This window comes from Cerasibacillus terrae (assembly GCF_008039555.1).
Taxonomy (GTDB): Bacteria; Bacillota; Bacilli; order Bacillales; family Amphibacillaceae; genus Cerasibacillus; species Cerasibacillus terrae.
Map to the genome: position 1 here is coordinate 1 of NZ_VDUW01000005.1, position 228,047 is coordinate 228,047.

Consider the following 228,047-nt stretch of genomic DNA (forward strand, 5'->3'; position numbering starts at 1 on the left):
AAAAACATGTTAGAATCTTCCGAAATAAATACCCGAACATAAATATCACAAATAATCTTTATTAAGTGTTTGAGTAAATGTGAGAAAACAAGAGAAAATGAAAGATATTTAAAGTATATAGAGGGAGGATTTTATAAACATGTATAATCAAGAGCAATCAGATTATCAGCCTACGCAACCACAACATGGGGATATGAACAGAAACCCGTCAACTTCAATGTATCAAAATTCAATGATGGATGAAGGACATAAGAAACATTTGCAGGATTTTTGTAAATCTTATAAGAATTATTACGTTGTGATGGAGATGAATGATGGGAAGCAATATGAAGGAATCATCGTTAATATGGATAACGATAATGTATATCTCTTAATGCCTATTGGAGAAGGCCCGGATGACAATTCGCATCATTCGCATCATAACAGACAATATGGATATGGACCTGGATTTGGAGGAGGTTATGTCCCACGTCGATTTAGAAGATTCCATCCATTCTTTTTCCCATTCTTTGGAATACGTCGCTTTTTCTTCCCATTTTTCTATTGATTCATGTTTTTTTATGCCTACTACAACATATGAAATCTGTTTCTTAAAAATGTAGGACTTTATCCAGTTACTAAAAATATGCTCTCGCCCTATGTATACAAATCCGGCACATTTGCTGGATTTGTATTTTTTTATCGTACACAACCTCCATCGTTAATACCAAATACCCATTTCAATCATTTTTTTCAAATATCATGAGCTTAGGGACTGTACTATGTTTTCTTTCCTACCTCCATTCCAAAAATTCAATTCGATTTCCAAATGGATCAGAAAGATAAAAACGTTCTGCATTTGGTAAATTCTTATCAACGGTATAAAAATAGCCTTGTTCGTCTAAATATAATTTCATAGCAGATAAGTGTTTCACACGAATGGCTGGATGAGCTTTTTTAGCAGGAGAAAAAGGATCCTCAATCCCGATATGAAGCTCAACATTGCCACAACGAAACCAAACACCACCATTTTTCCTTAATGGATCTGGCTTTTCTATTTCTTTAAATCCTAATAAATCCCGATAAAACTGACGGGCAGTTTCCTCACTATTTGCCGGTGCTGCTAATTGAACATGATCCAATTTTTCGTAATGAAATTCCACTTCATCACCATCTCCTTCATTTTTTTATCCACCCTTATTTTATAAGATTCTAGTTTATAAGTATAATATCAAATTAAAATAATTTAGTATAACTTTTTATTATACTTACTAAATAAAAAAAGAAACCAGTTTTTATGTAACCGGTTTCATTTAGATTCAAAAATATAGCCACATTTGCCGTATTTGCTATAAAAAAGTTTTAAACCACCACTTCAACTAAGTGGGTGTTCGCAGAAACCTGACTGCCTTCCGCTCAAAGGCCGGCGTGACATTAGGGTCCCGATTTAAAACTCCCTATATTCACATTAGAGGTTAAAACTTAAATAAATACGTACAATGTAGCCTGTGAATATATAATACACCAGCCTTTTAAAAAATGCAATGTAAAAATTTCCCTTTTTAATCAAATCCCTCCCTTTTTTTCATTAAATTCATTTTTTCATAAAGAACAAAATCATTTTGACGAACCAAACTTTTTTAAAAAATCCTGTATATTTTCCAGTACATTATAGAAACTAAAATTAATAAAGGATTTGAGGTGAACATATGAAATTAAAGAAATTTGCAGTTGGAATATTTGCTGCCATGCTTTTCACAGGGCTAGCCGCCTGTAATACAGCAAACGACGAACAGGAACCAGATCCAACGGAAGAACCATCTGAACAACAACAAGAGAACCAGGATAATGCCGGCTAAATAAAAAATTCCTCCTTTGAATTCCCTCATTCTTTTTCATTGCAAAAATGAGGAAAATTTTTTGTCTATATCGGGGTTTCAGTCCTTTTATCGTAAATTAACTGGCTGAAAGACCTCCACATCAAGAATTCGAGCTACTCAAGAATTATAGGTGGAGGTCAACAGCCATTAAAGGCCCGATTCGTTCAACTAACAATCAAGGGGAGATGAAAAAACTCCCACTGATTGAAGCTTCACTTTATTAAAATACCTACTTTTATATTGGAATTTCCTATTTCTTTTCTCCATGGAGCATACGCCATGTTTCTTCAACACCGGGAACGGCTTTATCGAGGACGGCACTTTTTTGATTATGGTTCCACCAATTTCCCCATTTTCGGTTGGTTTCCTCTTGGGAGTCCTCTGGATCAAAAATCATGACACTTTTCATATCTTTAAACACTTCAATTGCCTTTTTCATAATGCACTCTCCCTCTCATTCGATAATCTACTCCATTCATATGAACCACTTCTGTACCATCCATGATTCGTGAAAGATTACGTCCATTTACCTTTTTCTTCAATTGTTCTCCATTCAAATTTGTCGTGTAAATGGTCGGCTTTCCTTGACGACTATCTAATACTTCAAAAAGTTTCGTATGTGTCCAGTTATCATCTGATTTCTTTTTATTCGTATACTCTGTTCCTAAATCATCTAGAACAAATAAATCAACACTTTCAATTAATTCAAGAATCATCGCTTCATTAAAATTGGTTGTTCCACTATATGTCTGTCTAATTTTAGTTAGTAATTTAGGAACAGATAAAAATAAGCAGCTATAACCCTGTTTCATCAATTCTTTCGTAATTGCAACGGCTAGATGGCTCTTACCAACTCCAAAGCCCCCGACAAATAATAGATTCGTTGAAGTCTCCGGATGAAAATCCTTTGCATATTGAATCATATCTTTTTTTACCTTTTTCAAACTATCTGTCCGCACTTGAAAAGTTTCGAAAGCAGCTCTTTGTAGAGACGTATTAATCAATGAATGTCCTTGAAAAAGTTTTGCTAATTTCTTTTGTTTTTGTTGTTTATTAGTTTGAAGTACTTTTCTCACAATTTCCATATCCTTACATTTACATCCTTCATGGACAGCAACTTTCCTTCCACGATATGGACCGAATGGAATCACCATCTCCTTTTGGATCACGGGATGTTGACACGTTTTGCAAATGAATTTCTTTAATACTTTTACGGATTGTTTTCCCATCATTTGTTGAATTGATTTCACATGACATCCTCCTAAAATCCAAGATTATATGTGTAAACATGATTTTTAATCTTTGTAATCTGATTCTTTTTGTTTTCATGTCTTTTTTTTAATGTATTGTTCTTCCCTTCTTTTCTTCTTTCTTTCTTATTAGTTGTTAATTGCCTGTTATCAGCCTGTTGTTTATCTGCCTTTTTACCTGTTTTTAATCTATACTGACCTTGATAAGACTCCCAATTCACAATCGTGATTAAGCGATTTCTGTTCGTTGATTCATCTGTTAAAAATTCATACTTTTTAAATCGTACTAATGCAGTTCTTACCTTTTGAATCGTAATTTGCTTTCCTGCCTTTTCCGCAATCCGTGGTAAACTAGTCACAAACTGTCCTGGCAGCGCTTCATATTTCTCCCCTTTCCATTCCCATTCCCTTCGTTCATGATTTGCCATTAATAGAAGTGTAATGAGAATGGTTTTTTGCTCTGGTGTTGAATCTGTCCAAATCGGCTTATGTAATAATTCTCGATATAATTTGATCCATCCATACATATGGACACACCCCTTTTAAAATAAAATATTCCCTTCATTTAAATAATCGAATAAATATATAAAAAGGGGGCAAGTTTTGTAAAAAAATCTTTTCATATCATTTGTTACTAATACCACCAACAAGCTATTCATTACCGAAAACACTCGTTTCACATAATAAGGGAACGATTAACCCCTATTCATTACCAAAAATCACTGCAGCACAAAATACGGGAACGATTAGCTCCTATTCATTACCAAAAACACTCGTTCCACATAATAAGGGAACGATTAGCTCCTATTCATTACCAAAAACACTCATTCCACATAATAAGGGAACGATTAGCTCCTATTCATTACCGAAAACACTCATTCCACATAATAAGGGAACGATTAGCTCCTATTCATTACCAAAAACACTCATTCCACATAATATGGGAACGATTAACCCCTATTCATTACCAAAAACACTCGTTCCACATAATACGGGAACGATTAGCTCCTATTCATTACCGAAAACACTCGTTCCACATAATAAGGGAACGATTAGCTCCTATTCATTACCGAAAATACTTGCTGCACAAAATATGGGAACGATTAAAACATAATTACACGAAATACTTGTAGGATTTCTCATAATTCATGTATATCGACTGCAAATAACAGCAACATATTTATGCTTTTCTGTAAAAGCTCAACAATTCTCCGAAAAAACAAAAAAATCCCTCCGCATCTGCGTGAGAGATTTAAGTTTGTAAATCATTTTTTTATAAATTTTTCTTTTGAACATACTCTAATTTAAAAAACATCTAACCAAATTTTTACCGCTGTTCCTAAAATAAGAATAGCAAGAATCCATTGCAAAATTTTTGTATTCATTTTTTGTCCTGCTTTTGCACCAAGTGGGGCTGCAATGAGGCTTGCGACAATCATAATAAGTGCTGGAACATAAAGAATTTGTCCGGTTAAAATTTTCCCAGCGGTAGATCCAATCGATGATATGAAGGTGATAGCTAATGATGTTGCAATTGTCATTCGTGTCGGTATTTTTAATACAACAAGCATGATTGGAACAAGAATAAATGCCCCGGCTGCTCCCACAATCCCTGCACCAATTCCGACAATAAAGGCTAACGATGCTGCTAATCCTTTATTAAAAGTCACTTGATCTAATGGGATATCATCGAGGCCTTTCTTCGGGATAAACATCATGATAGCCGCAATAGTTGCAAGCACACCATAGACTACATTCACCCCTCCAGCACTCATAAATTGAGAGCCATATCCACCGATGAAACTTCCAAGCAAAATACTAGTTCCCATATATATAATCAAATTTTTATTTAAATAGCCACCTTTACGATAGGCCCAAACTCCACCAATTGTCGCAAAGAAAACTTGAATCGCACTAATTCCTGAAACTTCATGGGATGTGAAAGTTGAAAGTCCTAATAATCCCGGAATATATAAAAGCAAAGGATATTTAATAATGGAACCACCAATTCCAACCATTCCAGAAATAAATGATCCGACAAATCCAATCAGAAAAATAACAATGATAAATATCAAACTATATTCCATTTAAAACTCCCCCTAAAGATAAGGAGACCTTTTAAGCGAAGGACACCTTACTAGCTTATTCCGTTTTATAAGAAGGATCTGCTTTCAGATCCTTCCCTCTTCATAGCAAACCAATTGGGAGTTCTTTTACCTTATGCTTCAATCGCACAGCGGTTTGGTCCAGATTCCATTTCTCGTTGTTTTTCTAATTCTGGGTCCATTTTCCCCATATTTGTTTGGCGAATTTCTTGATATGCATTCGGTTGTGGTGGAAGATCATCTGTCACTAACTTACGAAATGCTGTCTCATCTTCCACTTGAAGCCCAGAATTTTCCTTGTATAGGTCACCTAAATGAGCGGAAACCGAACCATCTTTACTTAATTCCTCAATAAAGGAAAAATGTGCTGGTAAAACCATTAAATCATCTGATAATGCTTTATAGCGACTGTATAATGTTTCCCTTAAATCACCAACCCAATCTTCTGCCATACCAGCTAAATCAGGTCTACCAATCGATTTGACAAATAAAATATCTCCCGTTAATAAATATTTTCCGTCCACAATTAAAGAAGTACTTCCGATTGTGTGGCCTGGTGAATACAGTGGTTCCACACTTACTGTCGTATTTCCAACCGTAATATCATTTCCTTCTTCTAGAGGTGTATAATCAAATGTCACTTCTGTCGCATCTTTTGGTGGTAGATGATATATTCCACCTACTTTTTCAGCCAATTTTCTTCCACCAGAAATATGGTCTGCATGTAAATGGGTATCAATGGTATGTTTGATTGTTACGTTTTTTTCCTTGGCAAATGCTTCGAAAACATCTGTCATACGAACCGGATCAACAACAGCCGCTTCTCCATTCGATTCAATAAAATAGGACAAGCAACCTTTCCCTAAGCGAACAAATTGGTATAGGCTCCCCCCATCTTTTAAGTCGCCAATTTTAACTGGCTCGAGGTGCTCACTCCAAGCCTTCATTCCACCTTTAAAATCATATACATCCTTAAACCCTATTTTTTCAAGCTTTCCTACTAGATTTGTAGATCCACTTCCTTTAGCACATACCACGACGATTTCTTGTTCTTTAGCAATTTTCCCTTCCAATTTTTCTACATTGTCAATGATTTCTGCATAGGGTTCATTTCTATAAGTCACATGAACCCCCTCTATTTTCCACTTTTCAAACTCTTCTCGTTTGCGAAGATCTAGAATAAAAATTTCTTCCTGATTCATAATTTTTTTCGCTAATTGATGAGCTGTCATTACTTTTGGCATTTAAAAATCCCCTCTCCTTTAAATCTGTTTAACCCTTGATTACCTGCCCGCTTCAATCACTGTTTTAACCTCTTATTCCTTATTCGGTATACCTGTGTCCACTGGTCCATCCCAAGAAATCATTCCAGGCACAATATTAAAAACATGTTCATACCCAGACTCCATTAAAATTCTTGCTGCGAAATCACTGCGATTTCCTGTCCGGCAAATGATATGCACTTCCTTATCTTTCGGGATTTTGTCCATGTTCGCCTCTAATTCCCCTAGAGGAATTAAAACAGCACCAGGAACATGACTAACTGCATATTCAAAATCCTCCCGAACATCCAGGACATATAAATCATCGTCTTTTTCATATTTTTTTGTAAAGTCTTCTAAAGACATAATGTAGTTTCGTTCCATGGTATCGCTCTTTTCTGTTCTAGTTTCTTTTCGAATATAATGTTTTCCACTTACTTCTCTGTCACCAAAATACGAACTACGCATGTCATTTGCCAATACTTTTAGTTCTTTAGCAAATTTTTTATCTGAAGTAAGTATCTCTAGTACTTCCCCCTTATTCATTTTCTATACCTTCTCTTTAATATGTAAAAGAGCCTGCTCATTTGTATCTTGTGTAACATCTAATTGTTCATTTACTTTAAAATCCATCATAATTCCTCCTACACCCTTAAAAGTTAACACTACCTATCCAGTATAAACGATTGATTCACTAGAAGAGAATGTTATGATTGGATTTTTATTATCATGAGATTCGTTTTGAAGTGTACATTTTTTAAAAAATTATGCAGCACACAAGCTCTTTTACATACCTATATGGGTATTATTTAATGTAAAAAAATAGGTTATTCCTATGAACAACTTGTTTACGATATTAAACCACAGAAAGGTTTTTGTCAATCATTAAAACTTACCAAAAATGATCCATTCAAAAATAACAAAAGCAACATCCGTATAAGAACAGGATGTTGCTTCATATAATACATTTTTCTAATACGAAAGTTCCCCTACAACTTCATTGGATGCTTCATGAACGACAATCGTATCGGCGATCATATCATGGATTCCTCTTTTCTGTTTATCAAAAGCAATGATAAGATACAGGATTTTTGCTATTCCAAACACACGGTAGAAAAATCGTCCAATCACTTCCCGAAAGAGAACATCATTCCATGTTAGTGGAGTCCCATCTTTTCGCATGACCTTTAAACCAAAAATCATTTTTCCTAATGTCTGGCCAAAATATTTTGTCATCAAAACAAAATAGATAAAAAAGATAAGCACAGCAATTATCCCTGTATATGTCCAGCCTAATGGACTTGCCGTATCCAACGCAGAAAATGGATTTAATAGGATCGTACTGATGCTTGATGTTACGAGTACATCCACCATATATGCCCAGAACCGCATCCAAAAACCTGCATAGCGAATAGTACTGGGACTGGATACATGGGAATTTCTTTTATCTTCTTGAATTTCCGTCATATCATTTCCTCCTCATTACCATACTATTTCGCATATAAATACATCGGCCTTGGTGCATTGGATTGTCTGATTAAATCATTTAACTCAAACAAATCCACCTCGGAACCAAACATGTTTTGGACTTTTGAGCCGATAAATTGATCAATTCCTAATCCTGGACCGTTTTTATATTCGACAACTTGTGCACCTTTTAATTGATAATCCTTTTTTAAAATGCTGATGGTATCATCCAAGGAACCTAACTCATCAACTAATTGAAGTTCTTTTGCCTGGTTACCAGAATAAACACGTCCATCTGCCAATTGTTTCACTTCTTTTTCAGGCATGTCACGACCATCGACAATTACTTGAACAAACTCTTCATACATATCATCCACAATCGATTGCATAATATCTCGTTCTTCATCTGTCATTTTACGTGACGGAGATAAAATATCTTTATGTTTTCCACTTGTAATGGTATTGGTATCTAAGCCATGCTTTTTAGCAAATTCACTATAATTAAAGGATTCGACAATGACACCAATAGATCCTGTTAATGTGGATGGATGTGCAATAATTTTTGTAGCGAGTGCAGAAATATAATACCCACCAGAGGCAGCAGTACTTGCCATTGATATGTAAACAGGCTTTTTATGCTCTGTTTGAAGTTCCATTACTTTTTCAGCTATTTCAGCACTTTCAACCACACCCCCACCAGGTGTATTTACACGAAGCACGACACCTTTGACTGATGGATCTTCTCCTGCATGTTCCAGCTGTTTTAAAAAGCGCTGATGATCATACGCACTCCCTGCTAATAAACTTCCTGCACCACCGTCCATAATCACACCATCTAAACGGAGCACCACAATTTTATCGGGACTTGTCCCTTTTTCCCGTACTTCCTCTTTAATGTCTGTCGAAATGCCAATCATTTCTCCCCAATCTGTTGTTTTAACTGCTGATTGTATAGATGAAACGACTGAAATCACAAATAACACAGCAGCAATTCCTAACGCAACCCAACGTTTCTGACTCATACTTGTCCTCCTTTTTTATTCACGTATTCATTTAAAATTATGTATGATTTAAATATAACGTACCTAGGAAAAATTTAACAGGGAGTTTTCCTCTTTTTCGTAAAAAAAAGAGGGACCTCCCTGTTGATTCTATTATAGCCAACTATTCACTTTTCTATCGTCTGTATATCATTTTCTCGCATATATTGTTGATGTGCTGTCCCCCACTCTTGCATGGATTGTAAAATGGGTATGATTTTCTTTCCATACTCTGTCAGGGAATACTCTACTTTCGGTGGTACTTGCGGATATACTTCACGATGTACAATTTTATGATACTCTAATTCACGTAATTGGGTGGTAAGCATTTTCTGTGTGATATTTGGAATGGATCGTTTTAATTCGTTAAAACGCATCGTACCTGTTTCCATAAGTTGATATAAAATGATCGGCTTCCATTTCCCTACTAATGCGTGAACTGCTGTTTCCACGCCATGACATGTTTTGTCTTCCATGAAAATAACCCCTTTCTTTCATCGAAAAATCTTTCATAATCCAAATTTATTCACCACAGTATCTTTAAGGATACTATACCACTTTAAAGTGCCTTCTTACAAAAATATACTATGTGGTCCATAATAGAAGATGAACAATAATAAAAGGAGTGAATGATTGATGCATATAGTTGCAATCATATTACAAATTATATTAGGTTTGGGATTTATCATGTTCGGAGTAATGAAATTTACTTCTGAAGATATGGTGAAGGGATTTGAACATTTTGGACTCCCACAATGGCTTCGAGTACTTACAGGAATCTTAGAACTTCTCGGTGCAGCTGGTTTAATTATTGGAATCTGGGTTCCGACACTCGCATTTTTGGCAGGAATTGGCTTAGCAATTATCATGTTTTTCGCAGCACTTGCCCATATCCGTGCGAAAGACCCTATCTCCACAGCAGTAATGCCGACGTTATTACTTGTGTTATCTGTTGTTGTGGCTGTGTTGAATTAAATAATCAAAATGAAAAAACGGTGCTCCCTTTGTTAGAGCACCGTTTGCTGTATTGATTTCCCAATTCGTTCAGATAAAACACATCTAGATAAAGTTTATGCTATGACATTGTTCGGTTCTTTATATCCCACTAAGTTCAAACAGACGATACATAATTTTTAATTTAAATCCTTCAATTCATTACACAACTCATCTATACTGGAAACAATTTTCCCATGGTTTTTAATTCCACCAATAACATACAAGTTACGATACATAAACTGATTTTCTGTCCCGTCTTGAATCAAGGCATTTATTTTCTTTTGGTTATCTCTTCCTTGTTGCCTAACATCTGTATATAAACCAATGATGTATTTTGAAGTGGGGTTAAATTCTTTTAAAGTAATAAAGCGCCCTACTTCTGCAGCCACTCCCGAATCAATTTCTACACCATCTAATACAGCAATTAATATATCCGCCTTATCCAAATATTCATTGTCCCCATTGAAAATAGAAACAGAATCAGCATATCCTGATTTGTCATTTAATGCTGCATTTTCTTGTGGAACATACAAATCAATCCCAGGCAAAGCGAGACGTATTTCCTTTGCTAATAATTTATTGTACAGTTGATCTGCCTCACTAAATAATCCATTTGCTAAATATGCTTTCATTTATCTTCTCCTAACATGTATTACAAAATAATCATAAATTCTTTTAATCTATTATAACATCCTAAATAAATAAAATCAGAAGCACTGGCATTAAATGTGCTTCTGATTTTATATCTCTTGTTTTACATTTTTGTATGTGAAGATGGTTTATCAGGAAATAACAAACTGAATACAATCCCGAAAATTGCAGCAATGAAAAACGTCGTAAAACGTGAGGTAATAATGGAATCAAGAGGAGTACTAATCCAAAGTACAGTAAAAATAAATCCTGAAGTGATTGTTGCAATTAAGCCAATGCTAGAATAGCGCCGCCAGAAAAAGGTGAGTAATATTGCTGGAGATAGTGTTCCACCAACTCCTGCCCATGCCCAACTAACAACTAAATATAATAAAGAATCAGAAGTTAACGCAATGACCATTCCTGTTAAACCCGCTATGAGAATGGTTAATCGAGAAATGAATACTAATTGACGGTCACTTAGTTTCATACCAAGTGTTTTATGAATAATATCTTCACTAACCGAACTGGTTACAACCATTAATTGTGAATTTGCTGTGGTGATTATTGCAGCCATAATCCCTGCTAGTAAAAGTCCCGATATCCACGGAGGCATTAAATCAATAATCATTTGTGGTAAAACGGTCTCCACATCACTAAATGAATCCTGTTTATAAATTGCAATAGCAGCCAAGCCGATTAAAAATGCTCCTGTATATGCAAGTAAGGTCCAAATAACACCAACAACAATTCCTTGTTTCGCTTCTTTTTCATTTCGCATTGCCATAAAACGAGCACTTAATTGTGGTTGCCCACCTAAATATCCAAAGAACCAGGAGAAATTATTGAAAAATAGGATACCAATTGCAAATCCAGTTGTTCCGCCTAACCACGAATCAAATTCTGGTCCTGCTTGAACTAATGAAGCACTAATGGATAAATCATTCGTTGAAATATAAATGAGTGCAACAATCGGTAACACACATAATGTAATTAACATCATGATGCTTTGGATCATATCTGTCCACACCACAGATAGGAATCCTCCAAAAAATGCTGTCGCTAAAATAACAACTGTTGCGATTAGTATACCGACATTCTCACTGATATCAAATGTCGTTAAAAATAATTTCCCAGCCCCTGCTAATTGTGCTCCAACATAAAACACAAAGAAACTTGCAATTAAAATGGTCGCTAACCAGCGTATGATATTGGCTTTTTCGCCGAATCTAGCTGCGAGGTAATCTGGCAATGTGAGTACTTTATATCGATCCGCTTCTCGCATAAATTTCCGTGATAGAAAAATCCAAGCAAACAAAATACCTGAAGCAATTCCAGCTGCAACCCAAACACCAGATAGACCAGTTGCAAACACAAACCCAGTAAATCCTAATAATAACCACGCAGACTCTCCTGTTGCTCGTTCAGAAAAAGCAAGGACCCAACCAGGTAATCTTTTTCCACCTAAAAGAAATACATCGTGACTCATCTTCGTCCGACTCATCATGTATCCTACACCAATAATCACAAGAAAATAAATAATAAACTCCGCTATAATGATTGTATTCATCATTCGCCTCCTTTTTACTTTCATCAAAGTAAGCGTTTACATATTCTTGGATATAAAAAAACACCCCCATGTCCCTTTTTAATACACTATGAAATCAGCTATTAAAAAAGAACATAAAAAGGGTGTTTATTAAAGTGTCGTTTCACAACTCATTCTACCTATCACACATTTAAACCAACCCAAACAATACACGATCCAACTCCCCAGATATCTCTCGAACTTCCCGTAACTGTTCATATGCTGTACTCATATTGCCCTTTTTCATCCATTCATTCATTTGTTTTAGTTGAACGTGATAGGTATGGTGTAATTTCTCTACCTTTTTCAGTTTCAAATTTTCCCCTGTTCCAGCCTGTTTCTGCTCATGCAACCAGTGTTCTAAACGACAAGAAGATAGTTCGATGTCCTGATCAATAGTTGGATAATCATATCCTAGAAATCTATTATAAAGCCACCATTCGAGTAAGTGATGTTCGGTTCGTACACTTTGCAATAATTCTGTTGATGAAAGACTATTAATCTCATTCATTACCTTTTCCCGGAGATCAGATATTTCCACACTAGCATCATAGATTGACTTTCCTGTTATATGTGATTGATCTTTTATTTTCTCCGTTTGTTCATAAATATTGGTAATTCGATCCGTAATATTCCCAGTTGAGGATGATTGTTCTTGAATGATATCAGCCATATTTGTTGTCGATTCACCAATTGTATTCAATTGCTTCGTTATTTGTTGCATCTGTTCCATCGCTTCTGTCGCCTGTTTGACACGATTATTTAGAACTTCAGCCATTTCCTTTGTCATTTGACCAACATGGACGGAATCATCTTGCATACTTTCTACGGTATGATTGATTTGTTGTACAGAATCCTTTGTTTGTTCTGCAAGTCTTCGAACTTCACTCGCAACAACGGAGAATCCTTTTCCATATTCCCCTGCCCGTGCTGCTTCAATCGACGCATTCAAAGCTAAGAGATTGGTGTTTTCCGCGAAATTCTCAATCAGTGACATAATTTTTGTTATCTCTTCTACATTTTCCAATAAATGGCTTAATGTGTCATTCATTTCCTTGAAGTCTTCCGTCATTTTCAAAAATCCATGAAGTGAATCTTGAATCAAATTCAGTCCAGTTTTGGAATCTGTAATCATTGTCTGTGTCTGACTAGAAACGCTAGTCGTATGTGATGCAACTTCTTGTATAGAATCACTTAGGCTGGTTGCTGCTTCATTAATATAAGATGTTTCATTCACTGTTTCATGAACATCATTTAGAAGATGATGAACCTTGTTAGCACCCAAAACACTTTCCGTTACTTTATTGATATTTCCTGCCATCTGAAAATCAGTAGCTTCTTGATAAGAACGTAATACGAGAAGAGAATCGAATGTAATGATTCGGTTGAAGGCAATCAAAATTTCAGCTAACTCACTAGGTTTAGATTGAAATTTAGAGATGATATATGGTAATAAATATTCATATACACGTACATACGAACCAATATACCACTCATCTGTTAAATGAATCCGACTATGTACCTGACCAATTTTCTTCCGATAGTCAATATATTCCTTGTTAATTGTCGGTTTTGTTAATTGTTTAAAATACGCTGTAATAATCGTCGTATATGTTTTATAATCTGTATGTTGATTAAAAATATCTTTTATTCCTGAAATAGACATAATCATTTCGTAATGTCTGTCAGCAATGATTGCTGCATGTTCTTCCATGATGTCATCTATCTTTAACAATGCCTCTAAATCTTTCTTCGTTAATTGGCATAATTGCAGTAAATCAGAAATCGAATCCATGCTATCTATTGAAAAATCCACGCTTTTAAATGAATCAATATACTGTTCTGGTTTGAATTTACGTCCCAAAAGCATCCTACCACTCCTCTTTTATAGTTATATAGTCCCAAAATAACCTATAAATAACAAGTGATATGAATGACTTTTTACCTGTTTTTTTATAAAAATAGTTGTTCCATTTTCTACTCACACACATCAATCGGTTGATTCTACACAAATTGAAATTTTGATATATATGCTGAAATACCGATATACCCCTTGAAACACTGATATACCTCTCGAATTCCCGATATTTATCTTACTTCCTTTTTACCCAACACTTTTAAAAACATCTCGACAAACCGCTCAGCATCGACATCTAAACAAATTTCCACATTAGGTTCTTTCTTTAATAAATTACGAAAGTCACAAATCGTTTGTCCATAACTTAATTCACCTTTTGTTTCCACATCGACATAATATTTCGCTGTTTTAACGAGTGTTGGATCAAGGACGACCCCCACGGTTAATGGGTCATGCAGTGCACAACCATCCATTCCAAGTTTTTCTTTCGTATACTTCCGATAAATTTCCGTGCTTTTTAAAACAAAATCATAATAATAGGTGCCTTTTAACTGCTCGATATGCTCGCGGGTTAAAAATGTCTGTGTCGTCACATCCAAACTAATTAACTTCACAGGTAATCCGGCATGAAATACGATCCGTGCTGCTTCTGCATCGGCGAATATATTAAATTCAGACGTTGGCAATGTGTTACCAAATCCTGCTTTCTGTACCAACCCGCCCATAATGACAACCTGCTTCACTTTTTTTAAAGCTTCTGGTGCTTTTTGAATAGCTAATGCCAAATTCGTTAATGGCCCGACCATAATCAAAGTTACTTCACCGGGGTATTTTTTCACCTGTTCAATGATAAAATCAGGAGCAAAGAGCTGTGGGTCACCCGGCTCTACTTCCATTCCAGCTAATGCCCCACCTAATCCGTCCCTCCCATGAACGAGAAATTCATGAAAAGCATCTCTAACAAGTGGACGACTCGCTCCACGATAAACAGTATAGCTGTCCTGTTTCATCAATTGAATCATTTTCTTCGTATTTGTCATCACCGTATCTACTGGCACATTTCCATTCACAGCTGTAATTCCTAATATATCTAGTTGTCCACTTTCTTCTGCTAAAATAATCGCCAATGCATCATCAATTCCAGTATCCACATCTAAAATAATTTTCTCCATCTGCTCCACTTCCTTTTTAAAATATCTTCATAATTTTATCTAAATCAACACTGTATTTTTTAGTACGATTTTAACTATGTCATCACAAAATTGGAGTTATGACAATCATTGTAATCGGAAATAACATTGCAGCAAAATAATGTCTATTAAACTCCCCATCGTGACCATCCAATCAAACAAAAGATGTTATCACTTATTTTAACATCAACCATTCCAAAAGTATCACACTATGCAACCAATCTTTAACTTCATTTTAATCATCACCACAATATATTTCCAAAATTACCCAATCAATGAATTTCGTTTTCTTGGGTAGGCTAAAATAGACAATCTTTTTTAACCAAATGTAAGAGGTGGTCTTTCATGTATAAAAAACAGGAGAAAAAACTTATCTGGTTATCGTTTACGGTGGCAGCAATCATGATGATTTCAATTATTCAGCGCCTTCTTAGTGGATAAGATGTTCCTCTTATTCCATCCATCACTGAACACAAAATAAACTTTTTCTTGAGAGGAGCTTCATCTTGATTAATGAAGAAGCAGTACATTATAGTCGTATTCTTACGGAGGTAACCCTTTCCTTTCATATTATTTACGCAACGATTGGAGTTGGGATTCCATTATTTATAATGATTGCCCAGTGGGTCGGGATTCGCCGCAATGATGAACATTATATTTTACTAGCGAGAAGATGGACACGTGGATATGCGATTACTGTTGCGGTTGGGGTTGTGACCGGAACAGCTATCGGACTCCTTTTATCCTTATTATGGCCTAACTTTATGGAAGTTGCTGGACATATTATCGCCCTTCCCCTATTTATGGAAACATTCGCTTTCTTTTTTGAGGCAATTTTTTTAGGGATTTATCTATATACATGGGATCGATTCGATAATCAATTCAAACATTTACTCTTATTAGTTCCGGTGGCAATTGGTGCAGCCTTTTCGGCGGTATTTATTACAACGGTCAATGCATTTATGAACTCCCCACAAGGTTTTGAAATATTGAATAATGAGCTCATCAATGTTAATCCCATCGAAGCAATGTTCAATCCATCCATGCCGACAAAAGTTTCCCATGTGGTGGCAACTGCGTTTATGACAGCAGCCTTCATCCTGGCATCTATTGCAGCTTATCGAATGGTAAAAGGTTCTAAACATATCTATCATAAAAAAGCACTCCATCTCACCGTGACTGTTGGACTTGTTTTTTCGATTGCATCTCTCATTATTGGAGACTTTTCGGGAAAATATTTAGCCCAATATCAACCAGAAAAATTAGCTGCAGCAGAATGGCATTTTGAAACAAGTGAAAATGCTCCACTTATTTTGATGGGACAATTAACAGATGATAATGAAGTCCGTTATGCATTAGAAATTCCTTCTATGTTAAGTATTTTGGCATATGGAAATCCAAGTGCGGAAGTAATTGGGTTAGATCAATTTTCTGAAGATGAAATTCCGCCTCTCTACATTCATTATTTGTTCGATATTATGGTTGGAATCGGCACCTTGCTTATTATCGTCGCAGCAATCTATTGGCTTGGTATAAGAAGAAGGTGGAAGTTTATTAAAAGTAAAGCTTTCCTGTGGCTTCTTGTTTTCAGTGGACCATTATGTATGATTGCAATTGAATCTGGCTGGTGGCTGAATGAAGTCGGAAGACAACCATGGGTACTTCATGGCATTATGAAAACGGCAGAAGGTGCAACATCTAGTAATCAAGTCGAATTAATGTTGTGGCTATTTACCGGACTTTATGTCGTGTTAGGTATTGGGTCTGTCATTGTCTTAACACGGATGTTTAAGAAAAATCCGATTGAACGTGAATTAGCCGAACGGAATCAATAGATAAGTGAGGCATCTCGCGTAAATCTTCATTCGCAATTTCTTTTGAAACACCCGTTCAACATTTCATAAAAAAACAAGGTGGTGTTCAGTATGGATTTAGAAATTATTGGAATCCTTGTACTATGGACCTTTTTATTTGGTTATGTGATGATAGCATCCATTGATTTTGGTGCAGGATTTTTCAATGCATATAGTGAATTTACACATAAAAACCATATCATTTCAAATATCATTCAACGATACCTTTCACCCGTTTGGGAGGTAACGAATGTGTTTTTAGTATTCTTTTTTGTTGGGATTGTTGGCTTTTTTCCTAGTTCCGCTTTTTATTACGGGACAACCTTACTAGTTCCAGTTGGAATTGCGGTCATTTTACTCGGGATTCGTGGGGCTTATTATGCCTTTGCAACTTATGGAAAAAATCCAGCCAAACATTATACTTTTTTATATGGCGCGACTGGATTATTACTTCCTGCATCTCTTTCCATTGTATTAACCATTTCAGAAGGTGGATTTATTACAATGGTTAATAATGCACCTGTACTTGATTATTGGAAACTATTCACTAGCCCATTAACATGGAGCATTGTTTTATTAAGTATTACCTCACTTCTGTATATTTCAGCAGTATTTTTAACTTGGTATGCTAATAAAGCAAATGATAAAAAAGCGAGTAACCTTTTACGTAAATATGCACTCATTTGGGCATTTCCAACGATGATTACAGCACTTGGGATTATGGTTGAACTACGGGCACATAACCCAACCCATTTTGCAAATTTACTCAACCTGTGGTGGATGTTTGCCATCTCATTTTTATTTTTTCTTGGAACCGTTTGGCTCCTTTGGAAAGGGAAAAAATTCGGAATCGCATTCAGCCTCTTAGTTGGTCAGTTTGCCTTTGCGTTCTATGGATATGGTTTCTCCCATTATCCTTATTTACTTTATCCATATTTAACCATTTATGACGGATTTACCAATGAAGCGATGGCCATTTCTCTCATTATCGCTTTTATTTTAGGACTTGCTCTACTACTACCATCCTTGTACTTATTAATGAAACTCTTTCTATTTAATAAAACATATATAGAAGGAAAAAATCCATCATCTAAAGGAGTGCCATCTAAATGAATGATTTTCTGATTACTTATGCCCCTTTTATCGTCCTGATTTTGGCCATTATCTTGTCCTTTATCATTGCGTTAAAAGACCAAACCTTATTTAAAGAATAGTTAAAAACAGTGCCCCCTTTCCTAGCACTGTTTTCTTATTTCCATCACCAAAATAACGAGTAAACCGGAAAAGTTCCCACCCCCTTGCACTAGGTTAAATCAAAAATACGGTCATGAATAACCCCTATTTATAACCATCCCAAATTTCCGAACATAGTTTTAACTTCGAGCATAAATAACTCCTTTTTTCATCCAAATCCCGAACATAAAATGCTTTTAAGCATAAAAATCCCCTTTTCCTCTTCAAAAGACGAACAATATATGTTATGCTTTTTACATATTATGCTACTTTAAACAATATCATCCGTAATATTCACATTATTTTACCGTTTCAATCAAAAATTTGCCACATTAAAGTGTTAACATATATACTATATAATATATTATAAATTTACATATTATTTTATAAAAAAACATTAGAGGAGAATGCTAGTCATGTTACCTGACCAAAATCTTTTACGTATTCCAGGACCAACACCTATTCCGCCAAGTGTCAAACAAGCAATGAGCAGACCGATGATTGGACATCGGGACCCAGAAGCAGCGAAACTTTTACAAGAAATTAAACCAAAACTAAAAAAAGTATTCGGCACAAAAGAAGATGTACTTCCCCTTGCAGGTAGTGGAACATCCGGTCTCGAAACAGCTGTTGTTAATACCGTTCAACCAGATGACGAAGTTCTTGTTGTTGTTACAGGTTCATTTGGAGATCGTTTCGATAAGATTTGTGAAGCACATAACATAAAAACACATCGTCTTGATATTCCATGGGGCGAAGCTGTTACACCAAAACAAGTTAAACAAGAATTAATCAAACACCCAAACATTAAAGCCGTCTTTTTAACCTATTGCGAAACATCCACAGGCGTTCTCAACCCAATTCATGAAATTGCTCAAGCAGCAAAAGAACAATCCGATGCTTTAATTATTGCTGATGGAGTTTCTTGTGTTGGTGGTGTGGAAACAAAAATGGATGATTGGGGAATTGATGTTCTTGTTACAGGTTCTCAAAAAGCGATGATGCTACCAGCAGGACTTACCTTTTTAGCTGTTAGTGAAAGAGCGTGGAAAGTAATTGAGGAAAATAAACGTCCTCGCTTCTATTTCGATTTACGAACCTACCGCGATAAGTTAGCGGATGACTCAACACCATATACGCCTGCTTTATCCTTATTATTTGGATTAAATCAAGCACTCAATTTAATGGAAGAAGAAGGCCTTGATAATGTGTTCAAACGCCACACACTGATGAAAAAAATGACACGTGCTGCGTTTAAAGCACTTGATATTCCATTACTTACAACAGATGAATCCGCATCTCCAACCGTTACTGCTGTTAAACCAGCTGATTTTGATGCCGACGAATTTAGAAAAATTGCCAAAGAGGAATTTCGCCTATCCCTTGCTGGCGGGCAGAAACATTTAAAAGGTGAAATTTTCCGTGTTGGCCATATGGGATACTGCTCACCTGCTGATGTTTTACAGTTCTTAAGCATTATTGAGATTGCATTAGTTAAAGCTGGCAAAGATATTGAACTTGGAAAAGGTGTCCAAGCCGCCCAAACTGTTTACTTAAATAATTAATATACTAAACCATCAAAAAAACAAAAGAATAAACCCTAATGGAAAAAACACATTAGGGTTTATCAATTTTTAGGAGGAATTATCGTGTCTTATAAAATTTTAATCTCAGATCCATTAAATGATGATGGAATTCAACCCCTGCTAGACCGTGATGACATGCTCATTGATATTCAAACAGACTTAACAGATGAACAATTGCTAGAAATTATCTCAAATTATGATGCTCTACTTGTACGAAGCCAAACACAAGTGACTCGCGAACTCATTGAAAAAGGAGTCAACTTAAAAATCATCGGCCGTGCTGGTGTTGGTGTCGATAATATTGATTTAGATGCCGCAACAGAAAATGGAATCATCGTCGTAAACGCACCAAATGCAAACACAAACTCAGCAGCAGAACACACAATGGCGATGATGATGTCTTTATCACGAAAAATTCCACAAGCATATGCATCATTAAAAAGCAAAAGATGGGAACGTGGTAAATTCCTTGGAACAGAACTAAAAGGAAAAACACTAGGAATTGTTGGTCTTGGCCGAATTGGTGCTGAAGTTGCTTTTCGTGCAAAAGGACAACGCATGAACGTGATTGCATTTGACCCATTTCTAACTGAAGAAAAGGCAGAACAAATGGGTGTTCAATATGGAACATTTGAAGAAGTCATCCAAGCTGGTGATTTCATTACCGTTCATACCCCACTTTTAAAAAGCACGAAACATTTGATCAATGCCGATGCTTTTAAACAAATGAAAGATGGCGTCCATATCTTAAACTGTGCTCGTGGTGGAATCATTGATGAAGAAGCTCTATATGATGCAGTTGTTTCTAAGAAGGTTGCCGGTGCAGCACTGGATGTATTTGAAGAAGAACCTGCAACAGATAATCCATTACTAGAATTACCAGAAGTTATTGTCACTCCACACTTAGGTGCAAGCACAGTTGAAGCACAAGAAAATGTAGCCGTTGATGTAAGCCATGATGTGATTCAATTTCTTGAGGAAGGAAGCGTTCAAAATCCTGTGAACCTCCCTTCTGTACCAAAAGAAATTTTAAGCAAAATCGAACCATATTTCCATTTAGCAGAAAAGCTTGGAAGATTTTTAAGCTATCTAACAGAAGATGTTATCCGTGGAGTCAATATCTCTTATTCTGGTGATCTAACAGATGTGGAAGTTGCACCATTAACAAGGAATGCAGTAAGAGGTTTATTAAGACGTTATCATGGTATTCATATAAATGATGTGAACGCCTTATATCTTGCAGAAAGAAAAGATATTACAGTTAATGAAAACAAAACGATGAATGCAAAAGGATTTACAAACTTGATTAATATTGAAGTTACTACAGACTCTGGAAAGCACCAAGTAGCTGGTACACTATTAAATGGACTAGGTGCAAGAATTGTGAAAGTAGATCACTATCGAGTGGATGTCACACCAGAAGGGCATATCGTATTTATATATCACAATGACCAACCAGGTGTTATCGGTAAAATGGGTAATCTACTTGGCGAACATGATGTTAACATCGCAACCATGCAAGTAGACCGTGCCGATGTTGGTGGAGATGCTGTCATGCTTCTAAAAGTTGATAAAGATATGAAAGAAGACACATTAACAGTTTTAGAACAATTGGAAGAAATTAAAGCGGTAAGAACGATTAATCTATAAAGTAAAACTTCATTTAGTGGGAGTTTTTCTTTATCTCCCACTGATTGTTAGTTGAACGAATCGGACCTTTACCGGCTGTTAATCCTCCATTTATAATTCTTAAAGTATCTCGCATTCTTGATGTGGAGGTCTTACAGCCAGTTAAACTGCGATAAAAATGGAAAAACGGAGGGACCGTAAGTTAGTCTCTCCGTTTTTTATGTTAATAAAGCACTGAAAATAATACGTTTCTACGTGCTATAATATAAATTACAATAGACTGGCTTTACATGAGGGGTTGGCGCACCTATACTCTTCTGGGATTTTTCCCATGAAGGGAGGTGATGCCTATGGATATGAAAGATGTGTTAACGCTGATGATTTCTTTCGGCATGTTAATCGCTTTTATCATGTCCGATAAAGACAAAAAATAACCCCTCATAAGCTTTTGCCAGAGCAATGAGGGATTATTTATCCTATCTGCGCCTTCCCCTCTTGATGGGGTTGGTCTATTGGAACCGTTCCATGTTATCGCATGGGACGGTTTTTCATATTGTATGTTTTTCTAATTTAATTATACCATGATTTGGGATTTTATACACTATTAAATGTGTATGAAACTTCCTATTGATTATGCCCTACTTCATATGCGAGTATCTACAATCTTCTTCCAAGCATTGTTAAATACATCCCCTATTAGGCGTTGAAATAATCAGAAATATTTGTTACTTTTATGTAAGCGGTTTATTTTTTTAGAAAGGTGGGGAAAAATGCTCAAACCAATTACTACACTTTTTGATCAGATGGTACGAAGATATCTTCCCGATGCATTTTTATTTGCTATTATTTTAACATTTTTTGTATTTATTCTAGGAGTTGGCTTTACGGATAGCTCCTCCATTGATATGGTTCAATATTGGGGTGATGGTTTCTGGGATTTATTAGACTTTGCAATGCAAATGTCTCTTATTGTCGTTACAGGTTACATTCTAGCAAATACTCCTTTGGTTAAAAAATTACTAACAAAATTGAGCAAACTTGCAAATACACCTGGTCAGGCCGTTTTACTCGTAAGTTTTATTGCTGCAATTGCTTGTTTAATTAACTATGGATTTGGGCTTGTTGTAGGAGCTCTTTTAGCAATCCATGTTGCAAAAAGAGTCCCTTCCGTCGATTACCGTATATTAATGGCGAGCGCGTATAGTGGATTTTTACTGTGGCACGGTGGATTATCAGGATCTATTCCGTTAACAATTGCTACCGAGAATCATTTTTTAGCAGATTTAATTGGAGTAATACCTATAACTGAAACGCTTCTTAGTAACTTTAATCTATTTATTGTTATTACATTACTTATATCACTGCCAATGGTTAATAGATTGTTAATGAAATCAAGTGATGATATAAGTAAAGTTGATACAGAATTATTAGATAAACAAATAAGTGCTATAGTCGAAACAAGTCATGAAAATTCTATTGAAAATAACACACCTGCAGAACGATTGGAAAACAGCAAAATCATTTCTTTTATCATTGGATTGCTGGGCTTATTTTATGTTGCCTTACATTTTATACAGAATGGGCTTGATTTAAATATAAACATCGTTAATTTTATATTTTTATTTTTAGGAGTTATTTTTCATCGGACACCACGTCGTTTTCTTGATAGTGTAATAGACGCGGTTAAAAATGCTGGAGGGATCATTGTACAGTTTCCTTTTTATGCAGGAATTATGGGGATGATGGTTGCTTCAGGTCTATCTGAACAAATGTCACTGTGGTTTGTTAGTATTTCAAATGAATTTACACTACCATTATTTACATTCATAAGTGCTGGCATTGTCAACTTCTTCGTTCCTTCCGGCGGTGGTCAATGGGCAATTCAGGGACCGATTATGATTCCTGCAGCACTTGAAATTGGAGTTGATACAGCAAAAACAGCTGTCGCAGTTGCCTGGGGAGATGCGTGGACAAATATGATCCAGCCATTTTGGGCATTGCCATTACTTGCAATCGCTGGCTTAAAAGTAAAAGACATCATGGGTTTTTGTGTCATGATTTTAATTTGGAGTTTTTTCCCAATATCTATCGGCCTATTATTCTTTTAATATATTAAAATAAGTTAATGAATAGCTCAAATACCTTTACACTCAATTACTTAACAAAAGAGTATTCCCATGCGTTTACAGGATAAAGTCGTACTTATTACTGGGAATTGCAGGCGGTATCGGTCATGGTTGGCGAAAGAAGGAGCAAAACTCGTAATTATTGATTTAAATAAAGCAACGGAAGGAGAAACATTGAAAGAATTACAAGAAATATACAGAAGCAATTTTTATGGAAGCTGATTTAAGTGAACATACAAAGTTAACAGAGCTTGTGAGTCTTGGTGCAGTGAAGCGATTGCAAGATTCAGAAGATGGACGCGTCGTGCGCCTCTATATTACTGAAAAAGATAAGCGGTGCTTCAGAATGCGAAAAAACAGGGACGGCATTATCCGAACGAATTTTAGCTCATTTAACAGAAGAAGAACGCCTTTCCTATTACACGCCAACAAAAAATGATCCTGGTATTGGAGGAAATGATGAATGGATTAGAGAATAAAATAACATGCATTTTACATTAAAAGGGTTCAGTTCATAATATGACGTATGAGAATTAAAAATTTGACAAAAGCACAAAGATAATAGGAACATACGTTCTTTTATGTTATAATAGATTACAATAGACTGGCTTTACATGAGGGGTTGGCGCACCTATACTCTTCTGGGATTTTTCCCATGAAGGGAGGTGATGCCCATGGATATGAAAGATGTGTTAACGCTGATGATTTCTTTCGGCATGTTAATCGCTTTTATCATGTCCGATAAAGACAAAAAATAACCCCTCATGTGCTTTGCAAGGACCTTGAGGGATTATCTTTTCCTTTAGTGCGCCTTCCCCTCTTGATGGGGTTGGTCTATTGAAACCGTTCCATGTTCCCGCATGGGACGGTTTTTATATTGTATGTTTTTCTAATTTAATTATACCATGATTTGGGACTTATTACACGGATATAAAGTGAAACTTCAATCAGTGGGAGTTTTTTCTTCATCCCCCACTGATTGTTAGTTGAACGAATCGGGCCTTTACTGGCTGTTGATCCTCAACCAGTTAAAACGTGATAATCCACCATTTTAAACTAGATATCAACTTTTCACACCCAAAAATCTCATACTTGTTCAACAACTTTTTCTCTATCTCGAATAAATAATGCAAGAACAAGAGCAATGAGAACCAACACCCCGGCAAAGATGAAGGATACGTTAACACCGTGAATGGCACCCTCTACCCCTAATTCTGGTTTTGCTTGGTTCATCATAATCGTTACAAGTAAGGCGGTTCCGACAGACCCGGATACTTGCCGCATCGTATTGTTCATCGCTGTTCCATGTGGGATGAGATCATTTTTCAATTGGTTAATCCCAGCAGTAGTGGATGGCATCATAATCATGGAGATTCCGACCATCCGAACCGCATTGACAACCGTTAAGTAGGTTAACGTCGTTTCTTCTGTTAGAAATGCAAACATAAAGGTAGTGACCAAAGCAATCGTTAATCCAGTAATTAATAACCATCTGGCACCATATTTATCAAATAATCGACCAGTGACAGGGTTCATAATTCCCATTAAAATTGCTCCAGGTAAAAGCATTAATCCTGATTCTAATGCCGTATACCCTAACATTTCTTGCGTTAAAATGGGTAAAATCACCGCAGCACCGATCATGGACATAAATGCGATCATTCCTAATATCGTTGTTAAGGTAAAGATTTTATTTTTAAATACACGGAATTCCAAGATTGGTTGTTCCAAGCGAAGTTGTCTGCGGATAAAGAAAAAGAGTGTTATAGAACCGATGATAATGGATACATACACATGCGGGCTTGCCCAGTTCAATGTCCCCGCCATACTGAAACCATATAATAATCCACCAAATCCAAGTGTTGATAAAATGATCGATAACACATCGACTTTTACATCCTTTTGCTTCGTAATGTTCTGCAAAATGAAATAAGCTAAAATTAAATCAATCACTACAATTGGTAGGACGACATAGAATAGACTTCGCCATGGAAACTGTTCTACTAACCAGCCGGATAATGTCGGTCCAATTGCTGGAGCAAAGGCAATGACTAAACCAAACATCCCCATGGCGGTTCCTCGTTTTTCAATCGGAAAGATTAAAAACATAATCGTCTGCATCAGTGGCATCATAATTCCCGCACCAGCTGCTTGTAACACCCTTCCTGTCATTAGGATTCCGAAACTAGGAGCAACTGCTGAAATGAGTGTTCCAATTCCAAATATTCCCATCGCTAATAAAAATAATCGTCTAGTAGTAAATCGTTCAATTAAAAAGGCCGTTATCGGAATCATGATCCCATTCACAAGCATAAAACCTGATTGCAACCATTGAACAACACTTGCATCGATATTTAAATCACGCATAATATGTGGGAGTGCTGTTGCTAATAAAGTTTGATTTAAAATCGCAACAAATGCACCCGTTAATAAAACCGCGATAATTGGTATTTTTTTAATCGATTTTTGTTGTGTCATACTTCCCCTTCCTTCTATATGTTTTTCCGGAGTAATACGTCATTTTAGCACCTAACCTCTTCTAAAGCTAGGGAAACGTATACCATAGATGAATTATTTCATCATTTGGTATACGTTTATTAAATCACCGTATTATTTTTCAAGAATCGCTAGTAGTTCTTTTAATTCCTTAACTTCATGGGTTGGAGTAACATCTGTTAATGTCCGATCATGATGATTAATCCAAACGGATGTCATACCGATTTTCTCTGCCCCCAATATATCTGTATTCGGATTATCACCTACCATAATCGCATCCTCTTTTTCCACATTCAATAAATCTAATACATGTTGGAAAATGGCCGGTGATGGTTTACCTTCACCAAAATCACCCGAAATAACAATCTGATCAAAATATGGCACAAGTTCTGGCGACATTTTTAGTTTTTCATTTTGTAAATGCGGAGAACCATTTGTCAGTAATGCTATTTTATACTTTCCTTTTAAAGCATTCAACACATCTAACGTATCATCATATAAATAAATATGTTTTCTTCTTTCTTCTGAAAAAACCTCTGCCAGATGATCAGCTAATGCCGGATCATTTACACCAAGTTCCTCTAATCCTTTTGTCCACACAGCTTTCCGATAAGTAGGGATAATTTCTCGTAATGCTTTAGCATCTTCCCCTTCATCTTGGAAATTCCCCCAAAAAGCTTCAAACACACCAATTCCAATATTTTTAACAAATGGATATGTATCATAGGTTGGAAAAAGTGTTTCTGCTTCTTCTCGAACTGCTTCTTCTAATTTTTCCGGTTCAATACCATGTTTCTTCGCTGCAATTCCACATGTTACCTCAAAAGCTTCTGCCACACTTCGATAATCCCATAATAATGTATCATCCAAATCAAAGATAACTGCCTTTACCATATCTATCTCTCCCTGTTATTATTGAAATTTCTGATTTCCACTTTAATATTATGTATTTCACCACTCGTTAGAAACCGTGTCAATTATATCTCTTGGTGTAATGATTCCTAATAATTTTTCATTTGTTTTCGCATGTTTCGTAATAATTAGTGCATCCAGCCGCTTCCCCTTACCAATCTGACTGGTAAATAATTCCTGTGCCTCATAAACACTTGCCTGTTGATGAATAAATGCTGCTGTATCCTTTTCTTGATATGCTAACACTGCACCAACAGTTGTTTCTTGTAGTTGAACTTTTTCCAACTTCACCTGATGTCCTAACCAGATTGCAATCCCTTTTTCCGATAAAACCCCTTGAAATTTTCCCCCATCATAAATGGGGAATTTTGAAAGATTATTTTCCTTCATTACTTGTAATAATGTAGCCAAACAATCCCTCTTTTGAAAAGTAATCACCTTTTTTGCAAACATCGGATAAACAAGTTGTGGTTTGGTAATTTCCTCTTCAATCCATTCAATTTGTTCGACAACCGAAATATGTGGCTCAGCAATTGCATATTCCGTATCCACCCGATTATGAACAATCGCATTTCGTAGTTGTGCAAACTCTAATAAGTCGTCTCGATATCTTTTCAATATTGCATGATGTTTACTAGTAATCTTCACCAATCGTGAAAATCCTAGATCCTTTTTTTGCACCATACCTCTTAATTCTTTTTCGATTCTATTAAAAGCTATCAAAAATCGGTCTGAGTTTTTCACCATAAAAATCCCCCTGCCCCCAGAAACGAATGAGAGCATTACTCTAATTTTCTATTATTACTATATTAGCATATTATCATTCGTTTGGAATAGATATAGGTTTTGATTATGTTTAATTGGACTGATTCGCAAGTTAATAAGGTAGTGTTCGCCCTTATTGTTGACTAATCGTTTTAAAATTTCCTGCATTCGGTCGCTCATTAACCGTATGAACGACCGTTTTCTTATTTCGCTTGATTGTTCAAATCTTCATTTATCCTACCACTCCATATTACACAACTACCCGATATAATCTTTCCACTGCCTCCTTCATGTCTTTTTCTTCAATATTGGCAAAACCAAGAACCATTTCAATCCTTTGTTGATCTTTATTTACTTTTTGAAGCATAAAACGTTCCATTGTATATAATTCTAACTTTTCTTTTTTTGCAGCTACTTCAATTTCTTTATACGTCTTATTTGTATGAAAGGAAACGAAAATATGCAATCCAGCTGGGACATCTATAATATTTATATGAGATTTGAATCGTTTTTTTAAAAGTTTAATGAGTTTTTTTCGTTGTATCTTATAGAAATGATTCATTCTTTTTATATGTTTTGCATATTCTCCACTTTCTATAAAGTAATGGAGAGTAAATAAGCTTAATGTATCATTTCCTTGTATTAAATCAATATGATACTCCCGATATTTTCGAAGTAACCATGGTGGAAGTACCATATAACTGATCCGGAAACTCGGTAACAATGTTTTTGAGAAAGTTCCAACATAAATCACACGCTGATTACGATCTAGACTTTGCAAGGATGGAATGCGGTCGGCATCATAGATAAATTCACTATCATAATCATCTTCAATAACACATCTTCCCTTAGCTAATGCTGCCCAATTAAGCAACTCGATGCGACGCGTAATTGGCATAATGATACTAGTAGGAAATTGATGTGAAGGTGTAACAATGACCGTATTTGCCTCGGTCTGATGCAGTTTATCCATTTGAATTCCTTGTTCATCCAAATCCACTGGTTTTACCAGAACATTCATCTGCTTTAATAATGTATAAAAACGGGCATATCCAGGGTTTTCTAAAGCAATTGGTCCGCTGTTCGGATCTAATTGGACGATTCGCTGGATTAATGTTTGTGTTCCTGGACCAATCACAATTTGTTCGGGTTCACAGACTACCCCTCTTGTTAATGCAATGAATTTAGCAATTGTTTTTCTAACTAAATATGGTCCTTGCGGATGAGCGATATCCGCTAATTCTTCTTTATGATTTTTAAGTGCTCGCTGTTGACATTTTAACCACTCCTGAAAAGGAAAATGACATACATTTGCCGTAATATGTGAAAAAGAAAGCCATCCTACTCGATCAATAGGCTCTTCTTTTAAATCACTTGTTAATGTACTTCCTCCCTGTTTTTCTCTAATCAATTCCGTGAGGTTTTCTACATAATATCCACTTCGTTCAATCGTATAAATATACCCTTCCGCCAATAATTGTTCATATGCGTTCGTCACCGAATTAACACTAATATCGAATTGATTAGCAAGTTTCCGTTTGGATGGTAGCTTGTCATTTGCTTTAAGCTTATGATCCAATATCATTTGTTTAATATTTTCATAGATTTGTTGGTAAATATAATTTTTTCGATCTTTTTTGTCAATTTTAAAAAATAACATCCCTTTCCTCCCCTGATATATACGTTTTTTCACAATCTGGTACCTTATACTTTTCAAAACTGGTACTTTATATTATACCAAAAAATTGTCATACTAATTTATAAATTTCAAACATACTTTACGAGGGGGCTTTATAATGATCACAACATCATTAAGTACAAAAGAATTACAAGATAAAAGAGAGAAATATATACCTAGAGGAGTTAGTAATGGTAATATGCATGTTGCAGAACATGCTAAAAGTGCAACAATAACAGATAAAGATGGTAGGGAATGGATTGACTTTGCTGGAGCAATAGGAACATTAAATGTTGGACATAGTCATCCGAAAGTAACTGAAGCAGTAAAAAAGCAAGTCGATCAATTTCTACATCCTGGCTTTAATATTATGCTTTATGAAGGATATATCGAACTAGCAGAAAAGTTATGTAAAATTACACCGGGTAATTTCGACAAACAAGCATTATTACTGAACTCCGGTGCAGAAGCAGTAGAAAACGCAGTAAAAATTGCTAGACGCTATACGAAAAGACAAGCTGTTGTTTCATTTACACGTGGTTTCCATGGTCGAACCAATATGACGATGAGTATGACAAGTAAAGTAAAACCTTATAAAACTGGATTTGGACCATTTGCACCAGAAGTCTATCAAGCACCATTTCCATATCTCTATCAAAAACCAGCTGGAATGACAGAAGAAGAATATATTGAACAAAGTATCCAAGACTTTAAGGATTTCTTCATTTCCACAGTGGACCCAGAATCTGTCGCATGTGTTGTGATGGAACCAGTACAAGGTGAAGGCGGATTTATTATTCCACCAAAAGCATTTGTGCAATTTGTAAGCGATTTCTGTAAAGAACATGGAATTGTATTTGTGGCAGATGAAATACAAACTGGATTTGGTCGAACTGGTAAATTATTTGCCATTGAGCATTTTGATGTCGAACCAGATTTAATGACTGTATCAAAATCGCTTGCAGCTGGTTTACCATTAAGTGGAGTGGTAGGTAAACGTGAAATATTAGATGCCTCAGATCCAGGTGAATTAGGTGGAACGTATTGTGGTAACCCAGTAGCATGTGCTGCAGCTCTAGCAGTAATTGATATAATGAAAGATGAGAATCTATTAGAAAAATCCGAACAAATCGGAGTGAAAATAGAAAACGTATTACAAGAACTTAGCGAAACACATTCCTATGTCGGAGAAATTCGTCGTCTTGGCTCTATGGTTGCTGTAGAAATCGTGGATAATCGTGATAATAAATTTCCAAATAAGGAAAAGACACAGAAAATCGTTTCCTTGGCAAATGATAATGGATTATTATTACTTTCTGCGGGAATTAAAGGAAACGTCATTCGCTTTCTTACACCATTAGTTATTACAGATGAAGAATTAGCAAGAGGATTTTCTATTTTAAAGAAATCATTTCAATAAAGTGAAACTTCAATCATTGGGAGTTTTCTTCATCTCCCAATGATTGTTAGTTGAACGAATCGGGCTTTTACTGGCTGTTGATCCTCCACTTCTTACTCTTAGGTAGCTCGCATTCTTGATGTGGAGGTCTTACAGCCAGTTAATCTGCGATAAAGTGAAACTTCAATCATTGGGAGTTTTCTTCATCTCCCAATGATTGTTAGTTGAACGAATCGGGCTTTTACTGGCTGTTGATCCTCCACTTCTTACTCTTAGGTAGCTCGCATTCTTGATGTGGAGGTCTTACAGCCAGTTAATCTGCGACAAAATGTAAGTACACGAAGATAACAAGGGGGAATTTGTTTAGTGAATGGAAATTTTAAAAAATCGATGTCCATTTTTGATGTTTTATTTTTAGCAATGGGAGCCATGCTCGGGTGGGGTTGGGTAGTCCTATCCGGGGAATGGATCTCCAAAGCTGGCTTTTTAGGAAGTATTACTGCATTTATGATTGGTGGATTGCTTGTTATTTTTATCGGCTTAACATATGCAGAACTAGCAGCAGCTATTCCAGAAACAGGCGGAGGGTTCATCTTTGTGTTACGATCCTTTGGTGAAAAAACAGCGTACATCGCTGGCTGGTCTGTCTTATTTGGGTACATTTCTGTTATTGCCTTTGAAGCAGTTGCCTTACCTACTGTTATTAATTATTTGATCCCAGTGGAACATGTCGGTTATCTATGGACCCTAGGTGGATGGGATGTTTATTTTACATGGGTATTAATTGGTTCAGGCGGAGCAATTTTACTAACAGTAATGAACTACTTCGGAATTAAGCCAGCTACTATTCTTCAATCTATATTTACCGTTTTCATTGTAGCCATTGGGATATTACTTGTTTTAGGAGCCTTTAAGAATGGAAACACAGCAAATTTACAACCATTGTTTATCGATGGTTTTGCAGGAACGATGTCCGTATTAATTATGATTCCATTTTTGTTCGTGGGTTTTGATGTCATTCCGCAAGTAGCAGCAGAGGTAAAAGCACCACCTAAACTAATTGGCCGAATTCTTGTAGTATCCATTATTTCATCCATCATATTTTATCTATTTATTGTATATGGTGTAACTACTGGATTACCAAAAGAACTACTAGCAGTATCTGAACTAGCTTCGGCAGACGCAATGGCTCGTATTTTCGGGAATCAATGGTTTGGTGTGTTACTTGTTTTCGGTGGTGTAGCAGGTATTATCACAAGTTGGAATGCCTTTATCATCGGAGGGAGTCGTATTCTTTATGCCATGTCCGTTCGTAATATGATTCCGAAATGGTTTAGTTATATCCACCCTAAATATAAAACACCATCCAATGGGATTATCTTTTTAGGGGCAGTAGCATTTTTCGCACCATTTTTAGGGAGACCTGCTCTCGTATGGATTGTAGATGCAGGAGGAATTGGAATCGTTATTGGCTATTTACTCGTATCGATTTCCTTTTTAAAATTACGAAAAACCGAGCCAAATCTTCCTCGACCATACAAAATAAAAAACTGGAAATTGGTTGGTGTTTTAGCGATTATATTAAGTATTGGCTTTATTGCTTTGTATCTTCCAGGGATGCCTTCTGCACTTATTTGGCCAGCTGAATGGTTTATCGTTGCTATTTGGTACCTGATGGGGATGACTTTATTTCTATTCCGGTCTAAGGATAAACCTGTAACAAACCAATCATCTATTGCAAAAAAAGGACTTTAACATGATACGATAATATATAGATACAATTTTTTTAATAAAGGAGCGAAATCATATGTCTATGATTCAAGTAACAAACCCAGCAACAGGAGCTATCATTAAAGAAATTAAGAAAAATACACCAGAAGAAATTGAATTAGCACTTGAAAAAGGACAACATGCTTTTAAAAAATGGTCTAAGATCAATGCCCATGAACGTTCCAGACTATTACAAGCATGGTCAGATAAAGTTCAAGCACATAAACAAGAAATTGCCGAAATCATGACATTAGAAAATGGGAAACCATTGTCTGAATCCATTGGAGAAGTGGATTATGCAACAAGTTATATTGACTGGTATGCAGAAGAAGCAAAACGCATTTATGGTCGGACGATCCCTGCCAATACCGAAAATAAACGTATTATCGTTAGCCGCCAACCAATCGGTCTTGTGGCAGCGATTACACCGTGGAATTTCCCAGCTGCAATGATGACAAGAAAAGCAGCACCAGCATTAGCTGCCGGATGTACATTTGTCGTAAAACCAGCAGTCGAAACACCATTAACAACTATTCGACTCATCGAGCTAGCCCATGAAGTTGGAATTCCAAAAGATGCTCTACAATATGTCAATGGTTCTGGTAGAGAAATTGGAGATATATTTACTAAAAGCCCACTTATTCGTAAAATCACATTCACCGGTTCCACACCTGTCGGAAAGTCATTAATTAAAAATAGTGCAGACACCGTCAAACACGTCACGATGGAACTTGGTGGACATGCACCATTAATTATTCATGAAGATGCAGACATAGATTTTGCTGTTGAACAAACGATCGCATCGAAATTTAGAAACGCCGGTCAAACCTGTGTCTGTGCAAACCGAATCATCGTCCATGAAAATATTGAAGAGGCTTTTTCAAAAAAATTGGCTAAAAAAGTAGCAGAATTAAAAGTCGGAAATGGAATAGAGGAAGATACAGATATCGGCCCAATCATCAATAAAAAAGGCTATGACAAAATAGCAGAACAAATTAAGGATGCAGTAGGAAAAGGCGCAAATGTCCTAACAGGAGATAAATATGAAATAGATGCGGATAAAGGATGTTATTTCGTTCATCCAACTGTATTATCAGGTGTCACAGAAGATATGACCATCATGCAAGAAGAAACATTTGGACCTGTCGCACCGATTACTACTTTTAAAACATTAGAAGAAGCAGTTGAAGTTGCAAATAGTACGCCTTTTGGATTAGCCGCTTACTTCTTTACGAATGATTATCGTGTCGGAACATACTTACACGACCATTTAGACTTTGGAATCGTTGGCTGGAATGACGGCGCTCCATCTGCTGCTCACGTCCCATTTGGTGGAATGAAAGAAAGTGGACTTGGTCGCGAGGGTGGAATCGAAGGAATCGAACCATATTTAGAAACAAAATATATGTCGATTGGAAATTTGGAATAAACATTTTTCATAACTCAGAAACAAATACGCGCAACCTTTACACTAGAAAACTAGCTAAGGTTGCGCGTATTTATTTGTGGCAGATATGTAACCTGCGATGTGCACTTATTGATTAGGGATATGTGCTTCTCACGCGAGGATGTTTACTTCCAGCTTCCTACTTCCTTCAAAGCGTCTACTCCACCAACGCATCATACACACCTTTTTTAAACCTTAAAAATTCTTCCGTCAACAATAATTCTTCGCGGCGCGGTCGTTCAAATGGAATCACAAACTCCTTTTTCACAGTCGCAGGCCGCTGTGATAACACAATAATTCGGTCAGATAAAAAAATCGCTTCCTCTATATGATGCGTGACAAACAGAATCGAACGTTGGTATTCAGTCCAAACATTTAATAGCCATTTTTGCATGTCCACACGAGTGAATTCGTCCAATGCAGAAAATGGCTCATCCAAACACATGAAAGCTTGCGGACTTAATAATGCCCGAATAAAAGAGACACGTTGTTTCATTCCTCCAGATAACTGGTGCGGATAAGCATGTTCATACCCTTTTAAACCCGCTCGCTCAAGCATGTTCACAGCCTTATCCTCATCTATTTTTCCATTTAATTCAGCTCCAAGCAACACATTTTTTAAAATAGTTCGCCATGGAAATAAAGACGAGGATTGTGGCATATAGCTGATAGAGCCACGCTGACCATTGATTTTCGCATCATCCAAATAAATGGAACCAGAATCCGGCAAACTAATTCCTCCAATTAAGCGAAATAACGTACTTTTTCCACTTCCTGAAGGACCAAGAATAGAAACGAATTCCCCATCACTTACGGTAAGTGACATATCTTGTAATACTTGGTTTTTCCCAAAGGATTTTGATACATTTTCAATCAATAGTTTACTCATTAGCATTACCTTCCCCTTTTGGTTTCCAACGAATGACGAGTTTCTCGGCATAAACAATACACCCAATAAATAATAAGCTTAAAATAATGACAAGAACAATAGCAACAAATACGCGGTCCGTGCGAAATGATGAGGAGGCAAGCGTCATATAGACTCCAATTCCCTTATTCGCACCTAGCCATTCGGAAATAACTGCACCCATCACACTATATGTAGCAGATATTTTTAATCCAGAGAAAAGGGCTGGTAATGCATGAGGCCACTCTAGTTTCCAAAAAATTTGTCTTTTATTTGCACCTGCCATTTGCATGAAGTGCATTAATTCTCGATTAGTCTGGCGAAAGCCATCTAAAGCTGCAATTGTGATTGGGAAAAAGCAAACCAAGGTAATAATGATAACCTTCGGAAGCATCCCAAATCCGAACCAAATAATAAGAAGAGGCGCCGAAACAATAACAGGGATATTTTGCGAAATGATTAATAATGGATAAAAAGCCTCTCGTAAAAATGGAATTAAATGTAAACAAATAGCAACAAGAACACCGACACTTGTTCCAACGAGAAATCCAATAACTGCTAACTGAACAGTTGAAAAAATATGATGTGAATAGCTACCCCATCCACCAATTGACTCCTCGAAAATATCACTTGGTGCTGGTAATAACCAATCTGGTATATCAAATAAATGACAAACAACTTCCCAACAGATGATTAAAAGGATGATGACCAGTAGTGGCCGCCATCCTTTTGATAGTAATTTTTTCATTAGCGATATTTCTCCGTTAGTTTATTCATAGAAGCACCGCTCGGTTGATATAATATTTTTACCTGTGAAATCACATTGGTACTACCCATTTCCGTCATTTTTTGATTCATTTTTTCAACAATAGCGAGTAATTTTGTTAAGTCCCCTTCCATCGTCGTCTCTAAGGGATTTACTTGATATTTTACACCTGACTCTTCAATCACAGCAATGGCCGCATCCACATAAGGAATCACGTCTTCCCCGTTTTTTGTTTTTGGTATAATTTGAATACTAACTAGTGCATTTGCCATTTTTCCCACTCCTTTATTCTGGTAAAAACTCATTTGTAAATGCTTGTTTACTATCCAGCTTTTTATCTAATAAATCATGCTCAAGCATCCACTCTGCATAATCTTCCCATACTTCTAATTTTTGTTCGCCCCACCGGTCTGCATCATCTTGATACTTATCTGCTAACCATTTCTGACTTTTCTTCACCAATTCCGGATCCAAATCTGGAACTGCATCAATTAGAATATCTGCAGCTTCTTCAGGATTTTCAATGGCAAATTCATATCCTTTGGAAACAGCATGCGTGAATTTTTCCACCATTTCCGGATTTTTTTCAATTTGTTCTTCACTTGTCGCAATGACTGGTGTGTAATAATCGAGTTTATCCGTATAGTCAGTGAGGTAAATCATGTTCAATTCCTCATCACGGAGTTCTGCCTCAATACCTGTCCATCCATAGAAAATCCAAGCAAAGTCAACATCACGTTTTACCGCTGTAAAGTAATCAGCTGTCCCCATATTGACAATATTCACCTTATCAATATCAGCATCTTCTTCTTTCATTATGGTTGAAATAACTGCCTTTTCTGCTGGTGCACCCCAACCACCATATGTTTTACCTTCAAAATCTTTTGGTGATGTAATATTTTTATCTACAGGAGCAGCAAATCCGGATGTATTGTGCTGAATCACTGCTGCAATAGATACAATAGGAATATCCTGTACCCTTGCCTCTGTAATATTCTCTTGAATACTAATCCCAAATTCAGCTTTTCCAGATGCAATCAATTGTTCCGCACTTGCCTCTCCTGGCAACATGATTTCAACATCTAAACCCTCTTCTTCAAAATACCCCTTTTCCTTTGCAACATAAACACCTGTATGGTTCGTATTTGGTGTCCAATCTAAAACAAATTTAACAGACTCTTTTTCTTTCTTTTTCTCGTCTGTGTCCCCTGCTTTTTCTGTTGTATCCCCATTATTACAAGCAGTTAGAACAAGGATAAGAGCTGCGAATATAGTAAAAATCTTTTTCATGTGCCTATATCTCCCTTTTGATTTTTCCATTGTAGGTGAATTAACTTGTCGTCTTGTCAAAAGAAAAAGCCCTAGGAAAGCCTAGGACCATGTATGTCTGATTTTAAATATTTTCATCAAAAGACATGTTCCCTACGCTGGTATCAACCAGATCAGGTTTTAAGAGTCCGCATCTTAAGGATACAATCTCAACCAGCAACACTGGTCCCCCTACAATGAATCTATGTATTTTGTGTTTCTACATTGTAACTATGCCACACAGAAGTCTTTTTATCAAGTTTAAATAGATACGCGATTAGTCGTTCTTCCATGAACTTCCATCAGAGAACATTATTATTCTTTTCAGGCACGTGGCAGAGTCCACCGTTACCGATTTTACATTCTTTCACTATTTCGGGAACGCGGCAGAGTCCACCGTTACCGATTTTACATTCCTTCGCTATTTCGGGAACGCGGCGAATTCCACCGTGACCGATTTTACATTCTTTCACTGTTTCGGGAACGCGGCAACGTCCACCGTTACCGATCTTACATTCTTTCACTGTTTCGGGAACGAGGCAGAGTCCACCGTTACCGATTTTACATTCTTTCACTGTTTCGGGAACGCGGCAGAGTCCACCGTTACCGATTTTACATTCTTTCACTGTTTCGGGAACGCGGCAGAGTCCACCGTTACCGATTTTACATTCTTTCACTATTTCGGGAACGCGGCGAATTCCACCGTGACCGATTTTACATTCCTTCGCTATTTCGGGAACGCGGCGAATTCCACCGTGACCGATTTTACATTCTTTCACTGTTTCGGGAACGCGGCAACTTTCACGCACATTTCCCAGTACAAAAATTTGCAAGTCAACATTCATCATCTATCGCTCACACCACAATGGAAATACCGCCCCCTATTCTTTTTTGTTATACTAAAACAAAGTTATCCTGGGAGGAGTGTTCTACATGACATTTACAAAAGAGGAAATAAGTTGGATTCGCAATGAAACAGAAAACGCTGAACAAATAAAAACAATTACGAAGGATCTCCTAAATTTTATGATCGATAAGCAATTATTTAAATTAATTGTACCTCAGGCTCTGAATGGAAAAGGCTTGTCCCTACCAGATGCAGCCCAAATATTTCAAGATGCATCATATATTGACGGTAATTTCGGGTGGCTTGTTACAATCGGAACTGGTGGTGGGATGTTTACAGCGAATTTCTCTAAAAAAGCGGCAGAAGAATACTTCACACCAATAGAGGCTGTCATTGCAGGAAGCGGATTTCCAGCTGGGATTGCCGAGAAAACAGATGGTGGATATATCATTAACGGAGAATGGTTTTACTGTAGTGGTTCTGACTATGCTTCCATGTTTACGGCAACATGTAAAGTAACAAACAGCGACCCTAACAATCCAAAGTTTCTGTCATTTGTCTTTGAAAAAGATCAAGTAGAAGTTATTCCAGATTGGGATGCATTTGGATTAAAAGCAACAACAAGTAACACCATTCGCATCACCAATCAATTTGTTCCAGAAGAACGTGCTTTTTCTATTTTCGAAATGAAAAATGAATACAAAACGAAAGTGCATGATTTTCCTTTTCTAGCTTTTTCAGAAGCATCTTTTGCTGCTATGGTCCTTGGAATTGGAAGACATTTCTTAGAAGAAGTTCGTTCCATTACCGAAGAACGAAAAAAAGATTGGCAACAACAAGGAAACCGTTACACATTTATGATGGAAAAAGTCGAGCAAGAAGAAAAACGCTGGGAAAAAGCAAATATCATTTTCCATAAAAAACTAGCCAGATTATGGGAAAAACATACAGCAAATAAAGAATTAACCGAAACAGAACAACAAGCTTTCCGAACAATCTCTAAAAAAATAGCGACAACGATGCTAACATGTGCCAATCATTTATTTCGCTTTATCGGCATGCAAGCTGTTATGGAATATTCGACACTTAATCGTATTTGGCGTAATCTACATACAGCAGCACAACATACTTTTCTTACACCTACTAACACGGAAGAAACAAACCATTTACAATAAGTTCCCAAATAAGGAGGTAAAAGTTTTCACATTTTAAAAAAGACTGCTACTAGTCGAAACACCGACTAATTATGCAGTCTTTTTTTACTTTCTACTACTGTCCTTAAGCGGATAATCTTCTTTCTGATAAAAATAATTTGGTGTAAGAATCGTATTATCATAAGGTTTAAAAAACATATGCGTTGTTGCAGGAGAAACAGGAGGAATAAGCCATGACCATTTACCAGTAACCTCGCGTCCGGCTTTTGTTTCCTTCGTTTCAAATAATTGGAATTGCTGTGAAGCAGTATGATGATCGACGAGCGTTACACCATGCTTTTTATACGAATCCAATACAGCTTGATTTAATGCAACTAAGGCTTGGTCCTTCCATAACGAGCGATTATGACTTGTATTTAAATCAAGCTGTTTAGCAATCGTTGGTAATAAATTATAGCGTGATTCATCTGCCAAATTTCTCGCACCAATCTCTGTCCCCATATACCAGCCATTGAATGGAGCAGCTATATAATCCAAACCACCAATTTCTAAGCGCATATCAGAAATAATCGGAACGGCATACCATTTCACTTCTTTATTACCGAAGATATCATATTCATCATGTTGAATACGCACTTCATAAATCAAATTTTTTGGTATTTCTCGGTATTCAGGTGTATCATCATCTATCTGCACAACAAGTGGCAAGATATCAAATGATGTCCCCTCCCCTTTCCAACCAAGTTCCATACAAAATTTCGTAAAGTTTACCGAATCCGGATCACCAACTACACCATGATCTGTTTCATATCCAGCATAACGAAGTAGTTGGTGATTCCATATTTTTATTTTCCTAATACCGCGTATTTTTGGTTTAAAAATTGTTATTAAAGGTTTTATCTTTCCGTTATTCGTTGCAATTCGAATATGTTGGAATAAGTATTTAAATACTTCATCACTAGTTTCTATATGACGTGCATCAATCACCTCTAATTTATCCCAAAACAACCGTCCAATACAGTGATTCGAATTACGCCAAGCTATTTTTGCTCCATAGGATATTTCTTCAAAGGTATGTTCATAGTAGCCATGCATTTCTATATCGTGCTTTACTTTTTCACGTCTTGCATCTGTTTGTGCTTTTGTTTTACCAAGTTCTTTATATAATGACACAATAAATTTATCTGCTTCTTGTGTTAATTTTGTTTTATCCATTGATGTTAACCTCCAGTCTATATCTTATATATAGTAACAGAATGGAGTAAGAAAGGTGTGACGATTAATTGACAAATAAAGAAGACCAATGTCCAGATGTATTTTTAATCCGTCTGCATCTGAATCACACTTATTTCGAAGCTTGGCATTAACTTATCTTGCCTAAAGAGATAGGGTATTCGTAACACTGCAAAGATACATAGTTAAAAGAGATTTATTCCTTATTACCTATTTCACAACAAACTTCGTCTTACTATAGCCTTCTTTTGTTTTCTTCACTTCTAATACAGCTGGAAAGATTGTTTTTAATTCTTTAACATGGGAAATAACTCCAATCATTCTACCTGATTCTTGAAGTTCCACTAATGTGTCAATTGCTTTATGCAATGATTCTTCATCTAATGAGCCAAATCCTTCATCAATAAACATCGTATTAATGGAGATATTTCCTTGAAAGCTTTGAATGACATCTGACATTCCTAGTGCAAGACAAAGGGAAGCATTAAACTTTTCTCCACCTGATAATGTCTTCACATCACGATTTTGTCCAGTGTATGCGTCGTATACATCCAGTGCTAGCCCGCTTTGGCGTCCATGAGATTCTTGGCGGTCACTCCGCATTAACATAAATTGACCATTAGACAGATGGCGTAAACGTTCGTTTGCTGCATCAATAATTTGCTCTAAATATTCGATTTGTAAAAACCGCTCAAATGATATTTTATGATCATTTTGCCCACGAATTAAATCATGTAAATCAGAAACTATACTATATTCTTTTTCTTGCTTTTCTACTTGTTTCTGAGATGCTTGAATATTTTCTAATAGTTTCTTAGCATCTTGATAATATGCTTTGGAATCATTCCATATTTTAAATGCTTTTTCATAGTTTTCTTTTAACTCATTGACTAGGCCTTCTAATGCAGGTAAATCCTTTCTTTCCTTTCCTTGTAAATCCCTCTTTAATTCTTCCACACGCTTAGAGACAGTAATTACTTGTTCTTTATACTGTTCAATAGCCTGTTTTAATTGGAGCTGTTCTTCTTCGGCTCGCTTTGCTTTGTGATATGCATCTTCTGTTAAAAAATCACCCTTAGTCAAGGCAGCGTGAAATGCTGTTTCTGCTTGGTCAAATTTTTCTTTTACTTCTTCCACCTGTTTGTTTGCATGGTTTAAATTCGCGCTTATTTTGGTCATGTTTTCTTTTCTCGTTTGTAGCTCTCTTTGGGCCTCTTCCCATGCTTTTTCAAGTGTTAATTTCTTGTTTTGAACTTCAGCAATTTGTTTTTCTAAAGCTTCTAAGATACGGACATCTTCTGGAATAACCCGAATCCGTTCTTTATATGTAGCTAAAGCATTGGAGTAGTTCATCTGTTCCTCTTGATAGGTTTTCTTTAATTTTTCCTGTTTTTCTTCTGCTTCTTTCATCAAGTTGCTCTCTTTTTCTTCAGCCACTTTCAATTGTTTGACTTGTTTACTGATTGCTTCAAACTGCTTTAATTCATTTGTAAGTTTTATTCCTTCGTCAATCCGCAGTTGGATGTCATTTGAAATGTCCGCTATATTTACATCAAATTCAACCATTTCTTGTTTCTGTTCTTCTAAAATTTTATGATTGGATTTCCAGTCTGCAACAACATTTCGGTATGCATTTTCTTTACGTTCTAGTTCTTGTTTTGATGTTTCCACTTGCTCTTTTGATATTTCCGCTTCCGCATGGGACGCTTTTTGTGGGTGATGTGTGCTACCACAAACAGGACAAGCGTCCCCATCATGTAATTGACTTGCCAGAACACTTGCTTGATTTAAAATAAAGGCATTTTCAATTTGTTCATACGTTTCTTTTGCTTTCAAGTATGCTTGTTTTGTCGTTTTTCCTTGTTGTTCTAATGTAGTCTGTTTATCCAAATTTTCCTTATACTTCTGCATTAATTTTACTTGTACACGAAGCTCATTACGCTGTTTCTCTTTCTCTGGCCATGAACTTAATTTCTCATCCATCTGCTTGATTTTCTCTCGAAGCTCTTGAATGTTCTTCTCGTTCTTAGTCATGACTTCTTTTCCTTGGTTGACTTGTTTTTCCGTTTGTAATGCTCTTTCCTTTAAACTTTGGATATTTCTTTTTATTTGATCCAATTCCTTTACAGTCGGTAAAAACTCTTCCAAGCTATTTACTTTTCTCGTAATATTTTCTCTTTCTACCTGTTTACTTTCTTGTTCCTTATATGCCTTTTCTGCTTGTTCCAAAAAGGCTTTCCCTTGTTGCATTTCTTGTTTTGCCTTTTCTAACAGACGTAATTTCACTTGTACCTCTTGCTTTTGATTAATCATCTGTTGTTCATATGGCTTAATTTGTGTGGCATGTTCACTAAGTCGTAATTCTTTTTCTTTTGCTTGAAATACTTCTTCTTGTGCCTGTAACTGTTCCCATTTGGTTTCTTTTTCTGCTAATTCTTCAAAACGCTCATTCAATGCTTTTGCTGCATAAAACTTCTCACTTGCTTGTTTATGTTGAATTTCCAATTGCTTATAGATTGTTGCATCTTCTACCATCTGCTTTTCATAAAAGGAAATCTCTTTTTCTAAGCTAATTAACACCTGGTTCGTATTATAATTCCCCTCATTTAGTAGTTGAAAAAGCATGCTTTCTTCACGTTCTGGTAATGTCGCATATACATGTTGGATATAATGATTGAGCGTATCTTTTTGCCGTTGAAAATTTTCTTCTGCGGTTTTTTTTCGAATGCGTAGTTTTTCACCGATTTGTTTATAAGGTTCTGTTTTAAATAATCGGCGTAATATAGCTTCTTTATTCTCTGTTTCTGAGGTCAATAGTTTCCGAAATTCACCCTGTGGTAGCATGACAATTTGCTTGAATTGATCTTGAGTAAGCCCAAGCAAACTTTCTACTTTGGCATTAATTTCTGAGACAATTTGTCTGTCCACACAAGGAATTTCATCACCATCAATTATTTCGTAAAATTCATACCGCTCTCCTGTTTTCGTTTTATTTCCCTTTTTCACATGACCTAATTGCCTGAGAATGCGGTAAGTTCTTCCTTTTAATGAAAATAAAAGTTCAACTGCCGTATGAACACTGTCATCAGCAAATTGACTTCTTAGCATTGCTTGGTTTTCCCGATCTTCTCCACTTGCATTTCCATACAACGCAAAGCTAATCCCATCAAAAATCGTCGTTTTTCCTGCTCCGGTATTCCCAGAAATAGCAAATAATTGCTGTCCTTTTAAATCATTAAAATCAATCACTTCTGTATCACGATATGGACCAAAAGCGTGCATGGTCAATTTTAATGGTTTCATTTTTCACCCCTCCTAATTCTTCACATGCTCTTCTTCACGCTCTTCTTGTAATAATTCTTCTAATACATCTTGAAAAATTTCCTCTGCTTCTTCCGTTGGTTTTTCTCCTTTTATTTCTTCATAAAATGCTTGAAACAACTCTATATTACTCATTTTTGTTCGTTCTGCTTGTTTCTCTTTATCTTTCATAAATGCTCTTTGAAAATGTTTCCGCTCGACATGCATCGCATTTGGAAAAACAGAGCGCACTTTTTCCATTGGTGAAAGAATTGGGGTCTCATCTAATAATTTAACAAAAACATAATCTTCATTAACCGGATAAGTTAATAGATCTTCCATTTCAGCTTCCACTGTTCTCACATCACGTTTTGGCTCCAATGAACGCTTCTCGACAGATACATCTCCATTCCCATCCAATTCCACCATAAAAAAACCTTTCTTATGATGTTCCTCTGAAATAGAATATTTTAGCAGCGAACCAGAATAACGGATTTTCTCATTTCCCACAGCATGTGCCCGGTGTAAATGGCCCAGTGCTGTATAATGAAATGGAGTAAAATGGTTTGCTTCCACATATTCCGAACCACCAATAGAAAGTGGACGTTCCGAATCACTCGTGTTCTCCTCTTTTTCACCGTATGGGGTCACAAAAGCATGTCCTACAAACACATGACGTGCGTTTGGATCCATATTTTCTTTAATCTTTATAACAATATTTTCCATTGCTTCATTGTGGGAACGAACCTCATCTAACTGAAGTGCATTCCTCACAACACTTGGGTCTGCATATGGAATGAGATGAAAATGAACCTCCCCATGTTCATCCTCTAATACCACAGGTTCTAATTCCTTGGAAAATCTCCCTACCATATACAATCCATTATTTTCCATAATTTTACTCCCAAAATGTAGCCGACTTGGACTATCATGGTTCCCCGCAATTGACAATACCGGAATTTTTAACCCTAATACAATTTTTTCCAAAACCTCGTCTAATAGATGAACAGCCTCTGTTGGTGGTACAGCCCTGTCATATAAATCCCCAGCTATGATAACCGCATCTGGACGCTCATCATCAACCATCTGAATAAACTGTTGTAATATGTGCCGTTGATCCTCTGTCATGTACACTCCTTGCACTAATTTTCCTAAATGCCAATCACCTGTATGGAAAAACTTCATCCATCATGCTCCTCTCTTATTTAAATCATTTTATCAGTTGTGAAATTTTATATGGGAGGTATAACGAAATGGGGAATGATTAATGGGGGTTCGGCTGTTACCTATTATACCATGAAACAATGTTGATAAAGATGAAAATTTCTTTTAAATCTAGTAAAATTACTTTAGAAATAAAGTGAAACTTCAATCAGTGGGAGCGTTTTCTTCATCTCCCACTGATTGTTAGTTGAACGAATCGGGCCTTTCCTGGCTATTGTTCCCCCACTTATAATTCTTGAGTATCTCGAATTCTTGATGTGGAGATCTTACAGCCAGTTAATCTGCGATATAAAGTTTTCCCTTAACCAATTTTATTTCACTATGGAAACTTTAATATTATTTAGGTATACTTTTAATAGGAAAATAAACTAAGGGAGGGATAATGATGGCAAAAGTTATCTTTCATCATACAGATGGTAAGAATGAGGAAGTGACCATTCGAGATGGTCATACTATCTTACGAGCAGCAATACAGGGCCGGGTTTCTTTAAGGCATAAATGCGGCGGCAGGGCATCCTGTACCACTTGTCGTGTTCAAATACCTAATCAAGACGGTGTTTCTAAACCAAATCTGAAAGAAATTCAAAAGCTTGGCCAAGCTGGAATTAATGAGAATCTTCGTTTAAGCTGTCAAACAAAAGTATACAAAAGCGTTGATGCACATATTCCAGAAGACCCTTATAAAGCAAGAATTCGATCTCTATTAAAAAAACAACAAGAAAACTAGCATTGATTCATTGGTCCAGTGCGGATATATCGCCCCACTGAACCAATGGCTTCATACCGTTCTACTTTCCTTTTTCAATCCAATTCTACATCAAGCACTTCTCCACTATTTGCATCTATTCTCACTTCGTACTTTCTTCCATTTCGAGCAATAACATCTACTTCATAATAAAGTCTGCCATAATCTCTTTCTAATTCTGCTTTCACAACTTCCCCATCCAGTTGTTGCCTTGCAATTCCAATGGCATCTTCAATAACTAATTGACGTTGGTATTGCTCTGGATGTGCAATAGGTCTTTGTACAGGTTGTGTTACCTGGTGCGGTTGATTAAATTGACTCGGGTGCATCTGACCATGATGATTTGGATGCCCTTGATTGGGATGTATTGGCCCTTGATTTGGGTGCATTTGTCCTTGATTCAATTGCATTGGCCTTTGATTCGGGTGCATTGGCCCTTGATTCGGGTGCAAAAAATGTTGTTTCATACATCTTCCTCCATTTTCTTACGATTCTTTTCACGATAACATCTTATGCATTCACCTAGGTGGCGTGCATGAAAGAATAAGTATTTCAACACACCCTATCATTTCAAAATACTTGCTAATCGAAGTACACCCACTACATTCTAGCCCAACGGATCATTTATTTTCCCTAAAAACAACTGTACATCTAATTTTTCATCCATAATAATCAGATAAAACGGGCGATTGACTTCCATCACAAACGGTTTATCCGTCTTGATAGATGTCTCCACTATTCCAATGGAAGTAACAGCCGCTGCTTCTGTTCCTTTTTCATCCACATCAAGATACGTCTTTTGCTTAACCCAATCAATCATTAAAGAGTGATTATCTTTAATCATTTTGGACAAATTTGCTTCTCCTGTAAAAGCTGATACCAATCCTAATCGTTTTAAAACCTCATTTAATTTAACTTCATATTCCACTTGAAATCGTGGTAATTTCAATGTTCCTTGTTGTATGTCAAAATCCTCCTGCCACTGTTTCCATTTTTTCATTATCCACTTCTCATCCCATTCCGTAGTTTCTACCCCTTCTTTTGGTAGATATATATGCATATACATATTTTCCTTTTCTCCATAAGGTAGTTTCACAGCCTGGAACAACTTATTTTCCATATAGCTTATTTCTTCATCCAATTGCATCATTGGTACTGTTTTTTCTGTTCCATCAGCTAGATAAAACGTATCATCGGTAGTTTTTTCTTTATCAAAGGGAAGCGTCCAATTTCCCTGGAAATAAATAGCATTTATTAGAATAGCTACTAATTGAGGATTTAATGGGGTCTCAACAATCTGTGTGATTTTTTCATTCGTTGCGTTTGAAGCCCATTTATTTATTTTATCGGCTGCTTTTGGGTCCTCCGTATCAATATTTTTGGTTTCCGCATTGTAATAGGTTTCATTTTGTTTTTTAAAATCATCTTGAAACTGGAATTTATCGTTTAGCCAAAGTGAATTTGCGATATTTAGTTGAATTTCGTCTTTTTCCATATGTTCATGTAGTTTCACCATTAAAGAAGCATTTGCTTGATTTATTTCTTCTGCTTCCATGTTATTCAAATGTAAAACACTAGCAATTTCTTTCTTTGTTTCTCCCTCTGCACTATTGTATAGCATACCCATAGCCATCAATAAACTAGTTGGAGAAATAAATATATTTCCGTCTTCTTCTAAAGCAATTTCTTGCAATAAATCAAATCCTAATGCATTATTTGCTTCTGTAATTTTTTTATAATCATTATCATCATACACAGCATCTTCCCCCACCTTCAAATTGGAATTATTTGATCCACATCCACTAACCAAAAACAATAACAACCAACCTACCATTCCAGTCCATAGTATTTTTTTCATCTCAGTCCTCCTTGATTTTTCCATTCTCTTTTGTCGAAAAAAAGTTGTATATTCGTTATACTAGTACTATCACAACTAAAATTGAAACAACGGAGTGTGGACAACTTATGAAGAAACTTTTTACAGCAATGCTTGTCACATTATTAGTATTATCACCAATTGGTAGTTATGTTTTTCAAGATCAGACAACAACGGTTGACGCCAAGCGCTATAAATCTGGTAAAAAAGGATTTCAAATGAATCCAAATCGTTCCAACAATCCTTCCCAATTCCAAAAGAAACAAAATCAAAAACCAAAATCCAATCAAACAGCAAAACAAAATCGAAAAGGTGGTCTCATGAAAGGCCTTATGTTTGGTGGATTAGCTGGTCTTTTATTTGGTAGTTTGCTAGCCAATATGGGAATGCTTGGTTCTCTCTTTGGTTTACTCATTAATCTAGGAGCTCTTTATCTATTATTTGTGATCATCCGAAAGGTCGTTCACATGTTTAAAGAACAAAAGAAACGTAAGGATGCAGATCCATGGAGTCATTAATTATCCCTGAACAAGATATAATCAATGCCATTTGTTTGGATGTAGCCAAGAAAACACAAATCCCACCTGAAAATGTGGAAGTCGAACTTTTCTATGATGATGAACAAGAAGAAACCTTTACAGGAAAAGCTACCATAGATGGGCAAGCCTATTCACTCCAAACCATTCATATCATTGAGGCTCTTCGCTTATGGTTAGAAGAAATCATCCATACCAATCCAAATAGAGGTATTCAATTACAATTAGATGATGAAGAAGGAATTGTCGCCTTGATTCATTAAAAATAGTCCAAAGTAAAACAACAGCAACTAGCCGTTTTCAGTCTCGTCTAGTTGCTGTTGTTCTTTTTATAGAATACTTCTTTTTTTGTTTTCCACATCTCGATTAATTTCTTCAATTGAACGGTTTCCATTTCATACGCTGGAAGAGTTTCTAAATCACCATACAGCCCTTCCCATAAATCATCAATCACCGTTTTGTCTTCCTTGATCGTTAGTGCACAGCGATTTCCACTGAATTGTTTTTCGTCAACCTTTTTTGCTAACACATCGTGGATATCTTTTAATACAGTATAATCTAAAAGTGACGCATCTGCCATTAAAAACTCACCAACAATTTGCATCGCTGGATTTGTAAATTCAATGACAAGCACTTCTTTTGTTTGTTTCCCATTTTTTAATGTTACGGTTCTGAATTGATACATTACGAGTCCCCCTGGTACACCGGAAAAGCAGAAATAATTCTTTCCTCTTGATCGAAGTACATACGAACAATCATTCCAGCAGAAGTTAGTCCTTCATATGTATTCCCTGAAATATACTCCCGATTTTCATATGCTTCATGAATGGCATCAACAACTTCTTGGGTATCCCATTCATCCGGGAAAAAGCTTGATTTTCCATTATTGGATACTTTTTCAACATCACTGACAACCACTTCCGCTTCATAGACACCTTCATCATCTACTTCTGTTTTTGTCCCAGAAATAATCTCGCCTTTTTTCGATGGTAACCGGTCATAATGAAACCCTACTGCCTGGCCTTTTCGGTTAATTTCTCCTTCTAAAATATGTTCCAATGCCCCTTTACGAAAAATATCTATATTGTTTAAATCTGTTATCGCTGTTACTTCATCATCTGCCAATTCTTTTGAAGTATCCAAATCCTGATCCGTATTGATGAATGTTCCACAACCAGCAAGTAAAACAATACTAATCAGCAGAAAGGCAATACGTTTTATTTTTCCAATCACTATAATCCCACCTTCCATTTACTTAATATATCATACAAAATTAAATGAGAACAGCGAGGAAAGTGTATGAAAATATCAATGTATTTAGTTTTCTTATTAAACCAGCAGAAAATGCTAAATAAGCATCTATTTTAAAAAGGAATGATTCAAAATGGGATTTTAAAAAACTGAGGAATTTTATCCTGATTTGTTGAAATCATAAAACGCCACTCCAGTATCTTCTACAATCCTGGTTCGCTTCCTTTCTCGTTTTTGCATCCATAAAATGACAGCAACAAACAAACATCCTATGACATGGCTAATACGATTCGGATATAAAATCAAAATTCCTACAACAAAGAAAATCATTCGATGCAGTATGGAAAGTTTTGTCACAAAGTAACCAATCATACTGCTACTAAGTACGATAACTCCAAGTGAACTAACAAAAAAACTTCCTACAATCTCCCAAAAATTCCCCTCCATTAACAAAGCAGGATTGAACACAAACACAAACGGAATAACAAATGATGGAAATGCCAAACGCAATGCTTCTAATCCAACTTTATTAGGATTGGCCCCAGCAATTCCCGCAGCTGCAAAGGCAGCCACAGCAACTGGTGGTGTAATTGCTGATAAAACAGCGAAGTAAACAATAAACAAATGACTTGCCATCACACTAACACCTAAATGAATTAAGGTTGGTGCTGCTAACATGGCGGTTAACACATATGTCGCCGCAACAGGCATTCCCATTCCTAAAATAATCGATATCCCCATAATTAAAAATAAAGTGGGCACAAAATGACCAGCAGTAAGCCCAAGCACCATACTATTTAATTTTCCACCTAGACCTGTTGTCATAATACCTGCAATGATTATCCCAGCAACAGCACATGCCGTACTTATTGGAATAGCTGATTGTATTCCAATTTCAACTGCCGAACGAAACATCCGAAATGTCTTTCGAAAACCATAACGTAGCAAATAGATTAAAACAATCGCTATAATTCCATATAATCCTGCTTTAGAAGGACTAGCTCCTTTCATTAATAAGAAAACAAGTATGATAACTGGAATCAGATGGTACCAACCTTTTTTCATTACATCTAAAAATTTCGGAATTTCCTTTTTATCCATGCGTGGTAAATCCAAGCGCAGTGCCTCAAAATGAACGACAGCGAGTAATGATATATAAAAGAGAATGGCTGGTAACAGTGCTGCGACAATAATCATAGAATAAGAAATACTTGTTACAGCCGCCATTAAAAAAGCAGCAGACCCCATAATTGGTGGTAATAAACTACCACCTGTAGAAGCAATTGCCTCAATCGCAGCAGCAAATCGGGAAGAATAGCCAAGTTTTTTAGACATTGGTATTGTAAATGAACCTGTTGTGACGACATTTGCAGTTGGGCTACCAGAAATCATCCCAGAAAAAGCACTCGCAAGAACGGCTATCTTCGCTGCTCCACCTTTTGAACGACCAGCAATGGAAACAGATATATGGTAGAAAAAATCACTTGTTCCAGAGGCCTGTAAAAACGCACCAAATAAAACAAATACAAATACAAATGTTGCCGCCACAGAAATAGGTGAACCCCAGAGTCCATTATAACTAAACGCAAATTGCTCTAATAAATCTGTCCAAGACATCCCATGATGATACCAAATACCAGTAAATATATCTCCATACAAAGCATACATGCAAAATCCGATTGCCAAAAATACTATCACATTCCCAATGGTTCGACGCGCTGCTTCTAAACTTAATAATACAAAAATAAGTCCAAATATAATATCCAAGTTAGTTAAAGGATCTACCCCAACAATTCTTGTCGCAAATCGCTGTGCATGAATCGTATAGTAAATCCCACTACTCGCAGCTAACAAGATAAACAATCCATCCATCAGCGAAATCCATTTATTGGTCGAAACATGATTAAGGAAAAAAGTTAACACTAGAATAAATGAAAGATGGACAGCCATTTGTTGCATGGGATCTATCGTAGAAAAAGCAACAGACCAAATTTGATACATAACCATCACTAGACTAATGCTTAAAAATACAACTTCTCGCCAACCTGTTAAGGTATGTCGGTGACCAGAAACTCGAAAAACACGAAACACCTGTTTTAAACGTTGCATGCCTTATCCTCCTCTCACATCCGCTCATTTTTATAAAGTGAAACCCTATTCAGTGGTAGGTTTTACAGCCTTTTAATCTACGATAAATTTCTAACCAAAACATTCCACTTTAGCTAGTCCTTTTGATCAGTAAGCAGTCCTTTTTCTTTATAAAATTTCTCTGCCCCTGGATGAAGTGGAACCCTACCAACTTCAACAATAGTCTCATCTGTTACTTCTTTAAATCCTCGATGTACATCATATAAATAATCCAATTGATTATAAATTGCTTTTGTTACTTCATAAATAGTTTCTTCAGACTGATTTGTATTTGTAATTAGAATGGTTGGACTAGTGACTGTCTCATATGCATCCTGTTGAAACTCATAGCTGTTTTCTGGTATTGTGTAAGGTTTCACACCAAATTCATCCACTAAATAATTAATTGCTGTTTCTCCTAGTGAAATAAATTTCAAATCTATATTTGCAGAAGCTTCCATAATATCTCCTGCTGGGATTGGAGCCATTTTTCCAAGGCCATCCACCCGATTATCACGCATTAGTTCAAATGTCTTACCTCCAGATAGAAAATGAATCTGCCCACCATTTGCTGCCATATCTTCATATGTCATATCATACGATTGAAAAATAGAAGCAGAAACAATATCACCCAATGCATTTTTTTCTCCTGCTGAATAGCGAAGTGGTAATGTTTCATTCACAATTTCTTCTACAGAATCAAATTTTATATCTTTTGGTGCAACAAATTGAAAAACATTGATAGGCATAATCGCTGCCACGGCGCGAATATTTTCATGTTTTTCAGTAAAAGGCTTTTTCCCTTCATAAGCAAACATCGTTGTTAACGATTCTGCTATCGCAAAATCCGTCTCATTTCGATCAACTAATACAGGATTTCCCGCTACCGTACCAGGAACGGCACTAATCATTGTTCCCGGATGTTCCCTGCGAACCGCCTCTGACACACCTTCTGTAAATAATGACCACACGCCACCAACACTTCCACCGTGGACGGTTAAATTACCGGGTAAACTCTCACCATCCTCTGTTTTCGTTTCTGATTCCTCACAACCAAAAAGTCCAATGCTAAGAATAAATAATAATAGAGCCATGCCCGTGATTTTCTTCTGCATATCGATTCCCCCATCATTTTGTCTATTTTATTACTAAAGCTATCCCGTTAAAACACACTTCACTTTCCTCAAATACGTAGGTGAACACAAAGGTGTTATCACCAGATGTGCGCCTCTCAACATTTTCTTTATTAATTTAGGGTATACCTTCCGCATGCTCATTCATTCACAATATAAATACGATAGGGCAACCTATTCAATCAATCAGTGCCCCATCATTTCGAATCCAGAATTATATTTCCACTTGTAAACTGATATCAAGGGCAGTAACAGAGTGAGTTAGATATCCTAGTGAAATCATATCTACTCCTGTATTTCTATACTGAGATAATTTATCTAGTGTAATTCCACCAGATGCCTCTGTCACAACCGTCTTCGGTACCAGCGTGGAAAATTCCTTTACCTCTTCTGGTGTGCGATTATCAAACATAATCACGTCTGCTCCAGCTTTTATCGCCTCTATAACTTGTTCCTTTGTTTCTGTTTCTACCTCCACTTTCACCATATGTCCCGTCTTTTCACGAACCGCTTGAACAGCTTTTGTGATCGAACCAGAAAATGAAATATGATTATCCTTAATCATAACTGCATCATATAATCCATAGCGATGATTTTTCCCACCACCAACGGTTACAGCATACTTTTCAAACATACTTAATCCTGGTGTCGTCTTTCTGGTATCACAAATTTTTGTATGTGGATCATTCAAAGCCTCCACACTTTTTTTCGTCATCGTAGCAATCCCACTCATCCGTTGTAGTAAATTCAGTATGACACGTTCCCCAGAAAGCACTGTAGCTACAGTTCCAGAAACTTCTGCTAAAACATCGCCCTTCTGAACAACATCACCGTCTTTCATAAAAAATTGAACATTAATTTGCTGGTCAAGAACGCGATATGCCTCTTCAATAATCGTTAATCCCGCAACAACCCCGCTAGCTTTCGCAACGAATTTCCCCTTACCGACCTGCTTTTTTGGAAAAATGGACTCACTTGTTAAATCCCTTTCCCCAATATCTTCCATAAAAAATCCCTGTAATTTGCTCCGTAACATGAGTTGATTCATTTTTAGCTCCCCTTCTCTAGCAATAAAAGATATGAATCATTATTAGCATCTAAAAAAATCGCGTATCCTTGTGTTTAATTTATAATATTACTATGTGAAACATTGAACATGTTAGATAAAAGAAGATAAAAAACTGATTCATAACTCTAAGTCATTTTATATTCTAGTACTCAATTGTCTTGTCATCTATCTTTACATATTTTTAACATAAAAACAAGACTTTTATAAAGAGGATTTCGTTCGAAGCTTGGTGTAACTTATCTTGGGCTAAAGAGATGGGAGTATTTGTACAACACGAAGAAAAAAAGGCGACCATCTTAATGTATCCTAAAAATACATATAAACAGATTTTCTTGTGAAGAAAGAAGTCTTTGTCATGGTGCAAACAACTTACAAAATCCCCATCTTCAACAGCAAAGTGAACTTTCATTTATTTGTAATTAATATGTTTCCTCTTAAAGATTTGATGAATTTACAAATCTTTATTCTTTCCTCTAAAAATCTCTTTAGCATTTTGATATACTAAAGCATATAATCAATGTATATTACATATAGGGATTCATTATATATTGATTTGAATAGTTTTAAGGAGCGATTATTTTGGTAAGAGTTGTAGGAACAGTTTCTAGAGGGCTTCGTTGCCCAATCATTCATCAAGGCGATAACATTGTAGATATTGTTGTAGATAGTGTCATCAAAGCTTCTGAAGTAGAAGGTTTTTCATTAAATGATAAGGATATCGTTTCAATTACAGAATCCATCGTTGCTCGTGCACAAGGGAATTATGCAACAGTCGATCACATTGCTACCGATGTTCAAGAGAAATTTCAAGACGATACCATTGGGGTCATATTTCCCATTTTAAGTCGAAATCGTTTCGGTGTTTGTCTTCGCGGGATTGCAAAAGGTGCTAAAAAGATTGTACTAATGCTTAGCTACCCTGCAGATGAAGTTGGTAATCATCTCATTGATTTAGACACATTAGATGAAAAAGGTGTCAATCCGTGGACAGATACTTTAACTGAAAAACAGTTTCGTGATCTTTTCGGCTATAATAAACATGCTTTTACAGGTGTTGATTATATTAATTACTATAAATCCCTTGTGGAAGAATATGGTGTGGAATGTGAAATAATCTTCTCGAATAATCCCAAAACAATTCTAGATTATACAAAAAGTGTGCTAACTTGTGATATCCACTCAAGATCTAGAACAAAACGAATATTACGAGAAAATGGTGGAGAAAAAATTTACAGTCTTGACAAGATTTTAGCTACATCTATTGATGGTAGTGGCTATAACGAAGACTTCGGACTATTAGGATCAAATAAAGCGACAGAAGATAGTGTGAAGCTTTTTCCACGTGAGTGTCAGCCAGTTGTAGAAGCCATCCAGAAAAAATTGAAGGAAAAAACTGGGAAATTAATTGAAGTTATGGTTTATGGGGATGGTGCATTTAAAGATCCTGCAGGGAAAATTTGGGAATTAGCTGATCCGGTCGTTTCACCAGCATACACATCAGGACTTCAAGGGACACCAAATGAGGTGAAATTAAAATATCTTGCTGATAACACCTTCAGTGAATTGGAAGGTGAAGAATTAAAAGAGGCTATTTCCGAATTCATTCACAATAAGGGCGAAGATTTAGTTGGTGCCATTGAATCACAAGGAACAACACCACGACAACTAACCGACTTGATTGGCTCTCTTTCCGATTTAACTTCCGGTAGTGGTGATAAAGGAACACCAATTGTATATATACAAGGCTATTTTGATAATTTTACCGATGAAAAATAACGATTGAGCAATAAAAAGGTACTAAAAAATACCGATTACAAGGTGTTTTTTGGTATCTTTTTTAACTACTCATTGAACTTTTTTCGTAATTATCTGTATAAAACAGAGTCTCCTCACCGATTATCTTTCATCACTTTAAATCCACTTATAATAGCTATTCCAATAAGAAACCCAAGTGGCACACCCCAATTCATCTCACCTTTAAACAAATAAACAATAACAGATCCAAATGTAGCACCTGCTAATATAGCACCCATCCTGACCCAAAAACTTGTTCTTCGTTTATTCCTTTGCATGCTATTCACCTCTTTGGTTCACCCTACATTATTCTTACTTCTCAATCAACTCCTTTTTTCAAAAAAAGACCTCTTTCCGTTCTATTTTCAGAAAAAGGTCTTTCAAAAAATGAAAGAATCAATCATCCATCCTTCCAACAATCACCTACGCATCGACCGAATAACATGTCCATTTTTAATCATATATGTCACACCATACTCTGGTAATACCAATCTCGCATGGTCTGGAACTAATCTTTCTGGATGAAAACTATGCATTGGAATAAATGTATCCGGATTAATTTTTTCTAAAACATATTTCAAATGTTGTGCCAAGGCATGCCCACCACTTCCAACATAAATCCGTTTAAGGCCAAGATATTTTAACAATCTTAATTAATGCTGATAAGATGGATCGTAATTGCCTAATGGCGGAGCATTGGAATGCAAATATACTCCATCTTTCACTTGTAAATCTAATAGTTCCAAAACATTTTCATAAGAGTTTTGTAAAAAATATTTCCTTGGATGCTGATTTATTATCGTCGCATCAATCGTATTGTATTTTTGTAAGAGTTCTTCTTTCCATTTTGACATCTTATTATTCATCGATTCCTCTTTCGTCTCACTAGACAAATAAATGCTAAAATCTGTAGCATCTATCAACTTATCCGCAATATATGCTGTTTCTGGTTCTAAAACAATCGTGCGGTCCATTTCTCCATTTAATGCCAAAATGCTTTCCAATCGTTCGACATTCCGATGATACATATTAAAAATCCCAATTCCCTCAAATTCCTCCAATATATCCCGCATCTTCATCGGAACATCTGCTTCTGTTTTCATTCTATCAGGAATACATGGATCAGGTACAAGAGGCCTTCTCTTCTGTTCCAAATCACTTAATGTTGTCCCTTCCATCATAAAAATATCAACACCACGTTCTTTCACAGGCTGAATTGCAGCCTCTACTCTTTCCGGATGGTTTCCATGCATACGAAAATCTCCCATGTAAAATAAATTTCCATCTGGTGTTTCAATATGAAATCCACAGGCACCAGGAATATCATGATCCACCTGAATCGGAGTCACAATAAAACTTCCTACCTGAAAAGATTCCTCATATGTACACGCTTGTAAATTCGGCTGATAGCCACGAACTCCCTCCCCAATCACTTCCAATGCCTGATACAGACGGAACGAATCCTCCGTTAAAAAAATGGGAATCTGTGGTGAGAGCATCCCCATGGAACCAATATGATCTAAATGTAAATGGGAAACAAGAACAGCTGTCTTTTTCCCATCTTCTTGAACCGATTGTAAATCTTGGAGTTGTTCCACATCTTCCTCCTCATAAATGCCATCAATTGCTGGGGCCACCTCCAATGATACATAGTCATGGACAAATCGAGAGGTGCGAGTTTTCACCTTTTCACCTAATATTTCAGAGTTCGGATGAGGTATGAAACCAAAATCAAAAATCAACCGGGAATCTTGATATTCAAGGGATACGATATTTCCACCAATCGTTCGTAAACCACCCCACCATCTCATCGTTGTTTGTTCTTTATTATTTTTCATTTATTCATAACCCCTTTCAAAATAAAAAAATGGGAACTCGCCTTTTTAAAGTCCCCATTTAACCTTCTTTTTATTTATTTTTCCCCATGGCATATTTACCCCAGCCAAATTCCCAATGCCATTAATAATCCAAATGCCCAATGATGTCTAGCGGCCCATGCCATCGATTGAATGATTTCTTCTTTACTTGCATCTTTTCGAAAACATTTCCGTAATTTAAATGCTAGAAAAGCTGCAAACAAGGCGAATATCGTGGTAATTGGTAGTACTCCAATTCCAATCAACACAATAACCAATATATAAATAGAAAATAAAATTCCAGTCAATAAACGCACAGCAGCATCATAACCAATTCTCATCGCAACAGTATTTCTAAATCCGACATCCTTTTTAATATCACGTATATTATTTGTTAAAATCATGGTGGAAATGAGCAATGCAAAGGTAAAGGCAACTACCATAATTTGTAAATTTAATGTATGACCTTGCGTAACAAACCCTAGAATGGTTGTCACAAATCCTAGAAAAATAGCCGCAATGACTTCTCCTAATCCTAGAGCAGAAAACGAATATTTTCCTGCAGAATAAAAGAATCCACTAATCATTCCAATAGAACCAATCACTGCCATCCACCAACTTGTCTCCGCTGATATCCATACCCCTAAAATCATTGCAAATATAATAGCACTTCCTGCGATATATGGTAATTGCTGATGTTTAATTGCATAAGTTGGTGCTTCTTCTCTATAATTTGTCCATCTTTCCCCATCTTGGCCGTGTTTAAAGTCAAAATAATCATTGAACAGATTAGCAGAAATTTGTACGAATAATGACGCAATCAATACAATAAACAACATGTCCCAACGAACTTCCCCATTTAAAGCTGCAAAACCCGCTCCAACCAAAATTGGACTGATTGTTCCGCTAAATGTTAGTGGTCGAATCAGTTGAAAAAAGGACATCCGGCAATAATAGGTATCTTCTTCCGTGAAATCATGTTCACAAGTTTCCATCTTGCCCCTCCTCCTTCAATATTTATTTGCACAATCTGCTTATATGAGTCCTAAAATAAAACCATCAGCACTACTAAAATCACAAATCCAATCACTTCAATAGATTCCATTATCGTTAAACCGATCAACCCACGAATCAATGGCTTTTTATTACCATTTTCAGCTTCTTTCCAAATAAAATCATCTTTAAAAACACGCATCATTCCTCGATATCCAACAAAAACTCCCCATAATAATGCAAAAACACCTATAATAAGTGCAGTTAACCATATATTTCCATACCTCGTATGAAAAAGAACATCAAATGATCGAATCGGGCCAAAAATGGTCCCCAATAAAATACCCGTATAAATAACAAATGAACCAATCAATGTAAATAAAAGATGTGTCCAGTCCATTAATTTTATAAGAAACTTTCGTTGATTCCCTAGTGACATACTACTTAAGGTAGCTGGAAACACTCCCCAGCCAATAAACATAATGCCTCCTACCCAACTAATCCCCAATAAAATATGGATCACGAGTAGAATATCCCGCATGTTTTTCACCCTTTCCCATACCGTACTTCCAGTGTATCGCGTTAGAAAAAGTGAACCGTGATATATGTCATATAAGACATAGAATTTGTGTATATAATGTGAACAAAAATGAATGACTTTGCAAGAAAGAAAAAACAATAACAGAACGAATGTTTATAATAACTCGCTTACAGCTCCTTTTCATGATATAAATCTATCTCCATACAATTTTATTAGGAAATACTATTTTAAATCTCGTGATACATGTCACGTTTTATTTCGGTGCAATATGTTCATGTAAAAAGAATTAACTATTCAAATTTACACCATATCTTATGGTGACCTTCCACCACAATCACACCACATCACTAAAATTTATTCATCCAAGGTTTAAGTCCTTACCTAGCCACCACATCTTATTTTCGGTTTGCCCAGAAATGTACTATAATAAAGAAAATAGACATACTTTGGAGTGGATATTTTGACGAAGAAACGTAGAGGAATTAAAAGGCATGAGACATTGAAGCCATTGTCACGACATCATATGGTTGCTTTACATACAGCACTAAAATTAAAGCGAGCTGGAAAAGAAGAAAGTAGATTAACAATCGAGGAAATTCTAGCAGATGTGAAAAACTTTTGGGTTCCAGAAGGTCAGGAGCATTTTCGTGAAGAGGAAGAGATTTTACTCCCAGCATTTGCCGAATTTGCCGAAATTGACAGACCTGAAATAACGGAAATGCTCTTAGAACATGTCAAAATTAGATCACTTATTCATTCCGTTTTATCGGATACAGAGGCCCCTCTCCCAACAATGCATGAATTAGGAAAGCTTTTAGAGACACATGTACGAAAGGAAGAGCGGGTCATTTTCCCAATGATTGAGAAAGCTTTACCTGAAGAAAGACTAAAAAAGTTAGAGCCATATTTTCATTAATTACAATAAAAAACTGTTAAATGATCAAATTGCCATTTAACAGTTTTTTTGTATCGGAAGCAGCTTATCTAGTAAACTATTCTTCTATATCATCCGCTTCTTTTGTATCTTCTGTTTCTCCCATATTTTCCAGATCTTCCGGTAGTATTACTTCTTCAAACACTTCACCTGATGCTTCATCTTCTATATTAAGTTGTATCTTAATTTTTTCTGGATTTTCCCCATCAAATACGTGATAAAATGTGCTTGTTAAACCAATGCCAAATATAGCAAAACCATCAAAGCTATTTTCATACGCTTCCTTATCAACTACTAACGTAATATCCGAAAAATCTTTATTATATGTAATATCCTTTATCGATGTAAAAGCATCGTCTTTTTTTATTTCATCTAATGATTCTGCCACATCTTCTTTCATTTCTTCCATCATTTTCTTGTGGTCCTTTTTTGACATTTTAAATGTCACGGAACCATCGTCATTCTTCTTCACTTCTTTTGCTCCATCTTCTTTTGCTCTTTCGACAACATCATCCATATTGTCTTCTTCAAAAAGCATTTCTGGTAGCGTAATTTCAACATTTAATAACCCTTTATCAACTTCAATTCCTTCTTCTTTTTGTTCTGTCTTTTCTACTGAATCATCATCTTTTTTCTCTTTAGACACTTCTTCATCAGATGAACAAGCTGTTACAGTAAATAAGAACAGAATCATTATTCCAATGATCATTTTCTTCAACATAAAATTCCCCTCCCAAAAAAATCATATGAAAACAATAGCACATTCAATATAGCAAATATTTAATTCGAATCCTAGTGCATTTTTAATAGATACACATATATTTGTACACCCTATTGTTTATACATAAAAAAACTTGACTTATAAAGTGAAACTTCAATCAGTGGGAGTTTTCTTCATCTCCCACTGATTGTTAGTTGAACGAATCGGGCCTTTACTGGCTGTTGATTCTCCATTTATAATTCTTAAGTATCTCGAATTATTGATGTGGAGATCTTAAAGCTAGATAAATTTGTGTCAAGCTCACTATAACCACGAAAAATATAAACCTAACGCCTTCTAATCAAACAAATACTTATCTCTTCCCGCTCCCATTCCAGCCAATAAAACAAGTACAGAAATAATAATAAGGGTAATGAGTGGTGCGGTCCAAGAATGGGTCATATCTTTTAAATATCCAATTAGGACTGGCCCAATTGCAGCTAGTAAATATCCAATAGATTGTGCCATCCCGGATAACTCAGCAGCTTGTGGAGCAGTCTTTGCCCGTAGTCCTATTAAAGTTAATGCTAATGGAAATGTTCCTCCTAATGTAATACCAAGTAACACAATACTAGTAACTAGTATCAATGTCGATGTTCCGAATAATAGACCACTAAATCCTAAGATGGAAGATATAAATAAAGCAACAACAATCTTACGTTGCGATTTCATTCGACCAGCCAACACAGGGACAATAAAACTTGCTGGTAAACCTAGAAATTGTAATAGTGATAACATCCATCCAGCTGTCGCCATACTTAATCCATTATTTGTATGTAGTATCTCTGGTAACCAAGAAATCGTGACATAAAATAAAAAAGACTGTAATCCCATATACATGGCTACTTGCCATGCAAGGGATGAGCGCCACATTTTCCGACTGGATGAAACATACTCAATTTCAACATTTTTTTCGGCCTGGTTTTTTCTCGATAAATAAAACCAAATAAAGACACTGATAATAGCAGGAATAGCCCAAACTGCCAAAGCGAACTGCCATCCCAAATCTAATCCACTAGCTAATGGAACACTTAAGCCAGACGCAGTCGCTGCAAATAACCCCATAGATGTAGAATAAACACTTGTCATGATTCCAACTTTTGATGGATATTTTTCTTTAATGATTCCTGGTAAAAGAACATTACAAATCGCAATTCCGACACCAACCAATGCTGTTCCAATAAATAACAGGATGACATTGGAAAATGACCTAGCCCCTATACCAATAATTAGAATAAAAAGCCCCCATAATAATGCCCGTTCATTTGTAAACCTGCGCGCTATTTTCGGTACAAGTGGTGAAACCCCCGCAAACGCAAGTAAAGGAAGGGTAGTTATTAACCCGACACTCCAGTTTGCTAAACCCAAATCACTCCGAATCATTCCGATTACCGGACCAACAGAAGTAATTGCTGGTCGCAAATTAAAGGCAGCAAACAAAATACCAACTAATAATATAACGCGATATGCTCGTTTTGTTTGATTCTTCATTTCTACTTCATCTAACCTCAATCACAACTCCCCTACCTTTCTACTATTAGAATAACATAAAAATTCTGTAAACAGTAACCTCAAGACGGAATCATAAATAATGAGGTCACAAAATGGAAGTAATTGCTTCATAAATGATATAAATATATAATTAAATTAGGATCACAGCATGAGCCTAGGAGGTCTATTTATGTTTATTGTGGCAGTACTATTAATTCTCCTTATATTAATAAACGCTTTTTTTGCTGCATCTGAAATAGCCTTTATTTCATTAAATGATACAAAGGTAAAGCGAATGGCTGAAGAAGGCGATCATAAGTCCAAAAAAATTTTTTATCTTATTTCGGAGCCCGGTCGTTTTCTAAGTACGATTCAAATAGGTATTACCCTTGTCGGTTTTTTTGCCAGTGCCTTTGCAGCGGATGTATTTGCTAGACCACTTGCTACAGCATTGTTTCAAATTGGAATTCCTCTTCCAATTGATATCCTTCGTACAATATCCGTCATTGTAATTACGCTAATTTTATCATATTTTACATTAGTTTTTGGCGAACTAGTGCCTAAACAACTTGCCATGCATAAAACTAAAGAAATCGCTCATTTTGCTGTCACACCACTTACTTGGTTGTTTAAACTCTTTTACCCTCTTGTAAAGTTATTAAATTTCTCAACCAACCAAATCGTAAAATTATTAGGAATAGATCCAAAAGCAAAGCCAGAAGAAATCACCGAAGAAGAAATTCGCATGATGATAGAGATAGGCAGTGAAAAAGGTACGATTGAAAAAGATGAAAAAATAATGATTACAAATGTTTTTGAATTTAATGACAAAACCGTTGCAGATATTATTACGCATCGTACGAATTTAGCCACTTTATCTATTGATGCTACTTTTCAAGAAGCCGTTCAACTAGCAACCTTAAAAAAATTTAGCCGGTTTCCAGTTTATGATGAAACAATCGATAATATTGTAGGAATATTACATGCAAAAGATTTACTTCATTTATTTACGAATCAAAATGAAAAAGCTTTTCATCTAAAAGATATCATTCGAGAACCATATTTTATCATGGAAACACAGCGAGTGGATACATTATTTAAAGAAATGCAAAGAAACAATGTTCATATTGCAATTGTCTTGGATGAATACGGAGGAACAAAAGGAATCATTACGGTGGAGGATGTAATAGAAGAAATTGTTGGAGAAATAGATAGTGAAAGTAATTGTATAAAATTAGCAGATAAAGAAATTAAAAAAATCGCACCAAATCAATATTCATTTGAAGGAACAGTCCATCTTCTTGACGTTGAAAATACTTTAAAGATCAAACTACCTACCAAACAATTTAATACGTTAAATAGTTTCCTTATTCATCAACTTGGCTATATTCCTTCGAATAAAAAACAACAAATTATTAAGTTTAAAAATATTGACTTTGATATCATAGAAATTGGCGAAAATCGAATCGAAAAGGTAGTTGCAACGATTAAACCCGACTAAAATTTCATTCTCTACCCGATTTTGAATGGATAGAGAATGAATCCGATCTTCATTAAAATACGTCTTTTCATCCAAAAATAGCAGCTTTTAAATACTGAACCTTTTTCTTACTCCTCCAGCACCTTCTTATTATATTCTTCTGACATTCCTTTTGGGATACTTAAATTGACCCAGTCCTTGCCTTTAATTAATTTTCCAATGAATACGATTTGTCCAACATGAGAAGCATAATGGGCAAGTTGTCTTTCAATAGCTTCAATGACTGTAAGTGTTTTCCCACGAACAAATACTTTCCGCAGTAAATCTTCTTCTGTTAATCTATGAAGCGTTTTAAATAGTATCTGCCAACCTTCCTCCCATATAGTAAGCAGTTCTTCTTTGGATGATACATCATCGATAAATTCCTGGTCTCGATTCCGATCTGGTTTTTCCCCATCACTCGTTAAAAAGTCTGTCCATCTTGACATCATATTTCCACTTAAATGCTTTACTAATATAGCAACACTATTTGTTTCCGAATTACCTTTCCAATGAATTTCATCTTCTGAGATTTGTTCCATTGTTTTTTCACCAAGATCTTTTAAGCTATAGAATCTCTCACGAATCACTTTTAAGTATGTCTCACCAATATTCAATATGTCTCCTCCTTGAATGTTTTAATGGAAATCCACTCTATTTTCCTTTTTCATCTATACGGATATATTACAATAAAAGTTCTTTTTTACCTACATTTTCAGACTTATTCAAAATAAAATTCAAAATAAATGAGCCAAATCCTACTAAATTTTTTTAAAAAAACTATTCCTTTTTCCCCCATTTCTAAGTATAATTATTTCGTTAAAATTAAAGTGAATAAAATCCGTCATAAATTGGCTATAAAATATAAGATTTCATACCATAATAAAGTGAAACTTCAATCAGTGGGAGTTTTCTTCTTCAACTGATTGTTGGTTAAACGAATTGGGCCTTTACTGGCTGTTGATCCCCACTTATAATTCTTCATTTTTCCAAATTCATGAAGTGGGGGTCTTACAACCAGTTAATACGCGATAAAATAAGGGGGCAACATATGGAAAATACTACAATTATTGAATTTCATCATGTAAAAAAGAAATACGATGATGACATTGTTTTAGATGACGTAACTTTTGAAATGGAACGTGGGAAATTCTACACATTACTTGGTCCATCTGGATGTGGTAAAACGACCATCTTACGATTGATTGCCGGCTTTACAGAAGCAACATCGGGAGAGATTTTTTTAGATGGAAAAAAAGTGAATACAATACCTGCTAATAAAAGAAAAGTAAACACCGTATTTCAAGATTATGCGCTCTTTCCACATCTAAATGTGTTCGAAAATATTGCATTTGGCTTGCGAATGAAAAAGATGAAGCAAGCTCAAATCGAGGTAAAGGTGAAAGAAGCACTTCAATTTGTCAATCTGGCTGGTTATGAAAATAGAGAAATCGAACAGATGTCAGGTGGACAACGGCAGCGTGTGGCCATTGCCCGGGCAATTGTGAATGAGCCAGATGTGATTTTATTGGATGAGCCACTTTCTGCATTAGATTTAAAACTCCGTACACAAATGCAGTATGAGCTTCGAGAATTACAGAAACGTCTCGGTATCACCTTTGTTTTTGTCACACATGATCAAGAAGAAGCACTCGCTATGTCAGATGAAATTTTCGTTATAAATGAAGGTAAGATTCAACAAAGTGGGACCCCAATCGATATCTATGATGAGCCGATTAATCGTTTTGTAGCAGACTTTATTGGGGAGTCTAATATTGTTCAAGGAAAAATGATACAAGATTTTCTAGTTTCCTTTGTTGGACAAACATTCAACTGTGTGGATCAAGGAATGAAGCCAAATGAAGCAGTTGAAATTGTTATTCGACCTGAAGATTTAGAAATCACTCCCACAGAAAAAGGTAAATTAAAAGTTGAAATTCAATCAGTGTTATTTCGTGGAGTACATTATGAAATAAATGCGATAGATGATGCAGGTAATAATTGGCTTATCCATACGACGAAAAAGGTAATAATTGGTGAAAAAATTGGCCTTTCCTTTACAGCTGAATCGATTCATGTGATGCGCCATGATGAAACAGAAGAAGAATTTGACAAACGACTTGGGGCATATATGGAAGGTGAATCTAATGCATAATAAGCATATCCGACGTATTTATATGATTCCGTATGCCCTTTGGATTACCTTATTTGTTATCACACCAATTATTCTTGTCGGATACTATTCTTTTTTTGATATCGAAGGGAATCTATCCATTGTGAATTACCAGAAATTTTTCACACCGGTTTATTTAAAAATGACATTAAGTTCGTTTTGGTATGCATTTTTAATTACCTTGATTTCATTAATCATTGCGTATCCGACGGCATTCTTTTTAACGAAAACAAAACATAAACAACTTTGGCTCTTACTAATTATCGTTCCTTCCTGGGTTAATTTATTATTAAAAGCATATGCCTTTATCGGTATCTTTGGTAAATATGGCCCAACAAACTATTTCTTAGAATGGATAGGAATTGGAACAAAACAAATTTTATTTACTGATTTTAGTTTTATATTTGTAGCTGTTTATATTTTTATTCCGTTTATGATTTTACCCATTTTTAATGCATTGAATGAACTCTCACCTTCTTTCATCGATGCTGCTAATGATTTAGGTGCATCCAGATGGGCGACATTTAGGCGTGTTATTTTTCCATTGACATTAGATGGTGTAAAAACAGGATGTCAAATTGTTTTTATTCCGGCACTTTCATTATTCATGTTAACCCGCTTAATTGCTGGGAACCGTGTGATTACATTGGGAACGGCGATTGAACAGCATTTCCTTGTAACACAGGACTGGGGCATGGGAGCGACGATTGCCGTCTTTTTAATGCTTATCATGTTTATATTTATGATTCTAACAGGAAAGGATGTATAAAGTGCATAATAAATCTTCCTCCTTTGCCAAAATATACTTGATTCTAATTTTTCTTCTCCTTTATACACCAATCCTTTTCTTAATTTTTTATTCTTTTAATAGTGGTGGAACCATGGGGAGTTTTAAAGGTTTTACATTGGATTGGTATAGAGATTTATTCAAGGATATGAGACTTTTTCTTATTGTTTTAAACACATTTGCAATAGCCATTTTATCTTCTCTGGTCGCGACAATAGTCGGTATCTTCGGGGCGTTAGCCATTCATTCTTATAAACAGAGGAAAACGAGGAACACCCTCCTTTCATTGAATAATGTCTTGATGGTTAGTCCAGATGTTATTATTGGTGCATCTTTTTTAATCTTATTTACAATTGGCGGAATCAAACTCGGCTTTATTTCTGTACTTTTATCCCATATTGCTTTCAGTATTCCGATTGTCGTCCTACTTGTTTTACCAAAACTAACAGAAATGAATCCAACATTAATGGACGCAGCTCGAGATTTAGGTGCAAATAATTGGCAAATTTTAACGAAAGTCATCTTACCTTATATCACACCAGGAATATTTGCTGGGTTCTTTATGGCGCTAACCTATTCCTTAGATGATTTTGCAGTTACCTTTTTCGTTACAGGAAATGGTTTTTCTACACTTTCTGTAGAGATTTACTCTTTAGCACGGCGCGGGATTTCCTTGAATATCAACGCATTATCTGCTGTTTTATTCTTATTTACAATAGCACTCGTGATCGTGTACTTTCTTTTACAGCAACGAAGTAATCTCAAAACAATGGGGGTTCGTAAATGAGAAAATTACAGATTCTTTTCCTATCAGGCCTCCTTGTATCCGCTGTAATCTTGTATTTTATTTTTCATTTTAATCAATATCAAGGTCATTCCAGCCAAAATATCCTCACCATTTTTAATTGGGGTGACTATATTGACCAAACATTGATTGAGCGTTTTGAAAAGGAAACAGGAATAACAGTTATCTATGAAACATTTGATTCGAATGAGGCCATGATGACAAAAATTGAACAAGGAGGAACGACCTATGACATTGCTGTTCCGTCTGAATATATGATTGATAAGATGCGTCAAGAAAAATTACTAATGCCTTTAGAACATGAAAAATTGCCAAATTTAAAATATATTGATGAACGATTTATGGACCTTCCCTTCGATCCAGGAAATAAATATTCAATTCCATATTTTTGGGGAACGGTTGGCATCACTTATAATACAAAACTTCTTCCTAACAAAGAATTTAACAGTTGGAATGATTTATGGGATCCGGCTTTAAAAAATGAAATCATTCTCATTGATGGCGCTCGTGAAATAATTGGCATGGGATTAAATAGTCTTGGATATTCTTTAAATGATACAAACCCGAAACATTTAAAGGAAGCATATGAAAAATTAAGTCAACTAACACCGAATGTAAAAGCTATTGTTGGCGATGAAAATAAATTACTCATGCAAAACAATGAAGCAGCCGTAGCTGTTATTTGGTCAGGAGATGCTGCCGATATTATGTTTGAAAATGATGCGATTGATTACGTCATCCCAGAAGAAGGATCTAATCTATGGTTTGACAACATCGTCATACCTAAAACAGCTAAAAATGTGGAAGCAGCGCATCAATTCATTAATTTCATGCTTGACCCAAAAATAGCAGCCCAGAACACCGAATATGTAGCTTACTCCACACCAAATAAGGAAGCATTAAAATATATCGATTCAGAAATGGTGGAAGACGAACGCTTTTATCCACCACCAGCACTAACTAAGAAGTTAGAAGTATATGAAAACCTCGGGAAAAAGAATCTTGCAACCTATAATGATTTATTTTTAGAATTTAAAATGTATGGAAAGTAATGATATTTGATGTGCGGTTCTTCATGGGGGATTGTTAGCTGCGGTAAAGCAGCTATCAATCCACTTCCTTTCTCGTTTCATGTATAATCACAGTATATAGCCAGCCAAAGGAGTTCGAATATTAATGATTGAAGTATATACGGATGGGGCAGCGAATGGAAATCCAGGGATAAGCGGTGCAGGAATTTATATCAAGGCAAATAAAAAAGAAGAAAAACACGCGATCCCTCTAGGTAGTTGTTCTAATCATGAGGCAGAGTTTCATGCTGTGATAAAAGCCTTGGAAATTTGTAAAGAAAAATTTCCTAATGAAATCCTTTCCTTCCGTTCTGATTCTAAAATTGTTGTGGATACGATTGAAAAAGATTTCACAAAAAATAAAACTTTCCAGCCATTACTTGAAACAATCAATACAGCTAAAAAGGACTTTCCTTATTTTTTTATCAAATGGATACCAAATCAGGAGAACAAACATGCAGACATATTAGCAAAAGAAGCAATTCAAACACAACTTCATTAGACAAATAAGACTAAGATTCCAACGATTTTCCCCATCAGAATCTTAGTCGCACATATTTTCTCCACGGATTTATTTGTTTCATGTAATATTTAAGTTATTCCAGCTTATTGCTTTTAAGCAACTGATAAAGTGAAACTTCAATCAGTGGAAGCTCTCTTCATCCCCCACTGATTGTTAGTTGAACGAATCGGGCTTTTACTGGCTGTTGATCCTCCACTTATAATTCCTCAGCATCTTGAATTCTTGATATGGAGGTCTTACAGCCAGTTAATCTGCGGTAAAGTGAAACTTCAATCAGTGGGAGCTCTCTTTATCCCCCACTGATTGTTAGTTGAACGAATCGGGCCTTTACTGGCTGTTGATCCTCCACTTATAATTCCTCAGCATCTTGATTTCTTGATGTGGAGGTCTTACAGCCAGTTAATCTGCGGTAAAGTGAAACTTCAATCAGTGGAAGCTCTCTTCATCCCCCACTGATTGTTAGTTGAACGAATCGGGCCTTTACTGGCTGTTGATCCTCCACTTATAATTCCTCAGCATCTTGATTTCTTGATGTGGAGGTCTTACAGCCAGTTAATCTGCGGTAAAGTGAAACTTACATCATAAAGAACTCAGCATTCTCTCAAGAGGAGTACCTTCACGAATTATATCTTCTAGCTCATAAACAGAAATCGGGAACATTGGAATTCCTACATAGTACGGTGTTATTTCATAAAGTTGATAAAATAATACAAGTGCTTTATCGGCTATATAGTAATCTTGATTCGACGAAACCATAACTTCCTTATCTTCAAACACATCAATATTTCTCTCTTGAATTTGTTGTTTGACATTCCTTGTTAACACTTTTTTATAATCACTATTCGACTGAAACAGTTCATGTAATTGATAGTTTTTGCCTGTCTTTACATCAAAATTAAGCGACTTTACCAAAGTCAAACCATGTGCATGGTAAGCGGCATAAGCATAATTAGTGAACAGCAAACTAAGTACATTCCGTTCATTCGTCTTTATTTCAAACGTCCCAAGCATTTCTTGAAATTTATCGGCACCTTGTTGATCAAATTGATCTTGCCATAATGCCTGGACAGTTTCATATATTTTCTTATTTATTTTTTGCTGAACAGCTAAATTAACTAAACCAACAACTTGTGGGTAATAAATTTTTATTCCATTATATTGAATCACCATTGTCTGAATGGATACAGGTAATACTGGTTGGAACATGTTATTCCCCCTTTTTTCACTATGTAATAGCATATTCACATAGGAGAAAAATGTCCATATTATTATTTAACAGCAAAAAAATACAGACAGGAATCCCCATCTGTATCTTGAAGTTTATTTTTCTAAAAAATGATAAATCCTTATCAAAGATAATCTACTGTAATTCAATAATCCGCTGATTCCTACTTCCACGAAACAATAATGACAAATCCCTTTCTGCTAAAATAAATTTACCATCCACTAATACATCGCATATTTCAAGCAATTCTTTTTTATATGGATCTCTAGAATTGATAATTTCCTCATATGTAAAACCACTATAAATCCAAATGTTTTTACCAAGATCCTTAATTTTTTGTGCTAAATCCACTAATTGTTTCGCCTGAATAAATGGTTCTCCACCGGAAAAGGTTACATCTGTTAGTGGGTTACTTGCCACTTCCTCAAAAATTTCATCAATAGACATTTCCTTTCCATTCGTCATTTTCCAACTAGATGGATTATGGCAACCTGGACAATGATGTGGGCAGCCGGCAAAGAAAATAACGGTACGGAGTCCTTCACCATCTACTACGGAATCATGTAAAATGTTCATCACCTTCATTGATGTTTAACCCTTTCTTGTTCTTCACGATATTTTGCAGAATTCCACTTTGTCATATCTCCGACCAAGTATCCGGTAATACGTCTAATTCGTTCAATTAAATTTTCATCTTCATTTTTACATTCTGGACATGCATTATCAATAATTCCCACATGTCCACACGCTTTACAACGGTCAACTGGGTGATTAATGGAGCCATACCCCATATTCGCTGTTGCCATTGCTTTTACAATTTGATCAAGGGCTTGGGTATTTTTCGAAACATCTCCATCACATTCAATATAAGAAATATGTCCTGCATTACATAATGCATGAAAAGGACCTTCCTTATTGATTTTGTCAACTGCTTTAATTGGATAATATACAGGGACATGGAAAGAATTTGTATAATAATCGCGATTGGTGACACCAGGGATTTTACCAAATTCGGCTTGATCTCGTTTTGTGAATTTCCCTGATAACCCTTCTGCTGGTGTTGCAATCAAAGTGAAATTCAAATGATGCTTTTTGGTTGCGTCATCCATCCGTTTTCGCATCATACGGATTATTTCTAGTCCTAATTCATAGGATTCTTCATTTTCTCCATGATGTTTTCCTGTTAAAGCAACTAGGGCCTCTGCCAGTCCAATAAATCCTAAACTTAATGTCCCGTGTTTCAACACTTCTTCTAATGTATCTTCTTCTTTTAGGGTTTCACTATCTTTCCACACATGTTGACTATATAGAAATGAGAAATTCTTTGCTTGTTTCTTTATTTGAAAATCAAATCGGTCCAACAGTTGATGAATGCCGATATCGATATAATGATTTAATTGATTCATAAACATGTCCACTGTATTGGATGTCAAAGCGATTTTCACTAAATTGATAGAGGTAAACGATAAATTTCCGCGGCTAATACTATTTTCCTCTCCATGAACATTAGACATCACCCTTGTCCGACATCCCATATAGGACACCTCTGATTCTGGTGTGCCATCATAATACTGTGCATTAAATGTGGAATCAATAAAACTAAAATTAGGAAATAATCGTTTAGCAGTTGTTTGTAATGCTAATTGATATAAATCGTAGTTCGGATCATTCTCTGAAAAATTGATACCTTGTTTCATTTTAAAAATTTGAATTGGAAAAATTGGCGTCTCACCATTTCCCAAACCAGCCTGTGTTGCAAGCAATAAATTTTTAACGAGAAGACGTCCTTCTTTCGATGTATCTGTTCCGTAATTAATTGAAACAAATGGAACTTGCCCGCCCCCTCTTGAATGCATGCTATTACAATTATGAATGAAAGCCTCACATGCTTGATACACATCTTTCTCCGTTTCTTTCCAAGCCTGTTTTGTTATTTCTTCATCTGTCCATGTCGTTGGATAAGAACGTATTTTTTGTAAATGCTTTTCAAATGTCTTGCGCACATATGGTGCCAAATCAAAATCAAACATCGGATAACTTTGCCCACCATGTTGCATGTTTTGATTCGCTTGAAAAACAATTGACGCCAATGCCATAGCACTTGTAATATTTGCAGGTTCTCTCATATGACCATGCCCTGTATTAAAGCCATCCTTTAATAATTTTCCCAATGGTATCTGACAGCATGTCGTTGTCCCTGTTGTATAAAAATCCAAATCATGTGGATGTAAATAGTTTTCTTCAATTGCTTGTCTTACTTTCGGATGTAGTAAAAATTCCTTTGCATAATACTTACTACTTTCGGATGCGAATTTCCCCATCTGTCCCATTGGTGATTGACCATCTACATTCGCATTCTCTTGAAGTAAATCTTGATTTTTCACCTCAACAATTTCTGAAAAGGTAGCAACCAATTCACTCTCTTGTTGAATATTCTCTGCTAATTTTGCCATCCCTTAATTCCCCTCCAAATTATCTTCACCGAATATCTAGATACTATATGTAGTATTATAATAATGAAAAACACTATATATTGCATATGAATTAATGGTAACATAAAAAAGAGGGAACAAATGTGAGGGAATAGTGAAGTTATAAGTAGGTTTTTCCACTATTTTCATTACTTTTGTGAGATATGTAACGAATCGAGGAAAATGGAGAAATTGCTAATAATTCATGAGATCCCTTTTCTATTTCTATACGGTTTTGAGAATGTAGGATATCCTATCATGACCAAATCTCGGATTCTTTCCTGTATCGGGAACGTGGGGACTGCGCCGCGTTACCGTTTTTCGCTTTCTTGGCTGTTTCGGGCACGCGGCAGCATCCACCGTTACCGTTTTCCGCTTTCTTTACTGTTTCGGGCACGCGGCAGCATCCACCGTTACCGTTTTCCGCTTTCTTTACTGTTTCGGGCACGCGGAAGCATCCACCGTTACCGTTTCCCGCCTTTTTTACTGTTTCGGGCACGCGGCAGCAAGCACCGTTACCGATTTTCGCCTTTTTAGATGTTCCGGGCACGCGGCAACGCCCACCGTTACCGTTTTCCGCTTTCTTTACTGTTTCGGGCACGCGGCAGCGTCCACCGTTACCGTTTTCCACTTTCTTTACTGTTTCGGGCACGCGGCAGCATCCACCGTTACCGTTTTCCGCCTTTTTTACTGTTTCAGGCACGCAGGAACATCCACCGTTACCGTTTTCCGCCTATTTTTCTGTTTCGGGAACGCGGCAGCATCCACCGTTACCGTTTTTCACTTTATTTACTGTTTCGGGCACGCGGCAGCATCCACCGTTACCGTTTTACACTTTGCCCACGACATAATCTGCTTTCTCATCAGGACAACATTGGGAAACATATATATCTTCAGCTGGAAAATAGCGATTCTCGTATTTTTCTAAAATCATGGACCAATCTCCAATATACGTATCCCTTTTAAGAACTCGCTTCAGCCTTTTTTCTTTTGAAACATGTAAATATATAACATAATGAAAATAATCTCTTAATAAAGGGCGCTGGATAAACACTCCTTCTATAATGAGGATGGTTTGATTATCAATATCTAGCTGCTTTAGAAAATAGTTATCTTGAAATTTATCATAGATTTCAACGGTACAATGGATTTCCTCGCCAAGCTGAATTGGTTTTAAGATATTTTTAAGTATATAATCATAACGCCATTGTAAATAATAATAACAATGCCAATCAGCTTTCTCATGATTGTATCGAATACGCTTTGGATGAATAAAATCGTCCATATGTAGTAAAACCACTTTCATCCCTTTTGATATCAAGGCATGCTGCAAACACTTAGCGCACGTCGTCTTCCCTGCTCCACCAAGTCCGTCAATCCCAATAATAAATGGTTTGTTTTTTTCTCGTTGATGGACAATATCACGAATAATCGTTTCCATATAGAGACCTCCACATTCTCTTAAAATAAAAAGCAGTCACAGTCTCAATACAATTCCTATTTTCTTCAAAATCATCTAGCTCATATTTTTATCAATATTAAATCCTTCTCTTTTCCAAGAAATTACCAATCATACTCCCATTCTTCTCTAACTATTTCATACAAAGCCAATAAACCATTTTCCAAATCTTCATTTGTTTTTCCAGTGATATCCCAGCCAACTTTTGGAAAAACAATTTTCGCCACGTCTCCGGTTAATGAATAGCGCTCAGAGATAGACAGGCTAGGGAACCGTTCACTATAAGTTTTTAGTAGATTCCAGTCCTTTTCTTCAATAGATTTTAATGCCCAATCTTCTACCGGGTAATTCTCTGTAACGATACCACGTTTTTCTATTTCTTTTTCAATTGGGGTCATTTTTTTCTTCCCTTTCTTTTTCCTTTCATGAACAACAATGGTTCCTCCAACTAGATCACCAATTCGCTTATGTTTCGGATGAAAGAACACCATGACCATCCCAATAAAATAACCAAAAGGAAGTATGTCTATGATACGAAGAAGATTACGAATGATACTTGATAAAAAAGTAATGCCATGGCCATTTTCGCGAATAACACGAATTCCGATAATCTTTTTTCCTATTGTTCTTCCGCCAGTGAAATATTCCATGAAAACAAAATATCCCCATTGAAGCAAAAATAATATGATGATAACAATTCCAGAAAAAACCGATTCTGCATTAGGTGAGAAAAAGAAGAACGATTCTGAACCTCCATGCATCATAAAAATAAATGATAAAAAAATCACAATGTTTACGATTGTTAAAATAGAATAATCAATGATAACTGCAGCTGCCCTACTCCCTAGACCAGCTAATTGGAATTGTAATGACACAAATTCCGGTGTTTTAATACCAATTTGGTCTTTCCCCATTTTCATCCTCCCATTTCTAAAAATTTCCTAAAAGATATTTCTATTTTCCGAAAATGCGATTATAATAGATAAAGATGCATTCACTTAAAATTGCATGCCATTAAAGAAAAACTAACACCAGGAACGGAACATGTTTTTTCGCTTACACAATTTTTGAAACGAATCATACAGATTAAAAGAGGTGTTTTATGAATATCAAACAGTTTGTTCTTCAACATAAAGATAATTGGGAACAACTAGAACATTCGATTCAACATTTACATAAAAGAAAACGACGAATTTCTGGTAAAGAAATTGATCAATTTCATCAATTATACCAACAGGCGGCCCAAAATCTTTCCTACTCACAAACCTATTTTCCAAACAATGATGTGACCGCTTATTTAAACGGACTTGTTGCTAAATCACATAATCTATTATATAAAGACCAGGTTACAAGCACGAGGCAAATAAAAGTTTTTTTCACAATGACTTTTATAAAACTACTACTCGAACAACGAACAGCCGCTATTATTGCTATGCTTTTATTTACACTTGGTGCAGCAGGGGCCTTTTTCGCGGCTCTTGAAGACCCTAAGAATCTTACGGCCATTCTACCACAAGAAATTTTACAAGGAGTTGATCCCGAAAGCCTTGGCGAGGGAAATCAACAAGTTCCCGCTACTATGATGTCAGCAAGTATTATGACAAACAATATTCAGGTTGCCTTCTTAGCTTTTGCTGGTGGAATCACCCTTGGCTTATTAACTGTCTATGTAATGATTTATAATGGCATTATTATCGGTGCTCTTGCTGCGATATTTTGGCAACATGGGAAATCATATGTATTCTGGGCGTATATTTTACCACATGGTGTCATTGAATTAACCGCCATTTTCATTGCTGGTGGTGCAGGTATACTAATGGGTTATAAATTCTTTGTACCAGGAAATTACTCTAGAATGTATCAATTAAAAGTCCAAGCAAAGCGCTCTGTTCAGTTAATCATCGGTACGATCCCATTATTTATTATCGCTGGAATCATCGAAGGATTTATTACACCGGCAAACATATCACTAGAATTAAAATATTTGGTTGCTTTCCTAACCCTCATTGGCCTTATTCTATATGTATGGATTGGGAAAAGAAAATTACTAGCTAAAACAGAAAATCCATAAAACAAGAGGATAACTCCTTCTCATTCTAAGTAAGGAGTTATCCTCTTACTTAAATCAACTGCCGATTCAATACATCCATATAAAGAGAAACGGCTGTTGCTGCTAATTTTTCCTCACGCGCCTCAATCATTAACATGCCACGTCTTTCCCACTTTGCCTTTTCGTTTCGCTTAAAAAGTATTTGCTTTTGGGCCATGCTTTTTTGCATTGTCTTTTCAATATCAGTTGGTTTAATTTGTACAATCCGTTGCAAAACATGGTCCTGAATCCCAATCATTAAAAATAAATGGCGTTGTCTTAAGCGTTGTAAATAGATAAGAGCATTTCTTTCATATAAAAAAGTACGGACATCACTAAATAATAATAGTAAACTACGCTTTTTTTGATGGGTTTCCACATAGGATAACACTTGAGCATAATTTGATTCCACTGGATCAACTTGAAGGTCATAGACTGCATGGAGAATGGTTTGTAGATGATTCATTCCCTTTCCAGGTGGAACAAAAACTTTCACTTCTTTGGAAAACGCAACAACAGATACATAATCCCCTTTTTCAAGGGCTGCAGCAGCTACTGTCATTGCTGCTTCCAATACCTTTTCCAATCGATTTCCCTTAGGTAATTCCGCGCCCATCATCCGTCCACAATCAATTAAAATCGTTACATATTTCCCATGTTCTGGTTCATAATCATTTGTCATCACTTCTTGGAGTTTAGCCGTTTGTCGCCAATTAATTAGGCGTGGGTCATCCCCAACAACATAATGGCGAATTTGTGCGAATTCACCCATACCACTTTGTTGTTTACGAATGACTGTTCCTTCATATAATAGATATTTTTGGGTATCCTCTAAATATCTTTTTGTCTCGGTTAAATCAGGAATTACTTTCACTTCTTCGGTCATATCGAATGTGATTTGCCTTTGCCACAATCCAAGAAAACTTCGGATTCGTACATATAATTTCCCAACCTCGTACTTACCTCTTTCTGCTGCCATTGTTTCGTAGGTATGTATTACGGTTGATTTCGCTTGACATTTCCCCTTTACTGGAAAAACTCGTTTAAAAGTTTTCGGTAATCCATCTACCATCAGATAGGAAAAAGGGTGTCGAGATTTATTGATCACACTCACTTCAATGGGATAGACAATACCTCTTTCCATATCCTTGGGAAAGTTTCGCTCGCATATCACATCTTTTCGTTTCGGTAAATAAAACAAATCGATGAAAGTTCCTAACAGAAAAAGAATATTAATAGAGAAAATCAAATACCAAGGAATCTCTATCCATATTCCGAAACCAATGAGTACAATAGAGAAAATCCCGTATAAGAGTAATAAACGTGCTGAAGGGATGATTCCCCTATCTTGGAACAGGAATCGAGCCCACCATTTCTTCAATAATTTGGTCAATGGTCGCTCCCTCCAATTCTATATGTGGGGATAATTGAATTCGATGTCTTAGAGCAGGCTTTACAACCACTTTCACATCATCTGGTGTCACATAGTCTCTCCCTTCTAAATACGCCCATGCCCGGGCCGCTTTTCCAATTGAAATTCCAGCTCTTGTACTTGCACCAAAACGAATCTCCTCTGTTTCCCGTGTTCTACGGACAATTTGTAAAATATATTCATAGATAGAATCTTGTATCATTACTTTTTCCATCTCTTTTCGTATCAATAAGAAGGTATCCATATCAAGCAAGCTAGAAAGTGATTCCTTTTGAAAATCATTTGTAATCACTTTTTCTAACACCTTTTTTTCTTCTTCAAATGATGGAAAGTCTATCAATAATTTAAATAAAAATCTATCTTGTTGGGCCTCCGGAAGAGGATAAGTCCCTTCAAATTCAATTGGATTCTGTGTCGCCACAACAAAAAACACGTCTGGTAATGTATATGTTTTCCCTTGAATGGTTACTTGCTTTTCTTCCATCGCTTCAAGAAGAGCAGCCTGTGTTTTCGCAGGTGTCCGGTTAATCTCATCTGCTAGTAAAACATTCGTAAAAATAGGTCCTTTCAACGTTTCAAACGAACCCTGTTTCATGTTATAGATCATACTTCCCGTAATATCACTTGGTAGTAAATCCGGGGTAAATTGAATTCGCTGAAAAGAACCTCCCAAAAGGTCAGCCAATGTGCGAACCATCTTCGTTTTCCCTGTTCCTGGCACCCCTTCTAATAACACATGACCACCCGAAACAATGGCACATAATAACAACCTTAAATTCATCTGTTGCCCTAAGATACGCTCTTCATAGCGCTCTAATAATGTATGGATTTCTTGTTTCAATACTCCTCCACCTCTATTCGTAATTGGTCTAATCTTTTAGACCATAATAAATATTCTTGTTTACTAATATTTTTCTTATTTAATACATCTGTTAACCTAACTAGGAAAGATTGAATAGCCTGTTTATCCTCTTGTTTCCATTTTTTCTTTAGCACATCCTCCATATCAATCCATTCCTTTTGATATGGAATATGCCAACGATCTTGAAGTAATGTTTTCACATAATCTGCTTGAATCACGAGTGAATCATGATAATTAGCCCCGCGTACATACCAAGCAGCTAACGCACGGATTCCCTCATCACTAAATCGAACCGTATCTTCTCGCACCGTATAAATTGGTCCAAAGCGTTTTCCGCGATACCATAGGCCTAAAATGGTAAATATTCCACCTTGAAGTAACACAAGTAAGAACCACAGTGGATAGCTCTCATAAATAGATAACTCTTCGTCTGCCTTATGTATATATTCATCAAACAGGATTTTATCTACTGCTGCTTCATTGATTAATTGAATAATGAGCGGAATATGATCATGTTTTGTGATCATCCCGTTTTGTAACCAGTTTGGAGTAGTAGCCACAATTAACTCTCCTGCTCCAAAGTTACGCTTTAAGGCAATAACACCATCCACATCATATAATAGTTCCTTATCACTCACTTCAGTCAGTAATCGATATGTTGGAAAATCAGCGTTAAACTCCTCTTTATTTTGATTAAGAATTTCTTCACCGTTCGATACAGGAACCAGCTCTGTATCTAATTCAAATAAATCTTCCGGATTCTTACTAAACAGAAGAATCGTATTTCCTGTTTCCATAAACTCGATATATGCTTTCTTCTCGTCTTCGTCTAGCATGGAAACTGGTTCAACCATCACCAATAATTGATCCTCTTCAGATACTAATTTATCTGGAGAACGTGACCATCTCTTCACATCTTTTTCTCGATGCAAATATGTATAAAAAGCTTTCACACCAGTGGGAGAAGGAGATTCGGAAACATATGCAGGATATTCCTTTGGTTTACTCGGTTGTAGAAAAAAACTTCCGATGAAAAACAATGCAAGTAGAATCACAAAGCCGATCCACAATCGTTTATTTCCTAATGGTTTCACCCTTTCATAACACTCCCTTCTCCCTCCCCTGATTTCTGTAACCTCTTCATTACCTGTTTGCGATAATCCATATATTCCTCTTTCGTTAATTTCCTTTCTCCATAGGTTATTTCATCAAATACTTTTGCCATTCGATAAAAAGCCTCTGCCCACTCTTTATGAACACTTTTTAATTCTGCATAATATTCCCAATTTGTTTTCCAAATACGCCTTTCAAGCCATTCTTGTTCATGAAAATATAAAAGTAGTGCTAAAAACAAATGTCGTGCTGCCAATGTATACGCTTGTATATCTTCTGTTCTTTTAGCTTCTTGAACATGCATTTGATATGTCCAATCTTTCTCAGCCAAATTTTGTAAAGGAGACCGGTCACGCAATCGCTTATTCTTACCCCGATATCGTATGAAAAAGTAAATTCCAATCCCTATTAAAATAATAACTACCAAAAGAATGATAACAATAATGAAGTTCGCAACACTGCCTGCCGTCTCTGCAGATGGAAACAGCTTCATGAGCTGTTCAACCAGCCATTCTTTTGCTTTATTCCATAAGGAGGCCAACAAGCCTTCATTCTGTTGATTATATACACGGTACTCCTCTTTACGAAGTATATCTGCTATTTGTTCTTTCGCCTTTTCCGCATCAAGCATGCACCATCACCCAACTTATTCCGTCTTTTCATCATAATCTGCAATCATATCTTTTAAGTCATCTGCATCGTGACGGATTTTTAAATCAAAGAACATGACAGCATAACCTACGGAGAAAATCAGAGTTGTAAACATTAAAGCGATATTAGTAAGAATGGAATATAGGACACTAGTTCCTAAAACAAGACCAACCGTCATTTCTAAAACAGCAGTAATCACCATGATAATTAATATGAAAACAATATAAAGCCCGAATGTCTTCCATGCTCTTCCCTTTGTTAATCTCCAGCTTCTACCAAACCCAGGTGTTCCTTCACGAAAGACAACCGAACCAAAATAAAAACTCCAACGTGTAAACAATAGACCAAACCCAATCACAGCGCCAAGAATAAATAAAATACCAATGATAAACCCTAGAACATCTGCATTAGCTACTAAAACGAAAATTAAAACAAACCATACAATCAAAACAACAAATGTAATAGCAAACACTATTAAACCAAATAAAAGCGTACTCCCTAACATTCCACCATAACGGGAAAAAGTTTGCTTAATAATCGCTTTTAAAGCAAATTCCTCACCTTTTCGAATCCGGTCAACCATCAATAGGATACTTCCACTAACCATTGGTCCAAGGAAAATGGTTAAAAACCCAGCAACTGTGTCACCGGCCCCTATTTCTGTTTCAAGAGAGCCGTCCTCCAAATTCATAAAGATATCAGAGAAATTTTCAGAAACGGTCATATCCCTTATAAAATTCACTCCTGATGATAATTCAATCAGTGCCTGCAATAGATAAACAGGACCCATAAACAACAGCATGACCATAAAGAAATCCTTGAAATGCGTTTTACTTAAACGAAACGTATGATCTAAGATTTCACCAAACGATTTCGGCCTATTAAACTTCGAATCTCGCATACATTAACCTCCTAATTTTTGTCTTATCTTAAGATTATCCTATTTGGGTATTTTCTGTCTATAGGGATTTAGCAATATTTTCCTTCCCATCCAGAAATAATCACCCACTTATATTCATACGATAAGGAATATGATTAGATTCATTTTATTTTTCATTTTAAAAACTTGATTAAAGCAAAAAGAGTAAAGGGTTCATTCATTGTCCCCTTTACTCTTAAAATTGTATGGATTTACATCAATTGATTACACCTTTACTTCACGACATCCATATCGAATTTATCGATAGCTATATCCATATTGTCATCTGTTAATTTTTTAAAGGTTTCTCCTTGTTCTGATGAAATTTCGAGGAAAACTGGAATCGAACTATCTGATTCTAGTACACCAGCTAGTTCTTCAGGTAAATCTACCTCTAGCCCTTTCCATATGTATTCCCCGTTCTTTTCACCAAGTGTTAGTTTAAATGACATATTCTTTATTGGATCATCTAGCCGGTTTACTCCTAAAAAAAGAATGGCATCCCTACCATCTTCATACGTTACAATGTCAAGTGGATATAGAGTAAAATCATTCGGATAGCCTAACTTCGGATCTGATTCAACCAAATCCTGTAACTCACTGTAAATGGGGGAATTTTCAAAAGTCAAACCAGCCTCTTCATCTGCTTTTAAAATTTGTAAATTCAAATCTTCCATTGTCTCTTCATCCGCTTTTTTCCCAATTGACATACTACATCCCGATACAATCAGCATGAACACCATGATACTTGCTAAAAGCAACCTCTTCATCGTTCATCTCTTCCTTATTCTTTTTAAATTCTTAAAAAGCATAAAACTGAAATTATAGTAATGCGGCACGATACCGCATGACCGAATACGCTCAAATTCAAAATTTCGGGAACGCGGCCCGCTGTCACATACTCAATATATAATGTATGTAACAACCTTCAAGTCGTGCCCCGTATTTTTAATCTGTTTGGATTTTCTTAAAACACCTTTATTAAAACTTATTCCCCCAATATCTCCCTCGTTTTATTTAAAATTTCTTCATCTTTTAACCGAAACTTAAATTCTACTCTTCGTGATGCATCTGCTGTATAATTCCCTTTTTCATCTGTTCGTTCATCAGCATATGACTTACTATTTACGGTCAGCTTTTCTTCTAGTTCTTTTTGTATTTTTTTATCTGGAAAAGAATCTCCTAAAACATATTTCGCGACACCTAGTGCACGTTCTTGTGCTAATTCTAAATTGTATACATAAGAGCCATCACGGTCTGTATGTCCTTCGATAATAACTTCAGCAATATAATCCTCATAACCACTTTCTAATAAGACATTTAAATACTTTGGGATAAATGCATCCAATAATTCATATGCGTCTGGATGTAAAGTAGATTCATTGTAGTCAAATAAAATTTCCGTCTGAAAGATAATCGCACCAGTCTTTTCATCTACTTCAATACCTTTATCCAAATCACTAAATTCATCTTTTAAATCATTTACCAATTGGGAGCGTACACCCATGATTTGATCCAATGTCTTTTTCATATCCTTAATTTGTATCGATTTGATCACCATCATAATTATAAAAAACAGCATAAAACATAATAAAATCGTCGTCAGTAAATCGGTAAATGACGGCCAAAATTGCCCCTCTTCCTGATTAGTTTTGAGTAATCGTTTGTATTTAGAATTCATCTCGGTTCATCCCCACTGGATTATCGATAGAAGATGTTAGCTGACGAGCTGATTGCAACTCTCGGTGAAGTGATTGAAACTCACGACCTAATTCTTGCAAAAGTTGCTGAATAGAGCGGAAATAATTCCGCTGCATTTCTTCTGTCATCCGGCCTATATCCATCACTTCCCGCTTCATGCCTTCCCCTGTTCTGTCCATCGAATCACCAAATTGTCGTACTACATGATCTAACCGGTCACCAAGCGTTCCTTCTAAACTACTGATATAGTTAGAAAGGCTATCCTTCAAGACTCCAACACTTACATCTAACTCTCTTTCCCGATTATGAATGGATTGATTTGCTTGAGATGTAGTCGTTTGAATCTCTTGGATTAACTGATTATTCTTCACCCCTAGTTGCTCATAAGTATTAGAAGCCTCTTGGATATGCTTTTCAAGCGCAATAGACTGTGCTCGATGATTTTCCAAATGACGGCTAAACTTCCGATTAAATTCCTCTAATTCTTGAAAACGATTGGACAATAAATGCTTATATTCCGCCTGTGTTTGATTAATTACCTCTAATGCTTGTGGTAATTGATTAACCGCACCTCCAAGCTGATTGAATCCTTGACGGAGATCTCCTAAATGAGAGGAAATTCCACCAAGTTTCGCACTAACATCATTTCCAAAAATACGTTTAAATTCTTGATTATGCTGATTCATCATATCGACAAGTTCTGTCTGTTGGCTTAAGAAATTGTCATATGATTGACGAATGGATTCCTGTTCCTCTTTTACTGCCGTCACAAAGCCCTTTAAGTCCTCCATTGATTCCTCGAAATTTATAAAAGCCTTCACTTGTTTATCCACAGTGTCTTGCACCTTTTCATTCGTATGTTCAAAAGCCGCAATCATCCGTTCGTTTTTTCGGTCCGCTTTTTTAAAATATGTAAACAAAGAAGCGAAATTTTCATTTAACTTATTTGTCCCTGCACTAAAACCCTCCGTCACTATCTTCATCTGCTGAAATAACTCTTGGAAATCCTGTAAATTTCCCGACAATCCTTCATTAAAAGCGGCCAAATCCTTTGCAGATTGTTCTAGACCCGTCGTATAATCACGAAATCCTGTAAAGGAAGCAACCATTTCTTGAAGGGATTGTTGATTCGTCTCTTGCAGACTGTGGATTGCCTGATGAATCGTTTCAGAAACATCAATCAAACGATTCATCCCGTGCTGTTCATCCCCTTCTAAAAGAGACTCTACCACAAGCATAATATCTGTTAACATATATTCCGTATTCAATATTTTGATGAGCAAAGTCGTGACCAATGAAAATGACATCCCGACAATACTTGTATAAAAAGCAACATCAATCCCCGATAAAACACCTGCCACATTTTCAATCATTGCATCCCCGCTAATGTCCATCTCACTTAATGAGATTGTTAATCCGATAAACGTTCCCAATACACCGAGTAAAATAAAAACAGAAACCATACTCTGAATCATTTTAATCAAATGAATGACAGGGATATGAAAAACTCGCCAATCCGAAAACCGCTCCTGAACAAACGTCTCCACATTAATAGATTCTTCCTGTTGTCTATTATCAAATACTTTTCTAAACTCCTTTAATGGTTCCATGTCCATTCGCCCTGTTTCTTTTACATACTGTCTGATTTTTTTCAGTTTCACAAACAAAAGTAAATGAATAGCAACCGTTAATATAAACACAACAAATAAAACGATAAAAATCAATTCAATCATTGGACTCGTTAAAATCGCTTCTGCCTTTTCTCTACTTGTAAATAGTTCAAGGATTCCTTGCACCATTTATTTGCCTCCTCATTCTGACCTATTTTCACAACAGCAATCGTACCCTCATATATGTATATTCACAGCTTGACTAATCATGTATATTTAAAAGGTGAAACCTATATATTTTAAAAACGTATATATACTAATAAGCAAAAGGGGCTGGGATGATGAATAATCACGAAATTGACTACAAGTTATATGGAGATGACATGCAATTTGTAGAAGTTGAATTGGACCCACAGGAGACAGTTATTGCTGAAGCAGGAAGTTTAATGATGATGGATGATCACATCCGGATGGAGACAATCTTCGGAGATGGTTCGAAAAAACAAGGTACAGGATTTATGGGGAAACTTCTAGGTGCGGGGAAACGTGTGATTACTGGCGAAAGCCTGTTTATGACAACATTCACAAATGAAGGAGCTGGTAAAAAACACGTATCCTTTGCCTCCCCTTACCCCGGAAAAATTATCCCGATGGATTTAAGTGTATTAAATGGAAAATTAATCTGTCAAAAAGATGCATTCTTGGCAGCAGCGAAAGGTGTTTCCGTTGGCATTGAATTCCAACGTAAAATTGGAACAGGCTTTTTCGGTGGAGAAGGTTTTATCATGCAAAAACTTGAAGGTGATGGTATGGCTTTTGTCCACGCTGGAGGTACCATTCACAAAAGAGAACTCAAAGCAGGAGAAACATTACGAGTTGATACAGGTTGTCTTGTTGCGATGACAGGTGGAATAGACTATAATATCGAATTTGTTGGTGGAATCAAGACAGCATTGTTTGGTGGTGAGGGACTGTTTTTCGCAACACTTCGTGGACCGGGAACGGCTTGGGTTCAATCACTGCCATTTAGCAGACTTGCAAGTAAAGTATTTGCAGCAGCTCCTGAACGAGGAGGTTCCAAAGGAGAAGGAAGCATCGCCGATGGATTGTACAACATTTTTGGTGGCGATCGAAAATAACAACTTTTTTATCATTAAATGAAAATCTTTACACATACTAAGCCAGTAAATATTTTTATGAGGTGATAAATATGGGTAAAGACGAACATAAGAAATCAAAAAACAGCTTTCTTGCACAAACTCCGAAAAATCAAATTGCTGACGGAAAGGATATCGAGTTTTCAGAGGAACTCGCTGACCATGATGACAAAGAAGCACAGGCAAGGGCAAATGCTGCAGGTAAACGCAGGAAAAAGAAATAAACAAATAAGAGTGGTTCATGTAAACAAAAGATTTCACGTTTATATGAACCACTTTTTTTATAATGTATTTCTCCAAATAATATTAGAGTAGTCCCCACTTTAGATAAACTGCCCAAATTTTATAACCTTCATCTAATCCATAAATTTTCATCTACACTGTAGCTTTTAATGACCCCTTCTCCCTTTTTGAAATATCTGGTTTAAACCAATACTTATTCGCTAATTTTCCATAATAAGTAATGCTTTGTTGTTGAACAATAAAGGCAAGTGTCACAATTAATGCTGCCTCTGCCCCAAATGATGTTGCAGCAAGTCCAATGGCAATCGATAAATTTCGTAACACGGTACCATTTACAAGTGCAATTCCATCCTCACGATTCAGGAATTTCTTCGCAACAACCGTGCTAATGACATAGTTTAATAGATAGAAAACAATCAGAACAACAAGTGCTATAGCAATAAGTTGTAAGTTTTCAATAATCATCTTTGCCTTCATACTAATGCTTACGAAAATAACATACAACATCGCCCATATGCTTAAAGGTGCAAAACTTGGTTTTACTCCTTTTTTAAATTCTTCAGGGGTATATTTTTTCAACATGAATTTATATGTGATATGGCCAAGTAGCATCGGTAAAAAAACGACAAAAGCAATCGTTTTAAATGTCTCTAGAATATTCACATCTACATATTGACCAACCATCGCTAATAAATACCATGGGGTTAATAAAGAACCTAAAATTAAGCCAAACACGGTCAACTTCACCGCTGCTGGCACATTCCCTTTATGAATTGCTGTCCATGAAATCGTCATCCCACTTGTTGGAAGTAAAGAAGACAAGGCCAGTCCAGCAAACATGATTGGATAATCCTGTAAGAGTCCTTTCCCTAAAAGAAAAGCAACAAGCGGAATAATAGCGAAATTAATAATCAATGACAATACAAGTACTTTAGATCCCTTAAGCGAAGTAAGCTCCTTTAATTGAAAACCAACCATCGTTGCATAAATCATAATAATTGTTCCATACAGAATCGTTGGTTGTAAAAAACTCGTGTCAACAAACGCACCAATCACAAATCCCGCAACTAATACAAGCGGAACACTAATAAGCAAATTTCGCTTTGGAAAAGTATACAACTTTTTCATGTTCATGCTGAATGATTCTTCTTTTTTAATCTACACATAATACTATGTAGGGTATACCAAGAAATATAATCATTCTCCTTAAAATTGTCAATAAATTAGTTTGTAACAAGTCAAATGGATTTGCGGTATGCATTGAACCAAGCTTATCCCCAAGCAGCTTCTTCGCTTTAGAGTTTCTTATTCAGCTGTACTACTCCTAACTGTATCAACTCATCTCCATACCTCTATTGCCTTGATTTAATTCCCCTACCCTCCCCAAATCCAACTTCTTACACATCATTACACTAGTAAGATTGCATTTTTTATGATGAATCTATATACTATTCATAATATTAATTTAACTGAAAACATATAATTTATCATAAAGTGAAACTTCAATCAGTGGGAGTTTTCTTCTTCTCCCACTGATTGTTAGTTGAACGAATCGGGCCTTTACTGGCTGTTGATCCTTCACTTTTAATCTTGAGTAGCTCGAATTCTTGATGTGAAGGTCTTACAGCCAGTTAATACGCGATAAATTTAAATTTAAATACATCAATAAGAAACTTAGAAGGAGTGGACATATTACATATGACAACTAAACAGCTAGTCGAAAAATTAAAACAAATATTACCAGAAAAAAATGTATCAACAAATGAAAATTTGCGTCAATTGCATGGTACAGATGAATCTTATCATAAAGAAAGCCTACCGGATGTCGTTGTTTTCCCAGAGAATAGGAACCAAGTTAGTGAGATTATGAAAATAGCTAATAAAAACCATGTACCTGTTGTACCGTTTGGACTTGGAACGAGCTTAGAAGGGCATGTGATTCCCTATCATAATGGAATCTCGATTGATTTCTCCCTGATGAATAAAATAATAGAAATTAAAGAAGATGATTTCCTTGTTCGCGTAGAGCCTGGTGTGACAAGAACACAGCTGAATAAGGAATTAAAAAAATACGGCCTATTCTTTTCTGTTGATCCTGGTGCTGATGCAACATTAGGCGGGATGGCGGCAACAAATGCAAGTGGAACAACCGCTGTAAAATATGGTGTCATGCGTGATCAAGTACGTAACTTAGAAGTTGTGCTCGCTGATGGGACGATTATTGAAACAGGGAATCAAGCTGCAAAATCTGCTTCAGGACTACATCTAAATGGACTTTTTACAGGATCTGAAGGAATTCTTGGTTGTTTTACCGAATTAACATTAAAAGTTCATGGCATTCCAGAGCACGTTTTAGCAGCAAGGGCATCTTTTCCATCGATAAATGATGCGACAGAGGCTGTTGTTTCTATTTTACAAGCAGGAATTCCCGTTGCCCGAATCGAACTAGTCGATGAAGCCTCTATTCACCAAGTAAATATACATAGCGAGACAGATTACTATGTTGGACCTACGTTATTTATGGAATTTCATGGAAATGAAGCTGGGTTAAATGAAGACGTCGAGTTTATGAAAGCAATTGTCCAAGAACATCAATGTCAAGAAATAATTTTTGAAAAAGATAATCACGAAAGGCAAAAGCTATGGGAAGCACGTCACAATTTAGCATATGCATTTATTCATGGATATCCAGGAAGGAAATCGATGGGAACGGATGTCTGTGTACCCATTTCTGAATTAGCAAACGCCATCATGTATGCACGTGAAAATTTAGATATTACCGGATTACCTGGTGGAATTGTTGGACATGTTGGAGATGGAAACTTCCATGTGTTACTTATGATTGATATGGATAATGAAGAAGAACTGAAAAAAGCAAATAGGTTCAATGAACAGTTGGTTATGTATGCATTGAAACGCGGAGGAACATGCACAGGAGAACATGGTGTTGGTATCGGGAAACTGAAATATCAAGAAAAAGAACATGGAGAATCCTACAAAGTAATGCAACAAATAAAAAAAGTACTTGATCCAAATAATATCTTGAATAAGGGGAAATTAATAAAAATCGATGAAGAAGAAATTATCATTTCAGAGAAAAGCCACTCATTAGATAACAAAATTTAAATGCTAGCTGTTTCGTGGGGATTAGATGCAAATGATAGAACCATTCATTATTTTTATCATCAATGTATAAGAATCCTAACTAAAGACCTAATAGGAAAAAAACGCTTGACATTCTCTTACTTTTTCAGCATAATATTATAAATAGTATGAAAATAAAAAAACATGAACATTGACGGTGGACTAATAAGCGATTCATTCTGTGTTAGAGAGCAAAGTTTATTAGCTGAAAGACTTTGTCACGAGAATCTCGCTGAACCTGCCATCCGAGTCCTATAAACATAGGCGCTATCTAGCGTTATAAGAAAAAGTGGAGTGTATCGCACACTCAATTTATGGTGGTACCGCGGAAGTAAAGTTCTTTCGTCCTTTATAAAAGGATGGGGGAACTTTTCTTTTTTTTATAAAAATTACTTTTACAGGAGTTCATTTCATGCAAAAACAACGAATTGTTATCAAAATCGGCAGCAGCTCGTTAACCAATGATTATGGAGAAATTGATGTGATCAAATTACAGGATCATGTTAATGCAATAGCAGCACTTAAAGAGGAAAAGCACGAAGTTATTTTAGTTTCATCCGGAGCAGTCGCAGCAGGTTTCACCAGTTTAGGATACCCATCTCGTCCCGTTACATTAAAGGGAAAACAAGCAGCAGCTGCAGTTGGGCAGAGTTTACTCATCCAATCTTATACAGAACTATTGCATGAATTTCACATCACCCCTGCTCAAATTTTATTAACAAAACATGATTTTTCTAATCGTTCACGTTATCGAAATGCATTTCAGACCATCACAGAACTATTAGACCGGGGATTAATCCCAATTATTAATGAAAATGACACCGTTTCAGTCGATGAACTCACATTCGGAGACAATGATATGCTCTCAGCTCTTGTGAGTGGATTCATTCACGCAGATATGCTAATTATTTTAACAGATATCAATGGACTGTATGACCAAAACCCACAAATCTATCCAACAGCTAAAAGGCTTGACCACATAGAAGTGATTACAGAAGATCTACTAAAAAACGCAGAAGGATCAGGATCTAAAGTCGGAACAGGTGGAATGAAATCCAAGCTTCTGGCAGCCAAAACCGCTTCCTCTTTAGGAGTACCAGTTTTTATTGGTATTGGCCAAGGTAGGAATAAATTTTCGGAAATCATGAAAGGAAATGGTGATGGTACATATATCATGAAGCATAGACTAGGATCCATCAACACAAAACGTCAATGGATCGCCCTCCATTCCGAAGCAGTAGGAAAACTATATATTGATGAAGGTGCAGAAGATGCCATTCTAAATAGAGGAAAAAGTTTACTCCCAGCCGGTGTTTTTAAAGTAAAAGGGACATTCGAAAAAGGAGATGTCGTGGAAGTCCACAGTGTCAACGGGTTATTAGGCAAGGGTGTTGTTACCTATTCCTCAAACGATTTACAAGAATACGTTCGAAAACTCCATGATAAACAAGTTAAAAATAAATTTGTACCTAGTATTGAAATTATCCATCGAGACCATTGGGTAGAAGTTTAAACCCAGTAAAATTTTAAAATTAGGAGGAATTATAATGAGTGAAGTAAAAATAAAGGGAAAGAAAGCATTACAAGCTAGCCGGAAAATCATCAATTTAACAACAGAAGATAAAAATGAAGGATTAGAATTCATTGCAGACCAGCTTTTAAAAGATCAGTCCTCCATCCTTGCAGAGAATAAAAGAGATTTACAAATTGGAAAGGAAAATGGCTTATCTGAGGCTATATTAGATCGCATCATGTTAAATGAAAAGCGAATTCAAGATATGTCTGATGCCATCCAGTTATTAGTCGAACTTACAGACCCTGTCGGTGAAGTCATCGAAGAAATCAATAAGGAAAATGGATTAAAAATTATAAATAAACGTGTACCAATCGGTGTCATTGGCATGGTCTATGAAGCAAGACCTAATGTAACAGTGGATGCTGCTACACTTTCATTAAAAACAGGAAATGCTGTTATTTTAAGAGGAAGCTCTTCAGCGAAATACTCAAACATCGCACTTATTCAGACCATCCATAAAGCACTTAAGAAAAGTTCCATCCCTGCTGATGCTGTTCAACTACTAGAAGACACCAGTCGAGAAACAGCAAAAGAACTTTTCCAATTAAATGAATATCTAGATGTGTTAATTCCAAGAGGTGGGGAAAATTTAATCAAAACAGTCTCACAAGAAGCGACTGTTCCAGTAATTACTACAGGTGCTGGGGTTTGTCATGTGTATGTGGATGAATTTGCTGAGAAAAACATGGCTGAACAAATTGTGTTAAATTCAAAATTACAACGCCCTTCTGTTTGCAATGCCGCGGAAACTATCTTAATAGATAAACAATGGTATCAAAATCACGGGCCACAACTTCTGGAAAAACTAGTCGAAAATGGAGTTGAAATTTTCGCTGATGAAACTGCTCAATCAGGATTTTCAAAAGCAAAACCAGCAACAGTCGAGGACTGGTCTACCGAATATCTTGGACTTTCTGTTAGTGTAAAAACAACTGATTCCATTGACGAAGCTATCGACCATATAAATCGTTACGGAACCTTACATTCCGAAGCAATTATAACCGATAATGAATCACATGCTGAAAAATTCCTAAATCAAGTCGATGCAGCCGCAGTTTATCATAATGCAGCAACCCGTTTTACTGATGGATTCGAATTTGGTTACGGAGCGGAGATTGGCATCAGTACACAAAAACTACATGCCCGCGGACCAATGGGACTAAAAGCACTTACATCTAATAAATATGTTATCTATGGCCAAGGGCAAATTCGTGAATGATATTTAACTAGGAAAAGAAAAAGCAGGGATGCAAAAGCATATCCTGTTTTTTTACTATTGTATGGAAATTCCCGGATTTAGATGGTGGATGGATATCAGGGTTTTGCGGGCGATATCCGGATTTCGGTGATTATATCAGGGTTTTGCGGGCGATCATCAGCATTTCAACGAATACTAAGGCAATGTTGCTATTTAATAATCTTATCCAAATCAAAAAAGAGCAACAAACTCAATAAGTTCGCCACCCCTTCAATTAACGACTTAAATCTATTTTCTTACTTAAGAAGTAAATTACAATACCACCGATTGTCATGGACAATAACTCACCTAATCCTACGATTAACCATGTATGGAAAAATGGAAGATCAAGCATCAATGTCAATTGACCTGCTACGGTGAACATGGAAAATGCAAAAATCACTGCAGTAATCGCTATCTTCATAATTTCATTTTCCATATTTTTCGTTACCGCGCGACAAAGAATTAATACAAGAAATGTAGAAACACCGCCAATAGGTACGTCAAGTGCCCAAGTCGGTGACATAAAATTAACTATTACTACACCTAATGTTACTGCATATACATAACGTTTATGGTATAACGCTAGATAATTCAACATTTCTGATAAGCGAAGTTGGATTGCACCAAAACTTATCACAGCTAACATGGCAGTTATAACAACATATAATGATGTTACAATTGCAATTTTCGCCATTTCAACTATTGGCATACTAGATGATTTAACAACTGATTTATTCAAAGTAAAATTCTCCTTTGTAAAATAGCTAGTTTGCTATTTTAGTAATAACTACGACCAAAGAAGATGAAGTGTCGTAGTACAAGAATCACTTGCATATTTATTGTATCATAAAATACAGCAACCGGACTACCTCTATTTTATAATCCATCCACCATCAATTGGAATAACTGCACCATGAATATAACTTGCAGCTTCTCCAGCAAGATACAAAGTTAAATCGGCTACTTCCTTCGGTTGTGCCCAGCGCCCTGCCGGAGTTTCATTTGCTACCCATTTCGCCATTTCGCCACTCCCTACAAAATCTGCTTTATTCATCGGAGTCTGGATGGCTCCAGGTGCAATAGCATTCGCACGAATACCTTCCCTACAATAATCTAAATCCAGTTGTTTCGTATATCCAATAATGGCATGTTTAGATGCGGTGTATGCTGCACCACCGCCTCCTGCAACTAGCCCTGCAATCGATGCCATATTCACAACAACACCTGACTTTTGCTGAAGCATATATGGAAGTATCGCGTTTGTCACCAAATAAGTTCCTTTTATATTCGTATTCATGACCTTATCCCACAATATTTCATCCGTATCCAATGTTTTGGCATAGCCATCTAAAATTCCAGCTGTATTTAGCAAAATATGTATCACTGTAAAAGAAGCAACCGCCTCTTCCACCGCTTCCTCTACCGCTTTTTTTTCGGATACAGAACCAACTTTATATTTGAATTTCCCCTTATATTTCTTTGCAAGTTCCTGTAATCCTTTTTCCTGAAGATCCATTCCAAACACATTCGCACCATTTTCTAAAAAAGAAATCGCCTGTGCTTGCCCAATTCCAGACCCCGCACCAGTTATAAAAATAGTCTTCCCTATGTATTCGTTAAAACGCATAAAATCCCCCTAACGGAAATAGACATTTCTATTCCTGCCTACTTAACCACTTGCCAATCTTCCGCTAATATATCACATACGGTTGGCGTAAACATCGTATACCCTTCTCCTTCTACATTGATTAAAAAATAGGGGTTTAACTTTTCTTCATCATGTGTTCCTTCACCAACAAGTTTCACATATAGTTCTGCACCACCCCACCCATCGCGAATAACCTTCTTTCCAGATTTTAATAATGGCAATACCTCTTCAAAAGTCATCTAACAACATCCTTTCCTTTAACAAATATATTTTTTTACATATCCTTATTCTACCACGCTTTAAAAGTTTTCCAGAAGCAAACTTCTTCATCCACCCTCCGTTTTTCTCTCCAACCAATTCAAGCTCAATTCTGTCGATTCAATTAATGAAGGAACTGCTTTCTTTTTTCTTATCTCTAAAACCTCTTGAAAACATTGCTTTGCTTCATCCCATTTTCCCATCTCCATCAAGCACTTTCCCTGATGTTGAAGTACAAAATCCTTATATTTTCCTAATTCATTTTCACTGACAATCTTCATAGCAACAGTAAACATATCCATTGCCTTTTCATGTTCATCATTATATTTCCACGCTTCGCCTAGTCAGATATATGTAACGACTTTCTTAGAAGAATTTTCCTCTTCCCAGGCTATTTTAAGTGCCAATGTTAAATAGTGGATCGCTTTCTGTGGTTGACCAACTATTCGATAACAATTCCCCAGCATCCCACACAAAGAATATTTTTCTTCTTTATGGTCCTTGTCGTCATTCATTAATGTTAACAAATGGTTCTCAGCTATATTGGTAAATGGTGGAACTTTCGAAGGTTCTCAGAATTTCTCGCGAAGATAATCCGCCTCATCAAAATAAACCGTTTCTGCTAATCTTAAGAACTCTTGTTTTATATGATTCATTTCATTACACCTCTTCTCTACGAATGTCAATGAAAATCCGCCGCAATTAAACGGTTTTATTTTCCTTTAAATCTTGTTAATATTTCTAAATTGTTCACATATTTAATTGTAATCCCATAATTTTAAGAGGTATAGTAGAATTATAGAGTATTTTGTCCAATTAAAGTGAAAATTACTTATCTAAACTAAAGGAGTTGCAAAACATGAGTGGATTCAAAGACAAATTGAAAGGGAAAACATATCAAGTTAAAGGTGAAATTAAAGAGAAAGTCGGAAAAGCAATAGATGATCGTTCACTACAAGTAGATGGTAAAATGGATCAAACAAAAGGAGCTATATTTGAAAAAGTTGGCGAAATAAAAGATAAAGCAAACGATGTGATAGATAAAGTAGAACATAAAATTAAAGATTTAAAAGAAGAACAAGATGACTAATTAAAGAATACAATTTTTACTTACAAAAGAAATAATGATTTGTAGAACAACTAAATTAGTCAGTAAGCCACCCTTTAACAGCCTGTAAGAGAGTGGAGTCACCCCAGCTCACTGTCAAAAAGGGTGGTGGTTTACTTTATTGTCATAGATTTACTAAAAATTATTATGAAGCATAAGGAATCTTTATTACTCTTCATGATATTTATCTGCTACATCATAATTATAGCTACCGCTTCCTCTGCTAGTGTCAATGCATAAGAGTTTTCGACAAATTTCGGGAAGTGACAGGCACCTCTCTACAAAACGCTCAGCTCCTCATCTTTTATATCGCTAATAAACATACAGCCTGGTGCATGTGTGATCATGATTGATGGTTTACTTTTCATGGCGACAGCTTGTGGTGTTACACCGCAAGCCCAGAATACCGGAATTTCACCATTTTTGATGGAAACCTCTTCTCCAAAATCGGGCTTGGAAAGATTAGTTATACCGATTTCACTTGGATCACCTACATGAATTGGTGCACCATGAACTGCTGGAAACCTTGTGGTGATTTGAGTTGCACGTATTGCTTCTTCATGACGCATTGGACGCATACTGACAACCATTGGGCCTTCAAAGACACCTGCTTGTTCACAAGGAATATTTGTTTTATACATCGGTACATTTCGATTTTCTTCAATATGCCTTATAGGAATCCCACCATTTAATAAAGAATTCTCAAAAGTAAAGCTACATCCTAATAAAAAGCAAACCATATCATCTTCCCAGTATTCTTTTATGTCTGTAGCTTCTTCAACAAGCTTTCCGTCTCTATAAATTCTATATTTCGGAATATCTGTTCGAAAATCTGCTCCTCTTGCAATTTTTTTGGACCTATAAACACCCACATCTGTTACTTCTAATAATGGACAAGCTTTAGAGTTTCTCTGGCAAAACAGAAGAAAATCATATGCATATTCTTTTTTTAAAATAACTAGATTTGCCTGTGCATATCCTTTGGCCATACCAGCAGTAGAATTTGTTATTTTTCCTTTTCTTATTAAATCCCGAATTCCCTTTGCATTTATCTCTGCTAAATTTTTCACATAATCTCCCTTTCGTTCATTTATTTTGTTGATTTTTCTGATGCCTAGAACACATCTATACAAACAAAGGTTCAGGTGAAATATAATATACCTGAACCAAATTTTCTTTTATCCTAGTAATTTCGGGATTTGTTCCATTACCGTAAGAATGGCAAGATATCCCATTCCAATCGCAACAATTGCTCCTGTTATCGTTAACCATAATGGGTGTTTATAATCTCCAACAACATCTTTTTTATATGCTCCAATTAGGATTGTTCCTAGTGCAAGTGGTAAAATCAGCGCATTCAATGCCCCTGCTAAAATTAACACACTTACAGGTTGTCCAACAAATGCAAATGTTGCTGATGAAATCACAATGAACAAAATAATAATATAATTGTGATATTTATCAATCATTGGATGAAACGAACGAATAAAAGATACAGAAGTATACGCTGCTCCAACAACAGAGGTAATTGCGGCTGCCCACATAATAACACCAAATATACGGTATCCAATATCCCCTGCTGCTAATTGAAAGACGGATGCAGGTGGATTAGCGGGATCAATTGTTAAACCTTGTGTAACGACACCTAAAACTGCTAGAAAAAGCGCAATACGCAAAATTCCTGCTACACCAATTCCAATCACAGAACTTTTTGTCACCTCAGGCAGAGATTCAACCCCTTTTATTCCTGCATCTAATAAACGATGTCCCCCGGCAAATGTTATATATCCACCAACAGAGCCTCCAACAAGCGTAACAATTGCAAATATGTCAATTGTTTCGGGCTTCACTGTATTAATGAGGGCTTCTCCCACGGGTGGAGAGGTTGTAAAAGCAACATAAAGCATCAGAATAATCATCACACCACCTGCGATTTGAGTGATTTTATCCATTACTTTGCCTGCTTCTTTAATAAGAAATATCATTATTGCAAAAATTGCGCTAATAATAGAGCCAGCTATCGGATTAATACCCAACATCGCATTTAGTCCAAGACCAGCACCAGCAACATTCCCAATATTAAATGCTAAGCCACCGATAACTATGAAGACGGATAATAATATTCCTAAACCTGGAAAAACCTTGTTAGCGATTTCATGACCTCGTAAACCTGACACCGCTATAATTCGCCACACATTAACCTGTGCAAACACATCCAAAATAAGTGAAATAAGTATAACAAAAGCAAAACTAGCAGCTAATTGCTGAGTAAAAACCGTTGTTTGCGTTAAAAATCCAGGTCCAACAGAAGAAGTTGCCATTAAAAAGGCAGCTCCTAGTAAAATACTTCTTGATTTATTTTTGTCTTTTGAATTTTCAACAGATAAATCTTTCAATGGGGCTTTTTCTGCCACTTAAATCAAATCCTTCCAATTTTGTACAGAACTAACTGCAATATTTTTTTGTTCTAATGTTTCCTTAATCTTTCGTGCAAACATAATTGCATGTGCCCCATCACCATGAAGACAAACGGTATGTGCCCGAAGATTGACTTCCGTATTTTGCTGAGATAAAGCCTTACTTTCTTTAACCATTTTAATTACTTGATTAATAGAAAGATTTGTATCAGTTATTAATGCATCTTTTTGTAATCTCGATGTTAAAGAACCATCCGCTTGGTATGTTCGATCTGCAAATACTTCATGAGCAGTTGGCAAACCAACCTTCTCCCCTGCCTTTGTTAATTCACTTTCTGAAAGGCCAAATAAAATGAGTGATGGTGAGATATCATAGATTGCTTTTGCTATCGCTTCTGCAAGTGCTTTATCTTTGGCAGCCATATTATAGAGTGCTCCGTGTGGTTTCACATGTTGTAATTTTTCATTAAATGTTGATAACACTCCCTGTAAAGCACCAATTTGATAGACAACCATATCATAAGCTTCTTGAGGGGAAATCTTCATTTCTCTTCGACCAAACCCTACCAAATCAGGCAAACCAGGATGTGCCCCAATTTTCACACCATGTTTCAGTGCTAATTGTACAGTTTCACGGATCACACTAGGATCACCACTATGAAATCCACAAGCCACATTTGCTGAAGTCACATATTTTAATATTTCTTCTTGATTAACAAGCTGATAAGGGCCAAAGCTTTCTCCTAAATCACAATTTAAATCTATTTTGTACATATTGATTCTCCTTTTTCTATACTTTTAATGTATGGGAAGCGTTTTCAATTTTGTTTGTTCCATTTAACGGAACACGAGTTTTAATTAGATGAACAATATAGTACCACAAAATAAATAATGTGTGAAGGGTTAGAAAATATTTTAAACTAAAAAATAAAAAAATTTCTATTCAAATTAACGCATCACCTCGCACCACGACTATCTTTATTACCTTATCATTTTCTATTTTCTAATTATTTTATACTTGTAATTCTATTTAAATTTAATACAATAGAAAATATACCGTTTTACAAAACCTTGTTACCGAATTACGAAACTGGAGATGTTGCTATTGTCTAACTTACGGAAAATAAACATGCGTTCTTTAGGGGACTCCGCAATTGTTATCGAATTTGGAGATGATATTAATCCCCTTATTCATGATAAAGTGATCCAATTGATAAAAATAATTGAACAGGATCCTTTCGAGGGATTTATTGAAGCGGTTCCATCGTATACAAATGTGACCATTTATTATGATTTTGTAACCGTTTATAAAGCCTTTTCTAATAAAAACAATCAAACTATATCGAAAATAGTTAGCGCTTTCATAGAAAACTATCTTCATAAACTAACAATTGATGCTAAATTAGAACATCGAACAATAGACATACCTGTGATATATGGTGGAAAATTCGGACCGGATTTAGAAGAAGTTGCAACACATAACGCGATTTCTTCTGAAGAGGTTGTCAAAATTCATTCTTCCAAAGAATATCTTGTCTATATGATTGGCTTTGCACCTGGATTTCCTTTTTTAGGTGGAATGGACGAAGCGATAGCCATCCCGAGGAAAAACACACCTCGCCCTGCTATCCCAAGTGGTTCTGTAGGTATTGCAGGAAAACAAACCGGAATCTATCCGTTTGAAACACCAGGTGGATGGCAAATCATTGGCCAAACACCACTTGAATTATTTCTTCCGAATATGTCTCCTCCAACACGATTGCAATCTGGGGATAAAATTCGCTTTGTTCCAATCACGCAGGAGGAATACGAACACTACAAGGAGGAACACCAATGAGTATGAAAATTCTCCATCCTGGCCTAATGGCAACCATTCAAGATTTGGGTAGGTATGGTTCTCAAAAATATGGCGTCATTGTTAGTGGTGCCATGGATATCGTATCACTTAGAATTGCAAATCGATTAGTCGGAAATGATGAAAAAGAAGCAGGAATCGAAATTACTTTATATGGGACAAAAATAGAATTTCAAGAAGATCATCTAATTGCCATCACTGGTGGAGATTTACAAGCTACAATTGATGGAAATCCAGTAGCCATGTGGCGGCCAATTTTTATTCAAAAAGGATCTATCCTTCACTTCACTTCAGCAATTAAAGGATGTAGGGCTTATCTTGCCATTGCGGGAGGCCTTGCAATTCCAGAAAAAATGGGAAGTAGGAGTACCTATTTACGTGCTAAGATTGGTGGATATGAAGGGAGAACTCTACAAAAAGATGATGTTTTACAAACGAGAGACATATCGAAAACAAATGAAATGTTTATAAAAAAAATGCAGAGTTTAACAGAACCCCTTTCATGGTCTGTAAATTACAGCGCATTCTTTTCATTTAAGAAAACACAAACCATTCGTATATTACCGGGATCTGAATATGAGCGGTTTGACACAAACAGCCAACAGCACCTTCTACAAAAACCATATACCGTCACAATGAACGCAGACCGAATGGGATATCAGTTAAAGGGGAACAAATTACAGCTTACAGAAGAATTTAACCTATTATCAGAGGGAGTTACTTTTGGAACAATTCAGGTCCCAACAAATGGCCAGCCAATTATATTGATGGCTGATAGGCAAACAACCGGTGGATATCCAAAAATAGCTCAAGTTATTTCTGCCGATTTACCTAAATTAGCACAAATGCAACCAACTAATCAAATTCTTTTCGAATTAACTTCCATAGAAAAAGCAGAGCAAGCATTACTAAAACGAGAACGTAAATTATACGAATTATCTATCGGAATTCGTTTAAAAACATTATAGACTAATTGGGGGAACAACATATGAATACAACAGAATTAAAAGAAATTATTCAAATTATTGAACAATCCAATGTTGACGTATTAAAACTAGAGAAAGATGGTTTTAAAATATACTACCAAAAATCAGGTGCTATTTTATCCAACCCAGAGCTTGAATTCACAGAAAAAGAAGCACCACCAAAGGCAAAAAAGTCTGCTGATGAAATAAAAACTGAAGTTCAATCAAAAGAAAAAAAAGAAAGTAATGTACAATTAATCAAGTCCCCGATGATTGGAACTTTTTATAGACGACCTAATCCGGATGCCGAACCACTTGCAGAAGTCGGAACAATGGTTAATATAGATGATCCTGTCTGTGTATTAGAAGCAATGAAATTACTTAGTGAAGTAAAAGCAAGTATTAAAGGAGAAATAACTGAAATCCTAGTCGAAGATGGACAATTAATCGAATTTAATCAACCTTTATTTCGAGTAAAGGTGAGTGAATCACATGATTAAAAAGGTACTCATCGCCAATAGAGGAGAAATTGCCGTTCGGATTATTCAAGCCTGCCAAGAACTAAACATTGAGACAGTGGCAGTTTTTTCCGAAGCAGATAGAGAAGCACTTCATGTAGAACTTGCCGAGGAAGCGTACTGTATTGGACCAGCTCCTTCCAGTCAAAGCTATTTAAACATCGAGAACATCTTAAAAATTGCAACACTAACAAATGTCGATGCGATTCACCCGGGGTATGGATTTTTAGCAGAGAATGTGGAATTCGCATCCCTTTGTAAACAATGTGATATCACATTTATTGGACCATCCCCTGAATCTATTAAACAAATGGGGATTAAAGACGTAGCACGACAAACTATGAAGGAAGCAAACGTGCCGATAGCACCGGGATCGGATGGAGTGATCCAAAATAAGGATGAAGCCATTCAACTAGCCGAGGAAATTGGTTTCCCAATCATCATTAAAGCAACAGCCGGTGGCGGCGGAAAAGGTATCCGTGTTGCAAGAGATGTAGATTCACTAAAAAAAGGAATCGAAATCACAGAACAAGAAGCAAATACAGCCTTCGGTAACCCTGGAGTATATCTCGAAAAATATATAGAAGATTTCCGGCATATCGAAATCCAAATCTTAGCTGACACCCATGGAAATACCGTGCACTTAGGAGAAAGAGATTGTACCATTCAACGAAGAATGCAGAAGTTAATCGAAGAAACACCATCACCTGCTATAACCACTGAAACACGTGAGAAAATGGGCGAATCTGCTATCCAAGCAGCAAAAGCTGTAAACTATGTAGGTGCTGGGACAGTCGAATTTATCTATGATTATGTAAATGACATTTTCTATTTCATGGAAATGAATACAAGAATTCAAGTAGAGCATCCGATCACAGAAATGGTAACAGGAATTGATATTGTAAAAGAACAACTCCGTATCGCATCTGGATTAGAGTTGCAAATCAAACAGGAAGATATCGAGCAATCCGGTTGGTCCATGGAATGCCGGATTAATGCAGAAGACCCGGAGAATAATTTCATGCCTTCCCCTGGAGAAATAAAACAAATCATTCCCCCTGGTGGATTTGGTATTCGCGTTGATACCGCGGTCTATCCGGGGTATACGATTCAACCATTTTATGATTCCATGATTGCCAAACTCATTGTCCATGGGAAAAATCGAGAAGATGTAATTACGAAGATGAAACGAGCACTTCAACATTATACAATAAAGGGTGTCAAAACAACCATTCCATTTCTTTACCAAGTTTTGCAGAACGAAGATTTTATTAGTGGGGAATATAATACAAACTTCCTTAAAATTTACAGTGAGAAACAAGAAGTTTGATAGAGACGAGAGAGTCTTATATCGCCTATAATCAAGCGATATAAGATTGTCTCTCTTTATTTTACAAATCCCAATTTCTCTGATATCGCATCAGCAGCTGCCATTACTTTTTCTGCAAATACTGGAATATTGTCCCCTTGATAATTTGCTTCCACTCCAGCAATGCTAATCCCTGCAATGACTTCTCCCTCATGATTAAAGATTGGCGCCGCAATGGAAGTTGTATAATTTTCCAACTCAGAATGGCTTACGGTATATCCATTTATTCTCGCTTCTTCTATCATTTGATATAATTCTTGTTTATCCGTGATTGTCCCATTTGCATATGGTAATAATTCTGTTTTCCGTACATATTCCTGAATGTCCTGTACAGGTAAGAAAGATAAAATAATCCGTGAACAAGCCCCCGCATATAATGGACTCTTTCTACCCACTGCCGTATACAGCCGAACCTTCTGCTTAAGGTCTAATTTTTCAATATAAACCGCTTCATCCCCATGCCTAATAATCAAATTAATCGCTTCTTCTACATCATCATGCAATTCTTTCATGATTGGATATGCAATGCCCCTTAAATCTAATCGTGAAGAAACTAATGATCCAAACCGGAGAAAAATAATCCCCAAGCGATATTTTAAATCATGCCCTTTTTCTAAAAATCCCATCTCTTCGAATGACTTCAGCATCCGATAGACTGATGTTTTCGGAATTCCAGATAAATCAATAATTTCCTGGAACGTCAACTCCGGATGATCAATAAACAGATTCAAAATATCCATCGAACGAACAACCGTTTTATTTTTATTTTTCATTATCATTATTGCTCCTTATCCCCTGTTGGTAAAACTATATTGATATGATTCAATTTATTCTAATCCTAACATAAATAATAGAACGAAAGAAATTTCGGGAAGTGACAGGCACCTCTATTTCCTAACTCCTGCTAAAACGGATTTCAACTGTGTTGGATCATGTCTTGCGATGTATGCTTTTTGAAAGTGATTTAAGTACTCATTTTCATGGCCTTTTGGAGAAATAATGATTAGTTTTCTATCGAGCATTTTCGCATATAGGTCAAACACCTTTGCTTTTCTGCCCTCATCAAGTGCACTATCAAATTCATCAAGTACAATAAAACTTGGGTTAATATCTAGCTCTTGCAATAAAGCTAATGCAAACAATAATGAGCTAAGGGATTCTTCTCCCCCAGATACACCTTTTCCTACCTTTCCAGCCCGTGCCTTTAAACTAACATCCTCCATTCTTCCACGATGGCCTTGTTTACGTACTTTAATGAATAAACGGAAATTAACTCTTCCATTCTTCTCTTCGTATTTATCAAAATTAATATCACATTCAAACTGAAAATGTGTCATATAGTTTTGAAAAAGTTGATGAATGCGAAGAACTTTCATTTGAATGGTCGTTACTAGATTCTGTTCATTTTCTTCTGCTCGTTTTTGGTTTTCTTCTAAAAGTCTTTTTAATTGATTAAACTCTGCGCTTTTTTCATCATAGTTTTCTTTTGCTTTATGATAAATATTTCCAGCTTCAGGATTTATACCGGTTTCTTGACGTGTGAAATCAAATTCCCTTCTTGCATGTAAATATTTATTTTTTAATGTTGATTCTGTTTGCTTTTTTAAAGGTTCTAAGGTAAGTGTTTCTTTATATAATTTTGGTACAAACTCTTTCATTTCAAGTAATTCTTCTTCATTTTTTATAATATTACTTTGCAATACTTCCTTTTCCTCTTTTTTCCTTGTCATTTGTATTTCCATACTATTTTTTTCTCTGATCATATCCTCTATTCTTCGTTCACCCTGAGAGATCTGTCGCTGTCTCTTTTCTTCTTCATCCTCTTTCTTACGGAACCGTTCTTCAAGTTGGTCGGTTTTTTCTTGTAATTGCTGAATACTATTTTGCAATTTTTTATGGTACTTTTTGGATTCATAGAGTTCCTCGAATTGACTTTTTTGCACACCTAGTTGTTCATATACTTCTAAATCATGCTCTAAATGTTCCAAATCAACTTCTATTCTAGCAATCTTACCTTTAATTTCATCCACCATCTGTTCGAGTTTTTCCTTTTCTTGCTTTATTTCTTCTAAGCGACTATTGTATTGCCATAATTTAGTCTCATTCCGTTGATGTTGATGGATTTGTAATTGAAATGCTTCCGCTTCTGCCACCTTTCCAACAACACTGTGGAGTTGCTGAAGCTCCTTTATAGCCATATCGTTCTTTTCTTTCCATTCATTAAGTTGATTGGATTTTTCCAATATTTCCTTTTTAAGTTTCGCTTTTCGTGCTTGAATTGCTTTTTCACTTAAAATATATGTTCGATATTCCTGTTTTCCTCGAATACCTTGAGAATCAATGAGCTTTCCATCACGAATCATTGGATATTCTTCTGATAGAAATTGTTTCACCCACCATAAAGCTTTTGCTGCAAATGTTTTTTCTTCCTTATTTAAACCCTTTTTCATTTGCAATTGAAGTTCTGGAATAGCATCAATATAGTATTCCGGAATAATTTTCATTAAAGAAACATGATATAAATCATTAATAGGTAAAACATATTTAGCATCATAAAAGATAGTATATTTTATTGCATCAAGTTGATGCTCTGCTTCAACTGGCGCGTTGTCCTGTAATTCAATCAATGATTGTAAAGGATATGCTCGTACATCAGCTTGTTTCATTTCATTTAAAACTTCCTGCTGCCTTTTAGAAACAACCTGATTATTTTCTAAAGCGGATAGTTCATCCCTTGTTTCTTTCATATATTCCTTTAATTGATCGATACGCTTATGATGATTAGAAATCGTCTCATCTAAAAAGGAAATTCTCTCTTCAACTATATGTTTACTTTTATACTGCTCTAAAAGTTCTTGATGCCCCTTTTCCTTTTCTTTAAAAACATCTATATCATTTTGTAGTTTAGCCCGTTTATCTATAATTTCGATGTTTTCATCCTGAAGGTTTTTTATTTTATCTTTATAATTATTCAATTGATTTGTTTGATCTTTTAATAATTGTTCCCTGTTTTTATAATATTCTTTCGTTTCTTTTTCTGTATAACGGAGCCGTTTACTTTTTTCTTCAACCTCTTTCAATTGATTCTCAAGTAATTTTATACTTTCTTTTAGGGAGCCAGCTTCTTCCTTCTTTTGTTCAAGTTCCTCTGCCTTCCTATTTATTTCTTCTATATAGTGCTCTTTTTCTTCTGTAATCGTTTGTAAGCTTCCTCTTTTATTAGCTACTTCTTTGTCGACTAGATGAAGTGATTCAGTTAAATCATCACGTTGAATGAGTAAATCTTCAATTATTCCTTCTGTTGTATTCAATCGTTGTTTATATAATACAGTTAATGCACGTAATGATTGAATCACATCACGACCATTTATTCGAATTGATTCCTGATGGGCTTTAAGACGTTCATACATTTTCTCAGCGTCTAACATTCTTAACTTATCATTATTTACAGATACTTCTGCTTCCACAACTGATGACTTGATCTCTTTTACTTGTTCTAAACTTACTTCCCAATTCTTCTGGATGTTGGAAATTCCATGCATTTCACTAAACACACGGAAGCGTTCTTCTGGAGACATCACTGCAAATTGATTTACTTCTTGTTGATACCAAATTAAATAATAATAATCCGGATAAATTTTATATTTATCTGTTAGTTCTCGGCGATAGTCACCGAAATTCGGCTGCCCACCTGAACGAAAAGTAGCCTTGTTTGTAAGTTCGTTTATTTCATCCCCATCTGCTATTTTATAAATACGTTTGATTGGTGAACTCGGTTCCTGCTCAAAATCAACAGAAAACTGAATGTAAAGTGGTGCATCAATTCGTGTTGGCCCCTCATTTTTAAATAAAAAATGAATAGATGCTCGCCATGTTTTATCTTCTTGAATATTTCTTGACTTTAATCCTTCCACATCTACTTTGCTTGAATAGAGTACAGCTCCCATACAAAAAGTAATCGTTGATTTACCTGATCCATTAGGCCCTGCAATGAGAATATGTTCCCCAGCCCCAGATAAATCGATAGATGTCGGTTCATAATCCCGTATTCCATGAAATCTCAACTCATGTGGTATCATTCTGTCTCACTCTCCCAGTGCTGAACATGGTATCGTTTGAAAAATTTAAGCACTTCTTCCTTATTAAACTGTTGGGAATGGCTAAATTCAATGGTTCGTCTTAAAAAGGAATCTGAAAACATATGAGCTCCAATGGCAGTCAAACTATATGCTTCTTCATTAGAATCAGATTGAAATTCCTCAACAGCACCTATCTTTTTCAACGTATTCATATTTACTTTAATTTTTTGACTTGCTCTTAATTGTTCATGCCCAAATGCATCAAATATTTGAGAGAGTAAAGTAAATTCATGTTGAAGTACTTCCTGTTGATAAAACATAAGTAGTAGAATGGCTAATGCTTCTTTAGACAACGTTCTTTTCGCCATACGTGCTGTTGTTCGTAACATCACGACGACTTGATCACGTTTTTTATCATAAATTAACTTATAATAACGACTTAATCCTTGATTCACACGATTGATAAAGGAATAAAACTGATCATCATCCTCACTAATATTTAATTGTTTCTCCACTTCATTTCTTGATAAGCCGAAATTTCCTGCACGTATCGTTGCTGAGGATGAATATAAAATATGCATAAAAGCTAATTCTTCATTTTCTGTTAAATAAGACTGTATAGCATTCATATTAGCAAGTGGTTGTTTATTTGCGTTTTCGTTGTCTGACTTTATATTCTCTGTCTCCATCTTCTACCCACTCCCATTCTTTTTCATACGTTTTATTTACTTCCGCTGGCTCTATATCTACTCTTTTATTAGCAACTAAAGCGGATATTGCCATTAAAGAGCGAACAGCATCACCGAAATGATTAGAACTTGATTCAATAATTAGTTCTTCGAGTTCAGTTTCCTTCTGTACCTCCACATATTGTTCAATTGCTTCCGTATCAATTACTTCCTTTGTCATTTTCCACATCGCATCACCAAAAATTTCATCAATATCCGTAGCTTCTATCATTTCTGTACTGTACGTAATCGACTCCTCTTCCTCAATATCCTCTCTTACATATGGCTCATAATTTTCCAAAAAGTCAATTCCATCATCAATTGCCTGTCCATTTAAATAAGGAGCCATTTTTACGGGAATCCACATTCCGTCCATTGATTCGTTTTCATAAAGATTCTGTTCCATGAAACTAAAAATTTGATGTGCATTCGGTATATCCGATTCAACTGGAGGATTAAACATTTTCTCGATAAATTGTCTTGTTTTTTCAGGGGAAATTAAAGAACCAATGTCCGTTGTTTGCATACTAATAAATTTTAGGTATTTATTGATCATCCCAAGACTTAAGCTTGTCCCTTCAGATAAAGCTTCCGTACTTTTATGAATTAAATCTGCCATCATTAAGCCATCTTCTATGGTAGGTAATTTCTCTAATCTCTCTTGCATTTTAACATCTATCTCATTCATTAATACGTGTATATGTCTTAATTGAGGTAATGCATCACGATCTGCTAATAACTCTAATTCCCGTTCTTTCAACAGTTCAATTGCATCATTCAAATGGCGAACCATACTTGCCACAACATTTCCACCTGAGATACCGTAATCATCATATGCCTCACTAATTTCAGCATCTCTTCTCGCTTGAAACAAGGAACGACCAATTTCATCTTGCATGTAATATGCTAAGGAATCATTTGCAGCACGGATAAGTGCATCCATCATTCGTTTACCTGTGTTCCTCATTTTTAAGCGTTTTGCCTGTTTCGTTACCCAATTGAATTTGATTAAAATATTTACAAATTGTTCAATACGTTTCTTCGTAGGAGGTTCCAAATCGTCATATGTGTTCAAATAACGGTAATAAATTGTTTCTGAGTTTTCAATTGGTTCATCTAGCCCTAGAGCCTCTCTATTAAAAAATTGAATGACTCTTAAAAAAATAAGTATTTCTAATGGAGATTCAAAGGTCTTTGCATTCCCCAGTGCACTAAACACGCCCGCCAGAGATACAAAGTCACGCATTGTCTGGTGGACTTCTGGGCTATTTGCTGATTTATCGAATACAGAAATTATTGATTGATCCATTTCGTCCATTCATTTTCATCCCCTAATATTTCTTCTTGTTCTCTTTTTGTTGTCTGTAATTCTTTTTGTAACCAATTGGAATATTGTTGATAATCAAAATAAACTTGTCCATCTCTTGCAATCCATTTAACTAATAATGAACCGGGAAGAATTTTATATGCATCATAAGCAATCGATAACCCTGATTCATCATAATCCGTCCATATAATTACTTGTTCTACACTTGAACAATTACTTAATTGCTTAATAAATTGTCGGTGTGCTGACCGTATATGACCATCTAAACAAATAACAAGTGAATCCGAGTGTTGCATGAATTTTGGAGAGGCAGCCATTCTTGTTAATATGGCACGATTTTCTACAAGCCAAATTGTTTTATTATCCGTTTCAAATCGATCCTTTAAAAGCGAAACATCTGTCACAGCATGTAACGATCCAATGTGATATGTCGCGAACTTTCCTTTTATACTTCCGGAAAAATAAATCGGTGTAATACTACCGAGACTCATCAACCCTAACGTCTTCGGGGAGTCATGCAGTAAAGTTTCTAATTGTGTAATAAATTCATCTTTATATCTATCAAATACTTTTGATCCACCAATTTCTTTAAAATAAAACGCCCCTATTTCTTTAAAGTCAAATGTAGATTTACTTCTCCTTAATGTTAGAATAGCTACTAAAAACTCAAGAAATCGCATGCGTTTTGAAACTGGCCAATCCTTTAAAAAGGAATCTTGTTTAAATGTTTGATAATCTATAGAAATCAAATAATCAATATGCTTTTGGAAACGATTGAACTCATTTGGTAGGACAACTTGGCGAAGCTCTTGTTGATAGTTTTTAAATCGATTTTCCTGTTGTTGGATTTTTAATTGTTTCTCATTTTCAAGATAGTTAAATAAGGCAGGCCCCATTAAATAACCTTCTGACACAGGGGTCCTTCCATCATTAGATAATACAACTTTTCTAACAATCCATCCCGCTAATAGCCAATCATGAATAGCATTTGAATCAGCTGAAATACGCTTTATTTTTCTAGTAGACAAGCGAGTTTTTATTAAAATATCATCCGGTTTGGAAGTTGTTACATTAGTTCTTTTAGAAACCCATAATCTAGCAATTCTCCGATATGTTCGGGGAGTTCTTTTTACGATATATGCTTTAAAGACATCATCTTCTTCTGCATCTATCCACTCTATTTCCTCATGCTTTTTCAGCAGATGTTCTTCTATATATTGTTTCCATTGACACAAAGAAATCCCTCACAATCTAGTCGTTATTATTTTATCCATGTGGTTGGATTTGAACAATTAACGTCATAAAAACTATAACCTCAATTAATGGAGGACATCATTCATCTTGTTATGCGCCACTTTATTCGAATACTTATATCATATCACCTTTTAAATAGGACGTCAGTTTGATATATATCTTTGTACCTATACTTAAAAAGGAATCCGTTCAAATGGAAAAGAAAATATCCTAGAAATAATAGATACCTTTAAATTCAAATAAAGAACTAGACAAAAAGCCGTATCTCAAATTATGAGAAACGGCTTTTTGCTGTGCTCTTGTTTTCAAAAAAATTTCGACAAAATCCGGGAAGTGACAGGCACCTCCCTAAAATTGTTCCAGTACCGTAAGAATGGCAAGGTATCCCATTCCAATCGCAATAATTGCTCCTGTTATCGTTAACCATAATGGGTGTTTGTAATCCCCGACAACATCTTTTTTATATGCTCCAATTAGGATTGTTCCTAGTGCAAGTGGTAAAATCAGCGCATTCAATGCCCCCGCTAAAATTAACACACTTACAGGTTGTCCAACAAATGCAAATGTTGCTGATGAAATCACAATGAACAAAATGATAATATAATTATGATATTTGTCAATCATTGGATGAAACGAACGAATAAAAGATACAGAAGTATACGCTGCACCAACAACCGATGTAATCGCTGCCGCCCACATAACGACACCAAATATACGGTATCCAATATTCCCTGCTGCTAATTGAAAGACAGATGCAGGTGGATTGGCAGGATTGATAGCTAATCCTTGGGACACGACACCTAATACCGCCAGAAAGAGTGCGACTCGCATCACTCCTGTTACAGCAATACCAAACACAGAACTTTTTGTCACCTCAGGTAGAGATTCAACGCCTTTTATTCCTGCATCCAACAGGCGATGCCCACCTGCAAACGTGATATATCCACCGACAGATCCACCAATAAGAGTAACAATCGCAAGTACATCAATCTGTGTAGGCTTTACTGTATTAATAAGAGCTTCACCAACAGGTGGAGAAGTTGTATATGCAACATAAACCATTAAAATAATCATGACTACTCCAGCTAATTGGATCACTTTATCCATCACTTTGCCTGCTTCTTTGATAAGAAAAATCATGATAGCAAAAACTGCGCTAATAATAGAACCGGTTATCGGACTAATGCCTAACATCGCATTTAATCCAAGTCCTGCACCAGCGACATTCCCAATATTAAATGCTAAACCACCGATAACGATGAAGATGGATAATAATACACCTAAACCTGGTAAAACCCTATTCGCAATTTCATGCCCACGTAATCCGGATACGGCAATAACCCGCCATACATTTACCTGTGCAAATACATCTAAAACTAATGAAATTAAAATAACAAAAGCAAAACTAGCAGCCAATTGCTGGGTAAAGACCGTTGTTTGTGTTAAAAAACCAGGCCCAACAGAAGATGTCGCCATTAAAAATGCTGCCCCAAGTAAAACACTTCTCGTTCTATTTTTATTTTTAAAATCATCCTTTGATAAGTCCTTTGCAATAGCCTTTTCTGACATTGCAATCAGCCCCTTCTCATGTTGTCAAATTTATTATTCAAAACCTTTTTCATATACGATTAATATATATTTCCATAGAAAATATAGAGGATTATTTCACTTCATTCATAAAGTTTTCCTACATCCATATGGATTTGGCAACCTTACACCAAGATTATCTTTTTATTTCCCTTTTATTTTCATGTCAATTAATACCGAAAATATAGTGAAAATTATGATAACTTTTCACGCCCATTGGCTAATAAAGTGAAACTTCAATCAGTGGGGAATTCTTGAAGTGGAGATCTTACAGCCAGTTAATCTGCGATAAAACAATAGTATTGTTGTTAGGCCAAAATAATGTAGTGACCTTTTTCCTCGCGTAATATTTGGAATATTCCGACATAAAAACCTGTACTTTCTCCAATAAAGTCAACCACATACAAATAATCATTATATAGTATTATGATTCAATCAATTTATTTTTAACAGTAACAACCTGTTTTTACTTTTTCTTTATAAAATAATTCATCAAATTTCACTTAAATGATGCAGTCAAGTATGCAACACTACACATCTATTCTTCCCATATCATTAAGCGAAATATTTTTATAAACTTTTCATTTATTTTTCAGTGAGTCTATTTTTGTTTTTTTAATTTTATGAAAATTATAAGCGGTATTTATTTATCCAAATGAATAAAATAAACCTTGTTCATGTTGTGAATGTAAGCAGGAATTATCTTTTAATCAATATCCTCAGCATTCTGCCATCTTAATAAATACAATGCTTATGAATTATAACAAAATAAAATGGTAATGTATACAGTTAATTATAATTAAGATTAAAGTTTAAATCTTCCACAATATTCTTATAGATAAATCAAAAGAGATGTGATTCTTGATGATTATGTTATCACTTGAAAGAAGGTCAGGGATTATTTAAACCATGTTAAAAAGCCTTTGATATCTATTTCAAAGGCTTTTTAACGCATTGATTTTATCTTATCCAAAACTAAGATTCTATTTTTAATTGATCATTCCATACAGGTGTTCTTTTCTCGAAAAATGCCTCTATCCCTTCTTTTGCATCCGGATGTTGAGTGTTAGCTGCAATTACCTCCGTTGAATAATTCAAAGCTTGAAAATCCTCCATATTAAGTTGCTGGTAAAATTGTTTTTTACCAATTTCAATGATATCCAAGCTCTGCTTCGTAACGTCTTTCGCTAATTTTTCAGTTTCCTTTTCTAATTTTTCACGAGGAACAACTTTATTTACTAATCCATGCTGTAATGCCTCTTCGGCTGACATCATATTCCCAGTAAATAATAATTCGGCGGCTTTTTTTCTACCTATATTTCTACTTAAAAATACAGCCGGTGTACTACAGAATAAACCACTATTGATTCCTGGCGTAGCAAATCTCGCCTCATCGCTAGCCACTGCCATATCACTTATGGCTACCAACTGACAACCAGCAGCAACCGCAACACCCTGGACCTTTGAAATAACGATTTGAGGAATCTCTCGTATCGTACGCATTAATCGATAGCAAGTTTGAAATAAATCAAGTGCTTCTTCGGAGGTACTAGCTTGTACTTCTCTTAAACTATGTCCAGCCGAAAATGCCTTCGTAGAACCTTCGATAATAACAACTTTCACCTCTCGCCTTTTAGCAATATCCTTTAATAATTCATCTAATTCCTGCATTAATTTCAGCGATAAAGTGTTAAATTCTTTCGGGTTTTCTAATTTTATATACGCAATGTCTTCATTTTTTCGAAATGATAAAAATTTCATCTGATCACTCCTCGTATATTATGTTTAGGCGTTATTTTTCCGCCTATTTTATTCTAACTAATTTATAAAATTGTATCTGCTAGTGCTACCGTTACTTTCCACTGCAGGCGGACGCTTTCCGCGGGCATGGCTTGAGCCTCCTCACTCGCAAAAAACGCTCGTTGCGGGGTCTCAAGTCTCATGCTTTTCCCGCAGGAGTCGCCGCCTTCCGTTCCAAGTAACTTGGTTTAGATAAATTCATGAATAAGTAAAGACCCTAAATAATATGCCAAATGTCTTGGACGTTCCGTGATGTTCCTAGATAATGGTCTTAGGATCATTTGGGACAATTCTTTCACTCCTTGCGGATTGTACCGCATTAAAAAGACTGTTTCCCAGTGTGTGTTTCGACCTTCAAACACGCAGGCTGTACACCTTGATATTCGAACCTAGATGTTAGTAGCTCTAGGGCGGCTTTCGATACAAGGATAGTACTCATAAACGAGGTTGCTGATCAGCGTTCACACTAGGGATATCCCGGAGCGTCCAAGACTTTAGTTCCAATGATTCTAAATCGAAAGGAGTGTTTGCCCCTATGAAATTATTTGTCGGTTTAGATGTTAGTTCTTTTGATATCAAAGCTTGTTTTTTAAATGGTGAAGGCGATCAGTTAAATTCCTTCACTGTTTCTAATGATTTACCTGGTGCTACGCAGCTAAGAGATGAAATTTTAAAGACGACCCAAAATCAATCTGTTAGTGAAATGAAAATCGGTCTTGAATCTACCAGTGTCTATAGTTTTCATCCATCCATGTTTTTGCACAACGATGAGTCACTTCGTGCTCTAGGTGGACAAGTGTTAGTAATGAATCCAAAACAGATAGCTAATTTTAAAAAGAGCTATAGCGATATGGATAAGACAGATGAAATCGATGCCTTTGTCATTGCTGATTACCTTCGGTTTGGCCGTTTGCCTATGTCAATTGTCAAAGAGGAACAATATGTTGCCCTTCAACAATTGACACGTGCACGTTTTCAAATAGTGCGCCAAACCACTCAGGAAAAACAACGTTTTCTTCAATATTTGAGTTATAAGTGTAATACATTTACAGAAGAGGTTGAGTCTTCTGTATTTGGTAAAGCGATGATGGATCTTTTTCTTGAAAGCTACAGTTTAGATGAATTATCCAGTATGCCTTTAGAAGAGTTAGCTGATTATTTACGAACTAAAGGCAAGAATAGATTTCCAGATCCAGAATATGTCGCCGAATCAATTCAAAAAGCTGTTCGTTCTTCCTATCGATTAGACAAGGTCGTAGAAGACTCCATCGACACCATGCTAGCGACTTCCATCACGTTGATTCGCACATTTGAAAAGCAGATTAAGGAACTTGATAAATCTATTGAGCGAATCATGAAAGGTGTGCCACAAACACTGCAGACTGTGCCTGGTATAGGACCAGTTTTTGCCGCTGGCATCATTGCTGAAATTGGACAGATTGAACGCTTCGAAAATGAAGCAAAAGTTGCTAAGTATGCAGGTCTATATTGGCGAAAACATCAATCTGGTCGCTTTACGGCAGATGATACAACTTTATCGCGAAACGGAAACCAGTATCTCCGATATTATCTAGTTGAAGCCGCTAACTCGATAAGAAGGCAGATCCCTGAGTACTCCGATTACTTTGCGAAGAAGTACCAAGAAGTACCAAAGCATCAACACAAAAGAGCCCTCGTCTTAACTGCAAGAAAATTTGTTCGTTTGGTGGATGCGCTACTACGCAAAAACCAAATTTACACGCCCAAAAGGAGCGTAATAAATGAAGCATAAATAGCTTCAAAATCCTTTTAACAATAACCAGTAAATTTTTACATGAAATTGCTGGTTTAGCTTAGAGTTGCCTTTTTTAAGCAAATTGGACCTTGATAATCAAATAATTATTTATTTTACTCTTGACATATTACCGCAGGTCTTCATTAATTTAGGTAGATTTGAAAATGAAAGTATAAATAACAGTATGTTTAATTTACTTATTTTTGTTATCTATTAATATTAGATAAATTAAAATCTTCCGTCAAATAAAAACAAACTAAAAGGAAGATAGCTTTTACTACCTTCCATAATTTCGACAAAATTCGGGGCGTGACAGGCACCTATCTAAAAAGGCCCGTATCCAGTCAAGACTGCGTAGGCAATGGCGATTGCGCCTACAATCATCCACATGATTAGTAATGGGAAGGCAAAGCGTACCCATTTGATCCAGTTAATTCCACCTACTGCAAGAACGGCCATGAGTACACCGGAAGTTGGAGTAATAATATTGGTAAATCCATCTCCTAACATCAAGATTAGGGCACCTGTCTGTCTTGTAATCCCTAATAAGTCAACAATTGGAACCATCAATGGCATGATAATTGCTGCCTGCCCTGTTCCAGAAGTGACCAACAAATTAAACAACAGATTAAATACATACAATAATTGCGCACCAATAAATACAGAAGTTAACTCTAATGGCACAAGTGCATAATGAACGATTGTATCTAAAATAGCTCCTTCATTTAAAAGAACAATGACTGCTCTTGCAAGACCGACAACTAGAGCACCATAAGCAATCGCCTTTGCCCCTTCAATAAATTTGTGAACAAATTCATTCGGACTTATTCGAGCAATGAAGGCGATTACAATTCCCATCATTAAAAATATCCCAGATAATTCATTGATTCCCCAACCGTACTGAAATGCTCCGTAAATAAAACCAATAATAAATATTATAAAAGTCAATAAAATGAATTGCTGTCTTCCCGTAATTCGTGATGTATCTTCCTTCACATCCGCTTTTTCTGCGAGACTACCAAACGGTTTACTCCCCATATAAGATTTCTCAGGATTGTTTTTGATTCTTTTCGCGTACCAATTGGTGTAAGTAATCGTAATCGTAATTAAAGCTAGAAAAAGTACGATACGAAGAGGCATTCCTGAAAAGAGTGGTAATTCAGCGATGGTTTGTGCCAACCCTAAAATCGTTGGATCGAAAATTCCCGCAATCATTCCAGAATAATATCCTAAATAGACAGTAGCAACTCCAACAATCGCATCTAATTTAAGCGAACGAGCTAATGCAATACCAATTGGTACAAATGCAATCACAGCATTTGCTGCTATTCCCATTGATGCTAATACACCGAAGATTCCACTAACCGTTGCAATTAACAGCATATAACGTCCTTTTGTCTTTTCGATTAGTGTATTAATTCCGGAGTTAATAGCACCTGTTGACTCGATAATGTGGATAATACCACCAATCGTAAAAATAAGGAAAATAATACCTGCTGATTCAATCATCCCTAATTGAATTGAACTAAATAAATCTAATATACTTGCTGGATTTGACTCTGTGGTTGAAAAACTCCCTGGAACTACTTTCGTAATATCATCTACTGTCTCCCTTTCATAGGATCCAGCCGGAATAAAATATGTTGCAAGAGCTGCAATAGTCACAATACTAAAGATAATAATAAATGCATCTGGCATCACAAAGCTTCTTGACTTTTTAAGTTGATTCCTTTCCATAAATACCTCCCCATTTATTTATTTTCTTTTTAAAAACATATCCATCTTTTCAAACTAAAAAAATTAAAATCGAAAATTATATGCTTGTATTGGATTACAGGGCTGTCCTTCCATGACATGCATCTTCCTATCCGTCAAATTCATAATCACCGCAAAAGCTGTGATCGAATCCTCATAATCAGATAAATGATGATTCTTATGTCGGCATATAGAATTTGGTGTATTTGCATGATCAGACAACCAGCCTTTTATATCACTTTCTGTTACAGACTCACGGGCATGTGCTTCAATCAAATCTTTCATTCTATCTTTTCTAATAAAGCTATTTTCTTTTGTGTGGGTATGAAGTTTTTTATTTAAATGTGTGGAACAAAAATGATTCGTGTGGTATAAATAGGATGATTTCGTTTCACGAGTATCGAAGTGTTGTGGGGATAGTTCCATATTTATTGCGCGTTTTTGATTGATGTTATCTTGTGCAATTAACATATTTGCTGAAGAGGCAATTTTTCCATTGGCAACTTTATCTTGTGCTTCTTCTAGTGTCATAGAGTTTAAAATTTCTCTTAATCCTAAATGAATTGGTAATTGATCTGTTTTCACTTCCGAACGTATCGCATTTAAACAAACACCGAGCCCATGATTATTGGATCCAATTTTTCCAATGATTCCCCCTTCCGTAATCATATTGATTTTTACACCATTTTCCTTTTTTATTCGAAGTGCTACTAAACTTCTAGATTGGGAGGAACGCCAATCCCATGTTTGAGCTAAATATGCTTTCTGACCTAAGGGTGGCATGACAGCTACACTCGTACACCCATCATGCTTATTTCCCGTTAACGCAATTTCACTCCTTGCATTTAAAGCTAAAATATCCTCAAATCTTACAGATGCACCTTCCGCAATCCCCTCTATCTCTTCCAGAAGCTCTACGTTCGTTTCTTTAATGGCATCCACATGAGATTTCGCCAATTCAACCGCTTCATCCCATTCGATATTCCTTTCATGCCAAAATAACTTTTCATACGAATCTAAACTAAACTCAATTTCTTCCTTCGCTAATTGTCCATGCTTTCTTCCCATTTCATGCGCCGAACCATTTAAATTTAATATTTTGATGGTATCACTCCTCCATTGTGTACAGTAGTTTAAACTACTGCTTTGCATACAGTTTATGATAATGGTGGAGAATTATGCTTTTTTAATTCATAATTACCCCATCATTCAAAAGGAGGTTTAGACTCGACTTTCTTCAAAGTAGAACTTAACATCCATTCACAAGCCATTCTATAAATAGTAAAAAATAAGCTTTAGGTTTTTCAATTAAAGGGTTTAGCCTTTTGGCGTTGTATACAAAATGGTACCATTTGGAAAAACGACTGTTCTCGCAGAAATAATCGATCATGAACAAGATCGAGTGATTAGTCCGAAAACAGTTATATTTACATATACTTTCATTTATCAGTATAAAGATGAAAATGGTAAATTGTATAAAACGAGAAAAAACGTATCATCAGCTACATATGATATGTACAAAGATAGTAAGTTTATTCCAATTAAGTATCGAAACAGATTTCCTTACGATACATTTATCGATAATCATTCGATTAGAGAGTTTTTTAGCCCGATTTTTACCGTTCCTACATTTATATTTGCTTTTATCGCTTATTTCATATATTTTTTTATAAAAAAATATATAGAAGTGTGGGGAATTCCATTTATGCGGACACAAGAATAAGAGTCATAGCGAACGATATAAACCTTAACAATGATGCGAAAGTAATGATACATGTCATTTGTATTTTACCTTTTTATCTTGAATGTATAATAATTTCCTGAAAGTATGTGGTCATTATTTTCTACAATGATATTATAAATAGTAACAATCCTATTATATTGTCTTTTCGGAGGTGAAAATTTGTTTAAAATAATCATTTTAATTGTCTTTTTACTTTTTATGTATATGATCCTCAAGAACGAGAAAAAAGCTGTAAAATTTACTATTCTCACTTATTTTACGTTGTTATCTATTGTATTTATCACTGGTCATTATTATATTACAACCAATTATCAGCTAAACGATGCCCCTGTTGAAGGTGGATTCATGAAACTAGGAAGCTGGGTAGACATCTTTTCTCATTTATTCATTATCCCGACATTTTTAGCGCTTTTTTATAAGCTGTTTCAATTTGTTCGAAAATCAATTGAACAACGTTGGGTACGCATTGTCTTGTATATATTTTGGTCGTTGGTCTTATTAGGCATTTACTTTTTATCCTACTTCTTTTTCATTCTAACCTTCTATGGATTTGCTCCATAGGGGAATGACAAGCAGCAGTTTAGCTGAAATATACAATCATAGATATTTATTTTATTGTAAAAATGCGGTATAATAAATTTAGAAGAACATAACATAAAAAAGACCGCCCATGCTAGAACATGGAACGGTCCTTCGTGTGAAAGCCCTTCAAGGGGGTAGCTCACATTTTAGGTTAGAAAAAGTAACCAACCCAGATGCGTGCTAGGCGAAATGGGTGGTTACTTTTTTTGTTGTGACAGTATGACAATAACCAATGTTGCAAAGGAAATCATCAAAGTTAAAGATTCAAATACTGTCATTCTTATCACCCCCTTTCATTTAAAAGGGAGTGAACTACCACCCACGAAAGCCCTATCACACGTATTATGATTATATCATAAAAGTAATTTATTCGTTCCCCAACACTTCTTCTTTATACTCTGCCAAAACACCATCTTCCATCTGATATACTTTATCAAAATAGTTGATGAGTCGCATATCATGTGTCACGACGATGGTTGTTGTGTTTTTACTTTTTGTTTCCCTTTTTAAAATATCGGTCACTTCAAAAGCTAAATTCGTATCTAATGATGCAGTTGGTTCATCCGCCAGAATGATAGATGGATTACTGTACAGTGCTTTTGCTATTGCCACACGTTGACGCTGACCACCAGATAAATCAGCTGGATACTTCGCACGCAAATCCGCAATTTCCAAATCTTTATACAAGCCTTCTAATTGTTCCTTTGTCATATTATTATTTTTCACTTTATCTAGTAACCTCAGCTGATCTGCTACGGTAAGAAATGGCACTAGATTCGATGCTTGTAAAATAAAACCAATTTCATTCAACCGGAGTTTCGAACGATTCTTTTCATTCATTGCTGTCATCGTTTGGTTATTAATGATGACCTCCCCAGAAGTTGGCGTGAGTAACCCACCAATTATCGTTAAAAACGTACTTTTCCCTGAACCAGAGGGACCGATTATTGCAATAAAATCCCCACGTTCAGCCGTAAAATCAATTTCCTTTAATGCTTCTACTTTTTTATGACCTGCCCCATACGTCTTCTTTACTTTATCTAACTGTAATATCGCCATTCCTCACCCTCCTATCGCTTGTAGTGGATCAATTTTTACAATGGTACGTACAGAGAAAACAGCTCCCATAATAGCAACGACCACGAAAATAAGTCCATATATTATCATTGTTACCATATCAAACGATACGGGAACAGCACTTGGCAAGAACGCCCCTGTCAAAAGGGTCAATCCAAAACCAATCACAACCCCAATAAAGCTAATCAAAAATGTTTGTGCTATCACGGAATTAGCTAAATAACGGCTCGAAATCCCCTGTGCCTTCAAGACACCAAACATACTCATCTTTTGCACGGTCAACACATATAAAAATATGGCAACAATAATTGCTGATATCACAATTAAGAAATAAATCATTAAATTTAACGTAAGATTCTGTTCCGTGTATCCCGGTAAATTTTCAATAAATGTATCAATCCCAATTACTTCTATTTCCTCTGGAGTTTCAATGGCATCCACATTATCCGTGCGAATAACAACCCCATTAATACGATCACTATTTTGTTCAGCTAGTTCTCCAAATTTCACACGGTGGAATGTATCTAAATCTGTATAAAGAACTGGTGATCCATGAAACCGTGCATTATCCGTAAAGCCGACAATCGTTAATTCAGCCTCTGTTCCGGATAAGCTAAGTGTATCTCCGATTGCAAATCCATCCTCTTTCAATTTATCTCCAGCGATAACCTCATTTTCCTTGGTAAACTTCTCTCCATCCGTCACTTCAGGCATCAAAAATTCATCTTCATTGATCCCGAACACAGAGATATTCGCTTTTTCATCATCATTATTCGCAATCGCACTGAACTGTCCAAGAATAGCCGTTTCATCCGCATCGATGCCCTCATGATCCTGTACGGTCATGGAAGAAAGACCTAAACTTTTATCCGATTCCTCTGTCAATACAATAGCATCCGCATCCCATTTATCGACCGCTTCCCGATTCAGTTGTTGAAGCCCTGTTGCAAGGCCGGATAAAAAGAAAACCAAAAAGGCAACAAGCATTAATACACCTGTAATTAATGTAAAACGCAATTTATTCTTCTTCATTTCTTTCCAGGCTAAGAACATCCAGACACTTCCTTTGACATTGGTGTTTTTTGACTTTTGATATTATCATAGCATATTGGGGGCGGTGTTGAGGGTGTTGGTTAGTTATCCATCATAATATTTAAAGGTAACCACTTGTTGCTATAATACATTAACAGAATCCACCATGCCTCTTCACAATGCGACCATGGTGGGTCCTTTTATTTATAGAGGAGACTCTCTAGGGATCAAAGAATCAAAAATATACGAACAGCAATTAGATATTCTAAAAAGCGAAATCTTACTATAGATAATATAAATAAAAAAATGCTAAGAAACGATAATTCAGATTTTTACCCAAAATAGGTAACAATATATCTTATGATCTCATTTATGTATAATTCTTATGCTACAGGCAACTTATGATACAGATTATTCAAATCCCTAACATTTATTAATTCATACAATCAAAACATAAGGAAGACTATGCCGTATAAATAAACAAAGGCACAACGACATAATCTTCCTCATATAGTATTCATTGAACCCCCAACGCTTTAAACACTGCATCTATCGGATCAGAATAGAATATAGGTTGTACTTTTACTAATAAATCTGATGGAACAGTCTGTAAATCTGCGACAGATGCTGCTGGAATTAATACCTTTTTTGCACCAGCATCGACACAGACTTGTAGTACATTTGCAAAGTCCTCTACCTTAGCAATGGTTCCACCTACTGTCATATTTCCAATTACAGCCATACTATCTAAAACCGGTTTATTCATTGCTGCCGAAAATAATCCAATTAATTGCGCAATACCCAGTTCTTCTGTCAAATCAATCCCTTGTAAATCGCTAATATGCATTAAATAATCCCTCGTTTTTGTGCTGATAGAATTACTAACGCTTTTACTATTAGCAGTAAAATAACGAAATGCTGTATCAAGGCTTTCACGGGCACCACGGTGAGAGCCTACACCAGACTTATCGTACTTCCCTGTTCCCGGTACTACTTGGTTTTCTAGTTTATACACTCCAATCATACCGGTATTATTTTGACCAGCTACATATACATGGCCAGGTTTCCCCATTCCTTCAGGTATTAATTTTCCACCACCTTGTTCAGGAACAGAGACAATTTCCTCATCCATTGTTTCTTTATCAATATAAGAGAACATTACATCGTAAAATTCCATTCCACCGATTTTTTTCAACTGTTCCTTGACTCGCCGCCTACCTTCAAGCGCATATTTTAAAATTTCTTCCACATCTTCCTTTGTAAAATCCCCATGTGGATATATTAGTTTAATCATACCGGAAACAGTTTTGCGAACGGCAATAGTATCACGTTGATTAAGATGCGTTCCTAATTTAAAAAAGTTTTCAATTGAATCTGTATATGATCGTTTTCGCATTTCTCTAAAATATTCTGCAATGTAATCCACAATAAATCCATATCGATTCGTAAAAAAATCTGGTCTCATTTTAGGAATTTCCCAACCGGGTAAATAATAATGCATTCGATCAAAGAATGCCGAATCATTTGCCATCTCTTCTGGAAACGGTGCAAACAAATGTGACGTTTTTAAAAGGACATCTACACTTTGGTTAATATTCCCCACAAACACCATAGAGGCACTTGCGTTTTTCTCTTCTTTTCCTCTAGCAAATGAACCTGATGCCATAAAATCCTTCATGATTTGAATACCATCTTTATCTTTAAAACGAATTCCAGCTACCTCATCAAATGCGACACAATCCCACATACCAACTAAACCAATTTTTCTAGACGCCATATTATAAAATAAATTGGCTACGGTGGTTTGTCCACCTGAGACAAGAATAGAATTTGGTGATAGTTCTTTATACACATGGGATTTCCCTGTTCCTCGTGGTCCTAATTCACACATATTGTAATTATTTTCCACTAAAGGGACTAATCGGAGCAATAAATGCCATTTTACTCGTTCTTCCAGCTGTGTAGGTTCCATTCCAATGGATCGCATTAAAATATCAATCCATTCATTTTTTGTGAAATGGGTACGTCCACTAAATATTTCTTCCATATCCATATTCGGCATTTGAATAGGTTGTAATGTATTCACTATGAATGGGCTATTGTTCCGTTCTTCTTCATCGTAATAGTAATCCATTTTTACCATACACCAGATACCACCAACCAAAAGCTTGTCATATTCCTTCACATAATTTGCTGGAACAGGAACTGCTTTCAAGCCTAAATTAGAGAATTCAGCTTCATAGCGATCTACTTTTGGATTAAGTGCCACCGTTACCTTATCAATAATTGAATATTGTCCAAGTTCGCGAATTCGTGATTTTATTTTTTCTGCTTCATCTGGACGAACAAAGTTTTTAGAGAGAATTTTTTTAACTCGGTTTACTCCTTCTTGAATACTTGCCTCATCATCTGTAGCAGCATACATCCCTAACAAATATTCTAAAACATAGACAGGTACATTTGCTCCTTCTTTAATCAATTTAGTTAAGTCTTTTCTAACTACTCGCCCAGCAAATACTTCATTTAATTTTTTATCAAGTTCTTTATTTACTTCCATTCCTTTCATTTTCACCTCCCCTTTTTTTAAAAATCAAAGTCACTTATAATTCCTAAATTAATTGTAAATGGAATTTTATCTATGATAACATCTGTTTCCGTATCTTTAATCACTAGATAATATGTCATATTTCGGTCATAATCTAACCTTTTTAATGCAAATTGGATGTTAAATACTCGTTCTTTTGGATCACTACTTGTCAAATCTCCAATAATAATTTCTTTATTCGATAAAGCTTGATCCTTTTCATCCGTTATATACACCACTACTTTACGAGGGGTTATTTTATCTGCTATTTTTTCAGTTTGAAAAAAGTCTAACGCAAAAATACTATTTGTGATTTGACGTGTTGTGCTTGTTAAATGGATATCTACCTTTTGTGATGATTCTGCTCCACGTTGCCCTGCCCGTTTATTTTTAATCTTTAATAATGGCACGGAAACTTCTTGTAAGCTTGCACCACCATGGACGAATTTCGATCCTGCACCTTGAATACGATAACGAATGGTCGCATTCGGAACATAAGCATACAGATTCGGCTCATTTTCAATGATACTAGATAGATCAGTCGTAAATTGACCTGGTAATTCCTTTTGTTCTCGAGATAACATGTAACGGCGTTTTATTTCAAGCGCATCAATGGACTCTTTTTGCAATAAATCACTCGTCCTTAAATCATCCTTTTGAAATAAAAATCCATGATCTGCCGTTATATAGAGATATGTACCGCTTAAATCGTTACGAATAATTCGTACTAAATTAGATAATTCGTCCAATGCTTGTTCTACTGCTTGGAACGTACCTGATTCTGTCGCAGCATTATCCCCAATGGCATCAATAGCATCGTGATATATATATATTAATTTCTTACCTTTAAATTTTTCTCTTCGCCCTGTCTTGTTCATCGCAAAAACATCTTCAAAATGGATAGCAATACTATCTTCTGAATAGGACTTAAGGATATTGTTTCTATTTTCCAATCCGGATGAATTCTGTCCATTTACTAATACTTGTCCTCGTTCATTTATTTCTAGTTGATTATGTGGTAATAAAGCTGCCATTCCTAGCTTCGTTACCGATGGGACGACACTTATCATTGATTCCATTTCACAGTCGCCCATAATTTCCGTATTTAATCTTTCTTGCAATTCTTTTCCTACTTCATAACGCATTGCGTCCGAAATAATAACAAATACTCGTTCATTTTTATGCACATGTGGTGCGATAAACGTGGTATAAAAATGTTGTTGATTCCGAACTCCTGATAAGGACCAATCATTTGTCATTTCATTTTTAACGGCTTGTGACCAATTTGTACTTAATTCCCCATGAAACCAATTTGTATATAAATTTTCTATAAGTGGCTTCAGTTTGGATAATATATCACTTGGACCTTCAGCATCATATGCAAGATAGAATTTACGGTAATATGTATCCATTAAATAATATTCTTTTACATATGCTTGATATAATGAAACAGCTTGACTTTCTGGGATACCATATGCGTACTCTTTTTTAAATGCCTGCATCTTTACCGCAAAAAATAACGCTTCGTAGAGATATCGATACTTATCATAGAAATGTTTGGTTCTTCTTCTGTTTATCAAGCCAAGATGTGACTCATAATCTTCTTGTTGGTTTAATAAACTATTCGCAATATAAATAATTACTGCTCGATCAATATACGGGAAAATATCTCCTTCTTGAAAAACCTCAATAGGTAACTGATTCAATGTGTCAGCTAAACGAATTTCTTCCTCAATTTCTTCCATGTAATCATTAAATTTTTTATAATCTTCCTTATGGTTCATCCAATGATCAATAAAAACAAATGCATTCGTTCGATTATACTCTGCAATAAATTGCGAGAAATTCGATAAGTACTTTTCATCTACCGAACGACTTAAGGCAGTAAGAGATAAATGCATACATAAAGTGCGTAATGTCTTCTTTTCACGCGTATAATTGTACTCTTTTTCAACGTAGTTCCAAAATGTATCAATATCGAAGTAACGCTCTATATCGTATAAATAACGATTGTTTTCATCATCTAATGTATCCATTAGTACTTTTCTTAGAACCGTTTCAAAGTCAAGTGATTGTGTTTTACATATGACATTCATTATTGCTAATTCGATTAATTCCTTCGTATATGTTTGAATAGCAAAAGACTTCAATCGCTTCGTTCGGTCTTTGCTCTTAAAAAATTGCGCGTACTGTTGAACCATAGCACGAAAAGAATAATCGATTTGTAAATCACTCATAATTAAAGACAAACGATCAGCATAAAATACCTTTGAGTATAATACCGTATCATATAGCCAATTCTCTCTCGATTGTAAATCCATATTAGTATATATTAAATACGAAGATGTCGGATCTTCTTCCTCTAATAAATGTTTTGCATAAAATTGATTATGTTTATGTAAATGGATGGTTTTTACATTCTCTATTTGTACATTGTTGAAATCATCTACAAATTCTTTATCAATATCTGTCCAAAATACAAGCTTTCTTTCCTCCCCATCTTTTAATGGTTCATTGAAAGCTTCTTGTAAAGAAGACATAATTTGGTTTGATTGCACTAGGTTCACCTACTTTCATATTATATAAAGGTACATCTAATACTCGATGCACCTTTATATTAGCTTATCACTATTTTAAATAATTCCTAAACAACCTCTTCTAAATTTTATAGAACTAGTCCTTTCTTCTTTGACCTTCATATAATCTTTTAAAGTCATCAAACAACTCATTTTCCCAAGTTTCATCATCAAATGTCTCATATGACACAACTATTGCCTCAAATTCCTCTATTTGATCCATATTTTCTGAAATTGAAAATCCACTTTCTTCACCATATGTTGCTCCATCAATTAAATTAATATCTTCTGCATTAGCTAAAGGAATATATTTGCCAGAATCAAGTGGTGAGTCGGATTGAATTTTCAGTGGTAGTCCATTTTCATCCCAAGCTGCATAAGCGATTACAGCATTTTTTATATCTGTACCACTATTATTTTCAATAATAACCTGTAGCATATCTGGATAAAGGGTTTTATAATCTTCATCTTGAATAATATAATCTTTTGAAATGACCTTCAAAGATTGTTCTTCGATTTTTCGTTTCATCTCTTCTTCTGTTAACATCTTTGGTTTTTCTTCTACTTCTTTTATTTCCTTTTTTTCATCGGTACTCGTTTTTGATTGATTACTTTCATTCTCAGTAACATTTTCTACACTAGATTCACTTGTTTGCTCTTCATGTGAATTTTCCTTTTGCTTGGTATTGTTACTTTCATTACTACAAGCTACCATCAACAATATACAAATAATAATAAAGTTCACTTTAAATAATTTATTCATCTATTTTTATTCCTTTGCTTATATTTTAGCCACTAATCCTTTAAATTCCTCATAATTTACCTTTACACCATCATCTAAATCAATTTCAATTTGCATATCTGCCATATGGTGGAGTTTTTCATCATATTCTTTTAGTTCTGCAATTTTCTTTTCAATTGATTTTAGTTCTTTTTTTGCATGACGTATTTCTGATGATGTTGCATCACTAGCAATCAATGAAAGTAAATCATTTCGTATAGTTTCATAACGTGTTTGCACGTCATGTAAATAATCTGTTCGAATCCGTGATAGTGTTGTTTTATCATAACGATGCATATAAATAAGACAATTAAATGCCTTTTCTTTTCCTGATGTGAACAACCAGTAAATCGGTCGTTTCTTGTATGTTTTGACATGATCCTTATAAAAGTTATTTAGGACATAACGTCGTATAGATTCTCTCGCTGTTTCATTTTTCTTCCGTCCAATCGCATCAGCAACAAAATTCAAATTTTCTTCTAATGTTTCATCTCCATAAGTAACACGAACAAAATCAATAAACCGTGTCACGATATCATCTTCAAAATACGCACCAGGTAAAATTGGTAAAATATTGTCCTTATCAGCTGGAAATGTTTTATAGCGTGATCCATCAAATTCCCCACCAGCATAAACAAGCCCTTCTTCATCTAAAGAATACCTACCAAAAGAACAACCAATTGCATACGAAATAAAACTTCTAATATCCCGTTCTAAATCTGCTTTACGAACTGTAACATCTTCCTCAGCGACCTCTGGTGTCAGCTCATCTTGTAAACCATAGATTTCTATGAATATACGGTTTAATTCTTCTTCATTTTTTTTCAATCGATAGAACTGATTTTCCGCAAAATCTGACCATTGTTTAAAAGATGACTTAATTGTAGAAGCCGGAAATTTTAGTAACGGGTGTTTTGAGAAATCCCAAGAAGTTTCAAAAGAATCCCAATCAAAAATAGATAATTTTATATTATCTTCCATCATTTCAACAATATCTCTTTCTTTATCCTTGTCAAAAATCAATGGTAAAGTTTCAATATCTCTTATTTGATAATTCAATGTAGGATTTATAAATTTTAATAGCTCATTTGTAACTTTACTAACTAAAAATGCCAATATATAAATCCTTTCATTAATATTTTTTATAAAAATTATTGGTCCAGCATCCCCAAATAAAGTTCCAGCTTCATTAACCCTAAAAGCTATTTTTGATGAAGAAATACGAGACCACGTAATACCACTTTTAAAATAATATTTTTTGTCCCTTAATCTAAAATTTTTAGAGTTTTCTTTAATTTTTTCTCCATTTTTTTCTAAATTAATAACGTACTCATTGTTTCCATAATACTTCTTATACTCTCCTCCTTTGTTAATCGGAAACCAAACATAATCTGCCATATCTGAAGGATATTTACATCTAAAATTAATTTTTTTCTGATTAACTTCAAACCAAATTCTTAAATGCAGAGAATCATTTCCTGTCATTATTCCCGATCTAACTTCATAAAAGTCCATAATACTTTTTTCTTCAAAATTATTTATGAATGCATTTCTTGCCCAATACGCAATCGGACTTCCAGGAATTTTGCTGAAATTTTCTTGATTAAATGAATAACGATAAGGAACAGATGGATCTTGTACAGCTTCTAATGTTTTAATTGGTTGATTAGCTGCCCCACGAAAATCTGCTAGACGTACATACTCTCCATCTGTGCCACTATTATAGTTTCTTAAAGTAAATGTACAGATTGGAACGGTTGCTCCATCAAATCCCGAGTATTCAAGTTGAACTAAGCTACTGATATTACGATCTTTAATCATTTTCCTTCGAAGTTTTTCATAAGAAGAAATAAACATCCATACATATGGTGTCATAAAGCCCATTTGTCCATTTTCTTTTGTCACACTAAAACTATACTCTATAAATGAAGAAAATAAATCTGATTTTACCTCAGGATAGTATTCATCTAAATAAGCTGTTACTTCTTTTGTTACATATCTTCTACCAGCATATGGTGGGTTTGTAACAAATACATCATACTTTTCATTCATGATTTTTGCTTGTTTTATTAGCTGTTTGAATAACGGTAAAATCCGATCTTTTTGTTCAACAGCAAATAAATCATCAGATTCTTTTTCAATGATAGATAAGCGTCGTTGTAAAAAGTCTAAATCAAGTGATTCTATTTTAATTAATGATCCAATAGCTTTCGCATCTTTAAATTGGTTTACAAACTCACTCATCAAATCATACGTTTCACCTAATGACTCGCCGGCTAAGAATGTGATATCATTTGTATTTAAATGACTTGTTTCTTGAATAGCTGATAAGTTTAAGGTTAAACCATCCCTCTCAATATGACGCAAAAATCGTTTGTTATATTCCAGTGCTTTCATAACAACAGAAAAGCAAGCCAGTTGGTAAGCACGATTATCAATATCTAATCCATATAAGTTGTTTTCTATAATTAACCTCGGAATGTCACGCTTAATATAACCACATTCACTATAAATCTCGAATAATACATCAAACATATATACCAGAATATGGCCACTTCCCATTGCAGGATCAAAACATTTAATGTCTTCTACATTTAATTGTCTATTCATATATGGTTCCAATTTCTTTTCAAAATTTTTTTCACGGGGTTCAAGATAGTACTCCCAATTTTTAATTAAATCATATTGTTCTGGATGCGCTTCAATCCAATAACGTCCTAATGAGTTTTGAACCATATAACGGACAATCCATTTTGGTGTAAATAACTGTGTAGCATAAGGAATTTCTTCTTTTTTATAACGCTTTTTTGCACGAATTACCCGTTCATTTTCAACAGCTATATAATACTGGTACATCCACCCAATGATTTCAACTTCTTTCCAGTCCTCTTCTAGAATCTGATCTGTATCAATCATTTCTCTAACAAATGAATCAGTTCCAAGTAAGCCTTCTGGAAAAAGGATAAGCATGTAGTCTTCAATGGTTTCAAACATAAATGGCATATAACGGTTTAAATCATTGCAATGAAGTGTAATTAAATATTTAAATAATTCCTCAGTATCATTATTCATTTTCAGTTCATATACGTATTCTTTATCGATATCTAAATCCAGTGAAAGTACTTCTTTTATCATATCAGGCACGTTGCTTTCTCCATCTTCAGATGACAGAACACGTACTTTTGTTGGTAAATAGTTATTTACCTCCATAAAACGAAGTGCAACAAACCGGTTAAACCATGTATAGGCAGTTTCTTCCATCACACGATTGAATCCAATTTCTTTTACACGTGCAATCAAGTTATCTCGTTGCTTTCGTTCGTCATCATAAAGCAGACGTCCATCAACATAGATGGCGTCTGAGCTTTCTAATGTAGCATCTTGAATACGGTCTTCTGAGATTCCGATTTTCCGCGCTTGTAATGCTACTTTTTCTAATAATTCTTCACGAGCTTTTATTGCAAATGTCTTGAGGACTGATTTATTCAATGATCTTCATCCTTTATTTAATAAATTCAATTTCTTTATTGGCTTTAATCATTTGTTTTAATTTATTGGACAATGTATTGACATATCTGTCCACATCTTCTTCCGTTTTTAATGTTGTAGCAGAAATCAAGTCAGATAATTTCACTGATTCTCTTTGAATGACTGGTTTTACTTCAGTTGATTCTACAATTTTTGCATCTTTTCTTTCTTTTTGTTCTAATTCCTTTTTACGTTGCCAATCTCTAATCTCGTTATTCATATCTTTAATGGCACGGAGTTTGTAATTATTACTTTGTGTAATGGCAGCATCGACTTTATAAATGTCTTTATAAACATCAATGTCAGCTAACAATTGTTTATAAAAAGAATGGACTCGCGCTTTTGTTTCTTTCGATACGCCATATTGATTTGCTTGTAAAGATGCTTCATCAAAATCAATTTGTACTTTTTCTTTCGTATCTCCTTTTTTCGTTTGTAATACGTGTTCTACTTCTTCCTCAAACACATGAATCAGTTCTGGAATATCTTTAATTTTCCCATACGGAATTGGATCGTAGATAATAGAAGTTAATTGATCCATTGCCTCTTCTACTTTATCTGTCTGAACATACGCTTTAATATCTTCATATTTTTCTAATGTTGCTAATCCGTTATCAAAGATGTCTTTCTTATTCGAATTAAAGAAATCCTTCACATACTGCACATCTTCCAACCAATCTCCTAAGGCATCTTCCAACTCTTCCATTCTCTTAAAGAAAGTTACATTATCAATTCCTCTATCAAACTGTGAAAAGTATTCGAGACCTTTATCCAATATACTCATCCCTGGATATTTCCGACCCTCATATCGACTTTTATAAGCAGTAATTTCTGCTTCCGTTGCATCAATTAGGGTGCGTATATCCTTAATGAGTCCATCTTCGTCTTCTGCTAGATCACGATTATCAAATAAATCTCGTACAATTCGCCGAACAGAGCGAATCAAGCTTTCATCCACTTTTTTACGGACGATAATTACTCCACGATCTGCTTCAATTGCTTTTGTAAAGACAGTCATTAATGTTTTAGCGTTTTCTGCTGGTTCTAGATATTCTGCATTGTAGCGAATACGAATATGTTGTTCTTTTAATAATTCAGCAATAATCTTAGCGATATCAAGCTCTCGCCAACCATAAGGTGCATGACCAAAACGGTCATATAATGTTTTTACACGAACCTGTTTATTAAATTCCTCCTGTAGACGAAGAAATTGATCAATTTCTTCTTTTGCTTTTTCATTTGGACTTTCTAGCGCCGTTCCATCCAACGTAATTTGTTCTTCATTTGCTGTTAAGTAAGCCTCTAAATCACCCTCCTGATGGGTAAATTCGTTTATATATGACAAATGATAGTAGATATTTTCAATTAACATTTTGAATGCTTCATTAATTTTTTCCTTTACGGTTGAGCCTTTAATATCGACTTGATTGCCGTTAATAAAGAATGTGGCTTCTTTTAATGCTTGTTCTAATAAATTTCTACCACGCCGACGACGATCTTTCATTTCTACTTGTTTGTTATTCAAGATGTTCTGAATATTTTCAGGAAGTTGTGTAATATTTCTGGAACGTCGGTATTCTTCAATTTTCAAAGCCTCTTCAATTTCCTCGATAAACGTCTCATCTCCACCAAGGCGAACAACAACTTCATTACTACCACTTGTTAACATCATCAATTCTTGTTCGGATTGATGGTATCTGCTCGATAATGGAGACAAGATATGAATACCGATGCTAGATGTTTGATTCCCATAATTCTTTTCATCCATCTTTTGATTAAATGGAAAATCATACATTTTCGAGTAACTGTATTTTTTTACATCATATAAATCTTGGAAGATGTATTGGGCCAATTCGCGTTTGACTAGTTCTTCTTCAACAGATAATGATTTTATTTCACGATTTACATCTTGCTCATCATCCGTTAAGAAAATATATTCTTCTCCGTTTTTTTGAATCAATGTCTGGTTGATTAATTTCCGTAATGATAGATTAATTTTTTCTTTTAATTGCAACTTATCTTCATCCACATGAGATACCATTAATGTTGCTATATTATCTATATTCGCCGGTATTTCTTTGACATACTTAATCATAAATAATACTTTTAATAAATCATTATTAAAACGGTCATCTGCTAGAGCTGGATTACGACCAGCATTTTCGATTACTCGTGAAACAACTGGTTGTAAAAATTCCTGTATCGTATCATAGAAGGCATGGAAAGGAATGAGTGTTCCCTCGTTTTCTTCCATATAACGCATACCTGCTTCACGATACGCAGAAAGCATGGATCGTTCACCTTCGGAAATATGTTTTTCGGATGCACTATGTTTTCTAATTTGTTCAAATACTTTTTGTAGCAACATAAACTGATACGGGATAAATGGATAAACATCAGCAAATTCTTTGGCGTCTTCAAATCCCCTTAAATCAGCTGTACAATCTCGAAAACTGATTAAGTTTTTCAGAATAGCACTTTTATCAGGATAGGAGGCTTTTAATCTCTCTCCTACATATTCTTTCTTGTCTAAGATTCTTTTTTGAATAACTTCATCAACAGAAACTGATGATAAAGATAGACGAGTATCAAAACGTCCTTGAATCCTAGAAAAGTCATCTCCTTTTACTCTAACAACCGTATCAATACTTTCTTGAGAAGTAACCATCACCCATGCTTGTCCTTGACAAAACGCACCTAGATTTTCTGTAACAGTTTGTAAATTTAACATGAGATCACGTCTATCACCAATATATTGTCCAATCTCATCAATTAAAAATACTAAGTGAAAATCGGGACCTTTACTATCTATGTATTCTTTAACTTCCTTGGCAAATCCTTCAATACTAATATCTACATTATGTATACCATGATTTAGTAGATTATCTACAGATTCCTCCGTCATATTAGTAGATTGAAGTAATGCCGGTTTAATAAAATGCCCATCAAACTTGAACACATTTCTTCGGCTTTCCCAAGGTTCGTTTGCTATTTTTTCAAATTCCTTTTTATATGCTTCTAAAAATCCTTGTTCATCCAAATACTTTTCCAGTTCAGCTACAGCTGGATTATGTCCATAATAACCACGATGATTATTAAATTCTTTTAGTAGTACACGTAAGATAGCATCTTCATTTGATTTATTTCCCATTTGATTCTTAGAATCGATATTAAATAAAATTGTTTCAGTAGGAACATCTGCGGTGCGTTTCATATTTGCATATACAATTGGATCTAATATCTTATCTTCGAAGAAATCAACTGGGTACTTATCCTTTACCTTTTCATTTTTTAATAAATAAGATAAAATTTTAAGAAAATGTGATTTACCAGATCCAAAGAACCCGGAAATCCAAACGCCAACTTTATCTGTTTTTCCATCAGTGCCCTTTAAATAGTTTTGGTAGAATTTAGAAAAGTGTTTATGTAACTCCCGTGTAACAACATATTCTTCTAATTCCTGATAGACATCATCCTCATTCGTTTGGTCTGCTTTAATGACACCACGAATATCCCGATCAATATCTTTATGAAACATATCTTTAATTATCATGGTTGTCTAACCTCCTATTTATGATCAACAAGTTGGAATGCTCGATAATAATTTTCATCTTTAAATTTACCGAATAGATTTAAAGATTGACCATCATATTCTCCCGGATAAAACATAATAACTGGAATACGATCTATTTTCTCTTGTAAGTTATTTAAAATCGTATGGGAACGTACAAATGGATAAATCTTTCCAACACCTGTAAGAAAAATAACATTGTGATTACCTATATTTTCCATTATATAATCCATAAAAATCTCAGGTATCGCAAAATCTGTTAAAGCTCCGAAGAGAAATTCATTTCCTTCTGTTTTTTCCATTTCAAATATTTGTTGATAAATTCGCTTTTCCTTAGCAACTTCTAATAAAATTTTATATAAATCAAATTCTATGATGTGACGATTATACATTTCATGACGAAATGTTCTTTTTAAAGACTTTATTTCATCACGAACAATTAATTCATGTTTTGGGTCGTAGTCAAAAATGTAAAAGCTTATCTCATTTCCTAATCCACGCCCTTGAATAAATGCATCATCTTGAATTTTTTCTCTAATTTTTTGGAGTCTGCTATTGATAGTCATTGCTGTTATTCTCCCATCGCTTGAACATATTGGATATCCCCTATTTGAATAAGATGATTTTTTACATCCCCATCCATTAAAAGGTGCCTTAATTCTCGACTTTTTAGGTCTTTTATCATTCCAACCTCAAGCAATACTTTCATGAAAGCTGACTTTAATCTAGCTTTTGTTGAATCTGCTAAATTTGCTATAAACTCTGATTGTTCTTCTTTCTCTACAAAGAACACGTTCACATCTTTTTTTTCTAATATAGTTTTATTATTTTGAAGTGGTTCCTTCACTACTTCATTCATAAAATCAAAAAATAAACAATCTGTTTTCATAATGGAGTAAAGATTAATTACCTTTCCCACTTCAATTGGTTCATCCACCATCATCGTCATCAAAGTATCATCTAATGAATTAACACGTTTTAAGAGATAAGGAAAGGATCTTTTTAAACTAGACATCTTATTATATTGAAAAATATTTTCCTCAAATACTTTTTTACGAACTTCTTCATCTGTCATTCCTTGTAATTTCAATTTACAAACCTGTCGCATTTCATACATCATAAAACCTGCTCCAGTTAGGACGGTTGAATATTTCAATTAAATCACCTTTCATGGACATTTTCTTCGCTAGTCTCTTCTATATATTTTATAGATGTTTTATGATATAAGCAATTCTATCCATTTAACAGGCAACACCTTACAAATGATGTATCTTTTGGCTGTTATCAAATAGTTCCTATCCCTACCTTTTTTAATAAAACATTTGTTAATTTTAATATAACAAATATGGTGTGCATATTTTTGAATATATTTGAAAAAATATGGTTCTAATACTCACGAATGAATCATCATCCCGTACTTCATTTTTCCTAATCTTATATTTCGAAATATACTTTTTTAGTTAATTGCTCCCCTAACGAAATTGACCCTTATTAAAATTACTCTCATAATCATTTGTATTGAAATCTTTTATAAAACGTGATATTCTTCTTTCTTTTTTATCACCGCAATATATAAATAATCCTTCTTTGGCTCTAGTACACGCAACATAAAAAATCTTTTTTTCGTCATTAATAATTTGTTTGCGATCTTTTTTATATTCAGGTCCTTCCCAATCCATACCTATATATTTTTTATTCAACTCATCTAACCTTGCTTTTAATGGATAATGAAATATATCAAAATGTATGATGAAGACATAATCAAACTCTAATCCTTTAATTTCGTAAGGAGAAGTGAAGAAAATGGGCTTTTTTCTTTTATTATAGTCAAAACGATATCCATATTTATTAACACCAATGACATCAAATTCTAAATCGAGTCTTCGTTTCAAATTATCTTCTTTGTTTAATTCTTTATCTGAATAACGATGAACAATCGCAATAGATTTTCCTGGATTGTCTCTGTGAATTCTCCTTATATTTCGAATGATTGTAGAAGCTAATCGGCTATTCGAGGTATAATAATTAATTTTCGGACGTGGCCCTTCCCTAAAGAAAACTTGATTGTCTTCCCTAACATTTTCCACATCATTAAATTTAATCTCACTCGCTAAATCCATAATCTGCTTTGTTGAACGGAAATTTCTTGTTAATCTCTGACTTGTTCGGGAATTAACCTTTAAATTCAATTCTTTGTAGGAAATAGGACTCCTTTTATAAATTCGTTGCTTTTCATCACCAACTAATGTAATTGTACCTTTCGTTAATCGGACTAAGCTTTTTATCTGCATCGGTTGTAAATCTTGGAATTCATCCACTAAAATATGATCGTACTTAAAGGATGCCCGTTTATTTTTACTAAGTTCATTCAATAAATGTAGCGCATAATCTTCCATATCCAATTGCGGTATGTAATAATTTCGTCGCATAAACTCATTATACCTTTCAAAGAGGTAAAATATTGTTGGACGCTGTCTCATACGGACACTTGGGCTATTTCCTCTACCTGTTCTTTCCTTTTCCATATATTTATTAAGTGTTACCAGTCCATTTGCTTTCATCCAGAAAAATTCTTCTTGGAGAAATTTTGCTGTATGCGTTTTAAATAATTTCTCCATATGTTTATATTTAGGTATTTTTTCCACTTGTGCTAGCACAGCATGAATTCTTGAAACAATATCAGCCTCATGTTTTTCAATTGATTGTTGGGTCATCGGGATTCTTTTAATATTTGAATACCCACAGTCTTTCATTAAAATTTTTCTAACCAAATCATGGTATGTCATAATATCTACATGATGCTTCTCAGATAACTCTAGATATGTTTGCGATTGGTTTAAACGCTTTCTTGTATCTTGTATTAGTGTTTGATTAAATGTCACATATAATATGCGTTGGGGGGAGTTTGCTTGTTCCATCATTTTTATTAAACGATATACTAGCATTAAACTTTTTCCACTTCCTGCAGAACCTCTAATAATCAATTGTTTTTCACTAGATTGGACAACCTGCTTCTGTTCCTTTGTTGGATTAATCCCCGGCAGTAATCCTTCTAATGAGAAGTAATTTTTCCATGTCTTAGCAAATCGTTTACTAAAATTCTCCAATTGCTTTTTTCTATCATCTAATAATATTGTCAATTGCGTATACTCCCTCTCTACAACTATTTAAGTGAGGACACATTTTACAATGATTTCCTGGTTCTGCTTTCACTTCATATCTAGTAATATTCTCCCTGAATTGTTTTAGTAGATCTTTTTCATGGTTCGAACTTTTTTTCCTATAATAGTTCCTTGCTTTTGTTCGGCGATTTTCGCGATACATACTCCGTAATATATGAATCCCCTTTAATGCTTTAGGGTAGGATATATTTTCAAATTCCTTATAATTCCTTAATTTAATTTTATATTCTACGTCAATTAAGTTTTCCTTTTTTGAATATGTCCATTGCGGGAATAGAGGATAAATGAGTTTCCTAAATTCTTCTCGTTCCTCATTAGAATAACCGAGTATTTTTCCTATTTTACTGAAAACAAATTGTTGATGGAACTCCGACTCATAAATTGGTTGCATCTCGAGAATTGTCGTTAAGAAAAACTTTTTAGAACAAAAATCATGGTTAAGCCAGTATAAATCCGGAATTTTACCTTTTAACCTATCCACATCTACATTAATCGTAATTGGGGAATTTCCCTCTATTTTCTTTATAGAAACACCTATAGAATCTGTAGGTTTATACTCCATAATAATATCTGTATACAAATCAGACAAAATATCCAAATAAACACTACGCATATCATCTTCATGAATATGATGAATCCAACTAAATGTTACAGGTCCTGGATAATGAGCTAAGGTATTATAGATTTGATATATTCCTAAATCTTCAAAGTTTTGAAAGACCATATAGTCAACCCATAATGCATGAAGCAGAATCGGTTGAATAAAACCATTAGTTATTCTAGCTAATTCTTTTAATTCACTATGACTAAAGAAATCAGACAGAGGTGTCTTATGTCTTTCTGGAAAATTTAATTGTGTTAAATTTGTTATATGTAATCGTTTATCTGTATTGTTCTGGATGATATATTCTTGTAATCTTGAAATGTCATACACTTCTGTTTTACCATTCACTTGACTACTAGCTAGTAAAAAGATTAAAGTAAATAATTCCTGAATCGCAAACTCCCATTGTTCAGGTAATTTTTCTTGAAATATCTTTTTCCAAATAGTTTTCTGTTCTGATTCATCCACTTCTTCGAGAAACTTTTCCCATCTTTTGAAATAATCATTTACTTGTATTGTTTCATATTCTTCTAATAGTATAGACTTACAAATTTTTTCTAGTCGGTCTACCAATTCAATTAATTGATGAATAGTCACGTCATATCTTTCTTGATGCAAGAATGAAAATGTTCGAAATGGATTTAACATATATCGTTTCATGTAGTTTTTACCAAAGTCTTTCGCATTTTCTCGGTCAAATGTTTTACTTACAAATTCTAGCTCTTGTAATCGTTCTAATCTATCTCTCACATCTGAAATTGTTTTAACTCCATACATATAGTTTCTTAAATCAATCAAATAAGATAAAGCATCTAATCCAGAAACTTGATTTGTTTTTACCCATGCCGAAGTAATGAGTTCTACAATGACATCATAAGTAGCAAATATCATGTCATTTTCTTTTTTACAAAACTGTAGGTAATATAAGAATTTCCCAGTTGAATTTTCATATAAATGGGACATATTATGATTAATAATGCGATTAATTTCATTCGGCCTAACCGCAATAATATTGTCCCTGCTCCTTTTCTGATAATGATAAAAATCAGCAGGAGAGGAAAATTCCATTATTTGAATATCTTGTCGATCTCTTATCATTTCACGTTCAGGTGTATTTTCATTAAATAATGCAAAGCGATTTCCCTTCATATTATGTTCATGAACCAATGAATCGCAATTGTTTAAATTCTGCCTTGATGCAACTTGATATACCTTCTGCCAATAACTGAATGTATGTGGATATTGTTTATTATATGGAACGCGAAATTCAATGGTAAATCCCTTGTTTTTTAACCAATGAATGAATGTCATACGGAAAAAATTCAAATATTCAATTTCATATAAATAAATGATTTGTAATTGTGTATGTTCACAAAGTATGAACGAAATTTCTTCTTTTGATAATTTATCTTGTTTAAAGTGATACTCTTTTACCAAATCCTCGGTCAATAAATAATTGATAAGTTGAATTACTTCATTTTTCCTAGAATCATGAAAGTCGACTGAAATCTGATCCACTTTGAATTCTGCACAAATATAAAATGTCCTAACAATTGAAGTTAAACGATTCAATAAATATTGCTGATGTTTATAATTACCAGTCATGATTTCCTCTCGCAACTTCGATTGTAAATAAATTTCTGTTTTTGCTGAATGAAATAGCGGAAATGTCCTTTGATTTATGTCATCAATACTATTTATTTGGAAATGATAAATATCCTTTATACGGTGCGCCATAGAACCTGTACCAAATATATGTATTTCTTCTTCTATATTATCTTGTGTGCTAAGCACATCTTTTAAAGAACAGTATGTTTTTATATTAAATAAGTGCTTTGTCTCTCTGTTCTGTATAACCTTTTGCAATTAAATCACCCCAATTCCTTATTTGATGGTTATTCGTATGTGTAGGAGAGTCAATAAAAACTTTCTCCTTTGCGCGTGTTAAAGCAACATATAAAAGTCTTGCTTCTTCTCCGATATTCTCTGTTTTTTCTTCCCTTAGCAATTGTTGATAATGATCATTTACATATGTTTTTCCTTTTTCAATAAATGTTCGATATCCTATTTTATTTCCGTTAATCAATATTTCTGTCTTTGTAAAGTTATGAAATAATCGATCTGTTCGTGGAATAAACACATGATCAAATTCTAAACCTTTGGCCTTATGTACCGTCATAATGGTTAATCGTTTTTTATCCTTAGACATTAACTTAATTTCGGATAATGATTTATCAGTGTGCATTTTTAAACGTAATATTTTTTCTAAATTATATAAGGTTGGTACTGTGTTAGCTAATTCCGTTTTCAATACATAAATTAAATAGTTCAGATTTGAATCGTATTCTTGTTGAATAATTTGTGCTTTATCCAATAGATATTGTTTTTTATCTTCTTGATACAAGGTAATCCGATCAGCGATATATCTTTCTGCATAAACTTTTGCTGGGTTGATTTCTTGAATGATATCATGAATAATCTCAAATAATCCTTTATGCAGAAAATCTTGCTCATATTTTTCTAACTTTTGATCCATATTTTTAAATACACGATTTATTATTGTTCGGTCCGGTGAAAACTCTTCCAACATTTTTGCTACTTCAATTGTACGATCACCATATGACGACAAATGCAATAAATAACGATTTCTCCATAATGATGGATGTGTAAAACGCATGATGAGTTGATAAAACTCTCTGACAGGAACAGAACGATAAAATTGACCATCTTGTTCAGAAGTGAAAAATATCCTTTTTTCTTCACAAAGTGTGGATAATTCATTTACTTCTTTATTCGAACGAACTAAAATGGCTGTATCTGTATCTTCTATTTCCCTTAAAAATTCAGTTAATTTAACTTTTGTTGAAAATGTTTTATTTATTATCATTGGTTCTTCATTAATGCTTTCTTTTTCTACTCCTGGTAATAAATAATCCTTTTCTGTATACTTAAACGTTCGCAAAGCTCTTGGCCAAGTAGAAAATAGTTCATTAAAGTTACTCAATAATTCCTTATTTGAGCGATAATTTAGTTGCAAATGATAATGTCGATCAACTGAAATATGCGTACTTAACTGATCAAATGCCGTGTAATCAGCTCCTCTAAAACGATAAATACTTTGTTTTACATCACCAACTACAAACAAATTTAAAGGATAATGATTTGCTAAGTATGAAAAAAACTTTGTTTGTTGTCTATCCGTATCTTGAAATTCGTCAATAAAGATATATCGATAAGGAATATTAAGTTCATTACTACCAGTCACTAAATCATCTAGCTTTGCAATTAAATCATGGACATCCATGTACTCCAGTTTCTCTTTGAATTCTGATAAACGTTGTAATGACTCTTTAACAACGTATTCATATAAAACATGGGAATTATCGTCATCCTCACCGAAATCCAATTGTTGAACTTTATTTATAGGGATAGAATAATTATTTATTTGTTCAATAATTGCTTCTACAGCCTGCACAATTTTATACTGCTCTATATATTTGAACCTACTAAATTCTTGTGGGTTTATTTCATGGAAGTTATTGATTACATCCTCAATAATCTTCTTTCTTTCAAAATTAAATTGTGAGATTGGAAGATTAATTCGATCAAATAAATGTTCTTGATTTATCTTTAAAATTTCATGCCCAAATGAGTGAATTGTTCCGATAAACATCTGCTTTAATTCACGCAACCACCTTAAATACGTAAAATCATTTGTAAAATAAAAATATGCCTTAAGTTTATCAACCAGTTTTTCCTTCATATTAATTGCAGCTTTATTTGTAAAAGTTATTAATGCTAAATTGGCTAAGGACATATCAGGAAATTTATACTTTAGAAAGATGATACGATTGATCATAATTGTCGTTTTACCAGTACCAGCACCAGCGGACACACTAATATTTTGCTCCACTAGCGCATGTTCAACTAAATACTGTTCCTTATTAAATCGGACATTTGGAGTGTATTCTTCTAGGATATGTAAAATACCTTCTGTAACTTCACCGTTATAAAAAGAAAAATCATCCTTCAAAGCTTCATTAAATACCATTTCATATATAAATAAAAATTGTTTATCCACAGCCTTTTTTATCAAAGCATCTTCTAATAACGGATTAATTGGATCATATGTAAAAAAATAGGTCTTTACACCATTTTTTATTAAGGTTATAAGCTCTTGTAGAGTTTCTTCATTGATATCTCTTTGAAATTTTAAACATGAATAATTCTGCATAGGATTCTCCCCTAATTCTTTAATAACCAATTTTATCTATAGAAAATTAACTTCCAACTTTAAAGCGCTTTCCTTTTAGAAATAAATGTAAATAGTTCTTTATCCATAGCATACCACTTTTCGTTCAGAACTAGCATTCGGTATGCATAAATTTGTACACAAGCGAGCGAATATCTTGACAATCGGATGAACTTACGCAATAGGGTTATTAACTATCCCAGCCTCCTTTCTACTCCCCCCTCACTATCTCAATAATTCCATCCCCATACTTTGCAACTTTCTTTTCTCCAAAACCCTTTAATTTGAATAACTCCGCTTTTGACTGAGGACGATTTGCAATAAGTTCTTCCATTTCTTTATTTGTGAAAATCATAAATGCTTTCAGTCCTTCTTTGTGAGACAATTCTAAACGATAGGCTCGGAGCAATTCCCTTAACTTTTCATCTGATGACTTTGTTTGACTCGATTGGGTGTGGGTTTGAGCTTGGGTTGTAAATTGTACTTTCGTTTGAATTGAAGATTGTGCTTGATTTCTTGTTTTAATCTGATTTTTCGATTCCTTAACACTGCCATTAAGATAGTCATGTTTTTCTATAGAGTATATTCTTTCATAATCATATATTTTCGGCTGATGATTTTCTTTTAAGAAGTTTGCAATTTCGAATAAGTATTTTTCACGCACATCTAGTTTATTAGATCTATCTTGTAGTTCTTTTTTAATTAAATTTGTAACCTGGTCATAACGGTAAATATTTTCTTGGATATGTTTTGGACAGTTATTTTTATGAATAATAGTCTTTGGGTTAGCAAGTACAACATATGATTTCACTGACATTCGCTTCATTAACTTTTCTTGCTTTAGTATTTTTTCTAAAATGCGAACATGGCGTTCATTCTGGGAAATTGGACTGTACATTCCTTCCTTTTTCAAAACTTTACCATATTTATTTTTAAATATTCTTATGAAAGCACCATCTCTAGTAATTTCGATATCTCCATTTAATTTCTTTGTTTCTAATAAAATGATAGAGTTTTTGTAATGATAATATAATCCACTTGAATCTGATATCCGACATAATCTAAACGAATATCATAAAGGCATAGCATTGGCTGAAGGGAATGTGCTAATTCATATGCTACATTTGCTTCTCCTTGGATTCCTTTTTTTATGAAATGGATGTCTCTTTCAATTCGCTTCTTTATGGAATTTGCCAATTTCTCATGAAGTTTTTTTAATTGATTTAAATGATGACTCTCTTTTATAAATTCTTTCATAAAAATTGGCTTTGTTATTTTTCTTTTTCCACCATTAATGATAATGTCCAGTAATGTCTATCATCGGATATCTCTCCTATCCAATATAATAATATGCTTGTGATAGTATGTATGATTAAAATTCTATAATATACGGGTAAAAAGTCCTTATTTCATATCATACCAAACTATTATTATATTAGTAGATTATTGTGTTAAAATATGGGATAAACACCAAATTTCGTTATGAAGATAGGTGAGGTGTTATCATCCATTGGATATAGAAAAACATCTTATATTCATGAGAGGAGAAGATAAAACAGAGCAGATTGCTTATTGTAAACAAGTTCAAGATAAATGGTTTTTTGAAAATTAAAGGGATTTTTCTACGGATACCAACCATAGAAAAATCCATTCTCTATTTCCCCTTCAACATCCCAAACATCTTCTCCACCGTTCCTATCCCTACATTCTTGTACTTCGCTAGAATGACCAGTTCTCTTGGGAGTTGACCTACATAATGGATATCATCTTCATTGAGTTGGCGCAAGAGGCTTGGGATTCCTGGGAATTCTTCAGCGGTCAACGGAATCCGTGATAGTTTTTCAGTGACAACGATATAATCTGCATGGTAGAAAAAGAATAATTCACCTGGTCTTTCGATTGTTAATTGCCGGCGTTTCTTTTCTTCTTCAATAAAAACCTTCAGTTCCTCGAAAAAGTTTTTATCATTTGTTTCGTTGTATCGTTTCACATGTTGATGTAATCCTTCCAAGTTAGCTGGTAATTCACTCATGATTCGTGCTTGTTCTTCCGCTCCTAGCCTGACAAGAAATCGTTCAGATTTGGCGTAACGCTGTGGAAGAAGAAATGCATCCCGCAGAAAGTAAGGAACATCAACCGTTTCTCCTTGATAAGATATTTTCCGAATGGTTGTCATTCCTGGAGTTTGGGCTGCCGTCTCTTCTATTTCCATGGTATCGGTTTCATTTGTTGTCGTTGCTGCGTTCTCTGTATTTTGTTCAACCGTCTCGCCTGTTTCTAGTTTTTTTATCGAAGTTGTTAATAATTGTTCTAAATTCTCCAAACGAATCTCTAATTCGCCCATATCATAGGTTTGTTTTTGATTCGGTTGTGGATCTTTATATGTTGGCACTTCCAATTCTAGCGGCCCATATACCTCCACATACCATGTCACCACTGTGTGAATCGCTTCCCATGATAATAATGCTTCCGAGTAACGAAATGGCCGTACATCATGGGCTGCTTTATTTCCCCTCATGCGAATGTCATGAAGCGCATCACGAACTTGATCTGGTAATAAGTGATGATGATCTAATATATCGAGTTGTTCAACCAATGGCATGTATGCCTCATAGGCTAACTTCTCTATAATAAACACTTTCTCAATGATGGCTTCCACAAATGCCCGCGCATGCGTTAGCATTGTTCGTGGACTTGTAAAAATACTGTTCTCTAATTCACGTGCAACATATGCTAGTTCTTTTGAAATCGGTTCTAAAAACTGATAAAAATAAGCATCTTTCTTTTGCATGTTTGTTCCCCAATCTATATTTCTATTTATTAAATGAATCCATTTTATGTAAAAAGTCCTATAAACATATCATATCAAATTTGTACACGAACTGGTATTTGGTGTGCATTTTTTGTAGGTAGATTTTGTTCTTTTTACACAAAAAAAGTGAACCGACTACCAGCGGTTCACTTTTGAGTTTCCGACATTTACATTTTAAATGGCGAACAACTCTTCCCTCGACAACACTCGCAGAGGATTATCAACACAGGAATCCATGTCTATGCCTTTTTCACAAATTCTGATTTCAATTTCATAGCACCAATTCCAGTAATTTTACAGTCAATGTCATGACCATCAGTAGCATCATGGATTAAGCGAATACCTTTTACTTTTGTTCCCTGTTTAACTGCTGAGGAGCTACCTTTGATTTTTAAGTCTTTAATAACAATAACAGTGTCGCCGTCTTTTAGAATTTGGCCATTTGCATCTTTGATTTCTAGTTTGTCATCGTTTTCTTCCACTTCATTTTCCATCCATTCATGGGCACATTCTGGACAGACGAATAAATCTCGGTCTTCATAAGTGTATTCTGAGTTACATTCTGGGCAATTTGGTAATGCAGTCATACTTTCACTCCTAACCATATTAATAGTCTCCTATATATTAGCATGTGGGGTTGGTTCTGAGTAGCTTAGTGCTTAGGCCGTCACTTATATATTTATGTAAAAATCCTATTATCCTATCATATATTCAATTTCTACACGAATTGGCATTTGGTTTGCATACATTCGTACACCATATGTAATAATTTCATCCCCGACGTTCTTTACATAATTTGTACAAAATGAAATAAGCAAAAAACGGAGAAGATAGGATTACCCTTTTCTTCTCCGATTATTTTCTATTTATTATTTTGTTAAGTAAGAACTATTCCATAGCGGAAGCTTCGTACCAATATTATTTTTTAATGCATTTTGGTATACTTTATATCCCCAAGCAACATCTTCTGTTGGAAGTCCTCCAGTAATACATATGATAACTTCATCGTCCGATTTTCTTCCTTCTTTTTTTCCGGAAATAATATCACCAATGTCATCGATATTGCTATCATCATATTCTCCGTTATGAATCATTTCCAGTAATTGTGCTGACATAGTCCAGTCAATGCTTTCAATACCGTTAGGATGGTCTATACCGTCTTGTAACCATTTTTTATGCATCGACCACAAGTCCGCGACTACTCGATGTTTTTGGTAAGATTCTTTGGAAAAATTCGCTGATCCAATAAGTATAATTAAAGCTCCTGGTTTCAGACTTTCTTCCTTTATTTCTGGTTTTGTTTTTCCGGATGTTGCAACAGTCACTATATCCGACTGTTTAACACATTCATCTATATCGCCAACCACTTCGACAGGTTTATGAATCTTTGCTTCAAGTTTCTCTGCAATTTTCTTTCCTTTTTCAATATTAATATCAAAAAGGACAACCTTTTCAATATGGTTAACAGACTTCATTACTGCATCAATACAGGATTGGTTGATTGCTCCTCCACCAATTGCTCCTAGTACTTTTGCAGATTTCTTTGCCAGGTGTTTAGAAACCACACCAGGTACTGCACCAGTTCTAGCTGAGCTAACAAGATTTCCAGCCATAATTGCAAGTGGGGAGCCTGTATCCTTATCATTAAGCGTAAACGTATGGATTGAACGTGGCATTCCTTTGTTTATATTTTCAACATTAGAGCCATACCACTTATTACCTACGACATCGAATTCTCCACCAAGATAGGATATCAATGACATAAATCTTCTATCTGGGCCTGCTTTTGGCATATTTCGAAACTTCTCTTCTTCATTAAACCAGAGCATAAGTCCATGATCATTTCGATTTGGACCTCCCATGATATAATCGCCTGTTCCTAGCAATTTAAACATTTCTTCGATTGTATCAATGCATTCATTCATATTCAAAACCCCAGCTTCAATAACGTCTTCTTCTTGAAGATATAGAAATTCTAGTTTTTCAGACATTTTTTATTCTCCTTATAATTACATTTTATCAAACAATACGAATTACTAATATTGGACATTATTTTCTCCATACAATAAGCAGGCTCTTTCAATTCAATCGTTAATTCTACTAAGAAAGGAAAAGATAGCTTATCCGTAAAGTTTCATGAATGACACCTCTTTTATTTTTATTATGTATACTATAGCATCAAAATAGGAAAAAATAAACCTTGTATTTTATAAAAGGAAAATAATTTCCTTTATTTCTTTTAAAACTTCTATATAATAAGAATATAAGAATGAGGAGGAATAGATATGGAGCACAACCTAAAAGATAAACTCATTGAAATCCAACATAATTTACCAAAGCAACAACAAAAAATTTGTAAATTTATGATTAACCATATAGATGAAGTAACGACAATGACAATCACAGAGTTATCAGAAAGAAGTGAGGTCGGAACAACAACCATTTTACGATTGATAGAAAAGATTGGCTATAATAGTTATCTACAATTCAAAAATGATTTAATCAAATATAACTATAATGATAAAAAAAATACATGGTGGCATTTAAAAAAGTCCCTAGAAGAACTAGATGAAGCTGAAACCTCCCTAGTTAAGGCAGCGAGAAATAGTGTGGAAGATATAGAATCGATGGTAAAAAAAGTAAATATGGATGAGTATCATAAATTCATAGAATTATTGCTCCATGCTAATCAAGTACACTTTCTTGGTTTAAGAACATCTAAATCAATTGCTCTATATTTTGAAATAATGTTAAAAGGAATACTTGATCATGTAAACCAATTAAGTTTACATCCCGACTTTCTATATGATGATTCTTTATGTTTTAATAAAAATGATGTATTAGTCATCATTGCCTTATCACCCTATACTAAACAAACGATAGATTTTATAACATATTGTAAAAAGCATACTGATGTATCGATTGCTTTAATTATGGACCTTGAAACATCGCCAGTTCTTCCATACAGTGATGCCCATCTAATAGTAGGTCAAAGTAAAAATAGATACAGCATTATTCCTACCGTCACATTAATCGAATCACTAATTATTGATTTAGGTAAAAGACAGTTATCATCTGTGCAAAAAATATCAAAACTGAATGACATCCATCGTAAAAATAATATCACTACAATATAGAAAACCAGCTTCATTAACAAAAGTGTACAGCATGAATAATTCAATAAGCCCTGAAATATTGTAAAGAGTCTATTGTTCAATAACATAATAAACGTCGAAATGTAAAATACTCATTCAAAAATAAATATGATCACATTCATTTACTAATATAGTGGGGTGGAGCATTGCTAAAATAAACAGAGAGGTGAGGACATGCGAAAACTAGCAGGATATAGCATGGTTATACCATCGATTATCATGACACTTATAGCATACACCGAACCCACTATTTCATTTTACATAAAGATCTTATTCATCATAGTTTTATGTTTACCATTGTACATATGGGGGCAAATTACAATGGATTAGAGTAAACGATTGCTCTGAAACAATTAGCGCAAAAGCATAATATTCCATTTATCGTTGGGGAGATGGATCAGGAAAAATTAAAATGGCTACAATTAGATTTAGAACTAGAAGAGCTTGAGGATGATGAATGGTATTATGAGCTGTTTGGGGTAGGATTGAAATAATAAATAACAAAATTTACCAAAATTCCCTTTTAACCTGATGTTTTGTTATGTACTATAAGGGTGAGTTGAAAAAGAAAAGTGGTCAAAAATGGATAGAACAATGCACTTACGTGACATGATGCCCTTTATATTGACGGGAATCAATGTCTTACTCATCTTACTCTTCTTGTTCGTATCAGGAAGCGATTATTCAGAACTAGGGCAACTTGTTTATTTAGTACCTATTATTGCACTACTTACTATCATATATATAGCCATTACGAAAACCAAAAAGACAATCCCAATCAGAACGATACAGGTAATATCTTGGGTACTTGTTATCTCACCTCTTTTATGTTTTATTATCGGATTGTTTTATTTTGCTTAGGGAACTAAAAACCGACTGATTTTATCTACAATCATTGCAAAAAAGTTACCGTATTTTTTTAAGCGAATACTATAATAATGAAATACCAGGCACTTCGTTCACCGAGCCTGGCTTCTTTTTTTCTACCGGTCAAAATCCCTTTGTTTTCAAATAATTCATATGGTGTGGGAAACGATCTATGCCCCCCCGCACATTTCATCAATCTTTTCAATGGATACGATATCTTGCACATTCGCAATAAAGTCGATTGACCAATCTAAAGTGGTAATTTCAAAAGCAAACAAAAAAATACAAAAAAGTGAACCATCCCATGATGATTCACTTTAGTGTTTGCATTATATACATGAGTAAGTCTATTTAAGTTTTTATTCGACAAAATTCGGGTAGTGACAGGCACTCTTCTTTAATTTCGAATGAGATAATCAAATGCGCTTAGGGCTGCGTTTGCTCCTGATCCCATGGAAATAATGATTTGTTTGTTTTTCGCATCTGTGCAGTCTCCTGCAGCAAATACACCAGCTACGTTTGTATTTCCATCTCGATCTGTAACAATTTCACCGAATTTATTTCGTTCAACACTATCGCCTAGCCAATCTGTATTTGGTACAAGACCAATTTGAACAAAGACACCTTCCAGTTCAACATGTTTTTCTTCTTCGGATTCGCGATCAATATAAGAAATACCATTTACGTTGTCTGTACCGGTAATTTCTGTTGTTTGTGCATTTGTAATGACATTAACATTTGGTAGGCTGTTCAGTTTATCTTGGAGTACAGAATCAGCCTTCAATTCGGAAGCGAACTCAAGAACTGTTACATGTTTCGTGATTCCTGCAAGATCAATGGCAGCTTCAATACCTGAGTTACCTCCACCAATAACAGCTACACGTTTTCCTTCAAATAATGGACCATCACAATGTGGACAGTATGCTACACCTTTATTTTTGAACTCTGCTTCACCTGGAACGCCAATATTACGCCAGCGTGCACCTGTTGAAAGGATAACAGATTTACTTTTTAAAGTAGCACCATTCTCCAATTCAATTTCTACAAAGTCATTTTTTCGCTCTAAGCCTTTAGCCATTTGTAGATTCATCACATCAACATCATAGTCTTTCACATGTTCTTCTAGATTGTCTACAAATTTAGGACCTTCTGTACGCTTCACACTGATAAAGTTTTCAATAGCTGCTGTATCATTTACTTGACCACCAAATCGGTCTGCAACAATCCCTGTACGAAGTCCTTTACGTGCTGAATAAATGGCGGCACTTCCACCTGCTGGTCCACCACCAACAACAAGGACATCAAATGGGTCTTTATTTTCAAATTCAGAAGCATCTGGTCCGCTTCCTAATTCAGCTAAGATCTCTTCTAATGACATTTTTCCACTACCAAATGATTCACCATTTAGAAAGATAGTAGGTACTGCCATGATGTTATTCTTCTCTGCTTCTTCTTTAAATGCAGCACCATCAATCATCGTATGCGTAATGTTAGGATTAATAACACTCATAACATTCAATGCTTGTACAACATCTGGACATTTTGTACAGCTTAAGCTGACATAAGTTTCGAAGTGATATTCACCTTCTAATCCTTTGATTTGGTCAATTAATTTTTCGTCAACTTTTGGTGTTCTTCCACTCACTTGGATTAGTGCTAATACGAAAGATGAAAATTCGTGTCCAAAAGGAATACCAGCAAATGTTATCCCAGTATCCTCACCAGGACGGTTCACACTAAAGCTTGGTGTTCTTTTGAGAGTTGTTTTCTCTACTTTTATATGGGAGGACATGGAAGCTAGTTCATCGACTAGCTCTACCATGTCATGGGATACTTTATCATCGCCCACACTAACTTTAAGGAGAATATCCCCTTCCATCAGTTGTAAGTACTGCTCTAGTTGTTTTTTTATATCTGCACTTAGCATGACTTTGTTTTCCCCCTTAAATTTTACCTACAAGGTCAAGTCCTGGTGCAAGTGTTTCAGAACCTTCTTCCCATTTTGCAGGGCAAACTTCGCCTGGATTTTTACGAACATATTGTGCTGCTTTTAATTTACCTACTAATGTACTTGCATCACGGCCAATTCCGTCTGCATTGATTTCAGCTGCTTGAACAACACCATCTGGGTCAATAATGAACGTTCCACGTTGTGCAAGACCTAATTCTTCATCTAATACGTCGAAGTTTCTAGTAATTGTTTGAGATGGGTCACCAATCATAACATATTCTATTTTACTGATTGCATCTGAATGATCATGCCATGCTTTATGAACAAAATGGGTATCTGTTGAGACAGAGTAAACTTCTGCACCTAGTTCTTTTAATGTTGCATATTGATTCTGAAGATCTTCAAGTTCTGTTGGGCAAACAAATGAAAAGTCTGCAGGGTAAAAGCAAACAATGCTCCATTTCCCTTTAAAATCTTCTTCTGTTACCTCGATAAACTCATCTGTTTTAGCATTGTAAGCTTGTGCTTTAAATGTTTCTACTTCTTTTCCAATTTGAGACATAATAAAATTCCTCCTAGTGTATTTTTTAGAATATAATTATTAAAGGCATTACGCCCTCAATAACAGATATTTTTTTATAATAATTCTAATTACGTATTTATTATTACATGGAATTAAGTATTAGTCAAATAAAATACTATCTTTTCTAATGACTTTTTTATAAACTCTGTCATTCCGTACTTAATAGATAGTTGTTGTCATAAAATTTCCCATGATATTCTATGTTTCCACATCAGCTCAGGAAATATTCATTTTTTTCATCGGTCTTTCTTTATCAATTAATATTTATCGCGTATTAACTGGCTGTAGGACCTTCACTTCAAGAATTCGATACTCCCACTGATTGAAGTTTCACTTTATACTTCTCGATAATGTAGGCTTTTAAAAATATGCAATACTATCAGAATCTACATTTAAATAGGATGAAAAATAATCTTTCATGCTTTTAAATGGTTTTATCTACCTAAAAAGGAGTGAGCCATTTATAACATGACTCACTCCAACTAAGTATCTTTATTCTAAACTTAGACAGTAAATTTATGCTTGTTTTTCTTTATCTGTAGCATCTTCTTCTTTTTTCTCTTTTTCATCATCACCCATTAAATCACTGGTTGATTTCTTAAATTCACGTAAGGTTTGGCCTGCCGCTTTTCCAATCTCTGGTAATTTACTAGGTCCAAAAATAATTAATGCTAATACAACAATTAGAATTAATCCAGGTATACCAATGTTTGCGATTCCCATGTAATCCACCTCCAATGCTACATATCAGCATCTCTTTAGCATTTTCATCCTAAAAGAGGTGTGCATGTGCTTTTAATTTTTCGGTTTAATTAATAAACCACCATCACCTTTTAAGTATTTTTCTATACCTTCAGCTGCACGATATGCAAGGGCACCTACTGTAGCTGTTGGGTGACGGTCACCGAAATGAGGCATTGCAGACGCACCAACAACAAATAGGTTTTCTGCATCCCACATTTGTAGGTATGTGTTTACTGCAGATGTTTCTGGGTCTTCTCCCATTGTAACACCACCAGCATAGTGTGCGCCATTGTATACATGGTCAAATTCTTCCGGAACTTCGTCAACATCTACAATGTCTGCTCCCATTTTCTCCATGATTTCTTTACTTTTTTCAATACCGTATTTGGCAATATTACGGTCTTGATCTGTGTATTTATTTGTTACACGTAGTAATGGATCACCGAATGTATCTTTATAAGTTGGGTCTAAGTCTAGGTAGTTATGCCACCATGGTAAAACACCTGGTGTGAACCAAACCGTTAAATGACGGTTTGCGTAGAATAGAGATTTCTCTTTCCATTCTTTCCCCCAAGACGGTGTGCCTTTTGGTACCATATTATTATTGATTGGCGCATCCCCGTACTGTCTAATTTCCACACCACCACCGTGTAGAAAATCTGTTTTCGAGTTATCGATATGCTCACCAGTTAAATCACTAAACGTAGCACCTAATGCTCCTCCACCCATATGTAGATTAAATTTCTTATCATTAAAGAAACCATGGGCTCCTAAGAATGTGATGTTAAATTGTCCGGTAAAGTTACGGCCAATAACACCTGTTTTTGTTTTAGGATCATATGGCTTTCCAATTTGTGACATCATTAAAAGACGGTTATTTGCTAATGTGAATGCACCGAGAACAACAACATCTGCTGGTTGTTCATATTCTTGACCTGTCATCATATCAACATAGATAACGCCTGTTGCTTTTTTACCATCATATGTCACACGACGTGCATAGGCATGTGTTCGTAATTCGAAATTACCTGTTTCTTTTGCTGTTGGAATCACCGTTACAATAGGGTCAGATTTTGCACCGAAGTCACAGCCATAATGTGTACAGTAAGAACAGTATTGACATTGGTTAATCATTTGTCCATCTGGGTTTTCATATGTTTGTGTTACGTTTGCAGAAGATATTTGGAATGGATGGTATCCCAATTCTTTTGCCGCATCTTTAAATAGACGTAAATTTGGTGTTTCAACAGTTGGTGGGTTGGGATATTCAGATGAACGTTCTGCTCCTATTGGATCCTCTTCTCCAGAGATACCTGCTGTTTTCTCCCAACGATCATAATATTTCTCAATCTCATCATAGCTAATTCCCCAGTCACGTAATAGGGAGCCTTCAGGGATTCGATCTTTTCCATAGCGTTTTTCAATTTCTGAACGAATTTCAAATTCAAATGGATTCCAACGATATGTAGCTCCTGCCCAGTGAACACTACTGCCACCTAAGTTGTTTCCAACCATCATTTCATCTTGCGTTCTTACAGGTAATGCTGTTTTATCCATATCCGTTCTTGATGTAATTGTTTCTAAACTTAAATCTTGCATAATATATTTACGAGACATATAACGCAACTCGTCTTTTGCTCCGATATAGTCCTTGGTTGATTTATCTTCTCCACGTTCAAGTGCAACAACTTTATAACCAGCTTTTGCAAGTTCTGCTGATACAACGCCGCCAGACCAACCTGTCCCAACAACAACGACGTCTACTTTATCTAATTTCTTAGGCATTCCTTAAATCCTCCTTAATAAAAATCCAGTACTGAAAAAATCTCTTAATCTATTATTATCTATCATTAAGTTCTTTCATTTATGGTTGATAGTCTTTTAAACTAATCGGATCATGCTTCACAAACTCTTCTGATTCAATTTCATTGATATATGCTGGACGTGGTCCTGGGAATTCACGCATTTTCCAGCCCATCATATCTCTATTTCCACCATAAAGCGGATCAGCATATGCTCCTTCAATTGTCATTTGACGAAGTAATTGGAAGAATGATTCTGTTGAAGCACCTTTCATCTTCACTTTTCCCTCTTCAAAAGCAGCTAAAATTTCATCTTGCTTTTCACCTTCAATTTTGTCGAAGGATTCGTTATTCTTTTTTAGGCTAACTTGATTCATTGTTCGTAAGCCCTCTAACATCATGTCACCACGATTTAGTCGTGACTGATATCTCTCACTATTATTAATGTCTTTGAAAGGTCCTTGCATATACTCTTTTCCATTGTTACCAAATTCGCCCGCTAATTGGCGGTCAATAAAATATGGCACACCTAGCCATACTGCCCCTGGTCCATTATCGTCTTCTGGATAGATGCGTTCAACAGCCGCACTTAGAACATCAAAATCTTCCTTACGGTTGAAGAAAATTCTAGCATTTTTTCCGTCATCTTCTACAACTGTTTCTTTTGATGCTGGTTCAGATTGGAATTGGTTTGTTAATAATCCCCCAAATAAAGAACCACCAATCACACCACCCATAACAAGACCGGTGTTTTTTATGAATTTACGGCGGTCCATGCCCTTTTCGTTTGGATCTTGTCCATTTTTGTTTAATGTATCTTTTGTATGTTTTTCTGTCACGGTGCCCCTCCTCCTTGTGCTATAAATCATCAAAACAATTCCACATAATTTATATAATCTAGTACTCTAAAAGTATAGTGGAATATTTTCACTATATTCACCGTAATAATAGGTATTATATATAGGAGTTTTAGGAATATCAATTAAAAAAATCAAGCGAATTTTCTATCATTATCACACAATTTACTTTAAAGGTAGATTTTTTACATTTTTCTATTGAATAGCCTTGACATCCTCCACAGCTTCTTCCTGTCCTTTATCCCCGACACCATCATATTTTTTCACGATTTTCCCTTTTGGATTCACTAGAAAAAAACTCGTCCCATGTGCTATTTGATCATTTCCTGTACCAGGGCTTGCTTTTTGTAAAGATGTTTTAAAAGAGTTCACCGACAAATTCCGAATCGTTTCAAAGTCATATCCCGTTAAAAATGTCCAATTACTAAAATCCACTTGATGTTCCTTGGCGTATTGCTTTAGAATTTCGGGTGTATCAAATTCCGGATCCACACTAAAGGAAACAATTTCAATATCTAGTTGTTTATCTTTAAATTGCTCTTGTAAGTGAACCATATTTTCCGTCATCACAGGACAAATCGTTGTACAGTTCGTATATACGAAACTCGCGATCCACCATTTTCCTTTCAAATCTTCCAAACTTAATTTTTCACTATCTTGTGTTGTATATTCAAAATCTGGCAATTGCTCTGACATATTTTCATCTATCTTTCCACCCATACATCCCACTAGGAAAAATGGAAGAAAGAGTATAATGATAAAAAGCAAATGCAAACGCCTCATTGTTTCACCCTTCCTTCTTGTAAAAATTTTAATGTAAAACATAACTACACCACTTTACCATAAAAAATATATAATTTTAAAAGATTATTTTAGATAGATGGGGAATAATTGGGTGAATTTATAATAAGGTGAAATATTGATTGAGGTAGGAAAAACAATACTATTCTATTTAGATAAAATGGCAATTACAATAGACGATATTTCCAACATAATGAAGTAAATAGTAATTTGTAACACCTACTTAAATGATTCAAATAGGAACATGATTAGATAGAAGAAAATCCGAATAATGTAGTACTAAAACAGCTCCACCTGTTTGCAGTGGAGCCGTTTCTATGTCTACTCTGATTATTAGTACTTCTTTATTTTGATGAACGACCATTTGGGTATTATCGCGTTGGTTTGGGTCTTCACCAACCTTATGAGTTACCATCTCTGGATATCACCAGATCATTTGGGCATTCATAATCCTTATGAGTGACTGTTGCAGGAATTTATTCAATCATTTAGGCACTCATAGCATCTATTTAATATCAACATCAAACACAAATGGTTTGAATTCTAATTCATAGTTTTCTGATGACCCTTCTGCATGGTATTTCAATTCTTCAATTTCCTCATCAAGTTCTGGGAAAATGATTACCCCTTCTGTTTCGATCCCTGGCAATATTTCAGACTGGATTTCAGGTAGTCCAGATTCATATACATCTATTTCTTCTAGTTGTTTATTTCCTGCGAGAATTTTTGAGTTAAATGAGTAAAAAGAAATTGGGTCATCCGATTCATTCGCAACCTTCAAATATACCCTTGTTTGATTTTCAGCTAATTCAATTTTTTGTAACTGTATATCATATCCATGTTGTGTAATGTTTTCATTGACTTCAATTGTTTCTTTAGTCGGTGCTACTACAGTAATATAATCTACTACTTCCACTTCAGTTGCTAAAATTGCCGGTGCTTCAATAGTTGCTCCAAAAGCATTTTCTCCGTCATAGACATCTTTGACGACTCCGGTTACTTTCACATAATCCTCACTTTTTACTTGAACATTTGAATCTTCTATTCCAACAATGGTGTTTTGTTCACTGTTTTCCGGATCAGCAAACATTTGAAAATAAACACCATCATCATCTTTTTCTGTCTCACTAAATACTTGGCCTGTTAATTCTACCTCATACCCTTTAAAATCTTTTGGATTGGTATACATTTTATCGATATCTTCTGCTTTTACAACACCTTTTGCTTTTGTTTCTTTAGTTGTAGATTCTTCACCCTTGGAGCCATCCGCTTCCTTCGCACTTCCAGATTCCTCTGTCCCACAAGCTGCTAATGCAAAAACTACACTAATAAGGACAATCAACATTCTTCTAAGCATAACATCCAACCCCTTTTTTATTTTATGATTACATTTTCACTATAGCATTTAGGGTGGACAAAAATATGTATTTCAATTTTCATAAAAAAATGATTCATAATAATTAAAGAATAATGAATAAAAATCCTTTTTGTGATAAAATATTTACATTAAAGAGAAAAGACTTTCTATTTCAAAATGTGAAAGCGTTTACCTCTTTTGGTTTATTTTTAAACGGAAGCTACTTAAAGCTCTTATCCAACAAACAAGAAGTGTCAGAAGTTTCCTTACACACAGCATGCTCGAATGTTCTCACCACTTCATTCATCATTGCTCTTCGTAAAGATTCGTGACATTCGAAAACCCATTTTAGGAGGAAGCACATGCAGAAAAAATTATCTTTTGGACAATTATTAGCGATTGGTTTTATGTTATTAGCGATGTTCCTCGGAGCAGGTAATACAATATTTGCCCCAATGGTTGGGCAATTAGCAGGAACAAATACATGGGTTGCGATGGTTGGTTTTTTAATTACTGGGGTTGGCTTAGTTTTATTAGCTATTATTTCTCTTGCTATTTCTGGTGGTACGGTAGAAAATCTTGCAAGTAGAGTTGGTCCGAAATTCGGTGTTCTATTTTCAATCGCATTATTTCTAACACTCGGGCCGATATATGTCATCCCAAGGACAACATCTGTAGTATATGAAGTTTCCATTGCACCAATTCTAGATTCAACTAATTCTGGTAGTCTCATTCTATTCTTATTTTCTACTGTTTTTATTGTCTTAACCGTTCTACTGTCGTTAAATCCAAGTAAATTTGTTGACCGACTAGGTAAAATTATTACACCTATTTTCGGAACATTGTTAGCTTTACTAATTATAAAATCTTTCATTACACCGATGGGATCACCAAATACACCAAAAGAACCCTATTTGGATAATGTATTTTTCAAAGGATTTGTAGAAGGGTATTATACAATGGATGTACTTGCAGCATTTATCTTTGGTGGTATTTTTATAAAAGCGATTCAAAATCAAGGTGTGACAGGTAAAAAGGAAACATCGATTGTTTTTATTAAATCTGGAATTATTACGGTGATTGGACTAGCCATTTTACAACTATCACTCGCATGGATTGGTGCTTCAAGTGTAGATGCGATTGGATATGCAAATAATGGTGGAGAAGTACTAGCATATAGTTCTCAATTTTTATATGGTGACATTGGTTTACTTATGATTGGGACAGTTATTTTCTTAACAGGAATCACAACGAATATTGCTTGTCTATCTTCTGTAGCAGAATATTTTAGCCGCATTTTCCCAACGGTTTCGTATCGAAAGTGGATTTATGTTTTAGCATTGATCAGTCTAGGTATCACTAATTTCGGACTAGCAACCATCCTTGATATTGCTTCACCTATTTTATTATTATTGTATCCGCTTTCTATTGCATTGATTGTTCTATCTTTTACAAATAATTGGTTTAAAGGCCGCCAAGCTGTCTATGTAGGAACAATGATTGGTACTGGATTTGTTGCACTTTTAGACGCCATAAAAGAAGCTGGATTTTTCGTAGATTCAATCAATCACGTATTCTCTTTCATTCCTTTATTCTCCATTGGGGCTGGGTGGATTGTAACAGGTCTTATCGGTGCTATACTTGGCTTTGTATACACCTTATTTAATCAATCAGATGCTGAAATATATCAAATGGAGGAGAGTAAAGAGGGGTAATCAATCCCCTCTTTTTTCATACTTTATTTTTCCGTTAGCTTGAATTTCAATCCCACAATATCCTAGTTTTAATAACTTCTCCTGCAACTTCATGTTATCAATGGGAACAAGCCTTTCATCCTTAACAGGTAATTCCGAAGTCTTATGTACATGGCGGTACAGAATAAATCGTAATTTGCCGCCATATTTCTCTTTTACATGAACGATTCTCATTCCTAATGCGAATTTGTCTTTCAAACTCGGAATATTATTCGGAGCAACAGTTGTTAATACATACTTAAAATTCGATTGTTTAACGAGTTCTATCAATATTTTCCCCATAAATGTTTGTAACCGATTCCCTCTGTAACTAGGGTCTACCATCGATATTTCAGAATAGATAACTTCTGGAAATTCCCCTTTTGGAATTCGCGCATCATAGCCTAAATGTTCTGGATCATCAATATCTGGAATTAAAAATGCTCGACAGGCAATTAGACGTTCTTTTATAAAAACACCGATAAATAACCCGCCATCTAATAAAATATGTTGGATTTCGGAATCAGATAATGTCACAAGCATGTTCGAGTCATGTAATTTTTCAACAACCGTATCTTGCAATCTGTTAATCTTTGGAATATCGTTCATGGTCAATCTTTGTATATGGAAAGATTCCCCACTTTTCAACTGCCCTTTTGTCAAAACTTCTCTCAACTGCATCACACTCCCGTTCTATTTATTGTATCTGCTTCCCACTGGAATTTCCTTTGTTTTTTCAAAGCATAAAGCACCCATAGGTTCATGCAAATAAGGTATGATAGAGAAAATCTCAAAAATCCGCCTCTTCGTTAGTGATGTGAGCTTGTCATCCTGGGATGTACGCTTGTCGCCTGAAGATGATCTGCGGTTATCGGTCCGAGGATGTGCGCTTGTCACCTTGAGATGTGCGGCTTCCTGAAATAGGTACTTATTTTCTATTATTCTATAAATGTGCATTAGAATAAAGAAGGAGGAATTTATTTGGCAAAGCAAATAGCAAAAGAAAAACCTATATCTACAGCAAAAATATGGCTCGTTCTAATCCTTGGTTCATTAACTGCTTTCGGTCCACTTTCCATGGATATGTACCTACCAGCATTACCAGATGTGGCTAATGACCTACAGGCTTCCACATCACTTGTTCAATTGAGTCTAACAGCAACACTTCTTGGGCTTGGTGTCGGGCAATTATTTTTCGGACCATTAAGTGACATTCATGGAAGACGTCACCCATTACTATTTACTTTATTTAGTTATGGTGTTGTTTCTTTACTCATTGGTCTTACTTCACATATTATGTGGTTCATTGTATTACGATTTTTTCAAGGTTTTACCGGGGCTGCTGGTGTCGTGATTGCCCGTGCATCCGCTCGTGATATGTATTCTGGAAAAGCATTGACAAAATTCATCGCACTTTTAGCATTGGTAAATGGTGCAGCACCAATATTAGCACCTGTTGTCGGTGGTTTTGTTCTTCGTTATACAGAATGGGAAGGAATTTTTTATATCTTAGCAAGTATCGGTTTTATCATGTTAATCGCTGTTTTGTTTCTTTTACCAGATACATTGCCTGAAGAAAAACGTGCGAAAGGTGGATTGTTTCAGACTTTAAAGACATTTAAAGGACTATTATCTGACCGCTTTTTCATGGGGATTTCTTTCACACAAGCCTTTATGATGGCTGGTATGTTTGCCTATATTGCTGGTTCACCTTTTATTTTACAAAATTTGTATGGTGTGTCCCCACAAGAGTTTTCTTTATTCTTTGCACTTAATGGGCTAGGAATTATTGCGGCTGCTCAACTCACTGGGCGCTTAGCAGCGAAGTTTGAAGAAATTAACCTACTACGTGCGGGGATTTTCTACGGGGCAATTGGTGGCATTGGACTTTTATTTGTTGTATGGATGGAATTGTCCATTGTCTATATGGCCATTGCCTTGTTTATGATCGTATCAAGTGTTGGTATCATTTCTACCACATCCTTTTCACTCGCAATGGAAGCACAGGGAGATGCTGCTGGCAGTGCTTCTGCCTTTCTTGGCTTACTTCCATTTATTGCTGGTGGAATTGTTTCTCCACTTGTCGGTATAGCGGGGGATACATCTGCATTTCCGATGATGCTTATCATCGTCATTTGTCACCTGTTCGCGATTGTCTGCTATACATTTGCTAGAAAAAATCAAGCATCCTGACTAATTGAAAGAGGTGCTTGATTTTTCATGTGTATAATTAAAAGATTGTATATAAAACGACAACTAATGCGAGGACAATGGTTGGCATCACGACACTTAATATAAAAATTGGTTTATAGGCCCTTTGATGAGTTTCTTTACACACCCCTTGAACGGTTGTGACGATATAGCCATTATGTGGCAAGGAATCCAATCCACCTGATGCAAAAGCAGAAATCCGATGCATTGCCCCTGGATCCAAACCTTGTGCTTGATAAATCGGTGCTAATATTGGTAAAGCAATGCCTAGCCCACCTGCTGCTGAACCAGTGATACCGGCAATAATGGTTACAGCAATTGCAAGTCCTGCATATTCTAAACCAGGCATATTCGTTAATTTTTCAACAATTGTAGAAAAGGCAGGAACCTTTGAAGCGACAGCACCAAATCCGACAACCCCACAAGTATTCGCAATCGCTACCAACGCATTCTCTGTTCCCTTAGTTAGAACGGTCATATGTGTATGCATTTGTTTAAACATGAGTAACCATGCAACTAGTGAACCTGCAACAAGAGCAACTAGAACCGCTTCTTCCGTAACAATAAAGCGTGCCAATATATTCAAAACAGTAACAACCATTATTAATGGAATAATAGCAAGTAATATATTTGGAAGATTTTCTTCTGCTTCATTTTCCAATGCTTCATTCTTATATGGAAGTTTAAATGTCTCTCCATTTTTTACAGCTTTAGAAACCATTCGATTAATTAAAATTCCACCAGAAATCATAATTAAAAATGCACCTAGAAACCCAATCCATCCCCCTGCCATTGGTGTTGTTCCAAAATGTTGTGTTGGGATAACATTTTGAATTTCTGGTGAACCAGGTGATGTCATCGTAAAGGAAATCGAACCAAACACCAATGCCGCTGGAATAAAACGGTGTGGTAAATTGGCACTTTTAAATAAAGACACTGCAATCGGGTACACACAAAAAGCAACAATATACACACTCACTCCACCATATGTCATGATGGCGCTCGCTCCAACAACTGCAAAAACTGCACCTTTTGCACCTGCTTTATGTTGGAACCAGTATGCTATGGATTTCGCTGCTTTTGTATCTTCCATTAATTTTCCAAAAACTGCACCAGCTAAAAAAATGAGAAACCAAGACTTGAAAAAATCAGTAAACCCAACCATATAATATTCTGTCAATGCTTCAATGATATTCAGCCCACCTGTTATTGCTAAAATAAATGAACAGAAAACAGCAGCAATGATAATATTAATTCCACGCATTGTGAAGAAAATTAATAAAGCAAGACTAAGAATTAATCCAATGACACTTATCATATGTAATCACCTCAATGTTTGTATCAGAGTTTAAATAATATAGAATAAGTTTTACCTAAAATGTAAATGATGCTGGCCGTGGTGGTGCGGCTTTTGAGTTGGGATGTGCGGTTATCGGCCCGTGATGTGCGCATCTCGACCAGGGATGGGATTTGTTTATTTTTTTGTAGCTAACATACATGCTTCCACCAAAACTTCTACCCCATTTTTCAATGACTCATGGTTAAAGGTCATATGCGGGTGGTGCAAACCTGGTGAGACATTTGCTCCTAATGCAAGCATGGTCGCTTTTACTTGTGGGCGATTGGCTGTATAATAATGAAAATCATCTGAACCCGGAGTTTCAATTGTCGATACTAGGGCATTCTTGCCTAACGTATGAATAATTGCTTGTTCCATGATTTTCTCTGCTTCCGGATTGATCATTGCTGCGGGTACATCATCGATTAATTCATATTCGATTGGAACATTATATATATTAGAAATATGCTCTAATAGACGAGAGATTTCCCCTTTTAAAAATGTCATACCTTCATTTGTTTGGGAACGTATATCCAATCCAAAAGTCGCCTTTCCTGGAATAATATTAAAATTATCAGTTCCAGCATGAAAATTGGTCATCTTAATAGATGCTGGAATGAATGGGGAAATGTGAATATTTTTCAAATGTTGTTGAATAATTCCACCCACTTCAATGGCATTTATCCCCTCATGTGGGCGGGCGCCATGATGATCTTCTCCTTTTATTTCACCTTTAACAAAAAGACATGCCCCATGTTGAATTCCAGGGGCACAGTTAGGAAAGCCAATTTCGCTTTTTGGACGTAAATGTATACCGAATAAATAATCCATATCATCAATGATCCCCTCTTCTACCACACGATTTGCTCCATTCCCTAACTCTTCAGCAGGTTGAAATATAGCTCGAATTGTTCCGGAGAAATCTCCTTCCATTTTCTTTAATAGATGCATTGCTTCTGTAACAATTGTCATATGTGCATCGTGCCCACAGGAATGATTAGCCTGGTGTTCTCCATCCACTTCTTGCCATAATGCATCCATATCTGCTCGAAGTCCGACAACTGGCTTATCATTACCAATTTCCACATAAAAACCAGGAATATGCTGAAAGCGGACAGGATGAAATCCAGATTTTTTAAATAACGCTACCAAGTAATTTGTTGTTTCCACTTCCTTCCAACTTATCTCTGCATGTGTGTGAAGATGATTCCATAATACTTCCATCCGTTTTCTATCCATTTTTCCATCCTCCATTCTTGTTTCGCTAGCAATTCTCTCGACAAAATTCGAGGTATTTCGGGAAGTGACAGGCACTACAAAACTGCTACAACTAATGCGATGGCAGCTATAATCCACCAATAAATGATTAGTTTCCAGATGAATTTCACCCATTTTTCATAGGGGATTTTTGCTACAGCTAAAACTCCCATTAAGGAGGCGGATGTTGGGATAATCGAGTTACTAATGGAATCGCCATATTGATAGGCGAGTACTGCTACTTGACGTTCAATCCCTAATAAATCTGATAAAGGAGCCATTAGTGGCATCGTTGTTGCTGCTTGCCCACTGCCAGATGGAATGAAAAAGTTCATAGTGATCTGAAAGATATACATTCCGATAACATTTAAAGTTGCTGGTAAATGAGAAATTGCATTTGCCAAATACTGAATCATCGTGTCAATAATGGCGCCATTTTCCATGACAACAAGAATCGTCCGTGCAAATCCAACGATTAATGCTCCAAACACAATCACTTTCATACCATCAACAAAAGAAGAAAACGTTTTATTAATGCCAAGTCCACCGAACGCACCAGCCAGTAAACCAATTAAAGTAAAAGATGCAGCTAGTTCGGTTAAAAACCAATCCCATTTAAAAACTCCATACATATTGATTAACACGCCAATAATTAAAGATAAAAGAACGAGAAGATGGCGAAAGGTGAAAATAACTTTTTCATTAGTATTACTCTTTTCCTCCGCTGCTGCCGATTGTTCTAACTCATATACAATAGAAGACTCTTTATTGTTTTTTACCTTTTTGGCATAACTCATGACATAAATAATTCCAACAGTTAAAACGATAATATAGACGACTGACCGAAATAAGATACCAGAAAATATCGGAATCTCTGCAATTCCTTGAGCAACTCCTACCGTAAATGGATTCATCATTCCACCAATAAATCCACTTGCTGCTCCTAATGCGACCATTGCTGTTCCAACCAAGGCATCATACCCAAGTGCACGGGCAATCGCAATTCCAATCGGTACGAAAATAATAGATTCCTCCGACATTCCCGTTGTAAACCCTAAAATAGAGAAAACAAACATGACAACTGGAATTAAAAATCGTTCTTGTTTCCCCATGGCTTGAACAAGACGATGGATTCCTGCATCAATGGCACCAGTTTCACGAATAACACCAAAAGCACCACCCACAAGGAAAATATAGAAGATAATTTGCGCACCGCGTTCCATTCCTTCTGGTAGCGCCGTAAATATTTCAAAAAATGATACTGGCTGTTGTTCGATTTGTTCATAACTTCCTTGAATTACCATTTCTTTCCCATCGATCACTTCTCGTTCGAACTCACCAGCTGGAACAATATATGTTAACACAGCCATCAATACAATAATTGCGAAAATAATCGCATACGTATGCGGGATAAAGCGTTTTTTCTTCTTCGTCGTAGGAACATCCATGAATGAAATTCATCTCCTTATATTTGTTCACTTTTCCAAAATATACAAATCAATGGCATGAACTTAGGAAAATAACCATCCCCTTTTTTAGTAATCTATCGCGGAATATATACTTAACCTTTCCATTCCTTATAATGAATGGTTAGATTTTCTAGGACGGTCTCATCTATCTCTATTCCAAGTCCTGGTTTTTCCGTTATATTGACAAAAGGTAGGTCATAAGTGAGATTCCCAGGTTCTTTTGAAAACTTCAACGGTCCTGATAATTCCGTGGATATTATGTTTGGCCGGGCTAATGCAACATGAAAACCCGCCGCAGAAGCAATGCTTGATTCAACCATAGAACCAATTTGGCACTCGATTCCTGCAAGTTCTGCTTGGATTGCTAACTGATGAGAACGATAAATTCCACCACTTTTCATCAGCTTAATATTGATATAATCAACAGATTGGTGTTCCGATAAAATTCGTAAATCTTGAATATCTACTAGACTTTCATCTGCCATCAGTGGTATGGAAGCGTTTTCTTTTAACTGTTTAAAAAAACCAATATCTATGGCTCGGATAGGTTGTTCCACCCATGTTACATCATATGGTTCCAACTGCTTCATCATTCGTTTGGCTTGTTGGAAATTTTCCCATCCTTGATTGACGTCCACTCGTATTAGCATTTTACCCCCAACAGCTTCTCGAACTTTATGAACACGTTCCACATCTTTTTCATAATCTGTTCCAAGTTTCATCTTTACTTCCTTATAACCTGCCTCTTTCGCCTCAAGTGCTTGCTTTGCCAATACTTCTGGCTCTAAAATACTTAATACTCTTGGGATTGTAGGATTTTCCTTCTTTCTCCCACCTAGAAGACTATAAACTGGTAGATTACTTGCCTTACCTAAAATATCGTAACAAGCAATATCAATGGCAGCTTTTGCTGATCCATTCCCAATGAGGACAGCATCCATTAATTGATGGATATGTAAAAGATTACATGGGTCTTCATTCGTTACCGCAGGAAGTAATTGATTCTGTAATGCATGATAAACACTTTTGACGGATTCCCCTGTCACATGTTCATCTGGAACACTTTCCCCATAGCCAACAATTCCTGTGTCTGTATGTAACTTCACAACAATAGCTGGCATCGTATGAAATGTTGCATATGAAATGATAAACGGTTCCTTTAAAGGATATTCCACTTGATATATTTCTGCTTTCTTTATTTTCATGTATCCATCTCTCCTATAAATTAGTTGCCTATTTGGAATTTACTGAAAAATAAATATACTTTATAACCTACCGTAAATTGATCCTTTTGTCAATATTTTCTTTTCACTTTCATATAAAAAGATGTGTTTGTATTGCGCCCCAAAGATTATAATTTTCATCTAACTTTTGGGAGGGATGTCATTAATTCCTAATAAAAAAAGTCAAAGAAGCTTTCTTCTCTGACCTTTGTGATGACTATTAAACTCTTATACTAAGATTTATTAACTTTTTCGCTACATTTTTTAAAGAAATCTGATCCATATTACATAATAAAACAACACCAATGGATTGTTCTGGCTGAATGGCAACATAACTACTGACACCAGGATAACTACCTGTTTTTTCCATAAGTTGATTATTCCGCTGCCACCCCAACCAAGACTGTTCACCCGCTGTCGGAAACAATTGTTTCATACTTCTATTAGAAAGAATTTTTCCTGTTGGGTGCATCATTTCGCTGAGCAGTTTCATTAGATCATTTGCTGTTGAATATATAAATCCCATAGGTATTCCAATTTTATTATTCGGAGTTGGTGCAGGCATTGGCTCTCCAATTGTATGGAGATAGTAGTTTGCCATTTTTTCATCTGTCTGCTTCGGAGTATTCATGAATGTTTGCGTCAATTTTAATGGCTCTAGAACATATTTCTGTACATACCTTTCATAAGTCTCCCCACTAACCTTTTCCAGAACATCTGCTGCTATAACATAGCCATCTGGAAAATAGTGCTGCACTTGGCCGGGTTCATTTTCAAGGTCAATTGTAGAAAAATATTTACTTACATCTTCCCGTGTTTTGATATGAGGAATTTTTTCTTCTATTTCCGAAAACTGTTCATACATCACTCGGTATTCTGGCATATCTTTTGTAAATTCCACAAATGCTTCATCTAGTAAAGTTGTAAGCCACTGGTCGCCTGGAAATCCGGACATATGTGTTAATAGATGACGAGATGTAATAGAAGTTTTATGAAAATATGGCAAATGTTGCTTGATAGGTTCATCCAAGTTGAAATCGGTAGTCTCCTGTAAATGAAGAAGTGCAAGACTCGTAAATATTTCGGATAGCTGTTGTATGGAAAATAAGCTATCCGGCTTCATCATTACTCCATCCTGCTCAAGTGATGTTCGGCCATATCCTTGTTGGAAAATAATGTTGTCCCCTTGAATAATACTTGCTACAATTCCTGGAATTTGATGATGATACCGATACATATTCAAATAGTCACTAATTTGTACCATTGGATTAGTCATAATCTCGCTCCTTTTTTGCATGTTATATCTAGTGTAACAACCACGATTTCACTATATTTTCTCATTATTTTATGGTGAAATTGCAAGCAACAAAAAAGCACCTACATCAGGGTGCAAAGCTCAAATCATACAAATTTATTACGTTACATTCAGTCCCTATTCATATCAATGATATCATAATGTACTGTAATATATTGAAATCTATTCCCATTGACTCGTTGCTTTCTTTTTCATCAATATAATATTCAGAATGATAGATATATATTTCAGCATCAAGTTTAATCCGCCAAATTATTTGTTCATTTAAACCCTTATATTCCAATTCTAAAGTACGAGTCACGCAATAACTCATCCGATAGTACTTCTTTCTGGTTGGACAATTATATAACCACCTATCAATCCTCATTTATAAACTCAATTGAATTCATCAGTTTTTTTACATGTTGTTCAATGAAGTCCATATCATAGTTACAATTCCCCTGCTTATCATTACAATAAATCTTATATAAATAACTCACGGCCTGATTACTAGTTTTCGATTTAACAATTCCAAAAAATCGATATGAACTACCTTCCATATCTTCTGGTGCGAACTTCATGGTTGCAAAGTAGATTATTTTATCTTCAAATTCTGTTTCTTCATAATCACCTTTATATCCAATCATGTCTGATAAAACACTGAATAATACTTCCACATCATTTGTTCTTTTTCCTGTTTTATAAATCACTCTAACAGAATATGTATCTCCTGTTATTTCTTCATGATCTGATCCAAATCTAATGGACTCAAAATATTCATTATTTATTTCATAATATCTAGGGCTCATTTTTGCATCTCCTGGATACATCATCGTGTATCCACCTGTTTTCGATTGAAATACATAATAACCATCCCCTACTTCTTCCGTTGATGCCATAAATTCTCGTGTGAAATCATCCTGAAAAGCAGGAACATCCGGTAAGTCTTTTGGATCCATTTCAGCTATGTCTTTTTCAAAGCTCAACAAATTACATCCTGCCAAAAGAAAAATAATTGAAATGCATATAAGTAGGATTTTTCGCATCAATGAGACTCCTCTCAGGTAGATATTTCTATTATTGTATCATTTTTTGAATTTTATTTATTGTAGATAATAAAATAGCTGACCTTAACAAAATATTAAAGTCAGCTTTAATCATATTTTTAAATGAGAAGTAGTGTATAATATTTTTATTTAATCGCTTGTTGAATTTGTTTTGTATAAAAGTAACGAACAATAAAGAAATACGCAATTTGAATGAGCGCAAATCCTCCAAGTACCATTGCCGATTCCTTAACAAGATTGTAATCAAACAGATGCATTAATGCCGTAAGAGCTACAGCACCATGAATAAGGGCAACAATAATTGGTGCGAAAAAGAGAATCGCTGTTTGCCGGTTAATCACTTTTTTCAATTCATTATTTGTTAATCCCAATTTCGCAATTGCTTGGAATTTTTCCTTATCATCATCTAAATCCGAATACAGGCGAAAATATAAGAAACTACCTGCTGAGACAAAGAAGACAATTCCGATAAACAATCCAATAAATAGAATCGGTCCATATGCTTTATCAATTTCATAGATTGTGTAGTCCATAGAAAATGCATTATGATATTCATCAAAATGATCAAACACCTTTTCTCCTATGGCTACTAGTTGTTCTTCATCTGCTTGTTTCGTCATCCAAGCAGCAAAAGTTGTTTGTTTAACAGCTGAAGGAAGTTGCTTGAATACTTCATCACGGACAATATAGTACGCATTCATTTCTTGAAGAACACTGGTAGAAACTTCCGAATAAGCTTGAACTTTTTCACCTGATTTTAATGGAATTCCTATTTCCATAAGCTTCTGTTCATTTTGGAAATTACCAATATTTGCTTGATTATCTGAAACAACTACTGCTTTATTTTTTAATTTAATTTCTTTTTCATTTAATAACTTAGCAAATCGATTATAGTCTGATTCTTTCACGATTAATACCGGGTAATCGATACCAATTTCAAAATAATTCATTTCCACAACTTCTTTATTTGCTGTTACGTTTTCATCCGCTATTATCTGATCAATTGCAGATATTTGCTTTTGAACATCTTCATCTTCAACAGATTCATATACAACAGAATATGGATTAGCATCTTTTAATCCTTTCATCAAATAGGAATGAAAACCAAATAAGGTTCCAATCGCACTAAACGCTACTGTTGAAATAATGGCTACTAAGAAAAAAGTCCTCGCGTTATCTTTCATACGAAATGATAAATCAGAAAAAAGTAACATATTTGTCTTTTTCCAAAAAATATGTTCATTCTTTTTCAGACGACGAATGAGATAGACACTTAATTGGGTAAAAAATAAATATGTCCCAATCGTTACGACAATCACTACCGGAATCAATGCCATAACAACCTGTATTCCTTCAACATATAGCGCTGTTCCATAACCAGCTGCAAGGAGTAAAACAGCTATGATTGTTAAAATAATAGACGCTTTCGGTTCGCCTTTTGATTTCTTATCTGATTTAATAAGATCTACTAATTTATTTGTACGCAAGATAAACGTTACAAAAATAGAAATAACGAAAAACAATAGAATAAAGGATATAAATGAAAGTCCAATTGCTTCTAATGGAAAATAAAAGTTCAACGTCTCATCTATCACTAATACTTTCTCTGCAATTAACAAGATAACTTTCGCAAACACTAACCCAATTCCAATTCCACTAATAGTTGCTAAAAATCCAATTAACATGTTTTCCAAAAATGTCATCCGTCGTATTTGCCGTGACGACATTCCGAGTAACATTAAGAGACCGAATTCTTTTTTCCGAGATTGCAAGAAAGAACTCATAGAATAAAGTACAAAGAAGAAAGAAAACACATAAATGATACCACCAGAAACGAGCATTCCTTTCATAGCACTTGACGGCATATCTCCTGTCTGAAAGGCGGGATGAAATGCAAATATAGAAAATGTGAAAAATACCATTACAGCAAACATACTACTTAAAAAGTAAGCTACATATAATCGTTTGTTACGAAGAACATTATTAAGAGCGAATTGACGAAAAGTCATTGTCATTCCCTCCTAATAAGGAAAGTGTATCAATTATTTTTTGGAAAAATCCCTTTTGACTTTCCCCACGATGAATCTCCGAGTACAATTGTCCATCCCGAATAAAAATAACACGATCACAGTAACTAGCAGCTTGTGCATCATGTGTCACAAGTAGCATAGTTGTTTCTTCTGTTTCATTAATGTTTTCGAGCATCTCCATCACATCTCTGGACGATTTTGAATCTAGATTGCCTGTTGGCTCATCTGCTAAAAGCAATTTCGGTTGGTGAATCATCGCTCTAGCAACTGCGACACGCTGTGCTTGACCCCCAGATATTTCAAATGTACGTTTTTTCATTATATGGGAGATACCGAGTTTTTCAGCAATTACATTTGCCTTTTCTTTCATTTCTTTTACTTTTTTGCCATCTAAAGTTAATGGGAGAACGATATTTTCCTCTACAGTTAATGTATGGAGTAAGTTAAAATCTTGGAATACAAAACCTAATTGTTGTCTACGGAATTTTGCCAATTTATTTTTACTAAGTTGGTGTGGATCCTTTCCTTCTATTAATATTTCACCAGAAGTTGGCTGGTCGATTGTTGCAACTAAGTTTAATAATGTTGTCTTTCCACTTCCAGAAGGCCCCATAATACCAACAAATTCTCCCTTTCCAACTTCCATATTTATATCTGTCAAAGCACGATAAGCGACCTTACCTTCATAGACCTTATTTAAATCATTCACTTGAAGCATAGCAAGCTCTCCTTTTATTAAAGTTTGAACATTGTTAGATAGTAGGCAAGACGAAAACAGTCAAGGAAATATGTTTCTTCTCTGAAAAAATCAACTTCACCGAATACTAACTATCCATCAATGTTTTATTTAATTTTCGATTTTCTATTATTAGTGTAATTTATTTGAGGCTTTAGCTTCTATCGATGATTCTTTCATTAGTATTACATCTATGTAAGGTTAGTATTGGTTTCAAAAATAATTCGAAAAGTGGTGCCTTCTTCGACGACACTCTTCATTTCAATGGAATGACCTAAATAATCCAGAGTTTCCTTTACTAAATATAATCCCATTCCTGTTGATTCCCTATATTTTCTGCCATTTTCACCGGTGAAAAAAGGCTGGAATATTCGTTTTTGATCAACAACTGGTATACCAATTCCGTAATCTGTTATTTCCAAAACAATCGCTTCTTCCCTTTCATATAATGACAAACTTATTTTATTCGTCTTTCCCGTTGAATATTTCACACCATTATGGATGAGTTGTGTAATTACAAAAAAGAGCCATTTTTCATCCGATTCGACTATCCACTCGCCATCACCCTTTTCTAGTTTCGGATATACTTTGTTTCTGATAAAAAAACGTTTATTTTCCTGGTTTACCTCATGGATGAGTTTTTCTAAATAAACAGGCTTAATGTGAAAATCATCTTTAATAGTGCGAAGGCGTGCCATTGAAAGCACAGTATGTAATCCGTTACTTATTCGTTCTGTTTCTTCACGAATGCTGGAAGAATCCGGCTCATCTAGGTTTTGTGCTGTTAATTCAATGACAGATAACGGTGTTTTCATCTGGTGAACCCAGCGATCAATAAACTCCAGATGCTGTTCTTTCGTACTTTCTATTTCCTTTATTTTTTTTATATACATTCGATATTGGGAACGAATTAGTTCATCAAATGCCTCTGAAACTGCCGTATGACCTGTTTTTTCTAATGATTCATCAAGAGATAAGAACTCTCTTTCTAATCTTTTATAAAATTCTCTATGTGTCATATATTGATAAATAAGATAACCACTTAAGAAAAATAGCCCAATAAAAAAGGCATAAAGTAATATTTTCCAATCATCATACCCATCAAGCCAAATAATTAGTAATATAATCGAAAACTGGAGACATTGTACCATGATTAATAACAAATGTTCCTTTATGAAAAGTTTCATACCACACCACCTCCACCCGATAAAATTTATCCATTGGTTAAAAATCATTCCATCCATGTAATACGCAAACGATACCCCGCTCCACGAACGGTTTCAATAGCATCTTCTATTCCGATTTCAGAAATTTTTTTCCGAACACGAGCAATATTTACATTTAATGTATTTTCATCAACATATGCTTGGTCATCCCATAATCTTTCCAAGAGATCTTCTCGGCCTGCGATTCTAGGATGTCGCATCATTAAATATTCCAAAATATCGGCTTCCTTTTTAGCTAAATAAACTATCCTTTCTTTATATTTTAACTCCAATCTTTCTAGATATAGCTTCAATCCTTCTTTTACAATAATCCGTTCTTCTTGTTTAGCTGCATATTCTCCATAGGCACGTCTTAATTGACTTCGGATTTTCGCCATTACGATATCGGGATGAAATGGTTTAGATATAAAATCATCCCCGCCATTTTCTAATGCCATGACTTGGTCCATTTCTCCAGTTCTTGCCGAGATAAAAATAACCGGACAAATGGATTCTAAACGAACTTGTCTGCACCAATAATATCCATCAAAACTCGGTAAATTAATATCTAATAAAACGAGGCTTGGCTGAAAAAAGCGAAATTCACCCATTAGGTTTTCAAAATCATCTGCTACAAATACTTCATACCCATATTTTTCAATGTACTCCCGTAAATGCTCTGCAATTTTAGGATCATCTTCCACTATCATTATTTTCTTCATTATAATCCCTCATTTCAATCTGGAACTTTATGACATCTATTCTTTCAAATCAAACAAAAAGGATGTACCGAAATTATAGCATAGGACCATCACATCCATTTATTAAAGTATGTGTAAACAAAAAATACAGCGATTCTTTTGAAGAGAATCGCTGTATTTTTTAATAACTTACTGTCAGTTTTTTTGTAACATGATTCGTTGATAAGTCTTGGGCGAGTTGTTGAATTCTTGGCATCATACTCACATCCATGTTCCCACCACTAATAATGATTCCAGTATGACGTGAAACAATTTGTTCATGATAGGCGAATAATGCAGCTAAAGCAGCAGCACCTGCACCTTCTACAAGCATTTTATTTCGCTCTAACATATAAATCATAGCAGAAGCAATCTGTTCATCTGATACGGTGACAACATCATCCACATATTTCGTAATAATTGGTAATGTCTTTTCCCCTGGCTCCTTCACTGCAATTCCCTCGGCAATAGTAGGTTTATCTTCTCCATTTCTCGTCTGATGATGGAAACTATCATAAACTGCGGAGGAATTTTCCGCCTGGACTCCGATAATTTGGATATGACGATTCACATGTTTGGCAGCAGTAGCAATTCCACTGATCAATCCACCACCACCAATTGGAGCAATAATTGTATCTATTCGATCTTCTTGACGTAATAACTCCAATGCAATCGTTCCTTGGCCAGCCATGATATCCACATCATCAAATGGATGTACATAAACTGCTTTTGATTCTTTTTGCCTTTCAACAGATGCTTCATATGCTTCCTGAAACGTTTCACCAGTAATCACTACTTCTGCGCCATAATTTTTGGTTGCTTCCACTTTTGCTTCTGGGGTACCAACTGGCATAAATATTGTTGCTTTCGTGTCTAATTTAGTGGCCGCATATGCAAGGCCTTGAGCGTGATTCCCAGCTGATGCCGTAATTACTCCCTTTTGTAGTTGTGATTTTTTTAATTGCATCAATTTAAATGTTGCTCCCCTAAATTTAAATGCCCCTGTTTTTTGTTGATTCTCCATTTTGAAATAAACTCTTCTTCCTACCAGACGATTTGTTGTGTTGGATGTTAGGATTGGAGTACGATGAACAATCGGACGTAATTTTGCAAAAGCTGTGTGTATTCTTTCTCCTGTTAAAAAATTCCCAAGCAAACCACTCTCCCTATTATTTTAAAGTCTATTCTTTCCTCTTATAGATACCGATTTTCATAAGCTTTTATTTTCTCTTCATGTTGCAATGTTAATGCAATATCATCCCAACCATTTAATAGTTTCTTTTGATGGTATGTGGATATTTCAAATGGGATAATTTCCCCGTCTCTCTTTAATATATTTTTTTTCCTTAAGTCAATTGTTAAAACTAGCTTTTCCTGTGCTGCTTCATCCATCCACTCTTTTACCTGTTTTGCATCCATTTGAATTGGAATAATTCCATTTTTTAAGGCATTATTATAAAAAATATCTGCAAAACTAGGAGCAATAATAATGCGAAATCCATAATCTAATAAGGCCCATGGTGCATGTTCTCTTGAGGAACCACAACCAAAATTTTCTCCAGCAAGTAAAATAGTTGCACCTTCATATTTTACTTCATTTAAGCTAAAATTCGCTCGTTTCATTCCATTGTCATCAAAACGCCAATGGAAAAATAAATATTTACCAAAACCGGTTCGTTCGATTCGCTTTAAAAATTGTTTTGGGATGATTTGGTCTGTGTCAACATTTGCACGGTTTAATGGATATACGAAACCTGTATGTGATTGTATTGCTTCCATCATGGCACCTCCATTCCATACTAATCATATGTTTTATTGCTAATGCCGTTTATTCACTTTTTCAAAAGGCTTTTGAAAGGAACCAAATTCACCGATTCATTCGTTCCAATACTTGATTATATTTCCGTACATCGATAAAATGTCCTTCAATCGCAGCTGCTGCGGCCATTTCTGGACTAACTAAATGGGTACGTGCTCCATTTCCTTGTCTTCCTTCAAAATTCCGATTCGATGTGGATGCACATCTTCCACCTGGTGGAACGATATCATCATTCATCGCCAAACACATACTACAACCCGCTTCACGCCATTCAAAACCAGCTTCTTTGAAAACTTGATCTAATCCTTTTTCTTCTGCTGCTTTTTTCACTTGGAATGAACCTGGAACAACAATTGCACGTACTTCTTCATTTACTGTTCTTCCTTTGACAATGGCAGCTGCTTTTTGCAAATCACTTAGACGTGAATTCGTGCATGAACCGATGAACACATGATCAATTTCAATTTCTGTCACAGGCTGATTTTCTTTCAATCCCATATATTCTAAAGCACGTTGTACATCTGCTTTTTGATCTACATCTTGTAAATTTGGAGTACGTCCACTAATTGGGACACACATTCCTGGATTTGTTCCCCATGTTACTTGCGGTTCTACTTCATCGGCATGGATCGTCACTTGTTTATCATAAACAGCTCCTTCATCGGTTCTTAAGGAAAGCCATTCCTCAGTCTTTTTATCAAAGTCTTCTCCCTTTGGAACATGCCTTTTTCCTCTTAAATATTCAATCGTCTTTTCATCTGGGCTAATTAATCCTGCTTTTGCACCAGCTTCAATCGACATATTACAAATGGTCATACGCCCTTCCATGGAAAGATTACGGATTGCTTCTCCTGTATATTCAATAACATGACCCGTTCCAAACTTTATGCCAAACTTGGCTATGATTGCTAAAATAAGATCCTTCGCTGTCACACCAACCGCAAGATTACCTTCGACATGTACATTCAATGTCTTTGGTTTTTCTTGCCATAATGATTGTGTTGCAAGAACATGTTCTACTTCACTTGTGCCAATTCCAAAAGCAATGGCACCAAATGCACCATGTGTGGATGTATGACTATCTCCACAAACGATTGTTTTTCCAGGTTGTGTTAAACCAAGTTCCGGGCCAATTACATGTACAATACCTTGGTCAGGATGATACATATCTGCTAGTGGAATTCCAAATTTTTCACAATTATTTTTTAATGTTTCCATCTGTTTTTTCGCAATTTTATCCTTAATCACGTCTCTATTTTTCGTTGGGACATTATGATCTACTGTTGCATATGTTAAATCTGGTCTGCGAACTTTGCGTTGATTTATTCGCAATCCCTCAAAAGCTTGTGGAGATGTTACTTCATGAACTAAATGTAAATCAATATAAAGTAAATCTGGCTTTCCTTCTTCCCGATGAACGACATGTTTATCCCATATTTTTTCAATAATCGTTTTTGGTTGCTTCACATTTTACCTCCTCACTACACATAAACACTGCAAATACTATCGCTAATGCTTTTCAATGTAATATGATCAACAATTAAATCAGTCATTTCTTTTGTTGTGATTGCTTTCTGACCTATTTTCGCTAGGTCTGGTGTATGATAACCTAAATCAAGTACATAATTAACTGCTCTTTCAATTTCTGTTGCTGCTTCATCCATTTGAAAAGAATGTCTTAGCATCATCGCTGTTGATAAAATCATTCCCAAAGGATTTGCAATACCTTTACCAGTAATATCTGGGGCTGAGCCGTGTACTGGTTCATACAATCCAACATGATCTTCTCGCATACTTGCAGATGGAAGCATCCCTAAAGAACCGGTCAAAACAGATGCCTCATCACTTAAAATATCTCCAAATAAATTTTCCGTTACAATGACATCAAAAGCATTTGGTTGGGTAATTAACTTCATTGCAGCCGCATCAACAAGTAAATGTTCTACTTCGACTTCAGGATATTCTTGACGTTTTTCCTCTACAACTTCTCTCCATAGACGACTTGATTCTAAAACATTTGCTTTATCCACAGAGGTGAGGTGTTTACTTCGCTTCATAGCTTGTTGGAAAGCTTTATCAATGATTCTCTCCATTTCATCACGACGATAAAAAAGGGTGTCTACAACGCTATTTCCATTGTCACGTCTTTCACTTGGTTCACCAAAATAAAGACCACCTGTTAACTCACGAATAATGAGGATATCACTATTTTTAATGAATTCCTCTTTTAATGGAGAGGCAGATAATAACGCATTGATCCCTTTGATTGGTCTTAAGTTGGCAAATAATCCCATTTCCTTTCGGATCCCCAGTAGTCCCTTTTCCGGTCGATTATGAGCAGAAATATTATCCCATTTCGGACCACCTACCGCACCAAGCAAAATCGCATCTGCTTCCTTACATGCTTCTACTGTTTGTTGTGGAAGTGGGACGCCATATTTATCAATGGCATCCCCACCAATGGAGTGTTCATGAAAAGTAAATGAATAGCCATATTCATTACTGATCGCTTCTAAAATTACCTTCGCTGACTGCATAATCTCCTTACCGACCCCGTCACCCGGAAGTAAAACAACTTGCTTACCCATGCGATACCCTCCTAATTTTATTTTGTTTCGTTTCATTTATTTCCAAAATATTACCCCAGTTGAAATAGCTAATTTTCCTCCTGTAAACTATCATCAATTTTAACTATTTTTAACAAGCTCTTTTTCTGATGTATTTTCCTTTATAATATATCGATTAACAGCATTTAAAAATGCGTGACTTGATGCTTTTAGAACGTCTTGTGCTGTTCCTCTTCCATTGACAGTTGTTCCATTCACCGACAATTGAACATAAGATTCTGCTAATGCATCTTTTCCACTACCAACAGAATTCAATTGGTAATCAAGCAATTTTAATTCTTCTTCTATAAGATTATCTAGTGTATTATATAAAGCTTCTACACTTCCTTGACCAGTGCATGCTGCTTGAATGGATTCTCCTCTTGGTGTGCGTAAAGAAACGGTTGCTGTTGGGATATTTGAAGTACCATATTGTACTTGAAAAACATCTAATTCATACTTAGAAATGGCCTTTGTATCAATCTGAACATCCATTAAAATCGTAAATAAATCATCATCTGTTACTTCTTTTTTACGATCTGTTAGACTCTTAAAAGCTTGAAATGCTTCTTTTAATTTTTCTTCTGAAAGTTTATAGCCCATTTCTTTTACCTTTTCCTTAAATGCATGGCGCCCAGAGTGTTTTCCGAGGTATAGATTGTCAACGTTTACGCCTACCATTTCTGGTGTAATAATTTCATATGTTTCTTTATTTTTTAACACACCATCTTGATGAATTCCTGATTCATGTGCAAATGCATTTCTACCAACAATAGCTTTATTTGCTTGCACATGCATTCCTGTTAGTTTAGCCACAAGATTACTAGTTCGTTTGATTTCGTTTAATTTTAATCCCGTTGTGTATGGGTAAAAATCTGAGCGAATCTTTAGAGCAACAACGATTTCTTCCAGAGAGGCATTTCCTGCTCGTTCACCAATCCCATTGATTGCTCCTTCTATTTGTGTTGCACCATTTTCAACAGCAGCGATTGAATTTGCAACAGCCATTCCTAAATCATCATGACAATGACAAGATAGACATACTTGATCAATATTTGGTACATTTTCTTTTATAAAGCGAAACATGTCACCGTATTCCTTTGGTGTTGTATAACCTACTGTGTCCGGTAAATTAATAACAGTTGCCCCGGCATCAATCACCTTTTCTATGATTTCGGCTAAAAAGTTTAAATCAGACCTGGAAGCATCTTCTGCAGACCATTCAATTTCTGAAAAACGTTCTTTTGCATAGGAAACCGTTCGTACAGCTGTTTCGATAACTTCTTCAGGTGTTTTTTTTAACTTATATTCCATGTGAATAGGGGAAGTAGCGATAAATAGGTGTAGGCATGGATCCTCTGCATTTTTTAATGCTTCCCATGCTGTATCAATATCTGATTGAACAGATCTAGATAAAGCTGCCACAGATGTTTCTTTGATTGTTTCAGCAATTCGCTTTACTGCTTCAAAATCACCTTTGGAGGAAGCGGGAAACCCCACTTCCATCCGGTCCACTCCTAGACGTTCTAGTTGTCTAGCAATCTCTAGTTTTTCGACTGCATTCAGATTCACACCGGGAGATTGCTCACCGTCTCGTAGTGTTGTATCAAAAATTTTAATTCGTGACATGTTCTTTCACATCCTTTTGTTGCTTTTGCTCTTCTTCATTTACTGGCTGTTTAACAAAAGGCATTAAACTACGTAATTCTCTACCCACCTTTTCAATTAAATGTTCATTTTCTTGCCTATTTATTGCATTGTATTGCGGTCGGTTTGCTTGATTTTCAAGTATCCACCCTTTAGCGAACTCTCCTGACTGAATTTCTGCTAGAATTTCTTCCATACGCTCTTTCGTTTCGTCATTAATCACTTTTGGCCCAGAAACAAAGTCTCCCCATTGTGCAGTATCAGAAATAGAATAACGCATATTTTCTAAGCCACCTTCATACATCAAGTCAACAATCAACTTCATCTCATGCAAACATTCAAAATAAGCAACTTCTGGCTGATAACCAGCATTTGTTAATGTTTCAAAACCTGCTTTTACAAGACTTGTGAGCCCTCCACATAGTACAGCTTGCTCGCCAAATAGATCTGTCTCTGTTTCTTCTTGAAATGTCGTTTCTAGAACTCCAGCGCGTGCAGCTCCGATTCCCTTTGCATAAGCAAGTGCAAGATTCTTAGCATTTCCTGTTACATTTTGATAGACACCATACAAAGCAGGTACCCCGGCACCTTCTTCATATGTGCGACGAACGAGGTGTCCAGGTCCTTTCGGCGCAACAAGGAAAACATCCACATTTTCTGGTGGAACAATTTGATTAAAGTGAACATTAAATCCGTGTGCAAATACGAGTGCATTCCCAGCTTTTAAGTTAGGTTCGATACTTTCTTTATACACTTTCGTTTGCAGCTCATCCGGTAAAAGAATCATAACTACATCTGATTCACTTACAGCTTCAGAAACAGGCTTTACAGTGAAACCATCATTTTCTGCCTTTACTTGCGATTTTCCTGGTCTTTGCCCAACAACAACATCAAATCCACTATCACGAAGATTCAGTGCATGTGCATGCCCTTGTGAACCATAACCAACCACCGCGATTTTTTTGTTTTTTAATACCTCGTTTTGAATATCACCATTATAAAGTACTTTTGCCATCATCCATTCCTCCCTAATTTTTAATTGTGTAATTTCTACACATATATGGAAAATTTAATTACTCACGTGTTTCATTTCTTCTTATACATGGGTACCTAAAGAATAATTTACTGAAAAATTAATGAATATAATATATTCCGAAAAATAACAGTAAATTTTTTACCGTTTATATTGATAATGCTGAATTTATTTCTGTTACATGAGATGGTTGTTGTCCTCTTAAAAAGGCAACCATTCCTGTCCTTGCTAACTCTTTAATTCCATATGGTTTTAAAAGTGTGATTAATGCATCTACTTTTTCTTGTTTCCCTGTTACTTGAATGGTTAGATTGTCTTTACTTACATCGATTATTGATGCCCGGAATGGTGCGATAATTCCTTGAATTTCTGCTCGGAGTTGGCCGCTACCGACAACTTTAATAAGTGCAAGTTCTCTAGCAACAATTGCTTGATCAGTTATATCAGACACCTTTAATACATCAATTTGTTTATTTAACTGTTTGGTTAGTTGTTCTAGTTTTTGATGATCATTCACATCTACAACAATGGTCATTTTAGAAATACCTTCTATTTCAGAGGCACCAACTGTAATACTTTCAATATTAAATTGTCGTTTATTTAACATCCCTGTAATACGGTTGAGGACACCACTTCGATTCTGGACAGTGGCTGTAATGATTTGTTTCATCTTTTCACCCCTAACATTTCATGTGCTCCTTTTCCAGGTGCTATCATCGGATAAACATTTTCTTGTTGACAGACTCTAAAATCTGCAACTACTGGACCATCATAGGAAAAAATTGCTTCTAACGTAGCCAAAACATCTTCTTCTTTAGTAGCTCGAACTCCTTTTACACCATAACTCTCTGCTAATTTTACAAAATCCGGATTTGTTGCAAAAACGGATTCAGAATACCGTTTTTCAAAAAACTTCTCCTGCCATTGGCGAACCATACCTAAAGCCTCGTTATTTAAAATTATTACTTTTACAGGGAGATTCTTTTCATGTATTACTGATAGTTCTTGACATGTCATCTGAAAGCCACCATCCCCAACAATAGATACAACTAATTCTTCGGGATTTCCTAATTGAGCTCCAATTGCTGCTGGGAAACCAAATCCCATGGTTCCAAGTCCACCAGATGTGACCCATTTATTCGGGCTATCTAAGGTGTAATATTGTGCTGCCCACATTTGATGTTGCCCTACATCTGTCGTAATAATTGCCTCTCCATTTGTTACGGAGTGAATTTTTTCAATTAATCCTTGTGGAGAGATGTATTCTTCTGGATGGTCATACCAAAATGGATACTCTTGTTTATTATGTGCTAAAGTTTCACACCATTTATCATGTTTAGGCGTTTGAATTCTTTTTTGCAATAATGCTTGTAATGCCTTTTTAGCATCTGCAACAATCGGTATTTCTGTTTTTACATTTTTTCCAATCTCAGCTGGATCAATATCGATATGAGCAACTTTTGCTTTTGGTGCAAAGTGATGTAGGTTTCCTGTTAGGCGATCATCAAAACGGGCTCCAATATTTATCAATAAATCAGATTTATAGATAGCCATATTTGCTACATAATTTCCATGCATTCCTGCCATTCCAAGTGATAATGGATGTGTTCCAGGAAAACTCCCTAAACCAAGTAATGTTGTTGTAACTGGGAGTTTATATGTTTCTACTAGCTCTTTTAATTCATCTGTGGCTTCCGCAAACAATACTCCTGCTCCAGCAACTATAACTGGTCTTTGTGCCTGTTCTATGGAATCTGCTAATTTCGTAATTTGTAATGGATTAGGACGAATTGTTGGTTGATAACCAGGCAAAGAGAATGAACAATCATACTCACCTACTGATAATTCTTGTGTCACATCTTTCGGTATATCGATAACAACTGGTCCTGGCCTACCTGTAGTTGCAATATGAAATGCTTCTTTTACGACCCTTGGAAGGTCTGATAATTCTTTTACTTGATAATTATATTTCGTAATTGGTGTTGTAATCCCCATCACATCTGCTTCTTGAAAAGCATCTGTACCAATAACCGTCTTCGTTACCTGACCTGTAAAAGCAATAATTGGTAATGAATCCATCATCGCATCCGCAATTCCTGTAATTATGTTCGTTACCCCTGGTCCAGATGTAGCAAAAACGACACCTGGCTTTCCTGTTGTTCGTGCATAACCTTCAGCTGCGTGGATGGCTCCTTGCTCATGGCGTGTTAAAATGTGTTGGAAAGAGTGTTTCTGACGATACAATGCATCATAAATAGGGAGTACTGCTCCGCCTGGATAACCAAAAATTACTTCAACATCCTCATCAATTAATGATTGAATTAATAAATCAGCACCCGTCACCACATTTTGAACAGCCCTCATTTCTGATTCTAACTTAACCTTCAATGTTTTAACCTCCTCAATAGTTTGTTATTATAAATCTCTTTTAGCGGATATAGCCAAATAGAGAAAATTCACAAAATAGAAGTTACAATGGGATTCTACAAGAAACACTCTTTTTACTTCTTGGTCCTCAAGAGATCTATCAAATTACTGTTTACTTATTTGGTAAACTAAAAAAGCTCTCTTCACCCTATAAATCTGCATTACAACAGATATAATGGGGTGAAAAGAGCTTTCTTTCCACGGTACCACCCTAGTTTTTTAGCATTCTTTCGAATACTAACTCACCGGCATATTAGAAGCCTTTTTGATAACAGGTGAAATGTTTCACCTGGCTATGCCTAGTCGTATTTATCTTTCAGCATAGCACTCAGGGATGATGTCAGAACAAAATTGTATTTCCGAGCTTTCAGCAACCTCGGATCTCTGTGAATACAATCTACTTTGTTCTTTTATTCCCGTCAACGCATTTTTTTATTTTAAGTTGAATGATTTATCTCTCTTTGGTTCTAATTGATATTGTCGTATATCATATAACGTTTATTTCAATTGGTCAATACCTTTTTTGTAAAATTTTTAGATACTTTAGATAAGTCTTTTTTCTGTATACGCTTACACATGCATGACGATAAGGGAATTAGGTTTGAATTTTCTTTCTTTACAAATTTGTTACAAAATATAAAAAACTCATTCCCAGCAGGACAAATGTTTATTTAGGGTGTACAAAATAAAAAGACCTCAAAAAATTTCGAGGCCTTTTCAATCATTTTATTTAAAATCCGTTACCGCACCTTTGGATGAACATGAAACGATATGAGCATATTTTCCGAGAATTCCTTTTTTGTATAATGGTGGGGCTTCCCAGTTTTGACGGCGTTTGTCCAATTCTGCTTCAGATACTGCAAAAGATATTATTTTTTCTTCTGAATCAATCGTTACTTCATCCCCTTCTTCTAACAAAGCAATTGGCCCACCATCCTGTGCTTCTGGTGCAATATGCCCAACAACAAGTCCATGCGTACCACCGGAGAATCTACCATCTGTTAGTAGAGCAACTTTTTCTCCAAGCCCTTTTCCAACAAGTAAACTAGATATTGAAAGCATTTCTGGCATTCCTGGCCCACCTTTTGGACCAATAAAGCGAATGACAAGGACATCTCCTTCTTTAATATGATCTTGCTGAATGGCGTCTGCTGCTTCTTTTTCTGTATTAAAAACACGGGCAGGTCCTGTATGTCTTGTTACTTTAAGCCCAGAAACTTTAGCTACTGCTCCACTTGGTGCAAGATTTCCCTTTAACGTAATTAAAGGTCCATTTTTACGCTTCGGTTTATCCAAAGGCATAATGACTTTTTGGTCAGCCTTCAATGATGGTGCATCTTGTAAATTCTCAGCAACGGTTTTTCCCGTTACTGTAAGACAATCCCCATGTAAAAATCCTTCTTCATATAAATATTTCATAACTGCCTGTACACCACCAGCCATATGTAAATCTTGCATTACATATTTTCCACTTGGCTTCATATCTGCTAAATGTGGAACTTTTTCTTGAATTCGGTTAAAATCTTCCAATGTTAAATCCACATCAATCGCATGTGCCATTGCCATCAAGTGTAATACAGCATTTGTTGATCCACCTAATACCATAACAACTGTAATTGCATTTTCGAATGCTTTTTTCGTCATAATATCTTTTGGATAAATACCTTTTTCTAGTAAATTATATATGGCTTGTCCGGCTGCCTCACAATCCTCTCTTTTTTCGATAGATTCTGCAGGATTTGATGCACTTCCAGGTAAACTCATCCCCATCGCTTCAACAGCAGATGCCATCGTATTTGCGGTATACATTCCACCACAAGCCCCTGCTCCAGGACAGGCATTACATTCAATTGCATATAATTCCTCATCATCAATATCTCCCTTATTATGCCTTCCAACCCCTTCAAATACAGAGACAAGATCAATATCTTTTCCATGAAGTTTTCCGGGAGAAATAGTTCCACCATAAGCAAAAATAGCCGGAACCTCTGCATTAGCAATTGCCATTAAACATCCAGGTATATTTTTATCACATGCCCCTATTGCTACTAGTCCATCTAAACTTTCTGCACCGACAACAGTCTCAATTGAATCAGCAATCACATCACGACTTGGTAATGAATAGCGCATTCCATCTGTCCCCATCGATATCCCGTCAGAAACGGTAATCGAGTTAAACATGAGTGGAACAGTCCCAGCTTCTCTTGCTCCTTTTTTCGCTCTTTTAGCCAAATCATTTAGATGAATATTACATGGTGTTACTTCACTCCATGTACTTGCCACTCCTACCATTGGTTTTTTAAAATCTCCATCTGTCACACCTACAGCTCTTAACATCGCACGGTTTGGTGCTTTAATTGGCCCTTCACTGAATACTTTACTCTTGTTGCGTAGATCTTTTTTCATCGTATTCCCTACCTTTCTTTCGGATTATTATAGAATGATTCAACCTACAATTCAATATTTTTAGACTTTTTAAATTAAAAAGATATTAAATAATGTCTCATTTTCAACAAATACTTCAAAAAACAATAATACATTCAAGCTAATTTTTTATTTGCATCTTGTATTATCTCTCTGGCATTACCTCTTTTTCCCCACCATGTCGCTAATAATGGTCCTGAAATATTATGCCATACACTAAATATGGCACTTGGCACAGCTGCAATTGGAGCAAAATGTGCTAATGAAAGTGCAGATGCAAGGCCTGAATTTTGCATGCCTACTTCAATGGATATTGCTTTTTGATCGGCATAATCAAATCGGAGTAGTTTTGCTAATAAAAATCCAATTAACAATCCAAATAGATTATGTAAAACAACTACAGAAAATATAAGTAATCCTGATGATGCAATTGATTCTTTATTAACTGCAACGACAGCTGCTGCGACAGCTACAATACCGATTACAGAGATTAGTGGCAATGCCTTTACACTTTTTTCTACTTGCTTTGTAAAAATAACTCGAATAACAATACCAAGTACAATTGGAATAAGAACGATTTGTACAATAGAAACAAACATGCTTCCCGCCGAAACAGGTAACCATTGGCTTGCTAAAAGCCAAGTCAATGCCGGGGTGAGAATAGGTGCTAAAACAGTTGATACCGCTGTAATAGTTACAGATAATGCGGTATTTCCTTTAGCTAAATAGGCCATTACATTCGATGCTGTACCACCTGGGGCACAACCAACTAAAATCACCCCAACAGCTACTTCTGGAGAAAGTTTAAATAAATGAGCTAGTCCAAAGGCAATTAAAGGCATAATTGTGTATTGCGCGAGAACTCCTACAAAAACACTTTTTGGTGCTTTCACAATACCCTTAAAATCATCCAATGAAAGCGTCATCCCCATCCCAAACATAATAATTCCTAGCAACAAGGATATGTGAGGAGCAATCCAAGTAAATCCATTTGGGAACAAAAATGCTAGAATTCCAAATAATATCACCCATAGCGCAAACGTATTTCCTGCTAGTCTACTAATTCTTTCTACTGCTTTCATGTAAGCCCCCCTAAAATAGTTTTATTCTTTATTTTATGAGGAAGATTCCGAAAAGTCAATCCCATTTATTTTTATTTAACTTGTAATTCCCCTCCATTGCACATATAATAAATTCTATTTATATTAAAAAAAGAAAAAGGCTATCTTAAAAAAGCAAATCGAATATTATGTAGAGGAAAAGGATTTTGACGGAGTTGTCATCACACAAGGAACAAGTACATTAGAAGAAACGGCCTATTTTCTACATCTAACCTTAAATACGAACAAGGCCGTCGTATTAGTTGGTTCCCAACGTCCAATTACATCTTTAAGTTCTGATGCTCCGTCCAAACAACGAATCAGCATTTGATAGAAGAGGTAAAATAATGAAAGGTATTAAAATTGCAAAAGTTACATATTCTGTAGCTATCTGGTATTCTTTACACCTTTTTTTTAAAAAAACTTACAATGAAAGCGTAAGTCCCTTTATTTTACACTTTTTATCAAAGTAATTAAGTTAATATATATTACATTTATTTCTCATATGCTCTGAAATCTTATCAGTGGTGATAATCTGACTCTAATAAAAGCACGGATTTTACTTATGCTTTCCTTAAAATCCTATCGAAAAACAGAAGATATTCAGTGGACTTTTGATACATATTAAAAATCAAAAAACAGGCATTTTAGGATGCTTGTTTTTATCTTTTATCTTTTATCTTTTTTTAATAAAGCAATTTCATTTTCTAACTGACTAATTCTTTCTTCTAATTCATGCACGGGTGACTCTTCTAATTTACGACTAATTTTTTTCAACATATTACTAAGAAACCCCATAAAAGCGATAAGTATAATAGCAATACCTATCATACCTACACCATAAAAAATCATTATTTCCATTCGTTGCATCCTTTCCAATTGGATATTTTTTCTAACTAAACATTACCATAGTATTCGGAGGAATAAAAGTGGAGCTAAGAACAAAAAACACACAGCAGGGCCTCCCCTACTGAATGTTTTTATGTAAAACGAGCTCTAACCTTACTGGAAATAATATCGACAATGGTTACCATAACGATAATACCTAGTAGAATTATCCCAACTCGCTCCCAGTCTCTAACACTTAAGGCGAAAATAAGTGGTGTTCCAATACCTCCTGCACCAATAACCCCTAGGACTGTTGCAGCACGCATATTAACTTCCAAACGATACATTACAAAGGAAAAATAGTTTGGTAGAACTTGTGGAACGATGGCAAAAATAAATGTTTTTATTGGGTTAGCACCTGTTGCTATTAATGCTTCTTTTGCACTTAAATCAACATTTTCAATACTCTCTGAGATTAATTTTCCTAACATTCCGATTGCACCAATACCTAAGGCTAATACCCCTGCAAATTCTCCTGGACCAACAGCTTTAATAAATAATAATGCAAGCACAATATCTGGAAAAACACGAATAAAGCTCAATATAAACTTATTAATTCCTACTACTGCCTTATTTTTCATAATATTATTTGCTGCCATAAATGCAAATGGGATACAAAGAATTCCAGCAATAAATGTACCCAATATAGCAATTGCAACTGTATCTAACAATCCACGGAGTAAGTCTTCTCCACCAGGATCATATACATATCCCCAATCAGGTGAGAATATCCCTGCAAGAATTGCTGATATAACTTCTATCGAGGTTTCTTTTAATTCTAAAGTAGGTAATCCTGCAAATGCCCATATATATATAGCTAATACGGCGAGTACAATGACAAATCGGCGAATATAGACAAGTCCTTTACTTTGTGTCATGTTAATTTCTCCCTTATTTTCGTACTAAAGTAGTCAATAATCAGAACGACTATCAGTGTATATACAATAATGGATGACGTTTTTCCATATTCAAAAAATCCGAGTGTCTTTTCATAATACAATCCTATTCCACCTGCACCAACTAATCCTAATACTGCCGCAGCCCTGATATTAATTTCGAATGCATATAAGAAAAACGACATAAAAGAAGACATCACTTGTGGAACGACTCCAAAAATGATCCATTTTATTTTATTTGCGCCAACTGCTGTCATTGCTTCCATTGGACCTGGGTCAATTGATTCAACAGATTCATAAAATAATTTTGCAATAATTCCTAGGGAAAATAACATTAACGCAAATATTCCTGGTATTGGTCCAATACCAAAGATGGCAACAAATAACGCTGCTAATAAAAGTTCTGGAAGTGTTCGTATAAGGTTTAAAATAAATCTTGCTGGTCCTGTTATCCACGAAGAAAAAAAGATGTTTTTTGCTGCTAACATGGATAAAGGAAAAGCTAAAAGCCCACCAAAGGTTGTACCTACCACGGCCATACGTATTGTTTCTAACATTGGAGAAGTCACTTCAGAAAAGTAAGCCCAATTAGGTGGCACTAACTGAACAATTAATTCCCACATATTCGGAAGACCATCGATTAACTCAGTGAAAGAAAAATTAATTTGCCATCCACTTCCAAGGACTAATAACATGATAAGAATCATTGTTAATATAGGCTTTGTCTTGGAAGGAGGAATAGAAAGATTTTGTGGTTGTTGTTGAACTTCTACTTTTCTCATTTCGCAGCCCTCTTCCTCACATTTTCTTCATCAACTTTTCCATATATTTGTTCAAACGCTTTATCAGTTGCTTCTGATACCGAACCATCAAACACAACTTTTCCTTCCTTAAGGCCGATAATCCGTGTTGCATATTTCTTAGCCAGATCAACAGAATGTAAGTTGACTATCATTGTTATCTTTAATTCTTCATTGATTTTTGCTAAGTCGTCCATTACTTGTTTCGTTGTTAATGGGTCCAATGAAGCGACTGGCTCATCAGCTAAAATAACTTTCGCTTCCTGTGCTAATGCTCTAGCAATCGATACTCGTTGTTGTTGACCACCAGATAATTGATCTGCTCGTACATATGCTTTATCTTTTAAACCAACACGTTCTAATGCATCTAAAGCTAGTTCCTTATCATGTTTGGGAAACAGCCCAAAAATCATTCTTAATGTAGAATGGTATCCTACTCGACCTGATAAAACATTTCGCATCACAGATGAACGCTTCACTAGGTTGAAATTTTGAAATATCATCCCGATGTCACGTCTTATCTCATAAAGAGCTTTTCCTTTTGCTTTGGTAATCGATTTATTGTTTACATTAATTTCCCCTTCCGTAATTTCATGAAGCCGATTAACAGAACGTAAAAATGTTGATTTCCCTGCACCGGATAAGCCTACAATAACAACAAATTCGCCTTCTTCAATTGTTAAATCAATATTTGTTAAACCGCGTGTACCGTTTGGATATACTTTAGAAACATTTTTAAATTCTATCAAAATACTACCCACTTTCATAACAATAGTAAAAGAATAAAAGGAGGCTAACCGAAAATAGCTAAGCTACCGGTTGCCTTTTCCCTTTATCCTTTATTAGGAACTTTATTCAATTAAAAATTTAATTAGTTCACTTCTTTGCTGACTTTTTCTTCATATTCTCGAACGATATCGAAGTTGCTATCCTGTGATTCTACATAACCTTCATGTGAATAGATATCGCGAATAATTTCTTGACCTTCTTCATCTTTTCCTATTTCAATAAACGCTTTTGTGATTTTTTCTTTCATATCGTCACTAATTTCTGGACGAACCGTGATTGTATCGTTTGGAATTGGTTCTGTAAATTCTATAACTCTTGTTTCTTCAAATACGTCCTCATAGTCACCTGCAACAACATTACGTGCATCTTGGAAAGTTACAGCTACATCTATGTCACCATTTAGTAAAGATATAATCGCTTGGTCATGTCCTTTTAACGTAACTGGCTCCATGTCTTCTAACGGATGAATACCTGCATCCATCAATGTTGCAGCTGGCCATACAAATCCTGCAGATGAAGTAACATTTTGATATCCAATTTTCTTTCCCTTTAAATCTTCTACCGATTGAATATCGGAATCTTCCCTAACAATAAACATAGATTTATAAGAATCTACTAATTCATCTGTTGGAGATCCATCCTCATCATTTACACCATAACGTTGTGCTTGAATAATAACTTCTGCTGCATCTTGTTCTTCAGCAAGGACATATGCTGTTGGTGGCAAGAACCCAACATCTACTTTATCCGATTTCATTGCTTCAACTATTGTATTGTAATCCGTTGAAACACTTACCTTTACCGGAATACCTAATTCATCTCCTAGTAATTTTTCCAATGGCTTTGCTTTTGCCTCTAACGTATCTGCATTTTGTGATGGTACGAATTGGACCGTTAATTCTTCCATTTCGTCTCCTTCTTCACTATCAGAACCAGATGCCTCTCCATCTGTTTCCTTTGAACCACCATCACCACATGCAGTTAAAACTGCTAATGATATAACTAGTAAAAATAAAACTGTTCGTAACCACTTCTTCATCGCGAGTAACCCCCATTAAATTTAATATTTATCGTAGAAATTCATTACTACACTTTTTATTTAATATCAACTGGTTTGTCCCAAAAATGAATATAATCTGTTTTAATTTCTTTGCCAAGTTGTGCATGGATTTGGTTCATTAATGCATTCCATTTTCCATTTCTAGCATTCTCATTTTTGGCTGTTTGTACATCTTTCGCTTTTTTCAATAATCTTTTTTCTATTTTTCCATCTAAATAAGCTTGTTCTCTTCCCAATTCTACTAATTCATCTAATTCTTTTAAACTTAAAACAGCCTCTACTGGAAATGATTCTTCTACAACATTTCCTGCTGAATCACTCGCAATAATTTTAATTTCATAACTACCAGGTTTATATTCTAATGGTGAAATAGAAATATAGTCTTTCATTGTTTTACCGTCTAACTCTATCGTAACATCCTCTAAATCGCCATCTGGATCATGTACAACCACAGGTAGTTCATACTCTTTCGTAATTTCAAAAGTTGAAAAATCGGAAATGTCCTCTATCACTGGGGAGGACGATGTTAACTTTTCAATATGAATTAAATCAACGAGTAATAATTGATACGTACCTTTAAAAATAGAAGCTATACCAGAAACAGAAACATTATCACCCTCGTGGAATTTCTCTTGGAAGGCTTCTAATGTAATATCTGTTCGGTTATCGATTCGAACCCGTGTTGTTTGCGAATCTTTTCGTAAGTCAAATTCAAATGCATTCCAATATGATTGAATGTTGTCAATTTCTCCTTCTAATGTGACACGTTCTCCCTGTTTTGAACCATCTAATTGATCAACTGGAGAAAATGTAGGTAGTTCACTCTTTCCATTAACTTCGATTTTTTCGACATCCGTAATTTCTTTCATACCTTGGAATGTTGTTAATGTTCCTGTGATGGTAACTTTATTGCCCAGCTGAAAATTTTCTTCATGTTGGAACACGTAAATTCCCGCACTATCATCTTGGATATAAAAACCCTTTCCTCCAAAAATACCCGGGTTAGTTGTAATAACACCCTCCACTACTACTTTTTGTCCATCAGCGGTTTCACGTGCTTCTTTAATAGATATTGTTTGAGATGGTTCTTCTATATCCTCGCCTGCTTTTCCAACAACGACTGGCTTTGTTAATACATTTGTTTTTTCTTGACGCAAACGAATTTTAGCCTTTCCCTCAACATTGCCATTAACTAGAATAGTTAATTCTTTTGTTGCTTTTCCAGAGCTATCTGCTACAAGTGAAAATGGTTCACTATAGCCGAATGTTTTAGGCCAACTTCCATCATCATTTTGTACTTTCGCAATTTGTTGACCACCATCTAAGTAAATACCAAGATTGTAACCGTTGATAGTTTGTCCTGGCTTTAATCCTTCCGCAATAATCTCTATCGTAAACGGTTCATCATTCGGGATTACCGAGTCATAATTCAATGTCAACGCTGGTTCTGGATTAGGATCTTCGGTCGATCCAAATGAACCAGGAGCAAAAGTAACTGAATCAAACCAATGATAAGTATCTAACGGTGTGGACCACGGTTCATGCTGTGGCTCAGTCGTATTTTCCGGAATTTCTTTATCCAATATTGGTGATGGTTCATCTAAAGGGATATCTGCATTAGTAAACGTCTCGTACGATTCTTGTTCTGCCAACCAATCAATCGTGTTTAATAATAATTTCCCATTATCTGCATCAATAAATCCGTCATAGGTTCTTTTCTTTTTACCTGTTTCTTCATTACGATATTTCGGGGTTGCATCTTCAACTGGTGAAGAATCTCCGATAAAAGCAGCTTTTCCCTTACCTAATTTTGAAATTGCTGCATATGGGCCTTCTTCCACTCCGCCACCATGGTAAATGCCTTCATCTACTGCTGGCCCCCATTTATCACTTTCATCTAGATTATCAGGTAAATAGAGAATTCCTTTGGCTATTTCTGGATTTGTAATAGCGAGTGTTGATCCAGCATGCATCGTCACTTTACTAACTCCATATGTAATATCAAATGTTTCAGATGGTTCAACAACGTGATCTGCTACAATATTTCCTGGTGCATTAAAACGAAAACGAATACCGAAGTGATCACTTAACCAATCTGAACTTTCTACACCCTGCATTACTTCTGAATTCTCCTCTAGTGATGACATACCTTTCGTTGGGTCATCATATGCTCCTCGACGAAATCCATTCATGATTTCGGATGAATCCCAGCGATTTTTATTACGATCTGCATTATAGTGATCAGAAATAAAAAATATACTACCACCATTTTCCACATATTCTACCATTGCATCCTGTTCTGTCTTTTTAAAGGGAATATTTGCCTCAGGGATAACGAAAACATCCGATTTTTCTAAGTCTCCTATTGTAAATGGACGTTTTTTTCGTAATTCTTTCACTTGATACCCATTGGCTGCAATTCCTTCTGCAAAGTCAGAAAACGCACCATCAATTACCCAATCTGCTTGTCCAGCCGTTTGCCCATGCATATTATCAAATAATACCGTCTTTCCATTTGGTTCTTCCGGAACAATGATTGGAGCTGGGTCATCTATTCCTTCAGCTTGGAATGCAATTGGAAACACAATGACACTTAAAATAAAAGCTAAAAAGATGGACCACAATTGATTCTTTTTTCTATTCATATTCAACCTCCTTCTAAATGTGGATATATCCTATTTTACCTATCAATTGTTGATTTCATTTTAATTGATTGTAAAGTTTATATTAACCTTTCCAATGATTTAGTGAATGCGGCTATATAGAATATATCTTTTATACTACCTTAGCTATATTCAAAGTTTTGTGATAAAATTAAAAAAATTTCACAAAAAGTGATGCCCCTTCTTACAATTCAAGGAATTAGATTTTATCTAGTTATCTTTATCTCGTTGTTTTCTAAGCAAGAATCTGTTCTTCATTATAGGTATGATTTTTTTCTGATGCATCAACAACAACACTTGCGGAAGCATCCCCTACAATGTTTACAGTTGTTCGCATCATATCTAGAATACGGTCCACACCCGCTACAAGTGCAATACCTTCAAGTGGTAAATTAACTGCAGTAAGTACCAATGTCAACATGATCATTCCAGCACCTGGAACACCTGCTGTTCCAATGGAAGCAAATGTAGCAATTAAGGCAATCGTTGCTAATTGAGAGAATGTCAATGCTTCCCCGTAATATTGAGCAATAAACATAACGGTTAGTCCTTGATAAATTGCAGTTCCATCCATATTAATAGTTGCACCTAATGGAAGAACAAAACTACTTGTCTCTTTGGAAACCTTCAAATCATCTTCTACACATTTCATTGTTACTGGTAATGTACCAGAACTGCTACTTGTACTAAATGCTACCATTGCTGCTGGAAACATAGCTTTTAAGAATTTAATCGGACTTACTCTTCCAAAGGTTTTTACAGCAATAGAATAGACTACAATCACTTGAATGATACATGTAATTAGCATAGCAATAATCAACTTCAACAATGGAAGCAACACTTTCGCTCCATATTCACCAACAACCGGTGCTAACAATCCGAAGATACCGATTGGTGCTAATGACATGATAATGCCGGTAATTTTATACATTATCTCTGCTAATCCATCAAAAAAAAGTTTAACAGGTTCTGCTTTCTTACCGACAAGTGTAATTCCAACCCCAAGAAAAATAGATAAAAATATAATTTGTAACACATTCCCTGTTGCCAATGATTCGATTGGATTGGTTGGTACGATGTTTAAAATCGTATCAATAACACCTTCAGATTCCTGTACTTCCACTTTATCCTTACTACTTAATTGAATATCTGTTCCAGCACCTGGTGTAAAAATATATCCTGCAAATAAACCTAATGAGATCGCTATCAAACTAGTAATTAAATAATATGATATTGTTTTTCCACCTAATCGTCCCAACTTTTGAACATCATCTGTACTAGCTACCCCTACAATGATGGTCGATAAAATTAATGGAACAATAATGAACTTAATTAAACGTAAAAACAAGTCCCCAAGTGGTGCGACAATATTTATTTTTTCTCCAAAAATAACCCCTGTTAAAACAGCTAAAATAAATGCAGCAATAATTTGCCATATAAGACTTTTCTTCATATCTGTTCCTCCCTGTGTATCAGTCTCTTTCTATTTATATGTCCAATCCCCCATTTTTCAACTTTTTTCTGTTATATTACACTATTTTAAACGAAAGTAAATGAAAGCGCAATCATTTACAAATAATAAAATATTTGTGAATTATCGCTCGAATCTATAATAGAACATGACTTTTTAAAAAATAAAATAATGGAAAGATCCTTATCCTATGAAAGTTGTATCACTTTAAAAATATTTTTCTAGGATGGGGACCCTTCCACATATCTTTATTAACCTTTTTTTATTTTATCCTTATTGGCTTCACGATGTTGCCAGCGGTGTATTTTTCTTAAAAGCCCATAAGATATTTGGACATCTCTTTCTCCCAGAGTACTTCCAGGCTTTGCACGCATCCAAATGGATTTGGAGAAAGCAATAAGTTGATCAGGATAAACACTGCGATGACCAATAATAATATATGCGGAAAGACACGCACCGACCACATATATTCCAATTGTGCTACCAAATAATTCAAATCCCATCAAAATGGCTGCCACAGGTGTATTGGATGCGGCTGCCACGACAGCAACCATCCCAACACTTGCACCTAGAATCGGATGAATACCAAATATACCAGCTAATGCATTGCCTGCTAATGCCCCAATAACAAACTGTGGGGTCACAATTCCACCATAAAAACCAGAGCCAAGTGTAATAGCTACAAGTAATGCTTTCCAAAAGAAGCCAAAAAACGGAATATCTGCTCCACTAAGCGCTTTATCCATCAATGGTAAACTTAATCCAAGATAGTCAACAGGTATAATTAAAATTAAAATAGATAAAGTCACCCCACCAATCACAGGCATCATTGGTCGCCATATATGGAAACGCTGTTGTATATAACTAAAAAAGAGACGAATCTCTTCAAACATAACAATAAACAATAATGCAGCAAGCCCACATAAAATACCGATTATGATAATTTTTAAAAATAACATGTATGAAAAATCTGTTATAAAATCAATCGGATAATAAGTATAAGAAATACCCCAAAACTTACTAATTTGTGCAGAAGTTATTCCAGCAATAACAGTGGCAAATAAATAATCATGACGAACCCTACCTAAAGACATGATCTCTATCGCATAGATTGCTCCAGCAAATGGTGTACCGAAAACACTTGCAAATCCAGCACTTACCCCACATGCAACTATTTTCTTTTGTAACTCTGGGGGCAGATGAATCAAACGACCAAACCAAGATGCAATGGTACCACCAATATGAGAACAAGGTCCTTCCTTTCCAGCAGATCCACCAGATGCAAGGGTTATGATAGCTGCTATTGGTTTAATTGGCATTGTTTTCATAGGCAAAATCCCATCTTGCTTATGGACTGCTCTTATAACAGAATCATTTTCTGCCTTCCTTTTCCGGTAGCCGAAATAAATCAATAACCCATTCAAAAGTCCTCCAATAGGGAGTAGAATGAGTTGAAACCAAAACGGTATATGTGCTGTTTGATTTAAAGAATAAAACAATGCTAATAAAAATATACTTGTACCAGTACCAACAAGAATCCCGGTTATTGATGCTAAAAAAAGCCACCTTAGAAGGGTAGCTAGCATTACAAATGGTTCAATATAATTTATGCGAAACAAAACATACCACTCCTAATTCGCTCTTTATTAAACATAGCACTCTTTAGGGGGCTTGTCATCTGACCGCCACTTTTTAAAACACCGAGTTAATCAAAGGTCCTCCACATATTTAAAACGATACTCCAATTTCTCTATCCTATTTTATCTTCCGATTAATACTTATTTATAAGAAAAAAATACATCTATACAATGCTTTTCCCACTCGAAAGCAATACATATGACCTATTTCTTTTGACTCATGTATTTCAGAGTATTTTATGGAATAATAAATTTCAGATATTTATTAATTAGGAGAGGTTGGTTTATTTGAGAAATTTCACGAAACTTTTTGGAGTGTTCCTATTGATTCTGTTTCTACTAATGGCTTGTGGAAAGGAAGAAGCAGGTAAAAATGAAATAGAAAATGTTTCAACAGAAGATGAAAAAGAAACAAAAGATGAAGAAAAGGAAAATAAAGAAACAATTGAAGAGGAAAAAGAGAAGAAATCGGAGGAAAATGACAACAAGGAGTCAGCAAGTGAAATCATGAATCCAGCAATTGCAGAGGAAACGGATGGAGATGTAGAAGTACTGTATACGAATGTAAACCCTGAAGTCGAACATAATATGGATGGATTCATTGTAAAGGTAAATAAATATCAAGTGACACACGTAACAGATATGAAACAAAGTGAAGAACACCGATTTGAAGATTTAGAAGGATATGTTATCACAGCTGATATAGCGATAGAAAACACCTCAGACCATGATATATATTATACTCCAAATTTACGAATTCAAACGGATGATCGGTATGATTATATCCCTTCGAAAGATATATATTACGTAGCAGAGGATAACAAACTTAAGTTGGAGGAAAATTTCAAGTCTGGATCTGAACATAATTTTTTCCACATATTTATCTTAACAGAAGAAGAATATATAAAGGCGCTTTCCCTTGATCCAAAACTAATTGTAGAAGCTGGTGCAAGTAAGAACAAAGATTTTTCTGACTCCTACCGTGAAGAAGGATTTTTTAGCTTTCCTTTGAATGAAGAACAATCTGAAAAAGCAGCAAATGCTACTGATTTTTATCAAGATAAATTAACAACAAATGGAATCGCGACAAAGGAATTGATTTCCGAAAAGAAAGATATCAATGAATCTCAAGAAATTGATAAATTTAAAATTACGATTGAAGGTGTTCAATACACGGATATCGTACCAAATGATTCTAGTAAAGAGAGATTTAAGAATTTTGGTGATAATGATCTTGTCGCAATGACCATTCAAGTTTCTACAGACAATCAATCAGATGTCATGACTTATAATGATAGTAGCGCTAAATTAATTGTAAATGATGGTGAAGAAAGATTTCTTTCTCAAGGAATGGTCGAAAATTATAATCCACGTGAATTAAACCCTGGTGATAGCGGGGAACGACAAATTGTATTCATTTTCCAAAAGAAATACTTTGAGCTGTATGAAAAATTCGATTTAGAAATGGGACCATTTATGGGGAAAGACGGATATGAATTTAAAGAAAAAACAATGGAATTTGAGATACCTGCACCTTAATCAAAATACCCTTCCACCCGTAAGGAGGGGTATTTTATTTTATAATCGGAAGTATTTTTTTAAATAAACTTGTATCAGCAGCTTTCATTAATTCATAAAGAACCATTTCAACAGATGTGACTCTCATTCCATACGACTTCATTTTTTCTAAACCAATTTGTTTGTTTTCCTTTGTACGGGAGGATACAGCATCTTGAACAACTTCCACTTCATAGCCTAACGATGTTAAACCAACTGCTGTTTGATATACACAAATATGTGCCTCAATTCCAGCAATGATGATTTGCTTACGATTCATTTTCGATAGTTCTTGTACTAATTGATCATTCTCACATGCATTAAACGTCATCTTTGGTATTGGTTGCATGTTTTCTGGCATATGTTTAGCGATTTCTTTAGATGTTTGTCCAAGACCTTCTGGATATTGTTCTAACCAGACCATTGGTATGTCTAGTAACTTAAGTCCCTTAATCAATTGAATTAACCGTTCTCTTAATTCTTCATGTTTGTAAACAATCTCTGCTAATTTTCCCTGGACATCCACTAGAATAAAAACTGTATTTTCTTTGTTGAACATGTCTAATTCTCCTCTCCACATCTCTACCCATATTATAATTTGTATTCTAGTCTAAACTAAACTATACATACTTAGTTTAATACAAATCTATACTTTTTAGAATATAAAAAATATAATAAATTGGTAAATAATAATAAAATATGTTAACATAACCTAATAACTTTATATACTAGATAAAATAGACTCAGGGAGTGACTTTATATTGGATATGATAAATAAACGTGCACAAGAAATTGAAATTACAGGAATTCGGGTATTTGCAAATCAAGTTGAACAATATGCAGATGGAGTCAATTTAACAATCGGTCAGCCTGATTTTCCCACTCCTGAAAGAGTAAAACAGGCTGGTATTAAAGCCATCGAAAATAATTTAACCGGATATTCACATAGTGCCGGGATACTTGAATTAAGACAAAGTGTTGCTCGCTTTTTTGAAGACAAATATAATTTTAGTTATAATCCTGAAACAGAAATCATTATCACATCAGGGGTAAGCGAGGCAATTGATTCTGTATTAAGAACGATATTATCTGAAGGAGATGAAGTCATTCTCCCTGCACCTATTTTTTCTGCATATGAACCAATCGTTCATCTTTGTGGTGCAAAGGTAGTTTATTTAGACACATCTGATACAGATTTTATTCCTGATCCAAACAGATTAAATGATCTAATTACGGACAAGACAAAAGCAATTATATTCAATTATCCAACCAATCCAACAGGTGTAACCATCTCTAATGAAAAGATGAAACAACTTGTGGATGTACTTAAGAAACATGATATTTTTATCCTTTCTGATGAAATTTATAGTGAAAATTCATATGCTGGAAAACATCAATCATTTGCTCAATTTCCAGAATTAAAGAATCAATTGTTTTTACTACATGGACTATCCAAATCACATTCAATGACAGGTTGGAGAATTGGTTATGTTCTAGGGCCTGAGGATATCATGGAACATGTGGTCAAAGTGCATTTATATAACTGTATTTGTGCATCTGTTCCAGGCCAATATGCTGCAATAGAGGCTTTAACAAATAGTTTAGAAACACCGAACGAAATGAATAAAGCTTACATAGAACGTAGGGATTATGTTTACGATCGCTTGAATAAAATGGGCTTACATGCGGTGAAACCAACTGGAGCATTTTATATTTTTCCTTCCATAAAAGATACTGGCCTTACTTCTTTTGAGTTTGCAACAAAATTATTAGAAGAAGAGCATGTGGCAGTTGTTCCGGGAGATGCTTTTACAACATATGGTGAAGGTTTTATTCGTATTTCTTATGCAGGTTCCATTCAATTATTAAAAGAAGGAATGAATCGCCTTGAAAGATTTATGAATAAACTAACAAAATAAGTTCAAATCACAAAGATATGTAGGAGTACATGTCTTTGTGATTTTTTTAATTCAATTTCTTAAATAGAGTAAAATGCTTTCGTATTTTCATAGATTTGTTGATAAACAACTGCTTCTTCTATCTGCTTTATTTCTGCAATTTTTTTAATCACCAGATGTACCATTCTAGAATGTGTCAGTATATTCTTAAAAGGACCATCAAACGGCCATGGTCCATCTGTTTCCACCATCATTTGGGTTAATGGATATTTCTTCACAAGCGCATCACGTTTGGGTTTATAGATAATATCAGGGGTGAAGGAAATGAAATAACCATTTTGAATCATTCTCTCGGTCGTTTGCTCATCCCCTTTAAACCAATGAAAATGTGCCTTTTCTATGGAATATTCTTCTAATAATGAACAGACGATTGGTGCATCCTCATAAACCGCATGCAGGATTATCGGTTTGGCTAATTGTTTAGCCTTTCGGATAAAAGTTTCTAGAAGTCTAATATATGGTTGTCGTGGGAGTTCTTGATTTTCTTTTCGTAAATAAAAGGGAAGCCCTACTTCCCCAACCGCTACCATTTGTGAATGATAAGTATCCATCATTTTTAAAAGCATTTCTACCTCAGCAATATCTGGAAATGTTTGTTCTGGGTGAAACCCGAAAGCTGGTTTGACTTTCGAATTTTCCTTAGATAATTTCAAATTATCTCTTGCAGATGATGCATTTATTGAAACAGAAATCAGTGCATCTATGTGATACTTATCTAGACTTTTTATAATTTTTTCGCGTGTTATTCTTTTATATTTATCAAAGTGGATATGCGCATCAATTACTGAGTTATCCATTGTTCTCCCTACTCTTCTTACTTTTTCTTCTTGCTAGTACCTTCTTTATAAATGGATATAGGATTACTCCTATTCGTATTAATTTTCGAAGACGTTTCATGTTATTCATCCTTTTTTATATGTGTTAGTCTTATCTTCCCACAATCTCTTCATTTGAAACAAGATTTTTATATTTGATAAAAAAGGTATCATCGTTTTTTAAATTTCATACTCCTTAAGTAAACTTCTCTAATAATACGTATAATATCATACAATGATGGAAGTTGCGTGTATCTAAAGAGGTTATTGTTTCTAATTTCTTCATCCGATAAATCAATGTGTTGCGATGAATATACAATGCTTTTGCAGCCTTACTTAAATTCATGTTTTTATCACAATACATCATAAAATCACGCTTTAATTCCATAAATGATTCATCTTCAATTAATGGTGTCATCCGAAATCGCAAATGTTCTGTTAATGTAGGACTAATATAATCTGGTAATTGTTTTAATAAAACATCCCAATCATAATAACTATAAATATGTGACTTCATTTTTCCCCTTTTAGCGAATGCAAGCAATCTCTCTCCTTCATGATAAGAATAATTAATTTCTTTTAGTGACTTACTTAATGAACCAGCTACAATTAAAACATCTTTTACATGGTAAATCATAAATAATTTCTGTAATTCCTCAGCACGCTCTTTGAACCGTTTCATTTTCTGAAAGTATTCCTGTTTAGAAGATATGGATTTCATTACAATGATTTTTTCTGTATTAAAATAGGTACATATGTCATTTCGATTCGTCATAAATATTTTTCTAGTACATGTTAGAAGTGATTTTTTCAAAATACTAAATGTATGTGTTTCATGATTTGTTTTTAAATCATGCATTAATGTATCCCCTATATCAATTAGGATACAAAAATAATGGGAATGCATATCAATCTTCAATAAATCACAATATTGCTTTATACGATTTTGGTCAACTTCTTCATTTAATAAAACATACTGAACAAAGGTATCCAATGTTTTTTCTTCTAATTCTTCCAATTGTTTATAAAACACCTCTTGCCACATCAATTCTACATATTTTTTAATTAATTGTGCGTGTGGCATGACTTGACTAGGTGGACCAATAATTCCTAAAACACCAACAACTTGTTGATTAAAGAATAAAGGGACAGCAACACCTGGAAAGACATCATCAAATTGGGCTACCTCCTGCTCTTCATAAAGAATATAGTCATTTTTTTCGATGACTTCTTTGGATGGTAGATGAATTTTTCCGACTCGATTATATTGGGAATCTGCAAGAATAACACCATTAACATCTGTTAAACTGATCGGAAATGGCAAAATTCTTGTAACCGCTTTCATTACCTTTTGTGCATATTGTACAAATGCTTCCATAAACAGCTATTCCCCCTTCAAACAAGAATTAATTGATGATAATTATACCATATTTCTAAAATTTTTAGAAAAATTAATAAACTTAATGCTGTTTTTTCGTTTCTTTAACCATAGTTTTTTATAAGACTTCCTAATAAAATATATTACTAAGAATAAACAAAATAAAAGGGTGATTGATATGATGAAAAAAACGGATATTATCATTGTTGGTGGCGGCGTAATTGGATCAAGTATTGCCTATCACCTACTTCAAGATGGATATACAGGAGAAATCATCATTTTTGAAAAGGATAAAAAATATGAATTTGCCTCTACCCCGAGAAGTGCTGGTGGTATTAGACAATTATTTACAACCGCTGTAAATGTCCAAATGGGTAAATACGGGATAGAAAAGTACAAAACCTTCCCAGAGGATATGGCTGTTGACGGAGAAAGAGCAGAAATCGATTTCAAACAACATGGATATCTTTTTTTAGGAAAATCAGAACAAGAGATGAATCATTTTGAAGCACAATCTGCTCTTCAACAAGCACAAGGTGTGCAAACAGAAGTATTATCTAAGGAAGATTTACTATCAATCATTCCTGAATTAACGACAGATGATCTAGTTGGTGGACTTTATTCCAAAGACGATGGGTACTTGGATCCTTATTCGGTCATGCAAGGCTATGCTAGAAAGGCTAGACAATTGGGTGCAGCTTATATTTATGAAGCCGTTGATGAAATTTTATATAACAGAGATGGCGTAAATGGAGTTAAAACGGAAAATGGTGATGTTTTTAAAGCACCTATTGTTATTAATAGTGCTGGCCCTTGGGCACCTGTTTTAAGTGAAAAAATTAATTTGCCTATCCCAGTTGTTCCACTTAAAAGACAAATTATCCAATTTAATACGGAAAAAGAATTAATCAATCAATTACCACTTACTGTTGACCCAACTGGTGTTTATTTCCGTCATGAAGGAGATTCCATTATTACCGGATATGCAGAAGATGTCAAGCCTGGAATTAATTTCACATGGAAACGTTCTTTCTTCCTGAAAGAATTATGGCCTGTTCTGGCTCATCGAATTTCCAATTTTGAACGTGCGAAAATTCAAAGTGGTTGGGCTGGAATTTATAGTCATAACACGATTGATCAAAATGCAATTATCGGAATGCATCCACAGTTAAATGGATATTACCTAGCTTGTGGATTTAGTGGTCACGGCATGCAACAAGCACCAGCAGTTGGGAAAGGATTGGCTGAACTAATTCAAAAAGGAAAATATGAAAATATTGACCTTCATGCCTTACGTTTTGAACGATTTGCTGAAAAAGAACTTGTTTTAGAAGGAGCAATTGTATAACAAAACGCTTAAGAAAAGAGGTGGTTCTAAATGAAGGGGAAAAAGAAATCAAGAGAAAACTGGGGCTCTCGATTAGGTTTCATTATGGCAACGGCTGGATTTTCTATTGGTTTAGGAAATATTTGGCGATTTTCCTATGTAGCTGGACATAATGGTGGGGGAGCATTTCTCTTAATCTATCTTCTTATTATCGCTGTTATCGGTATTCCCATTTTTCTAGCTGAAACAGGTTTAGGTAGAAAAGTACAAACAGGGATTATAACAGGACTGAGACAATTAACACGAAAAGGAAGTCCTTGGGTATTATTCATTGGTTGGTTAGGCATTTTGGCAGCAGGACTTATCATGTCCTACTACCTTATGATTATGGGGTGGATATTTGCCTATATTTTCAAAGTTGGTCTTGGTACATTTAATGGGGCCACTACCGAACAAATTGCCAAGATATATGAAGACTTAGTTTCTAATCCTTTAGCTGTCATTGGATATACACTCATTCCAACTTTGATTATCGGGCTCATTGTTTCCCGCGGAGTAAAAAATGGGATTGAAAAATTCGTTAAAATAAGCATGCCCATTCTATTAATCATGCTTATTTTACTCGCAATTTACTCCCTATCATTACCAGGATCAATGGACGGTGTTGTTTGGTATTTAAAACCTGACTTTTCCGTCATTACTCCGAAAACCTTTCTAGAAGCGTTAGGGCAAGTCTTTTTCTCTTTAGGTATAGGATTAGCCGGGGCGTTTACGTATGGAAGTTATTTAGATCCGCAGAATTCAGATTTAGTAAAAGACAGTGTTTGGGTCATTTCCTTTGATACAACAATTGCCTTCTTATCTGGCTTAGTTATTTTCCCTGCATTATTTGCCTTTCAAATTGCTCCAGACTCTGGTCCTGGATTGCTTTTCCTCACGATTCCAAACATCCTTGATAAAATGCCAGGTGGTACCATTTTCGGAATGATGTTCTTTATCCTAGTCATCATTGCTGCCATTACAACAGCTGTCGGATTAATTGAAACTGTATCAGCTAATACTGCTGAACTTCTTAATCTCAAGCGAAAGACCAGTGTATGGCTATGGCTAGGTGTCATGTTTATATTAGCTATTCCATCGATTTTATCTCATGGACCGTGGGCACATATCGAATTATTCAGCAAAAACATCTTTGAATTGATTGATTATGTATCTGGGAATATCTTATTAGTTTTGAGTGGGTTATTTATTTCTTTATATGTTGTGTTCAAATGGAAATTCCAAAACTTTCAACATGATATTAATATCGGAGCGACTTCCATTAAAATAACAGCTATTTCTAAACCAGTTATTCAATTTGTTATTCCGATAGCTATTTTGATTATTTTAGTATCTGGATTGTTATGATTTTAAAAGCATGTAGTGAAGAAGCTTACTCACTACATGCCTTTTAGTTTAGTCATTTAATTTTCGTTTTTCTATTAAAAGCCGCTGAAATTCTCTTTCTAGTTGTTCACATGGTTCAATACTTAATCGACTTAAAATTTCTGCTATTTTTGTTTCGATGACAAGTCGCTTTTCTTCCATACTATCTTGTTTATTTATTTGTTTGCTTTCTTTGAACTGTTTATAAGTTCCTTCAAAAAGATTAATTTCGGGATGAACAAATTCTAAGATACTTGTCGCAATTGTTTCAATAAAGCGTCGATCATGGGAAACAAACAAAATCGTCCCATCGTATTCTTTTAGCAAACCCTCTAATGCACGAACAGCTTCAATATCAAGGAAACTGGTTGGCTCATCTAGAATAAGTGTGTTGATATCACTGACAAATATTTTCGCAAGTGCTACTTTTACTCGTTCTCCGCCACTTAACACATCTACCTTTTTATGCACATCATCCCTGAAAAAATGCAGTCTTGCAAGTACTGTTCGGATCAATGTCTCACTTTGTTTCGATGAAAAAGAAACATTTTCTAAAATCGATTTGTTTACATCGAGTATGTTTAGATTTTGACTAAAATAACCAACTTTTACTGTAGGAGAAATCGTTATCCCATCATCTTGATTGATTATTTTTTTCACAAGGGTTGTTTTTCCGCTACCATTTGGTCCAATAATTGCTAATTTCTCTCCACCCCGAATATAGAATTGAGTCTTTTCCCAAAGAATACGCTCTCCTATTTTTCCTTCAACACCTTCCACTCTTATTACCATTTTATCTTGATTCACATCTACATGAGGCAAATCCATTTTAAGTGGTGGCATTTCTTTTATCTTTTCGACTTTTTCAAGTTTCTCGAGTCTCGTTTCAAGTGCTTTTGCTGTTTTTTGTAATTTCTTTTGTTTTTTCGCAAAATATGGTTTTGCACCAATTATTTTCGCTTCAGATTTACTAACTGTTTTAGGTGTCTTTGTTGCTCGATTCGCCTTTTTTTCTTTTAGTTGCATAGCATCTTCTAATTGTTTTTTCTTCTTCTCGTATTTTTCATATTCTACTTTCTGGTGTTGCTGCTCTAATTCCTTTTGATTCACATAGAAACTGTAATTTCCTTTGTACTCCTTTATTATCCCTTCATCAATCTCCCATATAGTTGTACAGATAGCATCTAAAAAAGCACGGTCATGTGATACAATGACAAAGGAACCTTTCCATTCATGAAGTATCTCCTCTAACCATTCCATATGTTTTGTATCAAGATTTGTGGTTGGTTCATCTGCAAATAATAGACCAGAATCCTTAACAAGTGCTTTGGTGATATAGGCTTGTGTTACTTCACCACCACTTTTTGTAGTATCTGTTCTTTTTAATTGTGGTAATAGCTCACACATTACATGACATGTAACCCTTCCTTTTTCAGGGGAAACCTTTCCGGCTAAAATATGTAATAATGTCGTTTTACCACTACCATTAGGACCAACTAGACCAATCCGATCATTTTTATAAATTTTTAATTGTTCTATATTTAATAGTAGGCGACTCTTCACATAATGTTTTATGTGATCTGCTTCTAATAAAATCATCCAATCATCCCCATATTCATTTTTCAGGGACAAAAAATGCCCCTATCTACTTCAGAATAGGAGGCATTAATAGGCTGAACCGACAAGCTTTTGTCAGTTTCAGGCCTTATGGTGATATCTTTTATTGCAATAATACAGTAGTTCACCCACAAGACAAAGACTACTGATTTTTGACATTGCAAACATAAAAATACCAATCCTATTCTGAAAACAGTGATTGAAGGCATCAGAAATAAAGCAGAATTTTCATCTGCCAAAAAACACCTTCAATAAAAAGCCTTAGTAAATAGGATTAGTACTTCATGCGTTTGGTTCACCCTTCCGTTCATTCATTTAATTTTACTGTAAATGATAGGAGGCTAATTGTCAAATTTTTTGTTTTTTTATTAATAGGATGATTACACGGTACATCATAATGGAATCATCGTGACTACTTTTAGATAAAAAAACGGGCATGCTGGAAGATCCAACTGCCCGATTTCATAGTAACTTTTGCGATTATTATTTCTTCTTCCGCATCATATCATAAGGTTGAACTGGTGCATCGACTTTCATTTTGAATTTCATCAAAGGATGTGGTGCGCGATCAATTGGCTCTCCTTTTTCATCCCACATTTGTTCTACTTTCTGGTAATGGTGGGTGAATCCTGGGCCATAAAATTCTACTTCATCACCAATTCCAAAATTATTCCGCTGTTCAATTGTTGCGATACCTGTCTCTTCATCATAGTCAAGTACTTGTCCAATAAAACGATACACAGGAATTTTTCGGCGTTTCCCAAATAATTGCTGATTTTCATCAGGTGTTCCATAATAAAATCCGGTTGCTAATTCTCGTTGGGCAACTTTCCATAGTTCTTCTTCCCATGCCGGGTTAAATTTATAGTTATCTGGGTCTTTGCAATAAGTATCAATTGCTTCACGGTACACATTAGAAACAGTCGAAACATAATGAATGGATTTCATGCGCCCTTCAATTTTTAAACTTTCCACCCCAGCTTCTACTAAATCTGGAATATGGTGGATCATTGACATATCAACCGCACTCATTGAAAAATCTTCTGTCGGTTCCCCACCAAGTAATGATTGGCGGTCATTTTCCCCATCCACTTCAAATAAGTCATATTTCCAACGACAGGATTGGGAACATCCACCACGATTCGCATCTCTCATAGACATATGATTGGATAATACACATCGTCCGGAATAGGAAATACACATGGCCCCGTGAATAAACACTTCTAATTCAACATCTGTCTTCCGGCGAATTTCCTTGATTTCATCCATCCCTACTTCACGCGCTAAAACAACTCGTTCCAAACCTTCTTCTTTCCAAAAATTTAATGTTTCGTAGTTTGTTGCTGATGCTTGGGTAGATAAGTGAATTGGTAATCCTTCTGCTTCTGTTGCACAAATTTCAATTAATGCCGGGTCAGATACAATCACAGCATCAATCCCTATATCACGGACAGAACGAAAGAACTCTCCAGCACCTTTTGCATCATTTTCATGTGTGACCATATTTGCTGCAACATATATTTTTGCATTGTGCTCTTTAGCAAATGCAATTCCCTCTTTCATTTCATCTATTGTGAAATTCCCTGCACGCCTCCGTAAACTAAATGCATTTCCACCAATGTAAACTGCATCAGCGCCATAACGAATGGCTGTTTTTAATTTTCCCAAAGTCCCTGCTGGTGCGAGGACTTCTGGTTTTTTTGTAATTGTTCTCAAAGCTTTTCCCCTCCAACAATATGAACAAAAAATTTCCCAAAACAAACTATATGTTTATTTCACATCTGATGAATCCATTGTAAAAAATCCCGCATCCAATGTTCGTTCCTTTGGATGTAAAGAAAGGAGTTTCTCTTGTAGCTCATTCATCAACTCTTCTGACCAACACTTTTCTTTGAAAGCCTGTTTCGCTTGAGCAAAGATATGGGCGATTTTTACAAAGTCATCCCCTCTTGTAAAAACCCCGTCTAATTTCCATGTTGTTAATCCCACTTCAACTAGTTTTTCCAAATATGGTAGTAAATTTACATCATCTGTTGCAAAGATATGTGTACCATTTTGGTCTTCATAAACAGAGTAATGGGTGTCCGGGTCTTTCTTTTCAGACAAGAATAGCCCTCTTTCTTTTTCTGTTTTCGTCTTTTGTTCTGTGAAGTTCACGTAATTTTCAACAAGTGGCCGCAATGATTGATGGATGCATGTTGCACCATAGACAAGTATTTCTAATGGTATTGTCACTTGTTTCGCCATTTTTTCTAATTCCTCATATGGTATTTCACGGGCTAAAACGGCTCCTTTTGCTCCTCGCTTCACCCAAAAATTAATTTGATTTGCACTAGTTACCATTGTTTGTGCATCATAAATATACGAAAGCTTGATATCATTCTTCTTCATTAAATGAATAACCCCAGGGTCACCAACTGTTATTTCATCTACAGTGATTTTTTCTAATTCTTTTAAATAAGGAATCACTGTTTTAATTCGGTCATTATGCATGATTGCATTGACAGCAACACAAACTTTTTTCCCTTTGTTATGGGCTATCTCTGTAATTTCTGCAATTTCTTCCGTGGTAAATGAAGCGGGTAAACGTAGTCCAAAATCATCTTCCCCAATATATAGCTTATCAATCCCAGCATCTACCAACTGTTCTGCTTGCTTTACTGACTCTGCAGTTGCAACTAGTTCAAACATTCACAATCCCCCTTTTCAAACATCCATGATAATTTTATCACAAAAGTATTTCCGTAACGAATGAATTATTTATGACAATCTTGTAGGATAGCTATTATAGGGATTAAAATGATGTTATTATGATTTTTTTATTATACTTAAAATCCCTTTAGGTATAAACAAGAAGGAGAATTCGCCTTCAACCATAAATTTAAAATAAAATATCCTTCTAGGACAGAAAGCCCAGAAGGATATGAAAAGAATCCTATTAATTTTGTTTTGATTCTTGAAAATAAAGTGTTGCTTCTTCTGTCACTGTATTATCTTCAGCGGGGTAAAACAACACCTTCCCCAATAAAACAAGTGCTGTTAAACTTAGAAATGCATCCCCGAATGTTGCCTGCCCCACAACACCATGCTGTTCTGCTAAAATTCCCACTTGATAAAATGATATAATACTAAAAATCCATGCTAAAAAGGAAAAAATAAAAGTAAGATTTTTTATTCCAGATACTTTCTCTTTTATCATATATAAAGCAAACATTAGAAAGTAAGCAAAAATGGATGCTACTACAATAGAACTTAAATATGTCATATGAATCTCCCCCCATCCATATTACATTCTATGTATATTAAAACAGTTTTTTTACATTTTGTCAAAAAATAGACACACTTTGTTCATCTTTTGTTCACAATTGTTTTTTAAAATATCGATTCTAGATATTTTAGTAAACATCTCCATTTCACTTCCAAAACATTATCCTAATATTTAATAAGCGTATTTCACTTCAACAGTAGCCTGAACTGTGATTTGTCCTGGTTGGATTGGCGTGATTGATTTCTCCATGGTGGCAAGGTATGGTTGGGGTACTTGTTTTGTTATTTCTGTAATTTTGATTGGCTGGGTATGAAGTGACAATTGTAGTGTTCGGGCGATTGTTTCGGCTTTTCTTTGGGCATTTTCTAAAGCTTTGATAAGTGCCTGTTGATAAATCACTTGTGGATGTTTTACTGTAAAGTCGATACCTTCTATCCGATTTGCACCACTTTTAATTGCTGTGTCAATGACTCTACCTGTCTCACCGATATTTTCTATCTGAACGGATAAACCATGGATTACTTCATATCCTCTAAATACTTGTTTTTCCTCAATATAATCATATTGAGGATGAATATCATACACTACAGTTTGGATATTTTCTCTGGAAATCCCAAGTTGCACAAGGGACTCGATAACCTGATTCGTTTTATTAGCATTTTCCTGTTGAGCTGCCATTAGTTGCATATTTTCAGTTTGTATACTAATGCGGATTCTCGCTATATTTGGTGCAACAGATATAGAACCCTCACCAAAAACAGTGATTATTTGATTGAGATTACTTCTTACTTGATTTGTCATCATATACGGATATTGCATAATAAACCACCCTTTCTCGTTTATGAATATCTATGCGAAAAAGGGTTGTCATTATGTCTCTTCAAGTCCATTAGCCAAAATTTTTAATAGTTAGCTTTGTGCATGTAATCTTTCTCATTCGCAGTAAATTGTTTTATTTGATCCTGTTTATAAACGAGATGATAGGTATAAAGTTTGTTATCTCGCAGCATATATGGTAGAAAATATTTGATATTACTTACAACACCTTTATTTTCCTGATGTAATATCCACGAAATATCCTTCCATTCAAGGACTCCTTCCCGTGTTTGAATAGGAGTATCATAGGAAAATGTTTCAGGTACATTCGCAAGATAAGCATACATGCCACTTAATGGTGAGTCATCAACATTCCAAGTAATGGTTCCTTTATAATCCACATGGGAAAGTGTGATACCAGTTTCTTCTTCTACTTCTCGTATAACACATTGCTCATGTGTTTCTTCTTTTTCCACTTTACCCCCTACTCCATTCCACATTCCCATTAATGGTGATTTATTTCTATTTAATAGTAAAATTTCATTTCCTCTTTTGATAAAACAAATTGTATATGGAAGCATCATTAAACCCTTCTTTTCCTTTATTTTTCATTTACGACAAATAAATGTGGAGGTATTACAGCGCAAAAAATATAAAAATCTCGCCTCTAAATATCTATAGAGACGAGATTGTTCCCGCGGTACCACTCTGATTTGTTCCTAAGAACCAGCTTGATTCATGATAACGAGCATGATCCCGGCCTGTTTTTCAGGCATCTCAGAAGTGCGTTTCATAATGACTGGATTATTAGGCTTACACCATCCCTAACTCGCTTCCATCCCTTTCCATTACTACTCTCTTCCTCATTGAATTTCCGTATAATTTTTATTTATTTTATCCAACTTTTAACAAAGAGTCAATAACTTTCATTCTATTCATCCAACGATACTTTCATTTTCTGTAATGACGGTGGACAAATATAATTATACTCTTTTATTTTCTTATTTATTTCTTTGATTGCTTTTCGTTTCTTTATCTTGTCCGTATAAGTTGATATGACTTCTTTTAAATGGTCAATTTCTTTTCCTAATTCAATCCATCTCGGTAAAACATGATTATCTTTCATTGTTTTATATAGTTGTGCTTCATAGGGATTTGAAGCCTGTCTGCCTAGTTCTAATGGCTTTCCTTTTCCAGGCAAATCATCAAAATGACCATCCTTCTCGGCTTGTTCTATAATTTCCGATAAATGATCCTTATACTCTAATTTTTCATCGATTTCATACCGCTTTTTTGACAATACATTCTCCCCCATCCACTAGTAATCTGACACCTTTTTCCAAACAACAGCTAAGTTAACGACTATCCCTATTCTAAATTGATATCTTATGTTATACATATAGTATGATGATTTTTTTTAATGAAATTTTGATATTTAATGTGAAGGAGTCAAAATAATGCTGTCAAACTTTCTTTTCACTACTATTATTTTATTTATTGTTATATTAAGTATAAGCTTAATATTAAAAAAAAGGAACTCCAAACTCCAACATTTAATCCCAATTACTGGGGCTGGAATTGGACTTATTTTCATTGCTATTTCTCTTTTTCTAAAGAGCTCAGATGAATTAGGATTGACTGTCTATGCTTTTAGTTTATTTATTAGTTCGGCAATTGCTTTTATGGTATCTGCCATGGTAGACAATATGAAACAATTAAAAAGCCATTATCGACCAAAATAATAAAATGATGAAATGAAGAGTTCACCTCAAGTAATATTAGGGAAAACTTATTCCCAGTATCTTGGATCACTCATCTGCCATTCTAAGACGGCATCCTCTAAATCAGCTGGGGTAAGAAAATAGATGGGATAATTATCCTTTTTCTTAGCCTCTTTGTATAAAAATCGATTACTGCCAGGGAATTCTTCATCCATTAAAAAAAGGGACCCTTCTGTTTTTTCAACCAACCATTTATTCATTGCCTTAAACTGAAAAGGTCCTTTATAATCTCCTTTATAAAGTGGTTTATAAAAATCAGCCTGTACCATGATATCCTGGTATAAAAACTGGATTGGTTCTGGCCAGCGATTATCCTGATTTTCAAATGGGGGAATCATACCTAAGTTAATATCGTATATTTCTTTTAATTCAAGAACAACTTCCGCAGTCCATAATTCTACTCCCATTTGTCCAGAAACAATAACCCACTCGACACCTTCTTCAATAAACTGGGTTAATCTTTTTTTTAACGCATATTTTATAAATTGTATCCGCCCGTCATCATGTTTAAAAATATTCATTTCCATTGGTTTATAACCCGTAACAGCCAGTGTTTTCATCCAATATACCTTCCTTTAAATCCGCTACATATTTTGATTGAACAATTACCTATATTATACATGTCAATTGTTTAACAGTAAAAGAGCATATCTGCAAATCCTTCGACTCATATATCGGGATTTCGTCCTCATTTGGAATTGTTAAAAGGAAAAAGGAGCTGCGAAAAAACAGCCCCTTTTGGTTTTATCTACACCAATTGTTCCCCCAGTGGTGTCCACATTTTTTAGCTCCGCCACCTTTTCCACCGTATCCATTTCCTGTTCCTGGATTCATTGCCCCACCGACCATTCCAGGGTTCATTGCTCCACCAACCATTCCTGGATTATTTGGAACTTGGTATGATCCACCATATACATCAACACTATTTACAGTATTCTCGTAAGATGTGGAATGTGGATAAAGATGTGTATTTTTAACTAAATGATGATTCATTACCGTTGTGTGTGATGGATGGATGTGCTGAACCTCACTTTGAGTGCAATGGTGAACGGTATTGCATTTTGTCGGATAAACAATTTGTTTTGGACCACATCTAGGTGGTCTATGATGAAATCCCATATAAATCCTCCTTTTGTGATATATCACTATTAATCTATGTTAAAAGCTGAAGGTCTGTATAAGACAGTTACCTAAATTTAAGAATTTATATGGTAAATCCCCATATCATTTATTTAACGTCAACTTAATAATGGGCCAATAAACCTTTTCGCATTGCAATTCGTTCACAAAGAATAAAAATAATTAGCCCTAATACAAAATAAAAAATTGCGTTTCCAAATAAAATACCAAAATCCGCTATCCCAATTTGACTTAACGAAACACCATTAATCATCACATCACGAACTAAATCAACACCCTTTACAAATGGGAAATAAACAAGAAATGGTGCTTGTTTTACAGATATGAATGTCAATCCTGCAAGAACAAATTGTAAAATTTGTAAAAACGCACTTACCTGCTTCCAAATTATCGAAATGCCTGCGATCATGAAGCCTACTCCCATCATACTTATAATCGTTAGAATCAAAATAGGTATAATGGTGATAATATCAATATTTAACCACTGTCCTGTTGTAGCCATCGTTACAAATAACAAAACAGTAATAATCATGATGTTGAGTACTACAGATGATGCTAGGCGGGCTGCCATAATCCGCCATACGCCCATTGGTGACATATATAATTGTTCCAATGTACCACGCATTGCTTCATTGGTAATCTCCCAACCAATTGTTTGAATGACCATCAATCCTAGGAACCAAAACACATAGTTTACAATTAAATATTGTGTATTCGCTTCTGCACTACTAGGATCTCCAATGAATTGAATCCCCGCAAATAAACCTAGAAAAATGAAATAAAATGTAGCAACCATTGCGATTGTATTTGGTAAATAACGTTTTAATTCAATATATTCCTTTCGTAAATTAGCATGAAAGAGATTTATCCAACGCATATTTTTTCACCACCATTAACAATTTTCATAAACACTTGTTCAAAGTTCACTGTTACTCTATCAAACGATTCAACAGGTGTGTTTTCCATTTTAAGAATGTCAAATAACTCATAGATTGCTTCATTTTGGAAAAGGTCTACCTCAATTGTTGAGTAAATAGTATCTGGAGTGTAAGTCATTTCAGTAAATCGATTTTGTAACAACTCTAATTGTTGATCTGTTAATAAACCACCAAGATTGAAGATATATGATTTTACTTCAAATAAACGCATCAAGTTTTCAATTTTATCATCAGTTACTACTTTTCCTTTGTTAATAATCACCGTTCGGTCACAAATATCTTGGATGACATCCATATCATGGGAGCTAATAATAACTGTGCGTTCATACTCTTTTACGATGCTTTTTAAAAGTTCCCGTACTTCATAACCTGTTTCCACATCTAGACCTAGTGTTGGCTCATCTAATAAAATGACATCACTTTCAGCAAGCATAGAAACAGCAATTGCGAGCTTTTGTTGCATTCCTCGAGACAGACGATTGACAAGTTCCTTTTCCTTTTCTTTTAAGCGAAAATCATGGAGTAATTGTTCCACCCTTTCTTTCACTTCTTTTCTCGACTTTCCACGGTTTCCTGCAAAGTATTCTAAATTTTCTCGAACGGTTAATCTCCAATATAAATTTCGGTTTCCTTCTAAAACAGCACTGATATGTTTTAAAGCACGTAAACGATGTTTTGTATTATCAATTCCACTTATTTCAATAGTTCCACTATCTGGGACCAATAATCCACATATCATTTTAATCGTTGTTGTTTTTCCTGCACCATTTGGCCCTAACAATCCAAGTATTTCTCCTTTTTGAACAGAGAAGGAAACGTTGTCAACAGCTTGAACACATTCTTTAGAACGGCGCTTTTTGTAAGCTTTGTTCACATTTTTCACTTCTATAATTGGTTTCATTCCATTCATCCTTTCTGATAATTCCGAATGATTATGTATTACTATACCGGATAACCTGCTCCATCACAATACTCTATAGCTGTATTATTCCTTCCGTTCTTAGATTTTTTTGATTTTTTCCATAATTTTACTTGTAAGTTATTTAATGATAAAATTTTAGTAATAAAAACGTATTCAAAGGAGGTAAATACAGATGTTACTCGATTTGATAAGTGATTTAATGTATGATATTTCGCCATTTTATCTATATATAAGCATCATTATTTCGGTTATAACTACACTTAAGATTTTCAAAATAAACATGCATTATGTTTCCCAACAAAATATCGGGTTGCACAGAGATATAATCACGAATATTCAATCTCTCCCATCGATTGAAATCATAGGGAAAATTCTACGTTCACAGACCTTGCTAACAAAAACTGTTAAACGTTTAGAAGCTCCTGAAGATGATACAGATGATTATCACTTCTCGTTTTATCTAATATATCGAATAAAACGAGGAGGAAGACGATGGAACAAAAATCTGTATTCACTTTTCTTAAGAAATATAAATGGATTGGTATAGCCTTTGTTATTCTTTTATTAGCAGGGTGTGGCGGAGGTATCAATCAACCAATTAATGAAAATACTTCAGGGTGGTTCAATCATTACTTTGTTTACAACTTTTCATTAATCATTAAAAAGATTGCTAGTATTTTAAACGGAAGTTATGGACTTTCCATTATTGTAATTACATTAGTGATTCGTTTGGCTTTACTACCTTCTATGTTGAAACAAACAAAGAATAGTCTTGTTGTTCAAGATAAAATGAAGGAACTCAAACCAGAATTAGATGCACTGAATGAAAAATATAAAGGTAAAAAAACACAAGAAGCGCAAATGGAAAAACAGCAGGAAATGATGAAAATATATCAGAGCCACCAATTCAATCCTTTAGCATCTTTTTCTGGCTGCTTACCATTACTGATTCAGATGCCGATTCTAATTGCCTTTTACTATGCTATTCGAAGAACTCCTGAAATTGCAGTACAATCATTTTTGTGGTTTGACTTAGGACAGACGGATTTGCTTTTAACAGGTATTGCAGTTGTTATTTACTTTATCCAATTTAAAGTTTCACAAATTGGGCTTGATGAAAAACAACGTAAACAATTTGCCGTACTTGGTCTAATTTCTCCTATTATGATTGGAGTGATTTCCTTAAATGCTCCCGCAGCATTGCCATTATATTGGACAGTCGGTGGACTGTTTATCATGATGCAAACACTTATATCCAAACGAATCTATTTAGCACATAAAAATAAGTGAGGGAGTCCCTCACTTATTTTTATTTTTGTTGTGCTTTTAGTAAGTCGCGAATTTCTGTTAATAATTGCTCTTGTGCGTCCACTTCTGGCTCTTCTTCCTCCTCTTCCTTTTTAAACTTCATGATCAATCGTACAAATAAGAAAATAGAAAAGGCAATAATAAGAAAATCTAATATACTTTGAATGAACATCCCATATTGAAGTTCCGCACTCCCAACTTTTATAGCTAAACTGCTAAAATCTACTCCTTTAAGTAAAATCCCTATTAAAGGCATGATTACATTGTCCACTAAAGAGGAAACAATATTTCCAAATGCAGCTCCGATAATGACCCCAATTGCTAAATCGAGCACATTTCCTTTCATTGCAAATTCCTTAAATTCTTTCCACATCACAGTAACCCTTCTTTCTTGAAATTATCTTCTACCCTATAATATAGAAAATAGATAAAAAAACAAGCATCTGGATGCTTGTTTTACAAATAATATTTAAATTTCCTCTTCACGATTACAATTACAATTTGAATTCGGGCGGAGCTTCTCAATTAAAAGATATATTAGCACAGCGATCAATACAATTTGATAGATTTCCACCACATTTCCTCCTTTATACCCTTATCGGCATCATAATAGAATTTGTAATCTACTGTCAACGATGTTAACTTATTTAATCCAAGTATTTTCATTACAGGCAAACAACTTTGACAAGCAAGGAAATAAATCATTAGAATAAATCAACAATTTTACCGAAGTTTGCATCCAAGTGAGATGTATTTTTATACAATATATGCTATACTATATACACATATATATAATGTTGTTCTTTTTTTGTTTTTTTATATCAAGAATTTTTTTGAAATGAGGATATCCCTCATTATTATTTTGTCTAAAAATAGAAGATAGGAGTGATTTAAAGAGTTGTTCCATGATGAACGTTTTAAAGGATTGTCCCCTGATAAAATAAAACAAGATTTGATTGCAGGTATTACAGTAGGTATTGTAGCTATTCCGCTTGGGATGGCTTTTGCTATTGCATCAGGAGTAAAGCCTGAATATGGATTATACACGACGGTTATTGCCGGAATATTAGTTGCTTTATTCGGTGGATCAAGGTATCAAATTGCCGGTCCAACAGGTGCATTTATTCCTATCTTACTTGCCATTGTCCTTGAACATGGGTATGAGAATCTTTTAATTGCTGGATTTTTAGCAGGTATTATGCTTATTGTAATGGGGGCATTTAAGTTAGGTAGACTCATCCAATATATTCCTCGCTCCGTAACAATCGGATTTACTTCAGGAATTGCTGTCATTATTTTCAGTGGCCAAATTGGGAACTTCTTAGGATTAGAGGATTTAGAGAAAAAGCAATATTTCCATGAAACAATGATACAACTTTACCACCATTTAGCAGAAGTAAATATATATAGTGTCATCACAGCGGTTATTGGACTACTTCTTATTATATTTATTCCAAAATTTTTCCCTAGAATACCTGTCCTGTTGGTTGCTTTAGTTATACCAACCATTATTACCCTTCTATTCTTTCCAAATAAAGTCGCAACGATTGGGAGTGCATTTGGTGGAATTTCACAAACTTTACCCGATTTTAAGATTCCTAACATAACATGGGAAAAAATAAAGATACTCTGGCAACCGGCTTTTGTGATTGCAATGCTGGGGGGAATTGAGTCGTTATTATCTGCAGTTGTTGCAGATGGCATGACAGGAAAAAGGCATAACTCCAATCGTGAATTAGTTGGGCAAGGGATTGCAAACGTGATTACACCTTTATTTGGTGGTATTCCTGCAACTGGTGCAATTGCAAGAACGGCTACGAATATAAATGCAGGTGGCTTTAGTCCATTATCAGGTATTTTCCAAGGGGCCTTTGTTCTTCTTACTATATTATTATTTGCTCCATATGCATCAAGTATTCCCTTAGCAGCAATGGCACCGATTTTAATGGTTGTTGCCTATAATATGAGTGAAATGAAGTCTTTCATCCACATATTGAAATTAAAAACAGGTGATTCCCTTGTTCTAGCAACAACCTTTTTATTAACTGTTTTCGTCAATTTAACAGTCGCTGTTCCTATTGGATTAGGTTTAGCTGCAGTGTCCTTTATTAAGCGTATGAGTGAAGTATTTGAAGTAGAAAGAGTAATCCCTTCCCGTGCAAAAAGCCAAAATGACATGGATTACGATATAAAATGCCAAAAAATTGCTTTTTATACGGTTCAAGGACCTCTCTTCTTTGGTGCGGCTGACAAGTTTGAATCTGTTATTAATAGCATTACATGGCGGCCGACCGTTTTGATTTTAAAAATGAAACATGTCCCTATTCTTGATGCAACAGGAGCTTCAAATCTTCACTCCTTAGTAACAGACTTTAAAAAACGATTCAAAGGGGCTGTACTCATTTCAGAAGCAACAGAAGACGTATTACAAATGATGAAAGTAACAGGTCTTTACAAGAAAATAGGTGCAGAACATTTTTTCAAAGAATCACATGATGCAGTTGATTTTGCTTTAACAATGATTTACCCAAAGCAATGCGCCTTATGCTCGAAGTTAAACCGAAATAGCTGTCAAGTATTCCAAAAAAGTAGTCAGATGGAAAAAATTATTTAGATTTGAAAAGAAGGTTTCTTGCTTTGGAAGCCTTCTTTTTTTATAGATAGTTAAACGAACACTTTCAACAAAGATGGTATACTAATAACAAAAGCAGAAAGGAGTTACATCATGAAGCAATCCATTCAAAAAATTATTCTACATCGACTACATATGCGCTTAAATAACCCGTTTACAACCAGTTTTGGAACGATGCAAGATAAGGACTTTTTTATCATAGAAGTAATTGATCAAGATGGACATCAAGGATTTGGAGAGTCGGCGGCATTTTCTGCTCCGTGGTACACGGAAGAAACAGTGGAAACAACCTTACATATGTTAAGAGACTTCTTAATTCCACTTATCCAAAAACATGATTTTAAACATCCACAAGAGCTAACAAAGATTTTCCAAGCGGTCAAACGAAATAATATGGCAAAAGCGGCGATTGAAGGAGCTCTTTGGGATCTTTATGCAAAACAACAGAATATTTCCTTAGCAAAAGCCCTTGGTGGAGAGAAAGAAACGATTGATGTTGGAATCAGTATCGGGATTCAACCATCTATACAAAAATTACTTCAATCCATTGATAATGCCCTACAACAAGGATTTAAACGAATTAAATTAAAAATTAAACCTGATCAGGATATCGAACTTTTAAAAGAAGTGCGCACAGAATTTCCAACAACACCGATTATGGCTGATGCTAACTCTGCGTACACTCTAGACGATATAAATTTGCTGCGGGAATTGGATCAATTTAATTTAATGATGATTGAACAACCACTTGCACATGACGACATCGTGGACCATGCTAAACTCCAACAACACATCCAAACACCTATTTGCCTTGATGAAAGTATCCATTCTTTTCAAGATGTTAAAAAGGCAATCGAACTTGGTAGTTGCCAAATCATTAATGTAAAAAGTAGCCGTGTTGGTGGTTTAACAGAAAGTGTTCGTATTCATGATTATTGTAAAGAGCATCATATTCCAATATGGTGTGGGGGAATGTTAGAAGCTGGTATTGGCCGTGCCCATAATATTGCCCTTACCTCTTTAGCCAATTTTACACTACCAGGAGATACAGCTGGTTCCAGTCATTATTGGCAAAGGGATATTATCCAACCAGAAGTAACTGTTGAAAATGGAACAATTCAAGTTCCAACCAAACCAGGAATTGGTTATGAAATCGACCGTGAAGCATTACAATACTATACTGTAGAGCAACAAATATTTACATTATAAATGAAAAAATCCCAGATAATAAATGTCTGGGATTTTCTTTATTTTATATTTTTACGCCTTAAATGCATCTGTTAATGGTGGGACAATTTGTTTCTTACGTGACACAACACCTGTTAACATGGCACGGTTATTATCTAATGTCACATTAAAAGCCTTTTCAACTTTTTGCGTTTCTTTTCCAATTGCTAAAACATCGGAATTACTATTCAAAATATCTGTAACAACTAATAAGTATAAAGAAAGTCCTTTTTCTTCCACATAAGCTTCAATTGCTTTTTCAAATGCTTCTTGTTTTTCATATACTTCATCGATATCAACCGCATTAATTTGGTTAACCTCTACATTTTCCCCATGCATATCAAATACTTTTGCATCATTTGCTAATAGCTCGTCCATTGATTTATCTTGTAAATTGGTTCCTGCTTTTAACATTTCCAAGCCATATGTATTTAAATCAACATTCGCTATTTCTGCTAGTTCTTTAGCCGCTTCTACATCTTGTTCTGTACATGTAGGTGATTTAAATAATAAAGAATCCGAAATAATCGCTGAAACCATAAGGCCCGCAATATGAGATGGAATCTTCACATCATTTTCTTTGTACATTTTATTTAAAATTGTTGCTGTACACCCTACTGGCTCCACCCGGAAATAAAGTGGTGCACTTGTTTCGAAATTAGCAATTCGGTGATGATCAATAACTTCTGCAATATGTACGTCACGAATATTATCCACACTTTGTGGGAATTCATTATGGTCTACTAAAGCAACTTCTTTTACATCATCTTCCACACGTTCAATAAAACGTGGTGCCTCTACTTTAAAATAATCTAACGCATATTCTGTTTCTTTATTTGGTGTTCCCAATCTCACTGCTTCTGCATTACTCCCTAGCTCTTTCTTTAAATGGGCATATGCTAATGCAGAGCAAATTGAATCTGTGTCTGGGTTTTTATGTCCAATGACAAGTACTTTTTCTTCCATGCTTTCCTATCTCCTTTATTACTAATTCTATTAAAATAAAGATATCTACATTATTAAATTTTTCGTTTTGATTATATGCAAATTTTATCATACCCATTACATTTATTCAAAGCAATCTCCATGTCGTTCATCATCCATTGAAAAGAGGTTCCTGTTTTTTCTTTCAACCGTACTCTCTATGCTAATTACCCTAAAATGCATCTGGCTAATATTCGTGTGATTTGCTTAAGCACGGAGACGTGAAGTAATCATAGTTGATTCGGATGACCAATTCATTGCTTTTTTCTCCTTTTCGGGCATCAATATCCATTTGGATGACCGATTTGGTGCTTTTTTCTCCTTTGTGGGCATCAATATTCATTTGGATGACCGATTCATTGCTTTTTTCTCTTTTTCGGGCATCAATAATTTTCCATACTATTACAGTCATTTTTATTTACTTTTTCCCTCTTTGTTCTTATAGTGATATAGTAAGAATTGGATAAGATTTTCACTTTATGTGAATCAAAATTATATGAAAAGGGTTTTTACATGAAAAAAATAATTATTATCGGTGCAGGAATTTTAGGAGCATCTACAGCATATTATCTTTCAAAAACAGAAGCAGAAGTTATCTTAATTGACAGAAATGATATCGGTCAAGCAACAGAAGCAGCCACTGGTATTATTTGTCCATGGTTATCGAAACGAAGAAATAAAGCATGGTATCATCTGGCGAAAAATGGTGCAAAAATTTACCCTAAATTGATCCGAGCATTAGAAGAAGACGGTGAAGTAGAGACGGGCTACAAGCAAGTTGGAGCAATAAGTATTCGGGAGAAAAAAGAAACACTACTTGAAATGAAGGAAATTGCTTTAAAACGCCGAGAAGATGCACCAGAAATTGGCGAGGTTACCTTATTAAGTCCTAAAGAAACAAGAAAACTTTTCCCGCCCATTGCAGATGGTTTAGGATCTGTTCATGTAAGTGGTGCAGCCCGAGTGAATGGGCAACAATTACGACGTGCACTCATTCAGGGTGCAAAAAAGAACGGCGTGACATTTATAGAAGATACGGCTACATTACAATATGAAGATTCTTCCATCATAGGTGTCACCCTTTCCGATTCTACTCAGATAACAGCAGATATTGTAATTGCAACAAATGGTGCATGGATGAAGGAATTGCTAAGTCCGATTGGAATTTCCCTTTATAGTTATCCCCAAAAAGGACAGCTCATGCATATAGAAATGCCTGAATATGATACAAGTAAGTGGCCTGTTATTATGCCACCTAGTAACCAATCGATTGTACCTTTTGATGATCGGGTAATTATTGGTGCAACACATGAAAAGAAAGGCGTCGGATTTGACCATCGAATTACCGCTGAAGGATTACATCGGGTCTTATTTACTGCATTAAAGTTTGCTCCAGGTCTTGGAAATGCTACAGTTATAGAGACAAAAATGGGCTTTCGTCCCTATACACCAGAATATTTACCTGTGATTGGTCCTATTCCTGGCTATAAAGGTCTTTTAGTTGCCAATGGACTTGGTGCATCTGGATTAACAACTGGGCCGTATCTCGGTAGCCAATTAGCGAAACTCGCCATGGATGAATCAATTGAGATTGACCTTCATGATTACGATATAAAAGAAGCCTTAACAAAAGCTTAGTTCATATAAAAGAAAGAGGAGATGAAATGAAAGGAAAAAATGTAATTTTAATTATCATCATCACCGTTATTATCGCTCTCATTTTAACTTACTGGTTATTAAAAGAGATGGTTTAATAAAAAACGAGATACCATTCGAATCAGAATGTGTATCTCATTTTTTTAGATATTCATTTACCTTTTTCTTTTTTCCAGCTCTTTTCTTCATCATCTTCAATTATTCCAAGAACGACATCCGTAATATTCGGTTCTTTTAAAAGTTGATCCGTTAATCTAAATTTGATATCATCTGCTTCTGCAAGTGTCAATCCTTTTACTAATTCAACAGTAACATCAACATGATATGCTCTACCCTCTTGCATTACACGCATATCATAAATATCAACAACATATTTATCACTTAATAATTCTTTACCGATTTTTCCCTCAACATCTGCCGGAGCAGCTACCCCAATCAAACCAATCATATTATCATAACCAACGCGAAAAGCGACAAATAACATTAGAAGCCCAATTAATATCGATACAATCCCATCTGCCTGTAAGATACTGAAAAATTGGGCCAAAATAATTCCAATAATAGCAAATAATGCCCCTAATGTTGCTACAATATCTTCATAAAATACCAATTTAGTTGCTGGAGATGCCTTTTTTGCATTTCGAAACGCTAATATAAACAAATTTCCTTTACGCTTCATTTTCGCCTCTTCTAAAATTAACTTCATTGTTTTATATAAAATGAAGCCATCAATCAAAAATGAAAATACTAAAACAATAATATTCAATAAAAAATCACTAGATTCTTGCGGATGTTGCCATAATTCCCAACCAGTCTTTATTGTTTCATATGCCATTACTGTTACAACAATAACGGCAACCATACAAAAGATATTAATTAATCTGCCAAACCCAGTTGGAAATCGTTTGGAAGGCTTCATCTCAGCCAAAACACTGCCAGCATACACAAATGACTGATTCACGGTATCTGCTAGTGAATGCATTGCTGTGGCAAACATTGTTCCATTTCCACTTATAGCAGCTACAATTAATTTCACAATCGCAATCACAAGATTTCCCAATGCAGCTAATCCAGATGATGTATTCCCTTTTTTAAGTAATTTTATGATTCGCATTCATGTTCACCCCAAGACATCGCTTCTTTTTCTTATTTTTGTTTAAAATAAGAAACATATACATGTTTTTCATAAACTTAATTTATGACGATATCTTTAGGCGTGTTATTTTTTAAAAATATCATTCTCTCATTCGTTTTAATGGGTTCGCATATCTTGATATAAATGGTGCATTAATCCCATAAACACAGCCAGCCAGATAGCTAATGCAATATACACCATAACATCTGGAATTATCATTAGAAATGGAAGTTCAAGTGCTTTAGATAACTGTAATGTACTTGTTGTATACATTGCAATTGGAAACGCCATTCCCCAGAATTGTGGGTCATAGGTTAATGGAAATCGGTGAATCACATGTCTCCAAATGGTAAGTATAAAAAGTAATGGTATCCACCATGTTCCGGTAATCCAGAAAAACAACGTAAATCCTTTTAGAAATGGTGTAATCTCTGATAGTAATGAAAAATTATCTCTATGTAATATTAATGTTGAACCAGCTAATGTTGTAATCGCAACAGCACCCATATTAATCCAATAAGGTGGTGTCAATTCAGAGAGTTTTAGCTTTAAAAAAGTAAAACGATAAAAAATAAGCGTAATAATATTCAGGTATAGCATACACCCTAGAAAATACATACATAACGTGAAAAATAAAAGTATTTCCTTACCATCATGGATATGTGGTGAAAGCAATGTACCAAGAATGGAAACAGATTGTGTAGCAACAGCCGCAATCAACCATGCTCCATTAATTCCTTCCTCCATTGTTGGTTTATTCTGCCGAATGGTAACGGAAGTAAAAAAGGTATACATGACAATAATCCACAGGAAAATTGCTAAAAACCACAATATATAAGGAAAGGAATAATTACCAGTAATTGTAATGATTTGGCTTCCAAAAACGGATGTTCCAGCAATCAACGTAAAAAAACCTGGCCCCTTCTCATGGCTTGTCATATCACCAATTAAATTAGGAAAGAAATAAAATAAACGTATGAATGTTAATATCCACAAAACAAGATACGCGACAATATTGATTCCAAGTAATATTTTTGAAATAACTATCATTTCTAATAAATGTGCACCAATTGATAATGCTCCTGTAGCCATTACAAGTGCAAAATAAGCAGGAAATAAATTTTTGGATTTAGATTTCAAATAATCAAGCATTGCTTCACTCTCCAATTAGTTAAAATTACAGCAATAACATCTTTTTTTACTTGCTATATCTATTACCTCACCGCGTCATGTCCTAAATATGTTTCTTTAATAGTATTCCTTTTATGCTCCCTACTATGAATGAAGTGAAAATAACAGAAATCCTGGGACAAGAAATATTTATTCTAATATATTTTTGTGTATTATTTAATAAAATAGATGCTTTGGAATCAATCCATACTAAGGCTAATATTTGGCAATTAAATAATACACAAAATTGCCAAGACCTTTTACACAGTTTTGCATCGAAAAATACATAAGCGTTTTGTTATTTAACACTATTTTACACTTTATAAAAGCACCCTTTTTTATTCTATATATAAAATAAATTACGTAACAGATTGTCATGCCGAAAATTATATACAATCCTGTTGCTAAGATTAGATAAGAGATTTCAAATCCTGCTCTCAAAGTGCTAAAGCAATTACCAAAGAAATACAACATACATTATACTCTATTTAGATTAATCAAGGGTAATATAAAAAGCTTATTTTTTGTGTACAATATTGACATAGGTTCATACAAAAAATAAAATAGTGTTATAGATTAAAATGTTATTTCTTTACATGCTAATGACACTGCATTTTTTTCAGAATATTCTAACATACGGCTTAATATTATGGTTAAACTGATTCATCCTAGTATATAATTAATTTTTTTATCTGTTTACTATAATTATTTTTGGGATGTTTCCATTGAAAGCGAAATTAATTACGACAGTATTTTTCAGTATAAGATTCCTTATAGGAGGATGTAATAAGATAGGATTATCTGATGATAAAAATAAACAAAATAATAGCTCAAAATTAAATGATTATGAATTAGAAAATTATGTTCCCATCCAGGAATATAATGGGGAAGGTTATATACTTAGAGAAGGAAAGGAAGAAGTTGGTGAAGTTGCTGAAGAGCATTGCGATGTGGTGAAAAAGACTGTCCATTGATTCCTAACTTTTTCTTGCAAACGAATGACTTTACATTTTTGCCTCTGATTGTTTTTCGCTTCAATTAAGTTGATCCCACTTTCCTTGGCAACTAAAGCGAATCTTGATAACTTACGTTAAGGACTTAGGCCTAGATGCTTTACTGTAAAAAAAGATAGAGACTGGATAATATGTATTTATAATACTCAATTTTTATACAAATAAAAAAACACTTATAAATCTATATTTATCAAGTGTTTCAGCTAATTCAGGAAAGTATTATTTAGTTATTAAAAATAGCTTAATTCATTCTAAAATACCAGTGGCCGGGATCGAACCGGCACTCCGTGAGGAACGGGATTTTGAATCCCGCGCGTCTGCCAATTCCGCCACACTGGCAATTAATTTTAATTTGGAGGCGGCAACCGGATTTGAACCGATGATAGAGGTTTTGCAGACCTCGGCCTTACCACTTGGCTATGCCGCCATCGTACTGGAGCGGAAGACGGGATTCGAACCCGCGACCCCCACCTTGGCAAGGTGGTATTCTACCGCTGAACTACTTCCGCAAATGGCTGGGCTACTAGGATTCGAACCTAGGAGTGACGGGACCAAAACCCGTTGCCTTACCGCTTGGCTATAGCCCAATAAATGGGGCGACCGGTGGGATTTGAACCCACGCATGCCGGAGCCACAATCCGGTGCGTTAACCACTTCGCCACGACCGCCATGAAATAATAATGGCAGGGGTAGTAGGAGTCGAACCCACATCAAAGGTTTTGGAGACCTTCGTTTTGCCATTAAACTATACCCCTGTTTTTCATATTATATTTAGATGGTGGAGGGGGAGAGATTCGAACTCCCGAACCCAGAGGGAGCGGATTTACAGTCCGCCGCGTTTAGCCACTTCGCTACCCCTCCACAATATGGCTCGGGACGGAATCGAACCGCCGACACAAGGATTTTCAGTCCTTTGCTCTACCGACTGAGCTACCGAGCCGTATATGTAATATATCTATTTATTTGATTTTATAATGGCGGTCCGGACGGGACTCGAACCCGCGACCTCCTGCGTGACAGGCAGGCATTCTAACCAACTGAACTACCGGACCAAGATATATAATATTATATTGGTTGCGGGGGCAGGATTTGAACCTGCGGCCTCCGGGTTATGAGCCCGACGAGCTGCCAGACTGCTCCACCCCGCGATATAAGTATATATATTTAGATGGTGGAGGATGCAGGGCTCGAACCTGCGACCCCTTGCTTGTAAGGCAAGTGCTCTCCCAGCTGAGCTAATCCTCCAAATTGGTGACCCGTAGGGGATTCGAACCCCTGATACCGCCGTGAAAGGGCGATGTCTTAACCACTTGACCAACGGGCCATATATTATTTTAAAAGTTGAATGGCGGAGAGCGAGGGATTTGAACCCTCGAGACCACTTGCGTAGCCTACACGATTTCCAATCGTGCTCCTTCGGCCAACTCGGACAGCTCTCCATGGCTCCACAGGTAGGGTTCGAACCTACGGCCAATCGGTTAACAGCCGATTGCTCTACCACTGAGCTACTGTGGAATGGAATCAAATAACATTACCAAGTGATCTTCTATAGTAACCAAACAATATTATAGCAGTTTTTCAAAATAAATCAAGTGTAATCTATCAAAAAAATAATAGTTTATACCTTGAAAACCAAATAAGAAGTGTACCACTTATCAATAACAATGTATCTAGTCAAGTCCTCGATCAATTAGTATCCGTCAGCTCCACGTGTCACCACGCTTCCACCTCGGACCTATCAACCTCATCGTCTCTGAGGGATCTTACTCACTCGAAGTG

Annotated in this window: 204 protein-coding genes, 14 tRNA genes, 1 rRNA gene, 1 other RNA gene, 1 riboswitch and 1 other annotated feature; of the genes, 58 read left to right on the forward strand and 162 right to left on the reverse strand. The window is 35.3% G+C overall.

What is annotated here, in order from left to right:
- The first annotated feature begins 139 nt into the window (after positions 1–139).
- Positions 140–547: a hypothetical protein gene (locus FHP05_RS08500; RefSeq protein ID WP_147667083.1), complete on the forward strand. Its 408-nt coding sequence runs from the start codon at positions 140–142 to the stop codon at positions 545–547.
- 226 nt (positions 548–773) lie between these two features.
- Here FHP05_RS08500 and FHP05_RS08505 read toward each other — a convergent pair whose 3' ends face one another.
- A complete protein-coding gene (locus FHP05_RS08505) occupies positions 774–1,142 on the reverse strand; it encodes a VOC family protein (protein ID WP_147667085.1) in 369 nt (122 codons plus the stop codon).
- 161 nt (positions 1,143–1,303) lie between these two features.
- Positions 1,304–1,490, reverse strand: a non-coding RNA gene (ssrS, locus tag FHP05_RS08510) — 6S RNA.
- Between the two features lie 198 nt (positions 1,491–1,688).
- Here ssrS and FHP05_RS15340 point away from each other — a divergent pair.
- Positions 1,689–1,838, forward strand: coding sequence for a hypothetical protein (locus FHP05_RS15340; protein WP_191126296.1), 150 nt, complete (start codon positions 1,689–1,691; stop codon positions 1,836–1,838).
- Positions 1,839–2,109: 271 nt separating this feature from the next.
- On the opposite strand, the gene FHP05_RS08515 is transcribed toward FHP05_RS15340, so the two are convergent.
- Genes FHP05_RS08515 through FHP05_RS15345 form a run of 3 tightly spaced genes read right to left on the reverse strand, consistent with a single transcriptional unit; the run spans position 2,110 to position 3,636 of the window.
- Positions 2,110–2,298 (reverse strand): hypothetical protein, encoded by a 189-nt coding sequence (locus FHP05_RS08515; RefSeq protein ID WP_147667087.1) that lies wholly within the window; start codon positions 2,296–2,298, stop codon positions 2,110–2,112.
- Positions 2,282–3,109, reverse strand: a complete 828-nt coding sequence (locus FHP05_RS08520; protein WP_147667089.1) for an ATP-binding protein — start codon at positions 3,107–3,109, stop codon at positions 2,282–2,284. Before FHP05_RS08520 ends, FHP05_RS08515 begins: the two co-directional genes overlap by 17 nt.
- 11 nt (positions 3,110–3,120) lie before the next feature.
- On the reverse strand, positions 3,121–3,636 hold the full coding sequence (locus FHP05_RS15345) for a hypothetical protein (protein ID WP_191126297.1): 516 nt from the start codon (positions 3,634–3,636) through the stop codon (positions 3,121–3,123).
- A 101-nt stretch (positions 3,637–3,737) separates the two neighbouring features.
- Here FHP05_RS15345 and FHP05_RS08530 point away from each other — a divergent pair, with 101 nt between their 5' ends.
- Positions 3,738–4,223, forward strand: a complete 486-nt coding sequence (locus FHP05_RS08530; RefSeq protein ID WP_147667091.1) for a hypothetical protein — start codon at positions 3,738–3,740, stop codon at positions 4,221–4,223.
- A gap of 190 nt (positions 4,224–4,413) precedes the next feature.
- On the opposite strand, the gene FHP05_RS08535 is transcribed toward FHP05_RS08530, so the two are convergent.
- The 6 genes from FHP05_RS08535 to FHP05_RS08560 form a co-directional block, all read right to left on the reverse strand.
- Positions 4,414–5,196, reverse strand: coding sequence for a sulfite exporter TauE/SafE family protein (locus FHP05_RS08535; protein WP_147667093.1), 783 nt, complete (start codon positions 5,194–5,196; stop codon positions 4,414–4,416).
- Between the two features lie 131 nt (positions 5,197–5,327).
- Positions 5,328–6,458 (reverse strand): MBL fold metallo-hydrolase, encoded by a 1,131-nt coding sequence (locus FHP05_RS08540; protein WP_147667095.1) that lies wholly within the window; start codon positions 6,456–6,458, stop codon positions 5,328–5,330.
- A gap of 72 nt (positions 6,459–6,530) precedes the next feature.
- Positions 6,531–7,022, reverse strand: a complete 492-nt coding sequence (locus FHP05_RS08545) for a rhodanese-like domain-containing protein (RefSeq protein ID WP_147667097.1) — start codon at positions 7,020–7,022, stop codon at positions 6,531–6,533.
- Positions 7,023–7,448: 426 nt separating this feature from the next.
- Positions 7,449–7,943 (reverse strand): RDD family protein, encoded by a 495-nt coding sequence (locus tag FHP05_RS08550; protein ID WP_147667099.1) that lies wholly within the window; start codon positions 7,941–7,943, stop codon positions 7,449–7,451.
- Between the two features lie 23 nt (positions 7,944–7,966).
- Positions 7,967–8,965 (reverse strand): signal peptide peptidase SppA, encoded by a 999-nt coding sequence (gene sppA, locus FHP05_RS08555; protein WP_147667101.1) that lies wholly within the window; start codon positions 8,963–8,965, stop codon positions 7,967–7,969.
- A 146-nt stretch (positions 8,966–9,111) separates the two neighbouring features.
- Positions 9,112–9,459 carry a winged helix-turn-helix transcriptional regulator gene (locus FHP05_RS08560; protein WP_147667103.1) on the reverse strand — a complete coding sequence of 116 codons (348 nt, stop codon included), beginning with the start codon at positions 9,457–9,459 and terminating at the stop codon, positions 9,112–9,114.
- A 160-nt stretch (positions 9,460–9,619) separates the two neighbouring features.
- On the opposite strand from FHP05_RS08560, the gene FHP05_RS08565 reads away from it, so the two are divergent.
- Positions 9,620–9,958 (forward strand): DoxX family protein, encoded by a 339-nt coding sequence (locus FHP05_RS08565; RefSeq protein ID WP_147667105.1) that lies wholly within the window; start codon positions 9,620–9,622, stop codon positions 9,956–9,958.
- Positions 9,959–10,116: 158 nt separating this feature from the next.
- Here FHP05_RS08565 and FHP05_RS08570 read toward each other — a convergent pair whose 3' ends face one another.
- The 4 genes from FHP05_RS08570 to FHP05_RS08590 all read right to left on the reverse strand — a co-directional run bounded on the left by FHP05_RS08570 (position 10,117) and on the right by FHP05_RS08590 (position 15,227).
- Positions 10,117–10,611 carry a nucleoside 2-deoxyribosyltransferase gene (locus tag FHP05_RS08570; protein ID WP_147667107.1) on the reverse strand — a complete coding sequence of 165 codons (495 nt, stop codon included), beginning with the start codon at positions 10,609–10,611 and terminating at the stop codon, positions 10,117–10,119.
- A 122-nt stretch (positions 10,612–10,733) separates the two neighbouring features.
- On the reverse strand, positions 10,734–12,179 hold the full coding sequence (locus tag FHP05_RS08575; protein WP_147667108.1) for a sodium/proline symporter: 1,446 nt from the start codon (positions 12,177–12,179) through the stop codon (positions 10,734–10,736).
- Positions 12,180–12,348: 169 nt separating this feature from the next.
- The gene (locus FHP05_RS08580; protein WP_147667110.1) at positions 12,349–14,067 is read right to left on the reverse strand and encodes a globin-coupled sensor protein; all 1,719 of its coding nucleotides are present in this window, start codon (positions 14,065–14,067) and stop codon (positions 12,349–12,351) included.
- 218 nt (positions 14,068–14,285) lie between these two features.
- The gene (locus tag FHP05_RS08590) at positions 14,286–15,227 is read right to left on the reverse strand and encodes a nucleoside hydrolase (protein ID WP_147667112.1); all 942 of its coding nucleotides are present in this window, start codon (positions 15,225–15,227) and stop codon (positions 14,286–14,288) included.
- Positions 15,228–15,751: 524 nt separating this feature from the next.
- Between FHP05_RS08590 and FHP05_RS08595 the strand changes: the two genes are divergently transcribed.
- The 10 genes from FHP05_RS08595 to FHP05_RS15575 all read left to right on the forward strand — a co-directional run bounded on the left by FHP05_RS08595 (position 15,752) and on the right by FHP05_RS15575 (position 24,430).
- Complete coding sequence (locus FHP05_RS08595; protein WP_147667114.1) at positions 15,752–17,080, forward strand: cytochrome ubiquinol oxidase subunit I; 1,329 nt, start codon at positions 15,752–15,754, stop codon at positions 17,078–17,080.
- Positions 17,081–17,170: 90 nt separating this feature from the next.
- Positions 17,171–18,211, forward strand: coding sequence for a cytochrome d ubiquinol oxidase subunit II (locus FHP05_RS08600; protein ID WP_147667115.1), 1,041 nt, complete (start codon positions 17,171–17,173; stop codon positions 18,209–18,211).
- Entirely contained in the window at positions 18,208–18,312 is a 105-nt protein-coding gene (cydS, locus tag FHP05_RS15760) for a cytochrome bd oxidase small subunit CydS (RefSeq protein ID WP_407923428.1), read from the forward strand. The genes FHP05_RS08600 and cydS overlap by 4 nt, the downstream gene beginning before the upstream one ends.
- Before the next feature lie 435 nt (positions 18,313–18,747).
- Positions 18,748–19,896 (forward strand): pyridoxal-phosphate-dependent aminotransferase family protein, encoded by a 1,149-nt coding sequence (locus FHP05_RS08605; RefSeq protein ID WP_147667117.1) that lies wholly within the window; start codon positions 18,748–18,750, stop codon positions 19,894–19,896.
- An 84-nt stretch (positions 19,897–19,980) separates the two neighbouring features.
- Complete coding sequence (gene serA, locus FHP05_RS08610; protein WP_147667119.1) at positions 19,981–21,567, forward strand: phosphoglycerate dehydrogenase; 1,587 nt, start codon at positions 19,981–19,983, stop codon at positions 21,565–21,567.
- 323 nt (positions 21,568–21,890) lie between these two features.
- Positions 21,891–21,980 (forward strand): putative holin-like toxin, encoded by a 90-nt coding sequence (locus FHP05_RS15570; RefSeq protein WP_230973969.1) that lies wholly within the window; start codon positions 21,891–21,893, stop codon positions 21,978–21,980.
- Between the two features lie 336 nt (positions 21,981–22,316).
- Positions 22,317–23,654, forward strand: coding sequence for a short-chain fatty acid transporter (locus FHP05_RS08615; protein WP_147667120.1), 1,338 nt, complete (start codon positions 22,317–22,319; stop codon positions 23,652–23,654).
- A 69-nt stretch (positions 23,655–23,723) separates the two neighbouring features.
- Complete coding sequence (locus tag FHP05_RS15350) at positions 23,724–23,894, forward strand: hypothetical protein (RefSeq protein ID WP_191126298.1); 171 nt, start codon at positions 23,724–23,726, stop codon at positions 23,892–23,894.
- Between the two features lie 71 nt (positions 23,895–23,965).
- On the forward strand, positions 23,966–24,151 hold the full coding sequence (locus FHP05_RS08620) for a hypothetical protein (RefSeq protein ID WP_147667122.1): 186 nt from the start codon (positions 23,966–23,968) through the stop codon (positions 24,149–24,151).
- A 189-nt stretch (positions 24,152–24,340) separates the two neighbouring features.
- Entirely contained in the window at positions 24,341–24,430 is a 90-nt protein-coding gene (locus tag FHP05_RS15575) for a putative holin-like toxin (protein WP_230973969.1), read from the forward strand.
- A 328-nt stretch (positions 24,431–24,758) separates the two neighbouring features.
- Here FHP05_RS15575 and FHP05_RS08625 read toward each other — a convergent pair whose 3' ends face one another.
- The 4 genes from FHP05_RS08625 to gabR all read right to left on the reverse strand — a co-directional run bounded on the left by FHP05_RS08625 (position 24,759) and on the right by gabR (position 29,505).
- Positions 24,759–26,150 (reverse strand): DHA2 family efflux MFS transporter permease subunit, encoded by a 1,392-nt coding sequence (locus tag FHP05_RS08625; RefSeq protein WP_147667124.1) that lies wholly within the window; start codon positions 26,148–26,150, stop codon positions 24,759–24,761.
- A gap of 132 nt (positions 26,151–26,282) precedes the next feature.
- Positions 26,283–27,062 (reverse strand): HAD family hydrolase, encoded by a 780-nt coding sequence (locus FHP05_RS08630; protein WP_147667126.1) that lies wholly within the window; start codon positions 27,060–27,062, stop codon positions 26,283–26,285.
- Positions 27,063–27,119: 57 nt separating this feature from the next.
- Positions 27,120–27,827: a CBS domain-containing protein gene (locus FHP05_RS08635; RefSeq protein ID WP_147667128.1), complete on the reverse strand. Its 708-nt coding sequence runs from the start codon at positions 27,825–27,827 to the stop codon at positions 27,120–27,122.
- A 268-nt stretch (positions 27,828–28,095) separates the two neighbouring features.
- Positions 28,096–29,505 carry a MocR-like transcriptional regulator GabR gene (gabR, locus tag FHP05_RS08640; RefSeq protein ID WP_147667130.1) on the reverse strand — a complete coding sequence of 470 codons (1,410 nt, stop codon included), beginning with the start codon at positions 29,503–29,505 and terminating at the stop codon, positions 28,096–28,098.
- 136 nt (positions 29,506–29,641) lie between these two features.
- On the opposite strand from gabR, the gene gabT reads away from it, so the two are divergent.
- From gabT to FHP05_RS08655, 3 genes are all read left to right on the forward strand, one after another.
- Positions 29,642–30,943, forward strand: coding sequence for a 4-aminobutyrate--2-oxoglutarate transaminase (gene gabT, locus FHP05_RS08645; RefSeq protein ID WP_147667132.1), 1,302 nt, complete (start codon positions 29,642–29,644; stop codon positions 30,941–30,943).
- 369 nt (positions 30,944–31,312) lie between these two features.
- On the forward strand, positions 31,313–32,677 hold the full coding sequence (locus FHP05_RS08650; protein WP_147667430.1) for an APC family permease: 1,365 nt from the start codon (positions 31,313–31,315) through the stop codon (positions 32,675–32,677).
- A gap of 52 nt (positions 32,678–32,729) precedes the next feature.
- Positions 32,730–34,121, forward strand: coding sequence for an NAD-dependent succinate-semialdehyde dehydrogenase (locus FHP05_RS08655; RefSeq protein ID WP_147667134.1), 1,392 nt, complete (start codon positions 32,730–32,732; stop codon positions 34,119–34,121).
- A 175-nt stretch (positions 34,122–34,296) separates the two neighbouring features.
- Here FHP05_RS08655 and FHP05_RS08660 read toward each other — a convergent pair whose 3' ends face one another.
- The 5 genes from FHP05_RS08660 to FHP05_RS08680 all read right to left on the reverse strand — a co-directional run bounded on the left by FHP05_RS08660 (position 34,297) and on the right by FHP05_RS08680 (position 37,968).
- A complete protein-coding gene (locus FHP05_RS08660; RefSeq protein ID WP_147667136.1) occupies positions 34,297–35,028 on the reverse strand; it encodes an ABC transporter ATP-binding protein in 732 nt (243 codons plus the stop codon).
- Positions 35,021–35,794, reverse strand: coding sequence for an ABC transporter permease (locus tag FHP05_RS08665; RefSeq protein ID WP_147667138.1), 774 nt, complete (start codon positions 35,792–35,794; stop codon positions 35,021–35,023). Before FHP05_RS08665 ends, FHP05_RS08660 begins: the two co-directional genes overlap by 8 nt.
- Positions 35,794–36,084, reverse strand: a complete 291-nt coding sequence (locus FHP05_RS08670) for a thiamine-binding protein (protein ID WP_147667140.1) — start codon at positions 36,082–36,084, stop codon at positions 35,794–35,796. The genes FHP05_RS08665 and FHP05_RS08670 overlap by 1 nt, the downstream gene beginning before the upstream one ends.
- A gap of 13 nt (positions 36,085–36,097) precedes the next feature.
- Positions 36,098–37,102 carry an ABC transporter substrate-binding protein gene (locus tag FHP05_RS08675; RefSeq protein ID WP_147667142.1) on the reverse strand — a complete coding sequence of 335 codons (1,005 nt, stop codon included), beginning with the start codon at positions 37,100–37,102 and terminating at the stop codon, positions 36,098–36,100.
- A gap of 112 nt (positions 37,103–37,214) precedes the next feature.
- Positions 37,215–37,324, reverse strand: a riboswitch (TPP riboswitch).
- Between the two features lie 98 nt (positions 37,325–37,422).
- On the reverse strand, positions 37,423–37,968 hold the full coding sequence (locus FHP05_RS08680) for a hypothetical protein (protein WP_191126299.1): 546 nt from the start codon (positions 37,966–37,968) through the stop codon (positions 37,423–37,425).
- An 85-nt stretch (positions 37,969–38,053) separates the two neighbouring features.
- Between FHP05_RS08680 and FHP05_RS08685 the strand changes: the two genes are divergently transcribed.
- Positions 38,054–39,142 (forward strand): acyl-CoA dehydrogenase family protein, encoded by a 1,089-nt coding sequence (locus FHP05_RS08685; protein ID WP_147667146.1) that lies wholly within the window; start codon positions 38,054–38,056, stop codon positions 39,140–39,142.
- 84 nt (positions 39,143–39,226) lie between these two features.
- Here the strand turns inward: FHP05_RS08685 and FHP05_RS08690 are convergent, their stop codons facing one another.
- The 3 genes from FHP05_RS08690 to FHP05_RS08700 form a co-directional block, all read right to left on the reverse strand.
- Positions 39,227–40,336 carry a nitric oxide synthase oxygenase gene (locus tag FHP05_RS08690; RefSeq protein ID WP_147667148.1) on the reverse strand — a complete coding sequence of 370 codons (1,110 nt, stop codon included), beginning with the start codon at positions 40,334–40,336 and terminating at the stop codon, positions 39,227–39,229.
- A 228-nt stretch (positions 40,337–40,564) separates the two neighbouring features.
- Positions 40,565–43,657, reverse strand: a complete 3,093-nt coding sequence (locus tag FHP05_RS08695; protein ID WP_147667150.1) for an AAA family ATPase — start codon at positions 43,655–43,657, stop codon at positions 40,565–40,567.
- A gap of 12 nt (positions 43,658–43,669) precedes the next feature.
- Entirely contained in the window at positions 43,670–44,839 is a 1,170-nt protein-coding gene (locus FHP05_RS08700) for an exonuclease SbcCD subunit D (protein WP_147667151.1), read from the reverse strand.
- A gap of 424 nt (positions 44,840–45,263) precedes the next feature.
- Here FHP05_RS08700 and FHP05_RS08710 point away from each other — a divergent pair, with 424 nt between their 5' ends.
- Complete coding sequence (locus tag FHP05_RS08710) at positions 45,264–45,605, forward strand: 2Fe-2S iron-sulfur cluster-binding protein (protein ID WP_191126300.1); 342 nt, start codon at positions 45,264–45,266, stop codon at positions 45,603–45,605.
- 74 nt (positions 45,606–45,679) lie between these two features.
- Here FHP05_RS08710 and FHP05_RS08715 read toward each other — a convergent pair whose 3' ends face one another.
- Together FHP05_RS08715 and FHP05_RS08720 are read right to left on the reverse strand one after the other, a co-directional pair.
- Positions 45,680–46,090 carry a PepSY domain-containing protein gene (locus FHP05_RS08715; RefSeq protein WP_210766931.1) on the reverse strand — a complete coding sequence of 137 codons (411 nt, stop codon included), beginning with the start codon at positions 46,088–46,090 and terminating at the stop codon, positions 45,680–45,682.
- A 140-nt stretch (positions 46,091–46,230) separates the two neighbouring features.
- Entirely contained in the window at positions 46,231–47,481 is a 1,251-nt protein-coding gene (locus tag FHP05_RS08720; RefSeq protein ID WP_191126301.1) for a serpin family protein, read from the reverse strand.
- A gap of 107 nt (positions 47,482–47,588) precedes the next feature.
- Here FHP05_RS08720 and FHP05_RS08725 point away from each other — a divergent pair, with 107 nt between their 5' ends.
- A complete protein-coding gene (locus tag FHP05_RS08725) occupies positions 47,589–48,017 on the forward strand; it encodes a hypothetical protein (RefSeq protein WP_147667157.1) in 429 nt (142 codons plus the stop codon).
- Complete coding sequence (locus FHP05_RS08730) at positions 48,005–48,298, forward strand: DUF2653 family protein (RefSeq protein WP_147667159.1); 294 nt, start codon at positions 48,005–48,007, stop codon at positions 48,296–48,298. The genes FHP05_RS08725 and FHP05_RS08730 overlap by 13 nt, the downstream gene beginning before the upstream one ends.
- Before the next feature lie 47 nt (positions 48,299–48,345).
- Here FHP05_RS08730 and FHP05_RS08735 read toward each other — a convergent pair whose 3' ends face one another.
- From FHP05_RS08735 to nadC, 5 genes are all read right to left on the reverse strand, one after another.
- Positions 48,346–48,720, reverse strand: a complete 375-nt coding sequence (locus FHP05_RS08735) for a hypothetical protein (protein ID WP_147667161.1) — start codon at positions 48,718–48,720, stop codon at positions 48,346–48,348.
- Positions 48,720–49,268: an EndoU domain-containing protein gene (locus FHP05_RS08740; protein WP_191126302.1), complete on the reverse strand. Its 549-nt coding sequence runs from the start codon at positions 49,266–49,268 to the stop codon at positions 48,720–48,722. The genes FHP05_RS08735 and FHP05_RS08740 overlap by 1 nt, the downstream gene beginning before the upstream one ends.
- Before the next feature lie 177 nt (positions 49,269–49,445).
- Entirely contained in the window at positions 49,446–51,395 is a 1,950-nt protein-coding gene (locus tag FHP05_RS08745; protein WP_147667165.1) for a TRAP transporter permease, read from the reverse strand.
- A gap of 113 nt (positions 51,396–51,508) precedes the next feature.
- Positions 51,509–52,528: a TAXI family TRAP transporter solute-binding subunit gene (locus FHP05_RS08750; protein ID WP_147667167.1), complete on the reverse strand. Its 1,020-nt coding sequence runs from the start codon at positions 52,526–52,528 to the stop codon at positions 51,509–51,511.
- Between the two features lie 232 nt (positions 52,529–52,760).
- Complete coding sequence (gene nadC / locus FHP05_RS08755) at positions 52,761–53,594, reverse strand: carboxylating nicotinate-nucleotide diphosphorylase (protein WP_147667169.1); 834 nt, start codon at positions 53,592–53,594, stop codon at positions 52,761–52,763.
- Positions 53,595–54,194: 600 nt separating this feature from the next.
- Between nadC and FHP05_RS08760 the strand changes: the two genes are divergently transcribed.
- Entirely contained in the window at positions 54,195–55,391 is a 1,197-nt protein-coding gene (locus FHP05_RS08760; RefSeq protein WP_147667171.1) for a coenzyme F420-0:L-glutamate ligase, read from the forward strand.
- Between the two features lie 113 nt (positions 55,392–55,504).
- Here the strand turns inward: FHP05_RS08760 and FHP05_RS08765 are convergent, their stop codons facing one another.
- From FHP05_RS08765 to FHP05_RS08780, 5 genes are all read right to left on the reverse strand, one after another.
- Positions 55,505–55,687 carry a hypothetical protein gene (locus FHP05_RS08765; protein ID WP_147667173.1) on the reverse strand — a complete coding sequence of 61 codons (183 nt, stop codon included), beginning with the start codon at positions 55,685–55,687 and terminating at the stop codon, positions 55,505–55,507.
- Positions 55,688–55,828: 141 nt separating this feature from the next.
- Positions 55,829–56,002, reverse strand: a complete 174-nt coding sequence (locus FHP05_RS15355; RefSeq protein ID WP_191126303.1) for a hypothetical protein — start codon at positions 56,000–56,002, stop codon at positions 55,829–55,831.
- 60 nt (positions 56,003–56,062) lie between these two features.
- Positions 56,063–57,247 carry an MBL fold metallo-hydrolase gene (locus FHP05_RS08770; RefSeq protein WP_147667175.1) on the reverse strand — a complete coding sequence of 395 codons (1,185 nt, stop codon included), beginning with the start codon at positions 57,245–57,247 and terminating at the stop codon, positions 56,063–56,065.
- Between the two features lie 95 nt (positions 57,248–57,342).
- Positions 57,343–58,260: a prenyltransferase gene (locus FHP05_RS08775; protein WP_147667177.1), complete on the reverse strand. Its 918-nt coding sequence runs from the start codon at positions 58,258–58,260 to the stop codon at positions 57,343–57,345.
- Positions 58,261–58,310: 50 nt separating this feature from the next.
- Positions 58,311–58,799: a hypothetical protein gene (locus tag FHP05_RS08780; RefSeq protein WP_147667179.1), complete on the reverse strand. Its 489-nt coding sequence runs from the start codon at positions 58,797–58,799 to the stop codon at positions 58,311–58,313.
- Positions 58,800–59,259: 460 nt separating this feature from the next.
- Here FHP05_RS08780 and FHP05_RS08785 point away from each other — a divergent pair, with 460 nt between their 5' ends.
- Positions 59,260–59,715: a hemerythrin domain-containing protein gene (locus FHP05_RS08785; protein ID WP_230973970.1), complete on the forward strand. Its 456-nt coding sequence runs from the start codon at positions 59,260–59,262 to the stop codon at positions 59,713–59,715.
- A gap of 76 nt (positions 59,716–59,791) precedes the next feature.
- Here the strand turns inward: FHP05_RS08785 and FHP05_RS08790 are convergent, their stop codons facing one another.
- Together FHP05_RS08790 and FHP05_RS08795 are read right to left on the reverse strand one after the other, a co-directional pair.
- Positions 59,792–60,454, reverse strand: coding sequence for a hypothetical protein (locus tag FHP05_RS08790; protein ID WP_147667181.1), 663 nt, complete (start codon positions 60,452–60,454; stop codon positions 59,792–59,794).
- 336 nt (positions 60,455–60,790) lie between these two features.
- Positions 60,791–61,984: a CynX/NimT family MFS transporter gene (locus FHP05_RS08795; protein WP_147667436.1), complete on the reverse strand. Its 1,194-nt coding sequence runs from the start codon at positions 61,982–61,984 to the stop codon at positions 60,791–60,793.
- Positions 61,985–62,174: 190 nt separating this feature from the next.
- Between FHP05_RS08795 and FHP05_RS08800 the strand changes: the two genes are divergently transcribed.
- A complete protein-coding gene (locus FHP05_RS08800; protein WP_147667183.1) occupies positions 62,175–63,485 on the forward strand; it encodes a hemolysin family protein in 1,311 nt (436 codons plus the stop codon).
- 107 nt (positions 63,486–63,592) lie between these two features.
- On the opposite strand, the gene FHP05_RS08805 is transcribed toward FHP05_RS08800, so the two are convergent.
- Entirely contained in the window at positions 63,593–64,120 is a 528-nt protein-coding gene (locus tag FHP05_RS08805) for a DUF1572 family protein (protein ID WP_147667185.1), read from the reverse strand.
- Positions 64,121–64,554: 434 nt separating this feature from the next.
- On the opposite strand from FHP05_RS08805, the gene FHP05_RS08810 reads away from it, so the two are divergent.
- The 5 genes from FHP05_RS08810 to FHP05_RS08830 all read left to right on the forward strand — a co-directional run bounded on the left by FHP05_RS08810 (position 64,555) and on the right by FHP05_RS08830 (position 68,840).
- Entirely contained in the window at positions 64,555–65,658 is a 1,104-nt protein-coding gene (locus tag FHP05_RS08810) for an ABC transporter ATP-binding protein (protein WP_147667187.1), read from the forward strand.
- The gene (locus FHP05_RS08815; RefSeq protein ID WP_147667189.1) at positions 65,651–66,445 is read left to right on the forward strand and encodes an ABC transporter permease; all 795 of its coding nucleotides are present in this window, start codon (positions 65,651–65,653) and stop codon (positions 66,443–66,445) included. The genes FHP05_RS08810 and FHP05_RS08815 overlap by 8 nt, the downstream gene beginning before the upstream one ends.
- Position 66,446: 1 nt before the next feature.
- Positions 66,447–67,250, forward strand: coding sequence for an ABC transporter permease (locus tag FHP05_RS08820; RefSeq protein ID WP_147667191.1), 804 nt, complete (start codon positions 66,447–66,449; stop codon positions 67,248–67,250).
- Entirely contained in the window at positions 67,247–68,320 is a 1,074-nt protein-coding gene (locus tag FHP05_RS08825) for an ABC transporter substrate-binding protein (RefSeq protein WP_147667192.1), read from the forward strand. The genes FHP05_RS08820 and FHP05_RS08825 overlap by 4 nt, the downstream gene beginning before the upstream one ends.
- A 124-nt stretch (positions 68,321–68,444) precedes the next feature.
- Positions 68,445–68,840 carry a reverse transcriptase-like protein gene (locus FHP05_RS08830; RefSeq protein ID WP_147667194.1) on the forward strand — a complete coding sequence of 132 codons (396 nt, stop codon included), beginning with the start codon at positions 68,445–68,447 and terminating at the stop codon, positions 68,838–68,840.
- A gap of 600 nt (positions 68,841–69,440) precedes the next feature.
- Here the strand turns inward: FHP05_RS08830 and FHP05_RS08835 are convergent.
- From FHP05_RS08835 to FHP05_RS08860, 6 genes are all read right to left on the reverse strand, one after another.
- Positions 69,441–70,067 (reverse strand): DUF3298 and DUF4163 domain-containing protein, encoded by a 627-nt coding sequence (locus FHP05_RS08835; protein ID WP_147667196.1) that lies wholly within the window; start codon positions 70,065–70,067, stop codon positions 69,441–69,443.
- A 154-nt stretch (positions 70,068–70,221) separates the two neighbouring features.
- Entirely contained in the window at positions 70,222–70,671 is a 450-nt protein-coding gene (gene nrdG, locus FHP05_RS08840) for an anaerobic ribonucleoside-triphosphate reductase activating protein (RefSeq protein WP_147667198.1), read from the reverse strand.
- Positions 70,668–72,539, reverse strand: a complete 1,872-nt coding sequence (locus FHP05_RS08845) for an anaerobic ribonucleoside triphosphate reductase (RefSeq protein WP_147667200.1) — start codon at positions 72,537–72,539, stop codon at positions 70,668–70,670. Before FHP05_RS08845 ends, nrdG begins: the two co-directional genes overlap by 4 nt.
- Before the next feature lie 274 nt (positions 72,540–72,813).
- A complete protein-coding gene (locus FHP05_RS08850) occupies positions 72,814–73,260 on the reverse strand; it encodes a hypothetical protein (protein WP_147667202.1) in 447 nt (148 codons plus the stop codon).
- Between the two features lie 126 nt (positions 73,261–73,386).
- Entirely contained in the window at positions 73,387–73,998 is a 612-nt protein-coding gene (locus FHP05_RS08855) for a nucleoside/nucleotide kinase family protein (protein WP_147667204.1), read from the reverse strand.
- 122 nt (positions 73,999–74,120) lie between these two features.
- Positions 74,121–74,930: an RDD family protein gene (locus FHP05_RS08860; RefSeq protein ID WP_147667206.1), complete on the reverse strand. Its 810-nt coding sequence runs from the start codon at positions 74,928–74,930 to the stop codon at positions 74,121–74,123.
- A 188-nt stretch (positions 74,931–75,118) separates the two neighbouring features.
- Here FHP05_RS08860 and FHP05_RS08865 point away from each other — a divergent pair, with 188 nt between their 5' ends.
- Positions 75,119–76,087: a stage II sporulation protein M gene (locus FHP05_RS08865; protein ID WP_147667208.1), complete on the forward strand. Its 969-nt coding sequence runs from the start codon at positions 75,119–75,121 to the stop codon at positions 76,085–76,087.
- A gap of 49 nt (positions 76,088–76,136) precedes the next feature.
- On the opposite strand, the gene FHP05_RS08870 is transcribed toward FHP05_RS08865, so the two are convergent.
- The 8 genes from FHP05_RS08870 to FHP05_RS08905 all read right to left on the reverse strand — a co-directional run bounded on the left by FHP05_RS08870 (position 76,137) and on the right by FHP05_RS08905 (position 84,582).
- A complete protein-coding gene (locus FHP05_RS08870) occupies positions 76,137–77,498 on the reverse strand; it encodes a DUF58 domain-containing protein (RefSeq protein WP_230973971.1) in 1,362 nt (453 codons plus the stop codon).
- Positions 77,449–78,318: an AAA family ATPase gene (locus tag FHP05_RS08875; RefSeq protein WP_407923431.1), complete on the reverse strand. Its 870-nt coding sequence runs from the start codon at positions 78,316–78,318 to the stop codon at positions 77,449–77,451. Before FHP05_RS08875 ends, FHP05_RS08870 begins: the two co-directional genes overlap by 50 nt.
- Before the next feature lie 56 nt (positions 78,319–78,374).
- Positions 78,375–79,493 (reverse strand): DUF4350 domain-containing protein, encoded by a 1,119-nt coding sequence (locus FHP05_RS08880; protein WP_147667212.1) that lies wholly within the window; start codon positions 79,491–79,493, stop codon positions 78,375–78,377.
- Positions 79,490–80,143 (reverse strand): DUF4129 domain-containing protein, encoded by a 654-nt coding sequence (locus tag FHP05_RS08885; protein WP_147667214.1) that lies wholly within the window; start codon positions 80,141–80,143, stop codon positions 79,490–79,492. Before FHP05_RS08885 ends, FHP05_RS08880 begins: the two co-directional genes overlap by 4 nt.
- 15 nt (positions 80,144–80,158) lie before the next feature.
- The gene (locus tag FHP05_RS08890) at positions 80,159–81,064 is read right to left on the reverse strand and encodes a hypothetical protein (protein WP_147667216.1); all 906 of its coding nucleotides are present in this window, start codon (positions 81,062–81,064) and stop codon (positions 80,159–80,161) included.
- Between the two features lie 251 nt (positions 81,065–81,315).
- Positions 81,316–81,852, reverse strand: coding sequence for a hypothetical protein (locus FHP05_RS08895; RefSeq protein ID WP_147667218.1), 537 nt, complete (start codon positions 81,850–81,852; stop codon positions 81,316–81,318).
- A gap of 218 nt (positions 81,853–82,070) precedes the next feature.
- A complete protein-coding gene (locus FHP05_RS08900; protein ID WP_147667219.1) occupies positions 82,071–82,763 on the reverse strand; it encodes an OmpA family protein in 693 nt (230 codons plus the stop codon).
- Positions 82,753–84,582 (reverse strand): MotA/TolQ/ExbB proton channel family protein, encoded by a 1,830-nt coding sequence (locus tag FHP05_RS08905; RefSeq protein ID WP_147667221.1) that lies wholly within the window; start codon positions 84,580–84,582, stop codon positions 82,753–82,755. Before FHP05_RS08905 ends, FHP05_RS08900 begins: the two co-directional genes overlap by 11 nt.
- A 152-nt stretch (positions 84,583–84,734) precedes the next feature.
- On the opposite strand from FHP05_RS08905, the gene FHP05_RS08910 reads away from it, so the two are divergent.
- Both FHP05_RS08910 and FHP05_RS08915 read left to right on the forward strand, forming a co-directional pair.
- Positions 84,735–85,532 carry a TIGR00266 family protein gene (locus FHP05_RS08910; protein ID WP_147667223.1) on the forward strand — a complete coding sequence of 266 codons (798 nt, stop codon included), beginning with the start codon at positions 84,735–84,737 and terminating at the stop codon, positions 85,530–85,532.
- 71 nt (positions 85,533–85,603) lie between these two features.
- The gene (locus tag FHP05_RS08915) at positions 85,604–85,774 is read left to right on the forward strand and encodes a YfhD family protein (protein WP_147667225.1); all 171 of its coding nucleotides are present in this window, start codon (positions 85,604–85,606) and stop codon (positions 85,772–85,774) included.
- 151 nt (positions 85,775–85,925) lie between these two features.
- On the opposite strand, the gene FHP05_RS08920 is transcribed toward FHP05_RS08915, so the two are convergent.
- Positions 85,926–86,921: an arsenic resistance protein gene (locus tag FHP05_RS08920; protein ID WP_147667439.1), complete on the reverse strand. Its 996-nt coding sequence runs from the start codon at positions 86,919–86,921 to the stop codon at positions 85,926–85,928.
- A 570-nt stretch (positions 86,922–87,491) separates the two neighbouring features.
- Here FHP05_RS08920 and FHP05_RS08925 point away from each other — a divergent pair.
- The 3 genes from FHP05_RS08925 (at position 87,492) to FHP05_RS08935 (ending at position 91,732) form a co-directional block, all read left to right on the forward strand.
- Entirely contained in the window at positions 87,492–88,919 is a 1,428-nt protein-coding gene (locus FHP05_RS08925) for an FAD-binding oxidoreductase (protein WP_147667227.1), read from the forward strand.
- 430 nt (positions 88,920–89,349) lie between these two features.
- Positions 89,350–90,450, forward strand: coding sequence for a glutamate 5-kinase (gene proB / locus FHP05_RS08930; protein ID WP_147667229.1), 1,101 nt, complete (start codon positions 89,350–89,352; stop codon positions 90,448–90,450).
- Positions 90,451–90,484: 34 nt separating this feature from the next.
- A complete protein-coding gene (locus FHP05_RS08935; RefSeq protein WP_147667231.1) occupies positions 90,485–91,732 on the forward strand; it encodes a glutamate-5-semialdehyde dehydrogenase in 1,248 nt (415 codons plus the stop codon).
- A 253-nt stretch (positions 91,733–91,985) separates the two neighbouring features.
- On the opposite strand, the gene FHP05_RS08940 is transcribed toward FHP05_RS08935, so the two are convergent.
- The 4 genes from FHP05_RS08940 to FHP05_RS08955 all read right to left on the reverse strand — a co-directional run bounded on the left by FHP05_RS08940 (position 91,986) and on the right by FHP05_RS08955 (position 93,955).
- Complete coding sequence (locus FHP05_RS08940; RefSeq protein WP_230973972.1) at positions 91,986–92,492, reverse strand: QueT transporter family protein; 507 nt, start codon at positions 92,490–92,492, stop codon at positions 91,986–91,988.
- A 132-nt stretch (positions 92,493–92,624) separates the two neighbouring features.
- A complete protein-coding gene (locus FHP05_RS08945; protein ID WP_147667233.1) occupies positions 92,625–93,380 on the reverse strand; it encodes a 3-oxoacyl-ACP reductase in 756 nt (251 codons plus the stop codon).
- Positions 93,381–93,418: 38 nt separating this feature from the next.
- Complete coding sequence (locus tag FHP05_RS08950) at positions 93,419–93,640, reverse strand: DUF2829 domain-containing protein (RefSeq protein WP_147667235.1); 222 nt, start codon at positions 93,638–93,640, stop codon at positions 93,419–93,421.
- Between the two features lie 87 nt (positions 93,641–93,727).
- On the reverse strand, positions 93,728–93,955 hold the full coding sequence (locus FHP05_RS08955; RefSeq protein WP_191126305.1) for a tetratricopeptide repeat protein: 228 nt from the start codon (positions 93,953–93,955) through the stop codon (positions 93,728–93,730).
- 563 nt (positions 93,956–94,518) lie between these two features.
- Here FHP05_RS08955 and FHP05_RS08960 point away from each other — a divergent pair.
- Positions 94,519–94,749: a CsbD family protein gene (locus FHP05_RS08960; RefSeq protein WP_147667239.1), complete on the forward strand. Its 231-nt coding sequence runs from the start codon at positions 94,519–94,521 to the stop codon at positions 94,747–94,749.
- 296 nt (positions 94,750–95,045) lie between these two features.
- On the opposite strand, the gene FHP05_RS08965 is transcribed toward FHP05_RS08960, so the two are convergent.
- The 3 genes from FHP05_RS08965 to FHP05_RS08975 all read right to left on the reverse strand — a co-directional run bounded on the left by FHP05_RS08965 (position 95,046) and on the right by FHP05_RS08975 (position 97,958).
- Positions 95,046–95,837: a putative hydro-lyase gene (locus tag FHP05_RS08965; RefSeq protein WP_147667240.1), complete on the reverse strand. Its 792-nt coding sequence runs from the start codon at positions 95,835–95,837 to the stop codon at positions 95,046–95,048.
- Positions 95,838–95,945: 108 nt separating this feature from the next.
- Positions 95,946–97,088, reverse strand: coding sequence for an NRAMP family divalent metal transporter (locus FHP05_RS08970; RefSeq protein ID WP_147667444.1), 1,143 nt, complete (start codon positions 97,086–97,088; stop codon positions 95,946–95,948).
- Positions 97,089–97,181: 93 nt separating this feature from the next.
- Positions 97,182–97,958, reverse strand: coding sequence for a LamB/YcsF family protein (locus tag FHP05_RS08975; protein ID WP_147667242.1), 777 nt, complete (start codon positions 97,956–97,958; stop codon positions 97,182–97,184).
- A 355-nt stretch (positions 97,959–98,313) separates the two neighbouring features.
- Between FHP05_RS08975 and pxpB the strand changes: the two genes are divergently transcribed.
- The 4 genes from pxpB to accC are packed head-to-tail and all read left to right on the forward strand — an operon-like array spanning position 98,314 to position 101,852.
- Positions 98,314–99,021: a 5-oxoprolinase subunit PxpB gene (gene pxpB / locus FHP05_RS08980; protein ID WP_147667446.1), complete on the forward strand. Its 708-nt coding sequence runs from the start codon at positions 98,314–98,316 to the stop codon at positions 99,019–99,021.
- Positions 99,018–100,007 carry a 5-oxoprolinase subunit C family protein gene (locus FHP05_RS08985; RefSeq protein WP_147667244.1) on the forward strand — a complete coding sequence of 330 codons (990 nt, stop codon included), beginning with the start codon at positions 99,018–99,020 and terminating at the stop codon, positions 100,005–100,007. Before pxpB ends, FHP05_RS08985 begins: the two co-directional genes overlap by 4 nt.
- A 20-nt stretch (positions 100,008–100,027) precedes the next feature.
- The gene (gene accB, locus FHP05_RS08990; RefSeq protein ID WP_147667246.1) at positions 100,028–100,504 is read left to right on the forward strand and encodes an acetyl-CoA carboxylase biotin carboxyl carrier protein; all 477 of its coding nucleotides are present in this window, start codon (positions 100,028–100,030) and stop codon (positions 100,502–100,504) included.
- Positions 100,497–101,852 (forward strand): acetyl-CoA carboxylase biotin carboxylase subunit, encoded by a 1,356-nt coding sequence (accC, locus tag FHP05_RS08995; RefSeq protein ID WP_147667248.1) that lies wholly within the window; start codon positions 100,497–100,499, stop codon positions 101,850–101,852. The genes accB and accC overlap by 8 nt, the downstream gene beginning before the upstream one ends.
- A gap of 56 nt (positions 101,853–101,908) precedes the next feature.
- On the opposite strand, the gene FHP05_RS09000 is transcribed toward accC, so the two are convergent.
- The 7 genes from FHP05_RS09000 to FHP05_RS09030 form a co-directional block, all read right to left on the reverse strand.
- Positions 101,909–102,664, reverse strand: a complete 756-nt coding sequence (locus FHP05_RS09000; RefSeq protein WP_147667250.1) for an IclR family transcriptional regulator — start codon at positions 102,662–102,664, stop codon at positions 101,909–101,911.
- Positions 102,665–102,778: 114 nt separating this feature from the next.
- The gene (locus tag FHP05_RS09005) at positions 102,779–105,970 is read right to left on the reverse strand and encodes a coiled-coil domain-containing protein (RefSeq protein WP_147667252.1); all 3,192 of its coding nucleotides are present in this window, start codon (positions 105,968–105,970) and stop codon (positions 102,779–102,781) included.
- Positions 105,967–106,659, reverse strand: coding sequence for a hypothetical protein (locus FHP05_RS09010; protein WP_147667254.1), 693 nt, complete (start codon positions 106,657–106,659; stop codon positions 105,967–105,969). The genes FHP05_RS09005 and FHP05_RS09010 overlap by 4 nt, the downstream gene beginning before the upstream one ends.
- The gene (locus FHP05_RS09015) at positions 106,616–108,016 is read right to left on the reverse strand and encodes a hypothetical protein (protein WP_147667256.1); all 1,401 of its coding nucleotides are present in this window, start codon (positions 108,014–108,016) and stop codon (positions 106,616–106,618) included. The genes FHP05_RS09010 and FHP05_RS09015 overlap by 44 nt, the downstream gene beginning before the upstream one ends.
- Complete coding sequence (locus FHP05_RS09020) at positions 107,992–109,260, reverse strand: DUF7281 domain-containing protein (protein WP_147667258.1); 1,269 nt, start codon at positions 109,258–109,260, stop codon at positions 107,992–107,994. The genes FHP05_RS09015 and FHP05_RS09020 overlap by 25 nt, the downstream gene beginning before the upstream one ends.
- 367 nt (positions 109,261–109,627) lie before the next feature.
- The gene (locus FHP05_RS09025; protein ID WP_147667260.1) at positions 109,628–110,848 is read right to left on the reverse strand and encodes an NRAMP family divalent metal transporter; all 1,221 of its coding nucleotides are present in this window, start codon (positions 110,846–110,848) and stop codon (positions 109,628–109,630) included.
- Between the two features lie 993 nt (positions 110,849–111,841).
- Positions 111,842–112,627, reverse strand: coding sequence for an enoyl-CoA hydratase-related protein (locus FHP05_RS09030; RefSeq protein ID WP_147667261.1), 786 nt, complete (start codon positions 112,625–112,627; stop codon positions 111,842–111,844).
- Positions 112,628–113,201: 574 nt separating this feature from the next.
- On the opposite strand from FHP05_RS09030, the gene FHP05_RS09035 reads away from it, so the two are divergent.
- Entirely contained in the window at positions 113,202–114,437 is a 1,236-nt protein-coding gene (locus tag FHP05_RS09035) for an IS110 family RNA-guided transposase (RefSeq protein WP_147667263.1), read from the forward strand.
- Between the two features lie 327 nt (positions 114,438–114,764).
- Here the strand turns inward: FHP05_RS09035 and FHP05_RS09040 are convergent, their stop codons facing one another.
- Positions 114,765–116,177 carry a YfcC family protein gene (locus tag FHP05_RS09040; RefSeq protein ID WP_147667265.1) on the reverse strand — a complete coding sequence of 471 codons (1,413 nt, stop codon included), beginning with the start codon at positions 116,175–116,177 and terminating at the stop codon, positions 114,765–114,767.
- Positions 116,178–116,240: 63 nt separating this feature from the next.
- Entirely contained in the window at positions 116,241–117,347 is a 1,107-nt protein-coding gene (locus tag FHP05_RS09045) for a C45 family autoproteolytic acyltransferase/hydolase (protein WP_147667267.1), read from the reverse strand.
- Positions 117,348–117,537: 190 nt separating this feature from the next.
- Here FHP05_RS09045 and FHP05_RS09050 point away from each other — a divergent pair, with 190 nt between their 5' ends.
- Together FHP05_RS09050 and FHP05_RS09055 are read left to right on the forward strand one after the other, a co-directional pair.
- Complete coding sequence (locus FHP05_RS09050) at positions 117,538–117,918, forward strand: hypothetical protein (protein ID WP_147667269.1); 381 nt, start codon at positions 117,538–117,540, stop codon at positions 117,916–117,918.
- 180 nt (positions 117,919–118,098) lie between these two features.
- Complete coding sequence (locus FHP05_RS09055; protein WP_147667271.1) at positions 118,099–118,500, forward strand: hypothetical protein; 402 nt, start codon at positions 118,099–118,101, stop codon at positions 118,498–118,500.
- A gap of 218 nt (positions 118,501–118,718) precedes the next feature.
- On the opposite strand, the gene FHP05_RS15765 is transcribed toward FHP05_RS09055, so the two are convergent.
- From FHP05_RS15765 to FHP05_RS09140, 18 genes are all read right to left on the reverse strand, one after another.
- Positions 118,719–118,799 carry a putative holin-like toxin gene (locus FHP05_RS15765; protein WP_407923432.1) on the reverse strand — a complete coding sequence of 27 codons (81 nt, stop codon included), beginning with the start codon at positions 118,797–118,799 and terminating at the stop codon, positions 118,719–118,721.
- Between the two features lie 88 nt (positions 118,800–118,887).
- Positions 118,888–119,580: an ABC transporter ATP-binding protein gene (locus FHP05_RS09060; protein ID WP_147667273.1), complete on the reverse strand. Its 693-nt coding sequence runs from the start codon at positions 119,578–119,580 to the stop codon at positions 118,888–118,890.
- Positions 119,581–119,583: 3 nt separating this feature from the next.
- Positions 119,584–120,651, reverse strand: a complete 1,068-nt coding sequence (locus tag FHP05_RS09065) for an ABC transporter permease (RefSeq protein WP_147667275.1) — start codon at positions 120,649–120,651, stop codon at positions 119,584–119,586.
- Between the two features lie 496 nt (positions 120,652–121,147).
- Positions 121,148–123,196 (reverse strand): protease Lon-related BREX system protein BrxL, encoded by a 2,049-nt coding sequence (gene brxL / locus FHP05_RS09070; RefSeq protein ID WP_407923429.1) that lies wholly within the window; start codon positions 123,194–123,196, stop codon positions 121,148–121,150.
- Positions 123,197–123,213: 17 nt separating this feature from the next.
- On the reverse strand, positions 123,214–125,772 hold the full coding sequence (gene pglZ, locus FHP05_RS09075; RefSeq protein WP_147667277.1) for a BREX-1 system phosphatase PglZ type A: 2,559 nt from the start codon (positions 125,770–125,772) through the stop codon (positions 123,214–123,216).
- A 115-nt stretch (positions 125,773–125,887) separates the two neighbouring features.
- Entirely contained in the window at positions 125,888–126,553 is a 666-nt protein-coding gene (locus FHP05_RS09080) for a DUF5780 domain-containing protein (RefSeq protein ID WP_147667279.1), read from the reverse strand.
- A gap of 18 nt (positions 126,554–126,571) precedes the next feature.
- On the reverse strand, positions 126,572–130,060 hold the full coding sequence (gene pglX, locus FHP05_RS09085; protein ID WP_147667281.1) for a BREX-1 system adenine-specific DNA-methyltransferase PglX: 3,489 nt from the start codon (positions 130,058–130,060) through the stop codon (positions 126,572–126,574).
- Positions 130,061–130,073: 13 nt separating this feature from the next.
- Positions 130,074–133,652: a BREX system P-loop protein BrxC gene (gene brxC, locus FHP05_RS09090; RefSeq protein ID WP_147667282.1), complete on the reverse strand. Its 3,579-nt coding sequence runs from the start codon at positions 133,650–133,652 to the stop codon at positions 130,074–130,076.
- Positions 133,653–133,666: 14 nt separating this feature from the next.
- Positions 133,667–134,236 (reverse strand): DUF1788 domain-containing protein, encoded by a 570-nt coding sequence (locus tag FHP05_RS09095; RefSeq protein WP_147667284.1) that lies wholly within the window; start codon positions 134,234–134,236, stop codon positions 133,667–133,669.
- Positions 134,237–134,241: 5 nt separating this feature from the next.
- On the reverse strand, positions 134,242–134,826 hold the full coding sequence (locus FHP05_RS09100; RefSeq protein WP_269144279.1) for a DUF1819 family protein: 585 nt from the start codon (positions 134,824–134,826) through the stop codon (positions 134,242–134,244).
- 316 nt (positions 134,827–135,142) lie between these two features.
- Positions 135,143–136,810, reverse strand: a complete 1,668-nt coding sequence (locus FHP05_RS09105; RefSeq protein ID WP_191126308.1) for a UvrD-helicase domain-containing protein — start codon at positions 136,808–136,810, stop codon at positions 135,143–135,145.
- Positions 136,791–139,322 carry a hypothetical protein gene (locus FHP05_RS09110; RefSeq protein ID WP_147667290.1) on the reverse strand — a complete coding sequence of 844 codons (2,532 nt, stop codon included), beginning with the start codon at positions 139,320–139,322 and terminating at the stop codon, positions 136,791–136,793. The genes FHP05_RS09105 and FHP05_RS09110 overlap by 20 nt, the downstream gene beginning before the upstream one ends.
- Positions 139,279–141,690, reverse strand: a complete 2,412-nt coding sequence (locus FHP05_RS09115) for a UvrD-helicase domain-containing protein (RefSeq protein ID WP_147667292.1) — start codon at positions 141,688–141,690, stop codon at positions 139,279–139,281. The genes FHP05_RS09110 and FHP05_RS09115 overlap by 44 nt, the downstream gene beginning before the upstream one ends.
- Before the next feature lie 229 nt (positions 141,691–141,919).
- Positions 141,920–142,759, reverse strand: a complete 840-nt coding sequence (locus FHP05_RS09120; protein ID WP_330998087.1) for an HRDC domain-containing protein — start codon at positions 142,757–142,759, stop codon at positions 141,920–141,922.
- Positions 142,705–142,965 (reverse strand): NERD domain-containing protein, encoded by a 261-nt coding sequence (locus tag FHP05_RS09125; protein WP_147667296.1) that lies wholly within the window; start codon positions 142,963–142,965, stop codon positions 142,705–142,707. The genes FHP05_RS09120 and FHP05_RS09125 overlap by 55 nt, the downstream gene beginning before the upstream one ends.
- A gap of 397 nt (positions 142,966–143,362) precedes the next feature.
- Positions 143,363–144,499 (reverse strand): DUF4145 domain-containing protein, encoded by a 1,137-nt coding sequence (locus FHP05_RS09130; RefSeq protein ID WP_147667298.1) that lies wholly within the window; start codon positions 144,497–144,499, stop codon positions 143,363–143,365.
- Positions 144,500–144,759: 260 nt separating this feature from the next.
- A complete protein-coding gene (locus FHP05_RS09135; RefSeq protein WP_147667300.1) occupies positions 144,760–145,107 on the reverse strand; it encodes a zinc ribbon domain-containing protein YjdM in 348 nt (115 codons plus the stop codon).
- A gap of 282 nt (positions 145,108–145,389) precedes the next feature.
- Positions 145,390–146,511: a tyramine oxidase subunit B gene (locus tag FHP05_RS09140; RefSeq protein WP_147667302.1), complete on the reverse strand. Its 1,122-nt coding sequence runs from the start codon at positions 146,509–146,511 to the stop codon at positions 145,390–145,392.
- 294 nt (positions 146,512–146,805) lie between these two features.
- On the opposite strand from FHP05_RS09140, the gene FHP05_RS09145 reads away from it, so the two are divergent.
- Positions 146,806–147,657 (forward strand): MurR/RpiR family transcriptional regulator, encoded by an 852-nt coding sequence (locus FHP05_RS09145; RefSeq protein WP_147667304.1) that lies wholly within the window; start codon positions 146,806–146,808, stop codon positions 147,655–147,657.
- Positions 147,658–148,257: 600 nt separating this feature from the next.
- Positions 148,258–148,536, forward strand: a complete 279-nt coding sequence (locus FHP05_RS09150; protein ID WP_147667306.1) for a hypothetical protein — start codon at positions 148,258–148,260, stop codon at positions 148,534–148,536.
- Positions 148,537–148,939: 403 nt separating this feature from the next.
- Here the strand turns inward: FHP05_RS09150 and ahpF are convergent, their stop codons facing one another.
- From ahpF to FHP05_RS09190, 8 genes are all read right to left on the reverse strand, one after another.
- Entirely contained in the window at positions 148,940–150,469 is a 1,530-nt protein-coding gene (gene ahpF, locus FHP05_RS09155) for an alkyl hydroperoxide reductase subunit F (RefSeq protein WP_147667308.1), read from the reverse strand.
- A gap of 16 nt (positions 150,470–150,485) precedes the next feature.
- Positions 150,486–151,055 (reverse strand): alkyl hydroperoxide reductase subunit C, encoded by a 570-nt coding sequence (gene ahpC, locus FHP05_RS09160; RefSeq protein WP_147667310.1) that lies wholly within the window; start codon positions 151,053–151,055, stop codon positions 150,486–150,488.
- 537 nt (positions 151,056–151,592) lie between these two features.
- Complete coding sequence (locus tag FHP05_RS09165; protein ID WP_147667311.1) at positions 151,593–151,799, reverse strand: twin-arginine translocase TatA/TatE family subunit; 207 nt, start codon at positions 151,797–151,799, stop codon at positions 151,593–151,595.
- Positions 151,800–151,871: 72 nt separating this feature from the next.
- Positions 151,872–153,605: a GMC family oxidoreductase gene (locus tag FHP05_RS09170; protein WP_147667313.1), complete on the reverse strand. Its 1,734-nt coding sequence runs from the start codon at positions 153,603–153,605 to the stop codon at positions 151,872–151,874.
- A gap of 79 nt (positions 153,606–153,684) precedes the next feature.
- Complete coding sequence (locus tag FHP05_RS09175) at positions 153,685–154,461, reverse strand: gluconate 2-dehydrogenase subunit 3 family protein (protein WP_230973974.1); 777 nt, start codon at positions 154,459–154,461, stop codon at positions 153,685–153,687.
- A 213-nt stretch (positions 154,462–154,674) separates the two neighbouring features.
- Positions 154,675–155,262, reverse strand: a complete 588-nt coding sequence (locus FHP05_RS09180; protein ID WP_147667315.1) for an SCO family protein — start codon at positions 155,260–155,262, stop codon at positions 154,675–154,677.
- A gap of 250 nt (positions 155,263–155,512) precedes the next feature.
- A complete protein-coding gene (locus tag FHP05_RS09185) occupies positions 155,513–155,695 on the reverse strand; it encodes a hypothetical protein (protein ID WP_147667317.1) in 183 nt (60 codons plus the stop codon).
- Positions 155,696–155,785: 90 nt separating this feature from the next.
- Positions 155,786–156,637: a DUF4352 domain-containing protein gene (locus tag FHP05_RS09190; RefSeq protein WP_147667319.1), complete on the reverse strand. Its 852-nt coding sequence runs from the start codon at positions 156,635–156,637 to the stop codon at positions 155,786–155,788.
- 362 nt (positions 156,638–156,999) lie between these two features.
- Between FHP05_RS09190 and brnQ the strand changes: the two genes are divergently transcribed.
- The gene (gene brnQ / locus FHP05_RS09195; protein ID WP_147667321.1) at positions 157,000–158,352 is read left to right on the forward strand and encodes a branched-chain amino acid transport system II carrier protein; all 1,353 of its coding nucleotides are present in this window, start codon (positions 157,000–157,002) and stop codon (positions 158,350–158,352) included.
- Here the strand turns inward: brnQ and FHP05_RS09200 are convergent, their stop codons facing one another.
- Positions 158,353–159,045 (reverse strand): hypothetical protein, encoded by a 693-nt coding sequence (locus FHP05_RS09200; RefSeq protein ID WP_147667323.1) that lies wholly within the window; start codon positions 159,043–159,045, stop codon positions 158,353–158,355.
- Between the two features lie 306 nt (positions 159,046–159,351).
- On the opposite strand from FHP05_RS09200, the gene FHP05_RS09205 reads away from it, so the two are divergent.
- Positions 159,352–160,563, forward strand: coding sequence for a multidrug effflux MFS transporter (locus FHP05_RS09205; RefSeq protein WP_147667325.1), 1,212 nt, complete (start codon positions 159,352–159,354; stop codon positions 160,561–160,563).
- 37 nt (positions 160,564–160,600) lie between these two features.
- On the opposite strand, the gene FHP05_RS09210 is transcribed toward FHP05_RS09205, so the two are convergent.
- The 20 genes from FHP05_RS09210 to FHP05_RS09305 form a co-directional block, all read right to left on the reverse strand.
- Entirely contained in the window at positions 160,601–161,899 is a 1,299-nt protein-coding gene (locus FHP05_RS09210) for a GntP family permease (protein ID WP_147667327.1), read from the reverse strand.
- Between the two features lie 156 nt (positions 161,900–162,055).
- A complete protein-coding gene (locus tag FHP05_RS09215) occupies positions 162,056–163,159 on the reverse strand; it encodes an amidohydrolase (RefSeq protein ID WP_230973975.1) in 1,104 nt (367 codons plus the stop codon).
- A 74-nt stretch (positions 163,160–163,233) separates the two neighbouring features.
- Positions 163,234–164,625 (reverse strand): YfcC family protein, encoded by a 1,392-nt coding sequence (locus FHP05_RS09220; protein ID WP_147667329.1) that lies wholly within the window; start codon positions 164,623–164,625, stop codon positions 163,234–163,236.
- A 113-nt stretch (positions 164,626–164,738) separates the two neighbouring features.
- Positions 164,739–165,851 carry a mandelate racemase/muconate lactonizing enzyme family protein gene (locus tag FHP05_RS09225; RefSeq protein ID WP_147667331.1) on the reverse strand — a complete coding sequence of 371 codons (1,113 nt, stop codon included), beginning with the start codon at positions 165,849–165,851 and terminating at the stop codon, positions 164,739–164,741.
- 238 nt (positions 165,852–166,089) lie between these two features.
- Positions 166,090–167,145 (reverse strand): serine hydrolase domain-containing protein, encoded by a 1,056-nt coding sequence (locus FHP05_RS09230; RefSeq protein WP_191126309.1) that lies wholly within the window; start codon positions 167,143–167,145, stop codon positions 166,090–166,092.
- Between the two features lie 395 nt (positions 167,146–167,540).
- On the reverse strand, positions 167,541–168,149 hold the full coding sequence (locus FHP05_RS09235; protein WP_147667334.1) for a hypothetical protein: 609 nt from the start codon (positions 168,147–168,149) through the stop codon (positions 167,541–167,543).
- A 206-nt stretch (positions 168,150–168,355) separates the two neighbouring features.
- Positions 168,356–170,239: an ABC transporter permease gene (locus tag FHP05_RS09240; protein WP_147667335.1), complete on the reverse strand. Its 1,884-nt coding sequence runs from the start codon at positions 170,237–170,239 to the stop codon at positions 168,356–168,358.
- On the reverse strand, positions 170,214–170,978 hold the full coding sequence (locus FHP05_RS09245; protein ID WP_147667337.1) for an ABC transporter ATP-binding protein: 765 nt from the start codon (positions 170,976–170,978) through the stop codon (positions 170,214–170,216). Before FHP05_RS09245 ends, FHP05_RS09240 begins: the two co-directional genes overlap by 26 nt.
- A gap of 209 nt (positions 170,979–171,187) precedes the next feature.
- A complete protein-coding gene (locus FHP05_RS09250; RefSeq protein WP_147667339.1) occupies positions 171,188–172,183 on the reverse strand; it encodes a sensor histidine kinase in 996 nt (331 codons plus the stop codon).
- Between the two features lie 44 nt (positions 172,184–172,227).
- A complete protein-coding gene (locus FHP05_RS09255) occupies positions 172,228–172,923 on the reverse strand; it encodes a response regulator transcription factor (RefSeq protein ID WP_147667341.1) in 696 nt (231 codons plus the stop codon).
- Between the two features lie 160 nt (positions 172,924–173,083).
- The gene (ilvA, locus tag FHP05_RS09260) at positions 173,084–174,097 is read right to left on the reverse strand and encodes a threonine ammonia-lyase (RefSeq protein WP_147667343.1); all 1,014 of its coding nucleotides are present in this window, start codon (positions 174,095–174,097) and stop codon (positions 173,084–173,086) included.
- Between the two features lie 38 nt (positions 174,098–174,135).
- Positions 174,136–174,720 carry a 3-isopropylmalate dehydratase small subunit gene (gene leuD / locus FHP05_RS09265; RefSeq protein ID WP_147667345.1) on the reverse strand — a complete coding sequence of 195 codons (585 nt, stop codon included), beginning with the start codon at positions 174,718–174,720 and terminating at the stop codon, positions 174,136–174,138.
- Between the two features lie 88 nt (positions 174,721–174,808).
- Positions 174,809–176,227 (reverse strand): 3-isopropylmalate dehydratase large subunit, encoded by a 1,419-nt coding sequence (gene leuC / locus FHP05_RS09270; RefSeq protein WP_147667347.1) that lies wholly within the window; start codon positions 176,225–176,227, stop codon positions 174,809–174,811.
- Positions 176,228–176,241: 14 nt separating this feature from the next.
- On the reverse strand, positions 176,242–177,348 hold the full coding sequence (leuB, locus tag FHP05_RS09275; protein WP_147667349.1) for a 3-isopropylmalate dehydrogenase: 1,107 nt from the start codon (positions 177,346–177,348) through the stop codon (positions 176,242–176,244).
- A 99-nt stretch (positions 177,349–177,447) separates the two neighbouring features.
- On the reverse strand, positions 177,448–178,995 hold the full coding sequence (locus FHP05_RS09280) for a 2-isopropylmalate synthase (protein WP_147667351.1): 1,548 nt from the start codon (positions 178,993–178,995) through the stop codon (positions 177,448–177,450).
- Positions 178,982–180,028 (reverse strand): ketol-acid reductoisomerase, encoded by a 1,047-nt coding sequence (gene ilvC / locus FHP05_RS09285; RefSeq protein ID WP_147667353.1) that lies wholly within the window; start codon positions 180,026–180,028, stop codon positions 178,982–178,984. Before ilvC ends, FHP05_RS09280 begins: the two co-directional genes overlap by 14 nt.
- A gap of 166 nt (positions 180,029–180,194) precedes the next feature.
- On the reverse strand, positions 180,195–180,716 hold the full coding sequence (gene ilvN, locus FHP05_RS09290) for an acetolactate synthase small subunit (RefSeq protein WP_147667354.1): 522 nt from the start codon (positions 180,714–180,716) through the stop codon (positions 180,195–180,197).
- Entirely contained in the window at positions 180,713–182,434 is a 1,722-nt protein-coding gene (gene ilvB, locus FHP05_RS09295) for a biosynthetic-type acetolactate synthase large subunit (protein WP_407923430.1), read from the reverse strand. Before ilvB ends, ilvN begins: the two co-directional genes overlap by 4 nt.
- A 765-nt stretch (positions 182,435–183,199) precedes the next feature.
- Positions 183,200–184,879 carry a dihydroxy-acid dehydratase gene (gene ilvD, locus FHP05_RS09300; RefSeq protein WP_147667356.1) on the reverse strand — a complete coding sequence of 560 codons (1,680 nt, stop codon included), beginning with the start codon at positions 184,877–184,879 and terminating at the stop codon, positions 183,200–183,202.
- Between the two features lie 134 nt (positions 184,880–185,013).
- A complete protein-coding gene (locus tag FHP05_RS09305) occupies positions 185,014–185,979 on the reverse strand; it encodes a bile acid:sodium symporter family protein (protein WP_147667358.1) in 966 nt (321 codons plus the stop codon).
- Between the two features lie 157 nt (positions 185,980–186,136).
- Here FHP05_RS09305 and FHP05_RS09310 point away from each other — a divergent pair, with 157 nt between their 5' ends.
- Entirely contained in the window at positions 186,137–186,328 is a 192-nt protein-coding gene (locus FHP05_RS09310; protein ID WP_269144280.1) for an asparaginase domain-containing protein, read from the forward strand.
- Positions 186,329–186,666: 338 nt separating this feature from the next.
- Here FHP05_RS09310 and FHP05_RS09315 read toward each other — a convergent pair whose 3' ends face one another.
- The 8 genes from FHP05_RS09315 to FHP05_RS09350 form a co-directional block, all read right to left on the reverse strand.
- Positions 186,667–186,858 (reverse strand): hypothetical protein, encoded by a 192-nt coding sequence (locus FHP05_RS09315; protein WP_147667360.1) that lies wholly within the window; start codon positions 186,856–186,858, stop codon positions 186,667–186,669.
- 119 nt (positions 186,859–186,977) lie between these two features.
- A complete protein-coding gene (gene phnE, locus FHP05_RS09320) occupies positions 186,978–187,763 on the reverse strand; it encodes a phosphonate ABC transporter, permease protein PhnE (protein WP_147667362.1) in 786 nt (261 codons plus the stop codon).
- On the reverse strand, positions 187,760–188,563 hold the full coding sequence (gene phnE, locus FHP05_RS09325; RefSeq protein WP_147667364.1) for a phosphonate ABC transporter, permease protein PhnE: 804 nt from the start codon (positions 188,561–188,563) through the stop codon (positions 187,760–187,762). Before phnE (FHP05_RS09325) ends, phnE (FHP05_RS09320) begins: the two co-directional genes overlap by 4 nt.
- On the reverse strand, positions 188,560–189,330 hold the full coding sequence (phnC, locus tag FHP05_RS09330) for a phosphonate ABC transporter ATP-binding protein (protein ID WP_147667366.1): 771 nt from the start codon (positions 189,328–189,330) through the stop codon (positions 188,560–188,562). Before phnC ends, phnE (FHP05_RS09325) begins: the two co-directional genes overlap by 4 nt.
- A gap of 122 nt (positions 189,331–189,452) precedes the next feature.
- Positions 189,453–190,409, reverse strand: a complete 957-nt coding sequence (phnD, locus tag FHP05_RS09335; RefSeq protein WP_147667368.1) for a phosphate/phosphite/phosphonate ABC transporter substrate-binding protein — start codon at positions 190,407–190,409, stop codon at positions 189,453–189,455.
- Between the two features lie 56 nt (positions 190,410–190,465).
- Positions 190,466–193,075, reverse strand: a complete 2,610-nt coding sequence (locus FHP05_RS09340) for an endonuclease (protein WP_147667370.1) — start codon at positions 193,073–193,075, stop codon at positions 190,466–190,468.
- Positions 193,076–193,328: 253 nt separating this feature from the next.
- Positions 193,329–194,546, reverse strand: coding sequence for a dicarboxylate/amino acid:cation symporter (locus FHP05_RS09345; protein WP_147667372.1), 1,218 nt, complete (start codon positions 194,544–194,546; stop codon positions 193,329–193,331).
- A gap of 269 nt (positions 194,547–194,815) precedes the next feature.
- Positions 194,816–196,183, reverse strand: a complete 1,368-nt coding sequence (locus FHP05_RS09350) for a chloride channel protein (RefSeq protein ID WP_210766932.1) — start codon at positions 196,181–196,183, stop codon at positions 194,816–194,818.
- 342 nt (positions 196,184–196,525) lie between these two features.
- Here FHP05_RS09350 and FHP05_RS09355 point away from each other — a divergent pair, with 342 nt between their 5' ends.
- On the forward strand, positions 196,526–197,740 hold the full coding sequence (locus FHP05_RS09355) for a DUF5068 domain-containing protein (RefSeq protein ID WP_147667374.1): 1,215 nt from the start codon (positions 196,526–196,528) through the stop codon (positions 197,738–197,740).
- Positions 197,741–197,774: 34 nt separating this feature from the next.
- Here FHP05_RS09355 and FHP05_RS09360 read toward each other — a convergent pair whose 3' ends face one another.
- Complete coding sequence (locus FHP05_RS09360; protein ID WP_147667375.1) at positions 197,775–198,317, reverse strand: isochorismatase family protein; 543 nt, start codon at positions 198,315–198,317, stop codon at positions 197,775–197,777.
- A gap of 208 nt (positions 198,318–198,525) precedes the next feature.
- Here FHP05_RS09360 and FHP05_RS09365 point away from each other — a divergent pair, with 208 nt between their 5' ends.
- A complete protein-coding gene (locus FHP05_RS09365; RefSeq protein ID WP_407923433.1) occupies positions 198,526–199,677 on the forward strand; it encodes an aminotransferase class I/II-fold pyridoxal phosphate-dependent enzyme in 1,152 nt (383 codons plus the stop codon).
- 59 nt (positions 199,678–199,736) lie between these two features.
- On the opposite strand, the gene FHP05_RS09370 is transcribed toward FHP05_RS09365, so the two are convergent.
- Positions 199,737–200,513, reverse strand: a complete 777-nt coding sequence (locus tag FHP05_RS09370) for a TatD family hydrolase (RefSeq protein ID WP_147667379.1) — start codon at positions 200,511–200,513, stop codon at positions 199,737–199,739.
- 214 nt (positions 200,514–200,727) lie between these two features.
- Positions 200,728–201,909 carry a sugar diacid recognition domain-containing protein gene (locus FHP05_RS09375; protein WP_147667381.1) on the reverse strand — a complete coding sequence of 394 codons (1,182 nt, stop codon included), beginning with the start codon at positions 201,907–201,909 and terminating at the stop codon, positions 200,728–200,730.
- Between the two features lie 178 nt (positions 201,910–202,087).
- Between FHP05_RS09375 and FHP05_RS09380 the strand changes: the two genes are divergently transcribed.
- Positions 202,088–203,257: an NAD(P)/FAD-dependent oxidoreductase gene (locus tag FHP05_RS09380; protein ID WP_147667383.1), complete on the forward strand. Its 1,170-nt coding sequence runs from the start codon at positions 202,088–202,090 to the stop codon at positions 203,255–203,257.
- Between the two features lie 30 nt (positions 203,258–203,287).
- Positions 203,288–204,643 (forward strand): sodium-dependent transporter, encoded by a 1,356-nt coding sequence (locus FHP05_RS09385; protein ID WP_147667385.1) that lies wholly within the window; start codon positions 203,288–203,290, stop codon positions 204,641–204,643.
- Positions 204,644–204,691: 48 nt separating this feature from the next.
- On the opposite strand, the gene FHP05_RS09390 is transcribed toward FHP05_RS09385, so the two are convergent.
- The 7 genes from FHP05_RS09390 to FHP05_RS09420 form a co-directional block, all read right to left on the reverse strand.
- Complete coding sequence (locus FHP05_RS09390) at positions 204,692–206,260, reverse strand: Vga family ABC-F type ribosomal protection protein (RefSeq protein ID WP_147667387.1); 1,569 nt, start codon at positions 206,258–206,260, stop codon at positions 204,692–204,694.
- Between the two features lie 501 nt (positions 206,261–206,761).
- A complete protein-coding gene (locus FHP05_RS09395) occupies positions 206,762–207,994 on the reverse strand; it encodes a peptidase U32 family protein (RefSeq protein WP_147667389.1) in 1,233 nt (410 codons plus the stop codon).
- A gap of 54 nt (positions 207,995–208,048) precedes the next feature.
- Positions 208,049–208,969, reverse strand: coding sequence for a peptidase U32 family protein (locus FHP05_RS09400; RefSeq protein ID WP_147667391.1), 921 nt, complete (start codon positions 208,967–208,969; stop codon positions 208,049–208,051).
- Between the two features lie 247 nt (positions 208,970–209,216).
- Entirely contained in the window at positions 209,217–209,543 is a 327-nt protein-coding gene (locus FHP05_RS09405) for a hypothetical protein (RefSeq protein ID WP_147667393.1), read from the reverse strand.
- 174 nt (positions 209,544–209,717) lie between these two features.
- Entirely contained in the window at positions 209,718–210,365 is a 648-nt protein-coding gene (locus FHP05_RS09410) for an SIMPL domain-containing protein (RefSeq protein WP_147667395.1), read from the reverse strand.
- An 83-nt stretch (positions 210,366–210,448) separates the two neighbouring features.
- Complete coding sequence (locus FHP05_RS09415; RefSeq protein ID WP_191126310.1) at positions 210,449–210,943, reverse strand: NUDIX hydrolase; 495 nt, start codon at positions 210,941–210,943, stop codon at positions 210,449–210,451.
- Between the two features lie 95 nt (positions 210,944–211,038).
- Positions 211,039–211,238: a binding site (T-box leader), on the reverse strand.
- A 55-nt stretch (positions 211,239–211,293) separates the two neighbouring features.
- Entirely contained in the window at positions 211,294–211,677 is a 384-nt protein-coding gene (locus FHP05_RS09420; RefSeq protein WP_147667399.1) for a DnaJ family domain-containing protein, read from the reverse strand.
- A gap of 142 nt (positions 211,678–211,819) precedes the next feature.
- On the opposite strand from FHP05_RS09420, the gene FHP05_RS09425 reads away from it, so the two are divergent.
- Positions 211,820–212,104 (forward strand): hypothetical protein, encoded by a 285-nt coding sequence (locus FHP05_RS09425; protein WP_147667401.1) that lies wholly within the window; start codon positions 211,820–211,822, stop codon positions 212,102–212,104.
- 47 nt (positions 212,105–212,151) lie between these two features.
- Here the strand turns inward: FHP05_RS09425 and FHP05_RS09430 are convergent, their stop codons facing one another.
- The 4 genes from FHP05_RS09430 to FHP05_RS09445 form a co-directional block, all read right to left on the reverse strand.
- Positions 212,152–212,703 carry an SLOG family protein gene (locus FHP05_RS09430; RefSeq protein WP_147667403.1) on the reverse strand — a complete coding sequence of 184 codons (552 nt, stop codon included), beginning with the start codon at positions 212,701–212,703 and terminating at the stop codon, positions 212,152–212,154.
- A gap of 184 nt (positions 212,704–212,887) precedes the next feature.
- On the reverse strand, positions 212,888–213,262 hold the full coding sequence (locus tag FHP05_RS09435) for a CotD family spore coat protein (protein ID WP_147667405.1): 375 nt from the start codon (positions 213,260–213,262) through the stop codon (positions 212,888–212,890).
- A gap of 124 nt (positions 213,263–213,386) precedes the next feature.
- Complete coding sequence (locus tag FHP05_RS09440) at positions 213,387–214,160, reverse strand: ABC transporter permease (RefSeq protein WP_147667407.1); 774 nt, start codon at positions 214,158–214,160, stop codon at positions 213,387–213,389.
- Positions 214,148–215,122, reverse strand: a complete 975-nt coding sequence (locus FHP05_RS09445; RefSeq protein ID WP_147667409.1) for an ABC transporter ATP-binding protein — start codon at positions 215,120–215,122, stop codon at positions 214,148–214,150. The genes FHP05_RS09440 and FHP05_RS09445 overlap by 13 nt, the downstream gene beginning before the upstream one ends.
- Positions 215,123–215,635: 513 nt before the next feature.
- Between FHP05_RS09445 and yidC the strand changes: the two genes are divergently transcribed.
- The gene (gene yidC / locus FHP05_RS09450; RefSeq protein ID WP_147667411.1) at positions 215,636–216,433 is read left to right on the forward strand and encodes a membrane protein insertase YidC; all 798 of its coding nucleotides are present in this window, start codon (positions 215,636–215,638) and stop codon (positions 216,431–216,433) included.
- A gap of 19 nt (positions 216,434–216,452) precedes the next feature.
- Here yidC and mscL read toward each other — a convergent pair whose 3' ends face one another.
- Complete coding sequence (gene mscL, locus FHP05_RS09455) at positions 216,453–216,824, reverse strand: large conductance mechanosensitive channel protein MscL (RefSeq protein ID WP_147667413.1); 372 nt, start codon at positions 216,822–216,824, stop codon at positions 216,453–216,455.
- 525 nt (positions 216,825–217,349) lie between these two features.
- Here mscL and FHP05_RS09460 point away from each other — a divergent pair.
- On the forward strand, positions 217,350–219,065 hold the full coding sequence (locus FHP05_RS09460; RefSeq protein WP_230973976.1) for a SulP family inorganic anion transporter: 1,716 nt from the start codon (positions 217,350–217,352) through the stop codon (positions 219,063–219,065).
- 111 nt (positions 219,066–219,176) lie between these two features.
- Positions 219,177–220,292 (forward strand): o-succinylbenzoate synthase, encoded by a 1,116-nt coding sequence (gene menC / locus FHP05_RS09465; RefSeq protein ID WP_147667415.1) that lies wholly within the window; start codon positions 219,177–219,179, stop codon positions 220,290–220,292.
- Between the two features lie 51 nt (positions 220,293–220,343).
- Here menC and FHP05_RS09470 read toward each other — a convergent pair whose 3' ends face one another.
- Together FHP05_RS09470 and FHP05_RS09475 are read right to left on the reverse strand one after the other, a co-directional pair.
- A complete protein-coding gene (locus FHP05_RS09470; RefSeq protein ID WP_147667417.1) occupies positions 220,344–221,276 on the reverse strand; it encodes a manganese-dependent inorganic pyrophosphatase in 933 nt (310 codons plus the stop codon).
- 205 nt (positions 221,277–221,481) lie between these two features.
- Positions 221,482–221,706 carry a hypothetical protein gene (locus FHP05_RS09475; RefSeq protein WP_147667419.1) on the reverse strand — a complete coding sequence of 75 codons (225 nt, stop codon included), beginning with the start codon at positions 221,704–221,706 and terminating at the stop codon, positions 221,482–221,484.
- A gap of 101 nt (positions 221,707–221,807) precedes the next feature.
- Here FHP05_RS09475 and FHP05_RS09480 point away from each other — a divergent pair, with 101 nt between their 5' ends.
- A complete protein-coding gene (locus tag FHP05_RS09480) occupies positions 221,808–222,932 on the forward strand; it encodes an NAD(P)/FAD-dependent oxidoreductase (protein WP_147667420.1) in 1,125 nt (374 codons plus the stop codon).
- A gap of 169 nt (positions 222,933–223,101) precedes the next feature.
- Here FHP05_RS09480 and FHP05_RS09485 read toward each other — a convergent pair whose 3' ends face one another.
- A complete protein-coding gene (locus tag FHP05_RS09485) occupies positions 223,102–224,064 on the reverse strand; it encodes a cation diffusion facilitator family transporter (protein ID WP_147667422.1) in 963 nt (320 codons plus the stop codon).
- 138 nt (positions 224,065–224,202) lie between these two features.
- Positions 224,203–225,237, reverse strand: coding sequence for a tellurite resistance/C4-dicarboxylate transporter family protein (locus FHP05_RS09490; RefSeq protein WP_147667424.1), 1,035 nt, complete (start codon positions 225,235–225,237; stop codon positions 224,203–224,205).
- 743 nt (positions 225,238–225,980) lie between these two features.
- Here FHP05_RS09490 and FHP05_RS09495 point away from each other — a divergent pair.
- Entirely contained in the window at positions 225,981–226,229 is a 249-nt protein-coding gene (locus tag FHP05_RS09495) for a hypothetical protein (RefSeq protein WP_147667426.1), read from the forward strand.
- A gap of 296 nt (positions 226,230–226,525) precedes the next feature.
- On the opposite strand, the gene FHP05_RS09505 is transcribed toward FHP05_RS09495, so the two are convergent.
- From FHP05_RS09505 to FHP05_RS09575, 15 genes are all read right to left on the reverse strand, one after another.
- A tRNA-Leu gene (locus tag FHP05_RS09505) sits at positions 226,526–226,607 on the reverse strand.
- Positions 226,608–226,621: 14 nt separating this feature from the next.
- Positions 226,622–226,695 (reverse strand) — tRNA-Cys (locus FHP05_RS09510).
- 7 nt (positions 226,696–226,702) lie between these two features.
- A tRNA-Gly gene (locus tag FHP05_RS09515) sits at positions 226,703–226,777 on the reverse strand.
- A 3-nt stretch (positions 226,778–226,780) separates the two neighbouring features.
- Positions 226,781–226,855 (reverse strand) — tRNA-Gln (locus FHP05_RS09520).
- Positions 226,856–226,860: 5 nt separating this feature from the next.
- Positions 226,861–226,936 (reverse strand) — tRNA-His (locus FHP05_RS09525).
- 13 nt (positions 226,937–226,949) lie between these two features.
- Positions 226,950–227,023, reverse strand: a tRNA-Trp gene (locus FHP05_RS09530).
- A 21-nt stretch (positions 227,024–227,044) separates the two neighbouring features.
- Positions 227,045–227,129: transfer RNA gene (locus tag FHP05_RS09535), tRNA-Tyr, on the reverse strand.
- Between the two features lie 6 nt (positions 227,130–227,135).
- Positions 227,136–227,208, reverse strand: a tRNA-Phe gene (locus tag FHP05_RS09540).
- Positions 227,209–227,243: 35 nt separating this feature from the next.
- Positions 227,244–227,320 (reverse strand) — tRNA-Asp (locus tag FHP05_RS09545).
- Positions 227,321–227,339: 19 nt separating this feature from the next.
- A tRNA-Met gene (locus FHP05_RS09550) sits at positions 227,340–227,416 on the reverse strand.
- 21 nt (positions 227,417–227,437) lie between these two features.
- Positions 227,438–227,513: transfer RNA gene (locus FHP05_RS09555), tRNA-Val, on the reverse strand.
- Between the two features lie 4 nt (positions 227,514–227,517).
- Positions 227,518–227,592, reverse strand: a tRNA-Glu gene (locus FHP05_RS09560).
- 22 nt (positions 227,593–227,614) lie between these two features.
- A tRNA-Ser gene (locus FHP05_RS09565) sits at positions 227,615–227,707 on the reverse strand.
- 1 nt (position 227,708) lies between these two features.
- Positions 227,709–227,783, reverse strand: a tRNA-Asn gene (locus FHP05_RS09570).
- Between the two features lie 155 nt (positions 227,784–227,938).
- Positions 227,939–228,047 (reverse strand): 23S ribosomal RNA (locus FHP05_RS09575); the annotation flags it as partial.

Coding starts and splice junctions, on each gene's coding strand:
- FHP05_RS08500 (WP_147667083.1), top strand. CDS start 140: ATGTATAATCAAGAGCAATCAGATTATCAGCCTACGCAACCACAACAT.
- FHP05_RS15340 (WP_191126296.1), top strand. CDS start 1,689: ATGAAATTAAAGAAATTTGCAGTTGGAATATTTGCTGCCATGCTTTTC.
- FHP05_RS08515 (WP_147667087.1), bottom strand. CDS start 2,298: ATGAAAAAGGCAATTGAAGTGTTTAAAGATATGAAAAGTGTCATGATT.
- FHP05_RS15345 (WP_191126297.1), bottom strand. CDS start 3,636: ATGTATGGATGGATCAAATTATATCGAGAATTATTACATAAGCCGATT.
- FHP05_RS08535 (WP_147667093.1), bottom strand. CDS start 5,196: ATGGAATATAGTTTGATATTTATCATTGTTATTTTTCTGATTGGATTT.
- FHP05_RS08540 (WP_147667095.1), bottom strand. CDS start 6,458: ATGCCAAAAGTAATGACAGCTCATCAATTAGCGAAAAAAATTATGAAT.
- FHP05_RS08545 (WP_147667097.1), bottom strand. CDS start 7,022: ATGAATAAGGGGGAAGTACTAGAGATACTTACTTCAGATAAAAAATTT.
- FHP05_RS08550 (WP_147667099.1), bottom strand. CDS start 7,943: ATGACGGAAATTCAAGAAGATAAAAGAAATTCCCATGTATCCAGTCCC.
- sppA (WP_147667101.1), bottom strand. CDS start 8,965: ATGAGTCAGAAACGTTGGGTTGCGTTAGGAATTGCTGCTGTGTTATTT.
- FHP05_RS08560 (WP_147667103.1), bottom strand. CDS start 9,459: ATGGAAGACAAAACATGTCATGGCGTGGAAACAGCAGTTCACGCATTA.
- FHP05_RS08565 (WP_147667105.1), top strand. CDS start 9,620: ATGCATATAGTTGCAATCATATTACAAATTATATTAGGTTTGGGATTT.
- FHP05_RS08570 (WP_147667107.1), bottom strand. CDS start 10,611: ATGAAAGCATATTTAGCAAATGGATTATTTAGTGAGGCAGATCAACTG.
- FHP05_RS08575 (WP_147667108.1), bottom strand. CDS start 12,179: ATGAATACAATCATTATAGCGGAGTTTATTATTTATTTTCTTGTGATT.
- FHP05_RS08580 (WP_147667110.1), bottom strand. CDS start 14,067: ATGCTTTTGGGACGTAAATTCAAACCAGAACAGTATATTGATTCATTT.
- FHP05_RS08590 (WP_147667112.1), bottom strand. CDS start 15,227: ATGGAGAAAATTATTTTAGATGTGGATACTGGAATTGATGATGCATTG.
- FHP05_RS08600 (WP_147667115.1), top strand. CDS start 17,171: ATGGATTTAGAAATTATTGGAATCCTTGTACTATGGACCTTTTTATTT.
- cydS (WP_407923428.1), top strand. CDS start 18,208: ATGAATGATTTTCTGATTACTTATGCCCCTTTTATCGTCCTGATTTTG.
- FHP05_RS08605 (WP_147667117.1), top strand. CDS start 18,748: ATGTTACCTGACCAAAATCTTTTACGTATTCCAGGACCAACACCTATT.
- FHP05_RS15570 (WP_230973969.1), top strand. CDS start 21,891: ATGCCTATGGATATGAAAGATGTGTTAACGCTGATGATTTCTTTCGGC.
- FHP05_RS08615 (WP_147667120.1), top strand. CDS start 22,317: ATGCTCAAACCAATTACTACACTTTTTGATCAGATGGTACGAAGATAT.
- FHP05_RS15350 (WP_191126298.1), top strand. CDS start 23,724: ATGCGTTTACAGGATAAAGTCGTACTTATTACTGGGAATTGCAGGCGG.
- FHP05_RS08620 (WP_147667122.1), top strand. CDS start 23,966: ATGGACGCGTCGTGCGCCTCTATATTACTGAAAAAGATAAGCGGTGCT.
- FHP05_RS15575 (WP_230973969.1), top strand. CDS start 24,341: ATGCCCATGGATATGAAAGATGTGTTAACGCTGATGATTTCTTTCGGC.
- FHP05_RS08625 (WP_147667124.1), bottom strand. CDS start 26,150: ATGACACAACAAAAATCGATTAAAAAAATACCAATTATCGCGGTTTTA.
- FHP05_RS08630 (WP_147667126.1), bottom strand. CDS start 27,062: ATGGTAAAGGCAGTTATCTTTGATTTGGATGATACATTATTATGGGAT.
- FHP05_RS08635 (WP_147667128.1), bottom strand. CDS start 27,827: ATGGTGAAAAACTCAGACCGATTTTTGATAGCTTTTAATAGAATCGAA.
- gabR (WP_147667130.1), bottom strand. CDS start 29,505: ATGTTATTTTTTAAAATTGACAAAAAAGATCGAAAAAATTATATTTAC.
- gabT (WP_147667132.1), top strand. CDS start 29,642: ATGATCACAACATCATTAAGTACAAAAGAATTACAAGATAAAAGAGAG.
- FHP05_RS08650 (WP_147667430.1), top strand. CDS start 31,313: ATGTCCATTTTTGATGTTTTATTTTTAGCAATGGGAGCCATGCTCGGG.
- FHP05_RS08655 (WP_147667134.1), top strand. CDS start 32,730: ATGTCTATGATTCAAGTAACAAACCCAGCAACAGGAGCTATCATTAAA.
- FHP05_RS08660 (WP_147667136.1), bottom strand. CDS start 35,028: ATGAGTAAACTATTGATTGAAAATGTATCAAAATCCTTTGGGAAAAAC.
- FHP05_RS08665 (WP_147667138.1), bottom strand. CDS start 35,794: ATGAAAAAATTACTATCAAAAGGATGGCGGCCACTACTGGTCATCATC.
- FHP05_RS08670 (WP_147667140.1), bottom strand. CDS start 36,084: ATGGCAAATGCACTAGTTAGTATTCAAATTATACCAAAAACAAAAAAC.
- FHP05_RS08675 (WP_147667142.1), bottom strand. CDS start 37,102: ATGAAAAAGATTTTTACTATATTCGCAGCTCTTATCCTTGTTCTAACT.
- FHP05_RS08680 (WP_191126299.1), bottom strand. CDS start 37,968: ATGATGAATGTTGACTTGCAAATTTTTGTACTGGGAAATGTGCGTGAA.
- FHP05_RS08685 (WP_147667146.1), top strand. CDS start 38,054: ATGACATTTACAAAAGAGGAAATAAGTTGGATTCGCAATGAAACAGAA.
- FHP05_RS08690 (WP_147667148.1), bottom strand. CDS start 40,336: ATGGATAAAACAAAATTAACACAAGAAGCAGATAAATTTATTGTGTCA.
- FHP05_RS08695 (WP_147667150.1), bottom strand. CDS start 43,657: ATGAAACCATTAAAATTGACCATGCACGCTTTTGGTCCATATCGTGAT.
- FHP05_RS08700 (WP_147667151.1), bottom strand. CDS start 44,839: ATGAAGTTTTTCCATACAGGTGATTGGCATTTAGGAAAATTAGTGCAA.
- FHP05_RS08710 (WP_191126300.1), top strand. CDS start 45,264: ATGGCAAAAGTTATCTTTCATCATACAGATGGTAAGAATGAGGAAGTG.
- FHP05_RS08715 (WP_210766931.1), bottom strand. CDS start 46,090: ATGAAACAACATTTTTTGCACCCGAATCAAGGGCCAATGCACCCGAAT.
- FHP05_RS08720 (WP_191126301.1), bottom strand. CDS start 47,481: ATGAAAAAAATACTATGGACTGGAATGGTAGGTTGGTTGTTATTGTTT.
- FHP05_RS08725 (WP_147667157.1), top strand. CDS start 47,589: ATGAAGAAACTTTTTACAGCAATGCTTGTCACATTATTAGTATTATCA.
- FHP05_RS08730 (WP_147667159.1), top strand. CDS start 48,005: ATGGAGTCATTAATTATCCCTGAACAAGATATAATCAATGCCATTTGT.
- FHP05_RS08735 (WP_147667161.1), bottom strand. CDS start 48,720: ATGTATCAATTCAGAACCGTAACATTAAAAAATGGGAAACAAACAAAA.
- FHP05_RS08745 (WP_147667165.1), bottom strand. CDS start 51,395: ATGCAACGTTTAAAACAGGTGTTTCGTGTTTTTCGAGTTTCTGGTCAC.
- FHP05_RS08750 (WP_147667167.1), bottom strand. CDS start 52,528: ATGCAGAAGAAAATCACGGGCATGGCTCTATTATTATTTATTCTTAGC.
- nadC (WP_147667169.1), bottom strand. CDS start 53,594: ATGAATCAACTCATGTTACGGAGCAAATTACAGGGATTTTTTATGGAA.
- FHP05_RS08765 (WP_147667173.1), bottom strand. CDS start 55,687: ATGCAAAGGAATAAACGAAGAACAAGTTTTTGGGTCAGGATGGGTGCT.
- FHP05_RS08770 (WP_147667175.1), bottom strand. CDS start 57,247: ATGAAAAATAATAAAGAACAAACAACGATGAGATGGTGGGGTGGTTTA.
- FHP05_RS08775 (WP_147667177.1), bottom strand. CDS start 58,260: ATGGAAACTTGTGAACATGATTTCACGGAAGAAGATACCTATTATTGC.
- FHP05_RS08780 (WP_147667179.1), bottom strand. CDS start 58,799: ATGCGGGATATTCTACTCGTGATCCATATTTTATTGGGGATTAGTTGG.
- FHP05_RS08790 (WP_147667181.1), bottom strand. CDS start 60,454: ATGTTGAAGAAAATGATCATTGGAATAATGATTCTGTTCTTATTTACT.
- FHP05_RS08795 (WP_147667436.1), bottom strand. CDS start 61,984: ATGAAGAATCAAACAAAACGAGCATATCGCGTTATATTATTAGTTGGT.
- FHP05_RS08800 (WP_147667183.1), top strand. CDS start 62,175: ATGTTTATTGTGGCAGTACTATTAATTCTCCTTATATTAATAAACGCT.
- FHP05_RS08810 (WP_147667187.1), top strand. CDS start 64,555: ATGGAAAATACTACAATTATTGAATTTCATCATGTAAAAAAGAAATAC.
- FHP05_RS08815 (WP_147667189.1), top strand. CDS start 65,651: ATGCATAATAAGCATATCCGACGTATTTATATGATTCCGTATGCCCTT.
- FHP05_RS08825 (WP_147667192.1), top strand. CDS start 67,247: ATGAGAAAATTACAGATTCTTTTCCTATCAGGCCTCCTTGTATCCGCT.
- FHP05_RS08830 (WP_147667194.1), top strand. CDS start 68,445: ATGATTGAAGTATATACGGATGGGGCAGCGAATGGAAATCCAGGGATA.
- FHP05_RS08835 (WP_147667196.1), bottom strand. CDS start 70,067: ATGTTCCAACCAGTATTACCTGTATCCATTCAGACAATGGTGATTCAA.
- nrdG (WP_147667198.1), bottom strand. CDS start 70,671: ATGAAGGTGATGAACATTTTACATGATTCCGTAGTAGATGGTGAAGGA.
- FHP05_RS08845 (WP_147667200.1), bottom strand. CDS start 72,539: ATGGCAAAATTAGCAGAGAATATTCAACAAGAGAGTGAATTGGTTGCT.
- FHP05_RS08855 (WP_147667204.1), bottom strand. CDS start 73,998: ATGGAAACGATTATTCGTGATATTGTCCATCAACGAGAAAAAAACAAA.
- FHP05_RS08860 (WP_147667206.1), bottom strand. CDS start 74,930: ATGGGGAAAGACCAAATTGGTATTAAAACACCGGAATTTGTGTCATTA.
- FHP05_RS08865 (WP_147667208.1), top strand. CDS start 75,119: ATGAATATCAAACAGTTTGTTCTTCAACATAAAGATAATTGGGAACAA.
- FHP05_RS08875 (WP_407923431.1), bottom strand. CDS start 78,318: ATGAATTTAAGGTTGTTATTATGTGCCATTGTTTCGGGTGGTCATGTG.
- FHP05_RS08885 (WP_147667214.1), bottom strand. CDS start 80,143: ATGCTTGATGCGGAAAAGGCGAAAGAACAAATAGCAGATATACTTCGT.
- FHP05_RS08890 (WP_147667216.1), bottom strand. CDS start 81,064: ATGCGAGATTCGAAGTTTAATAGGCCGAAATCGTTTGGTGAAATCTTA.
- FHP05_RS08895 (WP_147667218.1), bottom strand. CDS start 81,852: ATGAAGAGGTTGCTTTTAGCAAGTATCATGGTGTTCATGCTGATTGTA.
- FHP05_RS08900 (WP_147667219.1), bottom strand. CDS start 82,763: ATGAATTCTAAATACAAACGATTACTCAAAACTAATCAGGAAGAGGGG.
- FHP05_RS08905 (WP_147667221.1), bottom strand. CDS start 84,582: ATGGTGCAAGGAATCCTTGAACTATTTACAAGTAGAGAAAAGGCAGAA.
- FHP05_RS08910 (WP_147667223.1), top strand. CDS start 84,735: ATGAATAATCACGAAATTGACTACAAGTTATATGGAGATGACATGCAA.
- FHP05_RS08915 (WP_147667225.1), top strand. CDS start 85,604: ATGGGTAAAGACGAACATAAGAAATCAAAAAACAGCTTTCTTGCACAA.
- FHP05_RS08920 (WP_147667439.1), bottom strand. CDS start 86,921: ATGAAAAAGTTGTATACTTTTCCAAAGCGAAATTTGCTTATTAGTGTT.
- FHP05_RS08925 (WP_147667227.1), top strand. CDS start 87,492: ATGACAACTAAACAGCTAGTCGAAAAATTAAAACAAATATTACCAGAA.
- proB (WP_147667229.1), top strand. CDS start 89,350: ATGCAAAAACAACGAATTGTTATCAAAATCGGCAGCAGCTCGTTAACC.
- FHP05_RS08935 (WP_147667231.1), top strand. CDS start 90,485: ATGAGTGAAGTAAAAATAAAGGGAAAGAAAGCATTACAAGCTAGCCGG.
- FHP05_RS08945 (WP_147667233.1), bottom strand. CDS start 93,380: ATGCGTTTTAACGAATACATAGGGAAGACTATTTTTATAACTGGTGCG.
- FHP05_RS08950 (WP_147667235.1), bottom strand. CDS start 93,640: ATGACTTTTGAAGAGGTATTGCCATTATTAAAATCTGGAAAGAAGGTT.
- FHP05_RS08955 (WP_191126305.1), bottom strand. CDS start 93,955: ATGTTTACTGTTGCTATGAAGATTGTCAGTGAAAATGAATTAGGAAAA.
- FHP05_RS08960 (WP_147667239.1), top strand. CDS start 94,519: ATGAGTGGATTCAAAGACAAATTGAAAGGGAAAACATATCAAGTTAAA.
- FHP05_RS08970 (WP_147667444.1), bottom strand. CDS start 97,088: ATGGCAACTTCTTCTGTTGGACCTGGATTTTTAACGCAAACAACGGTT.
- FHP05_RS08975 (WP_147667242.1), bottom strand. CDS start 97,958: ATGTACAAAATAGATTTAAATTGTGATTTAGGAGAAAGCTTTGGCCCT.
- pxpB (WP_147667446.1), top strand. CDS start 98,314: ATGCGTTCTTTAGGGGACTCCGCAATTGTTATCGAATTTGGAGATGAT.
- FHP05_RS08985 (WP_147667244.1), top strand. CDS start 99,018: ATGAGTATGAAAATTCTCCATCCTGGCCTAATGGCAACCATTCAAGAT.
- accB (WP_147667246.1), top strand. CDS start 100,028: ATGAATACAACAGAATTAAAAGAAATTATTCAAATTATTGAACAATCC.
- accC (WP_147667248.1), top strand. CDS start 100,497: ATGATTAAAAAGGTACTCATCGCCAATAGAGGAGAAATTGCCGTTCGG.
- FHP05_RS09000 (WP_147667250.1), bottom strand. CDS start 102,664: ATGAAAAATAAAAATAAAACGGTTGTTCGTTCGATGGATATTTTGAAT.
- FHP05_RS09005 (WP_147667252.1), bottom strand. CDS start 105,970: ATGATACCACATGAGTTGAGATTTCATGGAATACGGGATTATGAACCG.
- FHP05_RS09010 (WP_147667254.1), bottom strand. CDS start 106,659: ATGGAGACAGAGAATATAAAGTCAGACAACGAAAACGCAAATAAACAA.
- FHP05_RS09015 (WP_147667256.1), bottom strand. CDS start 108,016: ATGGACGAAATGGATCAATCAATAATTTCTGTATTCGATAAATCAGCA.
- FHP05_RS09025 (WP_147667260.1), bottom strand. CDS start 110,848: ATGTCAGAAAAGGCTATTGCAAAGGACTTATCAAAGGATGATTTTAAA.
- FHP05_RS09030 (WP_147667261.1), bottom strand. CDS start 112,627: ATGAAATTTTTATCATTTCGAAAAAATGAAGACATTGCGTATATAAAA.
- FHP05_RS09035 (WP_147667263.1), top strand. CDS start 113,202: ATGAAATTATTTGTCGGTTTAGATGTTAGTTCTTTTGATATCAAAGCT.
- FHP05_RS09040 (WP_147667265.1), bottom strand. CDS start 116,177: ATGGAAAGGAATCAACTTAAAAAGTCAAGAAGCTTTGTGATGCCAGAT.
- FHP05_RS09045 (WP_147667267.1), bottom strand. CDS start 117,347: ATGCAAAGCAGTAGTTTAAACTACTGTACACAATGGAGGAGTGATACC.
- FHP05_RS09050 (WP_147667269.1), top strand. CDS start 117,538: ATGGTACCATTTGGAAAAACGACTGTTCTCGCAGAAATAATCGATCAT.
- FHP05_RS15765 (WP_407923432.1), bottom strand. CDS start 118,799: ATGACAGTATTTGAATCTTTAACTTTGATGATTTCCTTTGCAACATTG.
- FHP05_RS09060 (WP_147667273.1), bottom strand. CDS start 119,580: ATGGCGATATTACAGTTAGATAAAGTAAAGAAGACGTATGGGGCAGGT.
- FHP05_RS09065 (WP_147667275.1), bottom strand. CDS start 120,651: ATGTTCTTAGCCTGGAAAGAAATGAAGAAGAATAAATTGCGTTTTACA.
- brxL (WP_407923429.1), bottom strand. CDS start 123,196: ATGAAAGGAATGGAAGTAAATAAAGAACTTGATAAAAAATTAAATGAA.
- FHP05_RS09080 (WP_147667279.1), bottom strand. CDS start 126,553: ATGAATAAATTATTTAAAGTGAACTTTATTATTATTTGTATATTGTTG.
- brxC (WP_147667282.1), bottom strand. CDS start 133,652: ATGATAATTAAAGATATGTTTCATAAAGATATTGATCGGGATATTCGT.
- FHP05_RS09095 (WP_147667284.1), bottom strand. CDS start 134,236: ATGACTATCAATAGCAGACTCCAAAAAATTAGAGAAAAAATTCAAGAT.
- FHP05_RS09115 (WP_147667292.1), bottom strand. CDS start 141,690: ATGCAGAATTATTCATGTTTAAAATTTCAAAGAGATATCAATGAAGAA.
- FHP05_RS09125 (WP_147667296.1), bottom strand. CDS start 142,965: ATGAAAGAATTTATAAAAGAGAGTCATCATTTAAATCAATTAAAAAAA.
- FHP05_RS09130 (WP_147667298.1), bottom strand. CDS start 144,499: ATGCAAAAGAAAGATGCTTATTTTTATCAGTTTTTAGAACCGATTTCA.
- FHP05_RS09135 (WP_147667300.1), bottom strand. CDS start 145,107: ATGACTGCATTACCAAATTGCCCAGAATGTAACTCAGAATACACTTAT.
- FHP05_RS09140 (WP_147667302.1), bottom strand. CDS start 146,511: ATGTCTGAAAAACTAGAATTTCTATATCTTCAAGAAGAAGACGTTATT.
- FHP05_RS09145 (WP_147667304.1), top strand. CDS start 146,806: ATGGAGCACAACCTAAAAGATAAACTCATTGAAATCCAACATAATTTA.
- FHP05_RS09150 (WP_147667306.1), top strand. CDS start 148,258: ATGGATAGAACAATGCACTTACGTGACATGATGCCCTTTATATTGACG.
- ahpF (WP_147667308.1), bottom strand. CDS start 150,469: ATGCTAAGTGCAGATATAAAAAAACAACTAGAGCAGTACTTACAACTG.
- ahpC (WP_147667310.1), bottom strand. CDS start 151,055: ATGTCTCAAATTGGAAAAGAAGTAGAAACATTTAAAGCACAAGCTTAC.
- FHP05_RS09165 (WP_147667311.1), bottom strand. CDS start 151,799: ATGGGAATCGCAAACATTGGTATACCTGGATTAATTCTAATTGTTGTA.
- FHP05_RS09170 (WP_147667313.1), bottom strand. CDS start 153,605: ATGCCTAAGAAATTAGATAAAGTAGACGTCGTTGTTGTTGGGACAGGT.
- FHP05_RS09180 (WP_147667315.1), bottom strand. CDS start 155,262: ATGAGGCGTTTGCATTTGCTTTTTATCATTATACTCTTTCTTCCATTT.
- FHP05_RS09185 (WP_147667317.1), bottom strand. CDS start 155,695: ATGGTAACTCATAAGGTTGGTGAAGACCCAAACCAACGCGATAATACC.
- FHP05_RS09190 (WP_147667319.1), bottom strand. CDS start 156,637: ATGCTTAGAAGAATGTTGATTGTCCTTATTAGTGTAGTTTTTGCATTA.
- brnQ (WP_147667321.1), top strand. CDS start 157,000: ATGCAGAAAAAATTATCTTTTGGACAATTATTAGCGATTGGTTTTATG.
- FHP05_RS09210 (WP_147667327.1), bottom strand. CDS start 161,899: ATGATAAGTGTCATTGGATTAATTCTTAGTCTTGCTTTATTAATTTTC.
- FHP05_RS09215 (WP_230973975.1), bottom strand. CDS start 163,159: ATGGATAGAAAACGGATGGAAGTATTATGGAATCATCTTCACACACAT.
- FHP05_RS09220 (WP_147667329.1), bottom strand. CDS start 164,625: ATGGATGTTCCTACGACGAAGAAGAAAAAACGCTTTATCCCGCATACG.
- FHP05_RS09225 (WP_147667331.1), bottom strand. CDS start 165,851: ATGAAAATAAAGAAAGCAGAAATATATCAAGTGGAATATCCTTTAAAG.
- FHP05_RS09230 (WP_191126309.1), bottom strand. CDS start 167,145: ATGACTAATCCAATGGTACAAATTAGTGACTATTTGAATATGTATCGG.
- FHP05_RS09240 (WP_147667335.1), bottom strand. CDS start 170,239: ATGACTTTTCGTCAATTCGCTCTTAATAATGTTCTTCGTAACAAACGA.
- FHP05_RS09245 (WP_147667337.1), bottom strand. CDS start 170,978: ATGCTTCAAGTGAATGATTTAAATAAGGTCTATGAAGGTAAGGTCGCT.
- FHP05_RS09250 (WP_147667339.1), bottom strand. CDS start 172,183: ATGAAACTTTTCATAAAGGAACATTTGTTATTAATCATGGTACAATGT.
- FHP05_RS09255 (WP_147667341.1), bottom strand. CDS start 172,923: ATGAAGAAAATAATGATAGTGGAAGATGATCCTAAAATTGCAGAGCAT.
- leuD (WP_147667345.1), bottom strand. CDS start 174,720: ATGGAAGCAATACAATCACATACAGGTTTCGTATATCCATTAAACCGT.
- leuB (WP_147667349.1), bottom strand. CDS start 177,348: ATGGGTAAGCAAGTTGTTTTACTTCCGGGTGACGGGGTCGGTAAGGAG.
- FHP05_RS09280 (WP_147667351.1), bottom strand. CDS start 178,995: ATGTCACGAATTAAAATTTTTGATACAACACTACGAGACGGTGAGCAA.
- ilvC (WP_147667353.1), bottom strand. CDS start 180,028: ATGGCAAAAGTACTTTATAATGGTGATATTCAAAACGAGGTATTAAAA.
- ilvN (WP_147667354.1), bottom strand. CDS start 180,716: ATGAAACAAATCATTACAGCCACTGTCCAGAATCGAAGTGGTGTCCTC.
- ilvD (WP_147667356.1), bottom strand. CDS start 184,879: ATGAAAAAAGATCTACGCAACAAGAGTAAAGTATTCAGTGAAGGGCCA.
- FHP05_RS09305 (WP_147667358.1), bottom strand. CDS start 185,979: ATGAAAGCAGTAGAAAGAATTAGTAGACTAGCAGGAAATACGTTTGCG.
- FHP05_RS09315 (WP_147667360.1), bottom strand. CDS start 186,858: ATGGAAATAATGATTTTTTATGGTGTAGGTATGATAGGTATTGCTATT.
- phnE (WP_147667362.1), bottom strand. CDS start 187,763: ATGACACAAAGTAAAGGACTTGTCTATATTCGCCGATTTGTCATTGTA.
- phnE (WP_147667364.1), bottom strand. CDS start 188,563: ATGAGAAAAGTAGAAGTTCAACAACAACCACAAAATCTTTCTATTCCT.
- phnD (WP_147667368.1), bottom strand. CDS start 190,409: ATGAAGAAGTGGTTACGAACAGTTTTATTTTTACTAGTTATATCATTA.
- FHP05_RS09340 (WP_147667370.1), bottom strand. CDS start 193,075: ATGAATAGAAAAAAGAATCAATTGTGGTCCATCTTTTTAGCTTTTATT.
- FHP05_RS09345 (WP_147667372.1), bottom strand. CDS start 194,546: ATGAAGAAAAGTCTTATATGGCAAATTATTGCTGCATTTATTTTAGCT.
- FHP05_RS09360 (WP_147667375.1), bottom strand. CDS start 198,317: ATGTTCAACAAAGAAAATACAGTTTTTATTCTAGTGGATGTCCAGGGA.
- FHP05_RS09365 (WP_407923433.1), top strand. CDS start 198,526: ATGATAAATAAACGTGCACAAGAAATTGAAATTACAGGAATTCGGGTA.
- FHP05_RS09370 (WP_147667379.1), bottom strand. CDS start 200,513: ATGGATAACTCAGTAATTGATGCGCATATCCACTTTGATAAATATAAA.
- FHP05_RS09375 (WP_147667381.1), bottom strand. CDS start 201,909: ATGGAAGCATTTGTACAATATGCACAAAAGGTAATGAAAGCGGTTACA.
- FHP05_RS09380 (WP_147667383.1), top strand. CDS start 202,088: ATGATGAAAAAAACGGATATTATCATTGTTGGTGGCGGCGTAATTGGA.
- FHP05_RS09385 (WP_147667385.1), top strand. CDS start 203,288: ATGAAGGGGAAAAAGAAATCAAGAGAAAACTGGGGCTCTCGATTAGGT.
- FHP05_RS09390 (WP_147667387.1), bottom strand. CDS start 206,260: ATGATTTTATTAGAAGCAGATCACATAAAACATTATGTGAAGAGTCGC.
- FHP05_RS09400 (WP_147667391.1), bottom strand. CDS start 208,969: ATGTTTGAACTAGTTGCAACTGCAGAGTCAGTAAAGCAAGCAGAACAG.
- FHP05_RS09405 (WP_147667393.1), bottom strand. CDS start 209,543: ATGACATATTTAAGTTCTATTGTAGTAGCATCCATTTTTGCTTACTTT.
- FHP05_RS09410 (WP_147667395.1), bottom strand. CDS start 210,365: ATGCAATATCCGTATATGATGACAAATCAAGTAAGAAGTAATCTCAAT.
- FHP05_RS09415 (WP_191126310.1), bottom strand. CDS start 210,943: ATGCTTCCATATACAATTTGTTTTATCAAAAGAGGAAATGAAATTTTA.
- FHP05_RS09420 (WP_147667399.1), bottom strand. CDS start 211,677: ATGGGGGAGAATGTATTGTCAAAAAAGCGGTATGAAATCGATGAAAAA.
- FHP05_RS09425 (WP_147667401.1), top strand. CDS start 211,820: ATGCTGTCAAACTTTCTTTTCACTACTATTATTTTATTTATTGTTATA.
- FHP05_RS09430 (WP_147667403.1), bottom strand. CDS start 212,703: ATGAAAACACTGGCTGTTACGGGTTATAAACCAATGGAAATGAATATT.
- FHP05_RS09435 (WP_147667405.1), bottom strand. CDS start 213,262: ATGGGATTTCATCATAGACCACCTAGATGTGGTCCAAAACAAATTGTT.
- FHP05_RS09440 (WP_147667407.1), bottom strand. CDS start 214,160: ATGCGTTGGATAAATCTCTTTCATGCTAATTTACGAAAGGAATATATT.
- FHP05_RS09445 (WP_147667409.1), bottom strand. CDS start 215,122: ATGAAACCAATTATAGAAGTGAAAAATGTGAACAAAGCTTACAAAAAG.
- yidC (WP_147667411.1), top strand. CDS start 215,636: ATGGAACAAAAATCTGTATTCACTTTTCTTAAGAAATATAAATGGATT.
- mscL (WP_147667413.1), bottom strand. CDS start 216,824: ATGTGGAAAGAATTTAAGGAATTTGCAATGAAAGGAAATGTGCTCGAT.
- menC (WP_147667415.1), top strand. CDS start 219,177: ATGAAGCAATCCATTCAAAAAATTATTCTACATCGACTACATATGCGC.
- FHP05_RS09470 (WP_147667417.1), bottom strand. CDS start 221,276: ATGGAAGAAAAAGTACTTGTCATTGGACATAAAAACCCAGACACAGAT.
- FHP05_RS09475 (WP_147667419.1), bottom strand. CDS start 221,706: ATGACTGTAATAGTATGGAAAATTATTGATGCCCGAAAAAGAGAAAAA.
- FHP05_RS09480 (WP_147667420.1), top strand. CDS start 221,808: ATGAAAAAAATAATTATTATCGGTGCAGGAATTTTAGGAGCATCTACA.
- FHP05_RS09485 (WP_147667422.1), bottom strand. CDS start 224,064: ATGCGAATCATAAAATTACTTAAAAAAGGGAATACATCATCTGGATTA.
- FHP05_RS09490 (WP_147667424.1), bottom strand. CDS start 225,237: ATGCTTGATTATTTGAAATCTAAATCCAAAAATTTATTTCCTGCTTAT.